The 229,278-nt window shown below is 64.9% G+C and carries 202 protein-coding genes, 1 tRNA gene, 2 rRNA genes, 9 pseudogenes and 1 riboswitch (1 of these 215 running past the window's edge); of the genes and pseudogenes, 102 read left to right on the top strand and 112 right to left on the bottom strand.

The genetic code is table 11. The features are described 5' to 3' along the window. Both J3R73_RS01800 and J3R73_RS01795 read left to right on the top strand, forming a co-directional pair. Window positions 1-155 carry the 3' portion of an AlbA family DNA-binding domain-containing protein gene (locus J3R73_RS01800; protein ID WP_307421819.1) on the top strand. It extends 307 nt beyond the left edge of the window, so only the last 155 of its 462 coding nucleotides appear in the window; its start codon lies off the left edge, out of view; it ends in the stop codon at window positions 153-155. Between the two features lie 50 nt (window positions 156-205). Then, a protein-coding gene (locus tag J3R73_RS01795; RefSeq protein ID WP_307421818.1) for an IS3 family transposase occupies window positions 206-1,344 on the top strand; the annotation gives its coding sequence in 2 pieces (ribosomal slippage) (window positions 206-473 and window positions 473-1,344; 1,140 coding nt in all). A 2,532-nt stretch (window positions 1,345-3,876) separates the two neighbouring features. Here the strand turns inward: J3R73_RS01795 and J3R73_RS01790 are convergent. Beyond that, window positions 3,877-4,785, bottom strand: coding sequence for a LysR family transcriptional regulator (locus J3R73_RS01790; protein ID WP_307421815.1), 909 nt, complete (start codon window positions 4,783-4,785; stop codon window positions 3,877-3,879). Between the two features lie 120 nt (window positions 4,786-4,905). On the opposite strand from J3R73_RS01790, the gene J3R73_RS01785 reads away from it, so the two are divergent. Beyond that, window positions 4,906-5,820 carry an alpha/beta fold hydrolase gene (locus tag J3R73_RS01785; RefSeq protein ID WP_307421814.1) on the top strand — a complete coding sequence of 305 codons (915 nt, stop codon included), beginning with the start codon at window positions 4,906-4,908 and terminating at the stop codon, window positions 5,818-5,820. A gap of 205 nt (window positions 5,821-6,025) precedes the next feature. Here J3R73_RS01785 and J3R73_RS01780 read toward each other — a convergent pair whose 3' ends face one another. Next, window positions 6,026-6,838 carry an SDR family NAD(P)-dependent oxidoreductase gene (locus J3R73_RS01780; RefSeq protein WP_307421812.1) on the bottom strand — a complete coding sequence of 271 codons (813 nt, stop codon included), beginning with the start codon at window positions 6,836-6,838 and terminating at the stop codon, window positions 6,026-6,028. A gap of 102 nt (window positions 6,839-6,940) precedes the next feature. On the opposite strand from J3R73_RS01780, the gene J3R73_RS01775 reads away from it, so the two are divergent. Further along, window positions 6,941-7,363, top strand: a complete 423-nt coding sequence (locus tag J3R73_RS01775; RefSeq protein WP_307421810.1) for a winged helix-turn-helix transcriptional regulator — start codon at window positions 6,941-6,943, stop codon at window positions 7,361-7,363. A 278-nt stretch (window positions 7,364-7,641) separates the two neighbouring features. On the opposite strand, the gene J3R73_RS01770 is transcribed toward J3R73_RS01775, so the two are convergent. Next, window positions 7,642-8,028 (bottom strand): MAPEG family protein, encoded by a 387-nt coding sequence (locus J3R73_RS01770; RefSeq protein ID WP_307421807.1) that lies wholly within the window; start codon window positions 8,026-8,028, stop codon window positions 7,642-7,644. A 171-nt stretch (window positions 8,029-8,199) separates the two neighbouring features. Then, window positions 8,200-8,916 (bottom strand): TetR/AcrR family transcriptional regulator, encoded by a 717-nt coding sequence (locus tag J3R73_RS01765; RefSeq protein WP_307421805.1) that lies wholly within the window; start codon window positions 8,914-8,916, stop codon window positions 8,200-8,202. An 82-nt stretch (window positions 8,917-8,998) separates the two neighbouring features. On the opposite strand from J3R73_RS01765, the gene J3R73_RS01760 reads away from it, so the two are divergent. Continuing rightward, window positions 8,999-9,739, top strand: a complete 741-nt coding sequence (locus J3R73_RS01760) for an SDR family NAD(P)-dependent oxidoreductase (RefSeq protein ID WP_307421803.1) — start codon at window positions 8,999-9,001, stop codon at window positions 9,737-9,739. 191 nt (window positions 9,740-9,930) lie between these two features. Here J3R73_RS01760 and J3R73_RS01755 read toward each other — a convergent pair whose 3' ends face one another. Further along, window positions 9,931-10,953 (bottom strand): LacI family DNA-binding transcriptional regulator, encoded by a 1,023-nt coding sequence (locus tag J3R73_RS01755; RefSeq protein WP_307421802.1) that lies wholly within the window; start codon window positions 10,951-10,953, stop codon window positions 9,931-9,933. Window positions 10,954-11,362: 409 nt separating this feature from the next. Between J3R73_RS01755 and J3R73_RS01750 the strand changes: the two genes are divergently transcribed. From J3R73_RS01750 to J3R73_RS01735, 4 genes are all read left to right on the top strand, one after another. Then, window positions 11,363-12,451 (top strand): Gfo/Idh/MocA family protein, encoded by a 1,089-nt coding sequence (locus J3R73_RS01750; protein ID WP_307421801.1) that lies wholly within the window; start codon window positions 11,363-11,365, stop codon window positions 12,449-12,451. 33 nt (window positions 12,452-12,484) lie between these two features. Continuing rightward, window positions 12,485-13,399, top strand: a complete 915-nt coding sequence (locus J3R73_RS01745; protein ID WP_307421799.1) for a sugar phosphate isomerase/epimerase family protein — start codon at window positions 12,485-12,487, stop codon at window positions 13,397-13,399. 68 nt (window positions 13,400-13,467) lie between these two features. Beyond that, window positions 13,468-14,658, top strand: a complete 1,191-nt coding sequence (locus J3R73_RS01740; RefSeq protein WP_307421798.1) for an aldose 1-epimerase family protein — start codon at window positions 13,468-13,470, stop codon at window positions 14,656-14,658. Further along, a complete protein-coding gene (locus J3R73_RS01735; RefSeq protein WP_307421796.1) occupies window positions 14,655-15,407 on the top strand; it encodes an SDR family NAD(P)-dependent oxidoreductase in 753 nt (250 codons plus the stop codon). The genes J3R73_RS01740 and J3R73_RS01735 overlap by 4 nt, the downstream gene beginning before the upstream one ends. 46 nt (window positions 15,408-15,453) lie before the next feature. Here the strand turns inward: J3R73_RS01735 and J3R73_RS01730 are convergent, their stop codons facing one another. Then, window positions 15,454-16,515 carry a LacI family DNA-binding transcriptional regulator gene (locus tag J3R73_RS01730; protein ID WP_307421795.1) on the bottom strand — a complete coding sequence of 354 codons (1,062 nt, stop codon included), beginning with the start codon at window positions 16,513-16,515 and terminating at the stop codon, window positions 15,454-15,456. 225 nt (window positions 16,516-16,740) lie between these two features. On the opposite strand from J3R73_RS01730, the gene J3R73_RS01725 reads away from it, so the two are divergent. The 11 genes from J3R73_RS01725 (at window position 16,741) to J3R73_RS01675 (ending at window position 29,152) form a co-directional block, all read left to right on the top strand. After that, window positions 16,741-17,907 (top strand): CaiB/BaiF CoA transferase family protein, encoded by a 1,167-nt coding sequence (locus tag J3R73_RS01725; protein WP_370880061.1) that lies wholly within the window; start codon window positions 16,741-16,743, stop codon window positions 17,905-17,907. A 116-nt stretch (window positions 17,908-18,023) separates the two neighbouring features. Further along, the gene (locus J3R73_RS01720) at window positions 18,024-18,794 is read left to right on the top strand and encodes an enoyl-CoA hydratase/isomerase family protein (protein ID WP_307421791.1); all 771 of its coding nucleotides are present in this window, start codon (window positions 18,024-18,026) and stop codon (window positions 18,792-18,794) included. A gap of 14 nt (window positions 18,795-18,808) precedes the next feature. Beyond that, window positions 18,809-19,762: an ABC transporter permease gene (locus tag J3R73_RS01715; protein ID WP_307421789.1), complete on the top strand. Its 954-nt coding sequence runs from the start codon at window positions 18,809-18,811 to the stop codon at window positions 19,760-19,762. A 247-nt stretch (window positions 19,763-20,009) separates the two neighbouring features. Beyond that, complete coding sequence (locus J3R73_RS01710) at window positions 20,010-21,014, top strand: sugar ABC transporter substrate-binding protein (protein ID WP_307421787.1); 1,005 nt, start codon at window positions 20,010-20,012, stop codon at window positions 21,012-21,014. A gap of 101 nt (window positions 21,015-21,115) precedes the next feature. Beyond that, the gene (locus J3R73_RS01705; RefSeq protein ID WP_307421783.1) at window positions 21,116-22,621 is read left to right on the top strand and encodes a sugar ABC transporter ATP-binding protein; all 1,506 of its coding nucleotides are present in this window, start codon (window positions 21,116-21,118) and stop codon (window positions 22,619-22,621) included. A gap of 111 nt (window positions 22,622-22,732) precedes the next feature. Next, window positions 22,733-23,560 (top strand): phosphogluconate dehydrogenase C-terminal domain-containing protein, encoded by an 828-nt coding sequence (locus J3R73_RS01700; protein ID WP_307421781.1) that lies wholly within the window; start codon window positions 22,733-22,735, stop codon window positions 23,558-23,560. 39 nt (window positions 23,561-23,599) lie between these two features. Then, window positions 23,600-24,541 (top strand): D-ribose ABC transporter substrate-binding protein, encoded by a 942-nt coding sequence (locus J3R73_RS01695; protein ID WP_307421779.1) that lies wholly within the window; start codon window positions 23,600-23,602, stop codon window positions 24,539-24,541. A 276-nt stretch (window positions 24,542-24,817) separates the two neighbouring features. Then, on the top strand, window positions 24,818-25,483 hold the full coding sequence (locus J3R73_RS01690; RefSeq protein WP_370879832.1) for a DUF2291 family protein: 666 nt from the start codon (window positions 24,818-24,820) through the stop codon (window positions 25,481-25,483). Further along, window positions 25,480-27,060, top strand: coding sequence for a sugar ABC transporter ATP-binding protein (locus J3R73_RS01685; protein ID WP_307421774.1), 1,581 nt, complete (start codon window positions 25,480-25,482; stop codon window positions 27,058-27,060). The genes J3R73_RS01690 and J3R73_RS01685 overlap by 4 nt, the downstream gene beginning before the upstream one ends. After that, window positions 27,057-28,121 carry an ABC transporter permease gene (locus J3R73_RS01680; protein WP_307421772.1) on the top strand — a complete coding sequence of 355 codons (1,065 nt, stop codon included), beginning with the start codon at window positions 27,057-27,059 and terminating at the stop codon, window positions 28,119-28,121. Before J3R73_RS01685 ends, J3R73_RS01680 begins: the two co-directional genes overlap by 4 nt. Before the next feature lie 2 nt (window positions 28,122-28,123). After that, window positions 28,124-29,152 carry a Gfo/Idh/MocA family protein gene (locus J3R73_RS01675; RefSeq protein ID WP_307421771.1) on the top strand — a complete coding sequence of 343 codons (1,029 nt, stop codon included), beginning with the start codon at window positions 28,124-28,126 and terminating at the stop codon, window positions 29,150-29,152. Between the two features lie 295 nt (window positions 29,153-29,447). Here the strand turns inward: J3R73_RS01675 and J3R73_RS01670 are convergent, their stop codons facing one another. Next, window positions 29,448-30,170, bottom strand: a complete 723-nt coding sequence (locus tag J3R73_RS01670; protein ID WP_307421769.1) for a transcriptional regulator NanR — start codon at window positions 30,168-30,170, stop codon at window positions 29,448-29,450. A gap of 237 nt (window positions 30,171-30,407) precedes the next feature. Here J3R73_RS01670 and oiaX point away from each other — a divergent pair, with 237 nt between their 5' ends. Both oiaX and J3R73_RS01660 read left to right on the top strand, forming a co-directional pair. Beyond that, on the top strand, window positions 30,408-31,679 hold the full coding sequence (oiaX, locus tag J3R73_RS01665) for a 3-oxo-isoapionate-4-phosphate decarboxylase OiaX (protein ID WP_307421768.1): 1,272 nt from the start codon (window positions 30,408-30,410) through the stop codon (window positions 31,677-31,679). A 185-nt stretch (window positions 31,680-31,864) separates the two neighbouring features. Next, window positions 31,865-33,193 carry a four-carbon acid sugar kinase family protein gene (locus tag J3R73_RS01660; RefSeq protein WP_307421766.1) on the top strand — a complete coding sequence of 443 codons (1,329 nt, stop codon included), beginning with the start codon at window positions 31,865-31,867 and terminating at the stop codon, window positions 33,191-33,193. Between the two features lie 310 nt (window positions 33,194-33,503). Here J3R73_RS01660 and J3R73_RS01655 read toward each other — a convergent pair whose 3' ends face one another. The 7 genes from J3R73_RS01655 to J3R73_RS01625 all read right to left on the bottom strand — a co-directional run bounded on the left by J3R73_RS01655 (window position 33,504) and on the right by J3R73_RS01625 (window position 44,044). Continuing rightward, complete coding sequence (locus J3R73_RS01655; protein WP_307421764.1) at window positions 33,504-34,487, bottom strand: ABC transporter permease; 984 nt, start codon at window positions 34,485-34,487, stop codon at window positions 33,504-33,506. Continuing rightward, window positions 34,484-36,973, bottom strand: a complete 2,490-nt coding sequence (locus J3R73_RS01650) for an ATP-binding cassette domain-containing protein (RefSeq protein WP_307421761.1) — start codon at window positions 36,971-36,973, stop codon at window positions 34,484-34,486. The genes J3R73_RS01655 and J3R73_RS01650 overlap by 4 nt, the downstream gene beginning before the upstream one ends. A gap of 72 nt (window positions 36,974-37,045) precedes the next feature. Then, complete coding sequence (locus J3R73_RS01645) at window positions 37,046-38,077, bottom strand: ABC transporter substrate-binding protein (RefSeq protein ID WP_307421759.1); 1,032 nt, start codon at window positions 38,075-38,077, stop codon at window positions 37,046-37,048. Window positions 38,078-38,482: 405 nt separating this feature from the next. Beyond that, the gene (locus J3R73_RS01640; protein ID WP_307421757.1) at window positions 38,483-39,568 is read right to left on the bottom strand and encodes an alpha/beta hydrolase; all 1,086 of its coding nucleotides are present in this window, start codon (window positions 39,566-39,568) and stop codon (window positions 38,483-38,485) included. A gap of 215 nt (window positions 39,569-39,783) precedes the next feature. Next, window positions 39,784-40,989: a porin gene (locus tag J3R73_RS01635; RefSeq protein ID WP_307421755.1), complete on the bottom strand. Its 1,206-nt coding sequence runs from the start codon at window positions 40,987-40,989 to the stop codon at window positions 39,784-39,786. Between the two features lie 285 nt (window positions 40,990-41,274). Beyond that, the gene (locus J3R73_RS01630; RefSeq protein ID WP_307421753.1) at window positions 41,275-42,822 is read right to left on the bottom strand and encodes an FAD-dependent oxidoreductase; all 1,548 of its coding nucleotides are present in this window, start codon (window positions 42,820-42,822) and stop codon (window positions 41,275-41,277) included. 46 nt (window positions 42,823-42,868) lie between these two features. Then, window positions 42,869-44,044, bottom strand: a complete 1,176-nt coding sequence (locus tag J3R73_RS01625) for an ATP-NAD kinase family protein (protein ID WP_307421752.1) — start codon at window positions 44,042-44,044, stop codon at window positions 42,869-42,871. 126 nt (window positions 44,045-44,170) lie between these two features. Between J3R73_RS01625 and gcvPA the strand changes: the two genes are divergently transcribed. Both gcvPA and gcvPB read left to right on the top strand, forming a co-directional pair. Then, on the top strand, window positions 44,171-45,568 hold the full coding sequence (gcvPA, locus tag J3R73_RS01620; RefSeq protein ID WP_307421750.1) for an aminomethyl-transferring glycine dehydrogenase subunit GcvPA: 1,398 nt from the start codon (window positions 44,171-44,173) through the stop codon (window positions 45,566-45,568). Between the two features lie 23 nt (window positions 45,569-45,591). Beyond that, entirely contained in the window at window positions 45,592-47,145 is a 1,554-nt protein-coding gene (gcvPB, locus tag J3R73_RS01615) for an aminomethyl-transferring glycine dehydrogenase subunit GcvPB (protein WP_307421748.1), read from the top strand. A 21-nt stretch (window positions 47,146-47,166) separates the two neighbouring features. On the opposite strand, the gene J3R73_RS01610 is transcribed toward gcvPB, so the two are convergent. From J3R73_RS01610 to J3R73_RS01570, 9 genes are all read right to left on the bottom strand, one after another. Continuing rightward, complete coding sequence (locus tag J3R73_RS01610; protein WP_307421747.1) at window positions 47,167-47,883, bottom strand: SDR family oxidoreductase; 717 nt, start codon at window positions 47,881-47,883, stop codon at window positions 47,167-47,169. A gap of 28 nt (window positions 47,884-47,911) precedes the next feature. Next, the gene (locus tag J3R73_RS01605; protein ID WP_307421746.1) at window positions 47,912-48,697 is read right to left on the bottom strand and encodes an SDR family oxidoreductase; all 786 of its coding nucleotides are present in this window, start codon (window positions 48,695-48,697) and stop codon (window positions 47,912-47,914) included. Between the two features lie 6 nt (window positions 48,698-48,703). Beyond that, entirely contained in the window at window positions 48,704-50,140 is a 1,437-nt protein-coding gene (locus tag J3R73_RS01600; RefSeq protein ID WP_307421745.1) for a diaminopimelate decarboxylase family protein, read from the bottom strand. A gap of 38 nt (window positions 50,141-50,178) precedes the next feature. Then, window positions 50,179-51,084, bottom strand: a complete 906-nt coding sequence (locus J3R73_RS01595) for a dihydrodipicolinate synthase family protein (protein WP_307421744.1) — start codon at window positions 51,082-51,084, stop codon at window positions 50,179-50,181. 35 nt (window positions 51,085-51,119) lie between these two features. Beyond that, the gene (locus tag J3R73_RS01590; protein WP_307421743.1) at window positions 51,120-52,526 is read right to left on the bottom strand and encodes an aminotransferase; all 1,407 of its coding nucleotides are present in this window, start codon (window positions 52,524-52,526) and stop codon (window positions 51,120-51,122) included. A 21-nt stretch (window positions 52,527-52,547) separates the two neighbouring features. Further along, a complete protein-coding gene (locus J3R73_RS01585; RefSeq protein WP_307421741.1) occupies window positions 52,548-53,669 on the bottom strand; it encodes an ABC transporter ATP-binding protein in 1,122 nt (373 codons plus the stop codon). 18 nt (window positions 53,670-53,687) lie between these two features. Next, on the bottom strand, window positions 53,688-54,524 hold the full coding sequence (locus J3R73_RS01580) for a carbohydrate ABC transporter permease (protein ID WP_307421738.1): 837 nt from the start codon (window positions 54,522-54,524) through the stop codon (window positions 53,688-53,690). Next, window positions 54,521-55,426 (bottom strand): carbohydrate ABC transporter permease, encoded by a 906-nt coding sequence (locus J3R73_RS01575; protein WP_307421735.1) that lies wholly within the window; start codon window positions 55,424-55,426, stop codon window positions 54,521-54,523. The genes J3R73_RS01580 and J3R73_RS01575 overlap by 4 nt, the downstream gene beginning before the upstream one ends. A 61-nt stretch (window positions 55,427-55,487) precedes the next feature. Next, window positions 55,488-56,852 carry an ABC transporter substrate-binding protein gene (locus J3R73_RS01570; protein ID WP_307421732.1) on the bottom strand — a complete coding sequence of 455 codons (1,365 nt, stop codon included), beginning with the start codon at window positions 56,850-56,852 and terminating at the stop codon, window positions 55,488-55,490. Window positions 56,853-57,140: 288 nt separating this feature from the next. On the opposite strand from J3R73_RS01570, the gene J3R73_RS01565 reads away from it, so the two are divergent. Both J3R73_RS01565 and J3R73_RS01560 read left to right on the top strand, forming a co-directional pair. After that, on the top strand, window positions 57,141-58,595 hold the full coding sequence (locus J3R73_RS01565; RefSeq protein WP_307421731.1) for an NAD-dependent succinate-semialdehyde dehydrogenase: 1,455 nt from the start codon (window positions 57,141-57,143) through the stop codon (window positions 58,593-58,595). A gap of 14 nt (window positions 58,596-58,609) precedes the next feature. Then, complete coding sequence (locus J3R73_RS01560; RefSeq protein ID WP_307421730.1) at window positions 58,610-59,431, top strand: IclR family transcriptional regulator domain-containing protein; 822 nt, start codon at window positions 58,610-58,612, stop codon at window positions 59,429-59,431. Between the two features lie 235 nt (window positions 59,432-59,666). Here J3R73_RS01560 and J3R73_RS01555 read toward each other — a convergent pair whose 3' ends face one another. The 3 genes from J3R73_RS01555 to J3R73_RS01545 are packed head-to-tail and all read right to left on the bottom strand — an operon-like array spanning window position 59,667 to window position 63,480. After that, window positions 59,667-60,818 carry an NAD(P)/FAD-dependent oxidoreductase gene (locus tag J3R73_RS01555; RefSeq protein WP_307421728.1) on the bottom strand — a complete coding sequence of 384 codons (1,152 nt, stop codon included), beginning with the start codon at window positions 60,816-60,818 and terminating at the stop codon, window positions 59,667-59,669. Next, complete coding sequence (locus J3R73_RS01550; RefSeq protein ID WP_307421726.1) at window positions 60,818-62,515, bottom strand: 2Fe-2S iron-sulfur cluster-binding protein; 1,698 nt, start codon at window positions 62,513-62,515, stop codon at window positions 60,818-60,820. The genes J3R73_RS01555 and J3R73_RS01550 overlap by 1 nt, the downstream gene beginning before the upstream one ends. Continuing rightward, window positions 62,512-63,480: a 3-hydroxyacyl-CoA dehydrogenase gene (locus J3R73_RS01545; RefSeq protein ID WP_307421724.1), complete on the bottom strand. Its 969-nt coding sequence runs from the start codon at window positions 63,478-63,480 to the stop codon at window positions 62,512-62,514. The genes J3R73_RS01550 and J3R73_RS01545 overlap by 4 nt, the downstream gene beginning before the upstream one ends. Window positions 63,481-63,627: 147 nt before the next feature. Here J3R73_RS01545 and J3R73_RS01540 point away from each other — a divergent pair, with 147 nt between their 5' ends. The 6 genes from J3R73_RS01540 (at window position 63,628) to J3R73_RS01515 (ending at window position 68,510) form a co-directional block, all read left to right on the top strand. Then, the gene (locus J3R73_RS01540) at window positions 63,628-64,386 is read left to right on the top strand and encodes an SDR family NAD(P)-dependent oxidoreductase (protein WP_307421721.1); all 759 of its coding nucleotides are present in this window, start codon (window positions 63,628-63,630) and stop codon (window positions 64,384-64,386) included. A 15-nt stretch (window positions 64,387-64,401) separates the two neighbouring features. Then, window positions 64,402-65,169 carry an SDR family NAD(P)-dependent oxidoreductase gene (locus J3R73_RS01535; RefSeq protein WP_307421720.1) on the top strand — a complete coding sequence of 256 codons (768 nt, stop codon included), beginning with the start codon at window positions 64,402-64,404 and terminating at the stop codon, window positions 65,167-65,169. A 330-nt stretch (window positions 65,170-65,499) separates the two neighbouring features. Further along, on the top strand, window positions 65,500-66,309 hold the full coding sequence (locus J3R73_RS01530; protein ID WP_307421719.1) for a transporter substrate-binding domain-containing protein: 810 nt from the start codon (window positions 65,500-65,502) through the stop codon (window positions 66,307-66,309). Between the two features lie 122 nt (window positions 66,310-66,431). Next, complete coding sequence (locus J3R73_RS01525; RefSeq protein WP_307421718.1) at window positions 66,432-67,106, top strand: amino acid ABC transporter permease; 675 nt, start codon at window positions 66,432-66,434, stop codon at window positions 67,104-67,106. Further along, a complete protein-coding gene (locus J3R73_RS01520; protein ID WP_307421716.1) occupies window positions 67,106-67,861 on the top strand; it encodes an amino acid ABC transporter permease in 756 nt (251 codons plus the stop codon). The genes J3R73_RS01525 and J3R73_RS01520 overlap by 1 nt, the downstream gene beginning before the upstream one ends. Next, window positions 67,773-68,510 (top strand): amino acid ABC transporter ATP-binding protein, encoded by a 738-nt coding sequence (locus tag J3R73_RS01515; protein ID WP_442358284.1) that lies wholly within the window; start codon window positions 67,773-67,775, stop codon window positions 68,508-68,510. Before J3R73_RS01520 ends, J3R73_RS01515 begins: the two co-directional genes overlap by 89 nt. Window positions 68,511-68,771: 261 nt before the next feature. On the opposite strand, the gene J3R73_RS01510 is transcribed toward J3R73_RS01515, so the two are convergent. The 4 genes from J3R73_RS01510 to J3R73_RS01495 form a co-directional block, all read right to left on the bottom strand. After that, window positions 68,772-69,233 (bottom strand): nuclear transport factor 2 family protein, encoded by a 462-nt coding sequence (locus J3R73_RS01510; protein ID WP_307421713.1) that lies wholly within the window; start codon window positions 69,231-69,233, stop codon window positions 68,772-68,774. A 50-nt stretch (window positions 69,234-69,283) separates the two neighbouring features. Continuing rightward, a complete protein-coding gene (locus J3R73_RS01505; RefSeq protein WP_307421711.1) occupies window positions 69,284-70,051 on the bottom strand; it encodes a helix-turn-helix transcriptional regulator in 768 nt (255 codons plus the stop codon). A gap of 521 nt (window positions 70,052-70,572) precedes the next feature. Beyond that, window positions 70,573-71,652, bottom strand: a complete 1,080-nt coding sequence (locus J3R73_RS01500) for a caspase family protein (protein WP_307421709.1) — start codon at window positions 71,650-71,652, stop codon at window positions 70,573-70,575. Window positions 71,653-71,805: 153 nt separating this feature from the next. Then, window positions 71,806-72,942 (bottom strand): NAD(P)/FAD-dependent oxidoreductase, encoded by a 1,137-nt coding sequence (locus tag J3R73_RS01495; protein WP_307421708.1) that lies wholly within the window; start codon window positions 72,940-72,942, stop codon window positions 71,806-71,808. A 171-nt stretch (window positions 72,943-73,113) separates the two neighbouring features. On the opposite strand from J3R73_RS01495, the gene J3R73_RS01490 reads away from it, so the two are divergent. Together J3R73_RS01490 and J3R73_RS01485 are read left to right on the top strand one after the other, a co-directional pair. After that, window positions 73,114-74,055, top strand: coding sequence for a dihydrodipicolinate synthase family protein (locus J3R73_RS01490; protein ID WP_307421707.1), 942 nt, complete (start codon window positions 73,114-73,116; stop codon window positions 74,053-74,055). Between the two features lie 275 nt (window positions 74,056-74,330). Further along, window positions 74,331-75,086 (top strand): IclR family transcriptional regulator domain-containing protein, encoded by a 756-nt coding sequence (locus J3R73_RS01485; protein ID WP_307437003.1) that lies wholly within the window; start codon window positions 74,331-74,333, stop codon window positions 75,084-75,086. A gap of 76 nt (window positions 75,087-75,162) precedes the next feature. Here J3R73_RS01485 and J3R73_RS01480 read toward each other — a convergent pair whose 3' ends face one another. The 9 genes from J3R73_RS01480 to J3R73_RS01440 all read right to left on the bottom strand — a co-directional run bounded on the left by J3R73_RS01480 (window position 75,163) and on the right by J3R73_RS01440 (window position 82,535). After that, a complete protein-coding gene (locus tag J3R73_RS01480) occupies window positions 75,163-75,513 on the bottom strand; it encodes a hypothetical protein (RefSeq protein ID WP_307421705.1) in 351 nt (116 codons plus the stop codon). Window positions 75,514-75,545: 32 nt separating this feature from the next. Then, the gene (locus J3R73_RS01475) at window positions 75,546-76,283 is read right to left on the bottom strand and encodes an amino acid ABC transporter ATP-binding protein (protein WP_307437001.1); all 738 of its coding nucleotides are present in this window, start codon (window positions 76,281-76,283) and stop codon (window positions 75,546-75,548) included. Window positions 76,284-76,287: 4 nt separating this feature from the next. Then, entirely contained in the window at window positions 76,288-76,989 is a 702-nt protein-coding gene (locus J3R73_RS01470) for an amino acid ABC transporter permease (protein WP_307421703.1), read from the bottom strand. Window positions 76,990-77,021: 32 nt separating this feature from the next. After that, entirely contained in the window at window positions 77,022-77,867 is an 846-nt protein-coding gene (locus J3R73_RS01465; RefSeq protein WP_307421701.1) for a transporter substrate-binding domain-containing protein, read from the bottom strand. Between the two features lie 99 nt (window positions 77,868-77,966). After that, the gene (locus tag J3R73_RS01460) at window positions 77,967-78,674 is read right to left on the bottom strand and encodes an ABC transporter ATP-binding protein (protein ID WP_307421698.1); all 708 of its coding nucleotides are present in this window, start codon (window positions 78,672-78,674) and stop codon (window positions 77,967-77,969) included. Between the two features lies 1 nt (window position 78,675). Beyond that, window positions 78,676-79,437, bottom strand: a complete 762-nt coding sequence (locus J3R73_RS01455) for an ABC transporter ATP-binding protein (protein ID WP_307421697.1) — start codon at window positions 79,435-79,437, stop codon at window positions 78,676-78,678. Next, on the bottom strand, window positions 79,434-80,447 hold the full coding sequence (locus J3R73_RS01450; RefSeq protein ID WP_307421696.1) for a branched-chain amino acid ABC transporter permease: 1,014 nt from the start codon (window positions 80,445-80,447) through the stop codon (window positions 79,434-79,436). The genes J3R73_RS01455 and J3R73_RS01450 overlap by 4 nt, the downstream gene beginning before the upstream one ends. Continuing rightward, window positions 80,447-81,322: a branched-chain amino acid ABC transporter permease gene (locus tag J3R73_RS01445; protein WP_307421694.1), complete on the bottom strand. Its 876-nt coding sequence runs from the start codon at window positions 81,320-81,322 to the stop codon at window positions 80,447-80,449. The genes J3R73_RS01450 and J3R73_RS01445 overlap by 1 nt, the downstream gene beginning before the upstream one ends. Window positions 81,323-81,341: 19 nt before the next feature. After that, a complete protein-coding gene (locus tag J3R73_RS01440; protein ID WP_307421692.1) occupies window positions 81,342-82,535 on the bottom strand; it encodes an ABC transporter substrate-binding protein in 1,194 nt (397 codons plus the stop codon). A gap of 131 nt (window positions 82,536-82,666) precedes the next feature. On the opposite strand from J3R73_RS01440, the gene J3R73_RS01435 reads away from it, so the two are divergent. Next, window positions 82,667-84,250, top strand: coding sequence for an NAD(P)-binding domain-containing protein (locus J3R73_RS01435; protein WP_307421690.1), 1,584 nt, complete (start codon window positions 82,667-82,669; stop codon window positions 84,248-84,250). A 54-nt stretch (window positions 84,251-84,304) separates the two neighbouring features. On the opposite strand, the gene J3R73_RS01430 is transcribed toward J3R73_RS01435, so the two are convergent. Genes J3R73_RS01430 through J3R73_RS01390 form a run of 9 tightly spaced genes read right to left on the bottom strand, consistent with a single transcriptional unit; the run spans window position 84,305 to window position 94,040 of the window. Next, a complete protein-coding gene (locus tag J3R73_RS01430; protein WP_307421687.1) occupies window positions 84,305-84,670 on the bottom strand; it encodes a cupin domain-containing protein in 366 nt (121 codons plus the stop codon). 31 nt (window positions 84,671-84,701) lie between these two features. Beyond that, a complete protein-coding gene (locus J3R73_RS01425) occupies window positions 84,702-86,648 on the bottom strand; it encodes an oxidoreductase (protein ID WP_307421685.1) in 1,947 nt (648 codons plus the stop codon). A 10-nt stretch (window positions 86,649-86,658) separates the two neighbouring features. Next, a complete protein-coding gene (locus tag J3R73_RS01420) occupies window positions 86,659-87,804 on the bottom strand; it encodes an NAD(P)/FAD-dependent oxidoreductase (RefSeq protein ID WP_307421682.1) in 1,146 nt (381 codons plus the stop codon). Beyond that, complete coding sequence (locus tag J3R73_RS01415; RefSeq protein WP_307421680.1) at window positions 87,801-90,041, bottom strand: GMC oxidoreductase; 2,241 nt, start codon at window positions 90,039-90,041, stop codon at window positions 87,801-87,803. The genes J3R73_RS01420 and J3R73_RS01415 overlap by 4 nt, the downstream gene beginning before the upstream one ends. Window positions 90,042-90,044: 3 nt before the next feature. After that, window positions 90,045-90,845, bottom strand: coding sequence for an amino acid ABC transporter ATP-binding protein (locus J3R73_RS01410; protein WP_307421679.1), 801 nt, complete (start codon window positions 90,843-90,845; stop codon window positions 90,045-90,047). Beyond that, on the bottom strand, window positions 90,842-91,546 hold the full coding sequence (locus J3R73_RS01405) for an amino acid ABC transporter permease (RefSeq protein WP_307421678.1): 705 nt from the start codon (window positions 91,544-91,546) through the stop codon (window positions 90,842-90,844). Before J3R73_RS01405 ends, J3R73_RS01410 begins: the two co-directional genes overlap by 4 nt. 2 nt (window positions 91,547-91,548) lie before the next feature. Beyond that, the gene (locus J3R73_RS01400) at window positions 91,549-92,214 is read right to left on the bottom strand and encodes an amino acid ABC transporter permease (protein ID WP_307421676.1); all 666 of its coding nucleotides are present in this window, start codon (window positions 92,212-92,214) and stop codon (window positions 91,549-91,551) included. A gap of 12 nt (window positions 92,215-92,226) precedes the next feature. Next, a complete protein-coding gene (locus tag J3R73_RS01395) occupies window positions 92,227-93,117 on the bottom strand; it encodes a substrate-binding periplasmic protein (protein ID WP_307421674.1) in 891 nt (296 codons plus the stop codon). A 29-nt stretch (window positions 93,118-93,146) separates the two neighbouring features. Further along, window positions 93,147-94,040: a tripartite tricarboxylate transporter substrate-binding protein gene (locus tag J3R73_RS01390; protein WP_307421672.1), complete on the bottom strand. Its 894-nt coding sequence runs from the start codon at window positions 94,038-94,040 to the stop codon at window positions 93,147-93,149. Between the two features lie 237 nt (window positions 94,041-94,277). On the opposite strand from J3R73_RS01390, the gene J3R73_RS01385 reads away from it, so the two are divergent. After that, entirely contained in the window at window positions 94,278-95,207 is a 930-nt protein-coding gene (locus J3R73_RS01385; RefSeq protein ID WP_307421669.1) for a dihydrodipicolinate synthase family protein, read from the top strand. A 47-nt stretch (window positions 95,208-95,254) separates the two neighbouring features. On the opposite strand, the gene J3R73_RS01380 is transcribed toward J3R73_RS01385, so the two are convergent. The 4 genes from J3R73_RS01380 to J3R73_RS01365 form a co-directional block, all read right to left on the bottom strand. Next, window positions 95,255-96,550: an NAD(P)/FAD-dependent oxidoreductase gene (locus J3R73_RS01380; protein WP_307421667.1), complete on the bottom strand. Its 1,296-nt coding sequence runs from the start codon at window positions 96,548-96,550 to the stop codon at window positions 95,255-95,257. An 8-nt stretch (window positions 96,551-96,558) separates the two neighbouring features. Next, window positions 96,559-97,917 carry a dihydroorotase gene (locus tag J3R73_RS01375; RefSeq protein ID WP_307421664.1) on the bottom strand — a complete coding sequence of 453 codons (1,359 nt, stop codon included), beginning with the start codon at window positions 97,915-97,917 and terminating at the stop codon, window positions 96,559-96,561. Beyond that, the gene (locus J3R73_RS01370) at window positions 97,917-98,579 is read right to left on the bottom strand and encodes an aspartate/glutamate racemase family protein (RefSeq protein ID WP_307421662.1); all 663 of its coding nucleotides are present in this window, start codon (window positions 98,577-98,579) and stop codon (window positions 97,917-97,919) included. Before J3R73_RS01370 ends, J3R73_RS01375 begins: the two co-directional genes overlap by 1 nt. A gap of 244 nt (window positions 98,580-98,823) precedes the next feature. Next, window positions 98,824-99,567: a GntR family transcriptional regulator gene (locus tag J3R73_RS01365; protein WP_307421660.1), complete on the bottom strand. Its 744-nt coding sequence runs from the start codon at window positions 99,565-99,567 to the stop codon at window positions 98,824-98,826. 223 nt (window positions 99,568-99,790) lie between these two features. On the opposite strand from J3R73_RS01365, the gene J3R73_RS01360 reads away from it, so the two are divergent. From J3R73_RS01360 to J3R73_RS01345, 4 genes are read left to right on the top strand one after another with little or no spacing between them, the layout of a single operon-like run. After that, window positions 99,791-101,026 carry an NAD(P)/FAD-dependent oxidoreductase gene (locus J3R73_RS01360; RefSeq protein WP_307421658.1) on the top strand — a complete coding sequence of 412 codons (1,236 nt, stop codon included), beginning with the start codon at window positions 99,791-99,793 and terminating at the stop codon, window positions 101,024-101,026. Window position 101,027: 1 nt separating this feature from the next. Continuing rightward, window positions 101,028-101,831 carry an AroM family protein gene (locus J3R73_RS01355; RefSeq protein WP_307421656.1) on the top strand — a complete coding sequence of 268 codons (804 nt, stop codon included), beginning with the start codon at window positions 101,028-101,030 and terminating at the stop codon, window positions 101,829-101,831. Next, window positions 101,828-102,703, top strand: coding sequence for a creatininase family protein (locus J3R73_RS01350; RefSeq protein WP_307421654.1), 876 nt, complete (start codon window positions 101,828-101,830; stop codon window positions 102,701-102,703). The genes J3R73_RS01355 and J3R73_RS01350 overlap by 4 nt, the downstream gene beginning before the upstream one ends. Continuing rightward, complete coding sequence (locus J3R73_RS01345; RefSeq protein WP_307421653.1) at window positions 102,700-103,815, top strand: Rossmann-fold NAD(P)-binding domain-containing protein; 1,116 nt, start codon at window positions 102,700-102,702, stop codon at window positions 103,813-103,815. The genes J3R73_RS01350 and J3R73_RS01345 overlap by 4 nt, the downstream gene beginning before the upstream one ends. A gap of 29 nt (window positions 103,816-103,844) precedes the next feature. Here J3R73_RS01345 and J3R73_RS01340 read toward each other — a convergent pair whose 3' ends face one another. From J3R73_RS01340 to J3R73_RS01300, 9 genes are all read right to left on the bottom strand, one after another. Then, window positions 103,845-104,495: an amino acid ABC transporter permease gene (locus tag J3R73_RS01340; RefSeq protein ID WP_307421652.1), complete on the bottom strand. Its 651-nt coding sequence runs from the start codon at window positions 104,493-104,495 to the stop codon at window positions 103,845-103,847. A gap of 11 nt (window positions 104,496-104,506) precedes the next feature. After that, complete coding sequence (locus tag J3R73_RS01335; protein WP_307421651.1) at window positions 104,507-105,169, bottom strand: amino acid ABC transporter permease; 663 nt, start codon at window positions 105,167-105,169, stop codon at window positions 104,507-104,509. A 5-nt stretch (window positions 105,170-105,174) separates the two neighbouring features. Continuing rightward, window positions 105,175-105,963 carry an amino acid ABC transporter ATP-binding protein gene (locus tag J3R73_RS01330; RefSeq protein ID WP_307421650.1) on the bottom strand — a complete coding sequence of 263 codons (789 nt, stop codon included), beginning with the start codon at window positions 105,961-105,963 and terminating at the stop codon, window positions 105,175-105,177. Between the two features lie 3 nt (window positions 105,964-105,966). Next, on the bottom strand, window positions 105,967-106,746 hold the full coding sequence (locus J3R73_RS01325; RefSeq protein WP_307421649.1) for an AroM family protein: 780 nt from the start codon (window positions 106,744-106,746) through the stop codon (window positions 105,967-105,969). A 67-nt stretch (window positions 106,747-106,813) separates the two neighbouring features. Then, window positions 106,814-107,629, bottom strand: coding sequence for a substrate-binding periplasmic protein (locus J3R73_RS01320; RefSeq protein WP_307421648.1), 816 nt, complete (start codon window positions 107,627-107,629; stop codon window positions 106,814-106,816). 125 nt (window positions 107,630-107,754) lie between these two features. Then, window positions 107,755-109,410, bottom strand: a complete 1,656-nt coding sequence (locus tag J3R73_RS01315; protein ID WP_307436998.1) for an ABC transporter ATP-binding protein — start codon at window positions 109,408-109,410, stop codon at window positions 107,755-107,757. Next, the gene (locus tag J3R73_RS01310) at window positions 109,400-110,287 is read right to left on the bottom strand and encodes an ABC transporter permease (protein WP_370879831.1); all 888 of its coding nucleotides are present in this window, start codon (window positions 110,285-110,287) and stop codon (window positions 109,400-109,402) included. Before J3R73_RS01310 ends, J3R73_RS01315 begins: the two co-directional genes overlap by 11 nt. Further along, window positions 110,284-111,258, bottom strand: coding sequence for an ABC transporter permease (locus J3R73_RS01305; protein ID WP_307436992.1), 975 nt, complete (start codon window positions 111,256-111,258; stop codon window positions 110,284-110,286). The genes J3R73_RS01310 and J3R73_RS01305 overlap by 4 nt, the downstream gene beginning before the upstream one ends. Before the next feature lie 91 nt (window positions 111,259-111,349). Next, window positions 111,350-112,945, bottom strand: coding sequence for an ABC transporter substrate-binding protein (locus J3R73_RS01300; protein ID WP_307421647.1), 1,596 nt, complete (start codon window positions 112,943-112,945; stop codon window positions 111,350-111,352). Window positions 112,946-113,282: 337 nt separating this feature from the next. Here J3R73_RS01300 and J3R73_RS01295 point away from each other — a divergent pair, with 337 nt between their 5' ends. The 4 genes from J3R73_RS01295 to J3R73_RS01280 are packed head-to-tail and all read left to right on the top strand — an operon-like array spanning window position 113,283 to window position 118,526. Next, window positions 113,283-114,050 carry a TetR family transcriptional regulator C-terminal domain-containing protein gene (locus J3R73_RS01295; RefSeq protein WP_307421646.1) on the top strand — a complete coding sequence of 256 codons (768 nt, stop codon included), beginning with the start codon at window positions 113,283-113,285 and terminating at the stop codon, window positions 114,048-114,050. 6 nt (window positions 114,051-114,056) lie between these two features. Then, window positions 114,057-115,457 (top strand): aminotransferase, encoded by a 1,401-nt coding sequence (locus J3R73_RS01290; protein WP_307421645.1) that lies wholly within the window; start codon window positions 114,057-114,059, stop codon window positions 115,455-115,457. 43 nt (window positions 115,458-115,500) lie between these two features. Continuing rightward, on the top strand, window positions 115,501-116,448 hold the full coding sequence (locus tag J3R73_RS01285; RefSeq protein ID WP_307421644.1) for a Gfo/Idh/MocA family oxidoreductase: 948 nt from the start codon (window positions 115,501-115,503) through the stop codon (window positions 116,446-116,448). 53 nt (window positions 116,449-116,501) lie between these two features. Beyond that, entirely contained in the window at window positions 116,502-118,526 is a 2,025-nt protein-coding gene (locus tag J3R73_RS01280) for an oxidoreductase (protein WP_307421643.1), read from the top strand. Between the two features lie 212 nt (window positions 118,527-118,738). Here J3R73_RS01280 and glpK read toward each other — a convergent pair whose 3' ends face one another. Beyond that, the gene (gene glpK, locus J3R73_RS01275) at window positions 118,739-120,235 is read right to left on the bottom strand and encodes a glycerol kinase GlpK (RefSeq protein ID WP_307421642.1); all 1,497 of its coding nucleotides are present in this window, start codon (window positions 120,233-120,235) and stop codon (window positions 118,739-118,741) included. A gap of 82 nt (window positions 120,236-120,317) precedes the next feature. Further along, entirely contained in the window at window positions 120,318-121,865 is a 1,548-nt protein-coding gene (gene glpD, locus J3R73_RS01270) for a glycerol-3-phosphate dehydrogenase (protein WP_307421641.1), read from the bottom strand. A gap of 446 nt (window positions 121,866-122,311) precedes the next feature. Here glpD and J3R73_RS01265 point away from each other — a divergent pair, with 446 nt between their 5' ends. The 9 genes from J3R73_RS01265 to J3R73_RS01225 all read left to right on the top strand — a co-directional run bounded on the left by J3R73_RS01265 (window position 122,312) and on the right by J3R73_RS01225 (window position 130,940). Then, on the top strand, window positions 122,312-122,944 hold the full coding sequence (locus tag J3R73_RS01265) for a TIGR02466 family protein (RefSeq protein ID WP_307421640.1): 633 nt from the start codon (window positions 122,312-122,314) through the stop codon (window positions 122,942-122,944). 18 nt (window positions 122,945-122,962) lie between these two features. Further along, complete coding sequence (locus J3R73_RS01260) at window positions 122,963-123,775, top strand: DeoR/GlpR family DNA-binding transcription regulator (protein ID WP_307421639.1); 813 nt, start codon at window positions 122,963-122,965, stop codon at window positions 123,773-123,775. Window positions 123,776-123,979: 204 nt separating this feature from the next. Continuing rightward, entirely contained in the window at window positions 123,980-125,062 is a 1,083-nt protein-coding gene (locus J3R73_RS01255) for an ABC transporter ATP-binding protein (RefSeq protein ID WP_307421638.1), read from the top strand. Between the two features lie 3 nt (window positions 125,063-125,065). Further along, a complete protein-coding gene (locus tag J3R73_RS01250; protein WP_307421637.1) occupies window positions 125,066-126,151 on the top strand; it encodes an ABC transporter ATP-binding protein in 1,086 nt (361 codons plus the stop codon). Beyond that, a complete protein-coding gene (locus J3R73_RS01245; protein ID WP_307421636.1) occupies window positions 126,148-127,041 on the top strand; it encodes a carbohydrate ABC transporter permease in 894 nt (297 codons plus the stop codon). Before J3R73_RS01250 ends, J3R73_RS01245 begins: the two co-directional genes overlap by 4 nt. After that, a complete protein-coding gene (locus J3R73_RS01240; protein ID WP_307421635.1) occupies window positions 127,041-127,847 on the top strand; it encodes a carbohydrate ABC transporter permease in 807 nt (268 codons plus the stop codon). Before J3R73_RS01245 ends, J3R73_RS01240 begins: the two co-directional genes overlap by 1 nt. Window positions 127,848-127,857: 10 nt before the next feature. After that, window positions 127,858-128,151 carry a DUF2160 domain-containing protein gene (locus J3R73_RS01235; RefSeq protein WP_307421634.1) on the top strand — a complete coding sequence of 98 codons (294 nt, stop codon included), beginning with the start codon at window positions 127,858-127,860 and terminating at the stop codon, window positions 128,149-128,151. A 69-nt stretch (window positions 128,152-128,220) separates the two neighbouring features. Further along, entirely contained in the window at window positions 128,221-129,990 is a 1,770-nt protein-coding gene (locus J3R73_RS01230; protein WP_307421633.1) for a twin-arginine translocation signal domain-containing protein, read from the top strand. A gap of 203 nt (window positions 129,991-130,193) precedes the next feature. Further along, window positions 130,194-130,940, top strand: coding sequence for a hypothetical protein (locus J3R73_RS01225; protein ID WP_307421632.1), 747 nt, complete (start codon window positions 130,194-130,196; stop codon window positions 130,938-130,940). On the opposite strand, the gene J3R73_RS01220 is transcribed toward J3R73_RS01225, so the two are convergent. Next, window positions 130,896-131,711 carry a tetratricopeptide repeat protein gene (locus tag J3R73_RS01220; RefSeq protein ID WP_307421631.1) on the bottom strand — a complete coding sequence of 272 codons (816 nt, stop codon included), beginning with the start codon at window positions 131,709-131,711 and terminating at the stop codon, window positions 130,896-130,898. The two genes, J3R73_RS01225 and J3R73_RS01220, sit on opposite strands and share 45 nt — an antisense overlap. Window positions 131,712-131,977: 266 nt before the next feature. Between J3R73_RS01220 and J3R73_RS01215 the strand changes: the two genes are divergently transcribed. The 5 genes from J3R73_RS01215 (at window position 131,978) to arsH (ending at window position 135,139) form a co-directional block, all read left to right on the top strand. Further along, window positions 131,978-132,490 carry an arsenate reductase ArsC gene (locus J3R73_RS01215; protein WP_307421630.1) on the top strand — a complete coding sequence of 171 codons (513 nt, stop codon included), beginning with the start codon at window positions 131,978-131,980 and terminating at the stop codon, window positions 132,488-132,490. An 83-nt stretch (window positions 132,491-132,573) separates the two neighbouring features. Continuing rightward, complete coding sequence (locus tag J3R73_RS01210) at window positions 132,574-132,936, top strand: ArsR/SmtB family transcription factor (protein WP_307436989.1); 363 nt, start codon at window positions 132,574-132,576, stop codon at window positions 132,934-132,936. Continuing rightward, on the top strand, window positions 132,936-133,361 hold the full coding sequence (gene arsC / locus J3R73_RS01205; protein ID WP_307421629.1) for an arsenate reductase (glutaredoxin): 426 nt from the start codon (window positions 132,936-132,938) through the stop codon (window positions 133,359-133,361). The genes J3R73_RS01210 and arsC overlap by 1 nt, the downstream gene beginning before the upstream one ends. 9 nt (window positions 133,362-133,370) lie before the next feature. Beyond that, on the top strand, window positions 133,371-134,426 hold the full coding sequence (gene arsB, locus J3R73_RS01200) for an ACR3 family arsenite efflux transporter (RefSeq protein WP_307421628.1): 1,056 nt from the start codon (window positions 133,371-133,373) through the stop codon (window positions 134,424-134,426). Then, window positions 134,423-135,139 (top strand): arsenical resistance protein ArsH, encoded by a 717-nt coding sequence (gene arsH, locus J3R73_RS01195; RefSeq protein WP_307421627.1) that lies wholly within the window; start codon window positions 134,423-134,425, stop codon window positions 135,137-135,139. The genes arsB and arsH overlap by 4 nt, the downstream gene beginning before the upstream one ends. Window positions 135,140-135,273: 134 nt before the next feature. On the opposite strand, the gene J3R73_RS01190 is transcribed toward arsH, so the two are convergent. Both J3R73_RS01190 and J3R73_RS01185 read right to left on the bottom strand, forming a co-directional pair. Continuing rightward, window positions 135,274-135,726: a GNAT family N-acetyltransferase gene (locus J3R73_RS01190; RefSeq protein WP_307421626.1), complete on the bottom strand. Its 453-nt coding sequence runs from the start codon at window positions 135,724-135,726 to the stop codon at window positions 135,274-135,276. A 181-nt stretch (window positions 135,727-135,907) separates the two neighbouring features. Further along, complete coding sequence (locus J3R73_RS01185; RefSeq protein ID WP_307421625.1) at window positions 135,908-136,294, bottom strand: hypothetical protein; 387 nt, start codon at window positions 136,292-136,294, stop codon at window positions 135,908-135,910. A 185-nt stretch (window positions 136,295-136,479) separates the two neighbouring features. Between J3R73_RS01185 and J3R73_RS01180 the strand changes: the two genes are divergently transcribed. Next, window positions 136,480-136,854: a hypothetical protein gene (locus J3R73_RS01180; protein ID WP_307421624.1), complete on the top strand. Its 375-nt coding sequence runs from the start codon at window positions 136,480-136,482 to the stop codon at window positions 136,852-136,854. A gap of 75 nt (window positions 136,855-136,929) precedes the next feature. On the opposite strand, the gene J3R73_RS01175 is transcribed toward J3R73_RS01180, so the two are convergent. The 5 genes from J3R73_RS01175 to J3R73_RS01155 form a co-directional block, all read right to left on the bottom strand. Continuing rightward, window positions 136,930-137,691: a lysozyme inhibitor LprI family protein gene (locus tag J3R73_RS01175; RefSeq protein WP_307421623.1), complete on the bottom strand. Its 762-nt coding sequence runs from the start codon at window positions 137,689-137,691 to the stop codon at window positions 136,930-136,932. Then, window positions 137,642-139,786, bottom strand: coding sequence for a recombinase family protein (locus J3R73_RS01170; RefSeq protein WP_307421622.1), 2,145 nt, complete (start codon window positions 139,784-139,786; stop codon window positions 137,642-137,644). The genes J3R73_RS01175 and J3R73_RS01170 overlap by 50 nt, the downstream gene beginning before the upstream one ends. A gap of 21 nt (window positions 139,787-139,807) precedes the next feature. Next, window positions 139,808-140,047, bottom strand: coding sequence for a hypothetical protein (locus J3R73_RS01165; RefSeq protein ID WP_307421621.1), 240 nt, complete (start codon window positions 140,045-140,047; stop codon window positions 139,808-139,810). Window positions 140,048-140,176: 129 nt separating this feature from the next. Then, window positions 140,177-140,509: an XRE family transcriptional regulator gene (locus J3R73_RS01160; RefSeq protein ID WP_307421620.1), complete on the bottom strand. Its 333-nt coding sequence runs from the start codon at window positions 140,507-140,509 to the stop codon at window positions 140,177-140,179. Then, window positions 140,499-140,864: a type II toxin-antitoxin system RelE/ParE family toxin gene (locus J3R73_RS01155; RefSeq protein WP_307421619.1), complete on the bottom strand. Its 366-nt coding sequence runs from the start codon at window positions 140,862-140,864 to the stop codon at window positions 140,499-140,501. Before J3R73_RS01155 ends, J3R73_RS01160 begins: the two co-directional genes overlap by 11 nt. A 349-nt stretch (window positions 140,865-141,213) precedes the next feature. Between J3R73_RS01155 and J3R73_RS01150 the strand changes: the two genes are divergently transcribed. Further along, a complete protein-coding gene (locus tag J3R73_RS01150) occupies window positions 141,214-141,678 on the top strand; it encodes a GNAT family N-acetyltransferase (RefSeq protein ID WP_307421618.1) in 465 nt (154 codons plus the stop codon). A gap of 196 nt (window positions 141,679-141,874) precedes the next feature. Here the strand turns inward: J3R73_RS01150 and J3R73_RS01145 are convergent, their stop codons facing one another. Both J3R73_RS01145 and J3R73_RS01140 read right to left on the bottom strand, forming a co-directional pair. Then, window positions 141,875-142,765: an NAD-dependent epimerase/dehydratase family protein gene (locus J3R73_RS01145; RefSeq protein ID WP_307421617.1), complete on the bottom strand. Its 891-nt coding sequence runs from the start codon at window positions 142,763-142,765 to the stop codon at window positions 141,875-141,877. A 238-nt stretch (window positions 142,766-143,003) separates the two neighbouring features. Next, complete coding sequence (locus J3R73_RS01140; RefSeq protein ID WP_307421616.1) at window positions 143,004-143,219, bottom strand: helix-turn-helix transcriptional regulator; 216 nt, start codon at window positions 143,217-143,219, stop codon at window positions 143,004-143,006. A gap of 875 nt (window positions 143,220-144,094) precedes the next feature. Continuing rightward, a riboswitch (cobalamin riboswitch) is annotated at window positions 144,095-144,306 on the top strand. 106 nt (window positions 144,307-144,412) lie between these two features. Here J3R73_RS01140 and J3R73_RS01130 point away from each other — a divergent pair. The 7 genes from J3R73_RS01130 to J3R73_RS01100 all read left to right on the top strand — a co-directional run bounded on the left by J3R73_RS01130 (window position 144,413) and on the right by J3R73_RS01100 (window position 152,592). Then, window positions 144,413-147,316: a ribonucleoside-diphosphate reductase subunit alpha gene (locus tag J3R73_RS01130; RefSeq protein WP_307421615.1), complete on the top strand. Its 2,904-nt coding sequence runs from the start codon at window positions 144,413-144,415 to the stop codon at window positions 147,314-147,316. 26 nt (window positions 147,317-147,342) lie between these two features. Further along, a complete protein-coding gene (locus J3R73_RS01125; RefSeq protein WP_307436987.1) occupies window positions 147,343-148,479 on the top strand; it encodes a ribonucleotide-diphosphate reductase subunit beta in 1,137 nt (378 codons plus the stop codon). A gap of 118 nt (window positions 148,480-148,597) precedes the next feature. Then, window positions 148,598-149,608 (top strand): ABC transporter substrate-binding protein, encoded by a 1,011-nt coding sequence (locus tag J3R73_RS01120; RefSeq protein ID WP_307436984.1) that lies wholly within the window; start codon window positions 148,598-148,600, stop codon window positions 149,606-149,608. After that, the gene (locus J3R73_RS01115) at window positions 149,608-150,636 is read left to right on the top strand and encodes a FecCD family ABC transporter permease (RefSeq protein ID WP_307436982.1); all 1,029 of its coding nucleotides are present in this window, start codon (window positions 149,608-149,610) and stop codon (window positions 150,634-150,636) included. The genes J3R73_RS01120 and J3R73_RS01115 overlap by 1 nt, the downstream gene beginning before the upstream one ends. Continuing rightward, complete coding sequence (locus J3R73_RS01110; RefSeq protein ID WP_307421614.1) at window positions 150,633-151,424, top strand: ABC transporter ATP-binding protein; 792 nt, start codon at window positions 150,633-150,635, stop codon at window positions 151,422-151,424. The genes J3R73_RS01115 and J3R73_RS01110 overlap by 4 nt, the downstream gene beginning before the upstream one ends. A 72-nt stretch (window positions 151,425-151,496) precedes the next feature. After that, window positions 151,497-152,315: a class I SAM-dependent methyltransferase gene (locus J3R73_RS01105; RefSeq protein WP_307421613.1), complete on the top strand. Its 819-nt coding sequence runs from the start codon at window positions 151,497-151,499 to the stop codon at window positions 152,313-152,315. Then, window positions 152,266-152,592: a hypothetical protein gene (locus tag J3R73_RS01100; protein WP_307421612.1), complete on the top strand. Its 327-nt coding sequence runs from the start codon at window positions 152,266-152,268 to the stop codon at window positions 152,590-152,592. The genes J3R73_RS01105 and J3R73_RS01100 overlap by 50 nt, the downstream gene beginning before the upstream one ends. A gap of 148 nt (window positions 152,593-152,740) precedes the next feature. On the opposite strand, the gene traA is transcribed toward J3R73_RS01100, so the two are convergent. After that, a complete protein-coding gene (traA, locus tag J3R73_RS01095; protein WP_307421611.1) occupies window positions 152,741-155,785 on the bottom strand; it encodes a Ti-type conjugative transfer relaxase TraA in 3,045 nt (1,014 codons plus the stop codon). Between the two features lie 181 nt (window positions 155,786-155,966). On the opposite strand from traA, the gene J3R73_RS01090 reads away from it, so the two are divergent. Further along, complete coding sequence (locus J3R73_RS01090; RefSeq protein ID WP_307421610.1) at window positions 155,967-156,293, top strand: conjugal transfer protein TraD; 327 nt, start codon at window positions 155,967-155,969, stop codon at window positions 156,291-156,293. A 1-nt stretch (window position 156,294) separates the two neighbouring features. After that, on the top strand, window positions 156,295-156,513 hold the full coding sequence (locus J3R73_RS01085; protein WP_307421609.1) for a conjugal transfer protein TraD: 219 nt from the start codon (window positions 156,295-156,297) through the stop codon (window positions 156,511-156,513). A gap of 283 nt (window positions 156,514-156,796) precedes the next feature. On the opposite strand, the gene J3R73_RS01080 is transcribed toward J3R73_RS01085, so the two are convergent. Further along, window positions 156,797-157,537, bottom strand: a complete 741-nt coding sequence (locus J3R73_RS01080) for a GntR family transcriptional regulator (RefSeq protein ID WP_307421608.1) — start codon at window positions 157,535-157,537, stop codon at window positions 156,797-156,799. 136 nt (window positions 157,538-157,673) lie between these two features. On the opposite strand from J3R73_RS01080, the gene J3R73_RS01075 reads away from it, so the two are divergent. The 8 genes and pseudogenes from J3R73_RS01075 to J3R73_RS01040 form a co-directional block, all read left to right on the top strand. Further along, window positions 157,674-158,708: an ABC transporter substrate-binding protein gene (locus J3R73_RS01075; RefSeq protein WP_307421607.1), complete on the top strand. Its 1,035-nt coding sequence runs from the start codon at window positions 157,674-157,676 to the stop codon at window positions 158,706-158,708. Further along, complete coding sequence (gene hydA, locus J3R73_RS01070) at window positions 158,705-160,144, top strand: dihydropyrimidinase (RefSeq protein ID WP_307421606.1); 1,440 nt, start codon at window positions 158,705-158,707, stop codon at window positions 160,142-160,144. The genes J3R73_RS01075 and hydA overlap by 4 nt, the downstream gene beginning before the upstream one ends. Continuing rightward, the gene (locus J3R73_RS01065) at window positions 160,135-160,896 is read left to right on the top strand and encodes an SDR family oxidoreductase (protein WP_307421605.1); all 762 of its coding nucleotides are present in this window, start codon (window positions 160,135-160,137) and stop codon (window positions 160,894-160,896) included. The genes hydA and J3R73_RS01065 overlap by 10 nt, the downstream gene beginning before the upstream one ends. Beyond that, window positions 160,889-161,374, top strand: a complete 486-nt coding sequence (locus tag J3R73_RS01060; protein ID WP_307421604.1) for a GlcG/HbpS family heme-binding protein — start codon at window positions 160,889-160,891, stop codon at window positions 161,372-161,374. The genes J3R73_RS01065 and J3R73_RS01060 overlap by 8 nt, the downstream gene beginning before the upstream one ends. Next, window positions 161,374-162,195 carry an ABC transporter ATP-binding protein gene (locus J3R73_RS01055; protein ID WP_307421603.1) on the top strand — a complete coding sequence of 274 codons (822 nt, stop codon included), beginning with the start codon at window positions 161,374-161,376 and terminating at the stop codon, window positions 162,193-162,195. Before J3R73_RS01060 ends, J3R73_RS01055 begins: the two co-directional genes overlap by 1 nt. 10 nt (window positions 162,196-162,205) lie before the next feature. Beyond that, window positions 162,206-162,985 (top strand): ABC transporter permease, encoded by a 780-nt coding sequence (locus J3R73_RS01050; protein WP_307421602.1) that lies wholly within the window; start codon window positions 162,206-162,208, stop codon window positions 162,983-162,985. A 94-nt stretch (window positions 162,986-163,079) separates the two neighbouring features. Beyond that, window positions 163,080-164,066 carry a hypothetical protein gene (locus J3R73_RS01045; RefSeq protein WP_307421601.1) on the top strand — a complete coding sequence of 329 codons (987 nt, stop codon included), beginning with the start codon at window positions 163,080-163,082 and terminating at the stop codon, window positions 164,064-164,066. 559 nt (window positions 164,067-164,625) lie between these two features. Beyond that, window positions 164,626-164,934, top strand: a pseudogene (locus tag J3R73_RS01040) (transposase); the annotation flags it as partial. Between the two features lie 269 nt (window positions 164,935-165,203). Here the strand turns inward: J3R73_RS01040 and J3R73_RS01035 are convergent. Beyond that, complete coding sequence (locus J3R73_RS01035) at window positions 165,204-166,049, bottom strand: ParA family protein (RefSeq protein ID WP_307421600.1); 846 nt, start codon at window positions 166,047-166,049, stop codon at window positions 165,204-165,206. A gap of 251 nt (window positions 166,050-166,300) precedes the next feature. After that, window positions 166,301-166,765, bottom strand: coding sequence for a hypothetical protein (locus J3R73_RS01030; RefSeq protein ID WP_307421599.1), 465 nt, complete (start codon window positions 166,763-166,765; stop codon window positions 166,301-166,303). A 143-nt stretch (window positions 166,766-166,908) separates the two neighbouring features. Here J3R73_RS01030 and J3R73_RS01025 point away from each other — a divergent pair, with 143 nt between their 5' ends. After that, the gene (locus J3R73_RS01025; RefSeq protein ID WP_307421598.1) at window positions 166,909-168,339 is read left to right on the top strand and encodes an alkaline phosphatase; all 1,431 of its coding nucleotides are present in this window, start codon (window positions 166,909-166,911) and stop codon (window positions 168,337-168,339) included. Between the two features lie 430 nt (window positions 168,340-168,769). Here the strand turns inward: J3R73_RS01025 and J3R73_RS01020 are convergent, their stop codons facing one another. After that, entirely contained in the window at window positions 168,770-169,282 is a 513-nt protein-coding gene (locus J3R73_RS01020; protein ID WP_307421597.1) for a hypothetical protein, read from the bottom strand. Window positions 169,283-169,769: 487 nt separating this feature from the next. On the opposite strand from J3R73_RS01020, the gene J3R73_RS01015 reads away from it, so the two are divergent. Then, complete coding sequence (locus tag J3R73_RS01015) at window positions 169,770-170,117, top strand: hypothetical protein (protein ID WP_307421596.1); 348 nt, start codon at window positions 169,770-169,772, stop codon at window positions 170,115-170,117. A gap of 258 nt (window positions 170,118-170,375) precedes the next feature. On the opposite strand, the gene J3R73_RS01010 is transcribed toward J3R73_RS01015, so the two are convergent. Continuing rightward, window positions 170,376-170,678, bottom strand: coding sequence for a hypothetical protein (locus tag J3R73_RS01010; RefSeq protein ID WP_307421595.1), 303 nt, complete (start codon window positions 170,676-170,678; stop codon window positions 170,376-170,378). Window positions 170,679-171,103: 425 nt separating this feature from the next. Between J3R73_RS01010 and J3R73_RS01005 the strand changes: the two are divergent. Next, window positions 171,104-171,379 (top strand): annotated as a pseudogene (locus tag J3R73_RS01005) (IS66 family transposase); the annotation flags it as partial. Window positions 171,380-171,485: 106 nt separating this feature from the next. On the opposite strand, the gene J3R73_RS01000 reads toward J3R73_RS01005, so the two are convergent. Together J3R73_RS01000 and tnpC are read right to left on the bottom strand one after the other, a co-directional pair. After that, window positions 171,486-172,904, bottom strand: a complete 1,419-nt coding sequence (locus J3R73_RS01000; protein WP_307421585.1) for an IS4 family transposase — start codon at window positions 172,902-172,904, stop codon at window positions 171,486-171,488. A 273-nt stretch (window positions 172,905-173,177) separates the two neighbouring features. Then, entirely contained in the window at window positions 173,178-174,539 is a 1,362-nt protein-coding gene (gene tnpC / locus J3R73_RS00995; protein ID WP_307421594.1) for an IS66 family transposase, read from the bottom strand. A 189-nt stretch (window positions 174,540-174,728) separates the two neighbouring features. Between tnpC and J3R73_RS00990 the strand changes: the two genes are divergently transcribed. From J3R73_RS00990 to J3R73_RS00965, 7 genes and pseudogenes are all read left to right on the top strand, one after another. Beyond that, window positions 174,729-175,565 (top strand): IS5 family transposase, encoded by an 837-nt coding sequence (locus tag J3R73_RS00990; protein WP_307421578.1) that lies wholly within the window; start codon window positions 174,729-174,731, stop codon window positions 175,563-175,565. A gap of 378 nt (window positions 175,566-175,943) precedes the next feature. Continuing rightward, the gene (locus J3R73_RS00985) at window positions 175,944-176,237 is read left to right on the top strand and encodes a hypothetical protein (protein ID WP_307421593.1); all 294 of its coding nucleotides are present in this window, start codon (window positions 175,944-175,946) and stop codon (window positions 176,235-176,237) included. A gap of 433 nt (window positions 176,238-176,670) precedes the next feature. Then, window positions 176,671-178,740 carry a methyl-accepting chemotaxis protein gene (locus J3R73_RS00980; RefSeq protein ID WP_307421592.1) on the top strand — a complete coding sequence of 690 codons (2,070 nt, stop codon included), beginning with the start codon at window positions 176,671-176,673 and terminating at the stop codon, window positions 178,738-178,740. A gap of 165 nt (window positions 178,741-178,905) precedes the next feature. Beyond that, window positions 178,906-180,372 (top strand): annotated as a pseudogene (locus J3R73_RS00975) (methyl-accepting chemotaxis protein); the annotation flags it as partial. Window positions 180,373-180,411: 39 nt separating this feature from the next. Then, window positions 180,412-180,837 carry a bacteriohemerythrin gene (locus J3R73_RS31500; RefSeq protein WP_370880060.1) on the top strand — a complete coding sequence of 142 codons (426 nt, stop codon included), beginning with the start codon at window positions 180,412-180,414 and terminating at the stop codon, window positions 180,835-180,837. A gap of 687 nt (window positions 180,838-181,524) precedes the next feature. Then, a complete protein-coding gene (locus J3R73_RS00970; protein ID WP_307421590.1) occupies window positions 181,525-183,444 on the top strand; it encodes a methyl-accepting chemotaxis protein in 1,920 nt (639 codons plus the stop codon). Between the two features lie 42 nt (window positions 183,445-183,486). Then, window positions 183,487-184,683 (top strand): HD-GYP domain-containing protein, encoded by a 1,197-nt coding sequence (locus J3R73_RS00965; protein ID WP_307421589.1) that lies wholly within the window; start codon window positions 183,487-183,489, stop codon window positions 184,681-184,683. Between the two features lie 121 nt (window positions 184,684-184,804). Here J3R73_RS00965 and J3R73_RS00960 read toward each other — a convergent pair. Continuing rightward, window positions 184,805-185,395: pseudogene (locus J3R73_RS00960) on the bottom strand (class I SAM-dependent methyltransferase); the annotation flags it as partial. Further along, window positions 185,386-185,604: a hypothetical protein gene (locus J3R73_RS00955; RefSeq protein WP_307421588.1), complete on the bottom strand. Its 219-nt coding sequence runs from the start codon at window positions 185,602-185,604 to the stop codon at window positions 185,386-185,388. The gene J3R73_RS00955 and the pseudogene J3R73_RS00960, both read right to left, overlap by 10 nt. 121 nt (window positions 185,605-185,725) lie before the next feature. Between J3R73_RS00955 and J3R73_RS00950 the strand changes: the two genes are divergently transcribed. Continuing rightward, on the top strand, window positions 185,726-185,947 hold the full coding sequence (locus tag J3R73_RS00950) for a hypothetical protein (RefSeq protein WP_307421587.1): 222 nt from the start codon (window positions 185,726-185,728) through the stop codon (window positions 185,945-185,947). A gap of 188 nt (window positions 185,948-186,135) precedes the next feature. On the opposite strand, the gene istB is transcribed toward J3R73_RS00950, so the two are convergent. Further along, window positions 186,136-186,891, bottom strand: coding sequence for an IS21-like element helper ATPase IstB (gene istB, locus J3R73_RS00945; protein ID WP_213335649.1), 756 nt, complete (start codon window positions 186,889-186,891; stop codon window positions 186,136-186,138). 14 nt (window positions 186,892-186,905) lie between these two features. After that, window positions 186,906-188,450, bottom strand: a complete 1,545-nt coding sequence (gene istA, locus J3R73_RS00940; RefSeq protein WP_307421586.1) for an IS21 family transposase — start codon at window positions 188,448-188,450, stop codon at window positions 186,906-186,908. Window positions 188,451-188,841: 391 nt separating this feature from the next. On the opposite strand from istA, the gene J3R73_RS00935 reads away from it, so the two are divergent. Together J3R73_RS00935 and J3R73_RS00930 are read left to right on the top strand one after the other, a co-directional pair. Further along, complete coding sequence (locus J3R73_RS00935; protein WP_307421585.1) at window positions 188,842-190,260, top strand: IS4 family transposase; 1,419 nt, start codon at window positions 188,842-188,844, stop codon at window positions 190,258-190,260. Window positions 190,261-190,605: 345 nt separating this feature from the next. Continuing rightward, entirely contained in the window at window positions 190,606-191,349 is a 744-nt protein-coding gene (locus J3R73_RS00930) for a site-specific integrase (RefSeq protein WP_307421584.1), read from the top strand. A 59-nt stretch (window positions 191,350-191,408) separates the two neighbouring features. Here the strand turns inward: J3R73_RS00930 and J3R73_RS00925 are convergent, their stop codons facing one another. From J3R73_RS00925 to J3R73_RS00915, 3 genes are read right to left on the bottom strand one after another with little or no spacing between them, the layout of a single operon-like run. Further along, window positions 191,409-192,407 (bottom strand): site-specific integrase, encoded by a 999-nt coding sequence (locus tag J3R73_RS00925; RefSeq protein ID WP_307421583.1) that lies wholly within the window; start codon window positions 192,405-192,407, stop codon window positions 191,409-191,411. Continuing rightward, complete coding sequence (locus J3R73_RS00920; protein WP_307421582.1) at window positions 192,404-193,348, bottom strand: tyrosine-type recombinase/integrase; 945 nt, start codon at window positions 193,346-193,348, stop codon at window positions 192,404-192,406. Before J3R73_RS00920 ends, J3R73_RS00925 begins: the two co-directional genes overlap by 4 nt. Continuing rightward, on the bottom strand, window positions 193,345-194,583 hold the full coding sequence (locus tag J3R73_RS00915; RefSeq protein ID WP_307421581.1) for a site-specific integrase: 1,239 nt from the start codon (window positions 194,581-194,583) through the stop codon (window positions 193,345-193,347). Before J3R73_RS00915 ends, J3R73_RS00920 begins: the two co-directional genes overlap by 4 nt. A gap of 151 nt (window positions 194,584-194,734) precedes the next feature. Between J3R73_RS00915 and J3R73_RS00910 the strand changes: the two are divergent. The 4 genes and pseudogenes from J3R73_RS00910 to J3R73_RS00895 form a co-directional block, all read left to right on the top strand. Beyond that, window positions 194,735-194,914 (top strand): annotated as a pseudogene (locus tag J3R73_RS00910) (tyrosine-type recombinase/integrase); the annotation flags it as partial. Between the two features lie 12 nt (window positions 194,915-194,926). Beyond that, window positions 194,927-196,105, top strand: coding sequence for an IS91 family transposase (locus J3R73_RS00905; RefSeq protein WP_307421580.1), 1,179 nt, complete (start codon window positions 194,927-194,929; stop codon window positions 196,103-196,105). A gap of 291 nt (window positions 196,106-196,396) precedes the next feature. Further along, a pseudogene (locus tag J3R73_RS00900) lies at window positions 196,397-197,206 on the top strand (IS5 family transposase). Window positions 197,207-197,257: 51 nt separating this feature from the next. Further along, window positions 197,258-198,619: an IS1182 family transposase gene (locus J3R73_RS00895; RefSeq protein ID WP_307421579.1), complete on the top strand. Its 1,362-nt coding sequence runs from the start codon at window positions 197,258-197,260 to the stop codon at window positions 198,617-198,619. 172 nt (window positions 198,620-198,791) lie between these two features. Here the strand turns inward: J3R73_RS00895 and J3R73_RS00890 are convergent, their stop codons facing one another. From J3R73_RS00890 to J3R73_RS00800, 19 genes and pseudogenes are all read right to left on the bottom strand, one after another. Then, window positions 198,792-199,628, bottom strand: a complete 837-nt coding sequence (locus tag J3R73_RS00890; RefSeq protein ID WP_307421578.1) for an IS5 family transposase — start codon at window positions 199,626-199,628, stop codon at window positions 198,792-198,794. A 458-nt stretch (window positions 199,629-200,086) separates the two neighbouring features. Then, complete coding sequence (locus tag J3R73_RS00885) at window positions 200,087-200,299, bottom strand: tautomerase family protein (protein WP_307421576.1); 213 nt, start codon at window positions 200,297-200,299, stop codon at window positions 200,087-200,089. A gap of 136 nt (window positions 200,300-200,435) precedes the next feature. After that, window positions 200,436-201,473, bottom strand: coding sequence for an ABC transporter permease (locus J3R73_RS00880; RefSeq protein WP_307421574.1), 1,038 nt, complete (start codon window positions 201,471-201,473; stop codon window positions 200,436-200,438). Next, complete coding sequence (locus J3R73_RS00875; RefSeq protein WP_307421572.1) at window positions 201,460-202,998, bottom strand: sugar ABC transporter ATP-binding protein; 1,539 nt, start codon at window positions 202,996-202,998, stop codon at window positions 201,460-201,462. The genes J3R73_RS00880 and J3R73_RS00875 overlap by 14 nt, the downstream gene beginning before the upstream one ends. Before the next feature lie 44 nt (window positions 202,999-203,042). Then, a complete protein-coding gene (gene torT, locus J3R73_RS00870) occupies window positions 203,043-204,110 on the bottom strand; it encodes a TMAO reductase system periplasmic protein TorT (protein ID WP_307421570.1) in 1,068 nt (355 codons plus the stop codon). 14 nt (window positions 204,111-204,124) lie between these two features. Continuing rightward, entirely contained in the window at window positions 204,125-205,099 is a 975-nt protein-coding gene (locus J3R73_RS00865) for a 5-oxoprolinase subunit C family protein (protein ID WP_307421568.1), read from the bottom strand. Next, window positions 205,089-205,964, bottom strand: a complete 876-nt coding sequence (locus J3R73_RS00860; RefSeq protein WP_307421567.1) for a 5-oxoprolinase subunit B family protein — start codon at window positions 205,962-205,964, stop codon at window positions 205,089-205,091. Before J3R73_RS00860 ends, J3R73_RS00865 begins: the two co-directional genes overlap by 11 nt. Then, window positions 205,964-207,349, bottom strand: coding sequence for an acetyl-CoA carboxylase biotin carboxylase subunit (locus J3R73_RS00855; protein WP_307421565.1), 1,386 nt, complete (start codon window positions 207,347-207,349; stop codon window positions 205,964-205,966). The genes J3R73_RS00860 and J3R73_RS00855 overlap by 1 nt, the downstream gene beginning before the upstream one ends. Further along, window positions 207,346-207,588 carry an acetyl-CoA carboxylase gene (locus tag J3R73_RS00850; RefSeq protein ID WP_307421563.1) on the bottom strand — a complete coding sequence of 81 codons (243 nt, stop codon included), beginning with the start codon at window positions 207,586-207,588 and terminating at the stop codon, window positions 207,346-207,348. The genes J3R73_RS00855 and J3R73_RS00850 overlap by 4 nt, the downstream gene beginning before the upstream one ends. Before the next feature lie 370 nt (window positions 207,589-207,958). Next, window positions 207,959-208,294, bottom strand: coding sequence for a Rieske 2Fe-2S domain-containing protein (locus J3R73_RS00845; RefSeq protein WP_307421561.1), 336 nt, complete (start codon window positions 208,292-208,294; stop codon window positions 207,959-207,961). Between the two features lie 11 nt (window positions 208,295-208,305). Continuing rightward, complete coding sequence (locus J3R73_RS00840; RefSeq protein WP_307421559.1) at window positions 208,306-209,313, bottom strand: FAD-binding oxidoreductase; 1,008 nt, start codon at window positions 209,311-209,313, stop codon at window positions 208,306-208,308. A gap of 19 nt (window positions 209,314-209,332) precedes the next feature. Continuing rightward, complete coding sequence (locus J3R73_RS00835; RefSeq protein WP_307421557.1) at window positions 209,333-210,319, bottom strand: ferritin family protein; 987 nt, start codon at window positions 210,317-210,319, stop codon at window positions 209,333-209,335. 40 nt (window positions 210,320-210,359) lie between these two features. Continuing rightward, window positions 210,360-210,659 carry an MmoB/DmpM family protein gene (locus J3R73_RS00830; RefSeq protein ID WP_307421555.1) on the bottom strand — a complete coding sequence of 100 codons (300 nt, stop codon included), beginning with the start codon at window positions 210,657-210,659 and terminating at the stop codon, window positions 210,360-210,362. Window positions 210,660-210,675: 16 nt separating this feature from the next. Continuing rightward, entirely contained in the window at window positions 210,676-210,930 is a 255-nt protein-coding gene (locus tag J3R73_RS00825; protein WP_307421553.1) for a toluene-4-monooxygenase system B family protein, read from the bottom strand. A 28-nt stretch (window positions 210,931-210,958) separates the two neighbouring features. Beyond that, window positions 210,959-212,449 (bottom strand): YHS domain-containing protein, encoded by a 1,491-nt coding sequence (locus J3R73_RS00820; RefSeq protein WP_307421551.1) that lies wholly within the window; start codon window positions 212,447-212,449, stop codon window positions 210,959-210,961. A gap of 27 nt (window positions 212,450-212,476) precedes the next feature. Further along, window positions 212,477-213,187, bottom strand: a complete 711-nt coding sequence (locus tag J3R73_RS00815; protein ID WP_307421550.1) for a hypothetical protein — start codon at window positions 213,185-213,187, stop codon at window positions 212,477-212,479. Window positions 213,188-213,558: 371 nt separating this feature from the next. Continuing rightward, window positions 213,559-214,350 (bottom strand): 5-oxoprolinase subunit PxpA, encoded by a 792-nt coding sequence (gene pxpA, locus J3R73_RS00810; protein WP_307421549.1) that lies wholly within the window; start codon window positions 214,348-214,350, stop codon window positions 213,559-213,561. Window positions 214,351-214,445: 95 nt separating this feature from the next. Further along, entirely contained in the window at window positions 214,446-215,375 is a 930-nt protein-coding gene (locus tag J3R73_RS00805; protein WP_307421547.1) for a LysR family transcriptional regulator, read from the bottom strand. 195 nt (window positions 215,376-215,570) lie between these two features. Next, window positions 215,571-216,968 (bottom strand): annotated as a pseudogene (locus tag J3R73_RS00800) (ISL3 family transposase); the annotation flags it as partial. On the opposite strand from J3R73_RS00800, the pseudogene J3R73_RS00795 reads away from it, so the two are divergent. The 6 genes and pseudogenes from J3R73_RS00795 to J3R73_RS00770 all read left to right on the top strand — a co-directional run. Continuing rightward, window positions 216,966-217,253 (top strand): annotated as a pseudogene (locus tag J3R73_RS00795) (transposase); the annotation flags it as partial. The pseudogenes J3R73_RS00800 and J3R73_RS00795 overlap by 3 nt on opposite strands. Before the next feature lie 313 nt (window positions 217,254-217,566). Further along, a complete protein-coding gene (locus J3R73_RS00790) occupies window positions 217,567-218,004 on the top strand; it encodes a ParA family protein (RefSeq protein WP_307421545.1) in 438 nt (145 codons plus the stop codon). A 667-nt stretch (window positions 218,005-218,671) separates the two neighbouring features. Then, window positions 218,672-219,751: an IS630 family transposase gene (locus J3R73_RS00785; protein WP_307421543.1), complete on the top strand. Its 1,080-nt coding sequence runs from the start codon at window positions 218,672-218,674 to the stop codon at window positions 219,749-219,751. Window positions 219,752-219,819: 68 nt separating this feature from the next. Then, on the top strand, window positions 219,820-220,899 hold the full coding sequence (locus tag J3R73_RS00780; RefSeq protein WP_307421543.1) for an IS630 family transposase: 1,080 nt from the start codon (window positions 219,820-219,822) through the stop codon (window positions 220,897-220,899). 26 nt (window positions 220,900-220,925) lie between these two features. Continuing rightward, entirely contained in the window at window positions 220,926-221,183 is a 258-nt protein-coding gene (locus J3R73_RS00775) for an AbrB/MazE/SpoVT family DNA-binding domain-containing protein (protein WP_307421541.1), read from the top strand. Then, a complete protein-coding gene (locus J3R73_RS00770; RefSeq protein WP_307421540.1) occupies window positions 221,183-221,515 on the top strand; it encodes a type II toxin-antitoxin system PemK/MazF family toxin in 333 nt (110 codons plus the stop codon). Before J3R73_RS00775 ends, J3R73_RS00770 begins: the two co-directional genes overlap by 1 nt. A 60-nt stretch (window positions 221,516-221,575) precedes the next feature. On the opposite strand, the gene J3R73_RS00765 is transcribed toward J3R73_RS00770, so the two are convergent. Then, on the bottom strand, window positions 221,576-222,478 hold the full coding sequence (locus J3R73_RS00765) for a GGDEF domain-containing protein (RefSeq protein ID WP_307421539.1): 903 nt from the start codon (window positions 222,476-222,478) through the stop codon (window positions 221,576-221,578). Between the two features lie 111 nt (window positions 222,479-222,589). After that, window positions 222,590-222,889, bottom strand: coding sequence for a helix-turn-helix domain-containing protein (locus tag J3R73_RS00760; RefSeq protein ID WP_307421537.1), 300 nt, complete (start codon window positions 222,887-222,889; stop codon window positions 222,590-222,592). A 273-nt stretch (window positions 222,890-223,162) separates the two neighbouring features. On the opposite strand from J3R73_RS00760, the gene J3R73_RS00755 reads away from it, so the two are divergent. Both J3R73_RS00755 and J3R73_RS31495 read left to right on the top strand, forming a co-directional pair. Then, window positions 223,163-224,860 (top strand): methyl-accepting chemotaxis protein, encoded by a 1,698-nt coding sequence (locus J3R73_RS00755; protein WP_307421536.1) that lies wholly within the window; start codon window positions 223,163-223,165, stop codon window positions 224,858-224,860. Window positions 224,861-224,904: 44 nt separating this feature from the next. After that, window positions 224,905-225,810 (top strand): annotated as a pseudogene (locus J3R73_RS31495) (HD-GYP domain-containing protein); the annotation flags it as partial. A 162-nt stretch (window positions 225,811-225,972) separates the two neighbouring features. Here J3R73_RS31495 and J3R73_RS00745 read toward each other — a convergent pair. From J3R73_RS00745 to J3R73_RS00735, 3 genes are all read right to left on the bottom strand, one after another. Then, a tRNA-Met gene (locus J3R73_RS00745) sits at window positions 225,973-226,049 on the bottom strand. 53 nt (window positions 226,050-226,102) lie between these two features. Further along, window positions 226,103-226,217 (bottom strand): 5S ribosomal RNA (gene rrf / locus J3R73_RS00740). Window positions 226,218-226,438: 221 nt separating this feature from the next. Continuing rightward, window positions 226,439-229,273: ribosomal RNA gene (locus J3R73_RS00735) — 23S ribosomal RNA — on the bottom strand. Between the last annotated feature and the right edge of the window lie 5 nt (window positions 229,274-229,278).

Genomic DNA, 229,278 nt, shown 5'->3' with positions numbered 1-229,278 from the left:
CTGGCTCGGAGAAGGTTATTTATGTGTTCGAAGTGCCGCGCAGCGAGCGGCGACCGCACTTGCCGAGCCGCAAGGAGGATCGCGTTTTCTGGAAGCGTCTGGGTTCACAATGCGAACAAAAGAGCTGGCTCGGGAAAAACGGACAGGACCGATAAGTGGAATTTGGCCCTGAACCTGGCATAGGATGCCAAGGACAGGAGCGACGATGACGAGACGAGCACGCCGGAACCATGGCCCGGCTTTCAAGGCGAAAGTAGCCTTGGCGGCGATCAAGGGCGAGAAGACGCTGAATGAGTTAGCTCAGCAGTTTGATGTCCACACCAACCAGATCAGTCAGTGGAAGACACAGCTTCTTGAAGGGGCAACCGGGGTATTCGGTGCGGGTGGCACGGCCGTGCCAGCTTCGTCCGGGGTTGATGTCAAAACCCTCCATGCCAAGATCGGGGAGTTGACGCTTGAGAATGATTTTTTAGAAGGAGCGCTCACCAAGGCCGGCCTTCTGAGCGCAAGAAAATGATCGACCGCACGCACGAACTTCCGATCACTCGCCAAGCCAAGGCTTTGGGACTGGCGCGAAGCAGCGTCTACTATCTGCCCCGTCCTGTGCCGCCCGCCGACCTTACCCTGATGCGGCAGATCGACGAGCTGCACCTTGAGCATCCCTTCGCCGGTTCTCGCATGCTGCAAGGTCTTTTGGCTGCCGATGGGCACCAAGCCGGACGGTTGCACGTCGCCACGCTGATGAAGCGCATGGGGATAGAGGCAATCTACCGGCGACCGAACACCTCGAAACCAGCGCCGGGACACAAGATCTATCCCTATCTCCTGCGCGAACTGCCGGTGACCAAGCCCAATCAGGTCTGGGCGATGGACATCACCTACATCCCGATGCGGCGTGGCTTTGTCTATCTGGCAGCCGTGGTGGATTGGTTCAGCCGCCGCGTGCTGTCCTGGCGGCTCTCGATCAGCATGGAGGCGGACTTCTGTATCGAGGCGGTCGAGGAGGCTCTGGTGCGTTATGGCAAGCCGGAAATCTTCAATACCGATCAAGGCAGCCAGTTCACCAGCGAGGCCTTCACCGGCTTGCTGATCAAGAACGACATCAAGATCAGCATGGATGGCAGGGGCGCCTGGCGCGACAATGTCTTCGTCGAGAGAATTTGGAGGTCGGTGAAATACGAGGAAGTCTATCTCCACGCCTACGACACGGTGTCCCAGGCCCGCGCCTCGATCGGCCGATATTTGATTTTCTACAATACCCGCAGACCCCATTCGAGCCTTGACCGGAAGACACCCGATCAGGCCTACTTCAGCCAGCCAACCCCAATCCCGGCCGCGGCATAATACGGGCTGAAATCCACTTATCCGGCAGGGCTAAGCTGTCCAAACAAACCGAGCCAACTCTACTCTCCCGAAATCAGTTCTTCCATCCATATGCTTTTCTAAAGCATATTCCACTAAGCTGCCAAATGGTCCTAGCGGATTCCCCCCTTGTCGAATACAGAGAGGATCATAAAAGCTATTGGAGCAGTCCCTTCAAGATCAGCGTCTATGGATCCACTGCCCTCATCGTCTTCAGGAGCATGGCTTTCAGAATGCCGTTGTCCCGTGATCCGACACAGCCTCTGGCTCGCCTCCTCCCCTACGCTCCATTAAGACATAGATTCAGACCGGACCTAACCACCGTCTTTGAGTAAATACGACCAAATTTTGTGAAATTACGACTTCTGAATAAAATGCAACGTCACCGTTATCCCGGTGCCAGACGCAATCGAGCGCGTAGAGGCACTCCTTCGTAATCGAGGCTCTGAGAGCGGTCTGGGCGGTCGCCGGCCCACTCGCGGTCCATGCACAGCCTTTCTCCAATCCAATTTTGTCGTCACAACAGAAATATCTCTTTAATTATTGCAACTCTCCAGACAGCTGCTGTATTCGCTGGAACATTCGTGGACTTCATCCAATTCGGAGGAACAGTGCCGATCAAAATTGGCAACATTCAATGCCTCTTTAGGATCACACATCTGTTCTTCACAGACATCGAGACTATACCCATAGTGCCGCGTACAATCATCAATGCACCTAGACTTCATGTTAGCGTAGCACGCCTCTAGGAGCGATTTTTTATCCTCGGAGCAATTGCTTTTTATCATTAAGCATGTATTCTGACACTGAGTAAGCGACGGTGCGTGCCTTTGAAGGGGGCCAGAAAACCATCCTTTTGGGCACGTCGGGCTGCTCGCTCCGTGCGGATCGAGTCTCATCGAACGAGAATTAACGTTCTCCGGGCCCATCGTGACGTGATACAGACACTTGAAGTCTCCTTGCCCCGAAAATGTAACGTTCGTGAACTCGGAGCCGTCCGAGGCATCTACAGAGAGAGGACGAGATCCCGTGTATTCTGCCTCATAAGCGTCGTCCGCTTTCTTCACAATTTGAAGCCTTACGTTTCCCAATATCCAAGAACCCTCCATCTGCTGGATTAGCGTTTGGGCAAATGAAGACGTAGTCGACACTAAAAAAAACAACGCACAGAACAATATTGCACCGAAAAATTTCACACTATTATGCATATACACTCGCATCAGTGCACCCTACTGTGGTATTCTGACGAACGTACCATGTAAGCAAATTTTGTCGGCGCTGCCTCGTGTACTTACATCTATTGAATTCTTCCCTAGTATGAATATCCGGTACCTGCACGAAATTTCCTTATAAGAAACAACGATATTCCCGGCACCGGCACTACCTGCAATGTTGGCCATTAGCGCTTCACCGCGGCTCGAGTCCTCCCAACTCCAATCGCCCTGCACGTTTGTGATATTGATCCAAACTCCCTGCTTATTGGGCAACAGCCATCTGCCTTGCAATCGTTTCGGTTGCAAGGCTACGGCCGAAAGCGTCGAAACAATGAGCACAGGAAGAGTTAAAGTGACCACTGCTGCCATTCGAACAATTGACCTGAACACAGCGAAGCTCCCGTTTTCTATTAAAAATCTGCTGTATGTGGCTTGTAATGACGATCACGGTGGTAATAATTCGAAAGTGCCATGTAGACAGTCGGAGGAGGATCCAGGGCGTGTATTTATATCAATTCGATTTTGCTGAAGTAAAAATATTCTATAATCGCACGTCATATCCGGATAGGCGACCTGTATATTACCACCTCCTTCTTGGCCCGCGTCATTTTTAAATAATGCCTCCCCTTTATTGGAGTCCACCCAGGACCAATCGCCCTGCACGTTAGTTATATTGATCCATCGACCAATGTCGCCTGGTTGAATCCATCTTCCTTCAAGTTGCCTCGGTTGAAGTGCTGATGCGCTGGCTCCCCAGAAAATGACACCAAGACATAAAACCGTGAAGCACAAAATGTGTAGCCGCCTCATTGCTCCTAGTCCTTATTTTTATTTCCTTACATTGAAATGTTACATAAGATAATTAGTTCGTCAATTCCTCCTGAGTGTTGAGGTACGGGGGTTGGGGGCTTTAATCAATCGCAGATCCAGAGGCCGCCCGTCTTCGAGCACACCGTGCCGTTGTCCTTGTAGACCCGATTGCATAGCGCTCGTAATTTTCGCTGTCGCCATCGGGTCGGTCGATCACAGGATTTCGGTGATAGTGCGTTTTATTTGAGTAAGCGTTCCTGTAGTATAATAAAATTCGGCGTTACCATTATTGGGCCGGTTGCTAGATCGCTATAAATATACACTTACGCTAAACATACGTCCTCAGTCGAAATCAGCATCTTTTGCATTCAAACTCAACGGGCGTTCTATACCCGGAGTTCCAGCTAGAGCGGAATTTGTCTGAGTGGAATCGCGTATAACGGTGACACTGCACTTTATTCGGCCCGTCTCCTCCACATTCGCGCATTTCTCAGCCATCGGCCGTCTCCCAGTAAGGCGGGTCGCCGAAGACGTCGCGCAGCCAGGCGGTGAGGGCGCGCAGCTTGGCCGAGCCGCGGCGATCCTCCGGGCAGGCGATATAGATCGTGGCGCCCTCGGGTTCGGCGTCGACATCGACGATCGCCAGCCGCCCGGCGGCGCGTTCCGCCTGGATGAAGTAGGCGGGAAGCAGCGCCAGGCCCAATCCCGCCGCGGCGGCATCGCGCATCAGCAGGCCGTTGTTGACGTGCAGCACGATGTCGGGCCGGATCGTCACCAGCCGGCGCGATAGCCTGAAGCGCCAATCGCCGGAGCCGCGGTTGGAGTAGATGATGCCCTTGTGGCGCTTCAGGTCCTGGATGGTCTCCGGCGTTCCGAATGTCTCCAGATAATTCGGCGAAGCCACCAGGAAGCGGCGGCTGGACGCCAGCGGCTTGACGATGACATGCCCGTCCACGGCCGGGCCGTGGCGCACGACGGCGTCATAGCCGCCCGCCGCCATGCTGACGAAGCGGTCGTCGAGGTCCAGCGTCAGCTCGATCCGCGGATGCTTCGCCAGGAAGCCGTACAGCGCCGGGCCGAGATGGAGGATGCCGAAGCTGGTCGGCGCCGAAATCCGCAGCGGCCCCGCGAGCTCGCCGCGGCGCTCGGCGATCTCGGCGCCCGCCTCGGCGACCTCCTGCATGATCCGCCTGGCGCGCGCCTGGAAGCTCCGCCCGTCCTCGGTCAGCGCAAGGCCGCGTGTCGTGCGGTCGAGAAGCCTGGTCCCGAGGCTGCGCTCGAGGTCGCTCAGCCGCTCGCTCACCACCGATTTCGACAGCGCCATGCGTTGGGCCGCTTCGCTGATCGAACCGGATTCCGCAACGGAGACGAAGGCGGCGAGGGATTCGAGCTTCAGCATTGTTCGCCTTTTCCGAAAACTCAGTCAGGCGTCCGCCGACTACCGGTAGCAGGGTCAGGGTGCCACAATCATCCGTGCCGCGATACCGCGGCAGAACGAGAATTCGCTGGGGAGCACCACATGAACCGCCTCTTGGCCGCCGCCTTCGGCCTGCTGGTCTCGACCGCCGCCGCGTCGGCCCACATCGTCCCCTTTCCGCCGGACTTCACGGCCCGATCGATCGAGACCAACGGCACCAGCCTCCATGTCCGCGTCGGCGGCCATGGCCCCGCCGTGATCCTGCTCCACGGCTTCGGCGACAGCGGCGACATGTGGGCGCCGGTCGCCGCCAAGCTGATGAAGGACCATACCGTCATCGTGCCGGACCTGCGCGGCATGGGCCTCTCCGCCCACCCCGACACCGGCTACACGAAGAAGAACCAGGCCGTCGACATCGCCGGCATCCTCGACACTCTCAAGATCGAGAAGGCCGACCTCGTCACCCACGATATCGGCAATATGGTCGGCTACGCCTTCGTCGCCCAATATCGCGATCGCGTCACCCGCTGGGTGGTGATCGACGCGCCCCTCCCCGGCATCGGCGATTGGGACAACATCATCCGGCTGCCGCTGCTGTGGCACTTCAATTTCCGGGGCCCCGACATGGAGCGTCTGGTCGCCGGGCGCGAGCGCATCTATCTCGACCGGTTCTGGAACGAACTCTCCGCCGATCCGAAGGCCATCGACGAAGCGACGCGCCAGCACTATGCCGCGCTCTACGCCCGCCCCCACGCCATGCACGATGCCTTCGAGCAATTCGCCGCCTTCACGCAGGATGCCGCCGACAACCGGGAGATGCTGGCCAAGGGCGGCAAGGTCACCATGCCGGTCCTGGCCGTCGGCGCCGACAAATCCTTCGGCACGGGCCAGGCGGATGTGCTGGGCCATGTCGCCGCCAACGTGACGGGCGGCATCGTACCAAGCTCCGGCCATTGGGTGATGGAGGAAAATCCCGATGCCACGACGAAGCTGGTGATCGACTTCCTCGCGAAGTGAGGGAGGGGGCGTGAAGCGACGGGCGGTTCGGCAGATCCGATGACGCTGCGATTCCGATGACCCTGGGGTGACGGCAGGCGCCGTGTCGAGCGCCTGCCGTGCCGCCGCTGTCTTGTGCACAGCAGGCTATGCGACGACCGATGCGATGCCTGCGGTTGGAAGGGGCCGCCCTGCAGCATCGCACGGAGCAGGGTATGAGCTGCCGCTAGCCGCCGACATTGTAACGCGCTGCCGGTTTTCCATCGAACATCGATTGGAGGGCCCTTCCGCTGAGCGCTTCGAATTCCCGAAGGATCGTGTCGTCGTGGAGCGACGGGCAGGTGACGCGCTCGCCCTGGTCGAGGCCCGCCAGAGCGGCATCGACGCAGTCCTCGGTCGTCATCATGATGTTTTCAGGCAGCGGCGCCAGGTCCGCGCCCCCCGCCACGTCCCAGCCCTCCGATATGACGGCGCCCGGCAAAACGAGCTGCACGCGGACGGACGTTCCCCCGACCTCACCCTGCAGGCTCTGGGTGAACAGATAGACATAGGCCTTGGTCGATCCATAGACCGGGATGCCGGGGTAAGGCGCAAAGCCCGCGCCGGAACCGACATTGACGATCGTCCCGGCGTTGCGCGTCTTGAATGCAACCAGCGCCGCCTTCGAAAGCATCGTCAACGCCGTGACGTTGAGGCCGACCATGTCGACGATGACATCGTCCGGCGTGTCCGTCAGCGGCTTCAGGGCAGAGAAGCCGGCATTGTTCACCAGCAGTGAGACCGAAGCATCGCTCGACAGGCGATCGGCGACCGCCGCCGCTCCGGCCGGTCGCGACAGGTCGGCGACCATCACCTCGGCGTTCACCGCGTAGCGCTGGCGAAGATCGGCTGCGATGGCCCGCAGGCGCTCTTCGCGGCGCGCGACGAGGACGAGATCGTAGCCGCGCGCGGCGAGCCGGTCGGCGTAGACCTTGCCGATCCCAGATGAGGCGCCGGTGACAATCGCGACGCCTGGTTTGTCCGAATGGGGGTTGGTCAAAGCGATCTCCCAAGGTGAATTATCTCGACCAGAGGAGTATATTTTCTGTACTAGGTGTCAATCGGGCACTATGGATAGCCTAGGTATAGCTTGGGAAACCGCATGACCTACACGGAAGAACAAGTCGTCGAGACCATCCCGATCGTGCGCCCGGTGCTCGAGCAGATCGCCCATAAATGGTCCATCCTCGTCCTCACTTTCCTGTGCGAGGAGCCGAAGCGATTCAACGCGTTGCGGCGACGGCTGGACGGGATCACGCAGAAGGCGCTGACGGAGACGCTGCGGCGGCTGGAGAGGAACGGGTTGGTGGAGCGCCAAGTCGCCACGGCGTCTCCGATCGCTGTGGTCTATTCCATCACGCCGCTCGGGCGCACGCTGCAGGCGCCATTCCTGTCTCTTTATGGCTGGGCGCTGGACCACCAGGGCGATCTGGACGCGGCGCAGCGGCGGTTCGATGCCAACGATCCATCAGGCCGGTCCGGCACCCATGACGACCGTCCGCTCATGGCCACGCCGTCGCGGTGAAGTAGCGCCCGCAGGAGACCACGGCCTTCCGGTGCGACAAGCGCAAGGCAATCATTGCCGTGAGCGCCGCGTTCACACAAGAACATCGCGGGCGTAGACCGCTTGGCGCGCGACCTTGCGCATACTGGGGGGATCGGGGAGGACCGATCCGCTCAGCGCTTCGGCGGGGCCTGCGGGTCTCGCCACAGCTTGCGCCCCGAGGCCTCTGGATCGTGTCATTTCCTTCTCGGCGTTCCAAAGCCGGCAATCGAACCGTCCGAGCGATCCCTGAGACAATCTCAGCGCAGCAGAGTCACGCATAGCGCCAAGCCGGCCAGGTAGGTTCCGAGCGCGCCGATGAATCGCGCCGGATTGGGCTTTGCCATCGTCGGCCATGCGATCAGCCCGACAACGAGCAGACACCGGCACAGCGTCACGGCGACGATCAGCCATACCGTCGCCACCGACGGCGATCGCGCGCCGAGATAGAGAAACAGCACGGCGAGGAATGGGGCGTATTCGGCCGTGTTGGCGTGAGCCCGGATGACTTTATGCAGCGGGTTTGCAGGATCCGGTTCGCAGCCGGCGACGATGCGTTCACGAAAACGCATCACCGAGACCGATAATCCAAGGCCGAACAGCAGCAGCCCCAAAACCGCTGTGCATATGAGCGCAACCTCGTTCATGAACCGTCCCCGTGGTGCAGCGAGGGAAGGAGATCCATGGGCCGGAACATCGCCTATGGATCCCCTTGTGTAATTGAACTCTACCAAAATTGTCGGGCCTGCGGACACATCGGACGTGGGATGAGCCACACTAGGCCCCGTGCCGATCATCGGACCGTGATTCCCGAAGCGCTAGGGCTGCGGGGAAGCTGGATCGCGATCGCCTCTTCCCTCCCCCTCCCCGCCCGTCCGGGCGTCCCATCCTGCCATCGCGACATCCGCGACTGCCTCCAGTTCGGCGCGGCTCGCGCCGTCGCGGGCGAGGATCGACATGCCGTTCTGGAGGGTCTGCACGAAGCGGGCGAGCGCGTGGCGATCGGCCGAGGCCGGGATTTCGCCGTCCGCCGCCGCCCGGTCGAGGCGGGCGGACAGCCGTTCGAGCGTGACCGCGCGCGCCGAGCGGACGAGATCGCCGAGTTCGGCATGGCCTTCGCTGCCGACCGCGGAGAGCGTCACCATGCAGCCGCGCGGCAGATCCGCGACGCAGCCAGTCAGCGCTGCAGCCGAGTCCATGAGGAGAGAGCGGACGGCTTCGCGCGCGGTCGCCGCCGAGAAAAAGCCCGCCCAGACATAGCCCTCATTGGTCTCAGCATAATGGTGCAGCGCCTCGGCATAGAGCGCTTCCTTCGAGCGGAAGGCGGCATAGAGGCTGGGCGCCCCGATGCCCATGGCGTGCGTCAGGTCGGCGATCGAGGTCGCCTCGAACCCCTTGCTCCAGAACAGGCGGGTGGCCTGCTCCAGCGCCGCGTCCCGATCGAAGGCGCGCGGCCGCCCTCGTTCGCGCGTGGCTGGCGCGGGCGTGCCCGACACGACTGGGGGGGTGCTCGATGTGGCGCCGGAATTCTGCATCGATCGTTATATAAACCCATTGCCTCGCCGCGGCAATGCGCGTATCCATTTCTATATCGATCACTAGACAATGGAAACGACGATGACGGAACTGGCAGGCAAGCGCGCGCTCGTGACGGGCGGATCACGCGGCATCGGCGCCGCGATCGCGGTCGCGCTGGCGCAAAACGGCGCGGATGTGGCCATCACCTATGAGCGGTCGGCCGATCGTGCGGCGGAAATCGTTCGGGCGATCGAGGGAAAGGGCCGCAAGGGGCTCGCCATCCGGGCCGACAGCGCCGATCCCGCGGCGATCAGGCGCGCCGTCGACGAAGCGGCCCGGACGCTCGGAGGGCTCGACATCCTCGTCAACAATGCCGCCATCGCGCTCTACGCCTCGATCGCCGAGGTCAGCGTCGAGACGATCGATGCGCTGCTCGACGTCAATGTGCGCGGGCCCCTGCTCGCGGCGCAGGCCGCCATCCCGCATCTTTCGGCGGGCGGGCGCATCGTCACCATCGGTTCGGCCGGCGCCGAGCGCATCGTCGGGGATACCGGCACGATCTATTTCATGACCAAATCCGCGCTGCACTCGTTCACGCGCGGCCTCGCCCGGGAACTCGGGCCGCGTGACGTGACGGTCAACCTGGTGCAGCCGGGCTCGACCGACACCGACATGAACCCCGCCGATGGCGCGTTCTCCGACTTCCAGCGCAGCCTCAGCCCGCTCGGCCGCTACGGCACGCCGGAGGATGTCGCAGCAGCCGTCGCCTTCCTGGCAAGCCCGTCGGCCCGGCATATCACCGGCGCCATCCTGACGGTGGACGGCGGACAGACGACCTGAATCGGGCTCGGCGCCCGCCTGCAACCGCCGCGGCAGGACGATCATGCGGTTGGCCGCATCGTGCGGAATAGAGGCTGTGGACGGTCGATCACCGATCGGCCTCTTCCTCTCCGGCAGGCGTAGCGTTTCCGAGACGGGCGATCGGTGATCGCCCTTCCATGCGCGCGCGTCTCGCCCGCTCCGCCGTCGCCCTACACCTCCGGGATGTTCTCCCGGAACAGCGCCTGGATGCGCACCGGCGGCAGCGCCGGCTCGGGCTCGCCGCGCACCGCCCTCACCAGCCGCTCGATGGCGTCGCGCGCCTCGACGCGCGGGTTCTGGTCGATGACGGCGTCCATCGTGCCGGACAGCAGGAAGCGCCGCGTATGGGCGGTGAGCTCATGGCCGATGAACACCACCGTCTGCCCGCGCCCCCTCTCTTCCAGCGCCCGCGCGATGCCGCGATTGCCGGCGCCGATATTGTAGATGCCGGTGACGTCGTCATGCCGCTCCAGGAGCGCGCTGGCTTCGCGATAGGCGCGGTCGGTGTCGTCGCGGATTTCCCTGAGTTCCAGCACCGACAGATGCGGCGCGCTTTCGGCGAGCATGTGCCGGAAGCCCATCTCGCGCTCCTCATGGCCGCGATAGGCGAGCGAGCCGGCGAAGAGCGCCACCTTGCCGCCGCCCGGCCCCATGAAGCGCCCGAGCAGATGGCCGGCGAGGCGCCCCGCCGCCCGGTTGTCGATGCCGACATAAGCGAGGCGCGGCACGTTGGAGATGTCGGAGGCGAGCGTCACCACGGGAATGCCGCCGAGGACGAGGCCGCGGATCGCCTCGCGCACCGCCGGATGGTCGAGCGCGACGACGCCGACGCCATGCGTGCGCCCGCGCAATTCGTCGAGCTTCGCGGTGAGGAGATCGGGATCGAAGCCTTCGAGCAGATGCAGGCGCACGCCGATATCGGCACGCTGGCGTGCCCAGGCGAGGAAATGGTCGCCGAGCAGGCGGATGAAGGAATTGGTGCCGCCCGGCATGACGAAATCGAGCTCGACCCTGCGGCCGGGCCCGGCCGCGGCGGCCGGCGGTGCGCCGTCGATATAGCCGAGGCGCGAGGCGACGGCCAGCACGCGGTCGCGCGTGCGCGCCTTCACGCCCTCGCGCTTGTTGAGGACCCGGTCCACCGTCGCCGTGGAGACGCCGGCCTCGCGGGCGATGTCGACAAGGGTCGTCCGCATGGTCACTCGCACCGCATTTCGATACGGCCGACCCTATCGGATTCGGCGGCAGCGTCAATCGGAAACACATCAAAACAAATCATTTTTGGGGGCGTTATCCCTGCGTCGCATCGGAGGCGGAGGCCAGGAAGTGGAAATTTTTGCACCCTGCTCCGCTGACGCCGCCCTCCCCTCGCATCGACTGAATCGCGCTATTTCAAGTATTTATGCGACTTTCGGGATCTCGTGCCGCGCCTGGCGGAGACAGCGCCCGCTTCGATTCGATCAATCTCAAAAGCCATCACGCTTGACAGCGAAATCGATCAACACCCATCATCGGGATAGAGACGAGCAGGAATGTTCGCACCGGGCGATCGATGCCGGCCGGCGGCAGGAGCCGGCGCCGGCCGTCCGGCCCAGGGAGGAAACCATGAGCGATGCACACGGATTCAAGCCGGACGTCGAGGTCCGGGAGCGCGGCTACGGCATCGGCTGCATCGGCGCCGGCATGATCATGGCGGAGGTGCACCTGGCCGCCTACCGGGAGGCCGGCTTCACGGTGGCGGCCATCGCCTCGCGCACGCCGGCCAAAGCCGCCGCGGTCGCCGAGCGCTACGGCATCGCCACCGTCCACGACACGCCGGAAGCCCTGATCGAGGATCCGGCCGTCGCCATCCTCGACATCGCCTTTCCGCCCGACCGGCAGCCGGCCCTCATCCGCCGGGCGCTGGCCCAGCCCCACATCAAGGCGATCCTCGCGCAGAAGCCGCTCGCCCTCGACCTTGCGGAGGCCCGGCGCCTGCGCGACGAGGCGGCGGCGGCCGGCAAGATCCTGTCCGTCAACCAGAACATGCGCTTCGACCAGGCGATGCGCGTCCTCAAGCAGATCCTCGACCGCGGCGATCTCGGCACGCCCGTCATCGCCACCATCGAGATGCGCGCCATCCCGCATTGGCAGGGCTTCCTCGCCGATTACGACCGGCTGACGCTCGCCAATATGAGCGTGCACCATCTCGACGTGCTGCGCTTCCTGTTCGGCGAGCCCGACGAGATCTACACCACCGCCCGGCAGGACCCGCGCACCGCCTTCGCGCACAAGGACGGCATCACCGTCTCCACGCTGAAATTCCCGACCGGCGTGCTGGCGGTGTCGATGGAGGATGTCTGGTCCGGCCCGCGCGAGGAAGGCTTCGATTCCGACATCTACATCAAATGGCGGGTGGAGGGCACCGACGGCGTCGCCCAGGGCACCATCGGCTGGCCGGACGGCAAGCCCTCGACGCTGCGCTATGCCTCGAAGCGTTCGACCGGGGGGCATTGGGTCGAGCCGCGCTGGAGCACGATGTGGTTCCCGCATGCCTTCATCGGCGTGATGGAGCAGTTGCAATATGCCGTGAGGACCGGCACCGAGCCCGAGCTCTCGGTCGCCGACAATGTCCGCACCATGGCGCTGGTCGAGGCGGGCTACCGCTCGATGGCGGAGAACCGGCCGGTCAGGCTGGCCGAATTTGCGGTCTGAAGACAACAAGCACGATCACAGGAGGATCCACCCATGATGCAGGTCGGCATTTTCACCGGCTATTTTCCCTACAGCCTCGAGGAGACCGCCCGCAGGATCAGGGCGCTCGACTTCAACACCGTCCAGCTCGACATGCATTTCAAGGATGTCGACGTCTCGCCCGGCCAGATCACGCCGGACAAGTGCCGGCTGATCCGCGACACCTTCCGCGACCACAACCTGCCGATCTGCTGCATCTCCGGTTATACCAACATCATCCATCCCGACCAGGCGGAACGGGAGCGCCGCCTCGGCTATCTCAAGGAGATCATCCGCCACGCCCAATATCTCGGCTCGCCCTATGTGATCTCCGAGACCGGCACCTACAACACCGAGAGCGACTGGGTGCATGACGACAGGAACAAGACCGAGGAGGGCTTCGAGACCTGCCGGGCTGTCATCGCCGACCTCGCCCAGACCGCCTACGACCACGGCGCGACGTTCCTGCTCGAAACCTATGTGAACAATGTCGTCGGCTCCGTCGAGGAGACGGTGAAGATGTTCGCCGCCGTCGACCATCCCGGCCTCGGCCTCCTGATGGACCCGACCAATTATTTCGAGGCCCACAATATCGACCGCATGGACGCCATCCTCAACCAGGTGTTCGACACCCTCTCCGACAAGATCCGGATCGCCCATGCCAAGGACGTCAAGCGCTCGGGTTCCGACAAGTCCGAGAAGCACGCCGACATCGGCGACGAGGACGCGATGGAATCGCACACCTTCCGCGGCGTCGGCGAGATCGAGCTGCCGGCGCCGGGCCTCGGCTCGCTCAATTACGACCTCTATCTCAAGCGCCTCGCCCGCAAGCACCCGAACATCCCCATGATCATCGAGCATCTCGATGAATCGGACGTGCCGCGCGCCAAGACATTCCTCGACGGCAGGCTGCGCGCCAACGGGCTGTAGGCCGATCGGCGACAGTCGAGGCGCCACCGCCCGGTTCGCATCCGAACAATCATGGGAAGGACAAGGATATGGTCACGCTTTTCGATCGGGAGATGTCGCGCCGCGACGTCGCCCGCCATGCGGGGCTGCTGTCGCAATTTGCGGGGGTGCGCCTGATGACCCTCGGCGACGGCGTCGAGCGCGGCATCCGCATGCTGGAATTCCGCACGGGCACGGGGCTGCGCTTCACCGTGCTGGTCGACAGGGCGCTCGACATCGCCGATTGCGAGCATCGCGGCCGGTCGATCGGCTGGAATTCGCCTGCCGGCTTCCGCCACCCCGGCCTGCACGACTATGAGGGCGAAGGCGGGCTCGCCTGGCTGCGCTCCTTCTCCGGCCTCCTGGTCACCTGCGGCCTCGACCACATCCTGTTCATGGACGAGGAACCGGCCGGCCACTATGTCTACGGCCCGCGCAAAACCGTGAGCCACTCCATCCATGGCCGCGTCGGCACCATTCCGGCGCGGCTCACCGGCTATGGCGAACGCTGGGAGGGCGAGCGCTGCATCCTGTGGTGCGAGGGCGTGGTGCAGCAGGCCGCCGTCTTCGGCGAGGACCTACATCTCGTCCGCCGCATCGAGGCGGATGTCGGCGGCAACGAGATCCGCCTGTCGGACCGGGTCGTCAATCACGGCTTCTACCGCACGCCCCACATGTTCTGCTACCACATCAATGTCGGCCATCCCGTGCTGGAGGAAGGCTCGCGCTATCTCGCCCCGATCGAGGACGTCGTCTGGGCCGCCCATGCCGGCGAGGCCTATCGCAGCTCCGGCGTGGGCTACCGCACGCTGCCGGCGCCGCAGGACAATTTCCACGAGCAGGTCTGGCAGCACGAGATGCAGGCGGACGAAGCGGGACGGGTGCCGGTCGCCCTCGTCAACGACCGCATCGGCCTCGGCTTCGAGGTCGAGACCCGCAAGGACCAGTTCCCCTGCCAGTTCGAATGGCAGAACCTGCAGGCCGGCCAATATGCCCTCGGCATCGAACCCTCGACCAACCACGTCCTCGGCCATGCCTATGCCCGCGACAACGGCGAACTGATCTGGCTGGAGCACGGCGAGGAGCGCCGCTACGACACCGCCTTCCGCGTCCTCGACGGCGCCGAGGCGATCGCGCAGACCGAGGAGCACATCCGCAGCCTCGCGCTCCAGCCGGAAGACGCCTTCCCGCCGCCCTCCGGCAGCCATCGCCCGATCGCCGGACGCGGAGCCCGGCCATGACCGTCAAGGGACGCACCATCCTCTATACCGGCGCCGCCGGCGGGCTCGGCACCGGCGCCACGCTGGCCTTTCTGGCCGCCGGCGCCCGCGTCGTCGCCGTCGACAACGATGCCGCCAAGGTCGCGGCGCTGGAGGCAGCGGCGCGCGAGGCCGGCCATTCCGGGCTGACGGTCAGGCGCCTCGACCTCGCCGATCTCGGCACGCTGCGCCACGAACTCGATGCTGCCGCCACGGAGGCGGGCGGCTTCGACATCGTCGTCAACAATGCCGCGATCTACCCCTCCAAGGCATTCGAGGACTACACGATCGAGGAGCATCAGGCCGTGCAGCGCATCAATGTCGATGCCGGCATCGTCTGCGTGCAGGCGGCCCTGCCCGGCATGCGCGCCAAGGGCTGGGGCCGCATCGTCAACGTCGCCAGCATCACCGTCTATGGCGGCTGGGCCAAGCTCTCGCCCTATGTCCAGTCGAAGGGCGCGCTGGTCGGCCTGACCCGCGCCTGGGCCCGCGAGTTCGGCGCCTACGGCGTCACCGTCAACGCCATCGCGCCCGGCGCCTTCCCCACCGACGCCGAGAAGATCCATCCCGATCTCGACAATTACGAGCGCTTCGTGCTCGGCAGCCAGTCCGTCAAGCGCCGCGGCAATGCTGCCGATATCGCCAATGCGCTGATGTTCCTGGCCTCGGAGGGCTCGGGCTTCATCACCGGGCAGGTGCTCAATGTCGACGGCGGCTGGGTGATGCATTGAGGGGGCGCGAAGGTCACGAAGGCGGACGGCAGGTCCGCGCTCGCCCTCAGCTGCTCTCCCGCACCATCAGCTCGAAGCCGACATCGACGCGGCCCTGCGCCACCGTCTCGCCGCGCATGGCGGCGACGAGCAGGCGGCCGGCCTCGCTGCCGATGCGCCGGGTGGGCACGGCGATGGTGGTCAGCGCCGGGGTCAGCTCCGCCGCGATCTCGTAATTGCCGAAGCCGGTGATGGCGAGGTCGTCGGGCACGCGGATGCCGAGGCGCTGGCAGGCGAGCAGCGCGCCCGAGGCGATGAGGTCGCTGGAGAACACCAGCGCATCGGCATCCGGAAAACGCCGGCGCGCCAGCTCCAGCACCTCGACGCCGGTATGCATGGCCAGCGGGCTGCCGTCGACGATGGCGAGGCGCGGCGTTTCGTCCGGAAAGCGCGCCGCGACCGCCTCGACGAAGCCGTCCCGCCGCTCGGCCGCGCGCGGATCCCCGGGCCTGAGCACGCCGGCGAAGACCAGCCGCCGGCGGCCGTGCTCGACCAGATGGGCGACGACGCGGGCGATGGCGGCGCGGTTCGAGAAGCCGACCAGCATGTCGATCGGCTGCGCCGACCATTCCCACCCCTCGACCACGGGAATGCCGGCGCGGCGGAGCAGGGCCGCCGCCGGCCGGGTGTGGCGCGTGCCGACGACGAAGAAGCCGTCCGGCCGCCGGCCGAGGAAGCTGCGCACCAGCGCCTCCTCGCGGTCGAGCCGATAGTCGCTGCCGCCGAGGAAGATCTGGTAGCCCTGGGGCGACAGGGCGTCGGCGAGGCCCTGGATCGTCTCGGCGAAAACCGAAGCGGAGATCGTCGGGATGATGGCGGCGACCATCATGCTGCGGTTGGAGGCGAGATGGCTCGCCGCGAAGTTCTGGACATAGTTCGTCTTGCGGACGGCCTCCTGGATCAGCCGCAGCGTTTCCGGCGTGACGCTGTCGGGATCGCGCAGCGCGCGGGAGACCGTCTGCGCCGACACGCCCGCCTCGCGGCCGACATCGGCCATCGTCGTCCCGAAGGCGCCTTCCCTGCGGCGCGGCGCCCGTCTGCCGGGCGGATCGACGGATGTCTTCGGCAAGAGAGGCCCCCCGAATAGCCGGGACCGGTCGGAACCGGCCCGGCGCAGCTATGCACGCGCCGGCGATGTCCGGCAAGCACGCCGGGCGCCCGCAATTTTGCTTGCGAAACCGGCCGACGTGAGTTAGCGCTAACGTTAGCGATAACGCAAGACCTCCCGGAGCTTCCCTTGACCGCATCCGCCGGCATCCTCAAAGGCTATCGCGTGCTCGACTGCTCGATCGCGATGGCCGGGCCCTTCGCGGCCCAGCGCCTCGGCGATCTCGGCGCCGACGTCGTCAAGATCGAGCCCGTCACCGGCGAGTGGCAGCGCCACGTCGCCGCCGGCGGCGCCAAGGGCAACAAGGTCAACGTCTCCTTCCTGTCGCTCAACCGCAACAAGCGCTCGCTGGCCGTCGACCTGAAATCGCCCGAGGGCAAGGCGGTGCTGCTCGACCTCGTCCGCAGCGCCGACGTCTTCCTGCAAAACTACCGGCCGGGCGTAGCCAAGCGGCTCGGCATCGACTACGAGACGCTGTCGGCCCTCAATCCCCGCCTCGTCTATGTCTCGATGTCGGGCTATGGCGAGAGCGGCCCCTATCTCGACTGGCCGGGCCAGGATCTCGTCCTGCAGGGGCTTTCCGGCGCCATGCTCTCGGCCGGGCGCGCCGGCGAGCCGCCGACGCCGGCCGGGCAATATCTCGTCGACGCCGTGACCGCCTACACCGCCTTCGAGGGCGCGCTGGCCGCCCTCCTCCACCGCGAGCGCACCGGCGAGGGCCAGCTCGTGCAGGTCAACATGCTCGACGCCATCACCACGCTGCAGATGCAGGAATTGTCGGTGTTCACCGTCGCCGGCAAGCCGCAGACGCGCTCGGCCGAGCCGCATGCCCATGTCTATATCCGCGCGCCCTACGGCGCCTTCGCCACCGCCGACGGCACTATCATCATCGCCTTCCCGCCGCTGCGGAAGTTCGGCGAGGTGATCGGCGAGCCGTCCTTCCTGGCCATGGACGACGAGGTCGACGCCTGGAGCCGGCGCGACGAGATCTTCGCCAGGACGCGCGAACGCCTGGTGACGCGCAGCACGGCCGACTGGCTGCAGCGCCTGCGCGCCGCCGACATCTGGTGCGGCCCGGTCTATGGCTACCAGGATCTCGTCGGCGATCCGCAGATCGCCCATAACGGCACCTTCGTCACCTATGACCATCCGACCGAGGGGCGGGTGACGACGCCGGGCTTCCCGATCAAATTCTCCAAGACGCCGTCGACGGTGGCGCGCGGGGCGCCCCTCGTCGGCGAGCATACCCGCCAGGTGCTGCGCGAAGCCGGCTATGACGAGGCGGCGATCGATGCGCTGCTCTCCAGGGGCGCGGTGTTCGAGACCCCCGATGCGGCGCCCGCCGGTCCCTAGAGCAAAGCGCGTTCTGGCAGAGACGGCGCTTTGCTCTAACTCTTTGTTTTTCGACGCGTCTTTGTGTTTTGCCGACTTCGGCAAAACACAAAGACGCTCTAGCCTGAGACGCGACCATGACCGAGAACGTGCTCTTCGACATCGACGGCGCCGTCGCCACCATCACCCTCAACCGCCCGCAGAAGCTGAACGCCGTCACCCAGGCGATGGCCGATGCGGTGGTGGACGCGGTGACGGCCTGCAACGGATCCGACACCATCCGCTGCGTCATCGTCACCGGCGCGGGCGAACGCGCCTTCTGCGCCGGCTCCGACATCCGCGACCTCGACGGCTACGACACGCCGTGGAAGTTCCGCAACCGGCCGGATTACTGCGACGCCATCCGCCATCTGCTCAAGCCCTCGATCGCCGCCGTCAACGGCTATGCCTTCGGCGGCGGCCTGGAGACGGCGATGAGCTGCGACATCCGCCTCGCCTCCGAGAACGCGCAATTCGCCGCGCCCGAGATCAAGCTCGGCTGGATCGGCGGCGGCGGCATGGCGACCGCGCTCGCCCATTCGGTCGGCCCGTCCAACGCCGCCCTGATGATCATGACGGGCGATCCGATCGACGCGGAGCAGGCCTTGCGCTGGGGCCTCGTCAGCGAGGTCCTGCCGCCCGCCGGCCTGCTCGGGCGCGCCCGCGCGCTCGCCGCGACCATCGCCAGCCGGGCGCCGATCGCCGCCGAGACGGCCAAGCTCAACCTCAAGGCAGCCTATGCCATGTCGACGGAGCAGGCGATCGCCTATGAGCGCGACCTGCAGACCGTCTGCTTCGCCACCGAGGACGCGACGGAAGGACGGGCGGCCTTCAAGGAAAAGCGCCTGCCGGTCTTCCGGCGGCGCTGACGGGGATGGGAACCATGACCGTGGCGAAAGCGATCGACTTCCTGCGCAGCCGGCGCGAGGCGACCGTCCTCGCCATGTTCGTCGCCGTCTTCATCGCCCTGATGCTGGCGAGCCCGTTCTTCTTCACGCCGCGCAACCTCTCCAACGTGGCGCGCCAGGTCTCGGTGGTCGGCATAGCCTCGCTCGGCCAGGCGCTGGTGATCATCGCCGGCGGCATCGACCTGTCGGTCGGCGCGGCGATCGGCCTGTCCGCCGTCGCCGGCGCGATGCTGTCGGCCGCCACCGGCCTGTCGGTCCTCGCCATCGTCGGCGCCCTCGGGGTGGGCGCGCTGATCGGCCTGGTCAACGGGCTGCTGGTCACCCGCATCCGCATCAACGCCTTCATCGCGACGCTCGGCACGCTCTCCGTCGCCCGCGGCGTCGCCCTGCTGATCACCAACGGCAACCCGCAGCGCTTCGACAATTGGGCCGCCTGGCTCGGCTACGGCAATGTCGCCGGCGTGCCCGTGCAGTTCTGGCTGCTGGTGATCCTAACGATCGTCATATGGATCTTCGCCGTCCGGACCCGCCCCGGCCGCAACATCTATGCGGTCGGCGACAATGCCCGCGCCGCACGCCTCGCGGGCATCGACGTCGAGGCGACGCGGGTGCTGGTGTTCCTGATCTCGGGATGCCTGGCCGGGCTCGGCGGGCTGCTGCTCGGCGGCATGCTCACCAATGCCAACCCCAATCTCGGCCTCGGCTACGAGCTCGACGTCATCGCGGCGGTCATTCTCGGCGGCGTGGCGCTGACCGGCGGCCGCGGCTCGATCGGCGGCGTCGTCATCGGCGCCGGCCTGATGGGGCTGCTGCGCAACGCCTTCGTCCTGCTCAACGTCTCCGGCTATTGGCAGACCATCACCATCGGCCTCGTCGTCATCGTCGCCGTCGGCGCCGACAGCATCAACCGCCTGCGCGACGAGGACTGAGGCCGGCCGCCGCGGCACGCAACTCCAATCTTCACCCTCCCCTGGAGGGGGAGGGTCGGCCCGCAGGGCCGGGGTGGGGTGGCAAGGCGCCTGCCGGTGACGATCCGAACGACGATTGTCGCGAAGACGTCGCCTCACTTCGACGCTCTCGCGGCCACCCTCCTCCAGGGGAGGGTGGCCGCACCCTGACGACCATCCCGACGCGGCCGCAGAGCCGCAGCGCCATCACCGATCCAAGGAGGACACCATGCCGTTCGACATCACCCGCCGCCATCTCCTTCAGGCCTCCGCCGCCGGCCTCGCGCTGGCGGCGCTGCCGCGCCTCGCTTTCGCCGACGAGGCCCTGCCCGAGGCCGCGAAGGCCTTCGGCGCGACGATCGCGGCCAAGGGCAAGGCCGGCTCGCCGCTGCGCCTCGCCGTGCTCTCCTTCCAGGGCTCGTCCTTCTGGGAGGCGGCGGACAAGGGCATCGCCGCCGCCAAGGACTATCTGGCGCCGCTGAACGCGACCGTCGACTATATCCAGCTCGGCACCGGCCTCACCGCCGAGGCGGTGGTCGCCGGCCTCGACGGCGCGCTGAGCAAGCAATATGACGGCATCGCCGTCTGCCCGATCTTCGACGGCACGGTCGCCAAGGTGAACGAGGCGGTGGCCGCCGGCGTGCCGGTGATCAGCTTCATCGCCGATTCCGCCCAGAAATCGAACCGCACGGTGGGCATGGGCATGCTCGCCTATGATGCCGGCCGCAAGGCGGGCGACTTCATCGTCAAGCAGCTCGGCGGCAAGGGCAAGATCGCCGTGATCACCGGCTATCTCGGCGCGCCCCAGCACACCGACCGCATGAACGGCGCGCTCGACATGATCAGGAAGGACCATCCCGACATCAAGATCGTCGGTCCGTTCGAATGCAAGGACGACGACGCCACCGCCTATGGCCAGGCGCAGGACGCCATGACCGCCAACCCCGACCTGCAGATCATCTATGTCACCGCCGGCGGCTCGGAGGCGGCGGCCAAGGCGGTGCGCGATACCGGCAATACCGGCAAGGTCGGTGTCGTCGGCTATGACGACCTGCCCGAGAAGCAGCAATACAAGACCGGCGGCGAGATCCTCGCCCTGATCGACCAGGCGCCGGCGCGCCAATCCTTCGACAGCCTGGCGATGCTCCACAATATCCTCGCCTTCAAGGCGGCCTATCCCAAGGACATCGCCATCGACGCGCCCATGGCCCTCGGCAAGCTGGCGAAGGGGTGAGGCAAGCGGAGCGGACGTCCGCTCCGCTCCTCCGTCCCGGCAGGCGCTGCGTTTCCAACGGCGGACAGGATGTCCGCGCTCCAGGGAGAAGGCCCCATCCCATGCTGCAGCCGCTCCTTTCGGTCCGCAACGTCTCGAAGGCCTTCGCCCGCAATCCCGTGCTGAGGGACGTCTCGCTCGACATCGCGCCGGGCGAGGTCCTGGCCCTGATCGGCGAGAACGGTGCGGGCAAGTCGACGCTCGTCAACATCGTCTCCGGCACGCTGCAGCCGGATGGCGGCACCCTGTCCTGGCAGGGACAGCCTGTGGTCCTGCGCAACACCCAGGCGGCGCTGGAACGCGGCATCGTCCATATCCGCCAGGAACTGTCGATCATCCGCGCCCTCAGCGTGATGGAGAACCTCTTCCTCGGCGACTATCTCGCCGGCCGGCTCGGCTGGATCGACAAGCGGGCGATGGCGACGCGGGCCCGCGCCCTGCTGGACCGGGTCGGCGCCCGCGACGTCGATCCGCGCCGGCGCGCCGGTACGCTGCGGGTCGCCGAGCAGCAGATGGTCGAGATCGCCAAGGCGCTCGCCCGCAATGTCCGGCTCCTCATCCTCGACGAGCCCACGGCATCGCTGACGCCGCACGAGGCCGAGGCGCTCTTTGCCGTCATCCGCGACCTCAAGGCCCAGGGCGTCGCCGTCGTCTTCATCAGCCACCGCCTCGAGGAGGTCTTCGGCATCTGCGACCGCATCGCCGTGCTCCGCGACGGCAGCCCGGTCGCCGACTATGCCGTCGCCGCCACCGACCGCGAGCGGGTCATCCGCGACATGACCGGACGCGCCTTCGGCATCGCCGCCCTCGACCGCCACGAGGCCGACCGCTCCGCGCCGCCGCTGCTCGCCGTCCGCGGGCTGGCCGACGGGGCGCGCATCGGCCCGCTGAGCTTCGAGCTGCGCGCCGGGCAGATCCTCGGCGTCTTCGGCCTCGTCGGCGCCGGGCGCACCGAACTGATCGAGCTCGTCGCCGGCGCCCGCCGCGCCGTGGCAGGCGAGGCGCGCTGCCTCGGCCGCGACGGCCTGCCGGCAAGCCCCGCGCAGGCCTGGGCCCGGGGCATCGCCCATCTGCCGGAAGGGCGAAAGACACAGGGCATCTTCCCCTCCCGCTCGGCGCTGGAAAACATCTCGCTCGCCGCCCGCCAGCGGGCGCCCCTCGTCGTCGCCGCCCGCGGCGAGCGGGCCAGGGGCGCCGGCCTGAAGGATGATCTCGGCATCGTCGCCGCCACCCTCGACCTGCCGATCCGCCTTCTCAGCGGCGGCAACCAGCAGAAGGCGCTCTTCGCGCGCTGCCTCGCGGCGGGGCCGAAGATCCTGCTCCTCGACGAGCCGACCCATGGCGTCGACCTCCGCACCAAGGCGGACATCTACCGCATCATCCAGAAGCTGGCGCGCGAGGGCATGGCCGTGATCTTCACCTCCTCCGAACTGCCGGAGATCCGGGCCCTCGCCACCGACATCATGGTACTGGCGCGCGGCCGCGCGACCTATCTCCAGCCCAATTGCGGCGAGGCGGAGGACGTGATCCTCGCTCATGCCTTCGCCGAGGACCAGCCTGACGCCTGACGCCGAAAAGCACGGCATATTCGTCCGACATTTGCGCGAGTAGGACGAAGTGATGATTGACTCATCATACCAGTACAGCTAGATTTTCCCGACTTTATCGGAGGAATATGAATGACGAGCATCGCGCTCTTCGGGGCGGGCGGAAAGATGGGCTACCGTCTCGCCAGCAATCTGAGAGGGTCTCGCTTTGAGGTCCGCCACGTTGAAGTCAGCCCCGCCGGTCAGGAGCGCCTGAAAAAGGGTCTCGGATTCGATTGCGTGACGCCCGATGCGGCGCTGGAAGGCGCCGACGTCGTCGTCCTGGCGGTGCCCGACACGCTGATCGGCCGGGTCGCCGCCGGCATCAACGAGACATTGAAGCCGGGCACCATGGTCGTGGCGCTGGATGCCGCCGCCCCCTTCGCCGGCCACCTGCCGGAGCGCAGCGACCTCACCTATTTCGTCACCCATCCCTGCCACCCGCCGATCTTCAACGACGAGACCGAGCTGGCGGCGCGGAACGACCATTTCGGCGGCGTCGCCGCCAAGCAGCACATCGTCAGCGCCCTGATGCAGGGGCCGGAAAGCGATTATGCGCTCGGCGAGGAGATCGCCAAGGTGATCTGGGCGCCGGTGATGCGCTCGCACCGCGTCACCGTCGAGCAGATGGCCCTGCTGGAGCCGGGCCTCTCGGAAACCGTCTGCGCCACGCTTCTCGACGTGATGCGCGAGGCGATGGACGAGGTCGTCGCCCGCGGCGTGCCCAAGGAGGCGGCGCGCGACTTCCTGCTCGGCCATATGAACGTGCTCGGCGCCGTCATCTTCGGCGAGGTCGACGGGGTGTTCTCCGATGCCTGCAACAAGGCCATCACCTTCGGCAAGCCTGTCCTGATGCGCCACGACTGGAAGCGGGTGTTCGAGCCGCAGGAAATCGCCGACAGCATCCGCCGCATCACCTGACGCGGCGGCCTCGACAAGAATCCAACCGGGAGGAACCACATGACACTGAAGAACATCCTGTTGAGCGCCGCCTTCGCCGGCACGCTCGTGCTCGGCGCCGCCGCCGGCGCCATGGCGGCCGACCTGATCGCCATCATCACCCCCTCGCACGACAACCCCTTCTTCAAGGCCGAGGCGGACGGCGCCGACGCCAAGGCGAAGGCGCTCGGCTACGACACGCTGGTGCTCGTGCATGACGACGACGCCAACAAGCAGTCGCAGCTGATCGATACCGCCATCGCGCGCGGCGCCAAGGCGATCATCCTCGACAATGCCGGCGCCGACGCCTCGGTCGCCGCGGTCAAGAAGGCCAAGGATGCCGGCATCCCCTCCTTCCTGATCGACCGCGAGATCAACGCCACCGGCGTCGCCGTGGCGCAGATCGTGTCGAACAACTACCAGGGCGCCCAGCTCGGCGGGCAGCAATTCGTCAAGCTGATGGGCGAGAAGGGCAATTATGTCGAACTCCTCGGCAAGGAATCCGACACCAATGCCGGCATCCGCTCCAAGGGCTATCACGACGTCATCGACGACTATCCGGACCTGAAGCTCGTCGCCAAGCAATCGGCCAATTGGAGCCAGCCGGAAGCCTACAGCAAGATGGAAACCATCCTGCAGGCCAATCCCGGCATCAAGGGCGTGATCTCGGGCAACGACACCATGGCGATGGGCGCCATCGCGGCGCTGCAGGCCGCCGGCCGCAAGGACGTCATCGTCGTCGGCTTCGACGGCTCCAACGACGTGCGCGATTCCATCAAGCAGGGCGGCATCAAGGCCACCGTGCTGCAGCCGGCCTACCGCCAGGCGCAGATGGCCGTCGAGCAGGCCGACGCCTATATCAAGACCAAGACGGCGCCCCCCCAGGAGAAGCAGCTGATGGACTGCATCCTGATCACGCCCGACAACGCCTCCAAGCTCGAGACCTTCTCGCTGTCGCAGTGAGGGGCGTGAGGCGGCACCGCATTCCCCAGTCGACGTGGCGCTGCCCCTCTCCTCTATCCTCTCCCCGCAAGCGGGGAGAGGGGACATCGGCGTCGCGATGAAATATCGACGCGGGCATCTCGCAGCCCGCTTTTTCGGGGCTCGACGTCTGCCGTTTCCTTCTCCCCGCTTGCGGGGAGAAGGGTAGGATGAGGGGCTCCGCGCCCTTCGCCCATCGTGGCGCGGCTCCTTCAATCCGCGGCCGCACCAGAACTTCCAATGAGAAAGGCCGGGCGGATGCTCATGCGCAACCTCATGCTGACATGTGCCGTCCTGGCCGCCGTCGGGCTCTCGTCCTGCCGGTTCGTCCCGACCGCCGAGGTCGAGGCGGCCCGCAAGGGCGGCGGCTCGGCGCAGGGCGAGGCGGCCTTCAACCCGGACAAGATGGTCGACGACATGTGGGACGCCAAGGTCGTCCCCTATCTCACCGCCAAGGCGGGTCCCTTCGCCGCGGTGCGCGACCTCGCCCGCAGCAGCCCGGACGAGGCCGGCCGCAAATACGGCTTCCGCCCTGCCGAGGGCAGCGCGCCCTGGACCCTGGTGGTCAAGGCCGAGGGCCGCATCGTCGAGGCCAACACCGAATCCAGGGCCGCCACCATCGGCGTCGACATCGACGGCGACGGCAAGAGCGACCTCACGGTCCAGATCGGCCCCGCTTTGCGCGGCACGGCCTTGCGCGACAGCCTCGACTTCGTCTCCTTCAATGCCTTCACCAACCAGATCGACTACGCCCAGTTCGGCAAGGCCTTCAACCAGCGCGTCAACCGCACCCTCCTCCAGGCCCTGCCCCGCGACAAGCTCGTGGGACGCGACGTCACCGTGCTCGGCGCCTATCCTCTCGACAGCGCCGGCCAGGCGCCGCTGGTGACGCCGGCGCAGATCACGGTGGGACCGTCCCGATGAGCGCGCCGGACAACGACGTCGTCCTTCGCCTCGAAGGCGTCTCCAAGATCTATTCCGGCACGATCGCCGTGAAGCATGCCGATTTCGACGTGCGGCGCGGGGCGGTCAACGTGCTCGTCGGCGAGAACGGCGCCGGCAAGTCGACGCTGATGAAGATCATCGCCGGCGTCACCGAGCCGACGAGCGGGCGCATCCTGCTCGACGGCAAGGAAGTCTCCTTCCCGACGCCCGCCGACGCCGTCGCGCACGGCATCGGCATGGTGTTCCAGGAGCTCAACCTGTTCGGCAACCTCTCCGTCGCCGAGAACATCTTCGCGGCCCGCGAGATCGTACGCCTGCCGCTGGGCATCGACCACCGCGAGCAGGAGCGCCGCGCCACCGGATTCCTGCAGCGGCTCGAGACCGGCATCGACGCCCGCACGCCGGTCGAGGACCTGCGCATCGGCCAGCAGCAGCTGGTGGAGATCGCCAAGGCGGTGGCCCAGGACGCCCGCATCCTGATCATGGACGAGCCGACCTCGGCGCTCAGCGCCGCCGAGGTCGAGATCCTGTTCCGCGTCATCGCCGACCTCAAGGCCCGCGGCGTCGCCATCGTCTACATCTCGCACCGCCTGGAGGAGCTGATCCGCATCGGCGACTACATCACCGTGCTGCGTGACGGCCAAATCACCGGCCATGAGCGCATGGCCAATGTCGACGTGCCCTGGATCGTGCGCCAGATGATCGGCTCGGACGCCAAGGACTTCGCCAAGACCGAGGACCATCCGCTCGGCGCCGAGGTCTTCCGCGCCGAGGACATCTGCCTGCCGCGCATCACCGGCGGCTATGCGGTCGACCATGTCTCGCTGTCGGTGCAGCAGGGCGAGATCGTCGGCATCTACGGCCTGATGGGCGCCGGGCGCAGCGAATTGTTCGACTGCATCATGGGCCGCCACGCCCATTCCACCGGCCGCATCTTCATCGACGGCAAGCCGGTCGCGGAGCGGGACGTCACAGGGCGCATCCGCCGCGGCCTCGCCCTCATTCCCGAGGACCGCCAGCGCGAGGGGCTCGTCTCCAGCCTCTCGGTCGCCGCCAATCTGACGATGGCGAGCCTCGGCAAATTCCTGGCCGGCTTCCATATCCGCGGCGGCCTGGAGCGCAAGGCGGTGCAGGAGGCCGTCCGCGACCTCTCCATCAAGGTCGCCGATCCCGCGCTGGAGGTCACCTCGCTCTCCGGCGGCAACCAGCAGAAGGTCGTCATCGGCAAGGCGCTGATGACCGGCCCCAAGGTGCTGCTGATGGACGAGCCGAGCCGCGGCATCGACGTCGGCGCCAAGGCGGACGTGTTCCGCACCATGCGCCGCCTCGCCGCCCGCGGGCTCGGCATCCTCTTCGTGACCTCGGACCTCGACGAGGTGATGGCGCTGTCGGACCGCATCGCCGTGATGAGCAACGGCAGGCTGACCGCCCTGTTCGACCGCGAGGATGCGACGCCGGCGCTGGTCGTCGCCGCCTCGGCCCAGGGCCACGGCCCCGCACGACCGCCGGCCGGGCCGGCACTCTCTCCGACCAACGCCGAAGGAACGCACGCATGACCGCCGCGCAGGACATCTCGAGCCGGCGGGCCGCCGGCAGCGGCTCCCTCGCCCTCAATCTGATGAAGCTGCGCACCTTCATCGCGCTCTTCGCCGTGCTGATCTTCTTCGCCATCGCGGCGCCGAACTTCCTCAGCACCGCCAATCTGATCCTGATGTCGAAGCATGTGGCGCTCAACGCCTTCCTCGCCATGGGCATGACCTTCGTCATCGTCACCGGCGGCATCGACCTGTCCGTCGGCTCGATCGTCGGCCTGTGCGGCATGGTCGCCGGCGGGCTGATCCTCAACGGGCTGGACCTGCGCATCGGCTACACCGTCTTCTTCAACGTCTACGAGATCATCCTGATCACGCTCGTCGTCGGCATCGGGGTCGGTGCGATCAACGGGCTGCTGATCACCCGGCTCAACGTCGCCCCCTTCATCGCCACGCTCGGCACGCTCTATGTGGCGCGCGGCCTCGCTTTGCTGTCCTCGGACGGCGGCACCTTCCCCAACCTCGTCGGCAACCCGCAATTCGGCACGACGGGCTATGCGGTGCTCGGCTCCGGCCGGCTGCTCGGCCTGCCCGTATCGATCTGGGTCCTGGCCGTGCTCGCCCTCGCCGCCGCCTATCTCGCCCGCTGCACGCCGCTCGGCCGGCACATCTTCGCCGTCGGCGGCAATGAGCGGGCGGCCGGACTGTCCGGCATCCGCGTCTCCCGGGTGAAGATGTTCGTCTACATGTTCTCCGGCTTCTGCGCCGCCATCGTCGGCCTCGTGATCTCCTCCGAACTGATGGCGTCCCATCCGGCGACCGGCGAGAGCTTCGAGCTCAACGCCATCGCGGCGGCCGTCCTCGGCGGCACCTCGATGTCGGGCGGGCGCGGCACCATCGGCGGCACCATCATCGGGTCCTTCGTCATCGGCATCCTCTCGGACGGCCTGGTGATGATGGGCGTCAGCGAATTCTGGCAGATGGTGATCAAGGGATTGGTGATCATCGTGGCGGTGGTCGTCGACCAGGCGCAGAGGCGGCTCCAGCAGCGGGTTGCCCTGCTCCAGATGGCGAAGGCGGCCTGATCATGGCGGATCTGCGCGGTGCCCTCATCGGCTGCGGCTTCTTCGCCGTCAACCAGCTCCATGCCTGGCGGGACCTGCCGGGCGCCTCGATCGTCGCCCTCTGCGACCGCGACCCGGCCCGCCTCGCCCTTGTCGGCGACCAGTTCGGCATTGCGAGCCGCTACGCGGACGCGGCCGAGATGCTGGCCGGCGAAAAGCTCGACTTCGTCGACATCGCCACGACGGTGCCGAGCCACCGCCCCCTGGTCGAACTCGTCGCCCGCCACCGCCTGCCGGTGATCTGCCAGAAGCCTTTCGCCCTGTCGATCGCCGATGCCCGCGCCATGGTCGCCGCCTGCGCGGAGGCCGGCGTGCCGCTGATGGTGCACGAGAATTTCCGCTGGCAGAGCCCGATCCAGGCGGTGAAGGCCGAGATCGACGGCGGCGCCATCGGCAAGCCCTTCTGGGCGCGCGTCTCCTATCGCTCGGGCTACGACATCTTCAGCGGCCAGCCCTATCTGGCCACCGGCGAGCGCTTCATCATCGAGGATCTCGGCATCCACACGCTCGATATCGCCCGCTTCCTGTTCGGCGAGGTCCGCAGCCTCACGGCGCGCACCACCCGCGTCAACCCGGCGATCAAGGGCGAAGACGTCGCCACCATGCTGCTCGACCATGCCGGCGGCCTCACCTCGATCGTCGATTGCAGCTACGCGACCCGTCTCCCGGTCGAACCCTTCCCGGAGACGCTGATCGAGATCGACGGGGCGGAGGGCACCCTGCGCCTCGGCCAGAGCTACCGCATGGTCGTCAACGGCAGGGACGGCCTGCGCGAGCGCGACCTGTCGCCGCCGCTCCTGCCCTGGGCGACCCGCCCCTGGCACAACGTCCAGGAGAGCGTCCTCGCCATCCAGCGCCACTGGATCGAGTGCCTGCGGGGCGGCGCCGAGCCGGCCACCTCCGGACGCGACAATGTCGCCACCTTCGCCTTGGTGGACGCCGCCTATGAAAGCGCCCGCACCGGCAGGACCGTCGACATGAGCACGATCTGAACCCCGGGCGCGGGCGAGACGCCATGGGCGGTAACACAAGAGAACGACCCGCCTTCTCCCGAGCCGGGAGAAGGTCCCGGCAGGGGATGAGGGTCTAGACTTCGACGCAGATAGCTCAATAGTCTCGCTTGAATTGTAGAAGTTTAGTCCCTCATCCGGCGCTTCGCGCCACCTTCTCCCCCATGGGAGAAGGAAAATCGCGCTATATTCCGCAAAGTTAGCGCTCATAGGCGTCCCAGGGAAGAACCGCCCGACCTGTTGCCGGGAGACGGGGCCCCCCGGCCCCGAGACCCGCTTACGCCCCGGCCCCCATTTGGTGGACATAGAGCGCGGCCGAACGGTCGAGATGCTTGATCATCGCCTGCTCGGCGCCGACCGGGTCATGCGCGGCGATGCAGGCGAGGATCTCCTCGTGCTCGGCCAGCGTGAACTTCTCCTTGCCGGTCCAGATCAGCATGTCCGTGTGATATTCCTTGAGCCAGCTCAGCATCGCCTCGCTCACCGCCTCGAACAGGGGATTGCCGCTGGTCGCCGCGATCAGCACGTGGAACTGCATGTCGGCGGCGATGAACGCTTCGGCATTGCCGAGGTTGGCGCGCTGGCGTTCCAGCGTCTCCCTCAGGCCGACGATCGTCTCCTCCGTCGCCTTCGCCGCGGCCTCCCGCACCATGCCGCGCTCGAAGAAGCGGCGGGCCTCCTTGAGGTGCTCCAGCGAGCCGGGCGAGGTCGAGAGCATGACATGGGCGGCATCGTCGACCTGCTGGAAGATCGACTTGGCCGTCGGCTGGCGCACCCGGGCGCGCTCGCCATGCGAGATCGTCAGCAGGCCCATGTTGGACAATTGCTGCATCGCCTCGCGGATCGCCGGACGGCCGACGCCGAACCGCTCCATCAGGTCCCGTTCCGACGGCATGGCGTCGCCCGGATGCAGCTCGCCCGAGGTGATCAACGCCTTCAGGCGGTCGAACACCTCGTCCGAAAGCTTGCGGCGGACAATGGGATCGGTGGCAGGAGGCATGGTCGGAAGATCCAACGACGTATGATCGGTTGCCGGGATGTCGGCAGCCCTTCCAGAAGGGAGACCGCGCCGCGCGGAGACAGGGAAGGATCGCATTCCACCCGCGACGCGGGCAAGCTGAATTCTCGTTGATCGAGGTTGACGGATGATATACTCATCATACCTGATTTCGCGCAATTGCCAATTCCCTGCGACGGTTGAAATCGCGTCGGAAAGCGGCCTCATTTCCTGATTGCCATGTCCAGCTCCACCATCAAAGTCACCTATCGCATCGAGACGGCTGATGATGTCGAGGCGCTCGCCGCCAAGATCGCGAGCGACCAGTCCACCGGCACCTTCGTCGCCGTCCCCGGCGAGACGCCCGAGCTGAAGGCGCGGGTGGCGGCCAGGGTCACCGCCATCCGTCCGCTGGAGCCGACGGAAACGCCGTCCTTTCCTCAGCCCGGGGCGGAGGGCCGCGTCTACAGGCGGGCGGACGCCGACATCGAATTCCCTTTCGAAGCCGTCGGCACCGATCTCGCCGCGCTGATGACGATCGCCATCGGCGGGGTCTATGCCATCAAGGGCTTCAGCGGCATCCGCGTCGTCGACATGAAGCTGCCCCCCGAATTCGCCGGCGCCTATCCGGGGCCGCAATTCGGCGTGGCCGGCACCCGGGCGCTCACCGGCGTCCAGGGCCGCCCGGTGATCGGCTCGATCGTCAAGCCGGCGCTCGGCCTGCGCCCGCACGAGACGGCGGAGCTGGTGCGCGAGCTCGTCGAGGCCGACGTCGATTTCGTCAAGGACGACGAGAAGCTGGCGAGCCCGGCCTATTCGAGCCTGGAGGATCGCGTCAAGGCGATCATGCCGATCATCCTCGACCGCGAGCAGAAGGCCGGCCGGAAGGTGATGTATGCCTTCGGCATCTCGCACGCCGACCCGGAGCAGATGCTGCGCAACCACGACATCGTCGCCGAGGCGGGCGGCAATGCCGCCGTGATCAACATCAACTCGATCGGCTTCGGCGGGCTGTCCTTCCTGCGCAAGCGCTCGCAACTCGCCTTGCATGCCCATCGCAACGGCTGGGACATCCTCACCCGCCATCCCGGCCTCGGCATGGAATTCGGGGTCTACCAGCAATTCTGGCGCCTGCTCGGCATCGACCAGTTCCAGATCAACGGCATCCGCGTGAAATATTGGGAGCCGGACGATTCCTTCGTCCGCTCCTTCGAGGCGCTGACGACGCCGCTGTTCTCGCCGCAGGACTGCCCGATGCCGGTGGTCTGCTCGGGCCAGTGGGGCGGCCAGGCGCCGGAGACCTATGCGCGCACCGGCCGGACGCTCGACCTCCTCTATCTGTGCGGCGGCGGCATCGTCAGCCATCCCGGCGGCGCCGCGGCCGGCGTGCGCGCCGTCCGCCAGGCCTGGGAAGCGACGGTCGAGGGCGTGCCGCTGGAGACCTATGCGCGCGAACATCCCGAGCTCGCGCAATCCCTCGCCAAATTCGGGGGCGACGCCAAGGATGCATAGGGTAGTCCAAGCTGCCTTCTCCCGTCCGGGAGAAGGTCCCGGCAGGGGGATGAGGGCCTGAACGTGAACGAGATGAGCGTGACGGCTGCGTTCAATCACCGGGCGTCAGACCCTCATCCGGCGCTGCGCGCCACCTTCTCCCGAATGGGAGAAGGAGAGGCGCGCTATTTTTTGAGATCCCCGCAATGACCGACCTTCTCCTCTCCTATTACGGCGACGACCTCACCGGCTCCACCGACGTGATGGAGGCGCTCGCCTCGCGCGGCGTGCCCACGGTGCTGTTCATGCAGGCGCCGACCGCCGCCCAGCGCGCCCGCTTCGCCGACTGCCGCGCCATCGGCCTCGCCGGATCGAGCCGCAGCCAGACACCGGCCTGGATGGACTTCCACCTGACCCCGTCGCTCGGCTGGCTCAAGGGGCTCGGCGCGCCCGTCTGCCATTACAAGGTCTGCTCGACCTTCGATTCCAGTCCCGGCATCGGCAGCATCGGGCGGGCGATCGACATCGGCGCGGCCGTGTTCGGCCAGTCGCACATCCCGCTCGTCGTCGGCGCGCCGCAGCTCAAGCGCTATACCGCCTTCGGCAACCTCTTCGCCGCCTATCGCGACGCGGTCCACCGCATCGACCGCCACCCGGTGATGAGCCGCCACCCGGTCACGCCCATGCACGAGGCCGATTTGCGCCTGCATCTGGCCGGGCAGACCGAGAAGCGCACGAGCCTCGTCGACCTCGCGACCCTGCTGCGGCCGGACGTCGACGAGAAGGTCGATGCCGTCCTGGACGAGGACGCCGCGATCGTGCTGTTCGACGTCGCCGATCCCGCGACCCAGGCCAGCGCCGGCCGCCAGCTCTGGCGCCTGCGCGACCGGACCGGGCCCTTCGTCGTCGGCTCGTCAGGCATCGAATACGCCTTGCTGGCGGAATGGGCCCGGATCGGGCTCATCCCCGGCGAGGCCCGCTTTTCGCTTCCCGGCCGCGCGGACCGCATCGCCGTGGTGTCGGGCAGCTGCTCGCCGACGACCGAGCGCCAGATCCGCCATGCGACCGCCCACGGCTTCGATGGCATCGCCCTCGACCCGCGCGACCTCCTGCGCGACGAGGAAGCGGCGGTCGCCGGCGCCCTCACGCTCGGCCTGCGGAGCCTCGCCGCCGGCCGCAGCGTCATCCTCTACACGGCGCTCGGCCCGGCCACCGACATCGGCAGCGAGTTCGACGGCCGGGAAGGCGCGCGCCATGCGATCGGCAGCGCCCTCGGCCGCATCCAGAAAGGCCTGATCGAGCAGGCGGCCCTCCGCCGCGCCGTCATCGCCGGCGGCGACACGTCGAGCCACGCCTTGGCCGAACTCGGCGTCTTCGCCCTGACGACGCGCCTGCCCTTACCGGCGACGCCGGGCTCGCCGCTCTGCACGGCACACAGCGACGATCCCGCCTTCGACGGGCTGGAAATCGCCCTCAAGGGCGGCCAGGTCGGCGGCGACGACTATTTCGGCCAGATCCGCGACGGCGTCCTGTAGCGTCCTTCCTGGGACCGCAGGCTGGAAGCCCATATGCGCTAACATAACGGAAATACCCGCCTTCTCCCGGTTCGGGACTTCGCATTTCCTTTGGAAATGCTTGGGGTCCCGGCAGGGGGATGAGGGTCTGAACGTCAACGCAGATAGCTCAATAGTCGCGCTGGAATTGCACAAGTCCAGACCCTCATCCGGCGCTTCGCGCCACCCCCAGCATTTCCGCAGGAAATGCGAAGTCCCGCATGGGAGAAGGAAAATCGCGCTATTGTCGGCAAAGTTAGCGCATATGGGCTTCCAGCCTGCGGTCCCGGGGCTATTTCGCGGCGATCCGGCGGCGGCGGACGGCGGTGCCGCCGGCCAGCGCCAGCACCGCGATGATGACCACGCCCTGCACCATGTCCTGCGTGCCGGGCGGCAGGCCGGCGATCTGCATCGTGGTGACGATGAGCACGAGGAGGAGGCTGCCGAACAGCGTGCCCCAGGCCGTGGCGGCGCCGCCGAAGATCAGGGTGCCGCCCAGCACCACGGCGCCGATCGACTGCAGGCGGTAGGGCTGGCCCATCTCCAGGAAGGCGCCGCCGACATAGGCGCCGAGCACGAGGCCGGTGAGCGAGGACAGCACGGAGGAGAGGAGGAAGGCGCCCGACACCACCCGCCCGGTGCGCACGCCGGCGAGCCGCGCCGCGCGCATGTTCTGGCCTACCGCCGACAATTGGCGGCCATAGGCGGAGCCACCGAACAGGAAGGCGGCGGCGACGACCGCCGCGAGCGCGATGATCACCATGATGGGCATGTCCGCCACCCTCCCCGTCGCCACCGTCCGCAAGGCGGGCGCGATCGCGAAGCCGGGGATGATGCCATTGGCGAGCAGGGTCGCCGTCGCCAGGACATAGCCCGTCGCCAGGGTCGCGATGATGGCGGGAATGCGGGCCAGCACCACCAGCGCGGCGTTGACGGCGCCGACGGCGAGGCCGAGCGCCAGGGCGGCGAGAACGCCGAGCGGCAGCCGGCTGTCGGCCCCGCCGATGACGATCAGGCCGATATAGGCGCTCAGCGTCATCACGCTGGCGATCGACAGGTCGATATTGCCGCGCCCCGTCGTGACCACGGCGGTCTGACCGAGGGCGACGAGGACGAGGAAGGAGGAGGACACCGCCACGCCGGAGAGGCTCGAAAGGCTGAAGCGGTTCGTCATCAGCGACAGCAGGAGCCACAGGATCAGCACGCCGGCGGCCGACCAGATCCAGCGATGGCGCTGCAGCCAGTCGACCAGCGCGGCCATATCGGGCTTGTTCATTCCTCGTCCCTCCCGCCGGCGACCGCGGCGCGCAAGGCGAGGATCGCCAGGAGCAGCACGCCCTGCACCGCCGCCGTGAAATCGGACGGCACGTTCATCATGCCGAGCAGCGCGCCGATCAGCGCCAGGGTCACCGAGCCGGCGATCACCCCCATCGACGAGATCGACCCGCCGATCAGGCTGCAGCCGCCGATCACCACCGCCGCCACGCTCAGCAGCGTGTAGGTGCCGCCGGAATTATAGTCGCTCGCCGTGTTGATCGCCGTGAGCGACAGGCCGGCGGCGATGGCGAACAGGCCGGCGATGAAATAGCGCAGCGCGCCGTAGCGGGCCGCCGGCCAGCCGCAGCGCGCCATCGCCAGCGGATTGTTGCCGAAGGCGCGCAAAGCGACGCCCAACGGCGTCCTGTCGACCACCAGCGCGCAGAGCCCCGCGACGAGGAGGATCACCAGCGAGGTCGGCACGCCGGGGATGGACCAGCCGACAAGCGCCGAGAGCCAGTCCGGGCTGGCGCCGCCGGGTGTCGGCTGCATCGTGTAGGCGACGCCCATCCAGATGAAGGAGGCACCGAGCGTCACCACGATCGCGGGGATGCGCCGCATCTGGATGAGCAGGCCGAGCACGGGATAGGCGAGCGCCGCGCCGGCGAGCGCCAGTACGCCATAGGCGGGATCGTCGAACAGCACGGTGGCGCTGATCACGTTGACCAGGCCGGCGAAGGCGCCGATGCCGAGATCGATCTCGCTGCCGCCGACGATGAACATCTGGCCGAGGGCGACGAGCACGAGCGGCACCGCGGGAGACAAGAGGAGATCGAGGCCGAAGACGCTGGCGGTGGCGGGATTGGCGAGGATCATCGCCGCGAAGACGAGCGCGAGCGTGGCGAAGGGCGCCAGCTCGACCAGCCGTCCGGCCCAGGACGCGCCGGCATCGCGGCTGCCGGCCCTCGGCCTGCCGCCGGGCGTGCCCGCCTCCAGGGCGGTGAAAGAGGCGTCGACGATCGCCTTCTCGCTGATGGCCCCGCGTTCCAGCTCGCTGACGATCCGCCCCTGCGCGAAGACGAGCACGCGGTCGCATTGCAGGAATTCGAGGTCCTCGGTCGAATACCAGACGACGAGGCGGCCATTGTCGGCCATCGCGCGGGCGAGCGCATAGAAATCCTGCTTGGCGGCGACGTCGACGCCGCGCGTCGGGTCGTCGAGCAGCACGATCGGCGCGTCGGTGACCAGGGCCCGCGCCACCAGCGCCTTCTGCTGGTTGCCGCCGCTGAGATCGAGGATGCCGGAGCGCAGCCGTCCCGCGTCGAGCTGCAGCCGGTCGGTCACCGGCTGCATCGCTGCGCGCTCGGCCGCATCCGAGATCCATGCGAGCGGCGCCCGCCCGACGATGCGGCCGAGGCCGATATTGGCGAGCACCGTCCACAGCGGGAACACCCCCTCCTTCTGCCGGTCGCCCGAGACGAAGGAGGCCTTGCCCCGGCATTCGAGGGTGGCGGCATCGCCGCGGCCGGGGGCGAACAGGCGGTGGAGCAATTCCTTCTGCCCGCTGCCTTCGAGCCCGGCGAGGCCGACGATCTGGCCGCGCCGCAGCTCGACCTCGTGGCCGAGCAGCGCGGCGACCTCACCCTTCACGCGTACCATGACTTCGCCGTCCGCCCCGGCCCGCGCGCCGGCGCTTTCGGCCTCCGCCGCGACGCCGCCCATCAGGGTGACGAGGTCGTGCACGGCGACGCCGCTCGCCTCGCCATGCCACACCATCCGGCCGTTGCGCAGCACCGCCACCACGCTGGCGACGTCGATGATCTCGAAGAGCTTGTGGCTGATGAAGATGAAGGACAGGCCCGCCGCCGCCTTCTCATGGACATAGGCCCGCAACTGCCGGCTGCGTTCGAGGCCGAGGGAGGATGTCGGCTCGTCGAGGATGACGAGGCGGACGCCGGGCGTGGCCACCGCCCGGGCGATCTCGACCATCTGACGCTCGCCGATCGGCAGGGCCTCGACACGCCGATGCACATTGATGCCGTTGTCCGGGAACACGGCGTCGAGCGCCGCCCGCGCGCGGCGGCGATAGACCTCGCGCCAGCCCGGCCGGTAGCGCGCCGCCTCCGGCGCCTCGAGGAAGAAATTCTCGGCGACGGTGAGGTTGGAGCACAGCGACAGCTCCTGGTGGACGATGCGGATGCCGGCATCCTGCGCCGCCCTTGCGTCGAAGCCGTCGAACGGCACCGGCCGCCCGTCCACGTTCAGCGTGCCGCTGTCCGGACGGAACACGCCGCACAGGATGCGCATCAGCGTGCTCTTGCCGGCGCCGTTGCCGCCGACGAGCCCGAGCACGTCGCCCCGCGCGATATGCAGCGAGACATCGGCATTGGCGACAGTCGGGCCGAAGGCCTTGGTGATGCCGCCGAGCGCGATCACGCCCTCGCCGGCCCTCGGCGCGAAGGAGGGCTTCGGATCGGCGGCGGGGAGCGGGGAGGCGGTCATCATGATCCGATCGGCAGCGAGTTCGACGGCCGCCGCCCGGCGCGAGCCGGGGCAGCGGCCGGCAGGCTGGAGGTCCTACTTCTTGTTCAGGAGGTTCTTGTCGACCCAGTCGGCGCTATAGGCCGGGCTGACGATCATGCCGGACGGCAGGTCGGCATAATCCTTCAGATTGTCCTGGGTCACCGTCGCCACCGGCATGATCATCAGCTTGGGCGGCTCGGCACCCTTGACCAAAGCGAGGCTGAGATAGAAGGCGGCCCCGCCGATGCCCGGCGTGGTGTTCATCGAGATGGTGGTGTAGCCGCTGGCGCTCTTGCCGGCCCACCATTTGATGAAGTCGGTGCTGCCGCCGCCTTCGATGATCGGCGGCTTGTCCTTGTACGGGCCGCCGAACTGGTCGAAGGCCTGGGCGATGCCGAAATCGTCGCTGCCGCCCTGCGCGATCACCGCATCGACATGCGGCAGGCTGGGCAGGACATTGGCGATCGCCGCCTGGGCGACCGAGGCGGTGGCCTGGCCGTAGACGGTGGCGACGACCTTGATGCCCGGATTCTTCTTCAGCACCTCGGTCTGCGCGTTGAACATGTCGTTGTCCGGCGCCGAGCCCTTGACGCCGCGGACCTGGATGATGTTGCCCTTGCCGCCGAGCTTGCCGAACACCCATTCGGCCTCGGCCTTCTTGTAGCCCTTGAAGTCGAAATTGAGCTGGTAGTTGCAGGGCGCGGAAGCGACGGAATCGAAGGAGACCACCTTGATGCCGGCCTTGCAGGCCTTGGCGATGATGCCGTTCACCGCCGTCTCGGAGGCCGCATCGACGGCAATGGCGTCGACGCCCTTGAGGATGAGCTCGGCGAGCTGGCTGTTCTGCTGGGCCACGCTGCCGTCGCCGTTGAGGATGATGTAGTCGGCGATCGTACCGTCCGCCTTCGCCTGCTTGGCGGCGGTCTCGAAGGCCGTCACCATCTGGTGGCGCCAGGTATTGCCATAATAGGCGTTCGAGAGCGCAATCACCGGCTTGTCCTTCGAAGCGAAGGCCGGTCCGGACGCTGCGGCCGCAAGCGCCAGCGCGGCGACGCCGGCGGCCAGAAGCCTGGAACGAGATTTCATGCTGTTTCCTCCCTTTTTCGACAGGCAGGCGATCCATACCCATCATTTCGGGTATGGATGTCACAGTCATCGACGGAATGCAAGTTATCTCATCATACCAGTTTGGGCCGTTTTTGCCGCCTGACGGGCCGAGGTCCCGGGGCTGCGAATTCGGCACAATTTTCAACAGGCATCGTGCCCGTCATCCCCGGCGAGCGAAGCGAGGAAGGGGATCCGTGACGCAGGGGTGGCGTCCTGGCTCATGGATTTCCTGGCCCATGGCTTCCCTCGCCGCTGCGCGGCTCGCCGAGAATGACGAAGCGAGGAGTATGCGATGAGCGGACCCGGCGGATGCGGGGCCCTGTACCCGGCCGGCGGGTCGCGGAGGGCTCACCCCCGCCTGGCCCGCATTGTGCCGGCCGCAGCCTATTTCACGATGGCCTCGCCGCTGGCGACCTTCGAGGTGCCCGGCGCGTCGGGGCCCTTCCGCGGCTTGTCGGGAAGCGCCGCGATGGCGGGAGCGGGAGCGGGCGTCCCGAATTTCGAATCGACGAAGACGAGCGCGTCCTCGATGGTGCGCCGCCACAGCGACCAGACATGGTCGCCGTCGGTGACGCGGAACTCCACCTTCTGGCGGTCTGCCATCAGCGTCTCGTAGAGCGCGAAGGAACCGCGCCACAGATTGTGGCTGTCACTGTCGCCGACGGTGAGGTAGATGGCCGGCAATTCGGCGCCCGCCTTCAGTTGCCGCGCCAGCAGGGTGAAGACGTTGGCGGCATTGAAGCGCCTCGCGTCGAAGGGGGTGCCGAAGGCCCCGCCGAAATGCGCCCCGTCCGGCGGCAGGTCGACGCCGCCGATGACCGTCTCGGGATCGACCCGCTGGAAATAGGGGCTGGCGGCGCCGGTCCAGGATGCCCCGCCGGCCGCGAGGTCGACGGGCACGTTCTGCCAGATCGCGCCGGAGAGGCTGGCGACGGCGACATAGCGGTCCGGCCGCTTCAGGGCGAAGCGCAGGGCGCCGAAGCCGCCCATCGATATGCCGGCAATGGCCCGGCTGCGGCGCTCGCAATGGGGCGCGAACCGCTTCTCGATCGCCTTGGGCAGATCGTTCAGGATCGCGGTCTCATAATTGCCCGGTCCCTTCACATCGGCCGAATCGACATACCAGCTGTTGCCGGCATCCGGCATGACGACCACCATCGGGTGGATGCGGCCGCCCTTGATCAGCCGGTCGAGCGTGCCCTGGATGCCGCCGAGGTCCGACCAGTCGCGGTTGCTGCCGTCGAGCCCGTGCAGGAGATAGAGCACCGGCCAGCCGGCCTTCGGCGCCGGATCGGCCGGGCGGTAGACCGACACCGTGAGGGCATGTCCCAGCGCCTGGCTGGGGACGGACATCTCCTCGAGCGTGCTCGCCGGCGCGCAGGCCGTCCCGGCCAGGAACGCGGCCATGGCCAGGAAACCGCCAAGGAAGCGCCACCGCAGCGACAAGTTCATGGAGACCGGCCAGTTCATGGAGCGTCCGCGGATTCAAGATGAATGGGTGGCCCCACTACTGCGGAAAGGATGTGGCCCCTTTAGGACAAAAAGCATCTTTTCCGCATGAAGCCCCCCGCGGGAGCCGATTTGTTCCCTTGTGTTGCCCGACCGTCACACAGTGGATCGGGACATGCCCAAAATGTGAACGGATACGGACTGAATTCGGGCCATTTCCGGATGCCCTCTGCCGCTCAGAAGGTGCGGCGGAGGCGGAGGCCGGCGCCGACCGCGTGGGCATTCGGGCTCGTGCCTTCCGGATCCTTGTTCTGGTACCAGGCTTCGGCGCCGACGATGAAGCCCTTGACCATGGTGTAGTTCACCTGGCCGCCGATGACGTAATAGTTGAAATTGTCGCTGATCTTGGTGGCGATCGACGGCGCATCATAGTTCAGGTAGCCGCCGAAGAGCACCGCCTGCAGGGCCGGGGTGATGTTCAGGCCCGCTTCGCCCTGGACCGACCAGCCCTTGGAGAGGGCGAGGTCATGCGGCGCGATCGGATTGCCATAGGCGTCGGCGCTGCCGGCGTTGAGATACTTCATGGCGCCGTCGGCATAGCTCGCTTCCACCGCGACATAGGCGCCGGACAGGATCGGGAAGTTCAAATTGCCGCCGATGCCGACCGCATAGCCATATTTGCTGTCATAGCCGACGGTCGACGGGTTGCTCTCATGCGAGGCGGCCATGATCTGGACGCGGCCCCAGTTCTTGTTGTCGTCGTAACCGATGACGCCGACGACATCGGGAACCGAAGAGCCGCCGTAAACCAGCGTGTCGCTGACGGCGTTGACGGTCGCGGTGCCGAAGGTGCTCGTCGAGCGGTTGGCGACGGGATCTTCGACCGACAGGGCGCCCCAGAACTTGCCGAACTGGGCCGTGTAGCTCAGCAATTGACGCCGGTCATGCTCGCCGAAATAGGGCGCGAAGAATACGGCCTGATAGTACTGCTCATAGAAGGAATAAGGCGACCAGGCATAGCCGGCCGTCAGGCCGCCGAACTGGATATAGGCGCGGCGGATATTGAGGAAATTCGTGCCGGTCACCCCATTCTGGGTCGTGCCCAGGGCGTTGTTGTCGGCCTCGATCTCCAGGAAGGAGCGCAGGATGCCGTAATCGGTCTGGGTCCGGGCATCGAAGCGGATCCGCGCCTGCGAGCGGAACGTCGTGACGTTGCTCTTCCGGGTCGACGGCTCGGTGTAGAAATAGTCGGCGCGGATCTGGCCCGAGATCTGCAGGCAGGTGTCGGTGCCGGGAATGTAGAAGAAGCCCGGGCCGAAGGCCGAGCATATTTTCACATATTCCACCGCCTCGGCCTTGGCGGCCGGCAGATCGGCAGCCGACGCCGCGCCGAGAAAAGCCGAGCCCGCGGCAAGGCCCAGGAGAATGGATCTGATCGTCACGAATGCCCCCAATTGCACCGGTCACGCGATAGCGAGCCCGCAAACCGGCCGCTCGCATCGCACGCGCCTGCCCGCCGATGAGGCCGCTGCGGCAGCCTGTCCTCGTGGCGGAATCACGATGTAGTATGTCTATTTATTCTATAGAGTATTAGACAAGGAAAAGACGCATTGGCGTCACGCATGCGTCATGTTTGCGCCGCCCTGTGACAAATATGACACGGTCCGCGGCCTCTGCCGGCACCGGCGGATCAAGGGCGTCCGCGCATCGCCCTGCATTTTGCTGGCTCAGGTCCACGGCGAAGGGGCGTGCGCAAGCGCCATCTTCCGCTCCTCCCGCAGCGAATCGAGATCCCGGCCCACGGTCGCCACGGCGAGATCCCGGCCCTCCCGGCGATAGCGGATGAGGGCGTGCCGCTTCGACAAATCGCCTTCGACCACCAGTTCGTCCCAGCGCTCGGCGTGGCCGACATAGCGGATGGCGAGATCGAAATGCTTGGTCCAGAAGAACGGCACCATGGCGAAGGGCCGGTCCGCCCCCAGCATGTTGGCCGCCGCAGCCTGCCCCTGGCGCTCCGCCACCACCCAGTGCTCCACGCGGATGGCCTCGCCGCTGTGTGGATCCGGCCAGCGGCAGATGTCGCCGGCGGCATAGATGCCGGGCGCGCTCGTGCGCAGATGCGCATCGACGAGGACGCCCTCGTCGACCGCCAGGCCGGCGCTCTCGGCCAGTTCAATCCGGGGTTCGACGCCGATGCCGATCACGACGAGATCGGCAGGCAGGGTGGTGCCGTCGTCCAGGGTGATGGCGTCGCCCGCGATCGCCGTAGCCTTGCGACCGAGATGCAGCGTGACGCCGTTGCGCCGATAGGTGTCGACGACGAGATCCGACAGGGCGCGCCCGAAGATCTTCTCCATCGGATGCGAATCGGGCGCGACGAGATCGATGGCGAGGCCGCGGCTCCGGAGCGAGGCCGCCGCCTCCATGCCGATGAAGCTGCCGCCCAGCACCACGACATGGCGGGCGGTTCTCGCATCCGCGAGGATGCGCCGGCAATCGGCGAGCGAGCGAAGCAGATGCACATGCGGCAATCCCTCGCCGGGCAGGCCCGGCCTGCGCGGCTCGGCGCCCGTCGCCAGCAGGAGCCTCGCATAGGCCTCGCTTCGGCCGTCTTCGAGCCGCACCAGCCGGCCGGGCACGTCGATCGACTCGACCCGCACGTTGGGCTCGAAGGCGATGCCGAGGGCCTCGACGCCGTGACGGGCGATGGGCAGCCGGTCGTCGCCGAAACTGCCGTCGAGATAATCCTTGGTCAGCAGGGTCCGGTCATAGGGCTCGTCGGCGTCCGAGGAGAACATCGCGATGCGGCCGCGCCAGCCGTTCCGGCGCAGTGCATCCGCGGCCGCGAAGCCGGCGGCGCCGCCGCCGATGATCGCCATCGGCCCATCGGGACGTGAAGCGGAGGGCAAGGCCGGCGCGGCCGGCTCGTTCGAGGCTCCGGTTGGCGCGGTCACCACGATCACGCCCCGGCTCTCGGCGACCGGATAGCGCCTGAGGGCGTCGAAGGCGGGCGCCGCCACCGCGGCGCCGGTCCTCAGGTCGAAGCAGGCATGATGCCAGGGACAGGCGACGACGCCGTCTTCGAGCAGGCCTTCGTCCAGCGGTCCGCCGAGATGCGGGCAGGCCGCGGCATAGGCCGCGACATCGCGGCCCCGGCGCCAGACGATGACCTTCTCCTCGCCGACGCGCCCCGTCAGCAGGCCGCCCTCCGCCAGGCGGGCCGACGGCACGCCCCGGGTCAGGTCCGGAAGATCGGTATCGGGTTCGTCTTGCACGGCCGTTCTCCTCCGCCGTGGCGAAACGCCCGAAGGCGGCGGAAGTTCAGGCCGGCTTCTCCGCACCCGCAGAGGCCGAGGGCCGGCGCAGGCCCGACGCGCCGGCGACCTTCATCACCATCCTGCGCCCGGGCGCGGTGTCGACCTTCACGTAACCGGCGAGCATCGCGTCGACCTGCGCATCGCCGGTATCGACGAAGAAGCCGTCCGGGCCGAGCAGGGCCAACTTGGCCGGCGGGGCGAGGATCGAGATGCGTTCGCGCGGAACCAGGCGCAGCACATCCGCGCTGATCTGCTGGTTGCCGCGCCCGAAAAGGCAGCCCGTGCCGCCGATCACCCCGACATGGATGCGCGCCGGCCGCCCGGCCATGGCAGTGAGGATCCGCGCTTCGCCGACATCGCGGCCGACGAGTTCGCCATCGGCCATGAGGTCGACCCCGAGCAGCGTACCCTCCTGGCCGGCCTCGGCGAGGAGGCGCTGCATGGTCGAGCCGGGGCCGACGATATGGAGCAGGCCGGGCTCGAGCTGCCGGGCGGCAGCGCGGCAGAGGGCGGCGAGGTCGCCCTCTTCGTCGGTCCCGGCCGAGGCCTTCGCCGCCTGGACCGCCCGATCGCGCGGCACGAGCCCATAGCCGTGCAGGCGGGTGGCCGGCCGGCCCCGGCGCAGGCTCTCCTCATCGATATCGAGGATCTCGCGCTCCGCCAGGGGAGCGCCGGGGCGAAAGGCGGCAGCCAATAGCCCGGCATGGACCGGCGACAGGGCGAACACGCCCGAATACATCTTCACCCCGGCTGGAATGCCGAGCATGGCGGCCTGGCGTCCGACGGCGGCATGAACGTCGCGCGCCGTGCCGTCGCCGCCGGCGAACAGCACGAGGTCGACGCCCTCGCGCAGGAAGGCGCGCGCGGCCTCGACCGTATCCTCGGCGGTGGTGACGTCCCCGGCCGGACGATGGACGCTGCGGGCGGCGATGCCCGCCAGCCGGCAGGCCTGCTCGCCCATGGCCCCGGCCGCCGTGAGGATGGTGGCGCCGGCCGCGGCCAGGCCGCGCAAAGCGAGCCCGGCACGCACCTCCGCCAAAGGCCGCGCGCCCCGCGCCAGAGCGGCTGCGACGATCCCGGCGCCGTCGGACCCCTTCAGGCCGACGCGTCCGCCGAGCCCCGCCAGCGGATTGATCAGGAAGCCGATGCGGAGCGCCCGCTCCTCTCCTTCCCGCATCATGACCTCTCCCGCTTGCAGCCCGGCTCGTTCGGTATGGTAACTTTTGTGCGCGATGCGTACAATTCGTTGACAGGCGCCGCCGAGATTCGGCACTCTCCGCCGGCCGGCAGCTGATTGCGAGGAGCGATGACCTTTACCCATCCTTTCATGGCCAATTCCGTCGACGCGATCAAACAGGAGATGCTGGACGCCATCGGCGCCCCCTCCGTCGAGGCGCTGTTCGAACAGATCCCGGCCGACCATCGCACCACCCGCCCCTTTGACCTGCCGCCCGCCCTGCGCTCCGAAGTGGCGCTGCGCCGGCATCTGCTCTCCCTGCTCGGCCGGAACCAGGATTGCGAAAGCAATCTGAGTTTTCTGGGCGGCGGCTGCTGGCAGCACCACGTTCCCGCCATCTGCGACGAGATCGCCGGGCGCAGCGAATTCCTGACCCCGGTCTGGGGCACGCCCTCCTCCGACCACGGCCGCAACCAGGCCTGGTTCGAGTTCACCAGCCAGCTCGGCGAGCTCCTGGAGATGGAGATCGTCAGCCTGCCGGTCTACAGCTGGGGCTGCGCCGCCGGCCACGCCATCCGCATGGCATCGCGCCTCACCGGCCGCCGGCAAGTGCTGGTGCCGCGCATCCTCTGCCCCGAACGCCTGTCCGTCATCCGCAATTACTGCCAGCCCCCGGCCATGCCGGACCATATCGACGTCGTCGAGATCGGTTTCGACGCCGCGACGGGGCTTCTCGACCTCGCCGAACTCGAGGCACGGCTGTCGGAGCGCACCGCCGCGGTCTATGTGGAGACGCCGAACTATCTCGGCCTCATCGAGACGCAGGCCGCCGCGATCGCCCGGCTCGCCCATGCGGCCGGCGCCGAATTCATCGTCGGCGTCGATCCGATCTCGCTGGGCGTGCTCGCACCGCCCGCCACCTTCGGCGCCGACATCGTGGTCGGCACCACGCAGCCTTTGGGCGTGCACATGAATTGCGGCGGCGGCACCGGCGGCTTCATCGCCAGCCGCGACGAGGAGCGCTATGCCCGCGAATACCCGGCCCTTCTCGTCTCGATCGCCGAGACGACCGTCCCCGGCGAACGCGCCTTCGGCCTCTCGCTGCTGCACCAATCCTCCTACGGCTCGCGCGAGAACGGCAAGGACTGGACCGGCAACTCGGTCTATCTGTGGGCGATCTCCAACGCCGTCTACATGTCGCTGATGGGGCCGGAGGGCTTTCGCGAGGTCGGCGAGCTCATCGTGCAGCAGGCCCATTACGCCGCCCGGGTGCTGGCGGCCGTGCCGGGCGTCGCGGTCACGTTCCGCGGCGGCTTCTTCAAGGAGTTCGTGCTGGACTTCTCCGGATCCGGGAAATCCGTGCAGGCGATCAACAAGGCGCTGCGGGCGCACGGCATTTTCGGCGGGCACGACCTGTCCGCCGCCTTCCCCGAACTCGGCCAGAGCGCGCTCTATGCCGTCACCGAAATCCATACGCGGGCCGATATCGACCGTCTGGCCGCCGCTCTCGCAGAGGTTCTGGGCTGATGAACATGCAGGCGAAGACCCCCGTGAAAGCCGAGACCGGCTTGCGGAAATACCACGCCGCGGTGTGGGACGAGCCGGTGGTGATGGAGATGGGCCGGCCCGGACGGCGGGGCGTCACCTTCCCCGCTGCGGAAGACGCCGTCGCGCAGGCGGTGGGCGCGGCGAGCGACCTCCTGCCGGCGGCGATGCGCCGGCAGACCCGGCCGGCGCTGCCGGAAATGTCGGAGCCGGACGTGCTGCGCCATTATCTCCATCTGTCGCAGCAGACTCTGGGCATGATGGGCATCAACCTCTTCGGCACCTGCACCATGAAATACAATCCCCGCCTCGGCGAGGCGCTGGCGGCCCGGCCGGAGATCGCCGAGATGCACCCGCTGCAGGACGAGGAGACGCTGCAGGGCATCCTGAAGATCGTCTACGACTTCGACCTGATGCTCCGGGAGCTCTCCGGCATGGACCGGTTCGTCTTCCAGGCCGCCGGCGGGGCGGATGCGGCCTATACCCATGCCTGCGTCACCCGGGCCTGGCTCGCCGCGCGCGGGGAGATCGGCAAGCGCGACGAGATCATCACCTCGCTGCAGGCCCATCCCTGCAATCCCGCGACGGCGGCGACGGCGGGATTCAAGGTGATCACCCTGCCGCTGGAGGAAAACGGCTACCCCTCGCTGGACGCCCTGAAGGCGGCGGTTTCCGATCGCACCGCCGCCCTGATGATCAACAACCCCGACGACATGGGCATCTACAATCCCGACATCAAGGAATGGATCCGCGTGGTGCACGAGGCCGGCGGCCTGTGCTTCTACGACCATGCCAATTTCAACGGCGTGATGAGCCGCCTGCGTGCGCGGGAACTCGGCTTCGACGCCTGCATGTTCATGCTGCACAAGACGTTCGGCGCGCCCAAGGGCGGCGGCGGCCCGGCGGTCGGCGCCTATGGCTGCAGCGAGGAACTCGCGCCCTATCTGCCCCAGCCCCTCGTCTCCTTCGACGGCGGACTCTATCGTCTCGATCACGCCGGCGAGCGGAGCATCGGCAAGGTCCGCGAGTTCCTGGGCAATCTGCCGGTGGTGCTGAAGGCCTATGCCTGGACGCGGTCGCTCGGCGCCGAGGGCCTTCGCGAGGCGGCCGATCTCTCCGTGCTCGCCAACAATTACATGGAGCACGAGCTCCTGAAGCTCAGGGGCGTGTCGCGCTCCCATCCCCATATCGATCTGTGGCGCATGGAGATGACCCGCTTCAGCCTCGGCCAGGTGTTCGAGGAGACCGGCGTCAGCGCCATGGACATCCAGAACCGCATGGTCGATTACGGCATCGACGCCTTCTGGCTGTCGCACGAGCCGTGGATCGTGCCGCAGCCCTTCACGCCGGAAGCCGGCGAGATGTGGTCGAAGGAGGATCTGGACAATTGGATCGCGGTGCTCGGCACGGTGATCGAGGAGGCCTATGCCGATCCCGATTTGGTGCGCACCGCCCCGCACAACCAGGCCGTGCACCAGATCAAGGCCGCGCCGCTGGAAGATCCCGCCCGCTGGGCGATGACCTGGCGGGCTTATCTGAGGAAGAATTCGGACCGGTGAGGCACGGGTCTCCCGTGCCCCCTATATCCAGGTCTCCAGCCTCGTGTTCATCACCAGCTCGGCCACCGAAGCCGTGTTGGGCAGGCGGAGCAGGAAGGCGACCGTCTCCGCCACCGTCTCCGGCGCCAGGCGGTTGGCCGCGGGCGTCACGCCCGGAATCGAGGCGACGAGCTCGGTGTCGACGGCGCCGGGGCACAGCGCCGTGACGCGCACGCCCTTCTCCCAGCCGGCGAATTTGGCGGCATGGGTCAGGGCCAGCACCGCATGCTTGGTCATGGCATAGGCGACGGAGACCGTGTCGCGATAGCGCTTGCCGTCGGTGGAGGCGACATTGACGATGCGGCCGTGCCCGCTCTGCTCCAGATGCGGCAGGGCCTGGCGGATCAGGCGGTAGGGCGCCTTCACATTCACCGCCCACATCTCGTCGAGCACGTCCTCATCGCCGGAGCGCAGGTCGAGCGCCCGCAGGATGCCGGCATTGTTGACGAGGACGTCGATGCGCCCGAAACGGGCGAGGGTGGCGTCCACCCAGGCCGCGGCGTGCTCGGGCCGCTGCGCATCGAAGGCCTGGACGAGGACGCGCGCCGGATCGAGATCGGCGAAGGCCTTCACCCGTCCCGGGCTGCGCACGCCGAGAGAGAGCGCATAGCCCTCGGCGTGGAGGCGCCTTGCGATGGCGAGGCCGATGCCGCGCGAGGCGCCCGACACCATCACCACGCGGCCGGCGGGCTCCAGCATGTCCGATCTCGATGGGGATCCGGCCATCTCAGAACAGCCCCTGATAGACGCCGCCGTCGTTCACGATGTTCTGCCCGGTCATGTAGCCGTTCTGGGCGCTGCACAGGAAGGCGATGAGGTCGCCGCATTCCTTGGGATCGGCGAAGCGGCCGGCCGGCGTCGATTTCAGCCTGTCGGCGACGATCGCCTCATAGGTGGTGTTGCCGCGCGCGGCATGGCCGTGGAGATTGGTCTGCAGAGCCTCGGTGTCGAAGAAGCCCGGCAGCACCGAGTTGATCACCACGTTGTGGGCGACGAGTTCGCGCACCATCGAGCCGATGGCGCCCGCCAAGGCGAGCCGGGCGGCATGGGAATGGCCGAAATTGACCTGCGGGAACTTGATGAAGCTGACGGAGATGTTCACCACCCGCCCGAATTTGCGCTCGCACATGCCCGGCACCACGGCGCGGATGAGTTCGAGGGCGGAGAAGAAATGCGCCTCCATCCAGGCATCCCAGCCCGCCCGCTCCAGGGTGCGGAAATCGTCGGGCGTCTGGCGGACGCCCGGATTGGTGACGAGGATATCGGGATCGGGACAGGCGGCGAGCACCGCGGCCCGCCCCTGCGCCGTGGTGACGTCCGCCGCGACGACGGCCACGCTCACGCCCGTCGCAGCCCGGATCTCGGCCGCCGCCGCTTCCAGCGCCGCCTCCGTGCGAGCGACCAAAGTGAGGTCGGCCCCCTCCCCGGCCAGCGCCGTGGCGGCCGCCTTGCCGAGCCCCTTGCTGCCGCCGCACACGAGGGCGTGGCGGCCCCGGATTCCCAGATCCATCATCGGTCCTCAGCTGCGGGGTGTGAAGGAGCCGGCCAGAAGGCGCGCCGGCACGCGGAAGCGGCCGACGACATCCCGCAATTGCTCGCGCTCGGTGATGATCTCGGCCGACGTTCCCGACACCAGCACCGTCGCCGGCAGAAGCTGGGCATTGTAGCGGGCGGCCGAGGATTCGGTGTAGCCGCCGGCATCGAGGAAGGCGACGAAATCGCCGCGCTTCAAGGCCGGCATGGTGCGATGGGGGCCGATCTCGTCCGAATTGCAGAGCGGGCCGACGAGATCGACCTGCTCGGTTGCCGGCGCCTCGGCATCGGCGACGGGGACCGCGTGATAGTACCAGTCGAGCACGGCCGCCCAGGACAGATGATTGGTGGACAGATCGAGGTTCACCCATTTCTTGGACGTGCCCTCCTTCACCGCGCCGACGCGGCCGACCGCGACGCCCGACGGGCCGGAGAGGGCACGGCCGGGCTCCAGGCGCAGCTTGGGCAGCGGCAGGCCGAGCCGCTCGGCCTCCTCCTTGATCGCCGCGGCGCACAGGCGGGCATAGTCTTCGGCCGTCGGCGCGCTGGCATCGTCGAGCTGGCTGTTGGGGCCGGTGCCGTACCATTTGCCGAAGGTCCAGCCGCCGCCGATATCGATGCAGGGCGGCGTCCAGCCGGTGTTGTCGCGGATATAGCCGGACCAGGTGATCATCTCGCGCGCCATCACGGCGAAGTCGGCGGCCTCGTTCGACATGCGGCTGAGATGGAAATGGGTCTCCTTGAGCCGGATGCGCGGCATCGCCAGCGCCCGCTTGACGATCTCCACCGTCTGGGCGCGGTTCATGCCCCATTTGGTCGAGTCGCTCTGCTGCTTCAGCGTGCCCGGCCCGTGCATGGCGACGCCGTGGCGCTCGCGCAGGGGATCGAGGTCGAGCTTGAGGCGGATGCCGACATCGACGTCGACGTCGAGGCGCTCGGCCACCGCCGCGATGCGGTCGAGCTCGTCCATGGCATCGATGTTGATGCACAGGCCGTTGGCCGCCGCCATCTCGATTTCTTCATCCTGCTTGTTGGAGCCGTTCAGCACCAGCGTCCGGGCATCGGTGCCCGCCAGCAGCGCCATATACATTTCCTGCGCGCCGAAGCAGTCGCCGCCCGCCCCCTCCTGGTTCATGATGTGGCGGATGGCGAGGCCGTTGTTCGACTTGTTGGCGAACAGGATCTCCACATCTGGATAATGCCGGCGGAAGGCGTCGCGGAAGGCGCGGTAGCTATAGCGCAGCTGCTTTTCCGAGATGATGTAGAGCGGCGTGCCGAATTTCTCGGCGAGCACCTGCACATCGCAGCCGTCGACGAACAGGTTGCCGTTCGGGCCGACGCCGATGAACTCGCCGAACTTCACCGTGTAATCCACCGGCGTGAGCTGGGGCGCGCTGCCCTTTGTCTTTTCCTGCATGGTCATGACCCTCTCCTCAACAATATCAGTGACGATCGGCCCGCTCAGAGCAGGCCGAGTTCCCGGAGACCCTTTTCGAGGCCGGCCCGCGCCTCGCCGCCGAGGGGACGCAACGGCGCCCGCGGCTTGCCGCCGCCGGGCAGGCCGAGCATGTCCATCGCCGCCTTGGTGGCGGGGTAGAGCGTGCGTCCGCCCGAGGTGAAGAGGTCGGTGAGCCGGCGGCCGAGAGCCTGGACGCGCTCGGCCTCGACGCGGTCGCCGCGCTTGGGCGCGAAATAGAGGTCGAGACCGCCCGGCGACCACACGTTCGGGAAGCAGTCGATGGTGCCGTCGGCGCCGAGATCGACGGCCGGCACGCCGAACACCGAGGACGGCCCGCAGAACACGCGCAGGCGATCGCGCACCGCCAGCGCCGTGCCGTAGTAATTGTTCCAGTCGCCCGAGCTCTCCTTCACCGCCACCACGCGGTCGAGGCCGGCGAGGCGGGAGACGAGCGCCGGCGTCAGCGCGTTCACCGCATTGCCGGGAATGTTGTAGAGCAGTACGGGCAGGCCGATGGCGCCGGTCACGTCGGCATAATGGGCGAAGATCTCGTCATCCGAGAGCTTGACGAAATAGGGCGGCAGGATCAGCGCCCCGTCGCAGCCGACCTTCTCGGCGTGGCGGGAGAGCGCCACGGCCTCGTCGACGGTGACGGCGCCGGTGCCGACGATCAGGGTGCCGCGCCCGCCCATCGCCTCCTTGGAGATCTCGTAGACGCGCTTGCGCTCCTCATGGCTGAGCGCCCAGAACTCGCCGGTGCAGCCGCCGGCCACCACGCCGGTGGCGCCGTCCTTCATCAGCCGGTCGATATTGGCGGCGAATGCCGCCTCGTCGATGCGGCCGTCGTCGTGGAACGGCGTGGTGATCGCCGGCATCGGCCCGGCCCAGTCGACACTCGTCCTGTCCATGAATATCAATCCTTGTGAATCGGGGAGGCGGCCGCTCAGGCCGACCAGATCTTTTCGCGGACGAGATCGTCCATCACGGCATCGGCCGCCTTGCGGGCCCCTTCCACCATCTGGGTGATCTCGTCCTCGGAGATCACGAAGGGGGGCGAGAAGGAGATCGTGTCGGCATGGGGCAGCGCGCGGGTGATCACGCCCTGGGCGAGCGCCGCCTTGACGACGCGGCCGGCGATCTTCAGCGCCGGCTCGAAGCGGGTGGCCGGCGACTTCCGGGCGACGAATTCCACCGCCCCGACCAGGCCCGTGCCCCGGATCTCGCCGACCAGCGGATGGTCGGCGAACGCCGCCTGCAGCCTGGCATGCATGAAGGCGCCGCGCGCCCCGGCCTGCTCCACCAGCCCGTCATTCTCGATGATGTCGAGATTGGCGAGCGCCGCCGCTGCGGCGAGCGGATGGGCCGAATAGGTATAGCCATGGCCGAAGGCGCCGAGCGCCCCCTGGCCGTCGACGATGGCGCGCCAGACCTTTTCGGACACCATGCAGGCCGAAAGCGGCACATAGGCCGAGGTGATGCCCTTGGCGAGGGTGACGAGGTCGGGCTGCATCGCCATGGCGGTGGTACCGAACATCGTGCCGAGCCGCCCGAAGCCGGTGATCACCTCGTCGGCGATCAGCAGCACGTCATGGCGGTCGAGCACCGCCCGGATGGCGGGATAATAGCCCTCGGGCGGCACGATCACCCCGCCCGCCCCCATCACCGGCTCCATGATGACGGCGCCGACCGTCTCCGGCCCCTCGGCGAGGATGAGGTTTTCGAGGTCACCGGCGAGCCTGGCGACGAAGTCCTCGTCCGACAGGCCGGGTTCGGCTTCCCACAGGCGGTAGGGCGCGGTGGTATGGCGCACGAAGGACAGCGGCAGGTCGAAGCCCGAATGCAGCGAGGGCATGCCGGTGAGGCTGCCGGAGACGATCGTCACGCCGTGATAGCCGCGGTTGCGCGCGATGATCTTCTTCTTGCCCGGCTTGCCGCGGGCGTTGTTGTAGTACCAGACCAGCTTGACCTGGGTGTCGTTCGCGTCCGAGCCCGACTGGCCGAAGAACACCTTCGACATCGGCACCGGCGCCATCTCGATCAGCCGTTCGGCCAGGAGGATCGGCGTATCCGTCGCCCATGACGAGAAGGAGTGGAAATAGGGCAGCGTGAGCGCCTGGTGCTGCAGGACGTCGGCGATCTCCTCGCGGCCATAGCCGACATTCACGCACCACAGCCCGGCCATGCCGTCGATGAAGCGGGCGCCGTGATTGTCCTCCAGCCAGACCCCCTCGCCCTTGACGACGACATGCGGGCCGTTGCGCTCATGGTCCGCCAGGGCCGTGAAGGGGTGGAAGAAATAGCGCTTGTCGAGCGTCTCCAGATCGGGAGTGTTGCGCAGCAGATCATGCATGAAGGCTTCTCCAGGAACGGCTCAGGCCGGAAGGCGCGAACGGCCGGCGACATCGGCCCTGTTGCGGTCGGCGTTGAGCCGCACGCCGCTGTCGCGGTCGAAGACGTGGATGCGGTCGCGCCGGAGATCGAAGGGAATGGTCTCGCCGGCCGCGATCAGGGTGTCGCCCGGCACGCGCACGGTGAAATCGACATTGCCGGCCTTGATCAGCACGATCGATTCGTGCCCGGTCGGCTCGACGAGCCGCACATGGCCGCGCGCCGCGCCCGATCCGATGACGATGTCCTCCGGCCGCACGCCGATGGTGACGCGCCGGCCGTCCGCCGGCCTCGCATCGAGATGCTCGACCGGGAGATCGAGCAGCAGCGAGCCCAGCTTCAGCACGGGATTGCCGTCGACCGCGGCGATCTCGCCGTCGGCCAGGGTCATCGACGGCGTGCCGATGAAGCCGGCGACGAAGGCGTTGGCCGGCCGGTGGTAGATCTCGGCGGGCGTCGCGAATTGCTGGAGCACGCCGCCCTGCATCACCGCGATGCGGCCCGACATCGTCATGGCCTCCAACTGGTCATGGGTGACGTAGACCATGGTCTTGCCGAGGCGGCGGTGCAGCTCGATCAGTTCCGCCCGCATATGGGCGCGCAATTTGGCGTCGAGATTGGACAAGGGCTCGTCGAGCAGGAAGACCTTGGGCTCGCGCACCAGCGCCCGCCCGAGGGCAACGCGCTGCTGCTGGCCGCCCGAGAGCTGGCGCGGCTTGCGGTCGAGCAGCGGCCCCAATTGCAGGAGATCGGCCGCCGCCTTCACCATCGCCGGGCGCTGCGCCCGGGGCACGCCCCGCTTCCTGAGGGGATAGGCGATGTTCTGCGCCACCGTCATATGCGGATAGAGCGCATAGGACTGGAACACCATGGCGATGTCGCGCTCGCCGGGAGCCAGGTTGTTGACCTCGCGGTCGCCGATCAGGATCCGCCCGCCGCTCGGCTGTTCGAGGCCGGCCAGCATGCGCAGGGTCGTGGTCTTGCCGCAGCCGGAGGGGCCGAGAAGGGACACGAATTCGCCGGAGTCGATGGTGAGATCGAGGCCGGGAATGGCCACCATCTCGCCGAAGAGCTTGCGCACCCTGTCGAATGTCACTGTAACCACGCGGGACTCCTCGGGCGCTCAGCCCTTCACGCCGCCGGCGCCGAAGCCGCGGGTGAGATAGCTCTGCAGGAAGGCGAAGATGATGATGAGCGGGATGCTCATCATCACGGAGGCCGCCATCAGCAGCGACCATTCGATGTTGAAGGAGGTGATCAGCATGTTCATCACCCCGGTGGTGAGGGGGCGCACCTCGTCCGAGTTCACCATCACCAGGGCGTAGAGATATTCGTTCCAGGACAGGATGAAGGTGAAGAGCGCCGTCGAGATGATGCCGGGCAGCGCCTGCGGCAGGATCACGTCGAAGAAGGCGCCCATGCGGCTGGCGCCGTCGACGAGAGCGGCCGATTCGAGGTCTTCCGGCACGCCGGCCATGAAGGAGCGCAGCAGCCAGAGCGCATAGGGCAAAGCGAAGGTGGTGTAGGCGATGACGAGGCTGGTCAGCGTGTTGGCGAGGCCGAGCTTCACCATCATCAGATAGAGCGGAATGATCAGCACCACCGAGGGCAGCAGATAGGTGAACAGCACCATCGCCGCCAGCGTCTCGCGGCCGCGATAGGAAAAGCGCACCAGGCTGTAGGCGCCGAGCGTGCCGATGGCGATCACCACGACGGTGGTTGCCGTCGCCAGCACCATCGAATTCATGAAATAGCGCAGGAAGGGCGTTTCCTCGAGCAGCTTGGCGTAGTGCTCGAAGGTGACGGAGCGCGGGATGATGGTGGGCGGGATCTGGAAGAGCTCGGTCTGCGGCCGCAGCGAGGTCACCACCATCCAGATCAGCGGGAAGGAGATGACGAGCACCAGCGCCCAGGTCACCAGATTGACCAGGATGCTCTTCTGCTGGCGGGAAGCCCTCACAGCGCCGCCCTCCGCGCCCGGTAGAGATAGATCAGCATGAACACCAGCATCACCAGCATCATCGCCACCGCATAGGTCGCCGCCATGCCCATCTGGTTGAGGCCGAAGGCCTGCTGGTAGACGATCAGCGGCAGCGTGCGGGTGTTGTTCACCGGGCCGCCGCCGGTCAGAAGATAGATCAGGTCGAACTCCTTGAAGTCCCAGATCGTGCGCAGCAGGATGACGATGGTGAGCACCTCGCGCAGCTGCGGCAGCGTCACGTCGAAGAAGCGCCCGAACGGGCCGGCGCCGTCGATGGTGGCGGCCTCGTAGAGCTGTTCGGGAATGGTCTGCAGCCGCGCCAGCACGGCGATGACGACGAAGGGGAAGAACTTCCACGCCCCGACGGCGATCAGGCTCTCCATGGCGTTCGGCATCTTGCCGAGCCAGTCGATGGGAACGGCGATGATGCCGGCGGCGATCAGGAGATGGCTCAGGATGCCGTAGAGGTCGTTGAACAGCCAGCGCCAGATCAGCACGGCCACCACGGTGGAGACGAAATAGGGAAACAGCACCAGGCTGCGGGCGAGCGAGCGGAACAGGATGTTCTGGTTGAGCAGCAGCGCCATGCCGACGCCCAGGACGATCTGCGCGGCCAGCGTGCCGACCGTCCAGGTCGCGGTGACGCCCAGCGCGCTCCAGAACTCGCGCGAGCCGAACACGCGGATATAGTTGTCCGCGCCGACCCAGTGGCCCTTGAGGGTGGGCGTGTAGATCGAGAACAGCGACAGATAGAGCGCCGAGACGAGCGGATAGATGATGACGGCGCACATGGTCAGCACCGTCGGCGCGATCAGCAGGACGCCGAGACGGGCGTAGCGCTTCTCCAGCGGGGATTGCGGCGCTCGCGTCGCTGATGCCATGTCCGTCTTCTCACAAAACCGGTCGACGGAGGAGCGGCGGGGGCCGCTCCTCCCGGGCGTCTCAGGCCTTCATCAGGTCGTCGAGCTTCTTGGCGATGTCGCCGACGGTCGCCTTCGGCTCCTCGCCGTTGAGGACGACGCGCTGCACGAGCTCGGCGATGACGTTGGAGGCGATGATCTCGTTCGCCTTCAGGTTCGGCTTGTGCTGGGCGGTCTCGAAGCCGAGATTGTTGCCGGCGGCGGCGGCCGAGGACATCAGGCTGACTTCGGCCTTGTATTTCTGGATGATCGGATTGGCGAGATAGGCCGGATCCTCGGCGATCGTCTTGAGCACCGGCAGGATGTGGCCGGGCGCGGCGTGCAGCTGCGGGATATAGCCGGCCGGCTCGAACAGGAAGGCGGCGAACGCCTTGGTCTCCGCCAGATTGTCGACGCCCTTGGGGATGAAGACGGAGGGGAAGTCGTTGAAGGTCCAGGCGGGAATGTCGGCCGACTTGGTGGGATAGGTCGCGCAGGTGACGAAATCGGCGATGGACGGGTTCTGCGCCGTGACGTTGGCGAGCACGCGGCCGGCATAGATGCCGGTCGCCGTGGCGCCGGAGACGAAGGCGGTGAGGCTCTCGCCCCAGCTGTAATTGGTGGCGCCGGCCGGGCAGAACTCGCGCATCGACTTGTAGAAGTCGAGGGCGTCATAGGTGGCCTGGCTGTCGATGGCCACGGCGAGGTCGGGCGTGAACACCTGGCCGCCGGCCCGGTGGATGAAGCCGATGAAGATCAGAGAGGTCATCGAATTGAGGCCGTAGGGCAGCGGCGCGCCGAAGATGCCGCCGGTCTGCATCTTCTGGCAGGCGGTGCGGAGCTCGTCCCAGGTGGCCGGGGCCTTGTCGATGCCGGCCTTCTGCATCAGGTCCTTGCGCAGCCAGAGCATGTCGGCGGCGGTGTTGCCGATCGCCGTGCCGCAATAATGGCCGTCGGACGTCTTGTAGACATTGTTGGCACCGGGGAAATATTTGTCCTCGCCGATCGCCTTGATCACGTCGTCCATCGGCTCGAGGAGCCCCTGCCCGTAATAGTTCTGGGCGGCGAAGGACGGCAGATGCGTCACGATGTTGGGCAGCTGCTTGGAGGCGAAGGCGGCGGCGAGCTGGGCCGGATAGCCTTCGTCCGAGGTCGGCTCGAAGGCGATCTTCACGCCCGGATGAGCCGCCTCGAAGGTGGCGATCTGCGACTGGTACATCTTGAGCTGGTCGGGCGAAGCCTGCGGCGACCACCAGCGCAGGGTCGCGGTGCCGGCGGCGCGCGCCCCGCTGCCGAGAGGCAGGGACACGCCGGCCGCAAGACCGGCCATGCCGAGTCCCTGCAGGACCGTACGCCGCGAAACGCCCGACAGCGAAGTTCCACCGAGCCGAATTTCAGTCGATTTCATGCTCATCCCCTCTTGGCGTGCGACGCCTGTTTCATTCGCTATGCGCACGCATGTTCGCTATTGTGACACTCGCTCCCGGAAATTGGCAAGCGGAAAACGTAAAAGTACCAAAATGCCGACCGGATCCACCGGGTGTTCCGTACGGCCGCCATAGAAGAGCGCGGGATCGCCGCGCCCGATCATGCCGGGATGAATTTGTTCATTGTGCGAACATTCGTTCGCAGATGATGACAAATGAATTTCGACGGACTAGCGTGCGCTCCGCTTCGACCATCCGGGAATTTTGTCATGCAGACGCTTCAGGACCCCTCGCTCCTTCGCCAGGCTTGCTTCATCGACGGACGCTGGGAGGCGGCAGGCGAGGGGGTCATCACCGTGACGAACCCCTCCACCGGCGCCGTCGTCGGCACCGTTCCCAAGGCGAGCCGCGAAGCGACCCGGGCGGCGATCCTCGCGGCGCAGGCCGCCCTGCCCGCCTGGTCCGCCCGCCCCGCCAAGGAGCGCGCCGCCATCCTGCGCCGCTGGTACGATCTCATCGTCGCCAATGCCGACGACCTCGCCCGCATCCTCACGGCCGAGATGGGCAAGCCCTTCCCCGAGGCCCGCGGCGAGATCCTCTACGGCGCCGCCTTCTTCGAATGGTTCGCCGAGGAGGCCAAGCGCGTCGCCGGCGAGACGTTCCCCGCCCCGGTGGCCGACAAGCGCATGATGGCGATCCGCCAGCCCATCGGGGTGTGCGCCGCGATCACGCCCTGGAACTTCCCGATGGCGATGATCCCGCGCAAGGCCGCCCCCGCCATCGCCGCCGGCTGCACCATGGTGCTGAAGCCGGCCAGCGCCACGCCGTTCTCGGCCCTCGCCCTGGCCGATCTCGCCGAGCGGGCCGGCCTTCCGGCCGGCGTGTTCAGCGTCGTGACCGGAGCCGCATCCGTGGTCGGCGAGGAACTCGTCACCAGCCCGATCGTGCGCAAGGTCACCTTCACCGGCTCGACCGAAGTCGGCCGCGAGCTGATGGCCAAGGCGGCCGGGACCATCAAGAAGGTCTCGCTCGAACTCGGCGGCAACGCGCCCCTCATCGTCTTCGACGACGCGTCGCTGGAGGTGGCGGTCCAGGGCGCGGTCGCCTCGAAATTCCGCAATGCCGGCCAGACCTGTGTCTGCGCCAACCGCATCTATGTGCAGGACGGCATCTACGACGCCTTCGTCGAGCGCTTCGCCGAAGTGGTCTCGGCCCTCAAGGTCGGCGACGGCTTCGAGGCCGGCGTCGAGCAGGGACCGCTGATCGACGAAGCCGGCGTCGCCAAGGTCGAGGACCATGTCGCCGACGCGCTGGCCAAGGGCGCGCGCATCGTCACCGGCGGCAGGCGCCATGCCCTCGGCGGCACGTTCTACGAGCCGACGGTGCTGGCCGAGGCGACGGCGCAGATGCGCATCTCGCGGGAGGAGACCTTCGGGCCGGTGGCGCCGATCTTCCGCTTTGCCGAGGAAAAGGAAGTCGTTGCCCTGGCAAACGATACGGAATTCGGGCTTGCCGCCTATTTCTTCACGCAGGATCTCAAGCGCATGTGGCGGGTGGGCGAAGCCCTCGAATTCGGTATCGTTGGCGTCAATGCCGGAATTACGGCATATGAGGGTGCGCCCTTCGGAGGCGTGAAGGCGTCGGGCATCGGTCGCGAGGGATCCCGCCACGGCATTGAAGAGTTCCTCGAGCTAAAATATCTGTGTCTGGGCGATATCAATTGAGGGGTGCCGTCGACGTGAAGGATGATATTCCCGTGCTGGACGACCCGGCGGGCGCGGTCGATTCGCCGGCCGGAGACGCCAGCGACCGGGATTACGTGAACTCGCTGGCCCGCGGCCTCGAGGTGATCAAGGTCTTCACGCGGCGCACGCCCAAGATGACGCTGAGCGAAGTGGCGCAGGCGACGGGCATGACGCGTGCCACCGTCCGCCGCTTCCTGCTGACCCTGGTGCGCGAGGGCTATGTCGACACCAACGGCAAGCATTTCAACCTGCGCCCCAAGATCCTCGAACTCGGCTTCTCCGCCCTGTCCTCGATGGATATCTGGGATGTCGCCCAGCCGATCATGAACGAGCTGTCGGAAAAGCTGCAGGAATCCTGCTTCGCCGCGGTGCTCGATCATGATTCGGTGATCTATGTCGCGCGCGCCACCTCCAACCGGCGCGTCAATGTCGGCATCAACATCGGCAGCCGCGTGCCGGCCCATTGCGTCTCGACGGGACGGGTGCTGCTGGCGGCCCTGCCTCCCGATCTCCTGCACCACTATCTCGACGAGATGACGCTCACCAAGTTCACGCCCAACACCATCACCTCCAAGGTGCAGTTGCGCGGCCTGATCGACGAGGTGCGGCTGCAGGGCTGGTCGATCGTCGACCAGGAGCTGGAAGTCGGCCTGCGCTCGCTCTCGGTGCCGGTCCGCGACGGCCAGGGCAAGATCGTCGCCGCCCTGAACGTGTGCTGCCCGAGCATGCGCATCACGCCGGAGGAGATGCGCACGCGCGTGCTGGCCGAGACGCAGGCGGCCTCGAACCAGATCACGCGGGCCCTGCAGATGTAGGCTGCGAGAATAAGGCGCCTTCTCCCGGCAGGGGGACGAGGGCCTGGACGTCGACGCAGACGGCTCAAAATCGCCTATAGGGGTTAGGCCCGCGGTCGGAGGGTCGATCACCGATCGACCTCTTCCTCTCCGGCGGACTCTGCGTTTCCAAGAAGGGCGATCGGGTGATCGCCCCTCCAAAGTCACGCCTTACCCGGCCAAGTCAGCGCATAGGCCCGTTTCGCCTGCGATCAAACTATCCGAACCGGTCCGGCGAGAACGGCGCCATGTCCTCGCCGGGGGCTCGGCCCGCCATCATCTCCGCCACCAGCCGCGCCGACAGCGGCCCCAGCGTGTAGCCGGCATCGCCGGGTATGGCGGCGAAGAGACCGGGGACGGGTCCGACGGGGCCGAGCACGCCCTTGCCGTCGACGGCGGTGTTGATGCCGGCCCAGGTCCGGATGATGCGCAGCGGCGCGATCCTCGGCACGATATGCTGGGCCAGCGTGGCATTGGCGATCAGGCTGGCGAGCTCCACCGTGGGGTGGCGCCGCTCGCCGGCCAGATGGGCCGGCCAGCCGCCGCCGATGACGATCTGGCCGGTACCGAACTGCTTGAGCGTGATCATGCGGTCGGCATGCTGGACGAGATGGCCGATCATGGCCGAGGTCGGCTCGGTGATGTTCATGTGCAGCGGCTCGGGCTCGGCCGGGATGGCGACGCCGAGCCCCGCCGCCAGGGCCTTGCTGCCCGAGGCTGCCGCCAGCACCACGCGGCCGGCCCGGATCGGCCCCCGCTTGGTCTCGACGACGAAGCCGGCGCCCTCGCGCCGGATCGGTCCCGCCGCCTCGCCCTCGATCAGCACGACGCCGCGGGCCAGGATCCACCGGCGGATGGCGGCATTGCAGAGCAGCGGATTGAGCTTGCCCTCGTCGGCGCAGAGCTCGGCGCCGACCACGCTCTCCCCGAAATAGGGCGCGATGCGGTCGAGCTCGGCCCGTCCGAGCACCTCGACTTCGAGGCCGAGCTCGCGCTCGCGCGCGGCCTTCACCCTCAGGAATTCGAGCTGGTCGAGGCTTTCGGCCACCATCAGGCCGCCGGTCATCTTGAGGTCGAAATGCGCGTCGAGCTTCTTTTCCAGCGCCTGCCAGGCCGCCACGCCCTTGGGATAGAGCGGCAGCTGGCGCTCCATGCCCGGCACGTTCTGCGGGTAGAGCCGCATGAACCGGCTCTGCATCTGCACATGCAGGCTGCCGGCATTGGCGTTCGAGCCGCCGATCCGCCCGTCGTCGATCAGCGCGACCCCCACGCCGTCCTCCGCCAGGAAGCCGGCCAGGCAGGAGCCGACGACGCCGCCGCCGATCACCAGCACCTCGATCTCGCCGACGACGGGATGGGGCGATGCCATCAGCCCGCCCCCGGACCGGCGAGATCCCCGATGGCGACAGGCTTGACCGGGATGCGGGGCGCAAAGCCGCTGAACTCGTCGCGCGGCCGGCCGAAGCGCTCGGCCAGCAGCGCATCCAGCACCGGCGCGCAATAGCGGCCCTGGCAGCGGCCCATGCCGACGCGGGTGCGCCGCTTCACCGCGCCGATGAGTTCCATCTCCTCGCCGAGCGCCTCCTCGATCTGGCCGAAGGAGACCTCCTCGCAGCGGCAGATCAGCGTATCGGCGGTCGCCAGCTTCGAGGAATAGGCGGGCGCGGCATAGAGGCTCCAGAGCGCCTTCTGGAAATCGCGATGGCGGGCGAGATCCCTCCCGGCGCGCCGCGACGCGGCCCGCGAGCCGGCCGGAGCGGCATGGCCGAGGGCCGCGGCAGCGGCCAGGCCGACGATCGTTCCCTCGGCCAGCGCCGCCCGCGCCCCGCCGAGGCCGGTGCAGTCGCCGAGCGCATAGACGCCGGCCATGTCCGTCAGCCCCCGCGCGTCGCGCCGGGTCACGAGCTGGCGGCGGACAGGATCGAAATCATGGCCGCATCCGAGGGCCCGCAGCAGTTCGTTCGAGGGTTCGAAGCCATAACCGAGGCAGACCGCATCGACCTCGTAACGCCTTTCCGCGCCGGTGCCGGCGGCGGGCGCGAGCCGCACCTGCAGGCCGGCCGGCGTCTTCTCGATGCCGGCGACCACCATGCCGTGGACCATCGCCGCGCCGCCCGAGCGCCGGGCGGCGTGGTAGCGCAGGCCGTCGCGAATCAGGCGCGGGGAGGATCTGGCCATCGCCAGGAGCGCGCCCAGGCGGGCGAGCCCCGGACGCGGCGCGGCTTCCACCACCGCCGGCACCTCGGCGCCGCCTTCGATCAGTTCGGCGGCGAGCTGGAGATTGAGCGGGCCGTTGCCAGCGATCAGCACGCGCCGGCCCGGCAGGCGGCGGGCCGTGCGCCACAGGGTCTGCGCGGCGCCGGTCGTCATCACGCCCGGCAGCGTCCAGCCCGGCACCGGCCAGCCGCGCTCATAGGCGCCGGTGGCGACGATGGCGGCCTTCGGCAGGAGGCGCAGCGGGCGGCCCGCCGCGGTCGCGGCGAATTCGTTCGGTTCGAAGGCGCCCCAGACGGTGACACCGGACCGCAATTCGACGCCGAGGCTCCGCGCCTCCTCGATCAGGGCGGCGCCCTCGCGATGCTGGCGATCCGGCGGCGGCCCCGCCTCGGCGCCCACGCTCAGCTGCTTGAAATACTGGCCGCCGGGCTGGCTGCGTTCGTCGACGACCAGCACCTGCGCCCCGGCCCGGCGGGCGGCGATCGCCGCCGACAGCCCGCCCGGCCCGGCCCCGATGACGAGGATCTCGGGCATCTGCACCTCGACGTCGCCGATCGTCGCCGGCGGCTGTCCCTGCATCGCCGGGGCGAGCGGCCGGGCGTGGGCCTCGCGCCGCACCGAGAGCGGCCGGTCGACCCTGGTCATGCAGGCGCGCTGGTTGGGCTTGCCGTCGACCTCGACGAGGCAGTCCTGGCACACGCCCATGCCGCAGAAGAGGCCGCGCTCGGCCTCGCATCGCGTGGTGCGGAAGGCATCGATGCCGTGGGCCGTCAGCGCCGCGGCGAGGCTCTCGCCCTCGCGCGCCTCGACGGGCTCGCCTTCGAAGGTGATGGTGATGGTGCCGCTCATGCGTCCGCCTCCGTCTTGCGGTGGCGGACGAGGCTCATCAGCCGGCGGTCCCGCCAGGCGACGCGCTCGGCCCATTGCTCCAGCGGCAGCACGGCCCGCCGCTCGCCCGCGACCTTCTCGACGAGGTCCGGCGTCCACGGATCGTGCTGGCCGCGCTCGGCGCCCATGCGGGCATAGGCCGGCCCCATCTTCACGGCGTGGGAGGCGATGCCGCCGGAGGTGTTGAGATCCACCGTCTCGAACGGCCCGATCACCGACCAGCGCAGGCCGAGCCCGTCGCGCACGATGCGGTCGACATCCTCCACCGAAACGACGCCGTCGCGGACCAGGCAATAGGCCTCGCGCAGCAGGGCGCCCTGCAGGCGGTTGAACACGAAGCCCTCGACCTCCTTGCGGATGAGCACCGGCGTCAGCCCCGCCCCGGCGAGGAGTTCCTGCGTGAAGGCAATGCTGGCCTCGGCGGTGAAGGGGGCCGGCACCACTTCCGCCACCGGGATGAGGAAGGGCGGATTGCCCGGATGCACCACCAGCATGCGCTCGCGGCCCGGCAGGCCGGCGGCGAAGGCCGAGGCGGTGATCGCCGAGGAGGCGCTCGCCAGCACGGCGTCCTCGGGCGCCAGGCGCACGAGTTCGGCGAAGAGCGCCGTCTTGAGATCGAGCCGTTCGGGCGCGCATTCCTGGACATAGGCGGCGCCCGCCACCGCGCGAGCGTGGCTGTCCGCCAGCTCGACCCGGCCGATGACGGCCTCGATCGGCTCGTCGACCAGCCCATAGCGATCGAGATCGCCGAGGCGTGCGGCCAGGATGCCGCCGATCGCGGCGCGCCGGCCCGCATCCGGCTCGCTCAGCCTGACCTCGTGCCCTGCCCTGGCGAAGACGATGGCGAAGGCGACGCCGATGCTGCCGCCCCCGATGATCGCGATCGCCCTGCGGGGCCTGGCGGGATCGGGCGGGGCTGGATTCATGGCTGCTACCGTGGGACTTCTGGATATGGCAATCGCCTCTGGCAGCGATTGCGTTCGCATTGCGAACTCTTGTACACAGATTTACAACACCCGAGACAATGCGCAAGCGCATTCGGATCGTCAGGCTCCTACCGCGCGGGGAATGCCATGCCCACCCTTCTCGACGGCCGCGTCGCCCTCATCACCGGCGGAAGCAGGGGCCTCGGCCTCGCCATCGCCGAACGCTTCGCCGCCGAGGGCGCGGTCGGCCATGTGCTCGACCTTCCCCAGGCCAGCGCCGGCGCCGCGCTGCCGGCCGGCTTCAGCGCCCTCGACACCGATGTCGGCGAGGAGGCCACGATCGAAGCCGCGATACAGGCGGCCCTGCGCCGCCACGGCCGTATCGACGTCGTCGTCGCCAATGCCGGGCTGGTACCGCCCTGGCGCGAGAGCGAGGGCCTCGACATGACCGAATGGGACAGGGTGATGGCGGTGAATGTGCGCGGCGTCGCCGCCACCATCAAGCACGCCACGCCCGCGATGAAGGAGAAGGGCGGCGCGATCGTGGTGATGGCCTCGATCAATGCCTTCCTCGCCCATCCCCGCCAGATGCTCTACACCGCCTCCAAACATGCGGCGCTCGGCATCATCAGGGCGGCAGCGCAGGATCTCGGCCGCTACCGCATCCGCGTCAACGGCATCGCCCCCGGCCCGATCGCCACCGACGCCCTGCTCCAGCGCATCCGCGCCCGCGCCGCCGCCGGCGGCCCGTCCGAACCGGAGGCGCTGGCCAGGCTCGGCGCCGACAACGCGCTTGCGCGCCTGGCCACGGCCGACGAAGTCGCCAAGGCCGCGCTCTTCCTCGCCAGCGATCTCGCCAGCGGCATCACCGGCGAGCTTCTTCCCGTCGATGCGGGCCTGGCCTGAGCCATAGGAGTGACCATGCCCAGCCTCGACGGCAGAACCATCCTCGTCACCGGCGCCTCGAAAGGCATCGGCGCCGCCATCGCCCGCGTCTGCGGGGAAGAGGGCGCCTTCGTGATCGCCCATTACGGCTCGGACCGGGCCGGCGCCGAGGCGGCGCTTGCCGGCCTGCCGGCGGAGCGCAAGCATTTCGTCCAGGCCGATCTGCACGATCTCGCCGCCGCCGAGCGGCTCTGGGACGAAGCGCAGGCCTGGCGCGGCCGGATCGACGTCTTCGTCAACAATGCCGCCATCCTGCTGTGGAACGGCGGCGTCGACGAGAGCGACGAGACCTGGGACGCGGTGTGGGCGGAGACGCTGCAGGTCAACGTGCTGGCGCCGGCCCGCCTGGTCCGGCGCGCCGTCAAGCATTACCGCGACCATGGCGGCGGCATTCTCGTCACCATCTCCAGCTGGGGCGCCCAGCGCGGCGTCACCAACCCGGCCACGATGGCCTATGCCGCCTCCAAGGCGGCGGTGAAGGCGATGGCGCAGACGGTCGCCCGCGCCCATGCCCGCGACAACATCCTCACCTACATCATCGCCCCCGGCGTGGTGGCGACGCAGATGTCCGAAAGCTTCGCGGCCACGCAGGGCGGCACCGAAAAGATCTTCGCGGGCCTGGCCATGGGCGAATGGGTGCCGCCGGAGGATATCGGCCATCTCGTGGCGTTCCTGGCCAGCGGCCGGTCGCGGCATCTGTCGGGCGCCACGCTCGACGTCAACGGCGCCACCTATATCCGCTGACAGCCGCCGGCCCCACAGGGAACGGCGAGATCGGTGGGGCGATCCCCCGATCGTCCGTCCCGCAAACGCCCTAGCCTGCCGAAAAGCGGTCGATCGGCGATCGGCCCGCCATCCGCCCTCCCGCCAAATGCCGGCTTTCCCCGCCATGCGGCAAGTCGCGCGCCGTTCTTATTTCGCACAAATGTTCGCAGGACGTACATTTTCAATTGACCGGGAAGCCGTTGATTGCCAGCATGTCGCCGCAGGCTGGAGACTGAAGCCGATAGGCCGCCCCGCTCTGGCAGAGGGTAACATCACGCGCCGGCACGCCCGGCCGAGGAGGACGATTTCATGCTGCGCCAACTTCTCTCATTCGCCGCCGCGGCGCTCATCGGCGCCACACTGGTGTCCGAGCCCGCGGCAGCCAGGACGCTCGACCAGATCATCCAGGCCGGGACCATCCGCGTCGGCATCAATCCGAATTTCCCGCCGATGAGCTCCTACGGCAAGACCAACGAGCTCGAGGGCTTCGACATCGACGTCGGCAACAAGATCGCCGCGGCGCTTGGCGTGAAGGCCGAGTTCGTGCCGACCGAAACGGCCCAGCGCGTGCCCTATCTGGTCGCCGACCAGATCGACATCTCGCTCGGCGCCCTCACCCGCTCGGCCGAGCGGGCCAAGCTGATCGACTTCACCGTGCCGCTCCATACCGAATCCATGGCGGTGCTCACCACCGACAAGAACACCACTCAGAAATGGACGGACTTCAATTCCGACAAGTACACGCTGGTCAACATGCGCGGGAACTGGTCGGTCGACTTCCTCAAGGACAAGCTGCCCAACGCCAAGGTGCTGCTGGTCGAGAACAATGCCGACACCGTACGCGCCGTCGCGCAGGGCCGCGGCGACGCCATCATCGAGAATATCGACTTCTTCCTGTCCTTCACCAAGAGCTATCCGGACGTGAAGTGGCGCACCCTCAACGACACCATCTTCACCAATTACGATTCGATCGGCGTCTCCAAGGGCAATGACGGGCTGCGCAACTTCCTGAACGTGCTGCTCTACGACCTGCATTCGAGCGAATACGTCAACGACACCTGGAAGAAATGGTATGGCCAGCCGATGCTGAAGCCGGTCGTGCCGACCCCCTACTTCTGAACCGCGCCCTCCCGGCTCCCTCCCTTGCAGCGATCGGGAGCCGGGAGGGATGGCGCTGCCGCCCCTCTTGCGGCAGCATGGTCTTGCCCCTGCCCGGGCGGATGGCATGGAGGCCGCAACCGTTGCACTACACGTTCCAATTCAGCGTCGTCGTCGCCAAGCTGCCTTACCTCCTGGACGGCGCCGTCCTGACGCTTGAAATCGCGTTCCTGTCCTTCTGGCTCGGCGCCTGCATCGGCCTGCTCGGCGCGCTCGGCAAAAGCTACGGCGCCCGGCCGATCCGCGGGCTGATCAATGCCTATGTGATCTTCTTCACCAACACGCCCGCGCTCGTGCAGATCTTCTTCCTGTACTACGCGCTCCCCGATGCGGGCATCCTGCTGTCGCCGATGACGGCGGTGGTGATCGGCATGACCTTGAATTCGGGCGCCTATCTCACCGACATCCTGCGCGGCGGCATCGTTTCGGTGCGGCGCGAGGAGATCGAGACGGCGCAGGTGCTCGGCATGTCCGGTCCGCAGATGGTGCGCTACGTCATCCTGCCGCACATCGCCAAGACCATCTATGCGCCGCTCAGCAATTTCTTCATCTGGCTGGTGCTGGGAAGCTCGATGGCGGCGGTGTTCGGCGTGGAGGAACTCACCGGGCGCGCCATCAACATCTCGACGCAGAACCTGCGCACCATCGAGACCTATTCGGTGATCGCGGTCATCTATATCGGCCTGACCTTCATCGCCTCGATCACGCTGGCCCTGGTCGGGCGCTGGGCCTTCCGCGTCAAAGCGAGGATCTTCTGATGTGGAATCGCATCGTCGCGGACGCCCCCAATTTCTTCACCTATTACAACGCCATCTTCATCCTGCAGGCCATGGGCCGCACGCTGGGGCTGACGATCATCGGCTGCGTGTCCGGCTTCGTCTTCGGCTTCATCGTCGCCGCGATCCGCTCCACGACGGCCCGCAGCCTCCTGCCCCTGCGCGCCGTGGCTCTCCTCTATGTCGAGATCTTCCGGCGCATCCCCTTCCTCGTCATCCTGTTCCTCGTCATGTTCGGGGTGCAGGCGATCAGCCGCGACATGCCGCTCTTCGCCATCGCGGTGGTCTCGATCTGCCTGCTCTCCACCGCCTTCATGTCGGAGATCATCCGCGCCGGCATGGCATCGGTGCCCAAGCCGCAGCGCGAGGCGGCGGAGGCGATGAATTTCGGCTATGCGCGCACGCTGTTCCTCATCATCCTGCCGCAGGCCTGGAAGGTGATCCTGCCGCCGGGCTTCGCCTATATGGTGATGTTCATCAAGGACACGGCGCTCGCCTCGCAGATGGGCGTGATGGAGCTGGCCTTCGCGGGCAAGAACTATGTCGGCCGCGGGTTCTCGCCCGCCCTCGTCTACACCATCATCCTCGTCTGCTATTTCGTGATGTCCTACCCGCTGAGCCGCCTCGGCACCTATCTGGAGAACCGCCTTGCCACTTCTCGAAGCAGAGAATCTATGCAGCGCGTATGGGCAGGTCCCGGTCCTGTCCAACGTGAACCTGTCGGTGAACAAGGGTGAGGTCATCAGCCTGATCGGCCCGTCCGGCTCGGGCAAGAGCACCTTCCTGCGGGTGCTGATGGGCCTGCTGCCGCCGACAGCCGGCCAGGTGCGCATCGACGGCGGCCGGATCGACTATGCCTCGCGCGCCCAGTTGCGCTCGATGCGCGACCGCATGGCCATCGTGTTCCAGCAGTACAACCTGTTCCAGAACATGGACGTGATGCGCAACGTCACCATCGCGCCGATCAAGATCAAGAAGCGCCCCAAGGCCGACGTGATGCGGGAAGCGACGACGCTTCTCGCCAAGGTCGGCCTCGGCGAAAAGCACCATGCCTATCCGGACCAGCTCTCCGGCGGCCAGCAGCAGCGCGTCGCCATCGCCCGCGCGCTGGCGCTGAAGCCGGAGATCCTGCTGCTCGACGAGGTGACCGCCGCGCTCGATCCCGAACTCGTCACCGAGGTGCTCGACACCATCCGCTCCCTGGCGGACGAAGGCATCACCATGCTGATCGTCTCGCATGAAATGGCGTTCGTGAAGGAGGTCTCGACACGGGTGGTGATGATGGACAAGGGCCGGATCGTCGAGACCGGCTCGCCCCGCGATATCTTCGAGACCCCCAGGGAAGCGCGGACGCAGGAATTCGTCAGCAAGATCCTGCGGCATTAGAGCCCGGTAGCGCCGGCCATCGCCCGGGATCTCGAACATGCCGGTCTCGACGCACGGGCGCCGGAGGCCTCTCCTCCGGCCCCCAATCTGTCACGGCGAAGCCGGGCCGCCCTCTCACTCCAAAACGGGGCGTTGCGAGGCAGGCTGCGCAAAAACGCAGACTGTCGATACGCTTCAGAGGTTACAGCATGATATCGGCAATCCCAGCTGCTCCACCTAAAAAGCAGTATGAGTAATCTCCAAATACAATTTTCCAAGAGTTTAATTCGGATCTTTTACAGATGGCGCAAAGGTCGTAATTTTGGAAATCTGTCCGTTGCGATCAACGGCAATCTGGTCAAGTCCACGGGCAAACTCCTTACCATCTGCCTGGATGATAACCCAAGTTAATACAGCCACATTGTGATGCGAGGAGACGTCGCCTATTTCGAAATGACCGCCCGGGAATCTCTCATGAAACGTGGCCATATCTTCAATGACTTGCGATCGACCGGTGCACAAATCATATCTAGCGGTTTGATATTCAATGTTCTCGCTTAAAACATCGGTGGCGATTTTCAAACGTTCCTCGATCGAGGTTGTATTCCATGCGCCTAGGTATTTTTCATACAGCTTCCAGGACTCGTGATTGGTCATAACTGATCCTTCGCTTTTCACCGGATCCGGAGCAGCTTGCGCAGAAACCGGGATCAATAAACTCATTGAGATAGTTGCGTTACGCAAGATTGTGCTCCCCCACCGCGCCGCCATGGGTTCGAACCGGAGAAGAGCATTTATCCTTCCTTTGACATCGCACCGGGAGGGAGGGCGCCCGCCAATGGGTAGCGTGTCGATGTGTCAGAAACTGTCAGGATCGAACGCCAGTCACGATCCTGCTGCCGCCACTGCCTCACGATCGATTGGCGTCGCCCGGGGTAGCGCTCCTCCGAAATCGTCCTCAGGTGCATTCGATCGACGCGGAAGTGACGGAAGGCCGATCTGTGTTCGCACCAGGCCGCCAATACACGCACATCGTCGAAATAGACGATAGCGATCGGCCAGATGGTGCGATCCGATAACGAGCCGTGAGCGTCTTCATAGCTGATCGCGACTTTGCGTTGCCGACGAATGGCATCGCGCAAGAGTGCGACCTGCGGAGGGTCCATGCGCTCAGACGCCGAGGCCGCCGTTACGAGAGCCGGTGGTTCACCGTTCATTGAGGACCCGCTGTTTCGCGCGGAAAGTATTTTCGCCAAAGCGCTTTCGCTGCCTTGCGCCAAGGCAGGATCGGCCCGCTGCCGCACCCAGCCTAGACCAAGGATCAGCGCGTCCAGTTCGTCCGATGAAAATGCGAATTCGGGAAGAAAAAACCCTTCTCCCAAACAATAACCGATACCCGCTTGTCCATCGAGAGGCGCTCCGAGCGAACGCAACGTTTCAATGTCCCGGTATACGCTCCGCTGGGAAATACCCAGTTCACGCGCTAGATATAGAGCCGTAACGGGCGTCCTGCGTGCACGCAGCACATTGATCAGTTCAAATAGGCGACTCGTTCTCGACATGGTCCGAATCTTCCTTGGCAAACTTTGTACGCTAAAACGTGCGATCCAGACGGCAATCTCATCGTGTTCGCGACACCGCCGTTACCTCAATATTCCGCAGCATAGATCGACTTACGTCGGCTTTCGAGAGCGCCCCATGCATCGGCGAGTGACCGAACGTGGCCGACAGCCGCCGGCCGGGCCGCATCGTCCATAAATCGATAGTTTCGCACAGCCTGCCTCCAGGCTGTCCAAGAACCGGCTCAGGCGATGGCACGGCCACGGCCTGGTACGCCGACCTCCTGAATTCGCCTGGGAGCGGTAAGCAGCCGTTGGGATGAGCCCGAACGTCCGAGCTAGCCTATCGAGAGCCAGAGCATTTTCCGGCGAGGCCGCTGTTCACGAAGAGGCGGCTTAAGGACGCGGGAGGGCCGGCGCGGCGCAATCTCGCCGCTGCCGACAGGAGGGATATTGCCGCGCCACGAGAAGAGGGGAGCCATCATCACGGCTCCGCACCCGGTACGAATCTCCCCCTCTGCGCATCACTTCATGCTGACGATGTCGTACAGAGGGACCCATTCGCTACTCTTCTCAAGCCGCCAGGCGCTTGTCTTGTTTACGAGATCGAAACGCAGCAGCATTTTCCTGGAGGGGTCATACAGGATTATCTCTGCGGATGATTGCTGCAGGGCACGGAAGTGAAACGCGGCCTTCCCCCATTGCGAGTTCCGCTCCTCCCAGAGCGTCGTGCCATCGCGCACGAAAACGCCTTCGACATAGTCTCTGCCGTTGAAGCCCTTTGTCGTGATCTGGCGGGGCAGGGTCGGCGCCGCGTTCTGCGACGATACGGCGTCGGGTATGGACGGAGGTCTCGCATTGGGTTGACCTTCTGCCAAGGCGATGGTCCTGCCGCCGAGCGAGCCGTTGACGAACGGCTCCTGCTGGTTCCCGGTGCTCGCCATGACGTCGTCGCGCACCTCGCCCAAGGCCAGCCTTATGTCGACCCCGGGCTCGACCAGATGCTTGATCAAGGAAGCGGTGAAGGGGCTGTTGGCCCCGTCGCCGTCCTGAGCCACGGTCCCCGCCTTCGCCGAGAAGGCGATGAGGGTATTGACGGTCGAGGGCTCGACTCGGGCGAGCCCCCGCTCCACGGCCCGCGTTGCGGCGGTATGAGTCATTTTCGGCAGAAATGGATTGTTCCGGCACGCATCGAGAATAACCAGCTTCAGCTGCCTTGCTCCGTCGATCGCCCGAAGCGCTCGATCGAGTGTAATCGTCTCGTCCTCGACGTCACGGTCAGACGCCAGGCGCGCGTCGACCGGCACCAGATAGTTGATGCCGTTCATTTCCATGCCGTGGCCCGAATAATAGATGACGGCGATATCCGCGACCGTCGCCTCGTCTTCAAACGAGCGCAACGCTTTCACCATCGCCTCGCGTGAGAGGTCTATGTTTGCATGCACGATCGTAAAGCCGGCACCTTTCAGAGCAGATGCCATGGCGCCGACGTCATTTCCGGGATTGTTCAGCGCACCAACCGCGGTGTAATGAGAGTTCCCGATCAGTAATGCGACGCGCTTGTCCGCCAGGGCCGCTCCCATGCAAAGCACGTAGCCGATCAACGCGACACCGGCGCATGATATTTGCCGACGCATACATCCCTCCCCCACGCCGATATCTGCCAGAATGGCAAAAAATACGGACTCTGGAAATAGAGATATCGCGATTTCGTTGCTTCCCCCCGACGCTCGGAATACAGACCGTTCATGACCCGGTCAGTGCCCCGGCAGGAACGGCGTCAGGTCGACGTCAACCGGCGGCGTCCTGCCCTGCACCATGCTGGCGACGATGCGGGCGGCGATCGGGCCGGCCGTGAATCCCATCCAGGGAAAGAAGTTCACGAAGAAGCCCGGCGCTCCCGGCATCTCTCCCAGGATCGGCTTCCAGTCATCCGTGCCGTTGACGATGGCGGCCCAGGTCCGCACCACCCTCACCCCCGCCAGCGCCGGCACCACCGACACGGCGACGGCGAGATTGCGGGCGAGCGACACCGGGTCGGCGATGGGGACGCCATGGCGCCCGGGCCGTGCCGGCCAGCCGCCGCCGATGAGGAGCGTGCCGACGCCGTTCTGCTTCAGCGTCAGCTTCTCGCCGGTGTAATAGAGCAGATGCGGCACCAGCGGGCCGACCTGCTCGGTGGCGCTGGCCTGGATCGGAAAGCCCTGTACGTCGGCGAGGTCGATGCCCAGCATGGACGCGATGCGCCCGGCTTCGGCCCCGGCGGCGTTGACGACGCGGCCGGCCCGGAACACGCCCTTGTCGGTGGTGACGGCGAAGCCGCCTCTCTCCCGCTCGATGCCCCGCACATCGGTATGGCGCCGGATCTCGACGCCGAGCCGCCTGGCGGCCGCGGCGAAGGCCGGCGCGATCAGGAAGGGATTGGCCTTGCCCTCGTCCGGGCAGAAGGCGCCGCCGACGATGTGGTCGGCGAGGTAGGGCGCCAGGCGCCGCAAGGCCGGGCGGTCGAGCAGTTCGACGTTCAGGCCCTCGGCGCGCTCGAACACGACCTTGCGCTCGATATCCCTCATCTGCCGCTCGTCGGGGGCGACCAGCAGGCCACCCTTCAGGCCGATCTCGAGATCCGTGCCGAGCACGGCCGGAAGCTCCCGCCACATCGCGATCGAGCGCGAAAGCAGGCCGATGGTGGGCGAGAACACCCGCGCCCAGGCCTCGCCCTTGGTGACGAAGGGATCGTGCGGGATCTGGGCGTGCAGGCTGCCGGCATTGGAGCCGGAGGCGAAGGTGTTCAGGTCCGACCGCTCCAGCAGCGTTACCGCCACGCCGTCCGCGGCGAGATAGAAAGCGGTGGCGCATCCCGCGAGGCCCCCGCCGATCACGATAACATCAGACATCAACGCCTCGTTGCTGGCCAACAGCCTTGCTTACATCAAGCCGTTCGCTATAGTAACAAATGTTCGCTGGGTGAACACGTCTTCCTGTGAATCCGGCCTTCCCAGAAGGTCCTTTCGCGGGTGCAGGCCTGCAGATCGCCCTCTTGTCAACCGATCGATCCGGATATTCCGATGACCAAGCAGTTTCGCGGCAGTCACAGCGTCACCGTCACCCCGTTCACCTCCGACGGCAAGAGCATCGACGAAGCCGCCCTCAAGCGTTTCCTCGACTGGCAGATCGCCTGCGGCGTTCCCGGCGTCATCATTCTCGGCACCACCGGCGAGTTCCTGACCATCACCGACGAGGAACGCCGCCAGTATGTCGAAGCCACCGTCAAGCATGTCGCCGGCCGCATGCTGGTGATGGTCGGCACCATGAACGCTTATACGCCCAATGCGGTGCGCTATTCCCGGGAAGCCGAGGAACTGGGCGCCGACGGGCTGATGATCGTCCCGCCCTATTACTACACCCCCACCCATGACGAGATCTTCAACTATTACAAGGCGATCTCCGAGGCCGTCACCATCCCGATCATGCTCTACAACAACCCGGTGACGACCAATGTCGACATGCCCGCCAAGCTCGTGGCCAGGATGACCAAGGCTTTCGAGAACGTCCGCTACATCAAGGAAGCGAGCATGGATGTCGGCCGCGTCTACGACATCGTCGAGCAGACGCAGGGCGTGATGAACGTCTTCGCCGGCGAACGCGTCGTCGAGAGCTATCGACTGGGCGCGGTGGGCTATGTCAATCCCTACGGCAATTACATCCCGCGCGCCTCCGCGCGCATCTGGGATTATCTGGTGTCCGGCCGCCTCGACGACGCCAAGGCGATCCAGGTCCTGATCAACCGGATGGATCACATCATCGCCGAGGGCCATCCGACCTATGGCCATCAATGCTATTCCAAGGCCCTCGCCGCCGCCGCGGGCTATCCGATGGGCGATGTGCGCGAGCCGCTGACCAAATTCGCCGACCTCGGCGCCGAGGGCATCGCCCGGCGCGAGAAGCTGGTGGCGATCATGGGCGAACTCGACGCCCTCATGGACAGGCTCGAAGTCAAGGCCGCGTAGAGGCCGGCCCGAGCCGGTCCCTCGCCGGCTTCGGCGGGGCGCTCGATCTGCGCCCCGCCGACGAATCCCCCGCTGATGCGCCCGCCCTGCGCCGGTGGCGGAACATCTGCCGAAGCAGACCTCCTCTTTGCGCACAACTGTTCTCAAAACGAACAGTTTACGCTCCGACAAGCTTCTGACGGGCCGGTCAAAGCTTCTGCTGGCCAAGTGCGATGCGTGCATGTACGTTCGAATATCGCACACCCGCGGGGGGAGTTATGAGTTCGCAATTGCGTATCCGCGAGGGGGATCTAATCGCCGGCTTCGCCAAGGGCCTGTCGGTGATCGAGACGTTCAACCAGCAGCGCGAGAAGCTCAGCATCGCCGATGTGGCCCGGCTGACCGGCCTGGAGCGCGCCTCGGCGCGGCGCTGCCTCCTGACCCTGGTGCAGGGGGGCTATGCCGAGTTCGACGGCAAGTTCTTCCGGCTGACGGCCCATGTCCTCAAGCTCGGCTACGCCTATCTCTCCTCGACGCCCCTGCCCCGCATCATCCAGCCTTTCCTGGAGCAGCTTTCCGAAGCCGTCCACGAATCGTCCTCCGCCTCCATCCTCGATGGCGGCGAAATCGTCTATGTCGCCCGATCGGCCCAGCGCCGGGTGATGCTGATCGGCCTGAATGTCGGCAGCCGCCTGCCGGCCTACTGCGCCTCGATGGGCCGCGTCATGCTGGCCGCCCTGCCGGAGGATGAGGCCCGCCGCCGGCTGGACGCCGTCAAGCGCGAGAAGCACACGCCCAGGACCCTCACCGGCACGGCCGAGCTCATGAAGGAACTGGCCAAGGTGCGCCAGCAGGGCTATGCGCTGATCGACGAGGAGCTCGAAATCGGCCTGCGCTCCATCGCCGTACCGATCCATGACAGCCGCGGCGCCGTCGTCGCCGCCGCCAATGTCGGCGCCCAGGCCATGCGCGTGACGTCGGAAAGCCTGGTCCAGGACGTGCTGCCCCGCCTGCTCAAGATGCAGGCCGAACTCGGAAAATTGCTGGCATAGGGCGGATCCGTCCCCGCCTCCTGCCTCCGGGAGCGAGCGCGAAACGCCCGCCCGATGCAGGGACGACCGGCAGCCTCTATCGCGATGGCGTGCAGGCCACGGCCACGGTCATGCCGGCGGAGCCGACGATGCGGCGATATTTATAGGTCTTGGGCAGATAGACGGCCTGCCCCGGGCGGAATTCCCATTCGCGCTCCTCCATCAGGTCGACATGCCGTGCCCAGCCGTGAAGGCAGTACAGCACGGTGTCGTGTTCGCCGTCCCCCTCCACGATCGAATCGCAGTCGGGCAGATAGGTGGTGACATGGAAGGAGAGCGGCGCGCCCTGCTTGGCGCTGGTGACGAGCCGGTAGCTGTATTCCCTGTCCGGATAGAGCCAGGTCTTCTCCACGTCCTCGGGCTTCACCCATTGAATCTTGGCGGACATCTCGTTCTCCATTTCAGGCCCTGCACGATGCGTCAGAGGCCGCTCGGATGCAGGACATTGTCGAGGAAGCGGCGGGCGCGCTCGTTGGCGGTGTGGTCGAAGAAGGTGGCGGGATCGGCCTGCTCGAGAATGCGGCCTTCGTCCATGAACACCACGCTGCTGGCGACATGGCGGGCAAATCCCATCTCGTGGGTGACGCAGACCATGGTCATGCCGTCGCGGGCGAGCTGGATCATCACGTCGAGCACTTCGCCGATCATCTCCGGGTCGAGCGACGAGGTGGGCTCATCGAACAGCATGACCTTGGGGTCCATGGCCAGGCCCCGCGCGATCGCCACGCGCTGCTGCTGGCCGCCGGACAGGGCGGAGGGATATTTCAGGGCGTGGGCGGCGAGCCCGACGCGCTCCAGCAGCTGGCGGGACCGGTCGCGGGCCTCCTTGAGGCTGCGCCCGAGCACCCGCCGCTGCGCCAGCATGATGTTCTGCTCGACGTCGAGATGAGGGAACAGCTCGAATTGCTGGAAGACCATGCCGACCTTGGAGCGCAGCTTCGGCAGGTTGCAGGCGGGATCGCCGACGGAAACGCCGTCGATGACGATCTCGCCGCCGTCGAACGTCTCCAGCGCGTTCATGCATTTGATCAGCGTCGACTTGCCCGATCCGGACGGCCCGCAGATCACCACGACCTCGCCGTCCGCCACGTCGAGGGTGCAGGAGCGCAGGACATGGAAGCGGCCGTAATATTTGTCGAGATTGCGCACCGCGATCATCGGCTCAGCGCTGCTCCGCATTGTCGTATCGTCCCCCGAAATCGTGCCCGCGGCTGAAACGCCGCTCCAGCCAGCCTTGCGCGAGGGACCAGACCGACGTCATCGCCAGATAGTAGATCGAGGCGACGGCGAAGAGCTCGAGCGTGAGGAACTGCTCCTGGATCAGCAGGTTGGTGCGGCGCAGCAGCTCCTCCATCGAGATGGCCGAGGTGATCGATGTCGCCTTCAGGAGGCCGTTCACGCTGTTGCCGAGCATGGGCAGCATGATGCGGACGGCCTGCGGCAGGACGACGTCGCGCATGGTCTGCGCCGGCGTCAGCCCCAGCGCCAGGCCGGCATTGCGCTGGCCGCGCGGGATCGACTGCACGGCCCCGCGGATGATCTCGGACAGATAGGCCGCCTCATTCAGCGCCAGCCCGACGATGGCGGACATGATCACCGACAGCCGGATGCCGAACTGCGGCAGACCGGTGAAGATGATGACCAGTTGCACCAGGAGCGGCGTGCCGCGCATCACCCAGACATAGAAGCCGGCGGCGTTCCGCAGGGACGCGAAGCGGGACATGCGCGCCGCGGCGACGAGGGCGCCCAGCACCAGTCCCAGGAAGGCGGACACGGCGGTCAGCCAGATCGTCGTCCAGGCTCCCGCGAGCAGGAAGGGGCTGCCCAGGTAACCCAGAAAGGCAGGCCAGTTCCATAAGGTCATGCGGGTCCCCTTCGCTCCCCTTTCGGGGAAAACTAGATGCCGGGGCCCTTCACGTCGAAGGGCCCGGTCCAGCCCTGCTTGCCGTATTTTTCGAAGATCGCCTGGTAGCTGCCGTCATCCCGCATCTGCGTCAGCGTGCGGGCGAAGGCGTCGGCGAGTTCCCTGGTGCGGAAGGCCATGGCGACGGGCGCCGGATACAGGCCCTTCAGCGCGATCTGCGACAGGCCGCGATCGGCATATTCCTTGGAAACGGCGTCGATGGTGAAGCTTGCGTCGATCTGGCCGGCCTTGAGCGCCTGGTAGTTGATGTTGGTGTCGTTGAAGATGGTGATCTTGATCGGCGCGAGCCCCCGGGACTGCAGCTCGGCATCCAGCGCCTTCAGCTTGTTCTCCTCGTAGCCCCCGATGTCGACGCCCACCATCTTGCCGGAGAGGTCGTCGACCGACTTGATGCCCGAGGCCTCGCCGGGGCGCGTCGCCACGCTGATGGCCTGGTTCTCGTAGCGCACGAGATAGATGACCTTGGCTCTTTCCTCGGTGTAGAACACCCCGGTGTTGATCATGTCCCAGCGCCCGGATTTGAGGCCGGGGATCATGGTGCCGAAATCGTCGACGCGGATATGCTGCGACTTGAGGCAAAGCCTCTGGAGGATGGCGTCGCCGACCTCGACGCGCATGCCCTTCAGGTCGCCATTCGCATCGGCATATTGCATCGGCGGCGACACCGGATTGATCGAGACGCTGACTTCCCCCGGCGTGAGCAGGGCAGCGCCGTCGACCTTGGGCGCGCAGTCCTCGGCGTAAGCCGAGCCGAAGACGGTGATACCGGCAAGCACGAGCGTTGCCTGGACGACATTCCGAAGAGCGATCCCGAACATTTGAGGCTCCTTGCCGCGGATGAGATTGAAGTGTCACTGATATTTATTTAGATGTCCATTGTGAAATATCACAACGGACTTTCCGTGCAATCGACCGGACTATTCCGCCCCGAGATAGGCTCGCCGGAACTCGGTGTCGGACAGGAGCTGCGCGCTCGCCATCTGGGCGACGATCGCCCCCTGGGACAGCACGATGGCCCTGTCGGTGGCGGCCAGCGCCTTGCGGACGTTCTGCTCGGCGAGCACGAGGATCATGTCGCCGCCGGCCAGGCCCGCCAGGAAATCGAAGACCTCGTCCACCATGACCGGCGACAGTCCCAGCGAGGGCTCGTCCACCAGCAGGAGACGGGGGCGGGCCATCAATCCGCGGGCGATGGCGAGCATCTGCTGCTCCCCGCCCGACAGCACGCCGGCCCGCATGCCCGCCTTGCTGGACAGGACCGGGAATTGCCGCATCATCCGATCCATGTCGGCGGCCACACCGGCCTTGTCGCGGCGGACGAAAGCGCCGGCTTCCAGATTCTGGCGGACGGTGAGCTGGGGAAACACTCGCCGCCCGGCCGGCACCTGCACGATGCCGAGGCGCACGAGCGTCTCCGGCGCCATGCCGTCCACCCGGCCGCCCGCGAAATGAATCTCCCCGCCCGCCGGGCGGATCTGCCCGGTGATCGACTTCATGATGGTGCTCTTGCCCGCCCCGTTATGGCCGATCAGGCAGATGCGCTCACCCGCCGCGATGGAGAGCGTGATGCCGTCGAGCACGATGCGGTCGCCATAGCCGGCCCGCAGGTTCCTGACATGCAGCATCTCACGCTCCCCGGCCGAGATAGGCTTCGATGACGCGGGGATCCGCGACCACGCGGCGCGGCTCGCCCTCCGTCAGCTTGCATCCGGCGTCGAGCACCATCAGCCGGTCTGCAAAGCGCATGAGGACCGGCACATTGTGCTCGATGACCACCAGGGTGAGGTTGAGCTTGCGCTTGATCGCGCCGACCAGGTCGAGGATCTCGGCCGCCTGCACGTCGTTCATGCCGGCCGTCGGCTCGTCGAGCAGGAGAACCCGCGGCCGGGTGTTGAGCGCGCGCGCCAGTTCCAGACGCTTGGTCTGGCCGTAGGAGAGCTCGGTGGAGCGCGACCGGGCATAGGCGCCCAGCCCAACCTCGGCCAGGAGCTGCAGAGCGTCGAGGCGCGCCTGGCGCTCCGCCGCATGGATGGAGGGCAGGCCGAGAATCTGGCCGAGGATGCCGGTCGGGGCCCGCAGATGGCCGCCGGCCATGACATTCTCCAGCACCGACAGCCCCGAGAAGGGCCGCAGGTTCTGGAAGGTCCGCCCGAGCCCCATGCCGGCGATGCGATGCGAGGGCAGCCCCGAGACCCGCTTGCCGGCGAGCGTCACCTCGCCCGCGTCGCAGCGCTCCAGGCCGGAAAGGATATTGAACAGCGTCGTCTTGCCGGAGCCGTTCGGGCCGATGATGCCGAGGATCTCGCCTTCCTCCACCATCAGCGACACGTCGCAGAGCGCCTTGACGCCCATGAAGGATTTGGAGATGCCGGTGCCGGAGAGGATCACGAGCGCAGCTCCGGATGCGACGGCTTGAGCCCGAAAGCCCGGCGCAGCGCGTGGCCGGCGATCGCCAGCTGCGGGGGAACGCCGGTGCCGAGCAGGCCATGCGGCCGCCAGATCATGAGAATGACGAGGATGGCGCCCGCGATGCCCGGCCGCAGCGTGATGAGCCAGGGCGAGGAACTGCGCAGCATTTCGGGAATGAGCACCATCAGCAGCGCGCCCAGCGCCGAGCCCGGCAGGCTGGCCAGACCGCCGAGGATCGCCATCTGCATCATCAGCAGGGAATCGTCGAGCTTGAACATGTCCGGTGAGACGAGCTGGAGATAGTGGCCGTAGAGGCTGCCCCCGAGCCCGCACAGGAGAGAGCCTGTCGCGAAAGCGAGGACCTTGTAGCCGGTCACGTCGACGCCGACGGCGCCCGCGGCGGTCTCGTCGTCGCGGATCATGTTCCAGGCGCGCCCGATCGGCCCCGCAGTCAGCCGCCCCACGCCGATATAGAGGAGGACGACGACCGCCAGCATCAGCCAGAGCTGCTGGGCCGGCCCCCGCGCGGTCCAGCCGAACAGCCCCATGCCGGGCACGCCGGTAATGCCCATCGGGCCGCGCGTGAGGTCCATCCAATTGTTGGCGACGACGAAGAAGAGCTGGTTGAAGGCGATCGTCACCAGCGAGAGGAAGTCGCTCTTCACCCGCAGGCAGGGAATGGCCAGCAAGGCCCCCGCCACCCCCGACAGGGCGCCCGCGGCGAGGAAGGCGAAGATCCAGGGCACGCCGCCATCCTTCGTCAGCAGGGCCGAGGTATAGGCTCCCACGCCGGCAAAGCCCGCCTGGCCGAGGGTGAGCATGCCGCACCAGCCGGTGATGACGTTCTGCCCCAGCGCGAAGACGGCATAGATCAGCGTGATGCTGAGAATATGGGGCCAGAACCGCCCCGGCAGGATCACGGGCGCCAGCGCCAGCACGATCACCGCGACGAGCAGGCCGATGCGCGAGGCCGCCGGGCCCGTCGCCATCACGAGCGCTCCGCCAGGCGCGCGCCGAACAGGCCGTTCGGGCGCAGCAGCAGGACGAGCACGATGACGGCGAGGCTGACGCCGTCGCGATATGCCGCGCCGAAGGTGGCGACGGCGCCGGTCTCGGCGATGCCGAGGATCAGCCCGCCCCAGAAGGCGCCCTGGAAGCTTCCGATCCCGCCGAGCATGGCCGCCGCCCAGGCCTTGGTGGTGGCCAGCAGGCCCATCTGGATGAAGACGGCATTGAAATACATGGCAAAGAGCACGCCGCCGGCGACGCCGAGGAAGCCGCCGAGGGCGTAGATCGCCACGATGACGGCGTTGACGGGAATGCCGACCAGGCGGGCGGCTTCGAGATCCTGGCGGACGCATTGCGCGGCGACGCCGAACTTCGTCCTGTGCAGGAACCAGGATGCCGCCAGCACCAGCCCGATGGCGATGGCGAGGATGACGACCGATTGCGAGGACAGGGTCAGCGCCCCCACGGTGAGCGGAACGCGGGGGATGAGCTGGGGGAAGGGATGCACCTCCGGCCCCCAGATGAGCTGGGCCAGCGAGGACAACACGAACCCGGCGCCGAGCGCGCTGATCATCGGCACGATGCGGTTGGAGGATCGCACCGGCCGATAGGCCACCCGCTCGACGACGACGGCGATGGCGACCCCCGACAGGCAGGCCAGCAGCACGGCGAAGGCCGGGGGAACCCCGGCCTGCAGCAGGCTGAGCGCCACGAAGGCGCCGACCATGATGACATAGCCATGCGCGAAATTGATCAGGTTCAGGATCGAATAGACCAGGCTGTATCCCAGGGCGATGAGGGCGTAGATGCTGCCGATCGCCAATCCGTTCGACAACTGCTCCAGGGCATAGGCCATCGTTTGGTCTCCCGGCCGATCAGCCGCGCAGTTTCTCGAGGCCTTTTTCGTCGACCGACTTTCCCGTCGAAACGAATTTGCCGTCCTTGACCTGCACGACGGCGAAGGTGCGCCCCTTCACGTCGCCCTTGGCATCCCATTCGTAATGGCCGCCGGCGCCGTCGAATTTGGCGTCCTTGGCCGCCTTCACCAGCGTCTGGGGCGTCGCGCCGGCCTCCATCAATTGCTTGGCGAGCAGGAAGAAGTCGTTGGTGAAGACCGCGACCTGGCTCGGCAGCGCCGAATAGGCCTTCTGGAAGGCGTCCATGAAGGCCTTCGGCTTGGGCGCCTGCGAATAGGGATCATAGGCCGCCAGGATATAGGCCCCCTCAGCGCCGCCCTGCGCGAGGGAGATGAATTCGTCGTAGAGGAGCGAGTCGGGCCCCACGGCCGGGATGCCGGCGACGCCGACGCCCTTGGCCTGGCCGAGGAAGAGGCCGCCTTCGGTGTAGTTGCAGTTCAGCATGAAGGCGTCGACGGACTTGGCCTTGAAGTCGCTGATGACGGAGGAGAAATCCTTGTCGGCATTCGGCGTGAAGCCGGCCTCGGCCGCGATGTCGGCCGCGAGCGCCTTGGCCGCCTTCACCATCTCGTCGCGCAGGCCCCGGCCGTAATCGTCGTTGGCGAAGAGGATGCCGAGCTTCTTGCGGCCGAGATTGTTGGCCGCGAAGGCGGAATATTGCTGGGCGCCGTAATCGTCGCGGATCGTCATGCGGATGATGTTGTCCCAGCCCGATTCCGTCACCTTCGGATTGGAGGAGGAGCCGCAGAGGACGGCGATGCCGGCCTCACTGTAGACGGGCATGGCGGCCAGCGTGCACGAGGAATTCACATGGCCAACGACGGCGGCATATTTGTCGGCGTCGAGGATGCGGCGCGCCACCGAGGCGGCTTCGCGCGGCGAGCCCTGATCGTCGAAGATGTCGTAGGCGACCTTCTTTCCGGCGATGCCCCCGGCCGCATTGATCATGGCGACGGCGGCATCGGCGCCGCGCTGCGCGTTCAGGCCCATCGAGGCGGAATCGCCCGTCATCGGCGCGGCGATCGCCAGCGTGATCACTTCCTCGGCGGCCGAGACGCGGCCGGCGAATGCGCCCGGCAGCACGGCACCGGCGGCCGCAGCGCCCGCTGCCCGCAACAGCTGCCGGCGGCTCATACCCGTGGTTCCGGCCATCGCGTTCCCCTTCCTCTTTCTGTCTTCGCGGCGCTCTGCCACTATCGATATGCTGAGATATCTTTCGTGACATATCAAGAATATTCCTCTAGCAATTTGTCGAATTTCTGGGCAGCTCAAAAGGAAGGCAGATGAGCGTGAACGCGGTGAAGGAGAGCGCCGTCGCCGGAGACGATCCGGACGATTTCGCGGCTGGACTGGTCAGGATGATCGAGATCGACCATCGCGAGCAACGGGCCGGGCTGGTGCCGCATCTCTATCCGCCGCCGCGACGCGACGCCCGCGAGCGCCTCGCCGCCCTCACCCGGCGCGTGCGCCACGACCTGGAGATCATGGCCTATCCCAAGGACGAGTGGGTGCTCCCGCGCGTCCATGCCGGCGGCGAGCACGTCTATGACGTCGTCATCGTCGGCGCCGGCCAGTGCGGCCTCACCTGCGCCTATGCCATGCGCAAGGAGCGGGTGAACAACATCCTCGTGCTCGACCGCGCCCCGAAGGGGCGCGAGGGGCCCTGGATCACCTATTCGCGCATGTGGACGCTGCGCTCGCCCAAGCATGTGACCGGCCCGGATCTCGGCATGCCTTCCCTGGCGCCGAGGAGCTGGTTCGAGGCGGTCTTCGGCGAGGATGGCTGGGAGAAGCTCGGCAAATGGCCGAGGCAGGCCTGGCAGGCCTATCTCGACTGGTACCGGGAGGCCCTCGACCTGCCGGTCCGCAACGACGCCGATGTCGAGCGCTTCGAGATGGACGGCGCCGCCGTCCGCCTGCACCTGCGCGGGGCCGGTTCGGTGCTGGCGCGCAAGGTCGTCCTGGCGACGGGCATCGAGGGCATGGGCGACTGGTATGTCCCGCCCTTCGTCCGCGAAAAGCTGCCGTCGGACCGCTGGACGCTGTGCACGGACGACGTCGACAGCCTGGACTGGCAGGGGCGCAAGATTGCCGTGCTGGGCGCCGGCGCCACTGCCTGGGACCGCGCCGCCGATCTCCTCGAACTCGGGGCGGCCTCGGTGACGATCTATATGCGGCGCAGGCAGATCCTGGTGTCGAACGCCTTTCGCTATCTGGAGAAGGCGGGCTATCTGCGCCACTATCTCTCGATGTCCGACGCGGACAAATGGCGCTGGATCCAGACCATCTTCACCTTCGGGCAGCCGCCCACCCAGGACGGCGTCGACCGCTGCGCGGCGTTCGACAATTTCCGCCTGCATGCGGGCGCGACCTGGACGGACGTGGAAACGAGGCCCGAAGGCATCGCCGTCACCGCCAGCGACGGCTCGGTCGAGACGTTCGACCATCTCTTCATCGGCTGCGGCTTTTCGATCGAGCCCGCCGGACGCCCCGAACTGGCGCCTTTCGCCGACAACATCCTGCGATGGTCAGACGTGTTCACGCCGCCTGCGGACCATCCGGACCCTTGGCTGATCACCTATCCCTATCTGACCCGCGACCTGCGCTTCATCCAGAAAGTGCCGGGAAGGACGCCGGTCCTCGACCATGTCTTCTGCTTCAACTATGGCGCGACCGTCACCAACGCCCATTCGGGCGCGTCGCTGTCAGGCCTGCGCTACGGCATCGAGCCGCTCATCCACGGCGTCACCCTGGCGCTGTGGCAGGAGGACGAGCCGGAGCATTTTCGCATCACGCAAAACTGGAGCGACATCGATACCGACCCGTCGGCCCTGGACCGGCATCGCTGGAAGCCGGGGGAGGTCTGAGCCGGGAGACCGGCCGCGCGAGGGACGGCCGGCCGATGCGCCGCCCGCCGACGCTCACATGTCGCCGTCTTCCTTGCTGGGATTGGCGCACACCGCCACCACCAGCCCGGCATCGCCGATGATGTGGCGGTAGCGATAGCGCGTCGGCAGATACATGGCGTCGCCGGGCCTGAAGTCGTGCTCCTCGCCGGTCGCCTCGACGATCTGGCGCGAATGGCCGTGCAGGCAATAGAGGATGACCTCGTGCTTGCCGTCGCCCTCCACCATGACCTCGAAATTCGGCATGTAGGTCGTGATGTGGAAGGACATCGACGAGCCCTGCTTGTTGTGCGTGATCAGCCGGTGGCTGAATTCCTGGCCCGGATGGACCCAGGTCTTGGTGGTGGTCTCCTGCCGTGCCCAGACGATCTTTTCGCCCATGGTGCCGTCCTCTCGATCATGGAAGTGGAAGTCAGATGGTCGCGCCCGCCTCATGGCCCTCGAGCATCGCCGCCTCGACGTCGCGGGGGGCGTAGGCGTCGCCGATGACGCGGCATTCGATGCCCCGCGCCTTCGCCGCCCCCGCCAGTTCGTCGCGCGGCAATCCGGGCGCGGCCACTACGATGGTGTCGTAGGGGCCGTCGCTGGCGGTAATGCGGGTGAACGGATTGAGGAAGGTCACCAGGCCCCCCTCGAAGCCGCAGGCCTCCGCCGTCGCGCGGAAGCGGATGCCGGCCTGCATCGCGCGCCGGTAGAAATAGGTGATGTTCTGGATCTCCAGCTTCTGGCCGACATGGAAGGAGGGCGTCGCCATCTCCACGCACCGGCCGGCTTCCGCCAGCATGATCGCCGTCACCATGCCCGGCTGGCGGTCGAGATAATCGAGCACGAGCACCCGATGTCCGACGCGGCCGGGCTCGGCGACGGCCTCGTCCACCGTCATCAGGGGTGCGCCGTCCGATCCGGGCAGCCGGAGGGGCGAAGGCCGCGCGCCCGTGGCGAGGATGACGGCATCGATGGTTTCGCAGGCGAGATCGGCGGCCTCGATCCCCGTATCGAGGCGGATCTCGACGCCGAGCGCGGCGACGGCCTCGCTCTTATGCGCGATCAGCCGCGACCATTCCTCGCGCCCGGGAGGCCGGCGGGCGAGATCGAGCCTGCCGCCGAGACGGCCCGATGCCTCCGCCAGCGTCACCCGGTGCCCGCGCGACGCCGCCATGCGCGCCGCTTCGAGCCCGGCGGGCCCGCCGCCGACCACCAGGATGCGCCGCGCCTGCGCAGGCGCCGCCACCGCGCCATATTCGGCCTCGCGCCCGGTACGCGGATTGCCGACGCAGCTGATGTGGCGGCCGCGATACAGGCGCCCGAAACAGGCCTGCTCGCAACCGACGCAGGGATTGATCTCGGCGAGCCTGCCGCTGCGCGCCTTGGCGGGTAGGAACGGGTCGGCGATCAGCGCGCGGCACATGCCGGCCATGTCGGCGTCGCCGCGGGCAAGCATCGCCTCGGCGATCTCGGGCGTATGGATGCGCGTGCCGTGGATGACCGGGACCGACACGGCGGCCTTGATGAGCCGCGCCGTCGCGGCGAAAGGCGCCGGCGCCAGCCCCATCGGCGGCTCGTGCAGCATGTTGCTGACGAGGTTTCCGTCCGTTCCGGCGCTGACGTCGACATAGTCGAGCCGCCCGGCATCGACCAGGCGGGGCACGACCTGCGCCATGTCGTGTCCGGTCAGGCCGCCTTCGACCAGTTCGTCGCCCGAGCAGCGTATGCCGAGCGGAACGTCGTCGCCGATGCGCCTGCGCACGGCGGCGAGCACCTCGGCGGGAAAGCGCACCCGGTTCTCGAGCGAGCCGCCGTACTCATCCTCGCGGAAATTGGTGAGGGGCGACAGGAACTGCTGCAGCAGCAGCCCGTGCCCGCAATGGACCTGAACGCCGTCCATCCCGGCTTCGATGCAGCGCGCCGCCGCACCGGCAAACGCCTCGACCAGGATCTGGATCTCCTCGACCGTCATGGCATGGGCGAGTTCCCCATATTTCTGCTCATAGGCGTTGGAGGCCGACCACAAGGGCAGCGGGCGGGCGCTCGACGCCAGGCCCATATGGGAGAGATAGCCGAAGATCCTGCCGCCATGCCGGTGCACCGCCCGCGCCACGGCGGACAGGCTCGGGATGATCTCGCGGTCATGGTTGCAGATCAGCCCGGTGATGCCCGGCGACGTCGGATGCACCTGTTGCGATCCCAGCATGATCAGGCCGACCTCGCCTTTCGCCCTTTCCTCGTAATAGGCGATCATGCGCTCGTCCGGCTTGCCGTCGCGGCCCATGCCGGTGCCGTGCCCGGTCAGGACGATGCGATTGCGGATTTCGGCGCGGCCGAGCCGGATCGGCTCGAACAGAAGCGGAAAGGCGGTCATGACGCGGCGATCATAGCAGGCAGGACTCCGCCTTGAAGGTTGCGGCACGATCGCTTCCGGCCATGGCGCGGCCGACGCGGAAGGCTTCGAGCACGGGCTGGGGCCGCTCCAGCATGTCGGCGGCGGCCAGCCGGCCGATCTCCGGCGCTATCTGGAAGCCGTGATTGGAAAAGCCGGTCGCCAGATAAAGGCCCGCAGGCCCGGCCGGACCGATGAGCGGCAGGCTGTCCAGGGTCTGCGCCTCGACGCCGGCCCAGACCTGCGCCAGCTTGAGGCGGGCCATGGCGGGGACGACGGCGACGGCGGAGCTCCACTGGCGGGCGACATGCGCGTCGATCGGCTCCACGGCCGGCCTGTCGCCGAGGGGACGCGCGAACCAGCGCCCGCCCACCATCATCTGCCCCGACGGCGACTGCTTGAGCGAGAGATTGCGGCCGACCGCCGTGACGGTAGGGGCCAGCAGGGGCGTCGCGACGTCCGAAAGCAGCATCTGCAGGCCGCGCCAGCGCAGCGGCAGATCGAGGCCGAGATCGGCGAGCATGGCGACGCTCCAGGCTCCCGCGGCCAGGACGACGCGGTCGCCATCGAGTTCGCCGCCGTCCTGCAGGACGACACCGGTCGCGCGGTCGCCGACGAGCCGCAATCGGGCCGCCTGCCCGAAATGGCAGGTCGCGCCGTGCCGGGCGGCGGCCTGCGCGAAGGCGATGGCGGTTCGCCCGGGATGGGCCTGCCCGTCCCCCGCCGAGAAGGCGCCGAGCACCGCCTTCGGCGTGAGGCAGGGCGCGGCCGCCCGCAGGGCTGCCCCCTCCAGCCGCGCCACGGCGATGCCGGCAGCCCGGTCGCCGGCGAGGCGCGCCTCGACCGCGGCCGCCTCCTCCGCCGTCTCGGCGATGTGCAGATGGCCGCCGAGCGACACTTCGAGGTCGGCTTCGAGTTCGTCCGCCAGGGTCGTCCAGCGCAGGGCCGCGGCCTTGGTGATCGCGTGCTCCGGCGCATGGCGGCCCTGCGACCGCAGCCCGCCGGCGCTCGCCCAGCTCGCGCTCGGCATCGCCGCCGGGCCGGACCGGTCGACCAGCGCCACGCCCGCGCCGGCGCGGGCGAGATGATAGGCGATCGAGGCTCCGATCACCCCGCTCCCGATGACGACGATCCTCATGCCGGCACCCCGCAGGTCGCGGCCGGGGCCGCCGCGCCGGCGATGCGGCCGGCGGCCCGCAAGGCGATGGCCAGGATGGTGAGAGCCGGATTGACGGCCGGCAGGGAGACGAAATTCGATCCGCCGATCACATAGAGGCCGGGCGTGTCGTGCACCTGGCCGAACGCATCGACGACCGAGCTCTGCGGATCGTGGCCCATGCGCGTGCCGCCGACGTCATGCGTGCTGATCGGGCCGGTCAGGAACGGCCGCCGCCAGGTGCGCGAGGCGCCCATGCGCCGCGCGATCCGTTCGGCCCGGTCCTGCAGGAAGGCCATGAGCCTGCGCTCATTGTCGCCGATGTCGAAGGTGATGCGGATGACCGGCCGGCCGAGATCGTCGACGACGACGGGGTCGAGATCGAGATAATTGCCCTCGTAAGGCAGGATCTCCGGGTCGATGAACAGCATCGACGTGCTGTTATAGGCCGTGAGGAAGAAGTCTCGCCATCCCTCGCCCCAGCGCGGCACGTCCGGCGGCAGCACGCCGGAGGCCTCGATCGGCAGATATTGGTTGAAGGCGGCGATGCGTCCGCCCCGGATGAAGTCGAGATCGCCGTGATCGAAATGGTCGGCCGAAAGATCGGCGATGGCCATGGCCTGCGCCGTCGGCCCGATGAAGCGGTTGAGCGAGCGGCCCTCGAACACGGCATAGACCGAGGGCTGCTGACGCGTCATGTAGTGCCGGCCCAGCTGGCCGGTCTCGTTGCCCAGCCCGCGGTTCCGGCGGCGCGTCTTCGAGAGCATCAGCAGGCGCGTATTCTCGAAGGCATAGGTCGCGACCACCACGGTGCCGGCGCCCTGGAACAGCTCTTCGCCCGCCGGCGTCCGATAGTTGACGCCGACGGCCCGGCCGCCCTCGTCGGTCACGATCGCCATCGCCCGCGCCCCCGTCACGATATGCAGCCGCCCCGTCGCGAGGGCCGCCGGCAGGACCGTGTTCTGGGCGGAGGCCTTGGCATCGACATGGCAGCCGAAGCGCGAGCAGAAGCTGCAATAGGTGCAGGCGTGGCGGCCCTGATAGGGCGCCGTCAGGATCGCCGCCGGCAGTGGAAACGGGTGATAGCCCTCCTCGCGGGCCGCTCCGGCGAAGAGCTCGCCGAGGCCGCTGGTGCGCAGGGCCGGCATGGCATAGGGCGCCGCGCGTGGCGCCTCGAAGGGATTGCCGCGCGATCGCGCCGGGTTCGCCCGGTTTCCGGCATGGCCGGACACGCCCAGCAGCCTCTCCGCCTCATCATAGAAGGGCGCGAGGTCGGCATAGGCGAGGGGCCAGTCCGCCAGGGTCGATCCCTCGGGAATGCGATCCTCGCCATAGCGCTCCACCGTGGCGCTGCGGAGACGGAAATCCTCCTCGTAGAAGCGCATCGCGACGGCGCCCCAGGCCACCGAATTGCCGCCGAGCGCCGTTTCGAGGCCCTGCGACATCACGGCCCGGCGCGCCGTCTCGCCGGGGTTGCGGCGCCAGGTCGGCACTTCCGCATTGAACTTCGCCGCGCCGCCGGCATTGCGGAAGGCCGTCGCCAGCACTTCGTCCATGGCGTGCTCCCGCCCGGTGCGCGCCGGCCCGGCCTCCAGCATCACCACTTCGAGCCCCTGGCGCACCAGGCTCTCGGCCATGAAGGACCCCACGGCGCCCCCGCCGACGATCACGACATCGGCCTCCCGCGGCGCGCCCGTGCCGAGGCAAGACGTCCCGGCCAGCCGGGCGCTGCGGGGCAGGTCGGCGAGGCTCGCCGGAGGGCGCTGCACCCGATGGCCGAGCGCCTGCTCCTCGGACCGGTAGCCGAACTGGGCGCCGGGAAAGCCGATGGCGGCCCAGCCGGCGAAATCCCGGTTGCCGCCATGCACGGGATCGCAGAACAGTCCCTCGCGCACATGCCGCCACACCAGGTCGAAACTGCTGCGGTCCGCATTCGCCGGCAGGCCCGGGAGGGTTCCGGCTTCCCACCGGGCGATGATGTCCTTCTGCCGGTCCGCATCGGCATCGGCCAGGCTTCCGCCGGCGGCGGCATCGAGCGCCGCGAGGACCGCGCGATATTCGTCCAGATGGTGGGCATAGGGCCCGGCCAGGGCCGCCGCCACATAGGCCGATGCGCCGATCGCCACCGCGCCCGGCGAAACGGGGCCGGCCGGGAACAGGCGGTCGAACAGGGCATCGAGGCTGCGCCTTTCGGCGGCCGAAAGCGACGAAACCGCCATGGCTCAGCCCTCCCGCCGCAGGAGGCGCCGGAGAAAGGACTGCGTTCGCTCGTGCTGCGGATTTCGCAGCATTTCCTTCGGCCTGCCCGTTTCCACGATCTTCCCCCTGTCGAAGAACACCAGCGTGTCCGCCACATCCTCGGCGAAGGCCATCTCATGGGTGACCACCAGCATGGTCATGCCGTTCTCCGCGAGATCGCGCATGACGCGCAGCACTTCGCCCACCAGTTCCGGATCGAGCGCCGATGTCGGTTCGTCGAAGAGCATGACGAGGGGCTTCATCGCCAGCGCGCGGGCGATCGCCACGCGCTGCTGCTGGCCGCCCGACAGATGGGCGGGATAGCTGAGCTCCTTGTCCGACAGTCCGACCGCCGCCAGCAGCTGGCGAGCCGCCGCCACCGCCTCGGCCTTCGCGATCCCCCGCACCGCCATCGGCGCCTCGATGATGTTCTGCAGGACGGTGAAATGCGGGAAGAGATTGAAATGCTGGAAGACCATGCCGACATCGGCGCGGTGGCGGCGCAGTTCGCGGTCCGTCGCCCTGCGCACCGTATTGGCGCCTTCCACCATGCCCATCAGATGCCCGTTGACCCAGACATTGCCGGCATCCGGCGGGTCGAGGTGGTTGATGCAGCGCAGCAGCGTGCTCTTGCCGGACCCGGAAGCCCCGATGATGGCGACCACCTGCCCCGTCTTCACCGAGAGGTCGACCCCGTCGAGGGCGAGGGTCGCGCCGAACTGCTTTCGAAGGCCGGCGGCTTCGACCATCGCGCGCGCGGGTAGGCTGGTGGCGGGGAGGATCATGATGCGACCGGAGCCTGTCTTGGGGAAGCCTGTCCGGGCGGGGCCGGCATCGCGAACCGCCGCGCCAGGCGGTGCTCGGCCCAGGCCTGGAAGGCGGCGAGCACGCCGCTGATGGCCAGATACAGCACGGCGGCGGCCGACAGGAACATGAAGGGCTGATAGGTGATCGAGGTGGCGCGCACCGCCTCCCCCGTCAGGTCCCCGACGGCGACGAGCGAGGCGAGCGAGGTCCCCTTGATGAGGATGATCGCCCTTGTGACATAGGCGGGAATGACGATCGGGACCGCCTGCGGGATGATGATGCGCCGCAGCGTATGCCAGGAGGACAGGCCAAGAGCCTGGGCCGCACGGAACTGCCCGGGATCGACCGCCAGGAGCCCGCCCCGGATGTCCTCGCTCATATAGGCGGTGGCGACCACGCTCAACCCCAAGCAGGCCGCCGTCATCGGCGACAGCCTCAGGTGGAATTGGGGCAAAGCGTAGAAGGCCAGGAACAGCACCAGCAGCGCCGGCACGACGCGGAACAGGTTGACGAAGACGGCGGCCGGCCAGGCCAGCCAGCCCTTGGACGATTGCCGCATCAGGGCGATGCCCGTTCCGAACAGGGTCGAGACGAGGATCGACACCGCCGAAAGCCACAGCGTGATCAGGAAGCCCCGCAGCAGGGCCGGCATGTATTCGAGCAGGAGGGCCGGTTCCATCGCTACCTCGCGGCCCGATAGCGTCTCGACCAGCGCTCGCCATAGGATTGGAGAACCAGCAGGACGGAATCGAGAACGGCATAGATGGCGCCGGCGGCGAGCAGCACTTCGAACGGCCGGTAGGTGACCACGAAGACCTGCTTGGCGGCATTCGTCAGCTCCGGCACAGCCACCGCGGCGGCCAGCGCCGTCCCCTTCAGCAGGTCGGTCGAATGCGAGATGAAGGATGGCAGCACGGCCGGCAGGGTCTGCGGCAGGATGATGCGGATGATCGTGCGCGCCCGCGACAGCCCCAGGGCTTCCGCGGCGCGCCACTGCCCGGCCGGCACGCTTTCATAGCCGGCGCGGAAGACCTCGGCGAAGTAGAAGGCCATATACAGGGTCATGCCGATGACCGCCGAGGGGAAGGGCTGCAGCGTCACCCCGAGGAAAGGCAGGCCGAAGAAGACGAAGAACAGGATCAGCAGCGGCGGGATGCCCCGGAAGATCCAGCTCACCACCGCCAGCGCCGCATGGATGGCGGGCTGGCGGATGTTCCTGAGTTCGGCGACGACGACGCCGAGCGGCGTGGCGAGCACCAGGACCGCCACCGTCAACTCGACGGTGACCAGCGTTCCGCGCAGGAGCGCCGGCCAGACGGTCAGCAGGATGTCGAAGTGCAGGGCCACGCCGGTCTCCGCTCAATAGCCGATGCGGCTGAGGAAATCGACGTCGGCGGTCGAAGCGGTGTATTTGCCGACCAGCTTCTTCAACGTGCCGTCGGCCCGGTAATTGCCGAGCAGCAGGTTGGTGGCGACGAGGAGGTCCGGCTCCCGGGTGTTGACGCACAGCCCCTGCGGGAAGATGTGCAGCGCCGGCCCGACCAAAGCGAGATCATCCTTGTTCGGGGCATTGCCGAGGACATCGAGCGCGCTGGAGAGGTTGAGGGCGACGAGGTCGACCTGCCCGTTCTGGAGCGCGATCAGCGATTCCTGCATGCCCGGGAAGTCGGTCGCCGCCGAATCCGGCAGCGCCTTCTTCACGTCCTCGAAATAGTTCTCGCCGCGCACGCCGCCGATCGGCTTGCCCTTCGCATCCGCAAAGGTCTTGATGCCGGTATCCTTGCGGGTCAGGGCCACCGTGGCGTTGATGGCCGTCGGCGCGGTCAACAGGAATTGCGTCGAGCCCAGACGTTCCTTGGTCCAGGACGCTCCGTCGCAGGCGATATCGAAGCGGTTGGCCGCCAGCCCGGGCAGGATGCCGGACCATTCGATCTGCACGAACTTGACCTTGAGGCCGAGATCCTCGCCGATGCGCTGGAAGAGGTCGACATAGCTGCCCGTGAGCTTGCCGGAGGCCGGGTCCACGAAGGTGCGCGGCGGCGACGTTCCGGTGGTGCCGACGGTGAGCGTTCCCGCCTCGACGAGGCTCTTCAGCGGCCAGGGCTTGGGAAAGTCGTCGATCGGCTTGGGCGCCCCCAGCGCGGCACCGAAGGCGGCGTCCTGCGCCTTGGCGGCACCGGAGAGCGACGACGCCAGTGCCAGGCCGAGCGGCAGCACGATCGCCGCCGCGAGCAAAGTCTTCATGTTCATTGTTATGGTTCCCCTCTTTTATCTGGCTTTCAGCCATTCGCGGTCGGAAGCAGCCCGGCCTGCCCGAGATGCCTGCGGTACCAAGCCCATTCGGAGTCGAGGAAATCGGAGAACCCCGATCCCGGCAGGAAGCCGTCCCGCTGTCCGTTTCGGTCGAGATAGCCCTTCCAGGCCTTCGTCTGCGTCACCGCTCGGGCGACCTCGTGCCAGTGGGCCTGCTGCGCGCCGGTGAGCGCGGGAGGCCCCATCAGGCCCCGCCACAGATGGAAAGTCACGGGCACGCCCGCCTCGGCGAGCGTCGGAATTTCGGGGAAGGGTTGCTGGCGCTCGGCCGACAGGACGGCGATCACGCGCAGCGTGCCCGCCTCGACATGCGGGAGGATCTCGGCGGCGACGCCGCAGCCCCAGTCGATCCGTCCCTCGATGAGCGCCGTCCAGACCGCCGGCTCGCTGGCCGTGACGACGAACTCGACATCCGCGCCGGTGCCGTCGGCGATGGCGAGGCCGAGCAGATGGTTGATGCCGCCGAGGAAATAGCCGCCGGTCCGTGTGGTGCGTCGCGGCAGGTCGGCGACAAAGGCCCCCGCATCCGGCCAGGGCGCATCGGCACGGGCCACGAGGAAGAAGTGGTCCGTGACCAGCCGCGCCAGGGGCGTGAGCCGGCGATGCGTGAGGCTCATGCCGCGCAGGAGCGGCGCCTGCAGGAAGACCGGCGTGCAGGTGGAAATCACAGCGCCGTCGCCGGGCCGCTCGATCAGCAGCTCCATGGCGTGGACGCCCGGATCGTCGCCCCGCGGCACCAGCCGGAAGGAGCGCTCGTCCGCGCCGCACTCCGCGAGGCCGGCGAGGAAGGCGTCGGCCATCACCGGCGGCGCGCTCCCGGGCGGACCATGAACGACGAGATCGACGACGCTGGACGACACGGCGATTTTCCCTGCTGGCGGCCCGGAAGAGCGACTTAATATTTCTTGTGATATCTTACGAACAATTTTAAGACAACGGAATTCTGCCGATCTTTTCGGCTGCCCATGATTTCATCGCCGCTCGCGACCGAGGGGCGGGAGATGCAGCGGCTGCCGACGGATCGGGCCGATATCCGCTGTTTCAGCCGGCTGGGGCCTCTGGCATGACCGCCCCGGCTCCTCCTCGAGGGATTTGCAATGCTGCTCGACAACACCGCGCGCGGGGTCTTCGTCATCTCCGCGACCCCCTTCGCCGACACGGGCGAACTCGATCTCGCCAGCCTCGACAGGCTGACCGATTTCTACCTCGCGCAGGGGGCGGCCGGACTGACCATCCTCGGCATGATGGGCGAGGCGCCCAAGCTTTCGCCGCAGGAAAGCAGCCTGGTGCTCGCGACGGTCATGGCGCGCGTGGCCGGCAGGGTTCCCGTCGTCGTCGGGGTGAGCAATCCCGGCCTTTCCGCCCTGGTCGCCCTGTCGCAGGAGGCGATGGCGGCCGGCGCCGCCGGCGTCATGATCGCCCCGCCGCCGGGGCTGAAGACGGAAGAGCAGGTCATCAATTATTACGCGCTCGTCTGCACCGCGCTGGGAGCGGACGTGCCCGTCGTCCTGCAGGATTTTCCGCTGGCGCTCGGCGTCAACTTCTCGGTGCCGACGCTCGAACTCCTCTTCGCGCGATTCCCGCAGATCGTCATGCTCAAGCACGAGGATTGGCCGGGACTGTCGAAGCTGTCGCGCCTGCGGGCCGGCGAGGTGCAGAAAAACACGCGCAGGCTCAGCATCCTCGTCGGCAATGGCGGCCTCTTCCTGCCGCAGGAACTGGCCCGCGGCGCCGACGGCGCCATGACCGGCTATGCCTATCCTGAAATGCTGGTGGAGGTCTGCCGGCTTCATGACGCGGGGGAGCGGGAACGGGCCGAGGATGTCTTCGACGCCCATCTGCCGCTGATCCGCCACGAGACCCAGCCCGGCCTCGGCCTGGCCATCCGCAAGGAGATCCTGCGGCGGCGCGGCGCGATCGCCTCGGCCCATGTGCGCGCGCCCGGCCCCAGGCTGGACGCGATCGACCAGGCCGAGCTCACCGGCCTGATGGCGCGCCTCGACCGGCGGCTGGCCCAGATCGGCTGAACCCGGCCGCACCAGGCGGGCCCCCCGGCCCATCCGGGCCGGATCGGCTATCGTCCGCTTTCCAGGCGATCGCGCAGATTGCTCCAGGGCAGCCAGAAGGCGGGGGCGTAGCCTGCGAGGCGGCGCGCCGGGATCGCGCGCGGCGCCGTGTGGGGCAGCGCGAACTCGCCCGGCAGCCTCTGGCCGGCATAGAGGGCGGCGAGCTCGCGGCCCAGGACCGTCGTCAGGGCGATCCCCCGCCCGTTGCAGCCGATGACCGCGTCGAGGCCCGGCTCCAGCGCGAAGAAGCGCGGCAGCGAATCCGGCGTGGCGGCGATGACGCCGTTCCAGGCGAAGGCGGCACGCAGGGGCACCGCCCGCGGCAGGAACCGCTCCAGCCGGCGGATGAAATAAGCTTCCGCCCTGCGAATGCTCGAGGGTCCGGGAAGGACGAGGCCGCCCGTCATCAGACGTCCGTCGGGCGACCAGCGGACGGCGAAGGTGTGGCGCCTGGTATCGGCTGCCGGAGAGCGCTGCGGAAGGATGATGCGTTGCAGTTCGGGCGGCAGAGGCTGGGTGGCGACCTGGTGCACGCGCACCGGGATGATGCTGTCATGCACCGCCGGCGCGAGCTGGCCGACCAAGGCATTCGTGGTCAGGACGACGCGATCGGCCTCGACCCGTCCTCGTTGCGTATGGGCGATCCACTTGCCGTCCGATCGTTCCAGCTTCTCCACGCGCGAGCGGTGATGGAAAACGACGCCGGCGCGGCGCCCGGCCGCCGCCAGGCCCCGGGCATAGGCGAGCGGATTGATCTGCCCGCCGGTCGGGTCGAAGAGCGCGCCGTGGTAGCCGGACATGCCCGTCCGCCTCGACGTCTCCGCCGCGTCCAGGATCTCCACCACCCGTCCGCGCGATTCCCACTCGGCCCGGCGCTGCTGCAGGGCCACGAAGGCGGCCGCGGTATGGGCAGGCTGCAGCCACCCGGTCTGTTCGGCGCTGCAATCGATGCGATGGCGCCGGATCAGGTCGAAGAGGATGTCGCCCGAACGCCCGACCAGGTCGGTCAGCCTCGCCTCCGCCTCGCTCAGCCGGGTCGTGCCGTCGGTGGAGCCGAGCGTGGGCTTCAGGCTGGGGACCACGAAGCCGGTGTTGCGCCCCGAGGCGCCGAATCCCGGCTCGTCGGCTTCGAGGACGGTCACGCCGATGCCGGCCTCGGCCAAATGCAGCGCCGTCGACAGGCCGAGAAAGCCGGCGCCGATCACCAGGACATCCGCCGTTTCATGCCCCGCGAGCGGAGCGGCCGCGGCGAGCGGGGGCGTCAGGGCCGACCAGAGGGACGCGTCGAAAGTCTCGCCCGCCATGTACGGGCTCAGGCGATGCGGGGCACGAACCGCCCCAGGCCGGCCTCGCCCGTCACCGTCGATCCGTCCCAGACCCGATGGCCGCGGACATAGGTGCTGCTCACACGCGCCGCGAACGTCTCGCCATCATAGGGGCTCCAGTTCAGGCCGTCATGCGTCACGGAAGCGTCGAATGTGAAGGAGCCCGCTTCGAGCACCGCGATGTCGGCGTCGAAGCCGACGGCGAGCGCGCCCTTGCGCGGCCACAGGCCGAACAGCTTCGCCGGCCGTTCGCTGACCTGCTCGCAGAGGATCCGTGCGGGATCGGCGACGCGCGCCGCCAGATCCGTGTAGAAGGACGGCACCAGGGTTTCCAGGCCGGGGATGCCGGCGCCGGCGTCGAAGATGGAGGGGACCAGCTTGTTGTCCACCGGCCAGCTCGAATGGTCGGACGAGACGAGGTCGATCCTGCCTTCGGCGAGCTTGTCCCACAGCGCATCGATCACGCCCCGCCGGATCGGCGGGCTGACCTTCATGCGGGCGCCGAGGCGCCCGATGTCCCGCGCATCGTCGAAATGCAGGTAATGCACGCACATCTCCGCGGTGGCGCGCACGCCCTCCTCCCGATAGCGGGCCACGAGGTCATAGCCGCGCGGATGCGAGATGTGGACGATGTGGACATGGGCCCCGGTGGCTTTGCCGAGTTCGAGGAAGCTCGCCGTCGCCGCCATTTCCGCCGCCAGCGGCCGGCTCGGCTCGTGCCATTCCGGCGTGGTCCTGCCGGCCTTCTTCAGGGCGGCGATCGAAGCCCGGACGATCTCCTGGTCCTCGTTGTGCAGCCCCACCGGCAGGCCGGTGTCGACGGAAGCCTCCAGGATCGCCAGGGTCTCGTCGGCCGGCAGGCGCGGGAACCGCACCGGGTGGCTCTCGATGCTCGATATCTTGAAGGCGCATACGCCCGCCTTGGCGAGCGGCGCCATGGCGCCGGTTCCCTGGCCGGGGGCGACGGTGCCGTAAAGGGCGACGTCGCAATAGGATTTGGCCTCCACCGCCGCGATCTTGCTTTCGAGCCGCTCGATGGTGTTGAGCGGATCCGGATTGTCATAGGGCATGTCGACCATCGTCGTGACGCCCCCGACGATCGCCGACTGGCTGGTGGCCTCGAAGCCGGGCAGCCCCCGGTAGCTCGTGGCATGGGTCTGTCCGTCGACGAAGCCGGGAAAGACGAGGCGGTCGCCGAAATCGTCGGTCGCCAAAGCCGCCGGTGCGGCGCCTTCCCCGATGGCGGCGATGCGGCCGCCGGCGATGGCGATCCAGCCGCCGGGAAGCCGGCGATCCGGCAGCACCAGCGTGCCGCGCACGAGGCGGTCGTAAGGGGCGGACATCATCAGGCCGCCTTCCCGTAGCCGAGGGTCAGGTGGCCGATGGCGCGCATGACGGCGGCCTGGGTGGGGTCAACCACCGGCAGGCCGAGCCGGTCCTCGATCTCCCGCCGATAGCCGCCCATACTGGCGCAGCCCAGGATCAGCACCTCCGCGCCGTCGACGTCGCGTAGCTCGCGGCCGACCTCGACGATGCGGCCGACGACGCGTTCCGCATCGCCCATTTCGGTGACGCCGATTTCGAGAGGCCGGTCCCCGGCGAGCTTGTCGATGAGGCCGAGGCCCCGGATATTACGCATGTGGCGCGGGATCGACCCCCGCTTGATCGCGACGATGCCGAAGCGCGCCCCCAGTCCCGCCGCCATGTGGAAGGCCGATTCGGCGATGCCGAAGACGGGCTTGCGGAGGTTCTCCCGGGCCAGCGCCAGGCCGGGATCGGAAAAGCAGCCGATCACATAGGCGTCGGCCGGCCTGGCCTCGAAATAGCGCACCACCGGCAGCACGACGCTTTCGACATGTTCCTGCGTCTCGATGCCCGGCGGCCCCTCGGCGAGGGTCTCGCACACGATGTCCACGCCGTCCTGCCTGCGGACGATATCCAGGGCGGCGTCCATGGACGCGGTGACGTCGCTGGTGCTGTTGGGATTGAGAACGAGAATGCGCGTCATAGGCCGTGCCCCCAGGGTCATCGATGTGCCGCACCGTCCCGGAAGCGGTGCAGGCCGGCGCCGCAGGCGCCGCTCGTCATGGGTCCGGACAAGGCTGACCGAGCGCAGGACGTTCGTGAAGTTTCTTAGAAATATCACCAGATATTATTTTAACAAGACAATATCGAAGCCCGTCCGCGTTTATGCGCGAACGGGGCCGAGGGCGCCCTCGGCCATCCTGCGACGGGAGCGGTGGTCGGCTCGGCTAAAGGGCGATCTGGCCGATGCGCTTGGAGGAGGTGATCTGCTGCACCAATCCCTCCCGGGTCACTTCATTGTGGCGGATCATGATCGCGCGGGCCGCTTCCGGATCCCGCGACCGGAAGGCGTCGACGATCTGGTGATGGTCGCTCCGCGTCTCGCCGCTGACGTCGCGCAGGCGGGCCCCCAGATAGAAGAACCGCTCCAGCTCGTCGATGGTCTTCACCAATTGCTGGTGAAGGCGCCGGTTGCCGGAAGCCCGGGCGATCTCGGTGTGGAAATCCCTGTTGGCTTCGATGAAGCGCTTGAGGCTCGGCTGCTCGGACAGGTCATAGACGACGTCGGCGAGCGCTTCGAGATTGTCGAGCTCGGCATCCGTGAAGCGCGTGCAGGCCAGTTCCGCCGCCCCGGCCTCCAGGATGGTGCGCAGTTCGAAAAGCTCGTTCATGTCGCCGAAGGTGATCGGCACCACCTGGTAGCCGCGCCGCGGAAAGGTGCGGACGAACCCCTCCGAACGCAGGGTGGCGAGCGCCTCGCGCACCGGCGTCTTGCTGACCTCGAAGCGCAGCGCCAGTTCGGCCTCCGACAATTCCCGGCCGGGCTCCAGCTCGCAGGTCAGGATCTCGGACCGCAGCCATCCATAGACCCGTTCGGTCAGCGACGACGTCTTGCGCTTCTTGGTGGCGGACGGCACCCTCGGCTTCTTTGCAGGCCGGGGCTCGACCGGTTCGGAAATCTTCCTGTTCATGGTTTCCTCACTGGCCACACGCAGCTTGGTTCTTCAAGGGCACCCGGCGCGAATCGCCCAACGGCATATCCGCACCCGCCTTGGCGTTCAATCCGGTACCTATTTCACCATTCCTGTCATTCGCCAACGTGCCAATCCCTTGCTTTATATTCGCTTTCCCACAGTCGCGCCATAGCTTGACCTCCGTGATATTGCTTTTAATATATCACAGACATTGGAGTCGATGCAGGTGCCTCTCCGCATTTCCGAATATCGTGATACCACGGCCACTCGGCCGGATGTCGTCGTCGTCGGCTCGGGCATCGTGGGACTGGCTTCCGCATTCTTCGCCTCCCGGGAGGGATTGAGGGTCCTCGTTCTCGAACGCATGCAGGCACCGGCCTCCCTGACCTCGCGCCGCTCGGGCGAAGGCGTGCGGGCGCAATGGGGACTGCAGCGCAACATCGCCATCTCCCTGGAATCGATCGACTTCTACAAGAACTTCGACGAACTGGTCGGCATCGAGGGCCACGGCTCGGGCTATCGTCCCATCGGTTACCTCTATGCGAGCCGGACCGAAAAGGGCGCGGCCGCGCTGAAGGAGCGCGTCGTTCACCAGGCCGGCATCGGCCTTGCAGGCATAGAATATATCGAGGGAGCAGCGCTGTGCGAATGCGCGCCTCTCCTCGCGCCCGACGCGGTCGGCGCGGCTTTCCGCCGGGAAGACGGCGTCATCGACATCGACCGCGTCATCGCAGGCTATCGCCGGTCGATGGAGGCGGACCTGCTGCTGGACACGGAGGTCCTGTCCATCGCCCCGCAGGCCGGCGGCGTCGCGATCGCGACGAGCCACGGCCCCATCAGTGCCGGCGCCGTCGTCGTGGCCGCCGGCGTCCGGACCGCGGGCCTGCTGTCGGGCTTTGCATCCGCCCCGGCGATGCGCACCGCGAGGGCGTCGATCCTCAGGGTGAAGGCTGACGGCATCCCCCTCGACCATCCCACCACCATCGACGTCGACATCGGCTCCTTCTGGCGTCCCGACATAGGCGGGGCGCGCATGACTGCCTCCTTCAGCGGCACGCAGTTCGTGCCGGACGGGCTGGAGGATCCGGTTCCGGAACCGGGATATCTCGACCATGCCATCGCCACCGTCGCGCCCATGACGCCGCGGTGGCGCGAATGGGCCGCCTCGCTGGGCGACAGCCATCTGCGCACCGGAACATTCGCCGTGACCCGCGACGGCTCGCCCGTCATCGGCCAGCTGCCGGACGCGGCGGGCATCTTCGTCAATGGCGGCTATGGCGGCCATGGCGTGATGATGAGCCCGGCCGGCGCCAGGCGCCTGGCCGGCCTGCTCGCCTCCGGCCGTTCCGATCCGGTCAACCCCTTCTCGGTGGAGCGCTTCGAGGCCGGCCATGCGCCGGACCCCGAGCCGATGACCATCCACCTCACCGACAACGACGAAAGTCCGAGGCCCTGAAATGGCGAAGCGAACGAAGCTCGGCGTCGTGACCACCGGTCACGGCCCGCGCGACGAATATATCCACTACCATCAGGAAATCCTGCGTTCGCTGGGGGCCGACGTCGAGGTCGTCATCCGCCATATCTATGACGGCCTGGCGCTGGAAGACCTGCTGCCGCATCAGGTCGGCAAGGAGACGCCCAATCTGGGGTCCCATGTGCATGTGCCCGGCGCCGTCGGCAACCATATGGGCGACGGCTGGGAGCATCGGTTCTTCGCCCTCGACTTCGCCACCGGCCGCGTCCAGGCCGCCATCGACAGCCTGGAGCGGGATGACGGCGTCGACATGGTGCTGCTCGCCTGCGCCGCCGAATTTCCGGAGGGCTCGATCAGCGCCGGCACGCTGCTGATCCATCCGCGCGAGCTGATGTTCTCGGTCGTCGACAATCTGGCCCGCGGATCCCGCCGCAAGGTCCGCATCGGCGTGCTGGTCGATGCGGAGCACGCCGATCACGACTATGCCGACTGGGCCCGCCGCCCCTTCTTCGAGCGCATCGAGCTCGTGATGGCGCCCGTCGTCACCACGGCGCTGGCCGCCGCCGAGGAACTGGGGCGCCGGCATGTCGAGTTCGCCTTCTTCTTCGGCTACGGCGTCGGCCTCGCCCCCTATGATCCCGTCGACGAGATCCCGCGGCTCCAGGCCGCGATCGGCGCGCCACTCCTGCTGCCGCATCGGGTCACCAGCCTCCATCTGCGCAATCTCATCGGACCGGGGCTCGACGACCACGCTTATCTTCCACAAGGATGGGGACTGACATCGTGACCGAACCGGTTTTCCCGCGCACCCTGCTCTGGCAGGACCTGACGAGCGACGAAATCGCGGCCTGCCGGGATTCCGGCGCCATGGTCGTGGTGCCCGTCGGCGCCATCGAGCAGCACGCCGCCCATCTGCCGGTCGAGACGGATGCCCGCCTCAGCACCTTCGTGACGCGCCTGGCGGCCAGGCGCGTCACCGCGCTGCCCGTGCTGGTGGCCCCGACCCTGCCCTTCGGCTTCTCGCCGCACCATCTCAGCCACGCCGGCACGATCAGCCTGAGGCTGGAGACCTATCTCGCCGTGCTCGGCGACATCGCCGTCTCCATGGTCGATTCGGGCTTCCGCCGCATCGTCTTCGTCAACGGCCACGGCGGCAACAATGCGCCCTTGCGCGCCAAGGTCGGCCAGCTGGTCACCGACGGCTACCCGGTCGCCACCGTCGAATATTGGGTGCCGGGGGAGAGCCAGTGGATCCCGAAGCTCCTGGGGGCGCTGAGACGCGGCGGCCATGCCTGCGAGCAGGAGACCGCACTGATGCTGGCCCTCGCCGACGATGCGGCGGAGGCCGAGCGCATCCGCGCCGCCGCCAGGGGCATGCCGCCGCGGACGATCCAGCCCTGGATCGCGCCGGGCTATCCGGACGACCCGGTCACCGAGGCGGGCGCCGCATGGCCGCCGATCTTCCAGGCCGACGACGGCGGCTATTACGGCGATCCGGCGGTCGCCACGGTCGAGACCGGGCAGGTGCTGCTGGAGATCATCGTCGAGCGCCTGGCCAAGTTCTTCACCGACTTCGCGGCGGCGCCGATGCGCCTCGGCGTCTCGCGGGATCCGGCCCGCCCCTCGATCGCCCAGCCCCTCGTCGGAAACCGGACATGAGCGGCTGCGATGTCCTGGTGACGGGAGCCGGCGCGGTCGGCGGCCACGCCGTCGAATTCCTGGCGCGCCGCCCCGAGATCCGGCGGCTGGCGGTGGCGGACATCAGGGCGGACCTCGCCGGCGGCATCGCCTGGCGCGCCCGCCTCGGCGCGCTCCAGGAAGACCGCAACGTCAGCGTCGAGGCCTTCGGCGTCGACCTCTCGGACCCGGAGGCGACGGCGGCGCTGGTCCGGCGCCTCAGGCCGCGCGTCGTCCTCCATGCCGCGACGCTGCTGACGGTTCCCGAAATGGCGCGCGGATTGAAGCCGGAGGATTTCGCCCGGGTGCGCGCCGACGGCATGGGCGGCTTCCTGGCGGCCCATATCCTGCTCGCCAAGACCGTCCAGGCCGCCCTCGACGGCCTCGAGGCGAAGGTGCCGATGGTCACCGCGCCCTTCCCGGACTTCACCAATCAGGTGCTGGCGCGGATCGGCACGGCGCCGATCACCGGAATCGGCAATGTCGACAACATCGCCTGCGAGATCCAGGCTATCGTCGCCGAGAAGATGGCCGTCTCCAGCCGCGACGTCATGCCGATGATCGTCGCCCATCACAGCGTCGGCGAATGGTTCCAGCGCTCGGGATCGGCCGGCGAGGCGCCCTGGTTCGCCCGCGTTTTCGTGGACGGCAGGGACGTCTCCGGCAATTTCGACCTGGCGGCGCTGATGGCCGAGAGCGCGGCGAGGATCCGTCCGGTGCCGCAGGAGCAGCGGACGGCGGCGTCCGGCGTGAAGGCGGTGCTCGCCGTCCTGCGTGACGAGGGCCGCTATCTGCACTCGGCGGGCCCGCTCGGCCGGGCGGGCGGATGGCCGGCGCGCCTGTGGGCCGACCGGCTGGAACTGGTGGACGTGCCGGGGCTGGATCCGGCGAAGGCGCACGCCATCAACGAAGCCGGCCAGAGGGCCGGCGGCATCGAGGCGGTCGAGGCCGACGGCACCCTGGTCGCAACCGCGAGGTGCCGGGAGATGATGCGGGACCTGTTCGGCGTAGACGTCGCCCGTGTGACGCCCGCCGGTATCGAAGGCACCGCCCGCGCCCTGCGCGCCGCCCTTTCCCGGCGCATTGCCGCCTGACCGCGGCTCGCCGGGAAAGCCGGCGCATTTCAGGCCGGCAGGCGGTAATGTCTCTCCACCGCCTTCTGCACGCCGACGAGGACGCCGTTGAGGGCGAGATAGACCAGCCCGACGACGGTGAGGATCTCGATCGGCCGGTAGGTGTCGGAGATCAGGGCCATGGCCTGGCCCGTCAGTTCATTGACGGCGACGAGGCTCGCAAGCGCGCTGCCCTTGAGGAGAAGGGTCAGGTTGGAGGAGAGCGGCGGCAGCAGGATGCGCATCGCCTGGGGCAGGATCAGCCGCCGAAGCGCCAGTCCGAAGGGGATGCCCAGGGCGCGGCAGGCCTCGTATTGCCCGGCCGGCACCGCCTTGAGGGCGGCACGGATATATTCCATGTTGTAGCCGGCGGCCGAGATCGTCAGGCCGGCGATGGCGGCGGGCAGCGGATCGAGATAGATGCCGAGTTGCGGCAAGCCGTAATAGGCCAGGAACAGCAGCGACAGGGTCGGCATCGCCCGTGTCGACCAGCTGTAGACGGCACCGGCGACGCGCAGCGGCGGCGATCGCGCATCGCGCATCAGCGCCAGCGGAACGGCGAGCAGCACCGACAGGACGATGGTCGTGGCGGCGATGGCGACGGTGTTCAGCGTCGCCGAGACGAACAGGCCGGCATTGTCGGTGACGACGGTCCAATCCATGCCGAAATCCCTCACCCGCGCGTGCCGCTGCCGTAGCGGCCGGCGAAACGTCTCGACACGAAAGCCTCGAAGATCATCAGCACGCTGGCCATGGCCGCATAGATGCCGGCCGCGAACAGGATGACGAGGAAGGGCTGGTCGGAGATGGCGATCGTCTGGCGGGTGACCGCCATGATCTCCGTCACCGCGATCGCCGAGGCGACCGCGAACGCCTTGACGTTGCCGGCGGCGAAGGTGGCCCATGCCGGCAGGACGATGCGGACGACCTGCGGCAGGACGATGCGCCGCATGGTGAGGCTCCAGCCCATGCCGAGGGCGCGCGTCGCTTCGAACAGCCTGCGGTCGATGGAAGCAAGGCCGGCGCGGAAGATCTCGACCTGATAGGCGATGCCGATGAGGGTGAACCCCAGGATGGCCGACCCGACCGCTCCGAGATCGAGGCCGACGGCCGGCAGCGCGAGGTAGCAGGCGAGCAGCACCACCAGTTCCGGCAGGCCGCGGAAGATCCAGCCGAAGAGGGCAAGGGGCGCCGCCACCCATTTCCCGGCAGCCTCGGACAGCACGGCGAGCCCTGCGCCGATCACGGTGGAGAGGACGGTGACGAGCGCGAACATCCAGAGCGTGAGCCAGGCCGCGGCGGCGAAACGGGGAAGCTGGGCGATCAGGACGTCCATGCGCGTCAATCGACGACACGCTGCAGAAAGCTCTGCAATTCGGGCGTTCGGGGCGAAACCAGGATATCCTCCGGCCGGCCCCGCTCGCGCACCACGCCCTGATGCATGAACAGCACCTCATCGGCGACCTGGCGGACGAAGCCCATCTCGTGGCTGACGAGGATCATGGTCATCCCCTCCGCCGCGAGGCCGCGCATGACAGCGAGCACCTCGCCCTTCAGTTCCGGATCGAGCGCCGAGGTCACCTCGTCGAACAGCATGGCCTCCGGCTGCATCGCGAGGGCCCGGGCGATCGCCACGCGCTGCTGTTCGCCGCCGGACATCTGGTGCGGATAGGCCATCGACCGGTGGGACAGCCGCACCTTGTCCAGAAGCTGCCTCGCCTGGGCGGTCGCCTCTTCGCGCGAGCGCTTCAGCACCATCATTGGCGCCTCGATGATGTTTTCCAGGGCCGTCATCTGCGGGAACAGGTTGAAGCTCTGGAAGACCATGCCGACCTTCGTCCGGTAGGCGAGCAGGTCCCGCTCCTTCTGCCGCAGCCAGGCCTCGCCCCTGCGGGTCCAGCCGACGCGCTTGCCCTTCCAGACGATCTCCCCGTCCTCGGGGACGACGAGCATGTTCAGGCAGCGCAGCAGCGTGCTCTTGCCCGATCCCGACGCCCCGATGATCGCCACGACGCTGCCTTCGGCGACGGTGAAGCTGATGCCCTTGAGGATGTCGGTGCCGCCGAGCCGCTTGACGACGCCATGCACCTCGAGAATCGGGGGTGCCGGGCGTCCCCTGTCGGCGGTCATCGGTCAGAACTCCACGTGGATGCGTTCCGGCCAGGCGGGTGCGAGCAGGACTCGCGCCTGGAAGACGTTGAGGACATTGGGCGTAACCACGGGACACCGCAACGCCTTTGATATGCTCTCCAGGAGATCCTCGGGATCATGCGGCGCCAAGCCGTCGCCATAGCCCCAGATCAAGGCGAGGTCGTAGGGAGCGCCGTGCCGGAGCTGGTCGACGGCCTCGCCGCCGGCGATGCCGACGCCGAAGGAGGCCTCCACCTGCGCCATCCAGGGCTGCGAGGTCCAGGTCGCGCGATCCTGTTCGATATGCCACGGCGTCGGCAGCAGGAGAGCCAGGCGAAAATGGCCTTTCGCCTCGGCCTGCCGGCGGACGAGGTCGAACATGAGCTGGTAGGGCAGCAGCAGGGGCACGCCCGTCTTGAAGGAATGCGGCGGATACATTTCCGCGCAGCACATCAGGATGATGTCCATGCCGTCGGCCTCATGGGCGGCGATGGCGGCCTGGGCCCGTTCGATATACCAGGCCTGATCGACGAAGATCTCCTCCCAGCCCCGGCCCATGCGGCGGTCCGCCGGCGTGTCGTCATGGACGTAGCAGCCGATGCCGAGGCCGTCCTTCGGCTCGATCTGATGCGCCCGGATCTCCTCGCGGCCGTGGCCGTCCAGGCAGGCGCGCTCGAACACCTCCGCATCGATGCCCAGGGCGGCCAGCGCATTCCTGTGGAACGACCGATATTCGTGCCGCGGACTCTGGCCCGTGGTGACGATCCCGACTTTCTTCTTCATGAAGCCTGCTTTTCTGGACGCCTTCGATCATCCCTGGCGGGGCGGGGCCGCGTCCGGGGTGGCGATATCAGGTCTTGGGATCCGGCGGCAGGTTGCCGAAATCGACCTTCTGGCCGAACCATTTTTCGACGAGGGCCGCCAGTGTGCCGTCCTTGCGGTATTTGTCCAGCAGGCCGTCCATCGCCTTGGCCAGTTCCGGTTCCGAGGCCGACACGGCGATGCTCTGCGTCGCCCGCTCGCGGACGTCGGACAGCGTCACGAGGTCATGATCGTGCGAAGCCTCGTAGGAAGGGCCGAGATAATCCATGCCGATCCAGTCGATGCGATGGTTCTTGAGATCGAGCGAAAGCTCGGTCCAGCCCGGATATTCCACCACTTTCGTCACGCAGTCCTTGGGCAGCGTCGCCAGGATCGCCTTGCCTTCGCTGGCCCCGCGGACGGTGCCCATGCGCTTGCCGCAAACGTCGGCCCAGCCCTTGATCGTGTCGTTGCTTGCGAGCCTGGTGATCGCCACGCCGTTCACGATATAGGGCGACAGCATGATGAATTGCTTGGAGGCCAGGCGGGCACCGGTGCGGGTGACGCCCGAAGCGACGACGTCGAAGCGGTGCGCGGCGAGCCCCGGCAGCAGGCCGGCCCAATCGAGCTGCGTGAATTTCGCCTTGACGCCGAGGTCGGCCGCGATCTTGTCCATGACGTCGATGTCGTAGCCGGCCAGGGCCCCGGACTTGTCGATCATCGAGGTCGGCGGGGCCGATCCCGTCGTGCCCACGGCGATCGTGCCCGTCGTGAGCAGTTCCGCCTTGCCGTCGGCCGCATGGGCATTGAGCGTCAGAAGGACGGAGCAGAGAAGTCCGGCCGCAAGGCCCGCTTTGTTCGACATCGAAAACCTCCTGATATTCTTCGTAAGATATCAAGCACGGAAACCCGCACAAGGAGGAGTTTTGCACAGGCGTGCCCAAATCCTGGGCAGGCGACCGGTCCGGGCGATGGCCGGCGCCTGCCCGCTCATCCGGCCGCCGGATCGCGGCTGCCCTCCTTGCCGGCGAGGATGCCGTCGAGCCAGTCGGGGTCCATCTGGGGAACGGAGGAGAGGAGCAGGCCGGTATAGGCATCGTGCGGCGGTGACAGGATGCGGCTCTTCGGCCCCTGCTCGACGACCTTGCCCCGATGCATGACCACGATCTCGTCGGCGATGGCGCGCACGGTCGCGATGTCATGCGTGATGAACAGGTAGGAAATCGCCAGCTCGCGCTGCAGCCGCAGCAGGAGCTTCAGGATCTCCTCCTGCACCACCTGGTCGAGCGCCGAGGTGATTTCGTCGCAGATGATCAGATCGGGGCTCGCCGCCAAGGCCCGGGCGATCGAGATGCGCTGTTTCTGCCCCCCTGAAAGCTCGCTGGGCAGGCGATCGAGATACTCGCTCTTCAGCTCGATCATCTCCAGGAGCTCGACGATGCGGCGATCGCGCGCCGCGCCCTTGAGGCCGCGATAGAACTGGAGGGGCCGGCCGATCAGCTTGCGCACGGTATGCCGGGGATTGAGCGCAGTATCCGCCGACTGATAGATCATCTGGATGCGGCGCAGGTCCTCGGCCGTCCGCTGCGGCAGGCCCGGCGGCAGGCGCTTGCCCTCGAACAGGATATGGCCCGCCTTCGGCAGGAGCAGGCCGGTGATGGTCCGTGCCAGGGTCGACTTGCCCGAGCCGGATTCGCCGACGACCGCCACCGTGGTGCCGCGCGGGATGGTGACGGACACATCGTCCAGCGCGGTCATCGATCCATAGGCGGCCGTGATGCCGGATATCGTCAGGATCGGTTCGCCGCCCGCCGCTTCCGGCTTGGCGAGGTCCCGCACCGCCCAGAGGGTCTTCGTATAGGCCTCCCGCGGGGCCGACAGCATCTGCCGCGTCGGGGCTTCCTCGACCGTGCCGCCATGCCGCAGGACCATGATGCGGTCCGCCATCTGGGCGACGACCGCGAGGTCGTGGGTGATGTAGAGGGCGGCGGTGCCGAATTCCTCGACCACGCGGCGGATGGCGGCGAGCACCTCGACCTGCGTGGTGACGTCGAGGGCCGTCGTCGGCTCGTCGAAGATGATCAGGTCGGGCCGGCAGGACATCGCCATGGCGGTCATGACGCGCTGCAGCTGCCCGCCCGACACCTGGTGGGGGAAGCGCTCCCCCACCCTGTCCGGATCCGGCAGGCGGAGCCGCCGGTAGAGATCCCGGGCGTCGAGGATCGCCTCCCGGCGCCGCGCCGTGCCATGGACGGTCGCGGTTTCGACGGTCTGGTCGATCAGCCTTCGCGCCGGATTGAAGGCCGCGGCGGCGCTCTGCGCGACATAGGCGATGCGCGCGCCGCGAAGCCGGCGCTTGCGGGTTTCGGACAGGGACAGGAGATCGACGCCGTCGAAGACGACCGATCCTCCCGTGAACCGGCATCCCGGGCGCGCGAAGCCGGCCGCCGCCAGGCCGAGCGTCGACTTTCCGGCCCCCGACTCGCCGATCACCCCGAGGACTTCCCCGCGCCTCAGCGTCAGGCTGACATTCCTGACGATCGGATGCCAGGTGCCGTCGCTCTGGCCCTCGACCTCGAGATTGCGGATGTCGAGCAGGACGCCGCCCGGCGGCCTTTTGTGTCTGCCGTCCCTGTCAATGTCCATCACGCAGCCCGCTCGTCTTGTCCAGCAGCCAGTCGACCACGAAATTGACGGCCACCGTCAGCACGGCGATGGCCCCCGCGGGGATCAGCGGGGTGATGTCGCCATAGCTGATGAAGGTGGCCCCTTCCCGCACCATCGTCCCCCAATCCGCCGATGGCGGCTGAATGCCCAAGCCGAGGAAGGAGAGGGCCGAGATCGTCAGGAAGACGAAGCAGAAGCGCAGGCCGAATTCCGCCACCAGCATCGGCAGGATGTTGGGCAGGATTTCCTGCATCACGATCCAGCCCCGCTTCTCGCCCCGCAGCCGGGCGGATTCGACGAAGTCCATCACCGCGACGCCCCTGGCCGTAGCCCGCGCCAGGCGGAAGATCTGGGTTGCCGTCAGCAGCGCGATGATCAGCACGATGTTGGGAATCGAGGAGCCGAAGAGGGCGAGAAGGATCAGTGCGAAGATCAGCTGCGGGATCGACATCAGCGTGTCGACCAGCGCGGAAAGCACCTGATCGGCCCATCCCCCGGTGATCGCCGAGAGGATGCCGAGCCCGCCGCCCGCGCCGAAGGCGAGCGACGTGGTGACGACGGCGATGCCGACCGAATTGCGCGCGCCGTAGATGAGGCGGGTCAGCACGTCCCGGCCGAGCTGGTCGGTCCCGAACGGATAGGCCCAGCTCCAGGGCGCGAAGGGCTGGGACGACACGACCTCGGCTTCGCCATGGGGCGCGATCAGGGGCGCGAACACCGCCAGCAGCGCGTAGACCGCCATCACGACGAGGCCGAACCAGGCGGTCGCCGGCGCGCCCCGCATATGGCGGCCGGCGGTGCGGAACCGGGGCCGCAGTCGATGTGCCGCCAGGGGCGAGGCGTGCTTGTGAATCATCGGGGATGGAGCAGCTTGGGATTGGTCGCGATGGCGACGATATCGGCGACGAGATTGAGCAGGATGAAGGTGACGGCAAAGATCAGCGCGCAGGCCTGCACCACCGGGATGTCGCGGGTGCGCACCGCGTCGACCATGGCCTGGCCGATGCCCGGATAGACGAAAACCACCTCGACCACCACGACCCCGACGATCAGATAAGCGAGGTTGAAGGCGATCACCGACAGGATGGGAGCCCAGGCATTGGGCAAAGCGTGCCACAGGATGACCCGGCCGGGGGCGATCCCCTTCAGCCTCGCCATCTCGATATAGGGACTGGCCAGCAGGCCGACGATCGATGCTCGCGTCATCCGCATCATATGCGCGACGGTGCCCAGCATCAGGGTCAGCACCGGCAGGCCGATCCGCAGCGCGATGTCCCCGGCCGTCATCTCCGGCGAGATGCGCGCCAGGGAATAGAACAGCGGATATTTCACCGCCAGGAACAGCATCAGGGCATAGGCCACGAAGAATTCCGGGAAGGAGATGGCGACGAGGGTGATGGCGTTGACCAGGCGATCGAACCAGCTGTTGCGGTAGATCGCCGCCAGCAGGCCGAGCCCCAGCGCCAGGGGCACCGCGAGGAGCGCCGTCACCCCGGCCAGGAGCAGGGTGTTGCGCAGGCGCGGCCCGACGATGCTCATCACCGTGCGCGGCCTGGCGACGCCGGAGGAAAAGGAATTGCCGAAATCGCCCTGCACGACGCCGCCGATCCAGTCGAGATAGCGCACGGGCACGGGTCGGTCGAGGCCGAGCTGCTTCTGGAAGGCCGCGACCGTGGCCGGTGTCGCCGACCGTCCCAGCGTCGCCCGGGCGAAATCGCCGGGCAGGACCGCGATGGCCGCGAAGATGATCAGCGAGACGACGAACAGCGACAGCACCCCCATGGCCAGGCGGTGGCCGATGGTCCGGACCAGGGGGTGGGCGATCATGGCAGCCAGCAACAGTCGATATCCTTGCCAGGCGGTGCCCGCCGGACGCGGCGGCGGGCCCCTTTGTGGACGGTCGGCGGTGTCGCGGCTCTCAGGCCGTCCACCACCGCTCCGCCATGCGGAAATTGTCGCATTGAAGCATGTTTCCGATCGGCCCATGGCCGATCTTCCGGGACAGGGCATCGATGAAATAGGCATAGACGATGACGATCGCCCCGCCTTCGTCATGGATCATCTGCTGCATCTCGGCATACATCGAGGCACGCTTGGCCTCGTCGGCCTCGCCCCTGGCCGTCTTGAGCAGATCATCGAAATGGGCATTGGCCCAGCCGGTATCGTTCCAGGGGCCGTCGCTGGCATAGACCGTGGTGAACAGGGAATCGATGGTGGGCTTGCCCAGCCAGTCCGTGCCGACGAAGGGCTTGTGCTGCCAGATATTGTCCCAATAGCCGTCGTCCGCTTCGCGGATCACGTTGATGGTGATGCCGGCCTTGGCCGCCTGCTCCTTGAACAGCAGGGCGGCGTCGACGGCGCCGGGAAAGGCGGTGTCGGCGACCGACAGGTCGACCGTCACGTCCTTCAGGCCCGACGCCGCGAGATAGGACTTGGCCTTCTCGACGTCATAGGCATGGGCGGGCTTGGGATCGACGGCGAACTTGATCTGCGCCGCCACCGGATTGTCGTTGGCGACCCTCGCATTGCCGAGGAAGGCCTTGGCGAGGATCTCCTCGCGGTCGATGGCATATTTCATCGCCATGCGGAAATCGGCGTTGTCGAAGGGGGCGACCTTCGTGTTCATGTCGAAGGTGAAGTGCCGGACCCCGGCGACCTTCGAGATCTCCACCGCCGGATTGCGCTCCAGCATGGTCAGCGTCTTGATGTCGGCATCGACCATATAGTCGATCTCGCCGGTGACGAGCGCATTGGTGCGCGCCGCCACGTCGATGATGCTGACGAACTCGACCGCATCGAAATAGGGCAGGCCCGGTTTGTGGTATTTCGGATTGCGCGTCATCTTCAGCGAGATGCCGGGCTGGAAATCGACGATCTTGAACGGGCCGGTCGCGATGCCCTTCTCCCACTCGATGCCGCCGCCGGCCTTTGCCGGCATGATGGCGAGGTGGTTGTCCGAGACGAGGAAGGGGAAGTCCGCATTGCCCCCGCTCAGCGTGAAGACCACCGTCCCGGCGCCGTCCGCCTTGATGTCGGCGATGGCATCGACCAGGGCCTTGGCGGCCGATGTCGATTTCGGCCCCATATGGTGGCGGAAGGACTCGATGACGTCCGTCGCGGTGACGGCGCGGCCGTCGTGAAACGCCAGGCCCGGCCGCAGCTTGAACGTCCAGGTCTTGAGATCGGGGCTGGCCGAATAGCTCTCCGCCAGGTCGGGCTTCACCGAACCGTCGACGGCGATCTCGGTCAATCCGTTGCAAAGGGTTCCGCCGAAGGCGGCCTGCGCGAACGACGTCAGCCAGCTCGCCGGGTTGTAGGAGTCGGTCTGGGTGCCGTCGTTGATGGCGAAGCGGGCCGTGCCGCCCTGCTTGGGCTCGGCACGGGCCGGGCCGGCGCCCAGGAAGCTCGCCGCGAAGGGCGCCGCCAGGCCGAGCGCCGCCGCGCACTCCATGAACCGGCGGCGGGAAAGGCCGGGCTTGCCCCCTTCGGGCATTTGATCGTCGGTCTTCGTCATGTCGTTCCCCTTATGGTTATTGTCGACGCTGATCTCTGGATGCGCGCAGGGCTACCGGTCGGGGCCCGTGCCGGACCGCCCCCCGGGAACGCGGCTTTGCCGCCGTTGCACGCCTGTTCTTCGCCATCAGGACACCCGTCACACATCGGCGACGAACGGCGCCACCGAATGCGAGACTCCGGAAAATCGAGCCCTTATGCGATGAACCTAGGATCACATTGATTACTCAGTCAATGCATTTTGATTGACTAATCAAACATATTTGCGGCAAGGTCGATGGATGGAACCGCCGGCGGGGCGTAGGATCCGAGCGGAACGAAGGGGCTCGAGGACAGCAATGGCTTATGCGAAAGAGAGCGCCGACAAGCTGAACCACGCAGCGGAACGGCGCCAGGAACTGCTGAAGGGGACCTTGTCGGTGATCGCCCGCAAGGGCCTGTCGGGCATCACCATCAACGACATCGCGGTCGAGGTGGGCTGCAGCTACGGCGTGGTGAATTTCTATTTCAAGACGAAGGAGCGCCTGCTGCTCGCCGCGCTCGACATGCTCGAGCAGGAATATGAAGCCTATTGGCAGCGGATGATGGCCGATACGGCGTCCACGCCGGCCGATCGCCTGCGCGCCGTCATCGACATCGATTTCGACCGCCGCGTCGCCACGCCCAAGAACATGGCGGTATGGACGGCGTTCTGGGCCGAGACCTCGCGGGTTCCCGCCTATCGGGCCCGATGCGGCGAGCTCAAGCGCCGCTCGCTGCAACGATTGACGGACCTCGTCACCGAACTGGCCGCCGGCCGCGACATCGGGCTTCCCGCCGAGATGATCGCCCGGGGCTTCTACGCGATCAGCGACGGCTGCTGGATCTACAACCATGTGACGGGCGAGATCAGCCCGGCGGACCGCGAGCGCGACCGCCAATTGTGCAACGCCTATCTCGCCCGGTTCTTCCCCGAGGAATTCCGCACCCTGCCCCCGCCGAAGGGGACCCGGCGCCCACCCGGCGACGAGCGGCCGTCCAAGGCCGGATCGCCGCGCAAGACGGCCGGAGCCCCGAAACCCAAGACCGAACCGACCAGCGCACGTGCCGGAACCTCACAGGAGTAGCTTGGAATGCCCAACGACGTTGGATCGCAGTGGAACGCCGCCGAACTGGTCGAGGCGGCGCGCGAACATCTGATCAGCCCCGCCGAGGAAATGGCCAAGCTCGGCACGGTGACGCGCCCCATGCTGACCACGGGAGACGGCGTCTACGTCACCAATGCGCAGGGCCGCCGGCTGCTCGACGGGCCGGCCGGCATGTGGTGCACCCAGATCGGCTATAATCGGCGCGAGATCGCCGACGCCATTTCGGCGCAGGCGCTGCGCCTGTCCTACAATTCCCCCTGGTATTCGGTGAACGGCCCGTCGGCGGAACTCGCCGCCCGCATCGCCAGCCTCACGCCGGGCGACCTCGACCACGTCTTCTTCACCACCGGCGGCTCGTCGGCGGTCGATTCCGCCCTCCGCTTCGTGCAGTTCTACAACAACGTGCTCGGACGTCCCGACAAGAAGACCATTCTCTGCCGCATCGACGGCTATCACGGCAGCACCCATCTGACGGCCGCCTGCTCGGGACGGGCCGGCAACCGTCCCAATTTCGACCTCGCCCTCGATACGGTCTCCTTCCTGTCGGCGCCCAACGTCTACCGGCGCCCCAAGGGCATGACCGAGGCCGATTTCCTCGAATTCCTCATCGGCGAGTTCGAGGACAGGGTCGCCGCCATCGGCCCCGACCGGATCGGCGCGTTCCTGGCCGAGCCGCTGCTGGCGTCGGGCGGCATCCTCATCCCCCCCGAGGGCTATCATCGGCGCATCCTCGACATCTGCCGCCGCCACGACATCCTCTATATCTCCGACGAGGTCGTGACCGGCTTCGGCCGCTGCGGCCACTGGTTCGCCTCCGAGGCGGTGTTCGGCATCACGCCCGACATCATCACCTTCGCCAAGGGCGTGACGTCGGGCTACGTACCGCTCGGCGGCTTCGCGCTCTCGGATGCCGTGCTGGCGCGGGTGAGCGGGGAGAATGCCAAGGGCAGCTTCTACACCAACGGCTACACCTATAGCGGGCATCCCGTCAGCTGCGCCGCGGCGCTGGCCAATATCGAGGTGATCGAGCGCGACGGCATCCTGGCCCATGTCCGCGACATCGCCCCCTATTTCCAGGAGCAGATCCGGAGCCTGAAGCAGCTGCCGCTCGTCGGCGACACCCGCGGCACCGGGCTGGTCGCCTGCGTCGAATGCGTGACCGACCCCGCCGCGCCGGAGGCGACCGACTTCGACAAGGAGGTCAGCCGAAGGATCGACCATCATTGCTACGAGCTCGGCCTGATCGTCAGGCCGATCGGCAATATGTGCGTTCTCTCGCCGCCGCTGGTGATCACCAAGGCCGAGATCGACAGCCTGATCGCCATCCTGCGCCGCAGCATCGTGCTTACCCAGGACGAGCTGAGGGCCGAAGGCCGCTGGTCCTGACGGCAGGCAGGATCGCGCCGGCCGCCATTCCGAGGGATGTCCCATGCAGATGATCGATGCCGACGCCGTCCACCGCCTCCTCGACTATGAGGGCCTGGTCGAAGCCTTGCGCCGGGCGCACCGGGGCGCCATGCCCGAGACGGGCGAGATCTGCCTGTCCGATCCCGGGCAGCCCGCCGTCGCGCGGCATTTCCTCGCCTTGCCCGCCTGGCAGGCCGGCGACATGCTCGGCATCAAGCTGGCCACGAGCTTTCCGGAAAACGAGCATCTGCCGTCGATCCAAGGCCTCTATGCCGCTTTCGACGGCAGGACCGGCGCACCGATCCTGATTGCCGACGGCACCGCGCTGACGCTGCGCAAGACGGCGGCGGACTCGGCGCTGGGGGCCGACCTCCTGGCCCGCCCGGACGCGGAAACCATGCTGATGATCGGGGCCGGCGCCCTGGCCCCGCACGTCATCGCCGCCTTCCTCGCCGTCCGCCCCGGCCTGCGCCGCATCGCGATCTGGAACCGGACGGCGGCGCGCGCCGAACAGCTGGCGGCGCGCTTGAGCATCGCGGGTGTCGCCGTCGCGGCCGTCGCCGATCTCGATGCGGCCCTCGGCGAAGCGGACATCGTCTCCTGCGCCACGATGACGGCCTCTCCCCTGGTGCGCGGCGGGCTGCTGAAGCCCGGCGCCCATGTCGACCTGATCGGCGGCTGGCATCCCGGCATGCGGGAAGCGGACGACGACGCCATCCGGCGCAGTTCCATCTATGTCGACAGCAAGGCCTTGAGCGGGGATTGCGGCGATATCCGCCAACCGCTGGACCAGGGCCTCCTGCGTATCGAGGACATCCGGGGCGACCTGTTCTCCCTGTGCGCCGGCGATGCCCCCGGCCGGGCGGGGCCCGATGAGATCACGCTGTTCAAGAACGCTGGCGGCGGCCACCTGGATCTCTTCACCGCCCGCCATCTCGCGAGGCGCGCCGGGATCGTCACGGCGCCGTGACGCCGCCCCCGCTCCCCGCCAAGCATGGCCGCCGTTCCCCCGGAGAGCAGAAGATGCCATCCAACGATCCGTTGCTCCAGCCCCTGACGATCAGGCATCTGACCCTGAAGAACCGGGTCATGAGCACCAGCCACGCCATCAGCTACGGCGAGGATGCCAAGCCAAGGGAACGCTACCAGCTCTATCACGAGGAGAAGGCGAAGGGCGGCATCGGCCTCACGATGTTCGGCGGGTCGTCCAACGTCTCCACGGATTCGGGCTCGGTGTTCGGCCAGCTCTATGTCGGCAATGACGACATCGTGCCCCATTTCCGCGAATTCGCCGACAGGATCCACCGCCACGGCACCGCGCTCATGTGCCAGATCACCCATCTCGGCGGCCGCAGCCACTGGCGCGCCGACAATTGGCTGCCGACGGTGGCGCCGTCCCGCTATCGGGAACCCTCGCATCGCGGCTTCACCAAGGAAATCGACCGCCACGACATCCGGCGGATCGTCACCGAATTCGGTGACGCCGCCCGGCGTTGCCGCGAAGGCGGGCTGGACGGCGTCGAGGTCCATGTCCACGGCCACCTGATCGGGCAGTTCTGGTCTCCCCTCGTCAACCGGCGCAGCGACGAGTTCGGCGGCTCGCTCGACAATCGCTGCCGCTTCGGGCTGATGGTGCTGGAGGAAATCCGCCGCAGGGTCGGCGACGATTTCCTCGTCGGCATCCGCATGGCGGTGGGCGAAGGCCGGGAGGACGGCCTAAGGGACGAGGACTATGCCGAGATCGCCAGGCTGCACGACCGCTCGGGCCTGATCGATTTCTTCAACCTCACCTATGGGCGGATCGATACCGAGGTCGGCCTCGCCCATTACATGCCGGGCATGCATGTGGGCTTGTCGCCCCAATTGGCGGCCGTCGCCGCCTTCAACCAGAACCTGACCCGGCCGGTCTTCCATGCCGCCCGCATCAACGACCTTGCCACCGCCCGCTATGCGATCCAGAACGGCATCGTCGACCTCGTCGGCATGACCAGGGCCCACATCGCCGATCCGCATATCGTCGAGAAGATCGAGCGGGGCGAGGAGGAGCGCATCCGACCCTGCGTGGGCGCCACCTATTGCTCCTGGCAGCGGCGCTGCATCCACAACCCTTCGATCGGCAATGAAAGGACCCTGCCCCACCGCATCGTGCCGGCGGCGGCGCGCCGGCGCGTCGTCATCGTCGGCGCCGGCCCCGGCGGCCTGGAGGCGGCCCGCGTCTGTGCGGAACGGGGGCACGAGGTCATCCTGTTCGAGGCCGCCTCGAAGGCGGGCGGCCAGGTGCTGCTGGCCAGCCGCATGCCCCTGCGACGGGATCTCATCGGCATCGTCGACTGGCGTCTCGCCGAGGCCGAGCGGCTGGGCGTGACCTTCCGCTACAACACCTATGCCGACGCGGCGACGGTCGCCGCCCAAGAGCCTGATGTCGTCATCATCGCCACCGGCGGCGTGCCGGACCGGATGGAGGACGAGATTCCCGGAGCGGCGCTCGCCCAGACCGTCTGGGACCTGCTGGAAGCCCCGAAGGCCGCCCAGGGCACCATCCTGTTCTATGACGGCACCGGCAACATCACCGGCGCGGCCGCCGCGGAGATGCTGGCCCGCCAGGGCGCCAGCCTCGTCTATGTCACGCCGGACCATTTCGTCGCGCAGGAGGCGAGCTATCTCGACCGTCCCTTCATCATGCGCGAACTCTACAAGGCGGGCACGCCGATGCATCCGGATCGCCGCCTGCGCCGCATCGCCCGCAGCGGGAACCGGCTCGAGGCGATCTTCGTCAACGAATACAGCGACGCCGAGGAGGCCATCGTCTGCGACACCATCATCGTCGAAGCCGGCACGATCCCGATGGACGAGCTCTATCTCGACATGCGCAGCGCTTCCCGGAACGAGGGCGTCACCGATATCGACGCCTTCATCGCCGGACGAAGGCAGAACCTGCCGCTCAACCCCGAGGGCCGATACGAAGTCCACCGTATCGGCGACGCCGTCTCCTCGCGCGACATCCATGCCGCGATCCTGGACGCCCTGCGACTGTGCCAGAACCTGTAGGCCGGACGCGCCCGGAGGGTTCCTTGCGCAAGAGGCCGCGGCCCCCTATGCGCCAGGACAAGGCTCGGGATTTGTCATTGCCGAGCGCGTCCCGGCAATCCAGCCGGCCCGTTTGCCCTGGTTCCGGACGAAGCCTGGATACCTGGGACAAAGCCGAATGACAAAGTTGCGCCTCTTCCTGTTATTTCGGGGCACAGGGGCCGCGGCCCCGGTCACACCGCCCAGTCGAGCGAGCAGCTGACCGCCTTGTTCCAGGCGGCGAATAGCTGCTCGCGCCGGCTCTCCTCCATCGCCGGCCGCCAGCGCTTGTCGATGCCCCAATTGTCGGAAATGTCCGTGGTCGAGTGCCAATAGCCGGTCGCCAGGCCCGCCGCATAGGCCGCGCCCAGCGCCGTCGTCTCGACCACGCGCGGCCGGACCACGGGAACATCGAGGATATCGGCCTGGAACTGCATCAGGAACTCGTTGACGACCATGCCGCCGTCGACGCGCAATTCCCGGATGGTGACGCCGGAATCCTTCGTCATCGCATCGATGACCTCCCGGGTCTGGTAGGCGGTCGCCTCCAGGGCGGCGCGGGCGATATGCCCCTTGTTGGCGAAACGGGTCAGGCCGGCGATGACGCCGCGCGCGCTCTCCTTCCAATGGGGCGCATAGAGGCCCGAAAAGGCCGGCACGAAATAGACGTCGCCATTGTCCTCGACCGAGGTCGCCAGCGCCTCGATCTCCGCGGCGCTCTTCACCAGGCCGAGATTGTCGCGGAGCCATTGCACCAGGGCGCCGGCGATGGCGATCGAGCCTTCCAGCGCATAGACCGCCCGGTCCTCGCCCAGCTTGTAGGCGAGCGTCGTCAACAGGCCGTGGCTGGAATGGGAAGGCTTGTGGCCGGTGTTCATCAGCATGAAGCAGCCGGTGCCGTAGGTGTTCTTGGCCTCGCCCGGCTGGAGGCAGGCCTGGCCGAACAGGGCGGCCTGCTGGTCGCCGAGGATGCCGGCGACCGGCACGCCGGCGAGCACGCCGGTTCCCTCGCCATAGACCTCGCTGGAGGAGCGGATCTGCGGCAGGCAGGTCCGGGGAATGGCGAACAGATCGAGGATCTCGCCGTCCCAGTCCAGCGTCTCCAGATCCATCATCTGCGTGCGCGAGGCATTGGTGACGTCGGTGAGGTGGCGCCCGCCCTCGGTGCCGCCCGTCAGGTTCCACACCACCCAGCTGTCCGCAGTGCCGAACAGGAGGTCGCCGCTCTCGGCCGCCTTGCGCACGGCGGGGACGTTGTCGAGCAGCCAGCGCAGCTTCAGGCCGGAGAAATAGGTCGCGAGCGGCAGGCCCGTCCTGGCGCGCAGGCGGTCCTGTCCGCCCTCGGCGGCGAAATGCGCCACGAGCTGGTCGGTGCGGGTATCCATCCACACCACCGCATTGTGCAGGGGCAGGCCGGTCCTTCGGTCCCACACGATCGCGGTCTCGCGCTGGTTGGTGATGCCGACGCAGGCGAGGTCGCCCGCCGTCAGCCCCTTTTGCGCCAGGGCTCCGGCGATCACCTCCTGCGTGTTGCGCCAGATTTCCACGGGATCATGCTCGACCCAGCCCGGCCGCGGATAGATCTGCTCATGTTCCTTCTGCGCGATGGAGATGATGTCGCCGCCGCGGTCGAAGATGATGAACCGGGTGCTTGTCGTGCCCTGATCGATCGAGCCCACATAGCGGGTCATGGGTTTCCTCTGCTTTTCTTGTCGTGGGGCGCCGCGGCCCTTCCATCGGGTCGCGCGGACGGCCGGCGCCGTCCGCGGCGGTTCATATCCCGGGACGGGCGCCCCGTCTCGCCGCGAGATAGGCGTCGATCTCCGCGGCGGCGGAGGGCGGCAGATGCAGGCCGAGCTTGGAGCGGCGCCACAGGATGTCGTCGGCGGTGACGGCCCATTCCTGCGCCACCAGATAATCGATCTCCGCTGCGCTGAGGCCGGCGCCGAAATCGCGCCCGAGATCGGCGAGCGCGCGCGCATCGCCGAGAAGGCGATGGACATGCGTGCCGTATGCCCCCGCCAGCCGGCGCGCCAGAGCCGGCGGCAGGAAGGGCCGGCGCGCCCTCAGGTCGCTGATGAAGGCCTCGAGGTCGGCGCCCGGCATGTCGCCGCCCGGCAGGGGCGCATCCGCCGTCCAGGGAGCGCCGCGGGCGCCGAGATGGCGCTCGACATGGCTGAGGACCTCCTCCGACAGGCGGCGATAGGTGGTGATCTTGCCGCCGAAGATATTGACCAGCGGCACGCCGCCGATCGCTTCGTCCTTGATGACGTAGTCGCGGGTGGCGGCCTGGGCCTCCGAGGCGTGGTCGTCATAGAGCGGGCGCACGCCCGAATAGGTCCACACCACGTCGGCCGGCGTGATCGGCTTGAGGAAATATTCGCTCGCCGCCTTGCACAGATACTCCGTCTCCTGCGCCGTGATGGCCACCTTCGCCGGATCGCCCGGATAATCCTGGTCGGTGGTGCCGATCAGGGTGAACGCGCCCTCATAGGGGATGGCGAAGATGATGCGCCCGTCCGGGTTCTGGAAGATGTAGCAGCGGTCGTGCTCATACATGCGCGGCACGACGATATGGCTGCCCTGGACCAGGCGGACCCGATGGGGGTCGTTGTGCGAGAGCACCCCCTCCATCACCGAATCGACCCAGGGCCCCGCCGCGTTGACGATCATGCTGGCGGTGACCTCGTTGTCCTCGCCGCTGAGCCGGTCATGCAGGGTGAGGCGCCAGACGCCGCCGTCGCGCCGGGCGGAAACCACCTTGCAGCGGGTGCGGATGGTGGCGCCGCGATCCGCGGCGTCGCGGGCGTTGAGGGCCACGAAGCGCGCATCGTCGACCCAGCAATCGGAATATTCGAAGGCTTTGCGGAAGACCGGCTTCAGCGGCACGCCCGCCGCGTCGACGCGCAGATCCAGCGTGCGGGTGGGTGGCAGCCTCCGGCGCCCGCCGATGTGATCGTAGAGCAGCAGCCCGAGCCGCAGCATCCAGGCCGGCCGCAGCCCCTTGAAGAAGGGCAGCACGAAGCGCAGGGGATGGATGAGATGCGGGGCGTTGCGCCACAGCACCTCGCGCTCCATCAGCGCCTCGCGCACGAGGCGGAACTCGTAATATTCGAGATAGCGCAGGCCGCCATGTATGAGCTTGGTGGCCTTGGAGGAGGTTCCGCTGGCGAGATCGTCCATCTCGGCCAGATGCACCGAATAACCGCGCCCGACGGCGTCGCGGGCAATGCCGCAGCCATTGACGCCGCCGCCGATGACGAAGACGTCGAAGGGCCCGTCGGCCGGCGGCACTGGCTGGGCGGAGGGGATTCGTGCCATCACTCGGCGCTGCCGTGGGAATCGGCTCCCGGCCTCTCGTCGGCACACACGAAGATGGTCCAAGCCATGGCGTTCGCTCTCCCTTTTCCCGACCCGTTGGTGCGATGGCGCTCTACCGGCGCCCGCGCGTCACCCGGCGCCCCGTCTTCGTATCACGAAATTCCATGTTCGTTATTCGGCACCCCTTCTAGGGAAAACGAAAATCGACGCGCTTCTGTCAAGACGAATTCGATCATGGCGATCAAAAAAGGTATTTTGGCACCAGGAAAGACGAGGTTTCCACCTTTCCCGACGCCGATCGAACGGATTCGGCCCGAGGACGACCGATAAATATCGCAATTTTCGTCGCGGAGAGCGATCATAACGAAAATACGATCGAGCGTAGCGCCGTTGCTTTCGAGCGGGACGCCTTCGATCGAGAATACAGGATGGAAGGGGACAAACCCATGTCGACCCGGCTCAACATCGCCGTCAGAGGCCTGTTCGCCACCCCGGTGGCCGCACTCGAGGTTCCCGACGCGGAGATCCTCAACACGCAATTGGCGGCGGCCATCCTGGCCCGCAGGGAGGAAACCCCCTCGGTGCAGGCCTCCAATGCCGGCGGCTGGCACTCCGACCACAAGATCCTGGAATGGGGCGGGCCGGGGGTCGCCCATATCGTGGAGCTGGCCAAGGGCATGGCCGCGCAGCTGACCGCCGACCGCCAGGGCCAGAGGATCCGTCCGGCCTGGAAGGTGCAGGCCTGGGCAAACGTCAACACCGCCGGCCATGCCAATGTCTGCCACTATCATGCCGGCTCGTTCTGGTCGGGCACCTATTACGTCGCGGATGGCGGCTGCGCGACCGACCACACGCTCGGCGGCGAGTTCGAGATGCTCGATCCGCGGGGGCCGGGCCCGGGCATGTACGCTCCCGCGCTCAAATTTGCGGGCGAGGACGGTGCCTCCGTCGGCGGGGCGGAGATCATCCGCCCGAAACCGGGCCTGCTTTTCCTGTTTCCGTCCTGGCTCATGCACCAGGTTCGGCCCTATTGGGGTGAGGCGACGCGCATTTCGATCGCCTTCAACCTCAGCCTCTGACCGGGATCCCATAGCGTTATGGCCGTATTGACCTCCAAGACCACGTCCCGCCGGCAGATGGAGATCGTCGAATGGCTGCGGATCAGGGGCCGCGCCACCGTCGAGGACCTGGCGATGCATTTCAGCGTAACCCCGCAGACCATCCGCCGCGATCTCACCGACCTCAGCAAGGCGCAGATCATCGTGCGCGTCCATGGCGGCGCGATGGTTTCCTCCGGCGTCGTCAATCTCAGCTACGAAGCGCGCAAGATGATCGCCGGCGAGCACAAGAAGCGCATCGGCGAGGTTACCGCGGCCCTGATCCCCGACCATTCGACGGTGTTCATCAACATCGGCACCACGACGGAAGAGGTTGCGCGCGCGCTGAGCGGGCACCGGGGCCTCCTGGTCATCACCAACAATCTCCATGTCGCCGCGGAGCTGTATCGCAACGACAACATCAACGTCTTCGTGCTCGGCGGCTCGGTGCGCCAGACCGATGGCGGCATCGTCGGTGCGCAGGTCGTCGACATGATCGGCCAGTTCCGGGCCGACCTCGCCATCATCGGGACGTCCGCCATCGACACCGACGGCACGCTGCTCGACTACGACATCTTCGAGGTCCAGGCCTCGCGCGCCATCATCGAGCATGCGCGCAAGGTCATACTGGTCGCCGACAGCAGCAAGTTCGCGCGGTCGGCGCCGGTGCGAGTCGCGCATCTCAGCGAGATCGACCTGTTCGTCACCGACCGCCTGCCCTCGCCCGCCATCGCCGATCTCTGCCGCATCCACAAGGTCGAGACGATCGAGACCGGCGACCCCGCGGCGCCGGAAAGCGACGAGTTGGACTAAATTCGATTTTCGTTCGTATGATCGTTTTATTCGCTTGCAGAGCTTCGCATTTTCAACATAACGTCAGGCAGGCTCCGGCGATACGAAGAGCGAGCCGTGACGGGAGAGCGTTGTGGGCCCATAATCCGTCGTCGCCGAACCGGACATTGTGAGGCCACCGCGAAAGCGTGACGGCCGGATCCCAAGGCAGGGAAAGCGGGTCGCGTGAGCTTCGATCTCGATCAAATCACCTACAAGGTCGGCCAGGAAACGTTCATCCGTGACGTGTCCCTGCGTTTCCAGCCCGGCACGATGAACGTGCTGCTGGGGCCGACGCTCGCCGGCAAGACCACGCTGATGCGGCTGATGGCGGGCCTCGACCGGCCGACATCGGGAAGGATCGTCGACGACGGCGTCGACATCACCGGCGTGGCGGTGCGCAAGCGCTCGGTCGCGATGGTCTACCAGCAATTCGTCAACTACCCGACGCTGTCGGTCTATGAGAACATCGCTTCGCCGCTGCGCGTGCAGGGCCTGCCGAAAGCCGAGATCGACGCCCGTGTCGGCCGCGCCGCGAAGCTGCTGCGGCTCGATGCCATGCTGGGCCGCACCCCCTCCCAATTGTCGGGCGGCCAGCAGCAGCGTACGGCGATCGCCAGGGCACTGGTCAAGCAGGCCAGGCTCGTGCTCCTCGACGAGCCGCTCGCCAATCTCGACTACAAGCTGCGCGAGGAATTGCGCGAGGAATTGCCGCGCATCTTCGCCGAGACCGGTGCGGTCCTCGTCTATGCGACGACGGAACCGACGGAGGCGCTCCTGCTGCGCGGCACCACGGCCACGCTCTGGGAGGGCCGTATGACGCAGGCCGGCCCGACCGCCGAGGTCTATCACCAGCCGGGCAATCTCGATGCGGCCCGCGTCTTTTCGGATCCGCCTCTGAACGAGCTCGCTTTGGTCAAGTCCGGGACCGCCGTCAGGCTGGACAATGGGCGCGTCATTGCGGGCGAGTTCCCTTCCGGCATGCCGGAAGGGCCGTGCCGCCTCGGCTTCCGGGCGGATGCGGTCGCCATCGGTCCGGCCCGGGACGGAAGGCTGGGCTTTCCCGGAACGGTCTCGGTGACCGAGCTCAGCGGCTCGGAAAGCTTCGTCCATGTCGATGTCGGCGTGGGAACCTGGGTCTGCCTGGCGAGCGGCATCCAGGAATGGGAGCCCGGCGACAGCGTCGAAGTCCAGCTCGATCTTGCCGGTGCCTTCCTGTTCGGGCCGGGCGGCGAGCGCCTCAACCATCCTTCAGACCGGGAGCGCTAGCGCATGGCGCAGATCACCCTGGACGGCATCGGCCACACCTATGGCGGGCGCGCGGCGAAGACGGACGCCGACTATGCCTTGAAGCCGCTCCATCACATCTGGGAGGCGGGCAAGGCCTATGCGCTGCTCGGGCCTTCGGGGTGCGGAAAGACCACGCTGCTCAACATCATATCCGGCCTGGTGATCCCCTCGGCGGGTCGGCTGCTGTTCGACGGGCGCGACGTGACGCGCCTGCCGACCGAACAGCGCAACATCGCCCAGGTCTTCCAGTTCCCGGTGATCTACGACACCATGACGGTGGCGGAAAACCTCGCCTTCCCGCTCCGGAACAGGCGCATGCCGCGCCCGCAGATCGAGGCGCGCGTCAGCGAAATCGCCGCGATGCTGGACCTGACCAAGGATCTCGGCCGCCGCGCCCAGGGCCTGACCGCCGACGCCAAGCAGAAGATCTCGCTCGGGCGCGGCCTGGTGCGCTCGGACGTGTCCGCCGTGCTGTTCGACGAGCCGTTGACGGTAATCGATCCCGCCCTGAAATGGGAGCTCCGCTCCAAGCTCAAGGCGGTGCATCGCGCCCTCGATCTGCTGATGATCTACGTCACCCACGACCAGGTCGAGGCCCTGACCTTCGCCGACAGGGTCGTGGTGCTCAATGACGGACGGGCGGTGCAGATCGGCACGCCGGCGGAACTCTTCGAGAAGCCCGAGCACACCTTCGTCGGCTATTTCATCGGCTCGCCCGGCATGAACTTCCTCGAGGGGACGATCGAGGGCGCGGGCATCCTGGTGGAGGGCCATGCGATCACGCTCGGCGCCGCCTATCCGGGCCTTGCCGCCGGCACGCGCGTCAAGCTCGGCATCCGGCCGGATTATGCCACGCTGACCGAGGCGGACGGGCTACCCGTGCGGGTGCGCCGGGTCGACGACCTCGGCCGCAAGCGCCTCGCCCATCTCAGCCTGGGCGGCCAGCCCCTGGTGGCGACCGTTCCGAACGGCATGGCCGTCGGCGACGGCGAGGCCCGGCTGAGGCTCGATCCCGCCCGCATGCATGTCTATTTCGAGGAGCTGAGGGTCGAGGGCAAGCCGCTATGAACGAGCTGAAGATCTCCGACAACCGCGCCTGGTTCTTCGTCGTGCCGGTGCTCTGCTTCGTCCTGTTCTCGTCGCTCCTGCCGATGATGACGGTGGTGAACTATTCGTTCCAGGACACGATGGGGCAGAACAACTTCTTCTGGAACGGCGTCGGCTGGTTCCAGAACCTGCTGGATCCGACCACCGAGGTCGGCCAGCGCTTTCAGGGCGCCCTCGTCCGCAACCTCGCCTTCTCCTTCCTGGTGCTCACCGTCGAGATCCCCCTCGGCATCGCGGTCTCGCTCTGCATCCCGAAGCGGGGCTGGACGGTCGGCGCCACGCTGGTGATCATCGCCCTGCCGCTTCTCATTCCCTACAACGTCGTCGGCGTGATCTGGCAGCTGTTCACCAGAACCGACATCGGCCTGCTCGGCACGGCGCTGCGGGGCCTGAACATTCCCTTCGACACCCGGCAGGACGCGGCCTCGGCCTGGTTCACCATCGTCGTCATGGATGTCTGGCACTGGACGTCGATGGTCGCCCTGCTGTGCTATGCGGGCCTGAAGGCGATCCCGGATGCCTATTACCAGGCGGCCCGCATCGACGGGGCGGGCCGCTGGGCGGTCTTCGCCAATATCGAATTCCCCAAGCTGCGCAAGGTGCTGGTGATCGCCATGCTGCTGCGCTTCATGGGCAGCTTCATGATCTATACCGAGCCCTTCGTGCTCACCGGCGGCGGTCCGGGCGAATCCACCAGCTTCCTGTCGATCGACCTCGTCAAGACCGCGCTGGGACAGGTCGACCTCGGCAACGGCGCGGCGATGTCGCTGGTCTACAACCTGATCACGCTCACCGTCTGCTGGATCTTCTTCACCTACACGACCCATATCGATCAGCGGAAGGGCAGCTGATGCAAAAGTCTCTTTCGCGCTCCATCGGCATGGCCCTCTATATCGTCTTCCTGTTCGTGCCGATCTATTGGCTGCTCAACATGAGCTTCAAGACCAATACGGACATCCTGTCGAGCCTGTCCTTCCTGCCACCCCATCCCACGCTCGACAACTACCGGAAGATCTTCATCGATCCGGACTGGCACGCCAGCTTCGCCAATTCGATTTCCTACGTCCTGATCAACACCGTGCTTTCGGTCGGCGTCGCGCTTCCGGCGGCCTATGCCTTCAGCCGCTACCGCTTCATCGGCGACAAGCATCTGTTCTTCTGGCTGCTGTCGAACCTGATGGCGCCCCCGGCCATCTATGCCATGCCGTTCTTCAATCTCTATTCGGCGGCGGGTCTGTTCGACTCGATCTGGGCCGTGGCGCTCGCCCATTGCCTGTTCAACGTCCCCCTGGCGGTATGGATCCTCGAAGGGTTCATTTCAGGAATCCCGCGGGAGATCGACGAGACCGCGATGATCGACGGCTATTCCTTTCCCCGCTTCTTCGTGCGGATCTTCCTGCCGCTGATCGCCAACGGCATCGGTGTGGCCGCCTTCTTCTGCTTCATGTTCTCCTGGGTCGAGCAGTTGCTGGCGACGACCCTGACGACGGTCGACGCCAAGCCGATCGCCGGCATGATGTCGCGGGCCTATTCCGCCGCAGGCCTCGACTGGGGGCTGCTGTCGGCCGCCGGCGTTCTGACGATGATACCCGGGGCGATCGTCATCTGGTTCGTGCGCAACCACATCGCCAAGGGCTTCGCCCTGGGCCGGGTCTGAGGAGCCTCGCATGGAAACCCTCGCCGATCATTTCGCATGGATGGCCTGGACGTGGCAGACCGTCGCCTTCTTCGCCGCGGTCGCCTGCGTCCTCGTCGTCATGACGCTGCTCGCGATCTACAGGCCCGAGACCCCGCGGGTCGGCATTCTGCGCTTCGCGACCACGCGCGGCGACCGGCTGTTCGTGTCGCTGCTGGCCACTGCCTACATCTTTCTGGGCTTTATCCGTTTTGGGGGCGAAGAGTTTCTTTTCCCCGCGATCGCATCCCTCCTCGTGGCGGCGATCATGTTCCGCTTCGCCTGAAGGCGGGGCCAATACAAACAAGAAACCGGAGCGATCCTGCATCCGGCCTCACCAATCGCGGAGGAAACCATGGTTGATCGTCGCAGCGTGCTCAAGGGCGGCGCCGCCCTGGGCATAGCCGGTGTCACGGGCATCTTGAAGAGCTCGCCGAGCTATGCGCAGAAGATGGACGCGGCCAAGAAATGGGTGGAGAACGAGTTCAATCCGTCGACGCTGTCCAAGGACGAGCAGATGGCGGAGATGGAATGGTTCGTCAACGCCGCCAAGCCCTTTGCCGGCATGAAGCTGAGCGCCGTCTCGGAGTCGCTGAAGGTCCACGACTACGAATCCAAGGTCCTGACCAAGGCCTTCGGTGAGATCACCGGCATCGACGTCAACCACGACATCATGGACGAGGGCACGCTCGTCGACAAGATCGAAGTGGAGATGCAGTCCGGCCGCCCGATCTACGATTTCTGGATGAACGATTCCGACTTCATCGGAACCCATCCCCGCTACAAGGACATCGTCGGCGGCTCGCTGACCGATTTCATGGCCGGCGACGGCAAGGACGTGACCAGCCCGACGCTCGACCTCGAGGACTTCATGGGCCTGAGCTTCGGTACCTTCACCGACGGCAAGCTCTACCAGCTCCCGGACCAGCAATTCGCCAACCTCTACTGGTTCCGGTATGACTGGTTCCAGCGCCCCGACCTGAAGTCGCGCTTCAAGAGCAAATATGGCTACGAGCTCGGCGTTCCCGTCAACTGGTCGGCCTATGAAGACATCGCCGACTTCTTCACCAACGAGGTGAAGGAAATCGACGGCCAGCGCGTCTATGGCCATATGGATTACGGCAAGAAGGACCCGTCCCTCGGCTGGCGCTTCACCGACGCGTGGCTCTCCATGGCCGGTGCGGGCGATCGCGGCCTGCCCAACGGCAAGCCGGTCGACGAATGGGGCATCCGCCTCGAAAACGGCGTTCCCGTCGGCTCGTCGATCACCCGCGGCGGCGACGCCAACGGCCCCGCGGCCGTCTATGCCCTCACCAAATATATCGAGTGGCTGAAGAAATACGCGCCGCCGGAAGCCGCCGGCATGGACTTCCTTGAGTCCGGCCCCGTCGTCGGGCAGGGCCATGTCGCCCAGCAGATCTTCTGGTATTCCGCCTTCACCGACAGCGCCCGGTCCTCGGCCGCCGTCATGAACCCGGACGGGACGCCGAAATGGCGCATGGCGCCTTCCCCCCACGGCGCCTATTGGAAGGAAGGCATGAAGCTCGGCTACCAGGACGTCGGCTGCTGGACGATGCTGAAATATGCACCGCTGCAGAACGTCAAGGCGGGCTGGCTCTATGCGCAGTTCTGCACGTCGAAGACCGTGACCCTCAAGAAGGCGCTCGTCTCCCTGCATCTGATCCGGGAAAGCGACGTCTGGCACCCCGCGCTGACCGAACTCGCCCCCAAGGTCGGCGGCCTCGTCGAGTTCTACCGCAGCCCGGCCCGCAAGCAGTGGACGCCCACCGGCGTCAACGTGCCCGATTACGGCAAGATGGCCCAGGTCTGGTGGCAGAACATCGCCAATGCGATTTCGGGCCAGGTCACCCCGCAGGAAGCCATGGACGGACTTGCCCGCGACCAGGACGCGATCATGGCCCGCATCGAGAAATCGGGCGTGCAGGGGCCGCTCGGACCGAAGCTCAACAAGCCGGAAACCGCCGAATATTGGTTCGCCAAGGCGGAGAAGGACGGCAATCTCGCTCCGCAGCGCAAGCTCGCGAACGAGAAGCCCCAGGGTGAGACGATCGACTACGACACCCTGATCAAGAGCTGGCCCTCGACCCCGCCCAAGAAGAGCTGATCCACCACACCGGTTTCGGGGCCTCCCGGCTCCGGAACCGGCGTGCCGCTCGCCAGGCTCTTCGCTCTCCCACAGGGCGAAGGGCCGTTTCTCGCGGCGGGTCCGGCGCCTTGCCGCGAACCTCTTGCCGTCTGTGCCCATGCCGGGTGGTCCGGAGGTCCGGGCGCCTTTCCCCGGCCGCTCCGAGAGAGTAGCCTGCCGCCATGCGCATCATCTTCCGCTGCGATCCCGCCTTGATCGACCGGCTCGAGCGGCCGGCTCCGGCCCGGATGATGCTGCCCGACTGGCTCCGCTCCATGCCGTCCGACGCGTTTTCGCATGTTCACGACGCCGACGTGCGCACGGTCAAGCAATGCCCTCCCTTCGTCGACGCGATGGCGCATGGCTTCGTCGTCACGCTGCCTTGCGATGTCACGGTCGGCCAGGGCCGGCTCTCCTGGGACTGGGACCTGCCGCCGCTGTCGGTCGATTCGCATCCGCGGTCGCCGATCTCGTTCCACGTTCCCGCCCAGGTTACCGGCACGCCCTTCCATCGCGGCGACCGGGCGATCGTCAAGTTCAACAGCTTCTGGACGATCGAGCTGGAGCCCGGCTATTCGCTGTTCGCAACCCATCCGGTCAATCGCGACGATCTGCCTTTCCGGCTGCTGACCGGCATGGTCGATTCCGACCGGTTCACCGATGTCGGCATCCTGTTCCCGGCCGTGTGGGTGGCGCAGGACTTCGAGGGGGTCCTGCCGAAAGGCACGCCCGTGGCCCAGTGCTTCCCGGTCTCGCGCGCACCGCTCGACCTGGCATTCGAAGCCTTTTCGCCCGACGACAGCCGGCGCTACGACCGCACGGCGCGCATGCTGATGAGCACGAAAGGCCTGTACAGGAAATCGCTGCGGGCAAAAAGGCCGCGCTCATCCGACAAGGGCGTGCCGCAAAGCGGCGAGATCGAGCCATAATTCGCCCTTGGGCGAGGATGTCATCGCCTGGGCGATGCGGCCGAACGCCGGGGCGTGCATCCGCACCGCCTCGCCATAGGCCGCTTTGGCGGCCTCAAGGTCGCCCATCTCCTGCAGGACCGTCCCGAGGTTGACGACGGCTTCGACAAGAGCGGGATCGACGGCCAGCGCCTCGCGATAGGCGGCGGCGGCAGGGCCGAGATTGCGTGCGTCCTGCAGGCTCGCGCCCAGCAGGAACCAGCCGCGGGAGGAGGTCGGGTCCAGGGTCACGGCCTGCTCGAAGGCGATGGCGGCCTCGCCGGCCCGTCCGAGTTCCCTGAGGACCAATCCCCGCCGCATCGCCGATGCGAAGCTCGGCGCCGCCTCTCCTGCGCGCATGAAGCAGACCAGGGCCGCCTCCAGCTTGTCGAGCTTCAAGAGCGCGTCGCCCAGTTCCTCCCACCCGCCGGCTTCCTGCGGGAAGCGCGCGAGGAGCATGCCGAGCATGGCTTGCGCCCTGGGATTGCCCGCTCGCAGCAAGGCGGCGCAGAGCAGGAACGCCGGCTCGGGGGAAGCGGGCGCCAGGTGAAAAGCCCGCTCGAAGGCCGCGAGGGCCTCGGCATCGTTCCCCATCCTGCGAGCGAGCCGGCCGAAGGCGAGCCATGTCGGGACATGGTCGGGCCTGGCCGCGAGAGAGCGTTGCAGAAGCGCCCTCGCTTCGTGAGGGCGGCCCTGCAGCGGGTCGGCCGGCACCGTCATCACAGCCGGATCGCCGTTGCGAGGCTTGTCCATTGGAGAGCGTTCCCGTGCGTGTCGTGCCGGCCCCGCCCCTCGCATCGAAGAGCAGGGATCTGCCGTTGTCGGCTAGGATTATAGAGCATCGCGCCGCAAAACGAGATCCCTGCGCTCGGCGAAAGCGATGCGGCCCGGGCGTGAGGCCTCCGGGTGCGGGCGCATGCGACGGCCGAAGCTTGCCATTGCAATCGCTCCACATGTCGGCTAGTCTCGATATAACGACCTATAGAGGCGCACGACGGGCGCCAGGTCGGGAGGCAACCATGAGCGACCCCCTCTACAACGTCCTGTTCCTCTGCACCGGCAATTCGGCTCGTTCGATCCTGGCGGAAGCCGTCCTGAACCACGAGGGGCGCGGCCGGTTCAGGGCCTTTTCGGCCGGAAGCCACCCGAAAGGCGCTGTCAATCCCTTCGCTCTTCGCGTGCTGGAGCGCGCCGGCTATCCGACGCAGGGCTTACGCTCCAAGAGCTGGGAGACGTTCGCGGCGCCCGGAGCGCCGGTGATGGATTTCGTCTTCACCGTCTGCGACGATGCGGCCGGCGAAACCTGCCCCCTGTGGCCGGGGCAGCCGATGACCGCGCATTGGGGCATCGAAGATCCCGCAGCCGTCGAAGGCACCGATATCGACAAGGAAAGGGCATTCGTGACGGCGCTGCGCTATCTGAAGAACCGCATCGCCATCTTCACCGCCCTCCCCTTGGCGACGCTCGACGCCGTCGCTCTCGGCTCACGCCTTCGCGACATCGGCCGCGGCGATCTGGCCGAAGCCGGATGATGCCTCCCTTGCGCCTGTCCGACGATCCGCCGGGCCATCGTCCTGTGCTTGTGACACGTCCATGCGTCTTCTATTCTGGCATCATGGACACGCAAGAAACCATCTCGGCCCTCGCGGCCCTCGCACAGGGAACCCGTCTCGACGTGTTCCGCCTGCTGGTTCAACACGAGCCCGAAGGGCTGCCTGCCGGCGAGATCGCCCGGCAGACGGCCGTTCCGCACAATACGATGTCGACGCATCTGGGCATTCTCACGCGGGCCGGTCTGATCCGGCCCGAGCGCAGAAGCCGCCTGATCATCTACCGCGCCGACCTCGACAAGCTCAGGAATGTCCTGGCGTTCCTGCTCAAGGATTGCTGCGGCGGGCATGCGGAGATCTGCGCGCCTTTGATCGCGGATATCTCCGCATGCTGCCCGGCCGAAAGCACCGAAAAGGTTCCCGCCTGATGGACGTCATCATCTACCACAACCCCGATTGCGGCACCTCGCGCAACACGCTGGCGCTGATCCGCAATGCCGGCGTCGAGCCGCATGTCATCGAATATCTCAAGACGCCGCCGGCCCGCGCCCTCCTGCGTCAATTGATCGAGCGCATGGGCATTCCCGTGCGCGCCTTGCTGCGCGAAAAGGGAACGCCCTTCGCCGAGCTCGGCCTGTCCGATCCGGCGCTGAGCGACGACGCGCTTCTCGATGCGATGATGGCCCATCCGATCCTGATCAACCGTCCCATCGTGGTCTCGCCGAAGGGCGTGCGGCTGTGCCGGCCTTCCGAACAGGTTCTCGACCTGCTGCCGCCGCAGCGCGGCGCCTTCGTCAAGGAAGACGGCGAGCGCGTCGTCGACGAGCACGGCCGCCGCATCGGCGCGGCATAGGAACCGACCATGTCCCGCTTCGAACGCTACCTGACCGTCTGGGTCGCCTTGTGCATCGTCGCAGGCGTCGCCCTCGGCCACGCCCTGCCCGGCCTGTTCCAGGCGATCGGCTCACTCGAGCTCGCCAAGGTCAACCTGCCTGTTGCCGTGCTGATCTGGCTCATGATCATTCCCATGCTCATGAAGATCGACTTCGCCGCGCTGAAGACCGTGGGCCGGCACTGGCGCGGCATCGGCGTGACGCTGTTCATCAACTGGGCCGTCAAGCCGTTCTCGATGGCGGCGCTCGGCTGGCTTTTCGTCGGCTACCTCTTCCGCCCCTATCTGCCGGCGGGACAGATCGATTCCTACATCGCCGGCCTCATCCTCCTGGCGGCGGCGCCCTGCACCGCCATGGTGTTCGTCTGGTCGAACCTGACGCGCGGCGAGCCGCATTTCACGCTCAGCCAGGTGGCGCTCAACGACGCCATCATGATCGTCGCCTTCGCGCCGATCGTCGGCCTGCTGCTCGGCCTGTCGGCGATCACCGTGCCTTGGGATACGCTGACGCTCTCGGTCATCCTCTATATCGTCGTGCCCGTGATCATCGCGCAGCTCATCCGGCGCCAGGTCCTCGTTTCCGGCGGCGAGGCCGCCCTCGCCGGCTTGCTGGCGCGGATCGGGCCGGTTTCGCTGCTGGCGCTGCTCGCGACCCTCGTCCTGCTGTTCGGTTTCCAGGGCGAGCAGATCATCGCCCAGCCGGTGGTGATCGCGCTGCTCGCGGTGCCGATCCTCATCCAGGTCTATTTCAACGCCGGCCTCGCCTATGTCCTCAACCGGCTCGCCGGCGAGGAACATTGCGTGGCCGGCCCCTCGGCCCTCATCGGCGCCAGCAACTTCTTCGAGCTCGCCGTCGCCGCGGCGATCAGCCTGTTCGGCTTTCATTCCGGCGCGGCGCTGGCGACGGTCGTCGGCGTGCTGATCGAGGTTCCGGTGATGCTGACGGTGGTGTGGATCGTCAATGGCAGCCGCGGCTGGTACGATCGCGGCGCCCGCCGGTCGGCGCCGTCGGGAGCCCGGCCATGAAGACCGTCGACCTGCCGAATGTCGAGGCCGGGGCCCTCGCTATTCCAACCCTCGGGGATCTGCAGCCGCCGCGTTTCTCCACGCATCCGCCGCGCATTCTCCTGCTCTACGGCTCGCTGCGCGAACGCTCCTACAGCCGCCTGCTGACCTTGGAGGCCGAGCGCCTGTTGCGCCATTTCGGTGCCGAAACCCGGGTATTCCACGCCGACGGCCTGCCACTCCCGGATGCGGCGGCGGCCGATCATCCCAAGGTCCGCGAACTGCGCGAGCTGTCGCTCTGGTCCGAGGGCCAGGTCTGGTGCAGTCCCGAGCGTCATGGCGCGATGAGCGCCGTCATGAAGGCGCAGATCGACTGGATTCCCCTCGCCATCGGGGCGATCCGCCCGACGCAGGGCCGCACCCTCGCGGTCATGCAGGTCAGCGGCGGATCCCAGTCGTTCAATGCCGTCAACCAGCTGCGCATTCTCGGCCGCTGGATGCGGATGATCACCATCCCCAATCAGTCTTCCGTCGCCAAGGCCTTCGAGCAGTTCGAGCCGGACGGCCGGATGAAGCCGTCTTCCTCTTACGACCGTGTCGTCGACGTCATGGAGGAGCTGGTGAAGTTCACGCTGCTGACGCGGGACGTCTCCGCCTGCCTGACGGACCGCTACAGCGAGCGCAAGGAAGCAGCCGCGAAGCTGGAGGCACGGGTCAGGCTCGCCTCGATCTGACGGCCCCGGGACGCGGCTGGTTCTCGCCTGTGCGGAATGTCCCGCCGCAGCGCCCGCTTTCCGGCGCCGGGGTCTCGGTGTTCAGCGCCGCCGCGGACCGCCGTCGATGGACAGGGCCGTGGCGACGAAACGCCTCAGCGCACGATCTGCATGTACCAATCGGGCCGTTTCAGCGGCTGAAACCCCACTTTTGCATACACGGCATGCGCGTCGTCCGTGGCGAGCATCCACCCCTTGACCGTGCTGAGGTCGGGGTGCTCCACGGCAGCCTCCGCAAGCCATCGTCCGAGGCCCTTGCCGCGATGATCCTTGAGGACGAAGACATCCCGCAGATAGGCGAAGAGAGAGCCGTCCGTGACGACGCGGGCGAACCCCGCCTGGTCGCCCCGATCGTCGTAGAGTCCGAAGGGTATGGAGCCGTTGATCGCCTTCACGACCAGTTCCGGCTGGATTCCCGGGGACCAATAGGCCTCCTCGGCGAGGAAACGCGTGATCATGTCCATGTCGAGGCGGCTCCGATCGGTGCTGATCGTGTAGCCGTCCCTGTGCCAATGATAGGAGCGCGTTTCGTTCACCAGCAGGTGCATGCCTCGTCCTCTTTCCGGCGCAGCGTCCCGCACGACTGAGCGGAATAAGGGTATCTTCTGGACCGCGCCGGGCCGACGCGCAAGAGTCGGCTGGCGGCTGAGAGAGGTGCGGTCTCCGAGGCAGAGGCAAGCGATGGGATCTCCATCCAGCCGACGCCGTCACGCCCTCGCCCGGCGGCCGTCAGCCGCCTGCCGGGCAATTGGCGGCCGTGAAGTTCACCAAGTCGCTTTTGTCTTCGGTGAAGCCGTAAGCCTTGATTGTCAGCCTCCCGACCGTCGTATCGTTGCAGAGCATGATCGTGGCCGGCTTCTTACCCCGCAGTCGCATGGCGCAGATGCCGCCAAAGCTCTGGTCCTGGCCTCCGGCGTCGCTGAGAACCTCGACCAGCGACGAACACGTCAAACCGGCCGGGAGGCCGAAACCCGTCAGATCCTGTTCGAACGATCGCGTCCTTTCCGCAATCTCGCTGGGATCGGCGCTATCGCGCGCCCGGCCTTCGGCCGCGATCGCTGGCGTATTGAGCACAATGAGCCCCGTGACGAGAAGGCCTGCAAGTCGGCTATGCATTACGAATTTTCTCCAATGTCGAGTTGGCGTCGTACGGAGGATGGCATTCCGGCTCCGAAAAGCAGCCGCTTCGCGACGAGCAAGGCGACACCGGCGGCAATCTCGCGACGGTCGCGGAGAACCTTCATCGATACCTCCATCGATTATGTGTAACCTTGCCGAATGAAACAGCTCTGAGATGTCCTATGGACGAAGGGAGCGAACAGCTTCAAACCACGGCCCGCGCCAGGGTCGAGAGACAAGCGCTGAACGCCGGGCTGCTGGATGCAGCGTTTGCTGTTATTTCCTATAGCGACTTTGATCGGCGGTTCGGCCCCCTTCCTCACCCGCTTCCGATCGATCTGGATGTCCTGAGAAATCGCTTTTCGGAGAGCGAAATCAGCGACGCCTGTCGCCGGGTGATTGCACTCCTGCAGGACGCCTATCAGGCCGGCGACGATGTGCTCTCGAATCGACTGACATATCCGGAGAGCATCCACAGGCTCCGCCAGGGGCATCCCGGCTTTTCCGAGGAGTGCTACGACAGAACGGTCAACCAGGGCCTCTTCATGGCCCGCTGACGGAGCGGCAAGGCTGACGCTGCGCCCCGACGACGCGATCGGTCTCATGCGTCCGCTCCCCGGATGGCTTCGTCATTACGGCGCCCCTGAGCCGCCGCTGGCCGGATCGGCCAGCGGATAAGCACTGTCCGTCAGGCAGGCGTGCAGCCACGGCGCATCGGTTTCGGCGTTCACGTCGGCATCCAGCCGGGGAAGAGGATGAGCGGGCGGATTGCCCGCCCCGGACGAGACTTTGGGATGAATATTCCAGCTCGCGCTCTGGCCCGATTGGGCCTCGGCGCCCGGACAGGGATTGTCGTCGTCCCCCCCGATCGAACAGGTCGCGATCGTTTTCAACCGGCCGTCGACGACTTCAGCGACCGCATGCTTCTCATAGACGCTGCCGCTCGCCCAATCCTGATCCAGCGTGCAGACCCGATCGCGGTTCTGATAGTGCTGAATGGCGAAGCATCCGTAACTGTAGCGGCCGCCTCCGGGCAGAAAGTCGCAGGAGGTGTCGAAGCCGGCGAAAGCGCCGCCTGTGAACTGTGCCGCGAATTTCTGTTGCTCGAGCATGATCGCGACCAGGCGCGGCAGCTTCGGATCGGTATCGGAGCGGCGGGCCAGATCCCTGGTGCGGTCCTGCATGGCCTGCAGCAGGATTCCGCGGGAGTCCTCGCCGGAGGCGTCGTTCTCGTTCACTTGACCGAGCTGTTCGTCCCGGCGAGACAGCCATCGTTTCTGGCTGGCAACGAGCGCGCTGCGGATCTCCGCGTCCACCGTGGCCTTCAGGATGGTCGCATACGCTTCACCCATGGCGGCGTCGGCCTTCTGAAGCCGCTTGTCGGCACAGATCATATGGTCGATGGGGGTCGAGGCCTTGCGACAGTCTATCGCATGGGCTGGCGACACGAAGACGACGATTGCCAAGACCGCCGCCATCAGAAGGAGACAACGTCCCTGGCAGGACGGCGCCGTTCGAAGCCGCTACGGTCGAGCACATTCGCGCCGCGGGACGGGCGCGCAGCGCCACACTGATCGGCGGCGCGCGATCGTAAGCGTACGGCCGCCGACGCCGACTATCGCTTCGTCCCGCTTCAGGGGTGTCCACCATCCCTGAAGTGGACACTTCCTGTCCGATCGCTGTGCTCATACTCGCGATATCGCCTGCATCCGGGACCGCCGGCAAGACGCGGTTCACGGCACGCTTACTACTGCGCCTGGTGCGTTGCGTTGATTGGAGCGCAAAAAGCCCTCGTCCGGTTTCATACGGACGAGGGCTTTGTTGGAATCGTTGGTTGCGGGGGCACGCTGCGACCGCTGGCATAAAAGCGGTAGTGCTTTGATTTTGCTCGTCTTTGATGAAATCGAGAATCCCGAACAGCTCGCCGCGTAGCTCGGCATGGACTTCGCCGCGCTTCTCGCCGGGGGTGAGCACGATCTCCCCGATCAGCGAGCGCAGCGCTTCCGCCGCCTGCCGACCGCCGTCCGGGTCGTCGAGCGCTTCGGTGAAGCGATCGATGCGCAGCCGGTAGGCGTTGGCGATGTTGGGGTGAACGTCGGGAATGTCGACCGGAGCCTGCGACAGGCGTTCGCCGATCTCCGCCTTCTGCCGTTCGAGGTCTTCCATCCGCGCCTTCATCGACGGCTGATAGAGGCCGTCCTCGATCGCCGCCATGATCCCGGCTATCGCCTTGTCGATCTTGACGAGCGCTCGGCGATCGACCTCGGCCTGCGCCCGGCGGTCGTGGTTCAGCCGGTTCATCTCTTCGGCATAGGCGCGAACCGCCGCCGCGACGGCCTCCGACGACACCAGCTTCTCCTTGAGACCGGCGAGCACACGCGCCTCGATCTTGTCGCGGGTGATGGTGTGGTTGTTGTCGCAGGTGCCGCGCCGATGATGGTTGAGACAGCCATAGCGGTTCGGCGTGATGATGCCGAACTTGCCGCCACAACAGCCGCAGGTGAGCAGCCCGGAAAGAAGGGAGACCGGCCGGTTCGCCAGATGCAGCCGCTTCATCCGCCCTTCCAGCGTATTGGCCGGGTTGGGGCCGAACAGCGCGGAGATCTGCTTCTGCCGCGCCCGGGCGGCGCTCCAGAGCGCATCATCGACGATCCTGAGATGCGGCACTTCCGTCCTGATCCAGGCGCTTTCCGGGTTGGGACGCGAGACGCGCTTGCCGGTCGACGGGTCCTTGACGAAACGCTGGCGGTTCCACACCAGCACACCGGCATAGAGTTCGTTGTTGACGATGCCGGTGCCGCGCGTGACGTGACCGCGAATGCTGGTGTCGCCCCAGGCGCGGCCGAGCGGACCGGGAACGCCCTCGCGATTGAGATCGACCGCAATCGCCTTCGGGCTCTTGCCGCTGGCGAAGTCCCGGAAGATACGGCGGATGGTGTCGGCCTCTTGCGGGATGATTTCCCGGTCGCCCCGGATCGGCTCGCCCGCCGCGTCGAACCGCTTCACCACCTTGTAGCCGTAGCAGAGGCCGCCGCCGGCCTTGCCCTTCTCGACGCGACCGCGCAGGCCGCGATGGGTCTTCATCGCGAGGTCTTTGAGGAACAGCGCGTTCATCGTGCCCTTCAGGCCGACATGCAGTTCGGAGATTTCTCCTTCGGCCATGGTGACGATGGTGATACCGGCGAACTTCAGATGCTTGTAGAGCGTCGCCACGTCGGCCTGATCGCGGCTGATGCGGTCGAGCGCCTCGGCCAGCACGATCTTGAATTCACCGCGCTGGGCGTCACGGATGAGGCGCTGGATGCCCGAGCGCAACACCGTGCTCGCGCCCGAGATCGCCGCATCCTCATAAGACCCGACGATCTCCCAGCGTTCCCGGCGCGCGTGCTCGCGGCAGATCCGGAACTGGTCTTCGATCGACGCCTCGCTCTGATTGTCGGAGGAATAGCGGGCATAGAGCGCGACGCGGGGGGCAAGATGGCGGGTCATGGCGTCTCCGGTAAAGGTCGGTCAGTCCTCGTCGGCCTCGCCGTCGCCGGTCCCGGCGCTGCGAGGCTGGTTGTCGTTGTCGGCGCGCAGCCGCTCGAAGTCTTCCCGCGCCATTTGACGGCCGATCAGCCGGGCGATGTCGAGCACCACCCGGTCCAACCGCTGCGACGGGCCGGCGGCATCAATCTCGCCGCCCGGTTCCCGACCGTTGTCGTTGGCCGGGGGCGATCGCATCAGTGGTCGTTTGCTGTCGTCTACCATGCCACTTCTCGCCCTGCTTTTGGAGACAAACAGGCATGAAGCGACAGCAAAATCGGGCTGTGAAAATGTATAATACGGTCGGAGAGCCACAGCGAAGAAACGTCGGCAATCGGCGGTCATCCGCCGATCTCAACCCTGCGGTTTCTCCGACAGATCGGAGAAGTTCTTGATCTTGACGGCGTGGTCGGGGAAGCGGGCGACGATTTCCAACTCCCCGCCCATCGCTTCGATGAAGCGGCGCAGGGTGCTGACATACATGTCCGCGCGCTTCTCGATCTTGGCGACCGAGCCCTGATTGATCTGGAGTGTCTGGCCGATTTCCTCCTGCGACAGCTTCATGGCTCGCCGCATCTCGCCGAGGTCCATTTCCGCGCCGAGGCGCACGGCCTCCGCTTCGGCCGCCGCCTGCGCCGCCGGTGTCATGCGGGCGCGAAGCTCCGCGAAGGTTCTCCTACCGGCCATCGTCCTTTTCCTTTTCCAGTTCGGCCAGATGCTCGTCATAGAGAGCATCGGCCACCGGGATCATCGTTTCGTAGAAACGCTTGTCGCCGGTCTTGTCGCCCCCGATCAGCAGGATGGCCGAGCGGCGCGGATCGAAGGCATAGAACACCCGCATGGGCTTGCCTCCACTCTGCACGCGCAGTTCCCGCATATGGGCGTGGCGCGAACCGCTGATGCCGCTCGAATAGGGAAACGGCAGATTGGGGCCGCGCTGTTCCAGCTTGCGGACGTGGGCGTCGATGCTGATCTGCTCGGACTCGGCGAGGCCGTCCCACCAAGCGCCGAACTCGTCCGTATATTCGACCGGCCATTGCATGAGGGAATATTATTCCATAAAGAGACTTTCAACAAGAGCCTTATCAGAGGCCCCCGCCGCCGCTCGCCCTTCGGTCGGCATTGGAGCGCTGGCGCTCACAATCCGTCCTGGTCTGCTTGGAAAGCCCTTGCCGGACCGGGGACAGGCAGTCAGGGCTGGCGCGGCACGCGCCACCGCGTAGCGGCTCGGCCTTGACGGGCTGGAACCGGTCTGGCCCCATCGGCAAAGCAGGCAAACTCGTCGTCAACACCCAGGAGGGAATTCCGATCAGGCAGGCTGAAAGCATAGACTACCAATCGGCAGAGCAAGACCGTATTCGTGGCGTGATTGCATTTTGCGAGGTCCCAGATTGACTTACTGCATCGTATCGACGCACGACCATTCCGAGCTTGTGCCTGTGACCGGGCGCTGGCGTTGGCAAGGCTTTTTCAAGGAGCGGGGCATCGCTTTGCAGGACGTGCTCCGATATGAGCGTGAGCGCGCGTCCAGTCGTGAGCACCTTCCACGCACCTTTGTTCTATTGGAGGAACGCGAACCCGTCGGAATGGTGACTCTGGCGGAGAACGATCTGGAGATCAGACCCAACCTCAATCCCTGGCTGGCCGATTTGTATGTTGCCGAGCCGTTCCGGGGACGCGGACACGGTTTGCGCCTTGTGCAGGGACTGGAAGCCAAGGCAAGAGAAAAGGGGATCGACCGACTATGGCTTTTCACGACCGGCGCGGCCAAGCTCTATGCGAAGGCGGGTTGGATTGCGGTCGAAACGGTCACGAGACAAGGTGATGCGATGACGATCATGAACCGCGAGTTCTAAGGGCGCAGTTCGGTCGAACCGACCATCCTTTTCTTCGCCATGTTAATAGTCTCCAAAAATCAGAATTTCCGCGACATGAGATCTTCAACACGGCACAGAGGGTTATTCTTAGAGACCTGCATTACACCTGCCTTGTACCTTGAAAACGCCACATAAATATTGCCTTCGGAACGACGTCATCATCTCTGCGAAAATTCTACTCCGCTTTCCTGTTAATAACCGAGCCGCAGGGCAAGACTTCCAGACTACGTCGGTCCATTTGCGCCAGCACCTCGCTAAAGCCAAAGCGGGGGTGCCATCCAAGCGCACGCTCGGCCTGAGCGGAATCATATACGCGGTCGATGGAGCTTGGGAGGCTCCACCCTCTCCGGTCGAACTCGGCGGCAAGAGCTGGTGCACGCAGCCTGACAAGGGATTCCGCGTCCGAGGCCAAAGTCGGGCAATCCTGCATTGCGAAAGGGGTGGCGGCCGAGATGATATAGCGCCGGAAGTGCGGCCCGCCGTTCGTCAGCGCGGCCAAGTGGGCATCGGCCACGTCCCGAACATCAACCCCACGATGTAGCCGATAGGTAGCCATCACATCGCCCGGCTCCGGAAAGCTGCGGGACATGCGCAAAACCCGCACGGCCAATTCAGAACAGGCCATGCCTTCCAGAAGGCGCTCGGCTTCGAGTTTCGTCCGATGATAGATGCTCTTCGGTAGAGGGGTCGTATTCTCGTCTATCCATGTGCATGAGCCGGGAGAAACAGCACGCCCATATAAGGCTGTCGTGCTGGTGAAGATCAGCCGTTTCACGCCAGCGGCAATCGCCACCTTTACGACAAGTCGGGTTCCCTCCACGTTGATGCGCTGAAACTCCTCATCTGGAATAATACCGACATGCGGAGCATGGAGCGCAGCCGTATGGATAACGGCATCCACGCCCTTCAAAGCGGAGTATAGTAGCGCTTCGCTGGCGAAGTCTCCGACGACATGGGTGGTGGAAAAGGGAGAGCGATCGACCCCAACGACCTTGTGTTGCTCCGCCAAGGCCCTGAAAATGGCCCGACCGACCCGTCCGGAACTACCCGTAAGCACTATGCGCATGTGAAACTTTCAAGAAAGTCTGTCGCAAAACTCCCGAACTTTGTCGGTCTTTCGCGCTCGATACCCACTCCGGTGCAGAATAGGGACTTCCGCGATAATGGCAACGTCCGCCGAGATCTCGACCCGGCCGGAACCCAAAGCGCCAAGAATGCTGCCCGGCTCGCGCGCGACCCCGATGAAGCGCCAAGCGTGGAAAAGAGGGCCGACACCCAATCCGTTGTTCGTGCCGTCTCCTGCGTCACCGCCTCTCGCCGCCTTCGCTCCCCGGCCGCCATTTCACGGGATCGGCGATCCATCGGTCGACGTCGGATTCGTGCCAGCCGGAGCCGTTGGTGCTGATCCTGAGCTGGGCCGGGAACGTGCCCTCGGCGATCTTGCGGTAGAGCGTGGATCGGGACAGACCGGTCCTGGCGAGGACGGTTTTGAGACGGATGATACGGTCTGGTTCTCGCATGGTGGCGATGCCTCGCACTGGCGGTTCCTGACGGCTCCCGAGCCAGAGGGAGCAAGGAATTATCTTTGTGCAAGAAATATTTAGCGTCAGAGTACCATAGCGAAGTAAGGGCAAGAATCGGCTGTTTCGAGAGCCCGGTTTTTTGTCTGAGCCGCCCGAATCAGCCCTCAGACTTCGCTCCCGGCGACGCGGAAGCGATCCGTCAATACAAGCCATCGCCTGAGAGAGCCGCGAGATTTATTCATCGCTCGACGCAGGACCAGCACGGGCACTTTTCGTTGGATTTGGAGTAAGCCCGCGTCGGAAGTCAGAGCTTCTGTACGATGTCTTCCTTTGGCAGATGATTCAACGGAAGCGGCGCTTGCGCCTTCACGGTCTGGATGGCGGAGTTGCTGCGGATATCGCAGCCCCCCGGCATCTTGAGCAGCGTCTCGAGCAGAAAGCGCTCATAGCCCGCCAGATCCCTTCATCGCGTCCTACGCCGGAGCTGGCGATCCCAAGGCTGCGGCAAACTATTTGCGCAAGCCAAGTCCCGCCGGCACGCCCTTGATCGAGTGGTCCGGCACCGGACTGATTCAGCCGGGGTTTCAGAAGCGTTTCGAGGCCAAGGACGGGAAGTTGGACGAGGTCGCCGATTGATGGATTGGCCTATTGCTGCGCTTTGGTCGCACCCTCGCAACCTGGATCCCAAGAGACGAGTGGTGACCTGAGAACATACCTTCAAGCGAAAAATCGATCATAATGTGGCGCACCGGAACCGCTTTTTGTTTGCGAGGTGACGAGCTCGTCTCCTGCGTACGGAGCGGATGCGACCTGTTTTCGTAGCCGTTCGACAAAACAGCTCACCACCTATTGACATGGCGCCATAAATTGTCACTAAATGTAGACATCGTGGTTCTTCCTAGTCTGTTAAGACGTGGAAGCTAAGAGGGAAGTCGGTGCGCTCTATCGCAAGGCCGGCGCTGCCCCCGCAACTGTAAGTGGCGAGTTCTTGTTCAGCCATGTCACTGAGGCCGCAAAGCCTTGGGAAGACGTACAAGGATGATGACCCGCGAGCCAGGAGACCTGCCGCGACACTATGTACGTCCACGGGCGGGGTGTTCCGGTGAGGCGCTTGCTTTGGGCGGCATGTGCCTCCCGTGTCGTGGCACGCGTCCGCCTGCTCTCCGTCCCCACATTCATCGGGGATGATGATGCCAGCTACAGCCGAACGCCATGACAATGGCAACCACAGACCTTACACGACGGCCCCTGACGTTGAGGCGGTCGCTAGCGCGCCCGGCTATCAGCTCATCCGCCGCAATGGCGCGGTGACGCCGTTCGATACCGCCAAGATCGCGGTCGCCTTGACCAAGGCGTTTTTGGCCGTAGAAGGGCCGTCCGCCGCCGCATCCCGCCGCATCCACGACATCGTCGCCGGGCTGACCGACCAGATCGTGGCGAACCTAACCCGCCGCCCCGGCATCGGCCGGACCTTCCATATCGAGGATGTGCAGGACCAGGTGGAACTGGCCCTGATGCGCGGGGAGTATCACAAGGTCGCCCGGGCTTATGTGCTCTATCGCGATGAGCGGGCGCGGGAACGCGCGAAGGCCCTCGCCGCGGCCCATCCGGCTGGTGATGTCACCGTCGTGCTGCATGTGAGGACCGCCGACGGCGCACGGGTGCCACTGGATGCCGGCCGCCTCTCAATCGTCATCGGCGAGGCTTGCACTGGGCTCGACGGCGTCTCGCCCGACGCGGTCCTCACGGAGGCGCAACGCAATCTCTATGACGGTATCACGCTCGACGAACTGGCACAGGCCCCCATCCTGGCGGCGCGCACACTGGTGGAGACCGAGCCCAACTATTCCAAGGTCAGTGCCCGCCTGCTGCTCGACAAGCTGCGCCGCGAGGCTCTGAGCTTTGTCGCCGGCCGGCCGGAACAGGCGACGCAGGCGGAGATGGCGGAACGTTACGGCGACTATTTCTGCGCCTATGTGAAGACCGGCATCGCCAACGAACGGCTCGATCCCGAACTCGACCGCTTCGACCTCGCCCGACTTGCTGCCGCGCTCGAACCTGCGCGTGACCTCGAGTTCGATTATCTCGGCTTCCAGACGCTCTACGACCGCTACTTCCTGCACATGCGTGGAAATCGCTTCGAGTTGCCCCAGGCCTTCTTCATGCGGGTCGCCATGGGGCTGGCGCTGCGCGAGATCGACAGGGAGGCGCGAGCCATCGAATTCTACGACCTGCTCTCCTCCTTTGATTTCATGGCCTCGACGCCGACCTTGTTCAACGCCGGCACGCTCCGGCCGCAGCTCTCCTCCTGCTTCCTGACCACGATCGCCGACGACCTCGACGGCATTTTCAAGGCGGTGAAGGACAACGCCTTGCTCGCCAAGTATTCCGGCGGGCTCGGCAATGACTGGACGCCGGTGCGCGGCCTCGGGGCCTACATCAAGGGCACCAACGGCGAGAGCCAAGGTATCGTGCCATTCCTGAAAGTGGCCAACGATACCGCCATCGCGGTCAACCAGGGCGGCAAGCGCAAGGGGGCGGTCTGCGCCTATCTCGAGACCTGGCATGTCGACATCGAGGAGTTCCTTGACCTCCGGAAGAACACCGGCGACGACCGCCGCCGCACCCACGACATGAACACCGCCAACTGGATTCCCGACCTGTTCATGCAGCGGGTGGAGGCCGGGGGGCAATGGACCCTGTTTTCGCCCGACGAAGTGCCGGACCTGCACGACCTCTATGGCAAGCCGTTCAAGACGGCCTACGAGACCTATGAGGAGAAGGCCGGACGCGGGGAGATCAAGGTGTTCAAGCGGGTGGCGGCAGTCGACATCTGGCGCAAGATGCTGACCATGCTGTTCGAGACTGGACACCCTTGGATTACTTTTAAGGACACATGCAATCTAAGATCACCGCAAAGCCATGTCGGCGTGGTGCATTCCTCGAACCTGTGTACCGAGATCACGCTGAACACCTCCGCCGACGAGGTCGCGGTCTGCAATCTCGGCTCGGTCAACCTCGCGGCCCATGTCAGGGTGGACGGGCTCGATCAGGCGCGGCTGGCGAAGACGGTGAAGACCGCGATGCGGATGCTCGACAACGTCGTCGACATCAATTTCTACACCATCCCCGAAGCGCGCCGCTCGAACCTGCGCCACCGCCCGGTGGGGCTTGGACTGATGGGGTTCCAGGATGCGCTTCAGACGCTGCGCCTGCCGGCGGCTTCGGACGCAGCCGTCAGCTTCGCCGACACCTCCATGGAGGCGATCAGCTTTTATGCCATCTCCGCTTCGGTCGATCTCGCCGCCGAGCGCGGACACTATCCGAGCTTCGAGGGGTCGCTCTGGTCGAGGGGCATCCTGCCAATCGACTCGCTGGAGATACTCAGCGAGGCGCGCGACGGCGATGTCGAGCTCGACCGTTCCTCGACGCAGGACTGGGCGGGACTGCGCCAGCGCGTCAAGACGACGGGCATGCGCAACTCGAACTGCATGGCGATCGCGCCGACCGCGACGATCTCGAACATCGTCGGCGTCTCGCAATCGATCGAGCCGTCCTACAGTCATCTCTACGTCAAGGCGAACATGTCGGGCGATTTTACCGTCGTGAACGCCGGCCTTGTTCGCGACCTGAAGGCGCGCGGGCTCTGGGACGAGGTCATGGTCTCCGACCTCAAATACTATGACGGCAAGGTCAGCGGGATCGACCGCGTGCCGGACGATCTCAAGGCGCTCTACGCCACCTCCTTCGAGATCGAACCGAGATGGCTGATCCGCGCCGCCGCGCGCCGGCAGAAATGGATCGATCAGGGCCAGTCGGTCAATCTCTACATGGCCCAACCCTCGGGCCGGAAGCTCGACGAAGCCTATCGCCTCGCCTGGCGGCTGGGTCTGAAGACGACCTATTACCTGCGCGGCCTCAGCGCCACCCATGTGGAAAAGTCCACCCTGAAGGGCACGGACGGCAAGCTCAACGCTGTCGCGGTCGGCGGCACGTCGGCCACCCCCATCCTGGTCGAGATGCCGCCAGTCAACGGCCCGACCGTGCCGAACGCTTGCTCGCTCGATGATCCCACCTGCGAAGTCTGCCAGTGAGCGGCCTTAACCGAGGACCCATGACGATGCCCGACTGGTCAGACCCGAACCCGCCTGCCGCTTTCCCCATCCTTCGCCCTGCCGCGCCTCCGCCCGCCGATGCCACCGGAGATGCCACTGGCCTTGGCGACATCGACCGCTCCGGCGGTCGCGTGAGCGTCGATGAGAAGCGGATGATCAACTGCCGTGCCGACGTCAATCAGCTGCTTCCGCTCAAGTACAAGTGGGCCTGGGAAAAGTATCTCTCCGCCTGCAACAACCACTGGATGCCCACCGAGGTCTCTATGCAGGCCGACATCTCGCTGTGGAAATCGCGCGACGGGCTGACAGAGGACGAGCGCCGCGCCATCAAGCGCAACCTCGGCTTCTTCACGGCATCGGAAAGCCTCGTCGCCAACAACATCGTACTGGCCATTTACCGTCACCTGACCAACCCCGAATGCCGGCAATATCTGTTGCGCCAGGCATTCGAGGAAGCGGTGCACACCCACACCTTCCAGTACATCGTGGAAAGCCTCGGCCTCGATGAGGGTGAGCTGTTCAACATGTATCGAGAGGTGCCGTCCATCACGGACAAGGCCGCCTGGGCGCTGAAGTACACCCAGACCCTCGACGATCCGACATTCGAGACCGGGACGCCGCAGGCGGATCAAAAGTTTCTGCGCGATCTCGTCGCCTTCTACGTCGTGTTCGAGGGCATGTGGTTCTACACCGGGTTTGCGCAGATCCTGTCGCTCGGCCGACGCAACAAGATGGTCGGCATCGCCGAGCAGTATCAGTACATCCTACGCGACGAGAGCATCCACCTCAACTTCGGCATCGACGTCATCAACCAGATCAGACACGAAAATCCGCATCTGTGGACGGCGCAATTCCAAGACGAGGTGCGCGGGATGTTGAAAGAAGCCGCCGCACTCGAAGCCGCCTATGGACGGGATACCATGCCGCGCGGTTTCCTCGGCCTCAACGCCGCGCTCTGTGAGCAATACATGCACTTCATCACCAACCGCCGCTGCGCCCAGCTCGGTCTCGCATTCGTCTTCGGAGAGGCCGAGAATCCGTTCCCGTGGATGAGCGAGACGATGGACCTGAAGAAGGAGAAGAACTTCTTCGAGACCCGCGTCATCGAATACCAGAATGGCGGGACCCTCGCCTGGGACTGATCGTGTTGTCAAAAGATACGTTATAACATAACATTCTGTCTTGGTGCAGCTGGTTCGTCCAACGCACGCCCATCACTCTCCGGAACAGAAAGGACCCCGTATGCTCATCCATACCGTCATGAGGTTTTCCGCGCTCCTGAGCGCCGTTGCCCTTTTCGGTCTCCCGTCATCTGGGGCATTCGCCGGGCCGACCCGTTATCCGCTCACCCTCGACAATTGCGGTCACGCGATCACGTTCAAACAAGCTCCTTCGCGTACGGTCGCCATCGGCCAGGGCAGCGCGGAAATCCTCTACATGCTCGGTTTATCCGACCGGATGGTCGGCACGGCGCGTTGGATCGCCCCCGTCCTTGCGGAATACGAGGCTGTCGACGCCAAGATCGAGCGCCTCTCCAAAGACAATCCGAGCTTCGAGAAGGTCCTGTCGAAAAAACCGGACTTCATCACCGCCCAGTTCCTGTGGCAAGTCGGCCCCAAGGGCGAGGTCGCCAAGCGCGAGCAGTTCGAGGAACTCGGCATCCCCGTCTACATCTCGCCATCGGACTGCACCGGCAAGAACAATGCAGGTGTCAGTGACGGCTCACGCGTCGCGGCCTTTTCACTGGACCTGATCTATCGCGAGATCCGAGATCTCGCCCGGATCTATGACGTTCAGGGGAGGGGCGAGGCAGCCGTCACCAGCCTCGAGGCACGAGTGGTGGCAGCACGCACCAAGATCGCAGCGGCCAGCGGCCAGGTGTCTGCCGTCTTCTGGTTCTCGAGCCCGAAAGACGGCGATCCTTACGTCGCCGGCCGAAAGGGTGCACCAGCCTACATCATGTCGGTGCTCGGCCTGCGCAATGTGATTGAAGCCGATGACGAGTGGCCGAATGTCGGCTGGGAGACCATCGCCAAAGCCGATCCGACGATCATCGTCGCCGGAAAGCTGGATCGTCAGCGCTTTCCGCTCGACGCCATCGAAGCCAAGCGCAGGTTTCTCGCTACCGATCCCGTCACCAGCCTGATGCCGGCGGTCAGGAACGGCCATGTCTTCGAACTCGACGCGCAGGCCATGAACCCGACGCTGCGGACCATCCAGGGCATCGAGGTCGTCGCCGAGGCCATTGCTTCGGCGGGGCTCGCCCGGTGATGGTCATCCTCGGGCATCTCGTGGGACGGGCGGGCGCTGCTGTTCTGGCGCTCGCTCTTCTCGTCGCCGCACTCTGGCTCGGAGCAGCTATCGGAGAGACCGAGATACCCTTTCCCGTCGTCGCAAAGACGGTGGCGAACCGTCTGTTCGGCGCTGGCTACCCCTTGGAGCCCCTCGACGAGGGTATCGTGTGGAGCTACCGCCTCAGCCGCGCGGTGGTGGCTGCCTCCTGCGGCTCGGCGCTTGCGCTCTCCGGCGCGGTGTTGCAAGCGCTCCTGCGCAATCCGCTCGCCGATCCCTATATCCTCGGCATTTCCGCCGGCGCATCGGCGGGAGCCGTGTCGGTGGCGATCCTCGGAGTCGGCGGTGGCTTGTTGGCGCTGCCGGTCGGTGCCTTCATCGGGGCGCTCGTCGCCTTAGCGTTCGTCAGCCTGCTCGCCCTCAGGGCCGGGCGGGGAACAGGTACCGTCATCCTTGCCGGCGTCGCCGGGTCGCAGCTTTTCCACGCACTCACCTCCTTCATCATCACCAAGGCGGCGAGCGCCGAACAGACGCGCGGCATCATGTTCTGGCTGCTCGGCAATCTTTCCGGCGTGCGCTGGCCGGATGTCCATATTGCGGTTCCGGCGGTGCTCTCTGGTCTCCTCGTCTGCCTCTGGCACGCGCGGGCACTTGATGCCTTCACGTTCGGTACCGCCTCGGCCGCCTCTCTCGGCATCCCGGTGCGGCGGACCTATGTCCTGCTGGTCGCGACTTCGGCGATGATGACGGCGGTGATGGTTTCGATCGTCGGCTCGATCGGCTTCGTCGGTCTCGTCATTCCACATGCGGCGCGGATGGTGGTGGGTCTTCGGCACATCGTGCTCCTGCCAGTGGTGGCGCTGATCGGAGCAGTGTTCATGATTATCGCCGACATCGTCTCGCGCACGCTCATCCCGGGCCAGGTTCTGCCGGTCGGAGTGATCACTGCGCTCGTCGGTGCTCCGGCCTTCGCCCTTCTCCTGGCGCGCGGGGGGAGCCGCTCATGAGACTCTCCGTCCGCAACGTTTCCTGGTCTGCCGGCAGCACCCGGATCTTGCGCGACGTGTCGCTCGACGTCGCCCAGGGTGAATTTCTCGGCATCATAGGTCCCAACGGCTCGGGAAAGACCAGTCTGCTCGCGCTTCTTTCCGGCATCCGGCGACCTCAGATCGGCGAGATTCTACTCGACGGTGCACCGCTCGCTGGCTTTGGACGCCGCACAGTGGCGCGCTGCATCGCTCTGGTCGAGCAGCAGGCCGAGACCACTGAGCACATCACCGCACGGCAAGCGGTCGAACTCGGTCGCACGCCCTATCTCGACGCGCTCTCGCCGTGGTCGGCGGTTGATGCGACGATCGTCGACGCCGCGCTCCAGGCTGTCGACATGGCCCACCTGGCCGACCGCTTCTGGCATACGCTTTCGGGCGGCGAGCGCCAGCGAGTGCACGTTGCCCGCGCGCTCGCCCAAGAGCCGAAGATTCTGCTCCTCGACGAGCCGACCAATCACCTCGACATCGGCCATCAGATCGCTCTACTCGATCTCGTTCGGCAACAGCGACTGACCGTCGTCGCAGCCCTGCACGACTTGAATCACGCGTCGATGTTCTGCGATCGGATCGCCGTCCTGCGTGGCGGTACATTGCTGACCATCGGGGCTCCGCAAAATGTGTTGACACCGTCGCTCATCAGCGAGGTCTTCGGCGTCGATGCTGTGATCGAAGACCATGGCGCGGAAGGGTGCGCGATCCGCTTCCGGCCGGACGGCGCGCCGTGCAGACCCCATCGGGCGACCTGATTTGTTGGAACGGCCGTCGGGCCCGCTAAAATCGGCCCTGATTTTCGTGCTGAAAGCACAGGGGAAAAGTGAATGAAACGGATCAACCGCGACCTCAAAGAGGAAATTCGCGACTATTGGTCGAAACGGTCCGAGACCTTCGATCTTGCCTTTGGTCACGCTATCGCGGCGGGACCGGAGTTGGATGCTTGGGCCGCTGCCGTCAAACAAGCCCTTGGCCCTCAGCCACGCCGCGTTCTCGAACTCGCCTGCGGCACGGGAGAGGTGACCGGTGTCCTTCTCGGCCTCGGTCACGAAGTGACCGCACTCGACTTTTCCGAGGCGATGCTGACGGTCGCCCGCCGCAAGCACGCCGGCCACAAGAAGGTCCGTTTCATTCTCGCCGACGCGGAAAGCACTATGGAAGATGAAGCAAGTTATGAAGCAATCATTTGCCGTCATCTCGTGTGGACGCTGACGGAACCCGAACAGGCCTTCTCCGACTGGCGGCGGATCTTGAGGCCTGGTGGTCTTCTGCTGATCTTCGATGGCGACTGGGCGCGGCCGACGCTCATGGGCCGGGCGGCATCGCTCGTCATCCACGTGATCGACCTGTTGGTCGGCGCGGATCCCCATCATGGCGGCATGAGTGATCGCCACGCCGCGATCATGGCGCAATTGCCTTTCGGTGGCGGACTGACGACCAAACGTCTCGTCCCCATGCTGGCCGATGCCGGCTTCGCCGATATCGAGCTTTCTTCTCAGTGGACCATTGCGGTCGCTCAACGCAAGCACGCCACGCTCCGCAACAAGTTGCGGACTTTGATTTACCGGCGCTTCATCCTGTCGTGCAGGAAGAGCGGTGAAGCAGCCGGTTCACTGCGCCCGCATGTGGATCGACGGCACGGTTGAAGTCGATCTGCTCCTCGACGGTGCCGCCCTCGACTATCAGGAAGAAACCGCCGGGATCCTTGGAGATCACATCGAGGGCACCGCCGCGGCCCATGGTGGCGAGATCGAGCTTACCGCTGGCGAGCGCCTCAAGGTCGGCGCGGGTTTCGATCAGCCTGTACTGGGTTTCACCCGCCTTGAGCCTGCCCCAGGTATCGCGGCCACCGACATACAGGAAGGCCTTGTCGTCCTTGGGTTCGACGGCCTTGCTCTGCAACCGCCGGAACGGCGTGATTGAGCGCCGAGGACTCGGCATCCCCGGCGATGCCTCCTGCTGGCTGTTTCTGACAGCTCCCGAGCCAGAGAGAACAAGGAATTATCGTTGTACAAGAGGGTTTTGAGTGCCGTCGTACGGTGGCGTGGAGACGGCGGCAGATCGGATGGGTTCAAATCCCGATGCCGCGTCCGCGCCCGAGGTCGATACCCGCATGGAAGGCGATTTCATCGCCGAGTCGGCGGCCCGAGTCGAAGGCGATGCCGAGTTCTCGCTTGCGGTTGGCGAGCAGCGACTCCATCTGCGGGTCGCGTTTCAGGCTGTTCGCCATATCGCCCATTTCGGCGCGCGTGGCCTTGTAGCCGGACATGTCGCCGACCTGATATTGGTGCTGGCTGGCCTGACCAAGTTTCTGCCAGCGTTCCACGAAATGGTCGGCACGCCGGGAAAGGCCGACAGCCGGATCGGCGTCACGCCCGGTGCGGATTTCGGCTTCGAGTTGAAGCGCCCGAATGGTGCGGGCGATACGACCCGATCCGGCTTCGCGTGCGAGGCTGTTGTCCTTGGAGTAGGCCGCCTCCGCGTCCTGCCATCCATTCGGGCGCACCGCATCGAACGCCTGTCGTGCCGCGCCGAGTTCGCGACGCGCCTCGTTGGAGGGGTCAAGCCCCTGGCGTTTGGCCTCGATGATCGCGTCGGCTGCACGGGCATGGCGGACCAGCGCATCGGTGCGGACCTGGCGCAGCGCCGCTTCCGGGTCCGCCGCAACGCCCCGCTCCAGCGCATCCGTCTTTCGCTGGACCTCCGCCGCCTCTCTTTCCGGCCCTCCCTTGCTCTGGTCCGGCGCAGCGTCCTTGCCCGATACCGGCTCGGACGGGGAGCCCGTGGTGAGGCGCAGGCCGTCGAAGATGCCGCGCACCTTCTCCGGCACTTTCCTGACAATTTCGACGACCCGCTCGCGGAAGCTGATTCCCCGCCGCTCGGCGTAGCTCCGGGCCGGATCGGACTGCGCCGGTTCGATCCGCTCATAGTCCGAGGCCATGTCCTTGGCCCGGTCGCGCGACAGGGTGCGGACGAGCCGGTCCTGATCGGCGAAGTCGTCGCGGCCGTAATGCAGCTCCATGCCGTCGCGGTGCCGCGACAGCGCGACATAGCTGCCGTGGGCGTCCAGCCCCGGCGTCGCCAGCACATGGGTGCGGTCCACCGTCAACCCTTGAGCCTTGTGGATGGTCGCGGCATAGCCGTGGTCGATACGGTCGTAGTCCTTCAGGTCGAACGAGACATTGCGCCCGTCGTCGGTGCGCACGCTCATGCTCTGCGCACTGACGGTCTCGATGGTGCCGAGCGTGCCGTTCTTGACGCCAAGCCCGCGCTCGTTCTGCAAGAACATCACCCGGTCACCGCTGGCAAAGGACCGTTCGCCACGCTCGCCGTTCATGCCGCGCTGAATGGTGACGTGCACATCGTCGCCCAGTCCTCCGGCCTCCCGCATTTTTTCCCGCGCGGCCTCGTTCAGTTCCCGCACTTCGTCATTGGTGTGGGTGAGGATGATGCGGCTCTTGTCGGGGGACGCCTGCCGATCGCGGTCCCAGCCCTCGATCAGATCGTTCCGCGCCCCTTCGCGGGTTGCCGCCTCGTGCACCCTGTCATGGGCGCGATAGGCATCGATCGCATTGCCAGTTCGGCCGGTCGCCAGATCGCGCGTCGCGGCGCGCTGCCAGTCCTCGCGCTGCCGGCGCACTTCATGGATTTCGACACCGCCATGCCGTTCGTGAATCGACCGGAACGCCGCGCCCGCCTCGATGGACTGCAACTGCTGCGGATCGCCGACCAGCACCACCTTTGCACCCGCCTCCGCCGCATGCGACAGCACCCGTTCCAACTGGCGCGTGCCGACCATGCCTGCCTCGTCGATCACCAGCACATCGCGGGAGCTGAGCATGTCGCGGCCCTGCTGCCAGCCATGTTCCAGGCTGGCAATGGTGCGCGAGGCGATGCCCGATCCGCTTTCGAGGTTTTCCGCCGCGATGCCGGAGAGCGCCACGCCGCGAACCTCGTAGCCTGACGCCTCCCAAGCCTCGCGCGCCACACCCAGCATGGCGCTCTTGCCCGTCCCGGCATAGCCGACGACGATGCCGAGATCGCGCCCGTCCGTGATATGCACCAGCGCACCGGCCTGCTCGCCGGACAGCACGAGTCCGCGCTGTTCGGCGCGTGCAAGTGCGGCCTGTCTGTCGGCGTCGTTCACCGCATGGCGTTCCGTCTCGGCCATCAGATCCGTGGCGCGGTGCAGGCGCTGTTCCGCCTCGATCATGTCGCGCGTGGTGAAGCGGTCCTGTCCATGTCCGTCCTTGCCGAGTTCGACGAGATCGGGCGCGCGACCCATCGCGCCCATCACCTCGTTGAACTGGTCGATGCCGTCGCTGTGGCGGTGGGCGAAGACCGCCATGTCGCGGCGCGTGAAGGTCGATTGCTGCTGCGTGATCGCGTCCAGCGCAACAGAGGGATCGGCGATGATGCGCGCGCCGTTGGTGCGGGCGATCTCGCGGTGCATCTCGGCGCGATCCGCCGCCTCGATCCGCTGCGCGGGCGCACCGATCTGGCTCTGCGGCTCCAGCGCGATGCCCTGCACCTCCAGAGTGCGATGGTCGATGCGGGCGTCGATATCGAGTTCCGCCATGCGTTCGTTGGCAAGCTCGGCCCAACGTTCGCGCCAGTGCTCGACCATCTCCGTGCGGTTCCAGTCCCGCACTTTTGGGCCGAAGCCGGTCTCGTCCACGGACCGCATGGTCAGCATGACATGGGCATGGGGTTTCGGCATGCCGTCCTCGCCGATATCCCAATGCACATTGAGGTCGGCAATCATGCCGGACGCGACGAATTCGGCCTGAACGAAGTCGCGGGCCAGTTCGATGCCCTGCGCCTGCGTCAGTTCGCGCGGCAGGGAGAATTCGACCTCGCGGGCGAGCTGGGCGTCCTTGCGCAGCTCGCCGGCTTCGACATCGTTCCACAGCCGTTCGCGGTCGGAAAGATGGTCGGGGGCGCCGTCCGGCAACATGACCTCGGAATGGACGACGCCGCGTTTATTGGAGAAGTCGTGGCTGCGGTCGAGGCGTTCGTCGCGCAGCCGTGAGCCCGAGCGGTAGGCGGCGGACGCCACCGCGCTGGAGCCGGCCTTGCGGCCTATGACCTTGACGTGAAGATGATAGATCGCCATCGCGATCTGATCATTGACACCTCTGAGCGCACGTCGGAACGACGTATAAGCGCGCCCTCGAAACGAATTTCTCGGGACTAACCGGGCCGTCCCAGCCTGTCCCGGCGACAATACTGCGTTCCGCGCGCCGCGCAACTATCATCGCTCCATCGATGACTTCCGACCGGAAAGGAAACGGCACATGCGCAAACCACGGGACTTCGACGCCGAGCTGAAGGCGCTCGACGACAGGGCGAAAGAACTCAAAACGAAGAAGGTGCAACAGCTCGGCGAGCTGGTGATCGCCACCGGGGTCGACAGTCTCACCGCCGACGAACTGGCCGGCGCGCTGGTCGTGCTGGCGGAAACCAGAGATGCAGGAAAGAGGGAGGCATGGGCGAAACGTGGGGCCGCATTCTTTCAAGGACGGGCGCGCCGATCTGCCCCGGCACCTGACGGCGACAACGGCGGCGCTCAACCGCAACCGGGCGGCACGCAATCGTCATCAAGCGGCACAGGCGCGGACTGACATGCGAGACTGGCAAGTGCAGCGCCGCGCGCGCACGAAACACTTGATCGAACTCGGCGGGCTCGTCGTCAAATCCGGCGTCGTCGAGATGACCGGCGACGACCGCGCCGTCATTCTCGGCGCGCTGCTGTGGATGGCCGACAAGCTCAAAAGCGAAGAGCGCGACAGGGCATTGGCGCTCTGGGCCGGAAAGGGGAAACAGACGTTCGACGAAAACTGAAGCGGCGCTGTCGCCAAACGGCCTCCCTCCCGTGGAGTGGTTCAGGTCTTCGAGGAACACGGTCCACAAATACCCGGGCTCCGTCGAGCGGAGCCTCGATTCAACGTTCCCGACCGTGTGAGTACGCCCGATCCTATGCCGACAAGCTGTCGGCGATACTGCGCCCCTCCCTGAACGCCGCCTGATCTGATCGCCCCCCAATTCCCAGATAGCTCCGGGAACATCGATATACCAAGCACGCGGCTGCAGGCCGGGATCGCCATCGCAGCGGTATCCCTGCGCTTTAGGGGTAAAGGGAGCCCTGTTCTCGTCCGAAGACGCCGAACATATCGAAGGCAACGGGCCTGCGGCGATCCAGTGCCAGCGCTTCCCGAAGTTCCGTGATGTGGTCCCGCATCAACCCGACCGCATGGTCCACATCGCCGTTGGCACAGTGACGGATGAGATCGTCGTGGTGGTCGTGCCAGCCAGCCAACCCGCTGTGATTGTCGAACAGATTGACGATGAGGCTGGTGCGCGCGACCAGAAGGCGAACCTGCTCGGCAAGAATTCGATTTCCCGAAAGCTCCGCCATGAGGATATGGAATCCGCCGGACAGGCGGATCGCCTGGCGCACGTGCCCCTGCTCGCGCAGCCTGTGTTCCTGGGCAATGTTGTCTTGCAAGCGCGCGATTGCCGTATCATCCGCCGCGCGCGCCACGGCCTCGGTCGTACCTGCTTCGATCGTAGTCCGGGCAGCGAAAACCTCTCTTGCCTCGTCCGCGTCGGGAGCCGCGACAAACGCCCCGCGCTTGGGAAAGAAAACGACCAGCTTTTCCCATGTGAGACGTTGCAACGCGATTGCCACCGCGCGTCGGCCGACACCGAAGGCCTCGACGAGAGCCATTTCCGTCAGCTTCGTCCCTGGCAGCAGCCGCTGATCCACGATGGCCGCGAAGAGGTGTTCATACGCATCGTTCGCATCCTCGACCTTCGGCCGGGTGCGATCGTTCATCACCCCGACGAGGCGTTTTTCCTGCTTCATTGCCATTCGTCCTGCCCGCCAAGAACACACATAATTGTGCACAATTTATAGCGCAACATTGTTTTTATTCAAGTTCGCAAATGGCATGCGGCTTGCTCACTAGTTTCCCAGCGAAACTGAGCAAAAGGGAAAGCCGATGGCGATTTCAAACATGACGCGCCGATCATTCGTTTCGACCGCAATTGCCGCGCCTTTTGTTCTGAAGGCTGGCGTCGCGCGCGCCGCGACCGTGGTCAAATTTTCGCTCGCGGCGCCCTTCGACGGCTCCAACGCCGCCTTCTTCCTGGCGCAGCAAAAGGGCTGGTACAAGGATGCGGGCCTCGAATGCCAGTTCGATGCCGGCGGCGGTTCAGGCGAAGCGGTGTCGCGCGTCGGCTCCGGCGTGTACGACGCCGGTATAGCCGACATCAATTCGATGGCGGAGTTCAACGCCAAGAATGCCGGCGCGGCGATCCGTATGGTCTACATGGTCTACTTCCGCAGCCCGCTTTGCGTCGGCACACTCGCCAAGTCCGGCATTGCCAAGCCCGGGGATCTGGCAGGAAAGACCATCGGCGCTGCGGCACCCGACGGCGCCTACCGGCTGTTCTCCACCTATGCCAAAGCGACGAATATCGATACGGCGACCGTCAAATGGAACATGGTGGGTCTTCAGTTGCGCGAGGCCGTGCTTGCCAGGGGTGATGTAGACGCCATTCTGGGCTTCGATTCCACCATGTACTTCGGCTTGATAAAGGCCGGTATCAAGCCTGACGATATCAAGTTCCTCTACTATGCGGATGCCGGGCTCGACCTGTACGGCAACGGCATCATCCTGTCGGACAAGTTCAGGACCCAGAACGCCGCGGTCGCCAAAGCGTTTGTCGAAGTCAGTGCCCTGGGCTGGCAAGCAGCTGTCAAGGATCCCAAGGCCGCCATCGCGGCGCTGAAGGATCACTCACCGCTGATCAACGCGGATCTGGAGGAGCAGAAGCTGCTCTGGCTGATCAAGAACCAGCTGACCACGGACGAATCCAGTGGGAACGGCCTCGGAGCAATCGACGAGGGCAAACTGGCCAGAAGCATGGAGGCCGTCGCGGTCGGCTTCGGCCTGCCATCCGTCCCGAAGGTGGCGGATATCTTCGATGCCTCTTTCCAGCCCTCTGCCGACATCCGGAGACTGCCGGCATGACATTTGAACTCATCATCCGCGGCGGGACCATCGCGACGGCCTCCGATGTCTTCAAGGCAGACATCGGCATCCAGGATGGTCGCATCGCTACCATCGCGGATCGGCTCATCGATGGCCTTCAGGTCATCGATGCCACTAGAAAGCTCGTCCTTCCCGGCGGCATCGATGCCCATTGCCATCTCGACCAGCCGCAGGCGCCTGGCCTTGCCTCCAAGGGTGCGCGGATGGCCGACGGATTCTGCTCGGGCAGCATCAGCGCGGCGTTCGGTGGGACGACCACCATCCTACCCTTCTGTGTCCAGCACAGAGGGAAATCCCTGACGGCCGCGGTCGCGGACTACCACAGCCGCGCCGCAGGCCAAACTGTCGGCGACTATGGGTTTCATCTCATCGTCAGCGATCCTACTCCCGTCGTCCTCGAGCAGGAGCTGCCGGCACTGATCCGGAGCGGCCACACCAGCATCAAGGTCTACATGACCTATGAGGCCATGCGGCTCAGCGATCGCCAGATCCTCGACGTTTTCGAAACGGCTCGGCAGGAAAAGGCCATCATGCTGATCCATGCCGAAAACCACGAGATCATCGGCTGGCTCGCCGACCGCCTCGAACGCGCGGGACAGACACGACCTGTCGACCATGCGCGGTCCCGTCCGATCGCGGTCGAGCGCGAAGCGACGCACAGGGCGGTGACGCTGGCGGAAATCCCGGGGGTGCCCCTCGTCTTCGTCCATGTCAGCGGCGGGGAGCCGCTCGAGGAAATTCGGCGGGCTCGAGCACGGGGGCATGTCGTCATCGCCGAAACCTGCCCTCAGTATCTGCTGCTGACGGAACGGGATCTCGACATGCCGGGTCTGCTGGGCGCCAAAGCGATGTGCAGCCCACCGCCCCGCGACGCGCAGGCGCAGGCCGCGCTCTGGCAGAGGATCGAGGATGGCACGATCGACATCTTCAATTCCGATCATGCACCCTACTGCTTCGATGCCGAAGGCAAACTCAAGGCCGGTCCTGATCCGTCGTTCCGGGCCATCGCCAACGGCGTCCCCGGCCTGGAAACGCGACTGCCGATCCTGTTCAGCGAGGGGGTGGTCAAGGGGCGTATCGATCTCCCCCGTTTTGTCGCCCTGACGGCGACCAACAATGCGAAGCTCTACGGTCTGCACCCGCGCAAGGGCTCGATCGTCATCGGCGCCGATGCCGATCTGGTCCTGTGGGATCCGGATCGGCGCGTGACCATCACCAACGACATTCTCCACCACAATGTCGACTACACACCCTTCGAGGGGCTCGAGGTACAGGGCTGGCCGGAAACGGTGATCAGCCGGGGCGAGATCATCGTCGACAAGGGAGAGCTGAAGGGCAAGCCCGGGAGAGGGCGCTTCCTCGAGCAGGACACGTCCTCGGCCTGGAAGAAGAGGGAGATCGAGGCATGGACCTGAAGATCGAAGGCAAGCGCGCGCTGGTGCTCGGCGGAAACCGCGGCATGGGGCTGGCGATCGCCGGCGCCCTCGCCGAGGAAGGCGTGGACGTCACCATCGCGGCACGCGACGAGAGGGTACTGGCGGCCGCGGCGGCGGGACTGGGCGGCGCGCGCGCCTTCCATCTCGACCTGGCCGACGCCTCATCCTTCGCCGCGTTCGCCGAAGCCGTCGGCGATGTCGACATTCTCGTGAACAACACCGGCGGCCCGCCTTACGGGAGCGCCCTCGGGCGCGCGCCCTCCGACTGGGAAGAGAGTTTCAGGACCATGTCGCTTTCGGTCATCCGCCTGACCGACCTCTTCCTGCCCGCCATGCGTCGCAACGGCTGGGGCCGGATCCTCACCGTGGTCAGCACGGGCGCCGTCCAGCCCATTCCGGTCCTCGGTATCTCGAATACGCTGCGCGCCGGGCTGGTCGCCTGGGCCAAGTCTCTCGCGCCCGAAGTCGCCACGGACGGGGTAACGGTCAACGTCCTGATGCCGGGACGCGTGGCGACCGAGCGCGTTCATCTGACGGACCAGGCCGTGGCCGAGCGCGAGAAGATCGACGTCGAAACCGTCAGGCAGCGTTCCTTCTCGCAGATTCCAATGGGCCGATACGCCACGCCCGGAGAAGTCGCTGCGGTCGCGGCCTTCCTGTGCGGGCAGCCCGCATCCTACGTTACCGGAAGCGTCTATCGCGTCGATGGTGGATATGTGCGCCATGTCTGACCAAGACGACACCGGCACGCCGATGCGCAGCGCACCTCCAGCCGGAGCGGCTCTGCGCCCCGCCGTCAAGCTCACCCACGAAGGCGCCATGTTCGTGCTGAACGCGGCGGTCGCTGCCGCGACGAACCTGACCGTTCCCCAATGCATCGCCATCGTCGACGAAGGCTGCAACCTATTGGCCTTCCTTCGGATGGACGGTTCTCGCGTGCTCTCGGTCGAGAGCGCCACCCGCAAGGCCATGACCGCTGCGACCACCGGCCTGCCCACGGGAAACATCCCTCCCGACAAGGCCCTGGCCCTCGCGGAGGCGACCGGCGGACGTATGACCAATCTTCTCGGCGGGCTGCCCCTGCTCGTGAACGGTCAGATCGTCGGCGGCATCGGCGTCGGTTCCGGGACCGGCGAACAGGATCTGGAGATCGCCAAGGCGGCGGTCGCGGCGTTCGAAACCCAAATCGGTGAAGGGAACATCACGTGATGACAGTGGACGGTTCGCCCTCGTCACCGCCTGCGCGGATTGTCCACCTCGAAGACGTGCAGGTCCGTTTCGGCACGGGAAAGGACGCCTTCCTGGCGCTCGACCGGACGAATCTCACCGTCCATCCGGGCGATTTCGTCGCCATGGTCGGTCCTTCCGGCTGTGGGAAGTCCACCATCCTGAAACTCGTTGCCGGTCTGCTGCGCCCGACCGAAGGCAACGTCTTCCTCGCCGGACGGGAAGTGGGGGCGAAACAGATCGGCATCGGTATGGCCTTTCAGAATCCGACCATGCTGCCCTGGCTGACGATCCGCGAGAACATCATGTTGCCATTGAAGATCGTGTCGCCCTATGCCGAGACCTTCCGGCGAGACAAGCACACTCTCTTTCGTGACCGCGCCGAAGCACTGCTGTCGAAGGTCGGGCTCGTGGGCTTCGGCGACAGGCGACCGTGGGAACTGTCGGGCGGCATGCTGCAACGGGCCAGCCTATGCCGCGCGCTCATCCACTCGCCGAAGCTTCTGATGCTGGACGAACCCTTCGGCGCCCTGGACCAGTTCACCCGCGAGGAGCTCTGGTCCATTCTTCAAGATCTCTGGATGGACACGCGGCCAACCGTGTTTCTCGTCACCCATGACCTGCGTGAGGCGGCTTTCCTGGCCAGCCGCATTCTGGTGATGAGTGCCCGTCCCGGGCGCGTCACCGAAGACAGAGCCGTCGCCTTTGCCCGACCGCGAACGCTGGAGACGAGCTTCGAACCTGATTTCGCAGCACTGACGAACGATCTGAGGCGAATGATTGCCGAAGCGCGTCGGGGCTAGGAGGGCGGACATGACCTTGTCAAAAAGCAGAGTCGACCAGATCAAATCGATCGTCTTCATCGCGTTGCTGTTCGTTTTCTGGGAGGTGGCGTGCGTCATCCTTTCGGTCAGTCCCATCGTGCTTCCCAGGCCGAGCGCGATCGTCTCGACACTGATCCTCCAGATGCCGGCGCTCTGGCCCCATATCTTGCAAACACTTGCCACCACGATAATCGGCTTCATAGCCGGCATGGTCATCGGTGTGGCGCTGGGCGCGGCAGTCGGCGTGTCCCGGACGGCGTATAGCGTCGCCTATCCTCTCCTCGTAGGCTTTTCGTCGATTCCCAAAGTCGCGGTCGTGCCGATCTTCGTCCTGTGGTTCGGCTCGGGAACCGTTCCTGCCATCTTGACGGCGTTGACCACATGCATCTTCCCGATCGTCGTGAACGTGGCAACGGGACTGGCTACGACCGAACCCGAGATGGAGGACGTGCTGAAAGCGCTCGGCGCCAACCGGTCCCAAGTGTTCTGGAACGTCAGCCTGCCGCGGACGATGCCCTACTTCTTCGCATCGTTGAAAGTCGCGGTGACACTCGCCTTCGTCGGCACCGTGCTGTCGGAAACCGTCGCCGCAAATCGGGGGATAGGAACCGTGATGATGATGGCGACGGCGAGCTTCGACGTGCCGCTCGCCTTCGCCGGCCTCTTCGCGCTCGCTCTTCTCGGCATTCTTCTCTACGTGGTCTTCGCAATCATCGAGCAGCGTGTCTGTGGCTGGGCAAACCGCAAGCAAGAATTCGCCACGGGCTGATTCCCGAGGGGGGATCCCGCCTATCGTCGATGTGGGGGCTCGCTTCCGCAAACTGAGACGTGTGGTCTTCAACTCGAACAGGATGAGGCTGAAAATGGCATTGAACCCCGCAGACGGCTATCCGCACACCTTGGAATACTACGCCGAATTCGCAGGCAATCAGCAACTCCAGTCCTTCCAATACGCTAAGGACATCGACTCGGCGATGCGCGCAAATTACGCCGTCAACATCGTGAACATTGGCCAAACCATATATCCGCTACTCTACGTTGAATCGACGTTCGATGGTGGGCGCTACACGCTTCTGGCGGACGCGAACACCCGTTACGTCCACCAGAGCGTTGGACATATTTACGACGTGACAAAGGCCATTTCGCACATTCCCCTGGGAATATTCTCGATCATTTCAGGCTATGGCGAGTATCCCTCGTTTGGGCAATGGACCCCTGCCCTACAGAGTTATCGCGATCAAATCATCAAAGTGAGAGACACAAAAAACTATATCTCAGGTATGAATTTGGAGGACAAGATCAATACAGATGTAATGATTGCCGCAACTCTCGATTTTATCGGCAAGATAGTTTCTCAAAAGTCATTCACATACGCGGAATTCGCCACCTATGCTCGCAGTATCGGTGACATGATTCTTTATTGCCAAAATCGGGCAGCCAAGAATCAGGTCGAAGTCATGACAAATGTTCTGACTGGCTGGAAAGCCATGATCGGCGATGAAGCATGGGACAAGATGTACGTCATCATCGGTGCAATCTGGACCCTCACACAGGAAAACGCGCATGAACTGATCATCAAGGCACTCATGAAGCCGGAGCTACGCGAAACGCATGTCGTCGTCAGCGAAGCTGTTCCCGATCTTGAGTCGGCGCAGACCTTGATGGGGCGCATCATTGGTGACCGGATCATGGCTGAGCTGGTATTTGACGCCAAGGCCAATACGGCCTTTGCACAAGACATATATTCACTTTCAACTCGACGAGACCTGCTGTCTCAAGCCGTAGAGGCTGTGGTCGGAGATGTTGCCCGAGCACCCGCTGCGATCGCCTGTCCACATCTTCGGAGATAGCATTACAGTTGCGGTTTTGCTCGATCTCTGAATCTGTAGGATTATGTGAAGCTCACAACACCGTCACCGACCAGGCGGTGTTGCCGCGGACCTCGAAGGAGCGTCTGTGCATCGGAAAGGCGCCAAGATTGGTGCTCAGGCTGGCATCATCGCCGATGTTCTTCCAACGAGCGCCAGAATGCGCAGCTCAGCAGCCCCGGCCAATCTCGAACCGAGTTCTTTCGGCAGATCGCCACCCTCAAGCGTTTGGCACGACGAGCGCGATGATCTTTTGCAATCAAACCTTCCCGCTTACCCGGACGGTCTCGCGGGCAGCCAGATCCCCCTTCTGACACGGATGGTCACGGTCTGTGACGTCTACGGTGCCTTGATCGAACGACGCAGCTATCGCCCGCCACTACCGCCCATAGAGGCCCCTCTGTGCCAATGACGATGAGACAACACGCGCCGGCCAGTTTAGCCTTGAGGGCTGAGGTGAGAACATCGACATGGTCATGCCACGCACGATAGCCGCAACGCCCTTTGCCGCCGGTGGAGCTGAACCTTCGGAAGGCGCCGGCCGACGCTGGTTTCAGAACCACCGGCGGCGTCGCCCGAACTCTTGGACCGCCCCCGTCGCCGCACGTTCACGGCGGCCGACAAGCTTCGCATTCTTGGCGATGTCGACCGGGCCGGCTCCGGAGGTATCGGTGCGATCCTGCGGCGCGAGGGGCTGTATTCTTCGACCCTGACCGACTGGCGGCGCCAACGTGACGCCGGCGCCTATCAGGCGCTGAAGACCGTCGCACGCGGCCCCAAACGGGCGCCGGTCAATCCTCTGGCAACCGAACACGCTCATCCGAAAGAGAGCCTTGGCGAGGAGAGCCGGAATCCGCCATTCGAACTCGGTTCGTCGCAACCCGCGTCGCGCGCCTTTCAGGGTCAACCAAGTATGAACCCCGTCGAGACGTACTCGCAACTTGCCGAACCGGCATTGGAGCAGAACGGCATCGCGCAACGCATGGCTTTGGACGACCTCGCTTTTCCAAGCGTCCGTCACGATGAGGAACTTGCGTTCGATCTCGATTCCCACTGGGTTTCACCCGTCATGGTCATTCAGGTGCGTTCTGGCCGACGCGATACCGCTCGCCGTCATCGTCATGCGTACTGACCGGCCGGTGCCGGCTGCAGGCCATGCGGAACGAAGTGCCACAAGATCTCATCGGCAAGACGCGCGAAATCGGATACTGCCCGCGCCGAGGGACGCCACAACCGCAGTGGTCGGCAGGCGCCGAAGGCTTCGGCGACGGCAACGTCGATGCGCACGCCGGTGGCGAGTTGGGCGCGGCCGTAGCTGCTGGTCATCCGGCTGAGCACGTCCTTCTGCATCGATGAGCGCAGGTCGACCCGCGATGGTACGATCATGGCTCCGGCGCAGCCGACCTTCAGTTCGGCGATGACACCGTGATAGGCGCGCAGGAATTGTCCGACGCCGTCGAATGAAAGGTGGTCGAGCAAGGTTGGTACGACCACGGCGTCAGCCGCCATCATGCCGGCGACGATCAGACGCGGCGATGAGGGTGGCGTGTCGATCAGGATCGCGTCGTAGTCGTACACGATGGGGGCGAGGGCCTCGGCCAGCCGACGGGGATCGGAGATCCTTACGTCACCGTTGAAATTGCGGTCGGCCGGCGCCAGATCGATCAACGGGTCCAAGGTCTCGACGATGGCGTCGACGAGTTTCGATGAGCGATGGCACAACACATCGTGCACGCTCGGAGCGCCGGTGGCGGCGACCCGCCCCAAGCCAAGACCGGCGTGGCCTTGAGCGTCGAGATCGACGACCAGCACCCTGAAGCCACGAACGCTCAGCTCGGCCGCGAGATTGACCACAGTCGTCGATTTGCCGGTGCCGCCCTTCTTGTTGGCGACGGCGAAAACAGAAGCGCGTCCCGCGCGGCTCCTCCCGGCGGAAGTGACGACGATTGTCGTCGATGTCGCCATTCGCATCGCGCCTCGGCTCTCCCGATGCGAATCCGCAGACGCAATGGAGCGGCGAGCATCGATGGATGTGACGATAGTGTGAAGAGCTGCGCCATCTCAAGACCATTTCGTCTCGAAAGTAGTATTACGCACCACCTGCTGTCCGGGTTGTTGGACCAGACACGTAGGACGCACATCTCCATCGCGTTCGGGCTTTGATGCCCAGAAGACGCGCGCACCGAGCCGGGGCCGGCGGTTCGGCGCTGCCCCCGTCACACACCCCGGCCTTTGCTGCGCTGCTGCGAGCGCTCGGTCACCTCGGCGATGGCGACCTCGATCTCTTCGAGGGCGAGGTTCAGCGGTGTTCTTTCCTCATTTCTGAAGGAGAGTCCGGCGAGCGGAGTGTCGAGGTGCGCGCCGATGGACGGTGTGCTCAAGATCGGGGCCGGCGTTGCGTCGGGACTCGACGCCTGGGACCTGGGCGGTCGTGCGCGGGCGCCGGCTGTGGTCGCAGATGGAGAAGATGTCCGGGAGAGCTTCGAGCAGGCGCGGTCGTCAACAACGCTGCCGCGCGGTACGACCATCGAAAGGCCCGGCCGTTTCCAGCGGTTCATGATTTTCTCGAGATGTTGGAACGGCGAAGGCAGGGATGGGACAACCGGGCTTCTTCGTTCTGGATGAGCTGTATCGCTGGCTGTCGCAAACGGCGATTCGCTGGTGAAACTCTCGGCCGTCATCGACTTTGCTATTCTCCGGCCCGGCCGGAACGGAGCGCAGAAGCGGTCCGGTGGGTCCAAGGGTAGTGCGTGACGATCGGTCATGCGGATGTTACGATATAACATTATAGAACTTGAGGCATTCTCGCAATGGAGGCCTTCTCATGCACCTCGTCAAACCCGCCCTGATCGCGCTGGTCGTCGGCTCGGCGCTCGCCCCGGCCGGCTTTGCCGCCGAAGGAGCAACCAAGAACGTCATTGTGTTGATCACCGACGGCGCCAGCCTCAACACGTGGCGCGCAGCGAGCTACTACCGCCACGGTGGGCTCGGCCACGAAGCTTATGACGACTTCGACGTCCAGCTCTTTCTCTCGACCTATCCGCTCAACACTGCCAAGGAGCCGACCGGTAGCAACTTCGGTGCGATCACCTTCGAGTCCTCGGCGATCTGGAATGCCGCACCGGTCGACACGATCGCCAAGGGTACCGTCGCCAACTATCCCGGCTATTTCGCCGGCTACGACTATCTGCGTAAGGATCCAACCGACAGCGCTGCTGCCGTCACCGCGTTGGCCACCGGACACAAGACATACAACAACGCCATCAATTGGTCGAACACCGATACTCGGCTGAAGAACATCGGCGAGTACGCCGTAGAAAGCGGCCGCGCGCTCGGCGTCGTGACCACGGTCCAGTGGAGCCACGCCACCCCGGCCGGCTTCCTCGCCCACAACCGCAGCCGCAACGACTATGTAGGCATCGCCAAGGAAGCAGTCGAGAGTGGCCTGGCGAGCGTCATCATGGGATCTGGACACCCCTATTTCGATAAGAACGGCAAACCGATGGAGCCGAAGGCCGACAAGGCGTTCCAATATGTCGGCGGTCGCGACACTTGGGAGAAGCTGAAGTCGGGCGCAACGCCTTACAAGCTGATCTCAACCAAGGCCGATTTCGAAGCGCTCGCCAAGGGAACGCTCGATCTCGCCGGCAAGACCAAGGTACTCGGCACCGTCGAGAACAGCGACACCACACAGTTCAACCGCGCCGGTGTCGCCGCTGGCGACCTTTTGCCCAACCAGCCCGATCTGGCGACCATGACCCGAGGTGCCCTGGAGATCATCGCCATGGATCCCGACGGCTTCTTTCTGATGGTCGAGGGTGGCGCCGTCGACTGGGCGGCGCACGCTAACAACCTGCCGCGCATCATCGAGGAGCAGGTCGATTTCAACCGTACGGTCGAAGCCGTCGTCGACTGGGTCGGCAAGAAGTCGTCGTGGAACGACACGTTGGTGATCGTCACCACCGACCACGGCAACGGTATGTTGCTCGGCCCGGATTCCAACAAGGTCGCCTTCTCCGGCATCGTCAACCAAGGCGCCGGCGCCTTGCCGCTGGTGCGCTGGCATACCGATGGCCACACCCGCGAATTGGTGCCGGTCTACGCCAAGGGCAAGGGCGCCGACTTCTTCGTCTCTGTCGCCAAGAAGGAGCCGGGGCTCGCGGTTTATGACGTCCCGGCTGCGGCACAGGCCTATGCCGACAACACCGACGTCTTCCGCGCCAGTGCCAAGGCTCTCGGCGTCAAGGTCGACTGATCTGTTGTAACGATTCCCGCCCGTTCCCGCCGCACGCGCTGTGGCGGGAACGTCGCGTTTCGAAACGGCGGCCCTCGTTCGGGCGAATATAGCCGATTTGCCAACTGGTTCTTGAGGCGCTCAAACAGAGCGAGGTGGCGATCTCCTTCTACGACGAGACCGAAGGCGTCGTCACAAACGACACCTATCACCGGATCTCTCGGCACCGTCCAGATTGGACGTGAGCGGAGCGTGTCGTGCGATCATGCGGTTTATCCCCGAGGTTCATGTCGATCAAAATCCCGGTGCGACAATCGGCACACTGCCGCCGAACGGTTTGATGTCCCCGACGATGTCACGGTCGTTCATCTGCCACCTATTCCCGGGAACTGAACCCGGCGTCGATGCCGACGCGGCCGCCACCACGCAACGGGTGCGCGGCGAGACCATCTCACCGGCCGTAGGCGTTATCTCGCACGACATGGAACCAGACGTGATGGTCGTCCGTCTTCCCAACCGTGCCGAAACAGGCGACGACGAGACCAAGGGCCTTGAAGTCGTCGTCGGCATCGGGATGTTTGGCACAACTGGTAATCAGGGTGCGCATCTTCTTCAGGTCCGCCCGGTTGGTCGGGTTGTGCCGGAACGCCGACATGGCGATCCGGACGGTGGCCTCGATCTGGACGGGCTCGAGCCGACCACCGTCGAAGTCGACGATCATGCCGGTGATCCGGTCGGGTGGGACACCGCCGCAGGTGATCGAGATCCTCACCGTCGCCTCGGCATGGCGACCGATCCACTCGTGGTCGACCCCGGCCTCTCGCGAGGCCACCACTTCAATACTCGAACTCTTCATCGCCGAGAGGATCGGCGCCTGTTCATCCGGCCCGGCACAGGTGCTGGCACGAGCGATCGTCGTCAGGGTGACGAAGCCGAGCGCGAGGGCGTGAACAGAGAGCTTCATCACCATCTCCATACGGGCACTTTCGCGGCTCTCGACGGGCGTGTCAATCGAGCCCCGCCCAGTTCGGCTCGGGCATCGCTGCCGCCGTGATGGTTAATGGGCACCGTGGCTGCATTGACCCGTTCGAGTGGCAGCCAGCGTGATGATCGCCACCGTTACGATGCGCGGCAACCTCCATCCCCTCTCATATGCCCCCAGAGCATGTCACAGCCGGAAGCCTCGTGCTCCCCCGCGCCGCGCATGGCATGGATGACCTGACCAGGATCCGCTCGACCTGCTGCCCTCCCACCAGTCTCTCGTCGAGGCTCCACCGCGCACCGGTTTCTCGACGCCGGTTCACCGCCACGCCTCATGGGGTCGGCACATGGCATAAGCTCCGGTTCACTACAATTGAATGGATCATCCAAAGTATTCATCGATTTATCTCGCGTAGTCTCATCATCGGACGCCGAAAGATGGAGCGTCGTCAACGAGGCGGGTTCACGCCATGACCATTTCTTCAATCGGATCGACCTTTTCCTACATACCTCTGAACATGACCATCACCAAGACCGCGCCGGAGGCGCGTATCGCCGAAGCCGCCGAATCGAGCGCGACAAACGATGACGGCACGCCGTCGGGGAATTCCGAGCAGGCATTGCCCGACCAGACCGCGCCCGATCATCTCGCGCACGAAACCGCCAAGCCGCCCGCCGGGATCCTCGTCGCGATCCAGATCCATACCACCACGACCGTGGGATCGCGGGAGGCAGCGGCAGCCTATGGCGCCGGTTGCGCAATTGCGTCCTGGGATGGTGCCGCGACGACGACGCACACGATGGACGTCGTGGGGTGATCGCTTGCTTTTTCTGGCTTTTTCTAGCCCCTTTGTGTCACCGCCGGGGTCTCTCTGCCGTGATGGGTGATGCGTCGGTCGTCTTTCGTCATGGCGACACCTTGCGGTTTTGTCAGATATTTCACGGTCGACTGACCCTTCGCCAATCTCCACCAGGTATCTTGCCGCGAGCGGAGCAGAGATCCGTGGTGCGAAGGATGAGAGGTCACGCGCGCGGGCCGACGGAGGTGAGTTCGCTGGTCGACGCCGCCCCTGCGTCTACAGAAGGTGGTTGCCGAACCAGAGGTCTTCGCGGTGCTGCACGATGCCTTCCAGGCGATCGCCGGGCCGGTCGGTGTCGAGGCTGGGTGCTCGGCCCCTCTCGACAGACAGCCCATCGTGATGCCCGAATCCGATGCCGCCGGAGGAAGTGGCGGAGGAAGAGATCGCGGCGTGGCTGCTCGGCGGGGCGCGTCCCTTCGCCGCTCGCGATGCGGCGGCGTTGGTCGTGTTGTCGCAGCGGCTGATGAGTGACAGAGCTTCGCCAGCGGCGCCTCTGCCGCATTCACTCTCGGAGATCATCCTCTTCCGCCTGCTGTTGATAAAGACGGCAACGAGCCTACCAGCCTGCGGGCCCATGACCCCGTGTTCAAAATGGCGCTCGATCAGTTGCCGTGATGGATCGATGACGAAGGCGCTGAGTGCCGCCGACCTCTGCGAGGACAGCGCTCGGCTCGACGGTCGGTTGATTCTTGCTGATGCGGGACTTGTGGCGGGGCATCGGAGATCCTCAGTGGGCGCGACGCAGAACGCGTCCGCTTGCACCGCCCCCAGCCCCGGACCAGCGTGGGTCCGAGGCGTTTGGGCAGCCGGGTTCACCGTAGCCGCAATGCGAGTACCGTTCTATTGCCGGCGCAAGTTCAGTCGAAAGAGCACGGTGCGGCATTTTCTTCGAACCCTGACCGCTGAGTTGAAGTTGACCAGCAGCGGATCCGTATGGTGACCCGCAGAAGAAGGCGCTGCCGATCACACCGGCGTTCTGCTTCGCCCATGCGCGGCGCGGCTTCTTCGAGCTCGCCGACATCGAGAAGACGGCCCGGGATGGCAAGAAGGGCAAGCCGGTCTCCCCGATCGCACTGGAGGCGGTCAGGCGCCTTGATGCGTTGTTCGAGGTCGAGCGCGCCATCAACGGCCACAGCGCCGACGAGCGACGTGCCGTGCGCCAAGAGAAGAGCAAGCCGCTTCTCGACGACATGCAGACCTGGTTGCTGCGCGAGCGCGAAGCCGACAAGCCCACCGATCTGCAGGCCGCCTGAGCTTCACGCAACGCCATCATAGAGCCCGCTCTGCCCTCCGCGCGCGCACCAATCACGCGGCCTTCCTCGTCTTTCAATTACCCACAAGTTCAGCGCTGATGGTCATGCCTATCCTGATATCGGAGAGGCGCGACAAGCCCCGCCACATGACGGTGTTGCCGGGTGGCGGATCATGGGCGCGAGCCAGGTAGCCGCCGAGCTTTGCAATTTTGATCAAATAGCCGGACAACGTGCCCGCGCGGGATGCGAGCGGCTCGCCTTTATCGGGCAGCAGATGGTCGAGCAGCTTCATTTCGATCTGCGTGATCGCGACCGTGGGGTCGGCATTCGGCGTAGCTCGGTTGAGCATGGTCATCCAGAAGATCCGCCAGGCAAGGATGCAGAAGACGGCAATGAGCTTTACAAGGCGCTCGGCGGTTTGTAGGCGGGCCTCTTCAGCCTTGCAACCGGATTTCAGGATTTTGTGAAAGGTCTCTATCTTCCAGCGCATAGCGTACCAGTCGAGCTTCTCGATGGCGTCTTCGTGGGAAAGAACAGGCAGATCGGTGATCAGCTTCCAGTCGATCCTTGGCCGATGCTTTGGTTCCGTCCGCTCCTGGGCGTGGATCACCGTCAAATCAAGTGCTGGATAGCGCTTCCGCTTACCGATCGGCGGCAGAACATGGATGCGGCGGAATCTGATCTCGACAGCAATCGTCTCAGGCTTGCCATTTGCATCGCGGACCTCGACCTCGTGCATTCCGCTGATTTCGGCCTCATTCATCTCGGCGGCGATCGTATGCTCGCCGTCGCCCGCCAGCCGGTCAACGCAAGTCCTCACCAGGAAATGGGTGCCGAGTTCATGGGCCATGCAGAAAAGCTCATAGATGTCGCTTTCGCGATCACCGACATGGATGCAGCGCGCGGCATCACCGAACAGCGCAATCGACTCCCGCATATTCTGTAGCCAGCGGAAGCTCTCTTTTTCTTCAATAGGTAACCGCGTCAGGTTGACCTTTTTCTTCAACGCAGCAGTTCCCTTGAACTTCGACCGCGTCCAGAACTTGATGGCAGCCAGGCCAAGGGGCAAACCGTCCAGCGTGACGGCCATGCTCGAATGCATCAAAAGCCCGCAAACGGACTGCGTCCAGGAACGGTCAGCCTTGCCCTTGTTGGTCCGACCAGTGAACCCGATCCGCTCGGGCCGCTTCCTTTGATAGATGAATTCACTCGTATCCTGCAGGACCAGAATAGGACCGGTCGTCGAAGCAAAACGACTGCGCGTCGCCTGAAAGTGACCAGCGAGAATTTCGCCCTCGCTGACCCGATCATTGGCAAAGAACCGATAAGCCGCCTTGGTGTTGGCCCAGTCCTGACACGCCAGTGGAATGCTTGCTCCCATGGCACCGTCCAACCTCTCCACAAGCTGACGTAAACGCTTGCCAAGCCGCTCGTCTGCGAAGGTAGAGCCGGCAAGCTCCTCATCAAACCACGCGTTCACTTCTGCGTCCATGGCACCGCTCCTGTGCGATTCGGTGCCAGACAAGGAATCACGGGCGATTCCTGCTACGCAAGTGCTCAAATCACAAAGGTATCCTCACCGGTAGGAACTTGTGGGTAATTGAAAGCTTCCTCGTAGGCGTACGCCATGCCGTCATTGGCGCGCTTGCACAGGTCGAGGCCGAGCCAGCCCTGTCAGCAGGGCATCCGGTCGCGCCGCTGTTCGTCACCGACAAAGCCACACGCCTCACCGACGTAATTGCTCAGGTCCCTGCGGACCGAGCGATCAGGACGGGATCTGGATTGGCTCGCCACAGAGGGTGAGGCGGATGGCGTCGATGGCTCGGACGGCGCGTCGACGAGCGGTTTCGACGACGGAGCGGATGTCGGCGTAGAGGGCGGCGCCCCACTCGCTTCGGAAGCCGTTGGTGATCTTGCGGTAGACCGCGCAGGGCCGGAGGGCTCGTTCCGAACCGTTGTTGGTGGCCGAGATCTGGCGGTTCTGGATGAAGACGAACAAGGACCGGCGGGTCTTCTTGATGATCCTGTGCAGTTTCTCGCCGGCCGGATGGGTCGGCTGGAGCGCCATGATGCGGTCGAGACGGCGGTCGAGATCGGCCTCGTAGGTTTTGAGCGTCCCATCGGTGAGGTCGGGTCGTCGTCGGCCTATGGCGCAGGCCCGTTTGAGCAGCCCCTTCACGGCGGGAGCGAGGACGGTGTCGCCGGCATCGATGGCATATTGGACGTCGCGGATCAGATGGGCGAGGCAGACCTGATGATCGCGTTTGGCCCATCCCATCTGGCCGCCATAGCGGTCGGAGATCCAGTAGTCGGGCCGGACCTCGCCGAGGAAGCCCTCGACCACGGCTTTGGAACGATGCCTGTCGGCGATGAAGACGGCGCTGTCGCCATGATGGAACACCCACAGCCACCAGTTTGCGTTGCCGACCCTGAGGCCGGTCTCGTCGGAGGCGATCGCGGTGCCGGCGAGCAGTCGGTCCTTGATCATCGCCACCGCCGCCGAGAACGGCTCGGTGCTGGCGGCGAGGATGTTGACCAGCGCGCCCTCGCTGATGTCGAGCCCGAACAGGTCGCTCATCGCATCTCTCAGCCGCGCCAGTGGGATGCCCTGAACCGAACGCAGATAGATGACGAACGCTCGAAGGTTGGGCCCGAATGGCGAGCCCGGCTCCAGACCGGCCGGGGGCTCCGCCTTGAAACGCGTGGTGCAGCACGGGCAGACACCACCGAACAGCGAGACACGGGTGACATCGGGCGCGACCTCGGGGATCTCGATGCGGTCGTAGGCCTCGCAGACGAACTGCGACGCCCCGGAGACGTCCGCCCCGCAGCAACGGCAAGACGAGGCGAAGACATCGCACTTGTTGGTCGGGTTGGGGTGCAGCGCCCGATGGCTGCCGGCATGTGGCTTGGCCTTGGCCTTCGATGCGCCGGCCCTGGAGGGCTTGCGCCCCTTTGACGGCGGTGTGCTCGAATTGTCCGGCGTCTTCGGTGGAAGACCGAGCTTGGCCTCGAGTTCCGCCACCCGCGCCGCAAGCCGCGTCACCTCGGCCACAAGCACCTCGTTGCGCGCGATCAGCGCGGCGATCAGAGCATCCTTGTCGGCCAAATCAGAGGAGTGGGTCACCCATAGATTGACTCATATTCGCCGACCTCCCGCAACCGAAAAATGCTTGAAACGGTCGATCCGGAATTCGCCCCGCTCACACGGTCGCCGACCGCCAAGCCAACGGGGCTTAGAGCCCGCCTAAAAAGATGTTGAGCGATATCAGTCGGTTGTGATTCTCGTTTGTTGTCGAGACAAATGGAGGATCAAATGGCCTGGACCGATATCGCTCGCCATGAGCATAGCCGAGCCGGAGGACGGTATCCAAGCGATTTGACGGACGGAGAATGGGCGCTCATCGCTCCGTTGCTGCCACCTGCCAAATCCGGAGGTCGTCGGCGAACCACCGATCTGCGCGAGGTCATGAATGCGACTCTCTATCTGGCAACGGGCGGCTGCCAATGGCGGATGTTGCCGAAGGACTTTCCGCCGCTGTCGACGGTTCAGGGCTACTTTTACGCTTGGCGCAACATGGGTCTGTTCGAGACGATCAATCATCTCCTCGTCATGAGCGCCCGCGATCTGGAGGGGCGGGAAGCCAGCCCGACGGCGGGCGTAATTGACAGCCAGAGCGTGAAAACCACGGAAAGCGGCGGAATCTCCGGCTATGACGCGGGCAAGAAGATCAAGGGGCGCAAGCGCCACATCGTCACCGATACGCTGGGACTGCTGCTCTTTGTCATCGTTCACGCCGCCGACATTCAGGACAGGGACGGCGCACCGATGGTGCTGAAGGCCATTCGCCACCGCTTCCCGTGGCTGCGGCATGTCTTTGCCGATGGTGGCTACGCGGGCGACAAGCTGCGGCAGGCGCTCAAGGGCCATGGCAACTGGACCGTCGAAATCATCAAGCGATCGGACGCCGTCAAAGGCTTCGAGGTCCTGCCGCGGCGCTGGGTTGTCGAACGAACCTTTGCTTGGCTCGGCCGATGCCGCAGGCTGGCAAAGGATTGGGAGAAATCCATCGAAAGCGCAACCGCGTGGGCGCAGATCGCTAGCATCCGCATGCTCACCAGACGCATCGCAAGGTATTGTGTTTACGGATGAACTTTTGAATCAGGCTCTTAGCAATTACCATTGACGTGATGATCGACAGGAGACCCTGATCGAATCGCTTTTGTCGAATCTTAACTGTAGTGCAACTACATACATAACAGAAACAAATAATAAATAAGAATACCTATTCTATTTGCGAGTATTATTTACAAAATACGAAATTAATTCGACTTCTATTTGATATTTACGCCGATTAACCGATCATTAGCCTATTTTTGGCTAGATTCTAGCATTGTTTATTGCAGATCGCCGAAGACGAAACACTCGGTCATGGCGCTCGACGTTCTCGTTGACGCCCTGTTCCGGCTTGTCGGCTCACGCGAAGAGAAGACCTGGGTCATCATCTCGATGGAATCGGAGTGATCAACAATGATCGTTTCAATCTATCCCCTCACACATGCAAAAGCCGTGCGGCTCATGACCGAAATGGATCGTGACCTGAAGTCTCATGTGAAAGCGTTCCTCGTAGAGCTCGATCTATTGATCAAGAGTGGCGAAAACGATGCACTGATACCGATCGCAGAGCGATTACTCAGTGAGATCAGGGACATGATGACATCACCGATCACAACGGAGACCGGGATCGCTGCCCGTACCAATGTATGGGAAATCTGCTGCGACATTGCGCACATGCAGCAAGATCCGATTTCCTGCGGAAAATAGCAGTCGCCGGAAGTCCGGGCAGCTTCGAGCCGTCTGTGAAGATGCCACTCGGGCTCGATCACGGCGCAAATTCACTCCGGTCCGGGTGAACGGCGAGCGAGAGTGTGACACGGACGAATGCGCTCTGTGTGATCGAGATGCTCTTGTTGCTCTCTGTCAATGACATGAGGTAGCTGTAGTTATAATAACAAGCGTCGTCGATTGAAATAGTACATTTTACGAACAGAATATACGATAAGCGAAAAAGTGGCGAATATTAATAGTTTACTTATAATTAACAAAAATAAACTTTAATTCGAGATGTCGTTTATCATCATTCTGTGTGTACAGTTCAGTCTGGCGTGTGTGTTTCAGGTGCGACCCAGATGCAGTCGGCCGAAGACACATATGTGGATTCACAATTCAGAGGCCTTTGAGCGCTGGGAGAATGAGCATGTCTTGGATAACCAATCTTGGGTCTGGGCTATCGGTCAAGGTCAGGATGACCGCGCTGGCGGCCATTCCCACCCTGGGTCTCCTGGGGATGTCGTGGCAAGTGGTCGATACCAGGTGGGACCTCGCAACCGAGATGAGCAAGGTGGCGGATCTGACCTCGCTAACCTCCGACGTCACCGACTATGTACACGCTCTGCAAAAGGAGGCCGGTGCCTCGGCGGCGTTCGTCTCGTCCAAGGGTGGAGACGGCCAGAGTGACCTCGATCAGCAACGCAGGACCTCCGACGAGGCGCGGGCGAAGGTGGAGGCCGTGCTGAAGACCTTCGATCTGAAGGCGGTGTCGAGCGAGTTGGATGCGGTGTTGCAGGACGGGTTGCGCAAATCCGCTGGCGCCGATGCCGTCCGCAACGGCGTCAGCCGGCGGACGATCTCGGCTGACGACATGAACAACTACTACACCGCCTCCATCGTCCGCCTTCTCGACGTCAGCCTCTATGCCAAGAAGGCCATCACGCATCCCGAGGTGGCGCGGCTGATGACCGTCTATGGCTACACGCTGCAGGCCGAGGAGGCCTCGAGTGCCGCCCGCGCCAATGCGGCGGTCGGATTGAGCGCCGGGCGTTTCGACACCGCGCTCTATGCCAAGGTCATGGCTTTCGTCGCCAAGCAGGAAGCATTCATGTCGATCCTTGAGCTCAATGCCAATCGGAGCGAACTCGACGTTTTGCACGCGACCTACGTCGGCACACCGATCGACGAGACCGCCCGATATCTGGCGGTGATTCGAGAGACAGGACCCAATGCGGATGTCGCAAAGCTCGACCCCGCCGGTTGGTTGCGCGTCAATGCCGACCGCATGGCACTGTTCGGCAAGGTGGAAGGGGTCTTCCATGACAATCTCTTGACGACTGCGGCTCGGGTGCGCAGCGACGCCCAGGCCGGACTGGTACTCTCTGCGACGGTGGCCGGTGGCCTTGCGCTCGTCACGCTCTTTCTCGCCTTCGTCGTGACGTCCGGCATCACCGTTCCAATTCGCAAACTGTCCGACGTGATGCACGACCTCGCCGAAGGGCGGCTGGCGACCGAGGTGGAGGGGGCCGATCGCGGCGACGAGATCGGCGCTATGGCCAAGACCGTCCTGGTGTTCCGTGACCGCCTCCAGGAAAACGAGGCGATGCGCGAACGCCAGGCGAATATCGAGCGGGAGAATGCCGCCCGCATTCTGACGGAGCGCAATGCCATCGCCGATCAGTTCCAGGCCAAGATGGGGGTGCTGGCCGATCACTTCGCCAAATCGTCGAACGAGGTGGCTGAAGCTGCCCGCAACATGTCGGCGACGGCCGAGGAGACCTCGCGCCAGGCGCAGGCCGTTGCCAGTGGGGCGGAGGAAGCCACCAACAACGTCCAGACGGTTGCGGCCGGTGCCGAAGAACTCTCCGCCTCCATTCGCGAAATCAACCGCCAGGTGGCCAAGTCGGCGACCATCGCCGGGGAAGCTGCTGAAGAGGCCACGCGCTCGGAGGGCAACGTCCGCGCTCTCAATGAAGCCTCGGCGACGATCGGCGACGTCGTCGGTCTGATCAAGGACATCGCGAGCCAGACCAATCTGCTCGCGCTCAACGCCACGATCGAGGCGGCGCGGGCCGGCGAAGCCGGCCGCGGCTTCGCGGTCGTCGCCTCCGAAGTCAAGCAACTCGCGGCCCAAACGGCCAAGGCGACCGATGAGATCGCCGCCAAGATCGGGGAGATCCAGGCGGCGACGGACGAAACCGTCGGCTCGATCGGGCGCATCGTTGCCACGATCAAGACGATCCGCGAGGTGACCTCCTCGATCGCAGGCGCGGTCGAAGAGCAGGGGGCTGCCACCAACGAGATCGCCGCCAATACCCAGAGGGCGGCTCGTGGGAACCAGGACGTGACCGGCAACATCACCGGCGTCGGTCAAGCGGCGGAGATGACGGGGGCTGCCTCCACTCACCTCATGAGCCTCTCCGGCAACCTCCAGACCCAGTCCGGCGAACTCCAGCGCGAAGTCGCGGAATTCGTGCGCGGGCTGCGGGCCGGGTAACAGCGAGCGGCGGCGGCTCAAGACGACGAGCCGAAGAATGCCTCGGCCCTGCAGCGGAAGCGACCACCGCAGGGTCCCTCTCCTCCCTCGCGACGCCCGCGTCGACAACCGGATCGAGGCAAGAGCCATGGATGACAGAAGCTAACGACAAGGAGGTTGGGGGCAATGCATCTCTTCAGCACGACCAGAGAGCGCAATGCCAAGCTCGAGGCGCTCGACCGATCGCAGGCCGTAATCGAGTTCGACATGGCCGGCAAGGTGATCACCGCCAACGAGAACTTCCTCGCCGTGCTCGGTTACGACCTCGGCGAGATCGTCGGCCGCCACCACTCGATGTTCGTCGACCCGAAGGAGCGCGACGGCGCCGACTATCGCGTCTTCTGGGACAATCTGCGCCGCAGCAGATTCCAGGCCGGTGAATTCCACCGCATCGGCAAGGGTGGCAAGGACGTCTGGATCCAGGCCTCCTACAATCCGCTGCTCGACCGCTCGGGACGGCCGTTCAAGGTGGTCAAATTCGCCGCCGACACGACCGCCGAGAAGCTCAGGAACGCCGAATTCCAGGGCCGGATCGCCGCCATCGACAAGGCGCAAGCGGTGATCTCCTTCGAACTCGACGGCACCGTCATCGACGCCAACCAGAACTTCCTCGACGCACTCGGCTACCGGCTCGACGAGATCAAGGGCCGCCATCATTCGGTGTTCGTCGAGCCGGCCCATCGCGACAGCGCCGAATACCGCGCCTTCTGGGAAGCGCTGCGCGCAGGCCGCTTCCAGGCGGCCGAATACAAGCGGATCGGCAAGGGCGGACGGGTGGTCTGGATCCAGGCCTCCTACAATCCGATCTTCGATCTCACTGGGCGTCCCTTCAAGGTGGTCAAGTTCGCCACCGACATGACCGAGCAGGTCGAGGAACGGGCGCGGCGGGCGGAGGTCCAGAAGGGTATCGACGGCGATCTCGGCGCCATCGCCGAGGCGATCGCCACGACGACGCAGCAGGCCGAAGCGGCGGCGGCGGCCTCGGCGCAGACCTCGTCCAACGTCCAAGCGGTCGCCGCTGGTTCGGAGGAGCTCGCCCAGTCCGTCGGCGAGATCAGCCGCCAGGTGGCCCAGGCGCTCAAGATCGCCAAAGGCGCGGTCGCCGAGGCCGGGCGCACCAACACCACGGCCAACACCCTGCTCGTGGGAACCCAGACCATCGGCAAGGTGGTCGATCTCATCAATTCGATCGCCGCCCAGACCAATCTTCTGGCGTTGAACGCTACGATCGAAGCGGCGCGCGCCGGCGAGGCGGGCAAGGGTTTCGCCGTCGTCGCCTCCGAGGTCAAGCAACTCGCCGCCCAGACGGCCAGAGCCACCGACGAGATCGCCGCCGAGATCGGTCGGGTCCAGGGCAACACCCGTGAGGTGGTGGAGGCAATCGCCTCGATCTCGTCGACCATTACCCGGATCAACGAGATCTCGTCCGATATCGCCACCGCCGTCGAGCAGCAGGCGGCGGTGACGCAGGACATGTCGGCAAACATGAACACTGCCGCCCAGGGCGTCGAAGCGATCGCCTCCGGCGTCAGGGAAATCGCCGGCTGGACGCAGCTCATCGGCGGTTCGGCCCGCAAGATCAAGGATGCTTCCCTCAGCATCGTTGCGCCGAAAGGCGCGTCGAGCGTCGGAATGGAGAAAGCAGGATCATCCCTGATGACCTGGAGCGACGGCCTGAGTGTCGGCGTCACTGCACTCGACACCGAGCATCAGAGGCTCATCGAAATGGTCAATCAACTCTGGGACGGCATGCAGTCCGGCGCCGGCAACGCCGCTGTCGGCCAGGTGCTCGATGGGCTGATCGCCTACACGGCATCGCATTTCAAGCACGAGGAAGAGCTCTTCGCCAAGACCGGCTATCCCGCCACGGCCGGTCACAAACAGGAGCATGACGAACTGACGCGCCAAGTGCTCGATGTGCAGGCCAAATACAAGTCCGGCGTCTACAGTGTTCTGTCACTGGAGGTTCTGACCTTCCTCAAGAAATGGCTGGTCAATCACATCCAGGGCAGCGACCAGCGCTACGGATCCCATCTCAACGCAATGGGCATCAGGTGACGTCTTCCTGGCCCGTGCTTTGCGCTTCGACTGGATTTGGTTTTTGGCAGGCGAAAGGGAAATGTGCGAACGCGACGCGTCAGGTGACGGAAACCATATCGGGCATCGGTCAAGACGCCCTTTGCCGCTGGACGGCCCGATCAGTCCGTCGTCCTCGGCAAAGACTTCGCTACCGCGCGAGCGGCAAACAACAGAAAGAACCGATCATCTTCATCACGAGGAACAGCCGATGCCGCTCGTCGAATTTCCCCTGGCCGAGGTGCCCACATGGCAGTTGCTTCTTGTACGCGATCGAAACCTGGTGGTCAGGCCGGAGCTGTTCGTCCGCTGGCTCGACAAGGCCTTAGCGCTCGATCATCGCCCGACCTCCGACGGAAGACGATCGATCTCTTCCTGGCCGCCCTCAAATTTGAACGACGGCCGGCGAAGATCGCTGAGGGGACGATCCGTCTTGAGATGTCCTCACGGTACGACGACATCGTCGCCACCGCTCTCCCACTCGTCCCGTCGCAACCCAGCCGCGCAAACCGGGTCTGCGGGTTGAGCCCGCCGAGTGTCCGGGAGCGGCATCGTCTACGTAAGGTGTAGGGCGTCTCTCGGCCGCGCAACGACGCGGTTCTCGTCGATATTTCCCCGACTCGGCGGCTCCGCTGCGCCTGCCACCGGTCGAATGCAATGGAGTTGGTCGTGAACCTGCTGATGAAACTTCCGAAGCGAGCCACGCTGCTCCAGAAGTTGTTCGCTGTGTCGGCGACGTTCCTGCTGCCAATTGCCCTGTTCGCCCAGCTGTTCGTCGCCCAATCGAACAAGGACGTCACCTTCGCCGAGAAGGAGCGTGATGGTGTCATCTATCTGCAGGCCGTCTGGCCGGCCCTGCAGGCGGCGGTGGCGGACCCGGAGCGTCTGGGCACCACCGCCGACGGCTTGGTGGCGGGGCTCGATGTGTCGGCAGTTCGCTTCGACGCGGCGATGGCGACCGTCGAACCGGGCAAGGCGTTGCGAACGGCGTTGGCGGCGGCCGGGCACGGTGGTGCATCGGCGCATGACGTCGCCGACAGGGCGATCGCGCTCTTCGCCAAGATCGACGACGGGTCGAACCTAACGCTCGATCCCGATCTCGACAGTTACTACATGATGGACTCGACCACGGTGAAGCTGCCGGAGCTCGTCGCCGCCGGGCGCAATCTGTTCGACGTCGTCACGGCACTGCCGGCCGAACCGGCGGTCGCAGATACCGTCTCTGCGGCACTTGCGGCACAGCGGTTCTCGTCAGCCCAGAGGATCCATGCCGGCTCGCTTACCTCGGCGATCAGCGCCAGCACCGACGGTTCACTCATCAGAGCACTCGACGACGGCCGCGAGGAATTGGCGAGGGCGGCGGCGCACCAAGCCTTCCAGACGGCGGCGGACCGCTCTTGGCGCGACGGCTCGATGGAGTTGACGCGCCTCCTCTCGGTGCGCATCGACGGGTTACTCGGCAATCTCTACCAAAAGCTGGCGGTCGCCGGTGCCGTCTGTCTGCTGATCTTCGCTCTGGTGGCGGCGGTGGCGGTATCGATCGACCGCGGAATCGATCGGCTGGTACGGCGAATGCAGGGACTGGTCGACGGCGACCTCGTTTCGGAGATCCCATTCGGCGACCACGCCAACGAACTCGGCCGAATCTCACACTCGGTCGGCGTCTTCCGTGACGCACTCGTAGGTGTAGAACGGCTTCGGCGAGATCAGGACGCGGTCGATGACGAGATCGCGTCGCAGAGCCATGCGGAAATAATCAGATTCGCCGATGAGTTCGAGCAAACCGTCGGCGGCATCGTTGAGGCAGTGGCGGTCGAAGCAGAATGTCTGGAGCAGGCCGCCGTCGCCCTGAGCCAGACCTCGGCCGAGGCGACCGATCGAACACGGGCTGTGATGCAAGCCTCGCAGGTGGCTTCCGCCAATGTCGAGACGGTAGCGGCTGCGACCGAGGAACTGGCCAGTTCGGTCGCTGAGATCGGCCGGCAGACTCATCGTTCCGCCGAGGTGGCGAACCGGGCGCTCGCTGAGGCTACAGCGGCCGATGTCCGTGTCGCTGGCCTCACAGAGGCGGCGGTGACCATCGGTGGCATTCTGCAACTGATTGAAGATATCGCGATGCAGACCAACCTCTTGGCCCTCAATGCGACGATCGAGGCGGCGCGCGCCGGCGAAGCTGGCCGAGGCTTTGCGGTGGTCGCGGCGGAAGTCAAGCAGCTCGCCGACCAAACCGCGAAGGCGACGGCCCAGATCAGCGAGAGGATTAGAGCGATCCAGGGATCCACCGAGACGACCACGGCGGCGATCCGCACCATCGGGCAAACGATTGGCGAAGTGCACCAGATCACCACTCTGATCGCTTCGGCCGTCGAAGAGCAGGGCTCGGCGACCCGCGAGATAGCCCGCAACATCCAACTGGCGGCGAACGGCACCGGCACCGTCGATACCAACATCGGCGGCGTCGGTCGTTCAGTCGAGGCGTCGCGCAGCGCGACGGCGCATGTTTCCGCCGCATCGAGACAACTCGCCCGTCAGGCGGGGGAACTCGCGGAAGCCGTCGACGGTTTCCTTTCGACCATCCGCGGCAGGTAAGCGGCGGCTCGCGTTCATTCCGCATCCGGAGGATTGCTGTCCATGGAACGGTCGCTCTGTCTCTTCCATGATCACGCACTGGGCCGAGAGCCGGCCTATATCTCTGACCTCTCGGCCAGTTGTCGGGTCGTCGAGGTCCATCGGCACGACTGGGTTCGCCTGACGCACTACATCGACCTGCCATGGTTGGTTGATCTGCGTCGGATCGACGGCGAGGCAGTCGCGCTCATCTCCCCGTTCTTTGTGTTCTCGGGGCCCATTTTTCGTTTGGTTGCTGTTGACCGCTGGGATCGGCAGGCCGCTGTCCAAGCGGCGGCGCTGGGTGCAACCTCGGTCGTCCTCCGCCCGATCGAGGCCGCTCGCGTTCTAGGGTTGATCGGCGGTGCTGGCTGCCGCAACGACCCGGCTCCAGAACCGGAGGCCGCAACACTGATATCGACGTCGGTCGAGTGGCAACCACCGCGACGATCTCTGCAGACGGATTGGCCATTGCCTTCGGAGGTTGCCTCGATCATCACTGTGATCAAGGGTGTGGTCACAGCCCTCGATCGGCTCGCCCTGACAATGATCGCGGGTCGTTCGATCGTCCGCGACGATTGGGAGGGCATCGTTTCCGACGTTATCGCGGCGCTTCATATTCAAAGGCTCGGGGCCTGGCTCGACATCGTTCGCTACCATCACGTCGGCACCTACCAGCACTCCCTCTTGGTTATGGCGATCGCCATCGGCCTCGCTCGCTCGCTCGGGCTTCCAAGGTCCGACATCGAGAGGCTGGCGCTCGGCGGCCTGCTACACGACATTGGCAAGTTCCTGGTGCCCGAGGCGATTCTCGACAAGCCGGGACGGCTGACGTCCGCTGAGTTCGCGGTGATGCGCCGGCACCCGCACGACGGCTGGGCAGCTTTGCGTTCGGTCGAGCCGCCCCTCGACCCGGGCGTGCTCGATCTGGTGCTTCAACATCACGAACATCTCGACGGCAAAGGCTATCCCAACGGCCTTTCCGGCGCAGAGATCCCGCCTCTGACACGAATGTTGGTGATCGCCGACATCTATGGCGCCTTGATCGAACAACGCAGCTATCGACCGCCGCTGCCGAAGACCGGGGCGCTGGCGATCATCGAAGCTATGGCAGCCGAAGGGAAGGTCGATCGTGATCTGATGCGCCCCCTCGCCGATCTCGACGTCGGTTCGGTCGGCGTTCGGCGAGTTGATCCGTCTTTCAGAAACCAAAGGAGGTGAGACGATGACGGTTGCGGCCGCCGCGACCGGATTGTTGCGGGCGAGGAAGCCGATGAGGACGCCCGAGACGCCGTAGCCTTGGAAGAAGGATGGGGGGAGCAGATCGACTTCAACCGTGCCGTCAATCCACATGCGGGCGCAGTGAACCGCCTGCTTCACCGCTCTTCCTGCACGACAGGACGAAGCGCCGGTAAATCAAAGTCCGCAACTTGTTGCGGAGCGTGGCGTGCTTGCGTTGAGCGACCGCAATGGTCCACTGAGAAGAAAGCTGGATATCGGCGAAGCCGGCATCGGCCAACATGGGGACGAGACGTTTGGTCGTTAGTCCGCCACCGAAAGGCAATTGCGCCATGATCGCGGCGTGGCGATCACTCATGCCACCATGATGGGGATCAGCGCCGACCAACAGGTCGATCACGTGGATGACGAGCGATGCCGCCCGCCCCATCAGCGTCGGCCGCGCCCAGTCGCCATCGAAGATCAGCAGAAGGCCACCAGGCCTCAAGATCCGCCGCCAGTCGGAGAAGGCCTGTTCGGGTTCCGTCAGCGTCCACACGAGATGACGGCAAATGATTGCTTCATAACTTGCTTCGTCTTCCACGGTGCTTTCCGCGTCGGCGAGAATGAAACGGACCTTCTTCTTGTGGCCGGCGTGCTTGCGGCGGGCGACCTTCAGCATCGCCTCGGAAAAGTCGAGTGCGGTCACTTCGTGAGTTTGAAGCGACTCAGGCCGCCGCTGGCTGACATCTCCTCCGCTAGCGCGAACAGGGCGTCGAGCAGCACCGAGGGTGGGCGGGCAGCGAGGCGCACCAACTGTTCCACCATGACCGCCTGACAGTTCTCTATCGCAACCAACGCGATGCGGGGGTCACCACCGAACTCGGCGCTGGCGATCAGACCGGCGCCGACGCCCTGCGCCACCGCTTGCTGCAACGCCTCGACGCGCTGGAGCGGGTCGGGCTCGGCAGGCGTACGAGGCGCTGTCGGGCTGCCATTCGATCTTCACTGGTGCGTCTGGCGAGGATTTGCTATTCGACCGACCATGACCGGTACGAACGAGTTGCACGACATGCAGTTTCAGCTTGCCTTACGCGAAGCCGAAAGCCGTCTGGTTGCATTGCGTGGCGGCGATGCCGGGGTGACTCTTCCAGAGAGCGCGGCGCTGGCACGCCTTCTGAAGGCTGGGGTGAAGCCGGACGAGGCCGCGAACCGCGTGCACGCCGGTAAGGCGCATCGATCGGATATATCGCGCGACTTCGATTGATCGACGGCCTGTATGAATGCGGATTCCGACGTAACCGGCCACCTATTCCAATCATTATCCGGCCACCGTTCCAATTGATGTCCGGCCAGGATTCCGATTTGAAGCCGGCCACCTTCCGAATTTTATCCGGCCGGTGGGTTGAGGGGCTCCGGGTCAAGATTGATGGTGGTTTGCTCCGGGGTGTCTGGTCAAGCGGGAACGGCAGCGCCGTCGGCGAGAGCGCGCTTCTTACGCAGGCTCTCGCCCGACAGCGCGATGCGGTGGGCGTTGTGGACGAGGCGATCGAGGATGGCGTCGGCGATGGTGGGGTTGCCGATGATCTCATACCAGAGGTCGATCGGCACCTGACTGGTGACGATGGTCGAACGCCGCTCGTGTCGGTCTTCGACGATCTCCATGAGATCGCGGCGCTGGTCGTCGTCGAGCCGCTCCGGTCCCCAGTCGTCGAGGATGAGCAGGTCGACCCTGGCGATGGCCTTGAGCAGCCGGGCATGACGGCCGTCGCCGCGGGCGAGTGCGAGAGCTGAGAACAGCCTGGGTACACGATGGTAGGCGACGGCGAAGTCCTCGCGGCAAGCCTTCTGCCCGAGGGCACAAGCCAGCCAGCTCTTGCCGACGCCGGTCGGCCCGGTGATGATGAGATTGTGCCGCGCCCTGATCCAGTCGCAGGATGTCAGGCCGAGCAAGAGGCTTCGGTCGAGGCCTCGTGGGCTACGGAAGTCGATATCCTCGACGGCGGCGTCGTGGCGCAGCCGTGCGGCTCGGCTTCTGGCCTCGAAGCGCTTCTGGCGCCGTAGCGTCTGCTCCCGATCGAGCAGCAGGCCGAGCCATTCGCCGTGTTCGAGGCTGCGCGCCTCCGGCTGAGTCGTGAGATCCTGGAAGGCCTTGGCCATGCCGTGAAGGCCGAGTTGGGTGAGAAGGTCGATGGTGGGATGAGACAACATGGGTCCGTCCTCGCTCAATGGAAGTAGCTGGGGCCACGGAGATTGGCGTGCTGCTCGACGGCGGGTTGGTGTCCGCGCCGTCCGGCGGCCTTGTTGCCGAGGCGATTGGCGATGATGGAGGCGATGCTCTTGTAGGTGAGAGCGCCGATCGCGAGGGCGCGGGCCGAGACCGCTTCGGCCGTCACCAAGTCGAGCTCCTTGTACAAACGCAGCACGCCGAGACAGCTTCTGAAGCCCTGCTCGGGATGGGGCCGGGCGGCGAGGATGGCGGTGATCAGTCCTTCGGTGCCGGGGCCGATGCTGGCGCCCCAACGGCGGAAGCGATCCGGCGTCCATTCGGCATAGCGGCGATGGGAACTGGGCATATGGTCAGGATCGGCGCCATGGCACCGGCCGCCGTAGCGACGCTGATGACTGGCGATGCGTCTGCCGCGATGGAAGACCTCGATGATGCGGGCGGTCGCACGCAGGTCGACCTGTTCGCGGATCAGTTCGTGGGGAACGGAATAGAAGTAGCCGTCGAACTCGACGTGGTAGTCGATCGAGACGCGGGCGAAACGCCATTCGGCGAACTCGTAGTCCTCCGACGGCAGCGGCGCCAGGGCCGGCAGTTCCACGGTCCGGAACAGCTCATGCCGCGTGGTGGCAAGACGACGGATCAGGTGGTCGTTGATGCGCTCGACGGCCTCGGCGATGGCGGCGTTAGCCTCGGCCAAAGAGAAGAAAGTCCGCTTGCGCAATCGGCCGAGAATGCAAGTCTGGGCGAAGCGGACGCCGTTCTCGACCTTGGCCTTGTCCTTGGGGCGGCGCGGCCGAGCCGGCAGGACGGCGGTGCCGTAGTGGGAGGCCATCATGGCGTAGCTGCGGTTGATCTCCGGATCGTAGAAACTCGCCCTGTTGACGCCCGCCTTCAGGTTGTCGGGCACGATCAGCCGAGGGACCCCGCCGAAGAAGCGGAACATCCGAACGTGCGAGCCGATCCAGTCCGGCAGGGTCTGTGTCCAGCTCGCCTCGGCGAAGGTGTAGCCGGAGGCGCCGAGCACGGCGACGAAGATCTCCGCCTCGCGCACCTCGCCGGTCGCCGGGTCGGCAATGGCGAGCTTCTTGCCCGAGTAGTCGACGAACACCTTGTCGCCGGCGACATGGTCCTGGCGCATCGACGGCGCCAGACGCCGCTCGAAGTGGCGGAACAGATCGCAGAAACGAGAGTAGCCGTAACCGTCGGGGTGGACGGCGCGGTATTCCTCCCACAGCAGCATCATGGTGACGCCGGGCTTCTTCAGTTCGCCGACCAGTGACGCCCAGTCCGGTTCGGCGCGCAGCCGAGCGCCGGTCTTGTTGCCCGGACGGGAGAACAGCAGCTGTTCCAGTGCGTCGTCGGTGAGATCACCCGGCAGCGGCCAGCGCAGCCCGGCCTCGGCCGCACGCCTGACATTGTCCTGCACCGTGCTCCGCGCCAGTCCCAGAATACGGCAGACCTCGCGCGTGCTGGCGCCACCGTGGATCAAACACAAAAGATGTCGTAGTTGCCTCATGGTCAGCGTCCTCTTGCCGGGCATCGCTCTCTCCTCACGTTGCGTGAGGGCGTCATGCCTCAGTTGCTGACCCGGAGGGCCGTCAAACCCCGTGCGGTGGCCGGATAATGATCGGAATGCTGGCCGGCTTCACGTCGGAATGCTGGCCGGATGACGATTGGAAACCCGGCCGGATGAACGTCGGAATCTGCAGTATGAATCCCGCGACAACGGAGGTCTCACGGCGCCTCATCCTCCGTGTCCGCGATCGTAGAGGCTCCCACCACACCGACGGGAGTTCTTCGTACGCCTACGAGGAAGCTTTCAATTACCCACAAGTTCCTACCGGTGAGGATACCTTTGTGATTTGAGCACTTGCGTAGCAGGAATCGCCCGTGATTCCTTGTCTGGCACCGAATCGCACAGGAGCGGTGCCATGGACGCAGAAGTGAACGCGTGGTTTGATGAGGAGCTTGCCGGCTCTACCTTCGCAGACGAGCGGCTTGGCAAGCGTTTACGTCAGCTTGTGGAGAGGTTGGACGGTGCCATGGGAGCAAGCATTCCACTGGCGTGTCAGGACTGGGCCAACACCAAGGCGGCTTATCGGTTCTTTGCCAATGATCGGGTCAGCGAGGGCGAAATTCTCGCTGGTCACTTTCAGGCGACGCGCAGTCGTTTTGCTTCGACGACCGGTCCTATTCTGGTCCTGCAGGATACGAGTGAATTCATCTATCAAAGGAAGCGGCCCGAGCGGATCGGGTTCACTGGTCGGACCAACAAGGGCAAGGCTGACCGTTCCTGGACGCAGTCCGTTTGCGGGCTTTTGATGCATTCGAGCATGGCCGTCACGCTGGACGGTTTGCCCCTTGGCCTGGCTGCCATCAAGTTCTGGACGCGGTCGAAGTTCAAGGGAACTGCTGCGTTGAAGAAAAAGGTCAACCTGACGCGGTTACCTATTGAAGAAAAAGAGAGCTTCCGCTGGCTACAGAATATGCGGGAGTCGATTGCGCTGTTCGGTGATGCCGCGCGCTGCATCCATGTCGGTGATCGCGAAAGCGACATCTATGAGCTTTTCTGCATGGCCCATGAACTCGGCACCCATTTCCTGGTGAGGACTTGCGTTGACCGGCTGGCGGGCGACGGCGAGCATACGATCGCCGCCGAGATGAATGAGGCCGAAATCAGCGGAATGCACGAGGTCGAGGTCCGCGATGCAAATGGCAAGCCTGAGACGATTGCTGTCGAGATCAGATTCCGCCGCATCCATGTTCTGCCGCCGATCGGTAAGCGGAAGCGCTATCCAGCACTTGATTTGACGGTGATCCACGCCCAGGAGCGGACGGAACCAAAGCATCGGCCAAGGATCGACTGGAAGCTGATCACCGATCTGCCTGTTCTTTCCCACGAAGACGCCATCGAGAAGCTCGACTGGTACGCTATGCGCTGGAAGATAGAGACCTTTCACAAAATCCTGAAATCCGGTTGCAAGGCTGAAGAGGCCCGCCTACAAACCGCCGAGCGCCTTGTAAAGCTCATTGCCGTCTTCTGCATCCTTGCCTGGCGGATCTTCTGGATGACCATGCTCAACCGAGCTACGCCGAATGCCGACCCCACGGTCGCGATCACGCAGATCGAAATGAAGCTGCTCGACCATCTGCTGCCCGATAAAGGCGAGCCGCTCGCATCCCGCGCGGGCACGTTGTCCGGCTATTTGATCAAAATTGCAAAGCTCGGCGGCTACCTGGCTCGCGCCCATGATCCGCCACCCGGCAACACCGTCATGTGGCGGGGCTTGTCGCGCCTCTCCGATATCAGGATAGGCATGACCATCAGCGCTGAACTTGTGGGTAATTGAAAGACGAGGAAGGCCGCGTGATTGGTGCGCGCGCGGAGGGCAGAGCGGGCTCTATGATGGCGTTGCGTGAAGCTCAGGCGGCCTGCAGATCGGTGGGCTTGTCGGCTTGGCGCAGGTGCTTCCATTGCCAGGGCAACAGTTCGTGCAGACACGATGTGGGAAGATCGGCGATACGGGCGAGAATGTCAGCTAGCTCTTAGCACTACTTTGGCAGATTTTCAGCAGCAGGCGAGTTTTGGGATTGAACGAAGCCGCTTTCGCGGCATTTGGAGGATCTGATTGCATGAGGTGCTTCTGATTTGAAGGAATGGGCTGCTTTGCCCAACCTTCAAACAGGAGATGACGATGACGGAGATGAGCCCTCTACGCCGGCGGATGATCGAGGACATGACGATCCGCAACCTTTCGCCAGCGACGCAACGATCGTATTTGCATGCGGTGGCGAAGTTCTCGCGCTATTTCGGGCGATCACCAGACCGTCTCGGACTGGAAGACGTGCGTGCGTTTCAGGTGCATCTGGTGTCGTCGCGCCGCATATCGTGGCCGGCCTTGAACCAGACGGTCTGCGCGCTGCTGCGGTTCTTCTTTGGCATCACGCTTGGTCATGCCGAGATACCGGAGCGCATTGCCTATGCCCGGACACCCGCCAAGCTGCCGACGATCCTAAACGGCGACGAGATCGTGCGGTTTCTGGAGGCTGTTCCGAGCCTGAGAACCAGGACAGCCTTGACAACAGCCTATGCGGCGGGGTTGCGGGCCTCGGAGGCGGTGCATCTGAAGGTCCGGGACATCGATGGTGAACGCGGCGTCATCCGCGTCGAGCATGGCAAGGGCGGTAAGGATCGCAACGTCATGCTGTCAGCGCAGTTGCTTGCGATCCTGCGGGTCTATTGGCGGCTGGCGAGACCCGAGGTCTGGCTGTTTCCGGGTCGGGACGAGACCAAGCCCATCGACGTTCAGGTTCTGTATTCTGCCTGCCGTTCGGCGTGCGCTGCGGCGGGCATCGATAAACGGGTGACGGTGCATACGCTGCGCCACTATCTACCCTGCCGGACTATGTCGGGTAGCCTTTTCCTCAGCCGTAAATGACTGAGGAATATAACGATTTCTTACAGAACTGCCTTGCCACCCGACATAGTCTCTCCGATTTACAGGCTGTTTAAGAACCCCAACAACTTGTCGTCAGGTCGGTAGCGGGATGACTTGCCGAAATATGGAGAAGTCTTTCCCAAGGCTGCCTCCTTCATCGCCAATGTCGCCTCGAGGTAGATTTGCGTCGTCTCGACCGATTCATGGCCAAGCCATAATGCGATGACGGCGCGGTCGACGCCCGCCTGCAGCAGGTCCATGGCCATTGTGTGCCTCAGGCGATGAACAGTGACCCGCTTCCCGTTCAGCGACGGGCACATGCCAGAAGCGGTCTGGCGGTGCTTGTTCAATATATACTGAACACCATGAACGCTGAGCCGTTCGCCCCTGGCACTCGGAAACAGGATGCCCTCTTCACCGCGCTGAGGCTCTTTCAGCCAGTTTCTCAACACTGCGGTTGTCGACTTGGCGAATGGGGTGCAGCGTTCCTTACGTCCTTTGCCGATGACGCGCAGATGAGCCCCCGTGCCGAAAAAGAGATCATCCCGCTTGAGACCGGTGATCTCCGATAGCCGCAGGCCGGTCTGCACGGCGACCAGGAGAAACGCGTGATCGCGCCTCCCAGCCCATGTCGATTGATCCGGTGCGGCCAGCAGTGCATCCACTTCTGGGCGACTCAGGAAACTGACGAGCGTTCGAGTGTAGCGCTTGCTGGGAATGGCAAGAACACGTTGAATTTGGGCGGAATGCTCCGGTACCTCGAAGGCCGCGTAGCGGAAGAAGGAATGAATTGCCGTGAGGCGTAAGTTGCGGCTGCGGACGCTGATACCCTGACTGCTCTCAAGTTCATCAAGGAAGGCCGCAATCAACGGTGTATCGATCTCCTCGAAACTCAGGCAAGACGGCGGCTTATGCAACGTTCGTTCGGCGAACTTCAGCAACTGCCGAAATGTGTCCCTGTAGGAACTGATCGTATGGGGGCTAGCCTGCCGCTGTTGCATCAGGCGTTGTATGAAAAAGCGCTCCAAAAGTGTTGCCAGGCTGGCATTCTTGATCATGTCCGATCCTCCCAGCGGCGCTCAAGACGGCGCATCGCTTCTGTCATCAGTTCTGGCGAGGCGCTAAGGTACCATTGGGTGTCGGCCACGTGGACATGGCCGAGATAGGTGGACAAAATGGGCAGAAGCCGCTCGGGATCTTGCTCGGCTTGATACCAACGCAACAGCGTGTTCGTGGCGAATACGTGCCGCATGTCATGCAGACGCGGACCGTGGCTATCATCGATCCCGCGCAGGCCGATCTGGCGAGATAGAGCATAGAAAGTTCGATGAATGTCAGCCACATCGAGGCGATTACCCCTATAGGATGTGAACACATAAGGAGACACCGCCAGAGCTGCGCATTGTCGTTCTCGGCGTTTGATAAGATCTTGCAGTACCGCGCACGTTGATGCGTGCATGGGCACGAGACGGGACTTTCCGAACTTTGTGCCGCGGATCGTCAACACCGCAGCATCGAAATCAACGTCCGCAAGCTTGAGGTTCCGGGCTTCGCCAAGGCGCAGGCCGGCAACGCTCAGCAATCCGAACAGGCAGTAGTATGTCAGCGGCCTGAGCATGCAGCTGGTATATCGGCACGGCATCTTAAGCGCGGCGGACAGAAGACGCCGGATGTCGTCCTGTGAATAAAGATAGGGTCGCGCCCGCTTCGGGCGAAAAGGCAGCAGCCCGTCAGGCGGAATTTGTGTCCGCGGATCGGTGGCGACCCGATGAAGGGCAAATCCGCGCACGTAACCCAGCCGTGCCGCCCAGTGAGAGGGCTGCGTATGGGATGGCCGCTGGGCCCATTCGAGGGCCAGTTCCATGGTGATATATGGAGCATCGTTGGCTTCCAAGAAACTGACGAAATCGATCAATCCTCTTCCCGCTTCTCGTAGCTTGAACCCCAATCCGCGGCGCATCTCGATATAGTCGTGGGCAGCCTGTCGGAGTGCGCTCATTGAACTTCTCCCGGCCATGCCACAGCCAATGTTCGCAGTGCATTGAGGTCGACCTTGGCGTAAATCGCCGTTGTCTCCACATGACGGTGCCCCAAAACTTCGCCGATCTCACCGAGCGAGGCGCCGCCCCGCAGCATCTCTGAAGCGAGGCCGTGGCGGAACTGGTGCGCTCCTGTTGTGGGAGCATTGATACCAGCACGCCGAAGGCGACGGCGGATGACGCATCCAAATCCGCTCGGACCATCGAATCCCCGGATCGGGGCTTTGTCGCGCAAAAAGACACGGCGGCAGGCATTACGTGGCCGCCCCTTCCGTAAGTAATCGGCAATGGCCGCACCAACATCGGTTGGCAACGGAAGGTCGTTGCGTTGACCACTCTTGCCCCGCACACGAATCTGTCCGGCGACCCAATCGATATCGTCAAGTTCGAGCGTGATCACCTCGCTCGACCGAAGTCCTAACCGAGCCAGCATGAGTATCATGGCATAGTCGCGGCACCCGATTGGCGTTCGGCGATCAATGCTGGCAAGCAGCCGGGTTACATCATCACGGCTGATCGCCCGGGGAATAGACGAAAGCCTCCAGTTGGCCACGATCGGCACCGCTGCGGCCAAATCTGAGGTGATATCCCCATGATAGCGCGCATAGGAGAGAAACGATCGCAAAGCGGTGGTCATGATCTTCGCGCGTCGTATGTTGAGACGCGAAGTTCTCTTTCGAACAAAATCGGTCACGTCGACAGCGCGCAACTCTGCGAGCGAAACAGCACCATCACTGAAGCGGAAATTGAGGAAATCCCGGACGACTGGCCGGTAATTTACAATCGTTTGGCGGTTCAGCGCGCGGGCGTCTCGCAGATACGACTCGTACGCCTGCAAATGTAGTTCGATCGGCGACGGCTGGTACTCGTCCTCGACCTCTTCCGGGATGGCATCCACACCGCGTAAAAAAACCAGCAAGTGTCGTAGAGCGGCGTTATCTCCACGCTTTGGCCGTCGAAATTGTGCTCGGTCTTGCAAATAACGCCCGGGGTGCTCTCCACTTATACCAGCTAGATCAATCCCGTTTTGCCAAAGCCAACTGCTGAAACCAGCCGCCATAAGCACCTGGTTCCTCGTTGAGACAAGACTGTAGCCCCGACCAACGAGCCATTCAGCAAACGAAATAATATAACTCGCGACGGGCCCTTCAGGAGGCCGCGACAACGCAAATTGATCATTGATGCGATACTTCATTGTTTGCTCCCTTCCCAAGCTGAATTGCTGGAAGGGCTACGAACTATCTCTACACGCTATCTATAAATCCTTGATATCTTTGATCGAAATCTAGTTACCCGACATAGTCCGGCAGGGTAGATAGTGGCGACTATGTAGAGGACGACATAGGCGCCACAGCTTTGCCACCCATCTTCTGGAAAGCGGAACCGATATCCGTATCATCCAGGTTCTGCTCGGCCACAACAACCTGTCCACTACGGCGCGCTATACGAAGGTCTCCAACGTCCTGATCCGCAGCACGATCAGTCCACTCGACCGGTTGACGCTGGAGGTGGTGCCGCCAGGCTGAGGTTGTCTCGCCATGGTGGCGAGACTAGAGGTGGCGGACATTTTTCGCCGCCACGGGGAACGATATCGTCAAGCACATGACGCTCATCTCGGACGTGTCGAGCGCCGCGTAATGAGCGCGGTGGAGATGTGCCGGACCGCTCGGCTGGGCGGGCATGTCCAGCAATGTCGCGACTGCGATACGATCCGTGTCGCCTATAACTCCTGCCGTAACAGGCATTGCCCGAAGTGTCAGGGGCAGGCAAGCCGCGATTGGCTTGCCGCCCGGCAGGCCGACCTTCTGCCGGTCGGCTATTTCCACGTCGTCTTCACCCTGCCGCAGCAGATCGCCGCAATCGCCTTCCAGAACAAGAGTGCCGTCTACACCATCCTGTTTCGCGCCGTTGCCGAGACATTGCGCAAGCTTGCCGCCGATCCCAGACATCTGGGTGCGGAGATCGGCTTCATTGCGGTGCTGCACTCCTGGGGACAGAACCTCCAGTATCACCCGCATATCCATTGCATCGTGCCGGGCGGCGGCTTGTCATTCGACCAGTCCCGCTGGGTTGCCTGCCGGCAGAGCTTCTTCCTGCCTGTGCGGGTCCTGTCACGTCTGTTCCGGCGGCTGTTTCTCGAACAGTTGAAGCAGGCCTATGATCTGGGTCGCCTTCAGTTCTTCGGCGATATTGCCGGTCTGACCGATCCCACTGCATTCAATCGCATTGTCAAAGAAGCGCGGCGTATCGACTGGGTGGTCTATGCCAAGCCTCCCTTTGCCGGCCCCAGGCAGGTGCTGGCCTATCTCGGGCGCTATACCCATCGCATCGCCATCTCCAATTCCCGCCTCGTCAGCATCGATGGCGATCGCGTTGCCTTCCGATGGAAGGATTATCGAACGGGCGGCAGGCAAAAGGTGATGACGCTCGATGCCCACGAGTTCATCCGCCGTTTCCTGCTTCACACCGTTCCGGACGGCTTTCATCGCATTCGTCATTACGGACTGCTTGCCAATGGCCATCGGCAACTGAAGCTGGATCAATGCCGCAGGTTTCTGGGCGTTCCCACGCCAAAAAGCACGGCTGAAGAGGCAGATATAGAGCCGCTTCCACCTCTGGCGCATCGCTGTCCCTGTTGCGGCGGAGCCATGTCGATCATCGGCGCATGGTCCCCGCTTCAGCCGGTACGCCGGCCAGCATGGAACGACAGTTCATGATCGCACGCGTCACTTCATCCTCGTCACATTTGACGTCGGCAGGCCATGCCGCCGCAACGGTAACGCTTGCCTCCATCACACGCCCGCTTCCCAAAGTGCATCGGCATGAAGACTTTGGCTTCTGCCGCTCAAGAGGCAACGGCATCAACGACACCCCAAGGACCCGACGCAATCCGCCTCCCGACACAGGCAACAGTCGCAAACGGCCTGGAACCCTGCCTCCGACAAACCCCGCTTCGGCGAAATCCCCATAGCGCCAAACAACCCGCGCCTTCGTTCAATCCGGCTTCAATGAGGTCCGATCAGAACCAGGGCAACGCCTTGCGTTCGGACCTCACAGAACCCTCCAGATTCTTCGAGCCCTTCGTGACGACGCGCGGGGCGCACAGCGGCCGCCGGCCTCGTGATCATCGCCGTGTCCTCGACGGCGTCTTCTGGATCGCCCGAACCGGTGTTCAATGGCGGGATCTGCCCGAGTTCTTCGGCAAATGGTCCTCCGTCTACCGCCAGTTCCGGCGATGGACGCTCTCCGGTCTCTGGGATCTGCTACTCGAAGTGCTGAACGACACCGAAGGGGTCGGCGAGACGGTTCAGATGATCGACAGCACCGTCATCCGGGCGCACCACTGCGCCGCCGGCGCAAGGGGGGGACTCAGAGACAGGGTCTCGGGCGCTCGCGAGGTGGGTTTTCGACCAAAATTCATCTCCGCACCAACGGTGCCGGGCTGCCCGTAGCCGTCGACATCGCGCCGGGGCAGGCCTCGGACTACACCGGTGCCTTGCCGCTCCTCGACGCCGACGGGCCAGAGCCGAAAGTCCTTCTGGCCGATCGCGGCTATGATTCCGACCACATCCGAGACGAGATGGAGGCTCGCGGCGTCACACCGATGATTCCGACGCGTCGCAGCCGCAAGGTCCAGATCCCTGTCGACGATCACGTCTATGCCCTGCGAAACAGGATCGAGCGCTGCTTCAACAAGCTGAAGAACTTCCGCCGCCTCGCCACCCGCTACGACAAGACCGCCGAGAGCTACCTCGGCTTCGTCCTCATCGCCGCCGTCAGGCTATGGACGAAGACATTTGTCAACAGGACCTAGTTGAAGCCGAGGGCGATCGCTGATTCACTACCGGATATCGGCGGAGGCTGAATCGATGATGGGTCCCGAGCAGACTGATCAGGCGGCTTTGTTCTACGAGTTCTCGCTCGAGCGGCACGTGCCGGCCTCTCACCTTTTGAGGTCTATCGACCGCTTCGTCGACCTGTCGGGTGTTCGGAGAGAGTTGGCAACATTCTACAGTTCGACGGGCCGGCCATCGATTGATCCTGAACTGCTCGTGCGGATGCTGTTGGTCGGCTACTGCTACGGCATTCGCTCCGAACGCCGATTGTGTGAAGAGGTTCACCTGAACCTCGCTTACCGCTGGTTCTGCCGGCTCGGTCTCGACGGCGAAGTGCCGGATCATTCGACGTTCTCCAAAAACCGGCATGGGCGCTTCCGCGATTGCGATCTGTTGCGCAAGCTGTTCGAGACGGTCGTTCGTCGCTGTGTGTCGGAAGGACTGGTCGATGGTGCCGCCTTTGCGGTCGATGCGAGCCTCATCGCTGCTGACGCCAACAAACAACGCTCGGCCGCAGGAGCCAGCCAGCATGACTGGGAGGCGATGGCCCGGACGCGCCGGTCTGTCCGAGAATATCTCGACACACACGCTGATGCCGCCTGGGGCGCGGCGAGCGAGACGGTGCCGAAGTTCATCTCTCGATCGGATCCGGCCGCGCAATGGACGGGTGCTCACAAAGGGCACGCCTTCTTCGCCTATGCCGACAATTACCTGATCGACCTCAAGGTGGCGATCATCGTCGATGTCGAGGCGACGCGGGCCATCCGACAGGTGGAGGTCGGCGCAGCACGCACGATGATCGACCGCACTGAAGAACGCCTCGGACTGCGCCCCCAGCGTCTGGCCGCCGACAGCGCTTATGGATCAGCAGAGATGCTGGGTTGGCTGGTCAATGAGCGCGAGATCGAGCCACACGTTCCAGTGTTCGACAAATCAGCCCGCAACGATGGGACGTTCGCGCGGGACGACTTCACCTACGATGCTGAGACCGACATCTATCGCTGCCCCGCAGGCAAAAAACTGGCCTCGACAAGGACGTTGGTCAATGATGGTGCAACGCTTCTCTATCGTGCCAGCAAATATGACTGCGACGTCTGCAAGCTTAAGCCAGGGTGCTGTCCGAAGATGCCTTCCCGCAAGGTCCCGCGGTCCATCTACGAGAGAGCCCGAGATGTGGCGCGTAGCGCCGCCAAGACCGAGGCCTACGTGACGTCGCGACGTGAGCGCAAGAAGATCGAGATGCTGTTCGCGCACTTGAAGCGCATTCTGCGTCTGGACCGGCTACGGCTGAGAGGCCCTTACGGCGCTCACGACGAGTTCCTCCTTGCCGCCACCGCCCAGAACCTCCGAAGACTGGCAAAGCTGGTCCCGTCGCCCGCCCCAATGCTTGCCTGAGCCGAGACAAACTAACGCGCCGTTTGGTCACAGAGCCGTCGCGAAGAGTTGCGTCGCCGACTTCTTCAACACAATCGGCCCAAAGCAGACATCCTGCAGCTCTAGATCTGCGGCAGTAAAGACTCGAACTTTGCACGGTTCTAGTCCGCCTCTAAGAGCCTGATTCAAAAGTTCATCCGTAAACACAATACCTTGCGATGCGTCTGGTGAGCATGCGGATGCTAGCGATCTGCGCCCACGCGGTTGCGCTTTCGATGGATTTCTCCCAATCCTTTGCCAGCCTGCGGCATCGGCCGAGCCAAGCAAAGGTTCGTTCGACAACCCAGCGCCGCGGCAGGACCTCGAAGCCTTTGACGGCGTCCGATCGCTTGATGATTTCGACGGTCCAGTTGCCATGGCCCTTGAGCGCCTGCCGCAGCTTGTCGCCCGCGTAGCCACCATCGGCAAAGACATGCCGCAGCCACGGGAAGCGGTGGCGAATGGCCTTCAGCACCATCGGTGCGCCGTCCCTGTCCTGAATGTCGGCGGCGTGAACGATGACAAAGAGCAGCAGTCCCAGCGTATCGGTGACGATGTGGCGCTTGCGCCCCTTGATCTTCTTGCCCGCGTCATAGCCGGAGATTCCGCCGCTTTCCGTGGTTTTCACGCTCTGGCTGTCAATTACGCCCGCCGTCGGGCTGGCTTCCCGCCCCTCCAGATCGCGGGCGCTCATGACGAGGAGATGATTGATCGTCTCGAACAGACCCATGTTGCGCCAAGCGTAAAAGTAGCCCTGAACCGTCGACAGCGGCGGAAAGTCCTTCGGCAACATCCGCCATTGGCAGCCGCCCGTTGCCAGATAGAGAGTCGCATTCATGACCTCGCGCAGATCGGTGGTTCGCCGACGACCTCCGGATTTGGCAGGTGGCAGCAACGGAGCGATGAGCGCCCATTCTCCGTCCGTCAAATCGCTTGGATACCGTCCTCCGGCTCGGCTATGCTCATGGCGAGCGATATCGGTCCAGGCCATTTGATCCTCCATTTGTCTCGACAACAAACGAGAATCACAACCGACTGATATCGCTCAACATCTTTTTAGGCGGGCTCTAATCCATGCGGCTCATACTTGTCCTCCTTGAGCCGCGGAGCCCCACCCCGGGTGGCCCTGGCCCGGGTGGAACTTGGGGTGCTTGGTCGTGATCTCAAAACTCTCGATGATGAATTTGCAACAGTTCACCGGACAACGCATCGACAGCCGAGCACCCGACTAGTGCAAGCGTTGGATGAGACCTTTTCCACGGCAAGGCACCAGAGCAAAACTACCCCACGCTGAACATTGGTCGCAAGGACAGATGGTCCCTTCGAGTTGGAGCACTCTATCTGTATGGTCGCTAAAGCAGCCGCTACGACTGATCTCAGGTAGCGCAGGGTATCTGGCCGTGTAGTATACGACGAGATGCGTTACACGCCTTTAGCTGTGACCGCACGTCATGCCTTTTGATCATTCTCATATTCGTAGGCGTCGCAGAACAGCTTGCCGTTGCGGCCCCAATCCTCCCGCGAAACTTCCGTGAAGATGAAATTGATCGTTTCCGGCTTGCATTTTGCGATCCGCGCGAATTCGCGGGTCAGAACCTCCGCAAGCTCGCGCTTCTGTTCGAGGGTCCGGCCGGGAAACCAGTCTACACGAATGAAAGGCATGTCTGCTCCAAGAGGTTCATGGATTTCTGTTAACGAGCGTTAGTCGACAGGATCGCACAAAATAGGATAGCGAGCTCGATCAGGCCGGCCCGAAGGCGGATGTTGCGGTCACCGCAAATGCTAAAGCGAGCCGCGCTCATGTCGAGCCGATCAGCATGCGATAGCGCAATTGATCGATGACCACGGCTAGGATCAGCAGCCCACCGAGTAGAACCATTTGCAGGTAGGAGCCGATCTGGGCAATGTTCATCCCGTTCTGAACGAGCGCGATGAAGAACGCACCGAGCACGACATTCTCGACGCGACCGATTCCGCCACGCAGCGACACGCCGGCGATGACACAGGCTGCAATCGATTCCAGCGCCATCGAGCCGCCGAGATTGGTTTCTCCAGACTCAACGCGCGCCGTGAGCAACAAACCCGCGAGCGAGGCGAGCACCGCACTGAACACATAGGCCAGGAACAACACCTTCTTGGTGTTGATCGCCGATAGATGCGCGGCTTTGATGTTGCCGCCCACCGCGCAGATCTGCGTGCCGAGCCGGGTCCGATTCATCATCACCCAGGTCGCCGCAATGGCTGTCAGCGCGACGACGACCGGGACCGGCACGCCGACGATACGCCCGAAGCCGAAAATGTTGCCGAAGTCGAGCGGTAGGCGCGACACCGGCACGCCTCCGGTCAGATACAGCGCCAGCCCGGCGCCGACCGATTGCACGCCGAGCGTCATGATGAATGGAGACACGCTGAACTGCGCTATGCCGACGCCGTTGACGCAGCCGATCACCAGCGCGGCACCGATGCCGGCGAGGCTGCCGAGCATGATCACAGCCCACACGTGGCCGGGCATCATCGCCGCCAACGCAACCATGGCGAGGGCGCTGACCACCGAGGTGAGCGCGATGGCGGTGCCGACCGCAAGATCGAAGCCGCCGGTGATCAGCACCACCATCTGCCCGAGCGACACCAGGATCAGATAGACCGACTGCCGTGCCACATTCGTCAGATTACTGACGGTCAGGAAATTACCTGAGACCAGCGAGAACACGATCAGCGCGGCAGCCAGGAAAAACGGCAGCACGCCGACCTTGAGAAACAGGGTCTTCACGGCGTTGATCGCGGATAGGCCGGGCGTCGCAGCGGAGGCGCTATCCACTGCGTCAGGCGCACTCATCGATGGGCTCCCTCGAATCCGTGAAGAAATGCCGAAGCACGACGTCCTCGACGAGGTCGTCTCCCTCGAGTTCGGCCGAAATCCTGCCGTTGGAAAACACCAGCAGCCGATGAGCCAGATGCATCACCTCCGGCAGATCGGACGAGATGATCACCACGGCTTTGCCGGCCTCGGCGAGATCGCGGATCAGCAGATAGAGCTGGCTGCGCGTGCCCATGTCGACGCCGATGGTCGGCTCGTCGAAGATGTAGAGGCGACGGTCCCGGGCGAGCCCCTTGCCGAACAGCACCTTCTGCTGATTGCCGCCGGACAGCGCCGCCACCATCTTCGGCAGCGAACGCGGCGCGAGATCGACGCGCGCGCCGATCGCATCCGCGGCAGCACGCATGCGGCGCGGCGATCGCAGACCAAGCGGCCCGGAAAGGTCGCTGCGATCGAGCAGATCGAGGCGGAGATTGTCGCGCGACGACGCCGACAGCACGAGGCCTTCGGACTTGCGATCCGGCGACAGATAAAACACGCCGCGGCGCAGCAGTTCACGCGTCGGCAGGCCGCTGACGTCATCGCCGAACAAGGCGACGGTTCCGCGCTCCAGCGGCTGCAGGCCGAGGATACTCCGCCACACCCGCGATTTGCCCGAGCCGACCAAGCCGGCGACGCCGAGCACTTCGCCGGCCCGCACATCGATATCGACGCCGTTGACGCCGACGGCGCGAATGCCGCGGAGCGACAGCACGGTCTCGCCATCCGGCTGGCGGCCAATATGCGGATAGACCTTGTCGATCGCGCGGCCCATCATCAGGGTGACGAGCGCGTCTTCCGACGTGAACGGCTGATCGACGGTGGCGATCAGCTTGCCGTCGCGCAGCACGGTGATGCGATCTGCGATCTTGGCGAATTCCTGGATGCGGTGCGAGATATAGATGATGCCGACGCCGCGCTGCCGCGCTTGCCGGATGAATTCGAAAAGCCGCTCGGTCTCGCGCTCCGTCAGCGAGGCGGTCGGCTCGTCCAGGATCAGCACGCGCGCCTTGGCGTGGAGCGCCTTGGCGATCTCGACCATCTGCTGCTGCGCGCGTGACAACCGCGACACCGGCTGGCGGACGTCGATATCGAAGCCGAGCGTGTCGATCAGCTCGCGTGTGGTGCGCTCCATCGCCTTGCGGTCGACCAGCGGCCCGCGCATCAGTTCCTCTCCGAGGTGCACGTTCTCGAACACGGTGAGCGTCGGCACCAGCGAAAGCTCCTGAAACACGGTGCCGATGCCGGCCTTGCGCGCGTCCTGCACCGATCGGAAGTGCACCGCCTCGCCGGCCACGCGCAAGGTGCCGGATGTCGGGCGATACACACCGGACAGGATGGATATGAGCGTCGATTTGCCTGCGCCGTTTTCGCCGAACAGCACATGGACTTCGCCACGTTTGAGCTGGAAATCGACGGCGGACAGGGCTTTGACGCCGGGAAACTCCTTGGAGATTCCCGACATCTCGACCAGAAGCGGTTCGCCCGTGACACTCACGATCATCACCAATCAGTGCCGGTTCAACCGAAGCCGAGCCGGCTGGCCAGTTAGTTCACCTTGAAGACCGGCTTGAAGTCGTCCGGCGGAAGGATGCTGGTGCGGGGGACGCTGTTCACGTTCTGCTGGTCCACGACGAAGATCTTCGGACCGACATGCTTGATGTAGTCTTTCTTCTCCAGGATACGCACGGCCTGATCGATCGCGATACGCCCCTGAATAACCATCGAGTCCGCAGGCGCCGCGAGGATGAAGCCGCGCTTAATGCCTTCATAGACGCCGGGCGTCATATAGAACGCCATCAGATCGACCTTGCCCTGCAGGCCGCGCTCGCGAATGACGCCCTGCGCAGCTTCTGCAGTAACAGCGGTGCCCGCGACATAGCCGATGTCGGGATTAGCCTGCAGCACGTCCTCGACCAGCTTCTGCTGCACCTCCTTGCCGGTGTCACCATATTTGGCGTCGAGGACTTTCAGCGCGGAGCCTTTGACCGCGTCGAGGAAGCCCCTGTTGGCGGCTTCGACCCAACCGGCGCCCGCCGGGCCCGGGAACCAGCCGACCTTTACTTCCTTACTGCCGGCCGGGTGTTTCTTGGCCAGGTACTCGCCGGCCGATTGCCCCATCGTGTAGAACGACACCAGCGACTTGGCGGTGACGTTCGGCGACGAAATGCCGTTGACGACGTCGATGACTGGGATGCCCTTCTTGTTGATCTCGGTCACCAGATTGTTCAGGCCATCGAACGAGATCGCGCCGATCACCACGGCCTGGGCTCCGTTGGCGACGCAGTCCTCGATCTGGGAAATCTGGGTGTTGAGCTCGGTGTAGCCGCCGGCGTTGAGCAGATTCATCGACACGCCGAGCCGCTTGGCCTCGTCGACAACGCCGTAATCGACGCCGAGCCAGTAGGCGTCCTTCATGTGCGGAAACGACACGCAGATCTTCCAAGGTTGGCTGGCCTTCGCCAGCGGCATGTACGAAACCTCTTCCTGTTTGCCGTCTGTGGCAAACGGCGGCTCGGTCTTCATCGCCTTGTAGGGGAACCAATCTTCAGCATGAGCCGCACCAGCGATAAACGCGACGATCGAAGCGGTCAGTAGAGTTGAGCGAAGTGTCATGTTCCGTCCCCCAGTTATGACTTCAAGGTTACACGAAGGCGTTCAAGGCGGACGGCCTCGTCGGCCCGGGCGGCGAGCGCCTGATCCATGTCGACTTTGACGAAGCGGGTGGGCGTGTGCGGCTGCAGTTGGCCGATCAGGTCCATGTCGGCGGCGATCACCGTGCCGACCATGAAGTAACCACCACCGGACACCGCGTCGCGATGAAGGATGATCGGCTCCGTTCCGCCGGGCACCTGGATCGATCCGTACGGGTAGCAGCTATCGACGATGTTCGAGGGATCGGAGCCCGCGCCGAACGGCTGCTCGCGCTCGACGAGGTCGAGCTTGCGGCCGCCCTTGAAGCGATAGCCCATCCGGTCCGCCTCGTTGGCGACCTTCCATTCGTCGGCGAAGAAGGTCTCCTTCGCGGCCTCCGTCAGTCGATGCCAATACAGGCCCGGCAGGACGCGGAGTTCGGCGAGTTTGCCGGGTACGCGCCGCAGGCCTGGATCGACGCTGCGGCCCTCGCTCGCTAGGCTGCCCTCGCCGACCGGCAGTTCGTCGCCCGCCTGGATCGGCCGGCCTTTGTAGCCTCCGAGCGCGCCGATCGGATAGGTCGAGCGGCTTCCGAGCGCCACCGGAACGTCGATGCCGCCGCTGACGGCGATGCAAATGCGCGCGCCGGAGTTGAGGAAGTCGAACGACAGTTTCTGGCCGGCCTTGACCTTGAGCGCCGTCCAGCCGGGCTGGTCGACGCCGTCGATCTTGACCGGCATATCGGCCCCGGTGACGGCCACCAATGCGTCGGCCGTGAACTCGAGCTGCGGGCCCATGAACACGGCTTCAAGACCAGCCGCGCCCTCGTCGTTGCCGACCAGGAGATTGGCGGCGCGCATCGCGTAGCGATCCATCGCGCCGCCGACCGGAATGCCGAGATGAAAGTAACCGGGACGTCCGAGATCCTGAACGGTGGTGGCGAGTCCGTGATGCACGACCTTAATGGCCATTGAGAACGCCCTCCAGCTTGGCGTTGTAGCCGTCAATGTCCTTGGAGAATTCGCGCAGGTCGAAGCTGACGTCGCGAATCGGCGGCGCGAACTGGCCGTTATCGACCTCCTCGACCGCCTGGTCATAGGCCGGGCGGTCGATCGGTTTGAACTTCACGATGTCTCCTGGCCGGAAGAACACCATGAAGTCCCGTAGATAGCTCGTCGTCTGGGTCGGATCGAAGATCGGCATCGGCGTGACGCCGAACATCTGATAGCCGCCGGCGCCGCGCACCGAATAGATGCAGCCGAAGCAGCCGCCGTGGCCGATGGTGAGCTTCGGCGTGTCGGTGCGCGGGCGCAGATATTTCGGCACCTCGATCTGCCGCTGCCGGTCGACCATCTGATACATGAACGGCAGACCGGCGACGAAGCCGACCATTGAGACGAACCACGGCGAACCCGCATGGGCTGCGATGAAATCGTCGACCGTGGCGTGGTGATTGATCCGCGCGGCGTATTCGAGATCGGTACTCGTCGGATCCTGATGGCGCTCGCGGAACCGCATGAGCGTCTCGTGCGTCCACGGATCGTTGTAGAGCACCGGAATTTCGATGATGCGGGTCCGGATCACCGGCTCGGATTTGGCGGCGGCGCCCTCGATCGACTTCACCTCGCGCAGCAGATCGTCGGGCTTGATGATGTCTGGATCGAACTTGACCTGAAACGAGGCGTTGGCCGGACAGATTTCCGTGATGCCCTTGATCTCGCTGTCGCGGATGCCGTTGGTCATCGACAGGCTCTTGAAAAACGCGTCGAGCGACATCTCCTCGCTGCACTCGACGAACAGATGTTCGTCGCCTCCGAACGAATAGCGAATGCCCATCACGCCACCTCGGACTTGGATTGGAGTTGTCGGCTGAATTCGGCCTCGAGCCAGGCTTCGAGAAAGCGCGTATGAAACGCGCCGCGGCGTACGCTGTCGTCGCCGGCGAGCGCCAGATGCAGCGGCACCGTCGTCGGCACGCCGCCGATCTCGAGCTGCTGCAGCGCCCCCTTTAATCGGTCGAGACATGCATCGCGGGTTTCGGCCCAGACGATCAGCTTGCCGAGCAGCGAGTCGTAGAACGGCGGGATCGAATAGCCGGCGTACAGCATCGTATCGAAACGGATGCCTTCGCCTTCGGGGATGCTGAGCCGGCCGATCTGGCCCGGCGCGGGCATGAAGTCGCGAGTCGCGTCCTCGGCATTGATGCGGCACTCGATGGCATGGCCGCGCGGCACGATATCGTTCTGCGTGACCGACAGTCTGGCGCCGCCAGCGACGCGGATCATTTCCTGCACGAGATCGATGCCGGTGATCATCTCGGTGACCGGGTGTTCGACCTGGATACGGGTATTCACCTCGATGAAGTAGAAGTCCTGCGTCTCGTCGTCGTAGAGATATTCGACGGTGCCGGCGCCGCGATATTTCACTTCACGCGCGAGCGCGACGGCGCTGGCGCAGAGCTTCTCGCGCACGCGGGCTGGCAGCAGGAACGCCTGGGCTTCCTCCCACACCTTCTGGCGGCGACGCTGCAGCGAGCATTCGCGCTCGTAGCAATGCACGACGTTCTCGCCATCGCCGAGGATCTGCACCTCGACATGGCGGGCGCGGGAAATGACTTTCTCCAGATACAAGCCGCCGTCACCGAACGCGGCAAGCGCCTCGGCCGACGCCATCGGAAATTGGCTCTCCAACTCGGCCATATTGTTGGCGATGCGGATGCCGCGACCGCCGCCGCCGGCCGCCGCCTTGATCATGATCGGAAAGCCCGTCGTCTCGGCGACCTTCCGCGCAGCTACAATGCCGTCTACACGGCCGTCACTGCCCGGCACCGTCGGCACGCCGGCTTTCTTGGCGACTTCGCGCGCCGCAACTTTATCTCCGAGCAGCCGGATCGCGTCGCCTTTCGGGCCGATGAAAATCATCCCCGCGGCTTCGACCGCATCGGCAAAATCGCCGTTCTCGGAGAGGAAGCCGTAGCCCGGATGAATCGCATCGACGCCGGCGCGCTTGGCCGCGTTGATGACCGCGGGAATGCTGAGATAAGACTTCTTGGCCGCCGGCGGGCCGATGTCGATCGCCTCATCCGCCAGCTTTACGGCGAGCATGTCAGCATCGGCGGCGCTGTGCACCTGGACGGTGCGGATGCCGAGCGCCTTCGCGGCCTTGATGATGCGGACCGCGATCTCACCCCGATTGGCGATGAGCAGCGAACGAATGGTCATTCGTCCACCTCGGCGATCACCTGACCGGCCATCACCGGATCTTCGTTGTCGACGAGAAAACGGAGCGCCTTGCCGTCGACGCCGGCTGCGACCGTGTGAAAGGTCTTCATTACTTCGATCAGGCCGATCGTGTCGGCGCTCGTCACCGTGTCGCCATCCGCCTTGAACGGGGGCTGATCGGGCCCCGAGGACCGATAGAAAGTTCCAGGCATCGGGGCTCGTACTTGCTTGATGCTCATCAGAAGATCCTCAGCTCACACAATGAATGACGGCACGACTACCCGGAGTACTTCGCTGACCGCGACATCCACGCGGCTCGCAACGCGCACGTTTCCCCGCCGGCCACGCCTTGATCGGACGCGAGCTGGCATTGACAGGCGGATCGGGAGGCCTTGGGCGATTTGCCCGGCGCGCGAACCAGCAGCTCACGCAATTTCGATGCGTCAGGCGGCGACGCGGCCCGGAAACCCGACGGGTACGCTTTCATGGCCGACCGGCCGTCACTCGGACTTGTCATCACGATCTCCCATGCTCCGCCTCGTCCCTCGCCGGCCGCCTCGCGCGATGCTGCGCACGAGATCGGCCACCTCGATGCGCGTTCCGTCGATCTCAGGAATGTGCGTATTTCGGTTCGACTCCTTCGACATCGACGTACACGACGTCGTTCTCGACCTTGATTGGGTAGAGTGCGAGTTCTGGGTGAGTCGGATTGACACCCTTTCCCTCCACCACGTTGAACCGCCATAGATGCGCCCGGCAGGTGAGAAAACAGCCGCTCAGCTCACCTTCAACCAGCTCCACCTCCTGATGCGGACACATCGCTTGCGTCGCGACCAGTTGCCCCTTGTCGGTGTGCACCAAAAGGATCTCGGTCTCACCCACCGTGTAGTTCGCCATTTCGCCTTGCCAGAGGTCGTCGAGGGTACAGACGCGTTCGAATGCCATTCTGGTTCCGTTCAGAAGAAACGATCGAAGTGGATGCGCTCGTGCGGAATCTGCTTTTCCATCACCAGCATGCGCAACGTGGCGTCGACCATCGGCGGCGGGCCGGACAGATAGTACTCATGGTCGGCCCAGCCATCCGTGAAGTCGCGACCGAGGACGTCGTGGACGAAGCCGGTCGGGCCATTCCATCGGGGCTCATCGTCCGGATCGGACACGACGACGGTCTGGCGAAGGTCGCCGACTTGCGACGCGAGATCCGAAATCTGCTGCAGGCTCGGCACATCGATCGATCTGCGACCGCCGTAGTAGAACCGCAGGGTTCGCGATTGCATCCGGCCGGACCCGGCAAGACCGCGCGCCACCGACAGCATCTGCGAAAATCCGGCCCCGCCCGCGATGCACACGACGTCGCGGTCGATCTCCGGCCGTGCGAAGGCGGTGCCATAAGGTCCGTCGATGTGGATGTTCGTTCCGATCGGCAGCCGAAACAGCGGATCGGAGAACGCGCCGCCCGGCACGCGCTTGACGATGAATCGCCATTCGCCGCGGTCGTTCGGCACGTTCGCCATCGAGTACACGCGCTTCGGGCCATCGGCTGCGAGCGAAAGCAGCGCGTATTGCCCGGCCAGAAAGGCGGCCGGCGTCTCCGACACGAGAACGAACTCGCTCATGTCGGACGTCAGCGTGGTCTTCTCGGCGAGCTGCGCCTCGAAGCGCCGCGGCGCGTGGCACGGCACATAGGTGGCGTCGGTGCGGATCTTGATGGTGCAGGCGCTACGCGCCGAGACGCGGCAGGCGAGATAGCGCCCGCGGGCACGATCCCGCTCCGTTTCGGCCGGCGCGAGATCCGTCGGCACGACGAGATCGCCCGAGATCAGCTGAAATTTGCAGCTGCCGCAGGCGCCGGCGTTGCATTCGTAGGGAAAGCCCAGCCCGGCCCGCAGAGCGGCGCGGAGCAGTACGTCGTCGGACCCGACGTCGAACCTGCCCCTGCCGTCTGCGATCTCGATCGGAAACACGGCCGCTCCCTCTGCGCTACTAGGCGGCCAGCCCGACGCTTGCCCAATACTGCCGCATATTGGCCAGCGCGGTCTTCTTCGCGGTCGGATTGTCCGGGATGGCGTCGCAATAGGTGCTGATCGCCTTGTCGGCGAGCGGCACCCACTGCTTCTCCCAGTCGTTCAGCACGGTGCTGTTCGACGGCTCCTGCATCGCCATTTCGATCAGCGCCGAGGTCCAACGCTGCGAGCGCGCGCTGTCGCGGAGCTGCGCTTCCGTCAGCAGCGGCAGCAGCGCGTCCTGATTGCGCCGGGCGCCGAGTGCTAGCTGCTTCAGGGCGGCTTCCTCGAGCGCCGGCTTGAAGATCGTGTTCATCACGAAGAAGTTCTGGCCCCAGTCGTAGGTCGCCAGCATCTTCTCGGCGAGTTCGCGGAAGCCCTGCCATTCCGGCGCGGTTTCCCAGTTCTTGCGTTCGTCGCGGGCGAAGCCGGCATCCGGATGAGCATTGGCGAGTTCGCGCGTCCGATAGGCGATGCGCGACAGCCAGCGCAACGCATCGCCGCCCTGGAACATCGCTGCACCCGAAATCGTGCTGGCCGGGGAGATGCTGGCGAGGTAGCCGCAGTTCATCTGGATGGCGTGCAGCGGGTAGCGCAGCGGCGTGTAGAGTTTCGCCAGCACCGGCACCCAGGCCGCCGGCAATGCAGCGTCGTGCTCGTCGCGGGCGAATTGCTCGAGCAGGCCGTCGACGTAAGACTCCTGCCCGTCCTGCTGGATGTTGTAGGTGCGGTATACCGTCTCGTCCGGATCGCGGAAGGCGTTCCAGTCCTTGTGCTTCAGGGGCGAGCCGAACAGGTTCTTGGTGTACCAGTCGCCCATGAAGCCGTCGACGTCCCACGGGTGATCGGGGTCGCGGGTGTGCCACAGCAGATTGGTCGAGACGATTTCGTATTCGCTGGGCCGGCGACGTTGAGCCGCGAGATGGCTCCAGGTCTTGAGCGGACGCAGTTGTGCGACTTCGGGCATGGTGATCCCTCTCGGACTGTTCGGATGTCGGTGTCGGGCGCTACAGCACCTGGGCGTAGTAGAAGCGGATCGAGTCGTCGTTGGTCTCGACCTGCCCCGCGAACGACGGCATGTTGAGTTCGATCTCGTTCATCTGAAACGGACGACCCAGCTTGGACTGGATCGTTTCCCGCCGCAGGATGCACTCGCCCTCGAGTTCGATGCGAATGTACGACGCGCGTGAACTCACCAGGACTTCCTTGCCCGGATTGTCGTCCTGCGCGGCCTCGACGATCGCGTCGGCCATCTCTCCGGCCTGAATGACCGGACCGACCAGATTGCGTGATTTCATTGTCGCCATTGTGGTTGCTCCGCTCTCACGCGAAATAGAACTTCACGCAGTCCATCGGCTCGAGCCCGCTGTCGGACAACTTCATGTCCAACGGGAACGGCGCGTCGGCGCCTTCCTTGCGGGCGTAGATGGTCTTGCCGGGCTGGTCGGCGATGTGAATGCCGACCGCGTTGACGGCCGCCGTCTGGCCGACCTCGGCCATGGTTTGCTCGGTGTCGACGGGGAGCAATTTCAGCACGAAATCACCCTCGAAATTGCAGACTAAAGGAAACAACGCCACGATCGGCCTCCTGTGTACACGTGTTGGCTCAAGCAGCCTTGACCGTCTTGGTCGTCTTGGCCGTGGCCCAGCTGAAGTCGTGCGCGTCCTGGCCGCCGTCGCTGATGACGCCGAGGCCCATATAGGCGAGCACGCCTTCGAGGTTGGCGGGCTCGATGCTGCCCGACAGGAACCGGTCGACCAGCGACTGGTGGCGAGCGTAGCGCTGCGGATCCTGCTCGAAGATCCACTGATCGACTTCCGAGCCGAAGTGATACTTGCGGCCGTTATAGGTGAGCTGACGGTCCTGCAGCGTCTTGCCGGGCGTGCCGACGATCGGATTCTGCGAGACGTTGCAGATCACCGGCAACGTGCCGGGCACGGTCTTCTCAAAACGGCCGGTCCTGGCATTCTCGGTGATGACGTCCCAGCATTTGCCGAAGGTGTCGTTCCAGCCGGGGTACTTCTCCTCGAGCCAGTCGCGCTCGTCCGGACTGACGCCGGCGGCCGGCGACCACCACAGCGTCGGCCGCCACGACCAGGTGCCGAGCTGCTGGCCGTGATGATGCTCGTCGAGATCCCGCATGAAGATGTCCCAGTACCAGGGCTTCTCCAGGCCGAGGTCCTCGAGCGACCGCGTGAACTGGGTGACGATCCATTCCTGCATGAACTCCTTGAACGAGCCCTCGCGCTTGTCGAGCGGCAGGTAGTAGTCCATCGGAATGCCGGTCAGGATCGCGAACAGGCGCGACGAGCGCCAGAACGAGATGTCGACCATGCGCTGAGCATCGGCCTTCTTGCCCTGCTCGATCAGGATCTTGAGCGTCGGTGTGCCGATCTGCGCGTGACGCGCTTCGTCGGACTGGATGCTCTGAATCAGTTTGGCGAATTTGAAATCGCCCGCGTGAGTCGCGTCCGACGCAAGACCGATGAACTGCAGATTGGTGAAACCGGTCTCGAACGAGAAATTCATCGCCAGCGAGGTATCTATGACGTTGCGCGTCATCATCAGATCGTCGAAGAACCGCCGGGCCGCGAGCGTGACCCAATTGTTGGTGTTCATCGAGCGATGCGCCCAGTCGAACTGCCGGTCCTTCGCCACATATTCATGGGCGAAGTACAGCTGGATCTGGCCGTGACGGACTTCGTCCAACATGCCGAAGGTCGCCATGTTGCGCATGCCGCCGGCGCGGCCGAAGCGCAGCAGCCGAGCGTTCTGAAGCGCGGCGTTGTATTCGACCACGGACACCGCGCCGTAATGCTCCTTCAGCGTGGCGATCCAGCCCGGATCCGCCGAGGTGTACATATCCATGCGCTCCAGCGCGGCCTTCACCGAGTAGGCGCCCGAATCCTTCTCACGCTGCATGCCGACATATTCGCGATAGGTGACCTTGTAGGGCTCGTCATAGGTCGCCCAGATGTGTTCCGGGATGCCCCTGGAGCCGGCATAGTCTTCCGGAAACAGCTCTTCCTCCGGGACGTATTTCGGGGTCCAGTTCGTGTCGCGGGCCAGGTCATACCAGTCTGAACGTTCGAGCATGGTCGCTCCTCCGTGAATTGGGTCTGTTCACACGCCGTGCGGTTTGACGTCGATCGGGCCTTCGCCGCCCGGATAGCAGAAGGTGATGTCCGGCGAATAGAAGCCGAACGTCACGTCGAGAGGCTGCTTGGGACGCAGCGCATAGACCGGATGCGATGTGTCGAGAAATTCGATCGCGTTGCACTTGAACTCGGCGGCGGCCTTCATCACGAAAGGATAGCGACCGCTGGTCAGGACACCGTCGACGCGGGTGACGTAGCGAAGCTGGCCGTTGGCGGGCGCGCCGGCGCCGATCCGTGCCGTGCTGCTGGTTCGGATCAGCGGCTTGCCGCCGACCAGAGTGGTCGCGATCAGTTCGTCGCCCTTCCATTCGAACACGGTCTCGCCGGAGGTTGCAGGAACGCCGCGCTGCAGCGCGTAATCGATCATGTTCGGCGAGCTGTTGAAGTAGTGCGTCCACCAACGCCCTGGCGTTCCGGGCTGGGCATCGAGCCCGTCGAGATCGACGCCCAGATAAGTCAGCGAGTAAGCCCCGAAACTTCCCGGCAATCCGCCGTTGGATGTCTGCGCGGGATCGTCGACGATGTACTGGTTGATATAGACGCAGCCGCGACCCTCGGGTGTCAGCTCTTGCGGAACGAGAGCTCTGGCGGCCGCCGGATCTTCGGGGACCCAATCAAGATAGAGCATCCGCGCATTTGCAATGAGCTGCGGTGCAACCAACGGATTGCTTGGCATCTTCGATCCTCTCAGCGCCCTGTTATCTTGCACGCCAAGTAAACGAGATGATCGCGGCACGGGTCTAATCGTATTTTCAAATACCAGTTCGGTGATGGTCGCTATGAAGCCACGATGAATAAATGAGTGCATTGCCGCATTTTTGTTCGCACAAAGCAAAAAGATAGTGCATCGACGGCTTGGTCGAGATTGCATTCAAAACAGAAATGTCGCCCGAGCCGGTGCGGCCGGCTGGGCGACATCATCAGTCTGCGTATCGACGTGTTGGCTCGGTGCAAGCTTCTGTAAGCCGAGCCTGACGTCACCTGCGCCTTCGGGCGGCGCCCCACCGAGGACCTTGTAGTTGCGGAGCCGGCATTCGCATAATGCGACTACGTGGCGTTGCGCGCTCTCGCCGCTCCGGGCGCCAGGATTTCAACGCCATTGGCGCCGAGAGCCTCGCGAATCGCAACGAGCAGATCGACGGATCCCGGCGTATCGGAATGAACGCAGATCGACTCGAAGCCGACCTCGATTTCGGGACCGTCGACAGGCTTGACCTTGCCTTCGAGGCACGCCCGCACCACCCGGTCAGCCGCCGACTTCGGATTGTAGTTGTCCGGCTTGCGCGTAAAGACGATCTTGCCCGTCGAATCGTACTCGCGGTCCGCGTAGAATTCGCGGACGACGGGCTGTCCGAGTTCCTTTGCGATTCTGTAGGTTTCGGACGCGCCCATGCAGTAGATGAAGGCGTCCGGTGCGACACGCCTCATCATCTTGACGAAGGCCCTCGAGGCGACCTCGTTGGCCGCCAACTCCATATACAGCGCGCCGTGCGGCTTGACGTGCTGCACCGTGCCGGCGTGCAAATGCACGAACTCTCGCAGGGCGCCGACCTGGTAGACGATGTCGTTCACCATCTCTTCGGTGCTTTGAACGATGCGGCGACGGCCGAACCCTTGAAGATCCCGAAATCCGGGATGCACACCGATCGCGACTTTGTTCGACAGCGCCAGGGCGACGGATCGGTCCATCAGGTTGGGATCACCGGCATGAAACCCCGCCGCGATATGGGCCGAGCTGATCATGGTCATCAGCTTGGCGTCGTCGGTGCTACCCAACTGCCAGTTGCCGTAGGCTTCTCCCATGTCGCAGCCCAGGTCGATCGTCGTTTTCCGGCCCACCGTCGGTCCTCCTGATGAGACAGAAATACAGGAGCCCCACCCGGATGAATAATCAGAAGGTGCGATCCTGAAATTCGGGAAAACCGATACGGCGGCTATTGTGACTCGGCGAACATGCCCGACCCGACGATCCCAGCCCCATATCGGCAGACATCGCAGAACAATTGCGCATCGCGCCCGAGTCCTGAGGCTCTGTTCCAGGCCAACCCGATGTCCATGCTGGGAATTTGATCGATGAGATCGACCGCGACCAGCCGCACGCCGTCGAGTGACCAAGGGCGATAGACCATGTCGGAGAGAACGGTCACGCCATGCCCCTCGGAGACCACGTTACGGATGGCCTCCATCGACGAGGTCCGGAACACCACGTTTGGCTCGAAGCCGGCCCTCTCGAAGTAGCCGAGAGTGGTGCGGTCGGCATCGTCGATCGTCAGCATGATATAAGGTTCGTGCTCGAGATCCCGCAGCGCAACGTTCTTTCGGTCTAGAAGCGCGTGATTGGCCGGCAGCCAGAGCCGCCGCTTCGATCGCACGAGTAACTCGGTTTCGATTTCGCTGATATGTTCAAGCGGAGACAGCAGGCAGACGGCGACCTCAAGCTCGCCCGACATCAACCGATCCTCGATACAGGGCCGCTCCAATTCGACCAGTTTCACCTTGATTCCCGGGAAGATTCTGGCAAAGCGCGACAGCAGGGGCGTGATGAAATAGCCCGCCACCGTGTGCGTGCAAGCCAACGTCAGTTCACCGTCCAGGTCGCGCCGCACCTTTTGCGGTGCGAGCATCGCATCGACTGCGGTCGCCAACACGTTTTGAGCGTGTTCGAGAAAGATCGCTCCCTCGTAGGTCAGCGACACACCTCGCGGAGTCCGATTGAACAACTTGACGCCGACATCCGTCTCCAGCGTCTTGATTGCCTCGCTGACAGCGGGTTGCGACGTGAACAAGGCCGCCGCCGCCTTTGAGATCTGGCCACTTTCCGCAACTGCGATAAAGACACGAAAGTGACGTAGAGATACCCTCATTGCAACTCCCGCTATATGCTCGTCCTGCGACGTAGAGAGACGCTATCTGGCCCGATAGAAAAGCAAGCTCATGCAGACTGCACAAGCACAAAGGGTGCCACGCCGGTGCTCAGTATTCGACACGTTCTTTGAGGACCCGTCGCTGTCATCCGGCGTGCAAAGTTGGCTCTGACGCACTTTTGATGGCGACAGGCACTATGTGGATCCGATGAGGCGAGCCTGAAGGAGATCGAGTTTTCCTCGGCCGTACATTTGGCGTTTTACGAGCTTGAGCTTGGTGATCTGCCCCTCCGTCTGTCCATTGGACCATGGCGAGGTGATCGCGGCGCCGACGGCCGCTCGGTCTTTGTCGACCCCGTTTGCAAAGGAGGCGACCAAGCCCGAGCGGGCGCGCTCCAACCACGGATCGAGATCGGCGATAGATTTCTTGCGGATCATGGCTTGGAATGCGGCAATGGTTATGCGCGCCTCGACCAACTGCGGCACACCGCGCTCTATCGCTGCTACCGTGACGGTTTCGGACTTGCCGAGGTCGTCGCGACCGATGGTCAAAAGCCGGGCTATGGTCCGCGCCGAGGGAGTTCGGCTCAAGACGCCGCCATCGACCTTGTCCGCCTTCCGCCGGCGCGTAGCCCACTCGCTGACAACACGTAGACTACCAAGGAACCCTTGGCCTTTGAGCCTTCGCCATAGCTCGGCGCCGTTTTGCCGTCCGGCAGCCCATTGGACGTCGAGCCACGGCAGGTACAGTTCGAGCGAGCTCTCGCGCACGCGGAAGATATCCGAGCGTTGACCGCGCAGCACACGGCGGACCAGACCGCGGCTGTAGCCGGTCCGGCGGACGATCTCCTTGATCGGGACCCCGTCCTTGGCAAGCCCGAGAATGTCGGCGTTGGTGTCTTCCCGACGAATATAACCCTCATACTGGATCCGTTCTGCGGCGGTGAGCAGGTCGGGATTGATCGTGGCCGCCCCGATAGCGGCTCGTATCGCGCGCATGGACTTGCGCACGGCGTCGAGGAAAGCTCGGCTGGCGTTCTCCATCAGGTGCCAACGATCGGCCACCTGGATCGCCTTTGGCAGCGCCCTGGCCGCCGCCAGGGAATATGCGCCGCCGCGATCTCGGGCGACGATACTGATCTGGGGCTGATCCGAGAGCCAAGCCTGTGCCGTCGCCGGCTCGCGGTCGGGCAGCAGGGCAATGGTCTTGCGCCGCTCCAGGTCGCAGATAATGGTTCCGTAGCGCTGGTTGCGGCGCCATGCCCAATCGTCGATCCCGATCACGGTTGGCGGGACAAGGCGCGTGCCGCCGTGCCGACGCACGGCACGGAGCAACGTGTCGTTGCTGACCGGCAGGCTGAGCCTCTGCGCCAAGTTCGCCGCCGGCCGTCCGCCCAGTGCCAGTCCGAGATGGTGAATGATGTGATCGAGCCGGGCGGTCCGTCGTCCCCACGGCGCCAGCACGTTCGTATCGAACCGTTCGGTGAAGATCCGGCGCCCGCACAGCACCGTGTCGCAGTGGAACCGCCGCGCCTGCACCACCAACCGGACCGGTTTCCCAGCCATTGGCAGATCGGCGAGAAGCCGGCGATAGGGCTCACTCCCCGAGCTAATTCCAGCGGCGGCAAGGAGCGGCTCGGCGGGATATCGAAACGTGGGAACAAGCTGTTGCGAACACTGCTGATCGTCGGCGCGACGTCGATTCTGAAGCAGGCGCGTCGTGGTGTGAAGCTGCCCGGCTGGGTCATATCCTTGATGGCGCGCCGACCCTACAAAGTCGCCGCTGTGGCACTGGCCAACAAGATTGCCCGGACGATCTGGGCGCTTCTCGTCAAGGGCGGCACCTACCAGGCGCCAGCGACCATGGCGCGAGCATAAGACAAATGGCATTCCGGCGTCTCGATGCCGGGATCGAGCGGCAAGGTGCCAACGCGTGATGAACCCGAGGGACGAACCTCGAGGCCGATCAGACCGTCTGACTCACTGCGCCTACGAGCGCGTGAAATTGATTAGGCGATCGGCATCGCGGATCTCATCGTGGCCAGCGGTCCATGACCGCGCCAACAGGCCGGACATATGACTGCACCGTCCGACGGCAAATGACGCGGCGAATATCTTGCCAACCGGGCCGTTCCACATATGAGTCAGAGCCCCTATTGCACGCCGATCCGGGGTCCCGTTCCGATGCCGATTGACATACGACGCGATCCTGATCGACACGCCGCCGTCCTCGCCCCATCTGATCGTCGCCGGCATGATGGCGGCCGACGCCGTGGTCGTACCAACCCTGCTCGATCACCTTTCATTCGACGGCGTCGGACAATTCCTGCGCGCCTATCACGGTGTCATCGCCAAACTGAAGGTCGGCTGCGCCGGAGCCCTGATCGTCCCCTCCAGGGTAGACCTGCGCTTCTTGATGCAGAAGGAGGTGCTCGGTCGGATGACCAGCAGCTTCGGCCATCGACATCGCCAAGCCCGTCGGCAATATGCCGGAGCTCGCGGATCCACCGCCAGTGGTTCCGCGAATCCTCATCCCGTTCCCGGCGGATCAGACCGCGCCGCGTCATCAGTCCGAATGGGGCCGAGGGCCTCGCGGAGCGCCGGTAGCACATCGTCTTTCACGCCGTAGGCATCGGCCTCGAGTTCATGCAGGACGAAGGAGGCCAAGTCGTCGACGTCACGGTCGGGCACTCTTGATCATGCCGCTTCCCAAGCCGCGATGGCGTCGCCATAGGCCTCGCCGACACGACTGGAACTGTCGTCCACCCCGTTCCGCTGGGTCGGCCGATGTCCGTCGACCGGATGGGGATATTCTCGCGAGGGCTGAAACCCAGCCGGTCTCGGGCTCGACCGAGCGGGAGGTCGGCAGGGCGGATCCACGGGGCACCCAATCGGAAGCCCTGTTCGAGTTGGGGTGGCTCGCTCGGTCGTTCGATGGTGACGTGCTCACTCAGCCTTCGGCGTTCAGTCGAGAGTTCCCATGATGCCCCGACCAGACCTCTGAACCGAAAGCCGCCAGATAGTCCGCCTTGAAACGGGTGGCGTTCGAAAATCCCCAGAGCCTGGCAATCGCGAGAATGCTCAGGTCTCCGCCTCGAGCCCGGAATTCCCGACGGACGGCGGCGACCCAACCTCGATCGGAGGGTAGATCAAACGCGCTGTCGCGGGTTTTTGGCATTTAACGACAATGATGCATTTCATTCTTGAACAAGTCGCCGAAGAGTTATATTTTCATATATACCCCGAGTCCGTAGAATCCCGGCAAATAGCTGCGAAGGCTTGCGGAATCGGCGCTGATGGATTCAGATTACGGGATGATCAGAGGCCAATTCCTGACCGCTTCGGAACGCCAGCATTTGCTGGGGCTGGTTCGCCGCCCGTCTGGCCAGCATGGCCCGGCGCGGCGGGCGCATGCGATCTTGCTTCTGGATGACGGGCTCGCCGTGCCGGAGGTGGCGCGGGTGCTTTATGTTGATGACGACACTGTTTACCAGTGGCATCAACGCTGGACATCGGGCGGTGTTGAGCGTCTGACGGATTTCGGCTGGAAGGGCAGCCTGCCGCGTCTTTCGACGCCGCAGGAAATAGACTTGGTGAAAGCGCTGATGGCGCGCGTGTTCACCAGCACGTCCGAGATCATTGCCCTTGTAGAGAAGCGGTTTTCCATCGCCTACAGCCGATCCGGGATGATCAAGCTGCTCGATCGCCTCGGGTTCGAATACAAGAAGCCGAAGGCGCTGCCGCGCTTGCCGACAGTGCAAGCGCAACAAGCGTTCATAGCCGAGTATTCCCGTCTTCTCAGCGGACTCGCGGCCAATGACCAGATGGTTTTCCTTGATGCTGTCCATCCAGAATACCAGAGCCGTCCGGCTCATGGTTGGATCAAAAAAGGCGATCCGGTTGCCATCTTGCGGACGGCCGGTCGCCAGCGGCTGAACCTGCATGGCGCCATCAATCTGGAAAGCGGTCTCTGCCAGATCGTCGAAGGGGAAACCGTCAACGCAGAGACGACCATCCGCCTGTTCTCGCGCCTGCTTTCCGCCTATCCGGGGGCGGGGAAAATCCATGTTTTCCTCGACAATGCCAGATACCACCACGCCAAGGAGGTCGAGGCATGGATGGTCGAGCACGGACAAAGGATCGATCTCAGATTCCTGCCACCCTACGCGCCAAATCTCAACGCGATCGAGCGACTATGGCGCGTCATGCACACGTCGGTCACCCACAACAAATACTATGAAAGCTTCGCTGATTTCGTAGATGCAGTGAACATGTTCTTCCGAAAAACACTACCAAGTCAATGGCATAAGTTGAGAGACTTTGTCTCCGATGACTTCCATGTCATCGACCCGCGAGATTTCCGGGTTTTGATGTAGGCCGGGTATATACCCCGAGTCCGTAGAATCCCGGCAAATAGCTGCGAAGGCTTGCGGAATCGGCGCTGATGGATTCAGATTACGGGATGATCAGAGGCCAATTCCTGACCGCTTCGGAACGCCAGCATTTGCTGGGGCTGGTTCGCCGCCCGTCTGGCCAGCATGGCCCGGCGCGGCGGGCGCATGCGATCTTGCTTCTGGATGACGGGCTCGCCGTGCCGGAGGTGGCGCGGGTGCTTTATGTTGATGACGACACTGTTTACCAGTGGCATCAACGCTGGACATCGGGCGGTGTTGAGCGTCTGACGGATTTCGGCTGGAAGGGCAGCCTGCCGCGTCTTTCGACGCCGCAGGAAATAGACTTGGTGAAAGCGCTGATGGCGCGCGTGTTCACCAGCACGTCCGAGATCATTGCCCTTGTAGAGAAGCGGTTTTCCATCGCCTACAGCCGATCCGGGATGATCAAGCTGCTCGATCGCCTCGGGTTCGAATACAAGAAGCCGAAGGCGCTGCCGCGCTTGCCGACAGTGCAAGCGCAACAAGCGTTCATAGCCGAGTATTCCCGTCTTCTCAGCGGACTCGCGGCCAATGACCAGATGGTTTTCCTTGATGCTGTCCATCCAGAATACCAGAGCCGTCCGGCTCATGGTTGGATCAAAAAAGGCGATCCGGTTGCCATCTTGCGGACGGCCGGTCGCCAGCGGCTGAACCTGCATGGCGCCATCAATCTGGAAAGCGGTCTCTGCCAGATCGTCGAAGGGGAAACCGTCAACGCAGAGACGACCATCCGCCTGTTCTCGCGCCTGCTTTCCGCCTATCCGGGGGCGGGGAAAATCCATGTTTTCCTCGACAATGCCAGATACCACCACGCCAAGGAGGTCGAGGCATGGATGGTCGAGCACGGACAAAGGATCGATCTCAGATTCCTGCCACCCTACGCGCCAAATCTCAACGCGATCGAGCGACTATGGCGCGTCATGCACACGTCGGTCACCCACAACAAATACTATGAAAGCTTCGCTGATTTCGTAGATGCAGTGAACATGTTCTTCCGAAAAACACTACCAAGTCAATGGCATAAGTTGAGAGACTTTGTCTCCGATGACTTCCATGTCATCGACCCGCGAGATTTCCGGGTTTTGATGTAGGCCGGGTATAACTCATGGAGGCTCATATGCACACGACGAATCTGCGCAAGGTGGGCGGCTCGGTCATGTTGGCGGTACCGCCGGCACTGCTCGATGTCTTGCACCTGGCGGCCGGAGCCAAAGTCGGCCTCGCCGTCGACAATGGTCGGCTCGTGATCGAGCCGAAGGCACGGCCGCGATACACGCTCGATGAGCTGTTGGCCCAATGCGACCCAACGGCTGAGCCGGCCGCCGAAGATCGCGAATGGCTCGATGCCGAGCCGATCGGCGGCGAGTTGCCGTGATGGAGCGCGGCGATATCTTTCTCGTCTCGCTCGATCCAAGCTCCGGCCATGAGCAGCAAGGAACGCGCCTGGTGCTGGTCGTGTCTCCGGGAGCGTTCAACCAGTTGACGAAAACCCCTGTGGTGCTCCCGATCTCGAGCGGCGGGAATTTCGCTCGCGCGGCCGGGTTTGCCGTATCGCTCATAGAAGCCGGGACGCAGACGACGAGGATCGTTCGCTGCGACCAGCCCCGCGCCCTCGACATCGGTTCGCGTCGCGGTCGTAAGTTGGAAAGCGTGCCAGAGACGATCATGGATGAGGTACTGGCAAAACTCTCGACGATCTTGGAGTAAGGCCGCAAAATCAGGATTTCTGCTCAGATCCATCGACCTTTACCCGGCTACCACCACGTCTCAAGCGGCAATCTTCAAGCGATCGCGCCCCTCTCGCTTGGCGGCGTAGAGCGCAGCATCGGCTCGCATGTAGATGGATTTCGGGGTGTCGCCTTCCTGAACTTCCGCTATTCCAGCGGAGCACGTGTAGTGGACTTGCTGATCCTGTGATTCGACCGGGCTGAAGCGAACAGCGTCCAGCACACAATCAACCACGACAACTGCTTCCTCGAGTTTGATATCTGGCATGATCAGCATGAACTCCTCGCCTCCGACACGTCCGAAGCCATCGCTCAAACGGATGTTCTTCTGAACAGTTCTGGCGAAATTAATGAGGACGACGTCGCCCATCTCATGACCATATCTGTCGTTTACTTGTTTGAAGTGGTCTATATCCAGCATGCACACGCAAACCTTGCGGCTCCAATTGCCGCCTCGACCATCCATGAACTGCTCCAACAGCCCTTTGATGTGTCGACGGTTGGAGACTGCTGTCAGGTCGTCCGTCAACGACGCCCGCAGCGCCCTGTCCTGCATGACACGCAGTTCCCGTTCGCCGGTACGAAGGGACGTGATGTCGAGCGCCACGTAGATGGACCAGCCATCCGGCTGCGTTGTTTCGGTGATCCAGAGCCAGCGACCATCTTTCAGGTCGCTTTCGAAAGTCCGGTGGGCAACCTTGCCTCTTCTCGATGAGGTGGCTGTGAGCCAGGCTTCAAAGTCTGCATCATCAATCGGGGTTCCGCGTCGGGCGAGATAGTTCCGGCGCATAATATCAGCCCAGAGAATTTTCTCACCCGGAGCAACAGAATATGCTTCCCGGAATGCCTTGTTGGCATATTGCAATCGATCTTCCTGGTCATAAACGGCGAGCAAGGCTGCCGAATTTTCCTGTAAACCAGCAATTATTGTTTCCAGATTCATGGCATTTGTCCATTTTTCTGGCATAATATATCTCTTGCATTGAAATAATGATTAAGAAAATCTGTTGAATTTTCCACGATACCGCCGCCGCAGGCAACTCATCGTCGTCGGTCACCCCCGGCAGCGTCTGATGGTGTCCGAGGGAAACTCGCCGACGACCTTGAAGTACTCGCCGGCGAAGCGCCCGGCGTTGCTGAACCCCCACTTGCGTGCCGCGTCGGCAATGGTCGGCGTCACGCCACTCGCGAGATCCCGGTGCGCTCCTTCAAGCCGAGCGAGCCTCGAGAGATGGGGAGGGGGAGAGCCGGCATGCTTGCGAAATCCGGCCTGCAGGATCCTCACGCTGATCCCGAGCATCTCGGCGAGGTCGTGGATGGTCAGCGGCGTGTTCTGGATGCGAATGATGTCCAAGCTCCCCCGGCCACCACCCGCGCTACTCTACCCATTTCCCATCTCACAAGTATATCTGCGGACATTTGAGCAAATACAAAATGCGAATAGATGTACAAAAAGCGTCGCTTGTAAATATCTGTGTGTTTAATAGATTATTAACCAATATTTATTTCAATCCAACCGTTTATTTGGAACAGCTGCACCGGCCATCGCCCCCCTGACTGGGCTTTCCGCGCCGCTCCTGCTCCATGGCTTCAGGCGGCACCTGCCGATGATAGAGGGAGGAACCACATGTCGTTCAAGAACTTGCCGTTGGCCTGGAAAGTGATCAGCCTGCTGCTGTTGCTCGGGGTCGTGAGCCTCGGCGGCGGTTATTACGCAACTTCGACCACCGTGAAGGTCGACGAAGCCTATTCGAACGTGATCGAGCATGATGCGATGGCGCTGATTCAACTGGCGCGCGCCAACCGTTTCGTCGTCGCCTATGACGATGCCATCTACGAAAACATCGTCGCAACGACCGACGAGGCCAACCGCAGGGCGGTCCAGCATCAGGCGGAGGCCATCAAGGGGTTCGAGGAGAACGTGGGCGAAGCCGTGCGTCTCCAACCGCAGTTCGCCGACCGGATCCGTGACATATCGAACGATGTGAAGAAGGCGCAACAGAGCGCCTGTGCCGAAACGATCCGGATCGCCAATGGCGACCTGACGATGGAAGGCGTCAAGAAGGCCGGCGACCTCATGGACAGGGACTGCAGTCCGGCTCTCGATGCAGCCCGGGATAAATTGACCGCGTTCAACACCGTTCTGATGGATCAGATCAAGAAGACCAATGCTGCGGCCAGCGCCTCCACGGCGACCAGCTTCTGGGTCACGCTGGGCGGGATTTCCGCAGCGCTCGTCACCGTCATCGGTCTTGCGGTGTTTCTGACCAACACCGGCATCGTCCGTCCGATCCAGGCCGCGATGGGTGTCATGGCCTCCCTCGGGAGGGGCGAACTCAACGTCGAGGTTACCGGTGCCGAACGGCGTGACGAGGTCGGTCATATCGCCAAATCGATCGAGGTGCTGCGCGGTCAGCTCCAGGTCGCCGAGAAGGCGCGCCAGGAGCAGGCGGCTCGCGAGGGGGCAGAACGTCAGCAACTCGCCCGCCGCGAGAAGCTCGCGGGAGATTTCGTCGCCCGCATGCAGGCTCTTGCCGCGGGCTTCGCCCAATCCTCCGGTGAGGTCGCCGACAGCGCCAAGGGTCTCTCCGCCACGGCGGAGGAGACCTCGCGTCAGGCCCAGGCCGTCGCTGCGGCGGCCGAAGAAGCCGCCACCAACGTCCAGACCGTCGCAGCCTCGTCCGAGGAGATGGCGACTTCGGTGCGCGAGATCAACGGACAGGTCGGTCATTCGGCTCGGGTCGCCGACACCGCCTTCAACGAAGCGGAAGCCTCCAACGGTCGCATTGCGGCTCTCGCCACGGCGGCCTCGACGATCGGCGACGTGATCAACCTGATCAAGGGTATCGCCGACCAGACCAACCTCTTGGCTCTGAACGCCACCATCGAAGCGGCACGCGCCGGTGAGGCCGGCAAGGGCTTCGCCGTCGTCGCAGCCGAGGTCAAGCAACTGGCCGATCAGACCGCCAAGGCGACCGGCGAGATCGGTACCAAGGTCGGCGAGATCCAAGCGGCGACGGATGGAACGGTGAAGTCGATGACGGAGATCGTCCGCGTCATCGGCGAAATGAAGGAGGTCGCCTCGGCAATCGCCGGTGCGGTCGAACAGCAAGGGGCGGCCACCGCCGAGATCGCCCGCAACTGCCAGCAGGCTGCGACGGGGACCCATCAGGTGACGCAGAACATCTCCGGTGTCGGTCAGGCGGCCGAGATGACCGGAGCGGCCTCGACCCAGCTCATGACGCTGTCGACGGGCTTGTCGAGCCAGGCCGCCGATCTGCGCAAGGTCGTCGAGACCTTCGTCAAGGACTTCGCCGCCGCCTGAGGCGCGGCGGGGCACAGAGAGACCGCGACCCGGGAGCCTCGACGATGACGGTCACCCTCTGCCTCTTCCACGATCACGCTTCGGGTCGGGAGCCCGATTGGCTCTCCGAGCTCTCGACCCGTTGCCGTCTCGTCGAGGTCCATCGACGGGACTGGGTCCGTCTCGGGCGGTTCGTCGATCTGCCATGGCTGGTCGACGTGCGGTCGATCGACGGTGAAGCGGCGGCCCTCCTCAGACCGTTCTTCGCATTCGCCGGTTCGGCCCCGCGCCTGGTCGCCGTCGATCGTGGGGATCGACAGGCCTCTGTCCAGGCGTCGGCGCTCGGGGCATCCCAGATCGTTCGGCGACCGATCGATGCGGTGTCGGTTCTCGGACTGATCGGCGGCTTGGGTCCTCGTGAAGAGGGGGCCACGGCTCCCGAGGGCACGTCCACGATGCCGATCGAGAGGCGTCCTCCGAGGCGAACATCGACGATGGACCGTGACGGGCTGAGGGACGTGACGGCGGTCATCACCGCGATCGACGGGGCGGCCACGGCGCTCGACCGCCTCTTCCGAGCCCTGCTCGGCGGCCACCCGATCGTCCGGGACGACTGGGAAGGCATCGCCTCCGACGTCGTCGCCAAACTTGGTGGTCAGCACTTGGAGGTCTTGCTCGACGTGGTGCGTCGCCATCACCCCGGCACCTACCAACATTCCCTCCTGGTCATGGTGATGGCCGTCGGTCTCGGTCGGTCACTCGGGCTTCTCGCGTCGGACGTCGAGAAGCTGGCGCTGGGTGGGTTGCTGCACGACGTCGGCAAGTTCCGCGTGCCCGAGGGGATCCTGACCAAGCCGGGACGGCTGACGGAAGCCGAGTTCGAGGTCATGCGCCGACATCCTCGTGACGGCTGGGCGGCCTTGCAATCGGTCGAACCGCCCCTCGACCCGAGCGTGCTCGACATGGTGCTGCACCATCAGGAACGTCTCGATGGCAGCGGCTACCCCGATGGTCTCGCCGGCACCGAGATTATCCGGATGTCTACGACACGCCCACTGCCAGAGGCACTTCCAGACGCAAAGAGGCCGTCCCCGTGCTTTCACACAGGGACGGTGATTGAGTTATGTTGGAAGTGGTTGCGGGGGCAGGATTTGAACCTGCGGCCTTCAGGTTATGAGCCTGACGAGCTACCGGGCTGCTCCACCCCGCGTTGATTTGGGAGATGTTGGATGCATGGTGATTGGATAAGCTTGTCTTTTGCAGGCCTGGCGACGACCTACTCTCCCAGGTCTTGAGACATAGTACCATCGGCGCTGAGGAGTTTAACGGCCGAGTTCGGGATGGGATCGGGTTCAGGCTCCTCGCTAGGGCCACCAGGCCGGCGAAAGACAAGTGAAGCCCTGGGCAATCGGTACGATTGCGGAGGATGCGCGCCGTGCGATCAGCGGAGCTGATTGTCACGTGAAGCGCATAAGATGGTGTTTCCGGTTTTCCACCGGAGCGAACTGGTTGCCATTTTGCTTTGCAAAAGGCTGACCAGTCGGTCCGAGGTTCCACGCAATCGCCTTGCGATTGCGTTGTGAGTATCGACAAATGAGAGCGATCAAGCCGATCAAGCGATTAGTACCGGTAAGCTGCATGGATCGCTCCACTTCCACACCCGGCCTATCAACGTGGTGGTCTACCACGGCTTTCGAGGGAGAACTCATCTTGAGGTGGGTTTCCCGCTTAGATGCCTTCAGCGGTTATCCCGACCGTACATAGCTACCCTGCACTGCGGCTGGCGCCACAACAGGTCCACCAGAGGTACGTCCATCCCGGTCCTCTCGTACTAAGGACAGATCCTCTCAATTCTCCTACGCCCACGCCAGATAGGGACCAAACTGTCTCACGACGTTTTGAACCCAACTCACGTACCACTTTAATCGGCGAACAGCCGAACCCTTGGGACCTTCTCCAGCCCCAGGATGTGATGAGTCGACATCGAGGTGCCAAACGATTCCGTCGATATGGACTCTTGGGAATCATCAGCCTGTTATCCCCGGCGTACCTTTTATTCGTTGAGCGATGGCCGTTCCACAACGGACCACCGGATCACTATGGCCGACTTTCGTCTCTGCTCGACTTGTCAGTCTCGCAGTCAGGCGGGCTTATGCCATTGCACTCGACGACCGATTTCCGACCGGTCTGAGCCCACCTTCGCACGCCTCCGTTACTCTTTGGGAGGCGACCGCCCCAGTCAAACTACCCACCATACACTGTCCCGGGCCCGGATGACGGGTCGCGGTTAGACATCCATGTTCATAAGGGTGGTATTTCAAGGGTGGCTCCACAAGGGCTAGCGCCCTCGCTTCGTAGCCTACCACCTATCCTACACATGCAAACACGAATGCCAGTGTAAAGTTATAGTAAAGGTGCACGGGGTCTTTCCGTCTAAGCGCAGGTACCCCGCATCTTCACGGGGAATTCAATTTCACTGAGTCTATGCTGGAGACAGCGGGGAGATCGTTACGCCATTCGTGCAGGTCGGAACTTACCCGACAAGGAATTTCGCTACCTTAGGACCGTTATAGTTACGGCCGCCGTTTACCGGGGCTTCGATTCAAAGCTTGCACCTCTCCTCTTAACCTTCCGGCACCGGGCAGGCGTCAGACCCTATACGTCGCCTTGCGGCTTAGCAGAGCCCTGTGTTTTTGTTAAACAGTCGCCACCCCCTAGTTTGTGCCCCTCACAAACGGTTGCCCGCTCATGAGGCCTCCTTATCCCGAAGTTACGGAGGCAAATTGCCGAGTTCCTTCAGCATAGTTCTCTCAAGCGCCTTGGTATACTCTACCAGTCCACCTGTGTCGGTTTCGGGTACGGTCCATCGTGGGAGCTATTTCCTGGAACCTCGTGATGGCATGCACAATCCAATAAGCACACACCACGGAAGAGATCCGTCACTACCCACTGGTTGCGGAATATTCACCGCATTCCCATCGACTACGCTTTTCAGCCTCGCCTTAGGGGCCGACTAACCCTGCGCAGATTAACTTTACGCAGGAACCCTTGGACTTTCGGCGACAGTGTCTCTCACACTGTTTGTCGTTACTCATGCCAGCATTCGCACTTCCAATACCTCCAGCGCCCCTCACGGGTACACCTTCACAGGCCTATGGAACGCTCCGCTACCGCTCTTGCGAGCCCACAGCTTCGGCTCATGGCTTGAGCCCCGTTACATTTTCGGCGCAAAGACCCTTGTTTAGACCAGTGAGCTGTTACGCTTTCTTTAAAGGATGGCTGCTTCTAAGCCAACCTCCTGGTTGTTATGGGATCCTCACATCCTTTACCACTTAGCCATGAATTAGGGGCCTTAGCTGGTGGTCAGGGTTTTTTCCCTCTCGACGACGGACGTTAGCACCCGCCGTCTGTCTGCCGCACATTGCTTCCGGGTATTCGGAGTTTGGTTAGGTTTGGTAGAACGGTAAGTTCCCCTAGCCCATCCAGTGCTCTACCCCCCGGAGCATTCATGCGACGCACTACCTAAATAGTTTTCGCGGAGAACCAGCTATTTCCGAGTTTGATTGGCCTTTCACCCCTAGCCACAAGTCATCCGAGGCTTTTTCAACAGACACCGGTTCGGTCCTCCAGTGGGTGTTACCCCACCTTCAACCTGCTCATGGCTAGATCACATCGGTTTCGGGTCTAATAAGACGGACTGAACGCCCTGTTCAGACTCGCTTTCGCTACGCCTACACCTACCGGCTTAAGCTTGCCCGTCTCACTAAGTCGCTGGCCCATTATACAAAAGGTACGGTGTCAGCCTTGCGGCCTTCACCTGTTTGTAGGCACCCGGTTTCAGGATCTGTTTCACTCCCCTCGTCGGGGATCTTTTCACCTTTCCCTCACGGTACTGGTTCGCTATCGGTCACTGAGGAGTACTTAGGCTTGGAGGGTGGTCCCCCCACGTTCAGACAGGGTTTCACGTGCCCCGCCCTACTCTGGTCTCTTCCATCAATCGTTCCATACGGGGCTATCACCCGATATCGCGCAGCTTTCCATCTGCTTCTGGTAATCTCAGGAAGAGCACTGGCCTGGTCCGCGTTCGCTCGCCACTACTAACGGAGTCTCGGTTGATGTCCTTTCCTCCGGGTACTTAGATGTTTCAGTTCCCCGGGTTCGCTTTCAATCCCCTATGTATTCAGGGAAAGAATACCTCCTTGTGACAATTGTTAGTCCAAAGCCGCAACACACCCAATCCCTCGCAATGTCTCCATTGCCGGTCTCGGATGCGCAACGTCCTCAAAATAACAATTGTCGGAAGTGGGTTTCCCCATTCGGATATCTCTGGATCAATGCCTGTTCGCGGCTCCCCAAAGCTTTTCGCAGCGTACCACGTCCTTCATCGCCTCTCAGTGCCAAGGCATCCACCGAATGCCCTTAAGACGCTTGATCGCTCT

The organism is Labrys monachus, from assembly GCF_030814655.1.
In the GTDB taxonomy this organism is placed as follows: domain Bacteria; phylum Pseudomonadota; class Alphaproteobacteria; order Rhizobiales; family Labraceae; genus Labrys; species Labrys monacha.
Note: the sequence above shows the minus strand (reverse complement) of the source record. Positions and strands in the feature narration are given on the sequence as shown.

Bases quoted from the DNA above. Each gene is read 5' to 3' on its own strand.
- J3R73_RS01790 (WP_307421815.1), bottom strand. From the start codon at position 4,785: ATGCTGAAGCTCGAATCCCTCGCCGCCTTCGTCTCCGTTGCGGAATCC.
- J3R73_RS01785 (WP_307421814.1), top strand. From the start codon at position 4,906: ATGAACCGCCTCTTGGCCGCCGCCTTCGGCCTGCTGGTCTCGACCGCC.
- J3R73_RS01775 (WP_307421810.1), top strand. From the start codon at position 6,941: ATGACCTACACGGAAGAACAAGTCGTCGAGACCATCCCGATCGTGCGC.
- J3R73_RS01770 (WP_307421807.1), bottom strand. From the start codon at position 8,028: ATGAACGAGGTTGCGCTCATATGCACAGCGGTTTTGGGGCTGCTGCTG.
- J3R73_RS01765 (WP_307421805.1), bottom strand. From the start codon at position 8,916: ATGCAGAATTCCGGCGCCACATCGAGCACCCCCCCAGTCGTGTCGGGC.
- J3R73_RS01760 (WP_307421803.1), top strand. From the start codon at position 8,999: ATGACGGAACTGGCAGGCAAGCGCGCGCTCGTGACGGGCGGATCACGC.
- J3R73_RS01755 (WP_307421802.1), bottom strand. From the start codon at position 10,953: ATGCGGACGACCCTTGTCGACATCGCCCGCGAGGCCGGCGTCTCCACG.
- J3R73_RS01750 (WP_307421801.1), top strand. From the start codon at position 11,363: ATGAGCGATGCACACGGATTCAAGCCGGACGTCGAGGTCCGGGAGCGC.
- J3R73_RS01745 (WP_307421799.1), top strand. From the start codon at position 12,485: ATGATGCAGGTCGGCATTTTCACCGGCTATTTTCCCTACAGCCTCGAG.
- J3R73_RS01740 (WP_307421798.1), top strand. From the start codon at position 13,468: ATGGTCACGCTTTTCGATCGGGAGATGTCGCGCCGCGACGTCGCCCGC.
- J3R73_RS01735 (WP_307421796.1), top strand. From the start codon at position 14,655: ATGACCGTCAAGGGACGCACCATCCTCTATACCGGCGCCGCCGGCGGG.
- J3R73_RS01725 (WP_370880061.1), top strand. From the start codon at position 16,741: ATGGCCGGGCCCTTCGCGGCCCAGCGCCTCGGCGATCTCGGCGCCGAC.
- J3R73_RS01720 (WP_307421791.1), top strand. From the start codon at position 18,024: ATGACCGAGAACGTGCTCTTCGACATCGACGGCGCCGTCGCCACCATC.
- J3R73_RS01715 (WP_307421789.1), top strand. From the start codon at position 18,809: ATGACCGTGGCGAAAGCGATCGACTTCCTGCGCAGCCGGCGCGAGGCG.
- J3R73_RS01710 (WP_307421787.1), top strand. From the start codon at position 20,010: ATGCCGTTCGACATCACCCGCCGCCATCTCCTTCAGGCCTCCGCCGCC.
- J3R73_RS01705 (WP_307421783.1), top strand. From the start codon at position 21,116: ATGCTGCAGCCGCTCCTTTCGGTCCGCAACGTCTCGAAGGCCTTCGCC.
- J3R73_RS01700 (WP_307421781.1), top strand. From the start codon at position 22,733: ATGACGAGCATCGCGCTCTTCGGGGCGGGCGGAAAGATGGGCTACCGT.
- J3R73_RS01695 (WP_307421779.1), top strand. From the start codon at position 23,600: ATGACACTGAAGAACATCCTGTTGAGCGCCGCCTTCGCCGGCACGCTC.
- J3R73_RS01690 (WP_370879832.1), top strand. From the start codon at position 24,818: ATGCTCATGCGCAACCTCATGCTGACATGTGCCGTCCTGGCCGCCGTC.
- J3R73_RS01685 (WP_307421774.1), top strand. From the start codon at position 25,480: ATGAGCGCGCCGGACAACGACGTCGTCCTTCGCCTCGAAGGCGTCTCC.
- J3R73_RS01680 (WP_307421772.1), top strand. From the start codon at position 27,057: ATGACCGCCGCGCAGGACATCTCGAGCCGGCGGGCCGCCGGCAGCGGC.
- J3R73_RS01675 (WP_307421771.1), top strand. From the start codon at position 28,124: ATGGCGGATCTGCGCGGTGCCCTCATCGGCTGCGGCTTCTTCGCCGTC.
- J3R73_RS01670 (WP_307421769.1), bottom strand. From the start codon at position 30,170: ATGCCTCCTGCCACCGATCCCATTGTCCGCCGCAAGCTTTCGGACGAG.
- oiaX (WP_307421768.1), top strand. From the start codon at position 30,408: ATGTCCAGCTCCACCATCAAAGTCACCTATCGCATCGAGACGGCTGAT.
- J3R73_RS01660 (WP_307421766.1), top strand. From the start codon at position 31,865: ATGACCGACCTTCTCCTCTCCTATTACGGCGACGACCTCACCGGCTCC.
- J3R73_RS01655 (WP_307421764.1), bottom strand. From the start codon at position 34,487: ATGAACAAGCCCGATATGGCCGCGCTGGTCGACTGGCTGCAGCGCCAT.
- J3R73_RS01650 (WP_307421761.1), bottom strand. From the start codon at position 36,973: ATGATGACCGCCTCCCCGCTCCCCGCCGCCGATCCGAAGCCCTCCTTC.
- J3R73_RS01645 (WP_307421759.1), bottom strand. From the start codon at position 38,077: ATGAAATCTCGTTCCAGGCTTCTGGCCGCCGGCGTCGCCGCGCTGGCG.
- J3R73_RS01640 (WP_307421757.1), bottom strand. From the start codon at position 39,568: ATGAACTGGCCGGTCTCCATGAACTTGTCGCTGCGGTGGCGCTTCCTT.
- J3R73_RS01625 (WP_307421752.1), bottom strand. From the start codon at position 44,044: ATGATGCGGGAAGGAGAGGAGCGGGCGCTCCGCATCGGCTTCCTGATC.
- gcvPA (WP_307421750.1), top strand. From the start codon at position 44,171: ATGACCTTTACCCATCCTTTCATGGCCAATTCCGTCGACGCGATCAAA.
- J3R73_RS01610 (WP_307421747.1), bottom strand. From the start codon at position 47,883: ATGCTGGAGCCCGCCGGCCGCGTGGTGATGGTGTCGGGCGCCTCGCGC.
- J3R73_RS01605 (WP_307421746.1), bottom strand. From the start codon at position 48,697: ATGATGGATCTGGGAATCCGGGGCCGCCACGCCCTCGTGTGCGGCGGC.
- J3R73_RS01600 (WP_307421745.1), bottom strand. From the start codon at position 50,140: ATGACCATGCAGGAAAAGACAAAGGGCAGCGCGCCCCAGCTCACGCCG.
- J3R73_RS01595 (WP_307421744.1), bottom strand. From the start codon at position 51,084: ATGGACAGGACGAGTGTCGACTGGGCCGGGCCGATGCCGGCGATCACC.
- J3R73_RS01590 (WP_307421743.1), bottom strand. From the start codon at position 52,526: ATGCATGATCTGCTGCGCAACACTCCCGATCTGGAGACGCTCGACAAG.
- J3R73_RS01575 (WP_307421735.1), bottom strand. From the start codon at position 55,426: ATGGCATCAGCGACGCGAGCGCCGCAATCCCCGCTGGAGAAGCGCTAC.
- J3R73_RS01570 (WP_307421732.1), bottom strand. From the start codon at position 56,852: ATGAAATCGACTGAAATTCGGCTCGGTGGAACTTCGCTGTCGGGCGTT.
- J3R73_RS01565 (WP_307421731.1), top strand. From the start codon at position 57,141: ATGCAGACGCTTCAGGACCCCTCGCTCCTTCGCCAGGCTTGCTTCATC.
- J3R73_RS01555 (WP_307421728.1), bottom strand. From the start codon at position 60,818: ATGGCATCGCCCCATCCCGTCGTCGGCGAGATCGAGGTGCTGGTGATC.
- J3R73_RS01550 (WP_307421726.1), bottom strand. From the start codon at position 62,515: ATGAGCGGCACCATCACCATCACCTTCGAAGGCGAGCCCGTCGAGGCG.
- J3R73_RS01545 (WP_307421724.1), bottom strand. From the start codon at position 63,480: ATGAATCCAGCCCCGCCCGATCCCGCCAGGCCCCGCAGGGCGATCGCG.
- J3R73_RS01540 (WP_307421721.1), top strand. From the start codon at position 63,628: ATGCCCACCCTTCTCGACGGCCGCGTCGCCCTCATCACCGGCGGAAGC.
- J3R73_RS01535 (WP_307421720.1), top strand. From the start codon at position 64,402: ATGCCCAGCCTCGACGGCAGAACCATCCTCGTCACCGGCGCCTCGAAA.
- J3R73_RS01530 (WP_307421719.1), top strand. From the start codon at position 65,500: ATGCTGCGCCAACTTCTCTCATTCGCCGCCGCGGCGCTCATCGGCGCC.
- J3R73_RS01520 (WP_307421716.1), top strand. From the start codon at position 67,106: ATGTGGAATCGCATCGTCGCGGACGCCCCCAATTTCTTCACCTATTAC.
- J3R73_RS01505 (WP_307421711.1), bottom strand. From the start codon at position 70,051: ATGTCGAGAACGAGTCGCCTATTTGAACTGATCAATGTGCTGCGTGCA.
- J3R73_RS01495 (WP_307421708.1), bottom strand. From the start codon at position 72,942: ATGTCTGATGTTATCGTGATCGGCGGGGGCCTCGCGGGATGCGCCACC.
- J3R73_RS01490 (WP_307421707.1), top strand. From the start codon at position 73,114: ATGACCAAGCAGTTTCGCGGCAGTCACAGCGTCACCGTCACCCCGTTC.
- J3R73_RS01480 (WP_307421705.1), bottom strand. From the start codon at position 75,513: ATGTCCGCCAAGATTCAATGGGTGAAGCCCGAGGACGTGGAGAAGACC.
- J3R73_RS01475 (WP_307437001.1), bottom strand. From the start codon at position 76,283: ATGATCGCGGTGCGCAATCTCGACAAATATTACGGCCGCTTCCATGTC.
- J3R73_RS01470 (WP_307421703.1), bottom strand. From the start codon at position 76,989: ATGACCTTATGGAACTGGCCTGCCTTTCTGGGTTACCTGGGCAGCCCC.
- J3R73_RS01465 (WP_307421701.1), bottom strand. From the start codon at position 77,867: ATGTTCGGGATCGCTCTTCGGAATGTCGTCCAGGCAACGCTCGTGCTT.
- J3R73_RS01460 (WP_307421698.1), bottom strand. From the start codon at position 78,674: ATGCTGCATGTCAGGAACCTGCGGGCCGGCTATGGCGACCGCATCGTG.
- J3R73_RS01450 (WP_307421696.1), bottom strand. From the start codon at position 80,447: ATGGCGACGGGCCCGGCGGCCTCGCGCATCGGCCTGCTCGTCGCGGTG.
- J3R73_RS01445 (WP_307421694.1), bottom strand. From the start codon at position 81,322: ATGGCCTATGCCCTGGAGCAGTTGTCGAACGGATTGGCGATCGGCAGC.
- J3R73_RS01440 (WP_307421692.1), bottom strand. From the start codon at position 82,535: ATGGCCGGAACCACGGGTATGAGCCGCCGGCAGCTGTTGCGGGCAGCG.
- J3R73_RS01435 (WP_307421690.1), top strand. From the start codon at position 82,667: ATGAGCGTGAACGCGGTGAAGGAGAGCGCCGTCGCCGGAGACGATCCG.
- J3R73_RS01430 (WP_307421687.1), bottom strand. From the start codon at position 84,670: ATGGGCGAAAAGATCGTCTGGGCACGGCAGGAGACCACCACCAAGACC.
- J3R73_RS01425 (WP_307421685.1), bottom strand. From the start codon at position 86,648: ATGACCGCCTTTCCGCTTCTGTTCGAGCCGATCCGGCTCGGCCGCGCC.
- J3R73_RS01420 (WP_307421682.1), bottom strand. From the start codon at position 87,804: ATGAGGATCGTCGTCATCGGGAGCGGGGTGATCGGAGCCTCGATCGCC.
- J3R73_RS01415 (WP_307421680.1), bottom strand. From the start codon at position 90,041: ATGGCGGTTTCGTCGCTTTCGGCCGCCGAAAGGCGCAGCCTCGATGCC.
- J3R73_RS01410 (WP_307421679.1), bottom strand. From the start codon at position 90,845: ATGATCCTCCCCGCCACCAGCCTACCCGCGCGCGCGATGGTCGAAGCC.
- J3R73_RS01405 (WP_307421678.1), bottom strand. From the start codon at position 91,546: ATGGAACCGGCCCTCCTGCTCGAATACATGCCGGCCCTGCTGCGGGGC.
- J3R73_RS01395 (WP_307421674.1), bottom strand. From the start codon at position 93,117: ATGAACATGAAGACTTTGCTCGCGGCGGCGATCGTGCTGCCGCTCGGC.
- J3R73_RS01385 (WP_307421669.1), top strand. From the start codon at position 94,278: ATGCTGCTCGACAACACCGCGCGCGGGGTCTTCGTCATCTCCGCGACC.
- J3R73_RS01380 (WP_307421667.1), bottom strand. From the start codon at position 96,550: ATGGCGGGCGAGACTTTCGACGCGTCCCTCTGGTCGGCCCTGACGCCC.
- J3R73_RS01375 (WP_307421664.1), bottom strand. From the start codon at position 97,917: ATGATGTCCGCCCCTTACGACCGCCTCGTGCGCGGCACGCTGGTGCTG.
- J3R73_RS01370 (WP_307421662.1), bottom strand. From the start codon at position 98,579: ATGACGCGCATTCTCGTTCTCAATCCCAACAGCACCAGCGACGTCACC.
- J3R73_RS01365 (WP_307421660.1), bottom strand. From the start codon at position 99,567: ATGAACAGGAAGATTTCCGAACCGGTCGAGCCCCGGCCTGCAAAGAAG.
- J3R73_RS01360 (WP_307421658.1), top strand. From the start codon at position 99,791: ATGCAGGTGCCTCTCCGCATTTCCGAATATCGTGATACCACGGCCACT.
- J3R73_RS01355 (WP_307421656.1), top strand. From the start codon at position 101,028: ATGGCGAAGCGAACGAAGCTCGGCGTCGTGACCACCGGTCACGGCCCG.
- J3R73_RS01345 (WP_307421653.1), top strand. From the start codon at position 102,700: ATGAGCGGCTGCGATGTCCTGGTGACGGGAGCCGGCGCGGTCGGCGGC.
- J3R73_RS01340 (WP_307421652.1), bottom strand. From the start codon at position 104,495: ATGGATTGGACCGTCGTCACCGACAATGCCGGCCTGTTCGTCTCGGCG.
- J3R73_RS01335 (WP_307421651.1), bottom strand. From the start codon at position 105,169: ATGGACGTCCTGATCGCCCAGCTTCCCCGTTTCGCCGCCGCGGCCTGG.
- J3R73_RS01330 (WP_307421650.1), bottom strand. From the start codon at position 105,963: ATGACCGCCGACAGGGGACGCCCGGCACCCCCGATTCTCGAGGTGCAT.
- J3R73_RS01325 (WP_307421649.1), bottom strand. From the start codon at position 106,746: ATGAAGAAGAAAGTCGGGATCGTCACCACGGGCCAGAGTCCGCGGCAC.
- J3R73_RS01320 (WP_307421648.1), bottom strand. From the start codon at position 107,629: ATGTCGAACAAAGCGGGCCTTGCGGCCGGACTTCTCTGCTCCGTCCTT.
- J3R73_RS01315 (WP_307436998.1), bottom strand. From the start codon at position 109,410: ATGGACATTGACAGGGACGGCAGACACAAAAGGCCGCCGGGCGGCGTC.
- J3R73_RS01310 (WP_370879831.1), bottom strand. From the start codon at position 110,287: ATGATTCACAAGCACGCCTCGCCCCTGGCGGCACATCGACTGCGGCCC.
- J3R73_RS01305 (WP_307436992.1), bottom strand. From the start codon at position 111,258: ATGATCGCCCACCCCCTGGTCCGGACCATCGGCCACCGCCTGGCCATG.
- J3R73_RS01300 (WP_307421647.1), bottom strand. From the start codon at position 112,945: ATGACGAAGACCGACGATCAAATGCCCGAAGGGGGCAAGCCCGGCCTT.
- J3R73_RS01295 (WP_307421646.1), top strand. From the start codon at position 113,283: ATGGCTTATGCGAAAGAGAGCGCCGACAAGCTGAACCACGCAGCGGAA.
- J3R73_RS01290 (WP_307421645.1), top strand. From the start codon at position 114,057: ATGCCCAACGACGTTGGATCGCAGTGGAACGCCGCCGAACTGGTCGAG.
- J3R73_RS01285 (WP_307421644.1), top strand. From the start codon at position 115,501: ATGCAGATGATCGATGCCGACGCCGTCCACCGCCTCCTCGACTATGAG.
- J3R73_RS01280 (WP_307421643.1), top strand. From the start codon at position 116,502: ATGCCATCCAACGATCCGTTGCTCCAGCCCCTGACGATCAGGCATCTG.
- glpK (WP_307421642.1), bottom strand. From the start codon at position 120,235: ATGACCCGCTATGTGGGCTCGATCGATCAGGGCACGACAAGCACCCGG.
- glpD (WP_307421641.1), bottom strand. From the start codon at position 121,865: ATGGCACGAATCCCCTCCGCCCAGCCAGTGCCGCCGGCCGACGGGCCC.
- J3R73_RS01265 (WP_307421640.1), top strand. From the start codon at position 122,312: ATGTCGACCCGGCTCAACATCGCCGTCAGAGGCCTGTTCGCCACCCCG.
- J3R73_RS01260 (WP_307421639.1), top strand. From the start codon at position 122,963: ATGGCCGTATTGACCTCCAAGACCACGTCCCGCCGGCAGATGGAGATC.
- J3R73_RS01250 (WP_307421637.1), top strand. From the start codon at position 125,066: ATGGCGCAGATCACCCTGGACGGCATCGGCCACACCTATGGCGGGCGC.
- J3R73_RS01245 (WP_307421636.1), top strand. From the start codon at position 126,148: ATGAACGAGCTGAAGATCTCCGACAACCGCGCCTGGTTCTTCGTCGTG.
- J3R73_RS01240 (WP_307421635.1), top strand. From the start codon at position 127,041: ATGCAAAAGTCTCTTTCGCGCTCCATCGGCATGGCCCTCTATATCGTC.
- J3R73_RS01235 (WP_307421634.1), top strand. From the start codon at position 127,858: ATGGAAACCCTCGCCGATCATTTCGCATGGATGGCCTGGACGTGGCAG.
- J3R73_RS01230 (WP_307421633.1), top strand. From the start codon at position 128,221: ATGGTTGATCGTCGCAGCGTGCTCAAGGGCGGCGCCGCCCTGGGCATA.
- J3R73_RS01225 (WP_307421632.1), top strand. From the start codon at position 130,194: ATGCGCATCATCTTCCGCTGCGATCCCGCCTTGATCGACCGGCTCGAG.
- J3R73_RS01220 (WP_307421631.1), bottom strand. From the start codon at position 131,711: ATGGACAAGCCTCGCAACGGCGATCCGGCTGTGATGACGGTGCCGGCC.
- J3R73_RS01215 (WP_307421630.1), top strand. From the start codon at position 131,978: ATGAGCGACCCCCTCTACAACGTCCTGTTCCTCTGCACCGGCAATTCG.
- J3R73_RS01210 (WP_307436989.1), top strand. From the start codon at position 132,574: ATGGACACGCAAGAAACCATCTCGGCCCTCGCGGCCCTCGCACAGGGA.
- arsC (WP_307421629.1), top strand. From the start codon at position 132,936: ATGGACGTCATCATCTACCACAACCCCGATTGCGGCACCTCGCGCAAC.
- arsB (WP_307421628.1), top strand. From the start codon at position 133,371: ATGTCCCGCTTCGAACGCTACCTGACCGTCTGGGTCGCCTTGTGCATC.
- arsH (WP_307421627.1), top strand. From the start codon at position 134,423: ATGAAGACCGTCGACCTGCCGAATGTCGAGGCCGGGGCCCTCGCTATT.
- J3R73_RS01190 (WP_307421626.1), bottom strand. From the start codon at position 135,726: ATGCACCTGCTGGTGAACGAAACGCGCTCCTATCATTGGCACAGGGAC.
- J3R73_RS01185 (WP_307421625.1), bottom strand. From the start codon at position 136,294: ATGCATAGCCGACTTGCAGGCCTTCTCGTCACGGGGCTCATTGTGCTC.
- J3R73_RS01180 (WP_307421624.1), top strand. From the start codon at position 136,480: ATGGACGAAGGGAGCGAACAGCTTCAAACCACGGCCCGCGCCAGGGTC.
- J3R73_RS01175 (WP_307421623.1), bottom strand. From the start codon at position 137,691: ATGATCTGTGCCGACAAGCGGCTTCAGAAGGCCGACGCCGCCATGGGT.
- J3R73_RS01170 (WP_307421622.1), bottom strand. From the start codon at position 139,786: ATGACCCGCCATCTTGCCCCCCGCGTCGCGCTCTATGCCCGCTATTCC.
- J3R73_RS01165 (WP_307421621.1), bottom strand. From the start codon at position 140,047: ATGGTAGACGACAGCAAACGACCACTGATGCGATCGCCCCCGGCCAAC.
- J3R73_RS01160 (WP_307421620.1), bottom strand. From the start codon at position 140,509: ATGGCCGGTAGGAGAACCTTCGCGGAGCTTCGCGCCCGCATGACACCG.
- J3R73_RS01155 (WP_307421619.1), bottom strand. From the start codon at position 140,864: ATGCAATGGCCGGTCGAATATACGGACGAGTTCGGCGCTTGGTGGGAC.
- J3R73_RS01145 (WP_307421617.1), bottom strand. From the start codon at position 142,765: ATGCGCATAGTGCTTACGGGTAGTTCCGGACGGGTCGGTCGGGCCATT.
- J3R73_RS01140 (WP_307421616.1), bottom strand. From the start codon at position 143,219: ATGCGAGAACCAGACCGTATCATCCGTCTCAAAACCGTCCTCGCCAGG.
- J3R73_RS01130 (WP_307421615.1), top strand. From the start codon at position 144,413: ATGCCAGCTACAGCCGAACGCCATGACAATGGCAACCACAGACCTTAC.
- J3R73_RS01125 (WP_307436987.1), top strand. From the start codon at position 147,343: ATGCCCGACTGGTCAGACCCGAACCCGCCTGCCGCTTTCCCCATCCTT.
- J3R73_RS01120 (WP_307436984.1), top strand. From the start codon at position 148,598: ATGAGGTTTTCCGCGCTCCTGAGCGCCGTTGCCCTTTTCGGTCTCCCG.
- J3R73_RS01115 (WP_307436982.1), top strand. From the start codon at position 149,608: ATGGTCATCCTCGGGCATCTCGTGGGACGGGCGGGCGCTGCTGTTCTG.
- J3R73_RS01110 (WP_307421614.1), top strand. From the start codon at position 150,633: ATGAGACTCTCCGTCCGCAACGTTTCCTGGTCTGCCGGCAGCACCCGG.
- J3R73_RS01105 (WP_307421613.1), top strand. From the start codon at position 151,497: ATGAAACGGATCAACCGCGACCTCAAAGAGGAAATTCGCGACTATTGG.
- traA (WP_307421611.1), bottom strand. From the start codon at position 155,785: ATGGCGATCTATCATCTTCACGTCAAGGTCATAGGCCGCAAGGCCGGC.
- J3R73_RS01090 (WP_307421610.1), top strand. From the start codon at position 155,967: ATGCGCAAACCACGGGACTTCGACGCCGAGCTGAAGGCGCTCGACGAC.
- J3R73_RS01085 (WP_307421609.1), top strand. From the start codon at position 156,295: ATGCGAGACTGGCAAGTGCAGCGCCGCGCGCGCACGAAACACTTGATC.
- J3R73_RS01080 (WP_307421608.1), bottom strand. From the start codon at position 157,537: ATGAAGCAGGAAAAACGCCTCGTCGGGGTGATGAACGATCGCACCCGG.
- J3R73_RS01075 (WP_307421607.1), top strand. From the start codon at position 157,674: ATGGCGATTTCAAACATGACGCGCCGATCATTCGTTTCGACCGCAATT.
- hydA (WP_307421606.1), top strand. From the start codon at position 158,705: ATGACATTTGAACTCATCATCCGCGGCGGGACCATCGCGACGGCCTCC.
- J3R73_RS01065 (WP_307421605.1), top strand. From the start codon at position 160,135: ATGGACCTGAAGATCGAAGGCAAGCGCGCGCTGGTGCTCGGCGGAAAC.
- J3R73_RS01060 (WP_307421604.1), top strand. From the start codon at position 160,889: ATGTCTGACCAAGACGACACCGGCACGCCGATGCGCAGCGCACCTCCA.
- J3R73_RS01055 (WP_307421603.1), top strand. From the start codon at position 161,374: ATGACAGTGGACGGTTCGCCCTCGTCACCGCCTGCGCGGATTGTCCAC.
- J3R73_RS01050 (WP_307421602.1), top strand. From the start codon at position 162,206: ATGACCTTGTCAAAAAGCAGAGTCGACCAGATCAAATCGATCGTCTTC.
- J3R73_RS01045 (WP_307421601.1), top strand. From the start codon at position 163,080: ATGGCATTGAACCCCGCAGACGGCTATCCGCACACCTTGGAATACTAC.
- J3R73_RS01035 (WP_307421600.1), bottom strand. From the start codon at position 166,049: ATGGCGACATCGACGACAATCGTCGTCACTTCCGCCGGGAGGAGCCGC.
- J3R73_RS01030 (WP_307421599.1), bottom strand. From the start codon at position 166,765: ATGACGGCCGAGAGTTTCACCAGCGAATCGCCGTTTGCGACAGCCAGC.
- J3R73_RS01025 (WP_307421598.1), top strand. From the start codon at position 166,909: ATGCACCTCGTCAAACCCGCCCTGATCGCGCTGGTCGTCGGCTCGGCG.
- J3R73_RS01020 (WP_307421597.1), bottom strand. From the start codon at position 169,282: ATGAAGCTCTCTGTTCACGCCCTCGCGCTCGGCTTCGTCACCCTGACG.
- J3R73_RS01015 (WP_307421596.1), top strand. From the start codon at position 169,770: ATGACCATTTCTTCAATCGGATCGACCTTTTCCTACATACCTCTGAAC.
- J3R73_RS01010 (WP_307421595.1), bottom strand. From the start codon at position 170,678: ATGATCTCCGAGAGTGAATGCGGCAGAGGCGCCGCTGGCGAAGCTCTG.
- J3R73_RS01000 (WP_307421585.1), bottom strand. From the start codon at position 172,904: ATGGACGCAGAAGTGAACGCGTGGTTTGATGAGGAGCTTGCCGGCTCT.
- J3R73_RS00990 (WP_307421578.1), top strand. From the start codon at position 174,729: ATGGCCTGGACCGATATCGCTCGCCATGAGCATAGCCGAGCCGGAGGA.
- J3R73_RS00985 (WP_307421593.1), top strand. From the start codon at position 175,944: ATGATCGTTTCAATCTATCCCCTCACACATGCAAAAGCCGTGCGGCTC.
- J3R73_RS00980 (WP_307421592.1), top strand. From the start codon at position 176,671: ATGTCTTGGATAACCAATCTTGGGTCTGGGCTATCGGTCAAGGTCAGG.
- J3R73_RS31500 (WP_370880060.1), top strand. From the start codon at position 180,412: ATGGAGAAAGCAGGATCATCCCTGATGACCTGGAGCGACGGCCTGAGT.
- J3R73_RS00965 (WP_307421589.1), top strand. From the start codon at position 183,487: ATGGAACGGTCGCTCTGTCTCTTCCATGATCACGCACTGGGCCGAGAG.
- J3R73_RS00950 (WP_307421587.1), top strand. From the start codon at position 185,726: ATGACCGGTACGAACGAGTTGCACGACATGCAGTTTCAGCTTGCCTTA.
- istB (WP_213335649.1), bottom strand. From the start codon at position 186,891: ATGTTGTCTCATCCCACCATCGACCTTCTCACCCAACTCGGCCTTCAC.
- istA (WP_307421586.1), bottom strand. From the start codon at position 188,450: ATGCCCGGCAAGAGGACGCTGACCATGAGGCAACTACGACATCTTTTG.
- J3R73_RS00935 (WP_307421585.1), top strand. From the start codon at position 188,842: ATGGACGCAGAAGTGAACGCGTGGTTTGATGAGGAGCTTGCCGGCTCT.
- J3R73_RS00930 (WP_307421584.1), top strand. From the start codon at position 190,606: ATGACGGAGATGAGCCCTCTACGCCGGCGGATGATCGAGGACATGACG.
- J3R73_RS00925 (WP_307421583.1), bottom strand. From the start codon at position 192,407: ATGATCAAGAATGCCAGCCTGGCAACACTTTTGGAGCGCTTTTTCATA.
- J3R73_RS00920 (WP_307421582.1), bottom strand. From the start codon at position 193,348: ATGAGCGCACTCCGACAGGCTGCCCACGACTATATCGAGATGCGCCGC.
- J3R73_RS00915 (WP_307421581.1), bottom strand. From the start codon at position 194,583: ATGAAGTATCGCATCAATGATCAATTTGCGTTGTCGCGGCCTCCTGAA.
- J3R73_RS00905 (WP_307421580.1), top strand. From the start codon at position 194,927: ATGGTGGCGAGACTAGAGGTGGCGGACATTTTTCGCCGCCACGGGGAA.
- J3R73_RS00895 (WP_307421579.1), top strand. From the start codon at position 197,258: ATGATGGGTCCCGAGCAGACTGATCAGGCGGCTTTGTTCTACGAGTTC.
- J3R73_RS00890 (WP_307421578.1), bottom strand. From the start codon at position 199,628: ATGGCCTGGACCGATATCGCTCGCCATGAGCATAGCCGAGCCGGAGGA.
- J3R73_RS00885 (WP_307421576.1), bottom strand. From the start codon at position 200,299: ATGCCTTTCATTCGTGTAGACTGGTTTCCCGGCCGGACCCTCGAACAG.
- J3R73_RS00880 (WP_307421574.1), bottom strand. From the start codon at position 201,473: ATGAGTGCGCCTGACGCAGTGGATAGCGCCTCCGCTGCGACGCCCGGC.
- J3R73_RS00875 (WP_307421572.1), bottom strand. From the start codon at position 202,998: ATGATCGTGAGTGTCACGGGCGAACCGCTTCTGGTCGAGATGTCGGGA.
- torT (WP_307421570.1), bottom strand. From the start codon at position 204,110: ATGACACTTCGCTCAACTCTACTGACCGCTTCGATCGTCGCGTTTATC.
- J3R73_RS00865 (WP_307421568.1), bottom strand. From the start codon at position 205,099: ATGGCCATTAAGGTCGTGCATCACGGACTCGCCACCACCGTTCAGGAT.
- J3R73_RS00860 (WP_307421567.1), bottom strand. From the start codon at position 205,964: ATGGGCATTCGCTATTCGTTCGGAGGCGACGAACATCTGTTCGTCGAG.
- J3R73_RS00855 (WP_307421565.1), bottom strand. From the start codon at position 207,349: ATGACCATTCGTTCGCTGCTCATCGCCAATCGGGGTGAGATCGCGGTC.
- J3R73_RS00850 (WP_307421563.1), bottom strand. From the start codon at position 207,588: ATGAGCATCAAGCAAGTACGAGCCCCGATGCCTGGAACTTTCTATCGG.
- J3R73_RS00845 (WP_307421561.1), bottom strand. From the start codon at position 208,294: ATGGCATTCGAACGCGTCTGTACCCTCGACGACCTCTGGCAAGGCGAA.
- J3R73_RS00835 (WP_307421557.1), bottom strand. From the start codon at position 210,319: ATGCCCGAAGTCGCACAACTGCGTCCGCTCAAGACCTGGAGCCATCTC.
- J3R73_RS00830 (WP_307421555.1), bottom strand. From the start codon at position 210,659: ATGGCGACAATGAAATCACGCAATCTGGTCGGTCCGGTCATTCAGGCC.
- J3R73_RS00820 (WP_307421551.1), bottom strand. From the start codon at position 212,449: ATGCTCGAACGTTCAGACTGGTATGACCTGGCCCGCGACACGAACTGG.
- J3R73_RS00815 (WP_307421550.1), bottom strand. From the start codon at position 213,187: ATGCCAAGCAATCCGTTGGTTGCACCGCAGCTCATTGCAAATGCGCGG.
- J3R73_RS00805 (WP_307421547.1), bottom strand. From the start codon at position 215,375: ATGAGGGTATCTCTACGTCACTTTCGTGTCTTTATCGCAGTTGCGGAA.
- J3R73_RS00785 (WP_307421543.1), top strand. From the start codon at position 218,672: ATGGATTCAGATTACGGGATGATCAGAGGCCAATTCCTGACCGCTTCG.
- J3R73_RS00780 (WP_307421543.1), top strand. From the start codon at position 219,820: ATGGATTCAGATTACGGGATGATCAGAGGCCAATTCCTGACCGCTTCG.
- J3R73_RS00775 (WP_307421541.1), top strand. From the start codon at position 220,926: ATGCACACGACGAATCTGCGCAAGGTGGGCGGCTCGGTCATGTTGGCG.
- J3R73_RS00770 (WP_307421540.1), top strand. From the start codon at position 221,183: ATGGAGCGCGGCGATATCTTTCTCGTCTCGCTCGATCCAAGCTCCGGC.
- J3R73_RS00765 (WP_307421539.1), bottom strand. From the start codon at position 222,478: ATGAATCTGGAAACAATAATTGCTGGTTTACAGGAAAATTCGGCAGCC.
- J3R73_RS00755 (WP_307421536.1), top strand. From the start codon at position 223,163: ATGTCGTTCAAGAACTTGCCGTTGGCCTGGAAAGTGATCAGCCTGCTG.